This window comes from Arthrobacter methylotrophus (assembly GCF_039539965.1).
GTDB lineage: Bacteria > Actinomycetota > Actinomycetes > Actinomycetales > Micrococcaceae > Arthrobacter > Arthrobacter methylotrophus.
In genome coordinates, this window is the sequence record NZ_BAABED010000001.1 from 508,142 (window position 1) to 737,247 (window position 229,106).

Consider the following 229,106-nt stretch of genomic DNA (forward strand, 5'->3'; position numbering starts at 1 on the left):
TCATCATCACCTACACCTACCTTGACCGGCTGGGCCCACGGTTCCGATGGCGTGCGGCCGGGGACTTTGTCTGGGCCCGGTTCGCCCGGATGTGGCCCGCCTTCGCATTGGTGGTGGGCGTGCTGGGACTCTGGTTTGTGTACGGGACCGAACAGGAATCGGTGTTGAAATGGTCCCTGCAGACCCAGGCTCCGGACCTGTCCCCGTGGGGGCTGGCCAAACAATTGCTGATGGCCCATCTCTGGTTCCAGCCTGAGACCGATGGCGCCAGCTGGTTCGGTCCGGGGTGGACGGTCAGCGCCGAATGGCTGGCCTACCTGGCGTTCCCGCTGCTCGCGCTGCTCCTGTTCCGGCTGCGTCGGCTGCACCCTCTTGCTGCCTTGGCCGCGTCTGTCCTGGTCCTGCTTCCGACGGCCGCCTGGGGTCCGGGCCTGCCCTTCGCTACCAACGATCACCAGCCGTATGAGTGGCTCCTGCGAATCGCTTGCTGCTTCACGGCCGGAGCCTTCGCTTCCATCGCCGTACGGAACGCGGAACGCATGAAGTTCAACCCTGCCTTGGCGGGACCCGGCGCGGCGCTGACCGGAGCCGCCGTCGTCGGCTTCCTCGCCACCGTCGGAAAGCCCGGCCCGGGACGGCTGGCGGTGTTCGCCTTCCCGTTGTTGATCGCCCTCCTCAGCGTGACCCGCGGCTGGCTCCGCTCCGCGCTGTCCGCGCGCTGGCTACAGTATGGCGGGCACAGCTCCTACAGCCTTTACTTGGTCCACATGTTCTTTATCTACCTGTTCTACTGGCTGAACAGGGATTGGGCGCACGGTGCCGGACAGCTGGCGACAAACCTGCTTGCCGCGGGGTGCCTCGCCGGCATTGCCTTGGCTACCCATTTCTTGTTCCGGTACGTCGAGGAACCGGCCCGTCATCGGCTGCGTGCATTGGTTCCTCGCACGGCTGCTTAGGCTCCTCCCTGGAATGAATACTCGACGCCGGGGTGCCGCTTCGCCGTCGGGTTTCTGTGGGACACCCACGTTCGCCCTCGACACGCAAACGGGCCGAAGACACCCGGATATGCGTGGCGCCAGCCCGGATGCGCAGCGCCAGCCCGGATGCGCAGGGGACAGGCTCGCCCGTGGTGACTACCGCCGTCGGGCGCTCAAGCTGAAAAGCCAGGTCGCGGCGACCGTTGCCAGGTACCCGGTGATGACAATCAGGGAAACCCCGGCCCAGAAGTAGTTGGTGGTGCTGCTTTCCTGGCCGTAGCCCGGGGCGATCTTGATCAACGAATACACCGCAACCGCCGCAGCGGCGACGCCCGCCAAGGCCGACAACAATAGCCACAAGCGGGACGACGCCCAATGCTCACCGTGACCATCCGAGACGTTCCAGCGGTTTCCGGTGCGCAGCACCAACCATCCAGCCGGAAGCATGACCGCTCCCACCACGAGGAACGCGGCGACCACGTCGGCGGGCCGATGCCACTGGTTGATCAGCGTGGAAACCCCGGCCGCCACCGCGAAAGTGCCACCGAGGAACCCGGCCAGAGGCCGCCAGCGCGGCGACACCACCAGGAACACCGCGGCCGCCGCAGAGGCCGCCAGCGTGGTGTGTCCGGACGGAAGCGAGTTCAGTTCAATGGTCTGGACGCCGCGGAACGGCCTGTCCGGGAACCAGTCCTTGAGGAGCTGCGTGGCCAGGTTTGCCGCGAGACAAGCAGTCAGCGCAATGCCGGCAGCCTTCCAGCGCCGGCGCATTATCGTCACGAACAAAACCACGACGGCGGCGATCGCCATCGAGATGACCGGCAGCCAATCGAGGAAATCGGTGGTGGCCCGTTCAGCCGGGCCATTGAGGGTCGCGGCTTCCACCAAGGCGGACTCGTCGATGTACTGGCCGGTCGTGGTGCGCACGAAAAAGTAGAAGGTGGCAATGAATGCTGCCACGCAGGCCAAGGTCGCCAGCGTAAAAGGCAGGCCCATTCCGGCGCCCGCGCAGCGCTTGCTTGCGGTTCCGCGTGTGGCCGCCAGTCGGCCTGTCTTAGGAAAACTCATTGCCTTCAGGGTGCCATATCTGGCTGGGAGGATCACTTCGGCTCGGCAACCAGCTCCTCGTAAAGGGCCAAGTGTTCGGCAACCATCCTCTCGGCACTGAAGTAGTCTTCCGCAGCGTGGCGGCAATCGCTGCGGTCCAGTGTGGCTGCGGCAATGAGAGCCTCAGCCAGTTCAGAGGGACTGGAGCCGAGATAACCGGTGAGGCCCACGGAAACGATCTCGGGGGCAGATCCGCGGAAAGTTGCCACCACAGGCGTGCCCGTGGCGAGGGCCTCGATCATGGCCATCCCGAAAGGTTCATCCCACTGAATCGGATTCAGCAGTGCCACCGACCCACCCAGGAGGACGAACTTGTCCGCCGCGTTCAGCTCCCCGAGGTATTCGACGTCGGGCCCCAGCAACGGTGCGATGACGGCGGCGTAGTACTCATGCTCCTCGGCACTGTACATCTTGGCAGCAATCCTGAGCGGTATGTGGGCCAGACGGGCGGTTTCAATTGCTTCCGGCAGGCCTTTTCCGGGATGCATCCGGCCAAGGAAGCTGGCGTAACCGCCGTCGCCGGCGCCGAGCGGGACGGATTCCGTGTCGATCCCGTGGTGGATGACCTTCCGTACCTTAATCCCGGGAGCCGAGTCTGCTTGATGCTGCGAGATGGCGATGATTGCGGTGTCGGTTGCCATCGCCTGGTAAATGTCATGGTTCTCGGCTGAAAAAGGCAGATGCGCCGTCGCGACAAGGGGGATTCCTTGCGGACGGTGCCGGTACAACGGCCCTGCCAACGTGTTGTCGTGAATGAGATCGACGTCGTCCATGGCCGCGAAGGCGTACACGCTGTGACGGAGTTCGTCCGTGCCGTTTCCTATCCTCGAGCCATCAGCAAGCGGTGGACCGGGGACTTTGGCCACCGGACATGTGCTGCCGGACGCCGCAGCCAGAAGCACCTCATGGCCGGCTGCAGCCAAGCCGCGCGCCAGGATATCGATGATGGACTCCGTGCCCCCGTATGCCGGCGGCGGTACCGGGATCCACGGCGGGGCCACTAGGCCGATGCGCACCTACTGCCCCCGTCTCGGCGATGCGCCGGCACGGTAGACATCCAAGAGATCGGACAACGGTTTGCGGGCCTCACGGTGCAGCGCAATATTCTCGGGAAGCTCCGTGACCCGTGTTTCTCCATTGACCACCTCCACGGAGATCCGGGAGCCGGCGAGCGGGATGTTCCGCATCTTGATGTCGCCGAAGCCGTCCGGCAGTACGGGCGCCAGCCAAAGACCTCCATGGGTGAGGCACGGATCGAAGCGAAGCAGTACACGGAGTAAATGAACAGGCGTGGCCGCGGCCCACGCCTGCGGTGAACACGACGAGGGATACGGAACAGGCATCCCATAGCTTTTCCTGTCCAGACCGCAGAACAATTCCGGCAGCCGCCCGCCGAATGCCTCGGCGGCATCCAACAGCCCCGTGACGATGCGCTGGGATTCCTCAACGAATCCGTATCGCATCAATCCGCCGGCAATGAGTGCATTGTCGTGCGGCCATACCGAGCCGTTGTGGTAGCTCGCCGGGTTGTAGGCCGCCATATCCGACGCCAATGTCCGAACGCCCCAGCCGGTGAACATGGTGTCCGACATCAGCCGCTCCGCGACCAGCGAAGCCTTGTCGTCGTCGACGATTCCGCTCCACAGGCAATGCCCCATATTGGACGCGCACGCATCTACCGGCCGCTTGTCGCGATCGAGGGCGATGGCGAAATAGCCGCGTTCAGGGAGCCAGAACTGCTCGTTGAATTTTCGCTTGAGCTCGGCCGCCCGGGCACCCCAGACCGCAGCCAGCTTCGTATCGCCGTCTTGTTCGGCTATGAGGGCCCTGCTGAGATAGGCCGTGTAGACATAGCCCTGGACTTCGCACAACGCAATCGGCGGCTCTGCCAAAGTCCCATCGGCGAAGTTGATGCCGTCCGCGGAATCTTTCCAGCCTTGGTTGAACAATCCCTGGTCCGTGGCTCGGGAATACTCCACGAAGCCGTCGCCGTCGGCGTCTCCATAGTCGCGGATCCAGTCCAAGGCGCGGTTCACGGCCGGCAGGAGGGATTGCGTGACTTCCGAACGGAATCCCCAACGGGTCAGCTCCCCGGCGAGGGTCACGAACAACGGCGTCGCGTCCACTGAACCGTAGTAAGCGCTCCCGCCCCCAAGGGCCAGGCCCGTACTGGCGCCGAGACGGACCTCGTGCAGGATCCGCCCTGGTTCCTCTTCGCTCAGCGGGTTGACGGCCCTGCCCTGGTGGTCGGCGAGGGTCTGCAAGGTCCCCAGGGCCAGCGAGGGGTCCAAGGGAAGGGTCATGAAGGAGGTCAGGAGAGAGTCCCGGCCGAAAAGGGCCATGAACCACGGCGATCCTGCCGCCACCACCGTCCGTCCCGGATGGTCCGGGTCGAAGATCCTGAGGGAGCCGAGGTCTGCCCTGCTCCGGGCCAACGCTTCGTCGAAGGCGTGGTTGGCTACTTCGGTTTGAGGAACCTTTCCGTGCCACTCCTGCAATCTTTCCTCGGGCACGTCGTAGGGACGCTGGCTGCCCCACATCTGGGCATCGGCGTCCGGTCCGACCCCGTCGATGCTTGGAGTGGCGGTCACGCTCGTGGACCAATGGCCTTGGGGTCCGATGGTGATGTCATAGCTGAGGACGTCACGGTCAACCACTGCATTCGGGGCGTCAATGGTGACCAGGACGTGATGGCCTTGGCGCTCGGCCTCAAGCACCAACGTGCCATCGCTGCCCCGCACCAAATGGATGGTTCTGTGATGTGCCCGCCCTTCCTTGACCTCGAAGATATCGGCAAAGTCTGCATTGACCGTGAGCGAGACCGTGCAGTGACTGGTCTGGGTGGAAAAGTTCCTGACGGTGATGTCTTCGCGCACACCGCCGAACAGGCTCCGCCGGCGTTCAATCAGCAGATGGCTGTCTGCCAGCCCGTCAGTGCGTGCCGCGCGGCCCACGAAATCGGCACGGTAGGGCTCCGGGACCGGGGAGCCAAGAGCTTCGATGGGGTGGCCGTTGACCGCGAGCACCCAATTCGAAACGAACCGCGTGTCCCGGAAGAACATCCCATGCGGGCGCAGTTGGTCCATATCGCCGTTGGCCGCCGAGACGCAGAACGATGTCCCTGCCAGTAATGTCACGGCGCCGGCGCCGGCCGATCCTGCAAGGTTCTCGGCATTCCAACCTGTCATTAATGGTCTCCAGGGGCGGGGGAAGGGGGGTAGCTTGCTTCAGCGTATTCTCCGCGTCTTCGGAAGTGAACCCTCCTGCAGGTATGTGGGCGTTTCTCCCGACCCTCCTTCAGGTATGTGGGCGTTCTTCCCGACCCTCCTGCAGATATGTGGGGCGGCGAGCGATATCTGATAGAACGTTCTGAACGCCGAGCAGCCAACGCTAAAGTGAAATCATGCTCAACGAGTCCGCCCGCTCCCCACGGAACCCCAGCCTCGACGAGCTCCTGGACACCGCCAAGGTGGTCAGCTTGCCGATGCGGGTCAAGTTCCGGGGCATCACCGAGCGCGAGACCCTCCTCTTCTGCGGTCCGGCCGGGTGGGGCGAGTTCTGCCCCTTCCCCGAGTACGGCGATACCGAAGCCTCCCGCTGGCTCGCTGCCGCCGTCGAGGCCGCATGGCACGGCTTTCCCCCAAAGCTGAGGGACACCATTCCCGTCAACGCAACCGTCCCCGCCGTGCCTGCCGACCGGGTGCCCGAGGTCCTGGAACGCTTCGGCCGCGTGGACGCCGTCAAGGTCAAGGTTGCCGAGCGCGGGCAGCAACTCGCCGACGACGTCGCACGCGTCACCGCGGTCCGGGACGCCCTGCCGGACGCCGCGATCCGCGTGGACGCGAACGGCGGCTGGGACGTGCCGCAGGCGGTCGAGGCACTTGGGCGGCTGTCCGCCGTCGGGCTCGAATACGCCGAACAGCCCGTGGCGCAGATCGACGGACTCGCCGAAGTCCGCCGGCGGCTCGCGCAGCAGGGCACGGCCGTGCTCATCGCCGCCGACGAATCCGTGCGCAAGGAAGACGATCCCCTCAAGGTGGCCCGCGCCGGCGCGGCTGACCTGATCGTGGTCAAGGTGGCGCCGCTCGGGGGAGTGCGGCGCGCGCTGGACATCGTCGCGCAAGCCGGACTTCCCGCCGTCGTGAGTTCGGCGCTGGACACCTCCGTGGGGATCCGCGCGGGGCTGGCGCTCGCCGCCGCGCTGCCGGAACTGCCGTACGCGTGCGGGCTGGGGACCGTGCGGCTGTTCGGCTCGGACATCACCCGGGATCCGTTGGTGCCCGACGACGGCGCCATCCGCGTCCGCGAAGCCGTCGCCGACGAGGGGCTGCTGGAGCGGTATGCGGCTCCCGCTGAACGTCGGGATTGGTGGCTGGACCGGCTCCGCCGCGTGTATTCCCTCCTCGATAGCGAGTTCATCGAAAATTAATCAGAGTGCCCTCTCGGATTCTGTTGGCCCTGCAAGGGTGGGTGAATCACTCAATCCCCGGAGGTAGTCCCATGTTTGAATCAACCCGGCCTGAATCAACCCGGCCTGAATCACCCCGCAAGTTCGGCTTGCTTCCCATGCTCGGCCACACGAAGGGCAAACGCAGCCCCGTGACATGTGCGTTGAAGTGCGACAACGCCTGTTCGGGCGATGTTTGCAACACCAGCTCCAATGCCTATTTCCGTGACATCGCATCCGCGGCCGTGTCCCGCCGCTCCGCACTCGGCTTTGGCGCCGTCGGTGTACTCGCCGTCGCCTTCGGCGGAGGCTTGCTCGGATACAAGCCAGGCAGCATTCCCGAGGGCGGCGCTGGTCTTTCCCCCGCGGCCCAAACCGGTTTCGACAAGGCCAAGCTCAAGTTCACGCCGATCAAGCCCGTGGGCTACACCGTTGACGCGTTTACCGTTCCGGAGGGCTTCGACTGGCGGCCGATCATTCGCTGGGGCGATCCGCTCTTCGCCGACTCGCCTGCCTTCGAGCTGCATGGCCAGACGGCGGCAGCGCAGGCCCGGCAGTTCGGATACAACAACGACTACACGGACATCCTGCCGATCCCCGATTCCAAGGACCGCCGTGCCGTGCTGTTTACCAACCACGAGTACACCAACGAGAACATCATGTTCCCGGAGTCCTTGCCGGCTTCCGAGGCGCGGGGCATCGCTCGTGCCGCACATGGCCTCACGGTTGTGGAACTCGAGCGCCAGAACAAGAACAAGCCGTGGAACTATGTCAAGGGTGCGCCGCTCAACCGTCGGTTCCTGACCGACACCAGCTATGAGCTCACCGGCCCCGCCGCGGGCACGGATCTGGTCAAGACCATCGACGACCCCTCCGGCCGGAAGATCAAGGGCACCCTGGGCAACTGCTCCGGCGGCACCACGCCGTGGGGCACCATCCTCTCGGGCGAGGAAAACTTCAACGGCTACTTCGTCGCTCCCGGCACATCGGCGGCGGACAAGCGCTACGGCCTGACGAGCAAGCCCACGGGCCGTGAGTGGGAGCTCGACGAGCCGCGCTTCAACACCAACAACGCGGGCTACGCCAACGAGGCCAACCGCTTTGGCTGGATTGTGGAAGTCGATCCGTTCGATCCTTCGTCCACGCCCAGGAAGCACTCCGCCATGGGCCGCTTCAAGCATGAAGGCGCCAACGTGATTGTCGCGAAGTCCGGCCGCGTGGTGGCCTACATGGGCGACGACGAGCGTTTCGACTACCTCTACAAGTTCGTTTCCAAGGGCAAATACATGGCCGGCGACTCGGCCGCGGCCCGGCGGAACAACATGAACCTCCTCTCCGAGGGCGACCTCTACGTTGCCAAATTCACGGGAGACTCTCCCGCAGCCGAAATCGACGGCAGCGGGAAGCTCCCGTCCGACGGCGCATTCGACGGTTCCGGCGAATGGCTTCCGCTGGTGGTCAACGGCACCTCCGCTGTACCGGACATGTCCGTTCCTGAGGTCCTGATCTACACCCGCCTCGCAGCGGACAAAGTTGGCCCCACCAAGATGGACCGGTGCGAAGACGTCGAGCCGAATCTGGCGACCGGCAAGGTGTACGTGGTGTGCACCAACAACTCGGACCGCGGCAAGCCGGGCAAGGAAGGCGCCACAGAGGTCAACCCGCGCACACGGAACCGCGACGGCCACATCGTCGAGATCACCGAAACCGGTGACCAGACGTCCACGCGCTTCAACTGGACGCTCCTGATGGTTTGCGGGGATCCCGCCAAAAACTCCTCCACGTACTTCTCCGGCTTCCCGGCCGACAAGGTTTCGCCGATCTCCTGCCCGGACAACGTGGCCTTCGATACGGCAGGCAACATGTGGATCGCAACGGACGGCGCGCCGTCGTCCATCGCTTACGCGGACGGCCTGTTCAAGGTCACCCTCGATGGCAGCGAACGCGGCAAAGTGGAGCAGTTCCTTGCCGTCCCGCGCGACGCCGAGACGTGCGGACCGATTGTGCACGACGACGAGCGGACCGTCTTCGTCGCTGTGCAGCACCCGGGCGAGGAAGGTTCCTTCGACGCGCCGCACTCGTACTTCCCGGATTATATAGGCGCCGGCGCCGCCCCGGCCGCCGGCCAGGTCCGCGCGCCGCGGCCGGCTGTGGTCCAGGTGTTCCGCAAGGACGCGCCCGACCCTTCCGGTCCCGTCCCGACCCTTGCCGTCCCGATATTTCCTCACCTTTAGGCGCTTTTCGGGAAACGCTCGCTCACCATTAAGCCCTTTTCGGGAAACGCTCGCTCACCATTTTTTCATAGGTGAGCGAGCGTTTTGGTTTTGGGGGCGATAGGTGAGCGAGCGTCGGGGGGAGGCGGCCGCTAATAGACTGGTGCGGTGACTTCGCAAGGCTCCCTGAGCTCCCTCGCCGCTGCCCGGATCGCCGTCAAGGCATTGCTCGACGGCGGTGTGCGGCACGTGGTGGTCTCTCCCGGTTCGCGCTCGGCACCGATGGCGTACGCGTTGGCGGAGGCAGAAGCCGCCGGTAACGTCCGACTCCTGGTGCGGATCGATGAACGCTCTGCCGGGTTCACGGCCCTTGGCCTTGCCCTGTCCACCGGCGCCCCGGCCGCCGTCCTCACCACCTCTGGCACCGCCGTCGGGAATCTCTTGCCGGCTGTCATGGAAGCCAACCACGCGGCCGTCCCCCTCCTGGTCCTCTCGGCTGACCGCCCGGCCGAACTTCACGGCACGGGTGCCAACCAGACCACCATCCAGCTGGACCTTTTCGGCGAGCACGTTCGCTTCGCCGTCGACATCGCTGCTGGCAGCAATCCGAAACGGGCCGTCGAGACTGCCATCTATGCAGCCACCGGCGCTCTTGAGGACACCCCTCCCGGTCCCGTGCAGCTGAACCTTGCTTTCCGCGAGCCGTTGGTTCCCGAACCGGGCGAAAGCCTGCCCGTCACGCAGGGCCGTGGCGTTTTCCACTACGATTCCGGTCCGCAGCCACTGAGCATGTCCCCCGCTCCGGCCGAACTGGCTGAACGGCGGACGGTTGTTTTGGCAGGGCACGACGCCGGTCCGGTCGCCGAGGCGTTCGCTCGCGCCCATGGACTTCCTTTGCTGGCCGAGCCCTCCTCCAACGCGCGTTTCGGGCCGAACGCCGTCGGGCCGTACAGTCTCATGCTGGAGAACTTCGGGCCCGGTTCCGTGCTGCCGATCGAGCGGGTGGTGGTCTTCGGACGGCCGACCCTGTCCCGTCCCGTCGCCGCTTTGCTCGCCCGGGAAGACCTTCCCGCGGCCATGTACGAGCCCGTGCCGGTGGCCTGGTACGAACACGGCCGGCGTCGCGAGGAGCGCTTTGATTCACTGACCGAGTTGGCCGGATTCGCGGGTCGCGGCTCAGCTGAATGGCTCGACGCCTGGCTGCTGTCCGGGGCCGCGGCCCAACACGCTCTCGACGGCGTCCTCGAGGCGGAACAGGCAGCCAACGGTCCCGCGGTGGGAGCCACAGTTTGGAAACACGCCCGCGGGCAGTTGGTGTTGGGCTCATCCAACGGCATCCGCGACGTCGACCTTGCAGGGCAGCCGGGTCCCGAGCCCCTCGCCACGGTGTTCGCGAACCGCGGCCTCGCCGGGATCGACGGGACCACCTCCACGGCAACGGGAATAGCCCTCGGGGCTGCTCGCGAGACCACCCTCTTGCTGGGTGACGTCACCTTCCTGCACGACGCGGGCGGCCTCCTCCTCGGGGACGGTGAGCCCGGTCCTGACCTGCGCATCGTGGTCCTCAACGACTCCGGCGGCGGGATCTTCGGACTCCTCGAACACGGAAAGGTGGAGGACGACGGCGGCTACGGCACCGCCGTCGAGCGCCTCTTCGGCACCCCGCACAGCGTGGACATTTCCGCGCTGGCCGCGGCGTACGGAGTCGGGCACACTTCAGTGCGTACGACGGCGGAGCTCGCCACCGCGCTTTCCGCGCCGCTGAAGGGGCGCAGCATTGTGGAGGTGCGCACGGACCGCTCCGGTTTGCGTCCGTTGCACGCGCGTATTAAGGCTTCCGTAGGCGCGGCGGTGTCCCAGGTGCTGCTCGGAGCGTAGGCGCCGGCGACACTCAAACGGATTGGCGACACCCATGCCGATCAGCGATACCCGGATACAAGTGTCGCCCGTCTGTGCCTGTGTCGTGGGTCGATATGAGCGTCGTCAGCAGTTGTCCACATACGGCAGAAAGTGCCTCGTCTGGCCCGAGGTGGGCTGCGATCGTGGATGAATGAACCCACTTCCGCGGCTGATTTTGGCGAAGGACCTGTCCAGGATCGGTCTGACTACCCGAGCATTGTCCGCGCAGGCCCGTTCAGGGAAGCTTGTCCGCATCCGGCATGGTGTGTACGTCGAGGCAGCTCGCTGGAATGACCTAAAGCCTTGGGAACAGTACAGGCTTAGAGTCGAGGCCGCGGCAGAAACGTTCACTTCGCCCATCGCGTTTTCGCATCATTCAGCGGCGACAATTGGCGGGATACCGGTCATCCTTCGGAAACAGCCAGTCCACGCACTCACCGCATTTTCGGCCGGCGGTCGGTCGCGCGCAGGAGTCCGTCGGCACTACGTACCTGAACAAGCCCACAACAGTGAACAGTTGGAGGGTTTTCTCATCACGGGCAGGGTCCGCACCGTCCTCGATATCGCGGCAACGGTCCCCTTTTCGGAAGCTGTGGTGCCCATCGACCATGTGTTGAAGCCGGACGTAGTGCGGGGTGTGCCGGCGGTCTCGAAGGGGGAACTGTTGGCTGGCATCGACGGGACGTATTCACAGGCGGCGGCTCGGCGAATCAGGGCGGTAGTCGATTTCGCCGATCCGCTGTCCAGCTCGCCGGGGGAATCCTACAGCCGCGGGCTGATCCACGTTGCCGGCTTTGCCCCACCGGTGCTGCAATACAGGGTTAGGAACGGTGGTGTCACCATCGCCACCACGGATTTCTACTGGGAGGAGACCAGAGTTGTCGGCGAATTCGATGGCCGGGAGAAATACCTCAAACCGGAGTATCTGCGTGGCCGGACGCCGTCGGATGTGGTGTATGAGGAGAAAGTTCGCGAGGATCGGATCCGGGCCACGGGCAGAAATGTGGCTCGGTGGGTCTGGAATGAACTCAACAGTCCAGGCCGGCTGGAACGAATACTGCTCGACGCAGGGGTACCGCTCCGCCGTCGGTCCTCTGCAGGACACCCAAATGTGTCCGTGACAAGCAAACGGGCCGATGACACTCGGATGTGAGTGTCATCGGCCCGTCTGCGCAGCGATTGTCCGTTCACGCGTCGATAGGGGGTTAGAGTACGCGGCTGAGGAATTCTTTGGTGCGTGCGTGTTGGGGGTTTGTGATGATTTCGCGGGGGTCGCCGGTTTCCACGACGATGCCTCCGTCCATGAAGGTCAGGGTGTCGCCGACTTCGCGGGCGAAGCCGATTTCGTGGGTGACCACGATCATGGTCATGCCGGATTTGGCGAGGTCTTTCATGACGTTGAGTACGTCGCCGACGAGTTCGGGGTCCAGGGCTGAGGTGGGTTCGTCGAAGAGCATGAGTTCGGGTTCCATGGCCAGGGCGCGGGCGATCGCGACGCGTTGTTGTTGGCCGCCGGAGAGTTGTCCGGGGTAGTGGTTGGCGCGGTCTGCCAGGCCTACCCGGTCCAGGAGTTCGAGGGCGTCTTTCTTGGCGGCACCCTTGGCTTTGCCCTTGACTTGTATTGGTGCTTCCATGACGTTGTAGAGGGCGGTTTTGTGGGGGAATAGGTTGAAGCGTTGGAAGACCATGCCGATTTCCCGGCGTTGGGCGGAGATTTCCTTGGTTTTCAGGTCGTGGAGGCGGCCGTTGACTTCGCGGTAGCCGATGAGTTGCTCGCCGACGGAGATGCGTCCTGCGCTGATGGTTTCCAGGAGGTTCACGCAGCGGAGCATGGTGGATTTGCCTGATCCCGAGGGGCCGATGACAACGGAGACTTCGCCTTGGTTGACGGTCAGGTCGATGCCGCGGAGGACGTGGTGGGGGCCGAAGTATTTGTGGAGGCCTTCGATGCGTACCAGTGGTTTCTGGGTGGTGCTCGTCATTTTGTCTCGTCCTCGGGGAAGTCCATCCGCAAGGACGGTTCTGCTTCGGCGCTGGGTGCCACTGCCGCGGCGGCCTTCGCGGCTGCGGGGTTGATGAGGGCCGGGGCGAGGTTGGTGTCCACGCCCTTGCCGTAGTAGGCCTCGATGTAGTGTTGGCCGACCATCAGCAGGCTGGTGATGACCAGGTACCAGATGGCTGCCACGATCAGCAGCGGCACCGGGAGATAGATCCGGTTGGCCAGGGCGTTGGTGGCGAAGGTCAGGTCCAGGGTGAAGGGGACGGCCAGGACCAGGGAGGTGGTTTTGAGCATGCCGATGGTTTCGTTGCCGGTGGGCGGGACGATGATGCGCATTGCCTGGGGCAGGATGATCCGCCACATGATTTTGCCTTTGCCCATGCCCAGGGCTTCGGCTGCTTCGGTTTGTCCCTTGTCCACGGATTTCAGGCCGGCCCGGAAGATTTCGGCGAGGTATGCGGATTCGTTGAGGCCAAGTCCCAGAATGGCCGCTACCAGTGCGGTGATGACGGTGCTGGTGTCCATGCTGAACAGCTCGGGGCCGAACGGGATTCCTGCGCTGATTTTGGGGTAGAGGACGGCGATCAGGCCCCAGAAGACCAGCTGTGTGTATACCGGGGTGCCGCGGAAGAACCAGACCCAGGCCCAGCTCGTGTAGCGCAGTACCGGGTTGTCGGATTGGCGCATGACGGCCAGGAGGATGGCCAGGACGATCGCCAGGACCATCGAGGCTACCGTGAGAAGCAGGGTCCAGCCGACGCCCTGGACGACTTTCACGTCCAGGATGTAGGTCCCCACCACGTCCCAACGGAAGTTGTGGTTGGTGATCACGCTTTGCACCATCAGCACGAGGATGCCAACGATGATGACCGCGCTGATCCACCGGCCGGGATGCCTGACCGGCACCGCATCATTCAATACCGGTGCTACGCGGCCTTGCTGATGATGATCCATCTGTGCACCTGATTTATTGTCGGTGTCCGGAATACTCAAGATTTAACCGCCGGGTTGACTTCGGATGTGGTGATCGCGCCTTCGGCGTTGCCCCAACCGCTGAGGATCTTCTTGTAGGAGCCGTCGGACATCAGCTTAGTGAGGGTCTTCTGGATGAGATCGGCGAGGGCAGTGTCCGACTTCGCGACGGCGATGCCCTGGGGAGCGGCGTCGTAAACGTCACCGAGCCTCTCGAGCTGGCCGTTGGTCTGGGTCAGGGCGTATCCGATGATAGGGGAGTCCGCTGCCATCGCATCGATACTGCCGTTGACCAGACGCGTGGTGACGTCGGTCTGGTTCTTCAACGTGACAATGTTGATGGCCGGCTTGCCGTCGGCTGCACACTTCTTGTTGCGGCCGGAGAGGTCCGGATCTTCCTGGACGGTTCCGGTCTGCACGCCGATCGACTTGCCACAGATGTCATCCAGCGAGAACTTCTTCGGGTTGCCCTTCTGGACGGCCCAAGCGGTGCCGGCGTTGAAGTAGCTGACCATGTTGACAGCGCCGAGTCGCTCCGGGTTGATGGTGAAGGAGGAAATGCCGAGATCGTACTTGGGGCCGAGGGCAGGGAGGATGCCCGTGAATTCGGCGGTCTGCACCTGGACCTTCAGGCCGAGGGTGGCGCCGATCGCTTTGGCGATGTCGACGTCGTAACCCACAGGGGTCTGGCCGTCGGTTCCGAGGAACTCCGCGGGCGCGTAGCTCGTGTCCGAGCCGACTGTCAGAGTGCCCTTGGACTTGATGGCGGCGGGGACCAAAGCTGCCAGGGTGTCGTCCTTGGTGATGGTGGTGGGGTCGAAGCTCGCATTCGCGCTACCGGAAGGCGAAGCTGCACTCGACGGTCCTGCCTCCGAGGCGTTGGTGCAGGCGGTGAGGGCCAGCGCGCCGATTGCGATGATGGTTGCAGCTTTGAGCGTCGAACTGACAGGAAGCGAGCGGGATTTCTGCATTTTCTTACCTTTTGTTGCAGTGGATGCGAAACTAATCGGTTCATAGTGTATCGCCGAAGATGAGATGTGCGTCACAGAAAACTAAGTTTTACTATTGGATAACCTAGCAAGTAAAAAATCAAGACCCCCGCTCTTGCTGTTGTCTGGCCCCCCAGACAGTCGGGAGCCAAGCTGCAGAGGCGGAGGTGAGGATTGGAACTTCAGACGCGGGCTAGCGGTTGATGCCGAGCGACTCAAGCATCGGCCGGAATTTGGCCCAGGTCTCTGCCAGCTCGGCCTCGGGAACGGAACCCTCAACGATCCCGCAGCCCGCATAGAGGCGCACGGTGGTTGGGCTCTCGATGATCGCGCCGCGCAGGGCGATGCCCCACTCACCGTTGCCCGCGGCGTCGAGCCATCCGACCGGCCCCGCGTACGGTCCGCGGTCCATGTGCTCAAGCTCCCGGATCAGCTCCCCGGCCACCAAAGTAGGCGTCCCACACACGGCGGCCGTGGGGTGGAGGGCGTTGATCAGGGCCAGACACGTAGGGACATGTCCCTCAATATCGGCGAGCTCGGCCTTCACGTCCGAGGCTAGGTGCCACACATTGGGCAGTTCCAGGATGAACGGCTCGCTGTGGGCGTTCATGGCTTCGGAAAAGGGCGCCAGCTGCGTAGTCAACGATTGAATGGCAATCTCGTGCTCATGCCGTTGTTTCTCCGAGCCGGCCAGCACGCGTTCAGCGTATTCCATCGGGGAACCGGCCATTCCCTCCGCGTCGCGCCGATCCAACGTTCCGGCCAGGACCCGCGCCTGCGCCGTCCGGCCCTCCACCTGGATGAGCATTTCCGGCGTCGCGCCCACCAAGCCGTCGACGCCGTATGTCCAGCATTCGCGGTATCGGCTGGCCAGCTGGCGGAGCACTTGGGAGGCGTTGACGCCGTCGGGCAACGTTGCCACGACATCCCGCGCCAAGACCAGCTTCTCCAGCTTTCCCGTCCGGATTTCCGCGACGCCGTCGGCGACGGCCTGCTTCCAGTCAGTCTCGCTCAGGGAACCGCTCTCGAGCGTGACCTTCCCATCACCCAACTGACTCGCAGTTGTTGTCGTTATGAGCCCGCTAAACGACAACAACTGCGAGTCAGTTGGGTGCGCGACGTCGGAGCCTCCTGCCGGGCTCAGCCACCCCGCCAGCGCGGCGAGGGCGCCCGCCTCGGTGAGTTCGACGTCGTCGAGCGTCAACTGGGTAAGCCATGACTGCCCATCCCGGATCCCGACCACAATTTCCGGAAGGATCAGGCGCGATTCAAAAGCCGACGTCTTGGAGAAGGCAAAGGAGCCGAAGGCCACGGGGCCGGTGCCGGGGAGCTCGAGGGGATCTGTGATGTCGGCTTCAATGACGAGATGGCGCCACCAGATGTCGGCTTCAAGGAAGCGATCAGGACCGGAAGCCGTGAAGCGCGCAAGTTCGCCAAAGCCCACCAGTCCGTTCTCGCGGCGGGACCAGCACAGGACGTCGTCCCGGACCAGAAACGACGGCAGCCCCCCGGAGGATGAATCAACATCGAGGGGGACTGTCAAGGTGCGGAGCGTACTCGTCATGATGGAACAACATTACTCCCGCGGGCCACACGAACCGCGTCGGCCAGAACGGAAACCCGGCTCAGCCGCGGGCGGAACCGTGCGCCAGGAATGGAGCGCCCGAAGTTCTTCCCAAATTTGTCTGAGACAATTGCAGGGTGAACCGAGCATCCTTGGAAAAGCGTCCGGACGAAGTTGCGACGATGTTTGATGATGTCGCCCCCAAATACGACGTCGTCAACGATGTCCTGTCCATGGGGCAGACCAGGCGTTGGCGCCGAGTGGTCGTGGATGCGATGGATGTCCGGGTTGGCCAAAGGGTCCTGGACCTTGCCGCCGGTACCGGTACTTCCAGCGAACCCTACGCCGACGCCGGCGTAGACGTTGTGGCCTGCGATTTCTCCTTGGGGATGCTGAAGGTGGGCAAGCGCCGCCGGCCGGACATCAACTTCGTTGCCGGAGACGCCACCAAGCTCCCGTTCGCAGACAACTCCTTCGATGCGTGCACCATTTCCTTCGGCCTTCGCAACGTCAACGAACCACATAAGGCACTCGCCGAGATGCTCCGCGTCACCAAGCCCGGCGGACGCCTGGTCATCGCAGAGTTCTCGGCCCCCGTGGTGCCCCTCTGGCGGACCATGTACACCGAATACCTCATGCGCGCCCTGCCCGCCATCGCCACCAAGGTCTCCTCCAACCCGGACGCGTACGTGTATCTTGCCGAGTCCATTCGCGCTTGGCCAGACCAGGACCACTTGGCCGCGTGGCTGCAGGAAGCCGGCTGGACGAACGTGAACTATCGCAACCTGAGCGGTGGCATCGTGGCGGTACACCGGGCCCAAAAGCCTTCCGAACACCGCGAAAGCGTCCCCGTGGCCAAGCTGCGCCGCCAGATCAAGCCGCGCCGCCAAGCCGGCGAACAGTCCCGTTGACCGGCTTATTAACAAGGACACTGTGAACGTACTGATAGTCGGCGCAGGGCCAGCCGGGTCCACCGCCGCTTACTACCTTGCCCAGGCTGGAATTTCAGTGACGGTGCTGGAAAAGACCAGCTTCCCGCGCGAAAAGGTGTGTGGCGACGGGCTCACGCCCCGTGCGGTCCGCGAAATCCAAAAACTCGGACTCCCGCATGCCGAGAACGAAGGCTGGCGCCGCAACAAAGGACTCCGACTGATCGCCGGCGGCCGGACCATTGAGTTGCCCTGGCCCGAAGTCGCCGACTTTCCCACCTATGGACTCATCCGCACGCGCCTCGGGTTCGACGAGGAACTGGCCCGGCACGCCCAGGCGGCGGGCGCCGTCGTGCTCGAACGCCACAGCGTTACCGAAGCTCTGCGCGACGAATCCGGGCGCGTCATCGGCGCCCGGGCCGCGCTGCTCGACGAATCCGGGCGGAAGACGGGCGAAACGCGGGACTTTCACGCCGACGTCGTACTAGCCGCGGACGGTAACTCCACGCGCACTGCCGTTTCACTCGGCATGCACAAGCGCGATGACCGACCACTCGGCGTCGCAGTGCGCACCTACTTCACGTCTCCGCGCCACGAAGACGATTGGATGGAAGGCTGGCTCGAGCTTCCGGGCAAGTCCGGCAAGCCGCTGCCCGGCTACGGTTGGGTGTTCGGCGTCGGCGACGGCACGTCCAACGTTGGCCTCGGAATCCTGAACTCGTCCAAGGAATTCGGCAAGCTCGATTACAAGCAGGTTCTCCGCGAATGGACCGCCGGGATGCCGTCCGAATGGGGCTTCACCCCCGAAAACCAGGTGGGCGAGATCCGCGGCGCAGCCCTGCCCATGGGCTTCAACCGGACCCCGCACTACTCGCCCGGGCTCATGCTCCTGGGCGACGCCGGCGGAATGGTGTCCCCCTTCAACGGCGAAGGCATTTCCTACGCCATGGAGTCCGCCCGCTTTGCGGCCGAGTTCATCATCGACGCATCCTCGCGTTCGCGTTCAGCGGGATGGGGATCCGGCACGGAGACTTCCAGAGCCGCCGATGCGCACCTTTCGCGCTACGCGGACTACGTGCGGGACCAGTGGGGTTCACACTTCACCCTGGGCCGCGTCTTTGCTGCGCTCATCGGCAAGCCCGCCGTGATGAAACTCGCACTGCGGACGGGCATGCCCATCCCTGTGCTGATGCGCTTTGTGGTGAGAATGCTCGCCAACCTCACGGATTCGTCCGCCAAGGGTTTCGAGGACCGCGCAATCCGCGTCCTTGAGATGCTGGTCCCCGCCACGTCCAACACCATGTCCCACGCCGCTTCCACCCGCGGCGGCACCGAATCAACGCTTTCCACTGCGAAAAGTTAGGGTTAACCCGTGACTCACTCTGCCGAACACAGTTGGACGCATGCAGGCCACGGCCTGCCGGACACTGTCGAACCTGCTCCCACCACCACCGCGATAGCCACTGGCCTGCAGCTTCCTGCCGGTTTTGCCGCTATCGCCAAGGATATGGAGCTGGGTCCTGCCATCACCACCAACCTTGCCCGCGTGGAAAAGAAGCTCCGTGAAGCCATTGCCAATTCGGATCCCCTGGCTGATGCAACGTCGCGTCACCTGGTGGAAGCCGGTGGAAAGCGCATTCGCCCGCTTCTGACTCTCTTGTGCGCCCACCTCGGGGACGCATCCCGTCCGGAAGTGGTCCAGGCCGCCGTCGTGGTTGAACTGACGCACCTTGCAACCCTCTACCACGACGACGTGATGGATTCCGCCCCCTACCGCCGCGGAGCCCCCACGGCCCACGAAGTCTGGGGCAACTCGGTGGCCATCCTCACCGGCGATTTGATCTTTGCCCGGGCCTCGATCCTGGTGTCCGAGCTGGGCTCGCGTGCCTTGGGAATCCAGGCCCGCACTTTTGAACGCTTGTGCCTGGGCCAACTGCACGAAACCGTCGGCCCTCGTGAAGGCGAAGACGCGGTGGAGCATTACCTGTCTGTCATCGCCGACAAGACGGGCTCCCTGGTTGCCGCGTCCGGCCAGCTCGGGGCTATCTTCGCTGGTGCAGACGAAGCCTTCGAGGACGTACTGGTGGAATACGGCGAGAAAGTGGGAGTGGCCTTCCAGCTGGCTGATGATGTCATCGACGTCACCGGCGTCAAGGTCAAGTCCGGCAAGTCCCCGGGAACGGACCTTCGCGAAGGGGTTCCGACTCTGCCGGTCCTCCTGCTCCGCAAGGCCGCCGACAATGGTGACCACTCCGCCGTCGAACTCTTGAAGCTGGTTGACGGCGACCTCACCTCCGACGAGGCCTTGGCAGAAGCTGTGGCAAGGCTGCGCGAGCACCCCGTCACCGCGGAGTCCTGGGTCATCGCGCGTCAGTGGGCCGCGGAAGCGATCGAGGCGTTGAAGCCGTTGCCCGAAGGTGTGGTCAAGGAGTCGCTCACGAACTTCGCCCACGCCGTTGTGGAACGCGCCAGCTAGAACCCCAAGTAACTCGCATTTGTTGTCGTTAAAACGCGCCAAAACGACAACAAATGCGAGCTAGTTGGGCGGGGCGGGGGAGGCGCTTAAATGCAATGGCCCCGGTTCTTTGCAACGCTACGAGTCACGCGTTGCAACGAACCGGGACCATAATCTCCGTTCGCATCAGACTCACCGGAGGCATTTAGTGAATCCGTTTACAGCATATGACAGCCTTGTCACGACTGCAACTTTCCTGGTCAAAAGTTTTTGGAATATTGGCCAAGGGTCTTGATGTCGCAGATTCCCCACCATTGAGGCTCCGGTAAAGACAAGGGCTTGGATTCTCGGCGTCGGACTCCGGAAACTCGGCCAAAACAGGGGAGTTTCGCCCGGTTTCCTCGTTTGCCCGATATCCACATAGCTAAACTGCGGTCTTTTCAACGTCATCGCCACACTGCTGAGGTTGATCCATGGACCTGGTTGGATTCCTGAACTACGCTGGCTCGGCTGCGAGGACTGCCACAGTCAAACGGGCAGGCTATTCGGACCGGGCTATCCGAGCTGCGGTTGTTGGGGGCATAGTCGTCCGGCGACGCCACGGAGTCCTGGCGTTGCCGATCGCCCAAGAGGATATCGTCGCGGCCCTCATCGCCAATGGGTTGCTGACATGCGCATCCGGGGCCAGGCACAATGGCATCTGGGTGCTGCGCGAACCTCCGGTCCTCCATTTGCAGTGCAGGCACGGCAACGCCAAGGACTTCGTGATGCACCGCGAATCTGTGGTGGAGACACCGCACATCCGCCCGGTCGCCAGCCTGACGGATACTCTGCTGCACGCCCTCCGTTGCCGGTCTGAAATTGAGGCAGCCATTATGGTGGAAAGCGCCTTGCTCCAGGGCCGGACCAATCTTGCTTACCTCCGTGAGAGGCTGCCCGGCAACCGGAACGGCGCGGCCAGAAAGGTGCTTTCACAGGTCGATGGCTCGGCTGATTCTCCCATCGAAGTCGTGGCGCGGATTCTTTTCCGACAAGCCGGCATCCGTACCGAGACGCAGGTCGAATTGTCAGGAATCGGAATTGTGGACTTTTTGCTGGAGGGAAGGCTGATTGTGGAGATTGACGGCGAGAGCCATATGCAGCCTCGGCAGGTCAAGAAGGACCGGCGCCGCAACAATGCAGGCACAGTCAAGGGTTACCTGGTTCTCCGGTACGACTATTCCCAGATTGTGTATCAGCGAGAGACCGTCCTGGCCGAGGTCCTCCATGTTCTCCGACGGACAGGCCGCTGAATCTCCCCGGTTTTGGCCATGGTTTGAGAGGGACAACCCCGGAAACACGGGCCTCGAGAGCTAAACGCAGCCCAAAGGTGGGGAGGAAGCTCCGCCCCCACTGAAAAGAACCCTCAGTCTTCGTCGCTGAAAGCCCAGTCGAACATGTCGAACACGAACTCGGAGAACGTGCCTTCTTCGGATTTCCACTGGCCTCGGGCGTTGTTACGGCGCCACACGATGGGATCCGGGACGCCGAGATCGCCTACGCGGAAGCCCCAGGTGAATTGTTCTTCCTCGTCCTCAAGGAACATGAGGAAGCCTTCGTCATCCACTTCGAGTTCCTCGGGGTCCCAGAAGTAGTGGTAGGCCTCCATGAGGTCCTCGCAACCACCGATCGCCAGGTAAAACTCGCGCAGGACCATGGGGATGGTGAACGAGTGGGCGGCCAAGGCTTCGTCCAGCTCAGAGGCGCTCAGGCCGTCTTCTTCCTGCCATTCGTCCTCGAGATACTTCGGTACAAGCGCGCGGAACTTCTCGAGGAACATGTCAGTCATGCTCCCATCCTAGCTAATCGCGGCCGGGTGATTCGGCGCCGAAGGGGCCCCCGCTGCGGTGCCATCCCCGGACCGCCAACGGGACCCGCCAACCACGCCGCCAAGCCACCACTCTAAAGGCGAAAACCCATGCCGCAATCAAGGCAGCGGTGATCCCGTTAAAGGCCCCCACGCTCCAGAGCACTGCCGTCAGGGCCGCTCCAGTGAAGGCCGGAAGAGCGTAGAGATCCCGGGCATTGAAGAGGGTGGGGATTTCGTTGGCAGTGATGTCGCGCAGCAAACCGCCGCCCACGGCCGTGGAGACGCCCAGCAGCATTGCAGCCACCGGATTCATCCCGGCAGCCAGCGCCTTGAGTGTTCCGGTAATGCAAAACAGGGCCAGCCCGCCCGCGTCGAACAGGGTCAGGAGGGAGGTGAAGCGCTGGATGCTCGAAAACAGGAAGTACACCAGCCCCGCAGCCAATAGGGGAGGCACAACATAAACAGGGTTGGTGAACGCCGCTGGTGGCCCGGCATTGATGATGATGTCGCGCATGATGCCGCCGCCCAGGGCCACGAGCGAAGCCAGGAGAAGCGAGCCGATGATGTCGAACCGTTTCTTGGCCGCGAGCAACGATCCGGACACCGCGAAGAAGAAGACGCCGGCGAGGTCCAGCCAAACCAGCGCAAGGTCAAAAGTGAACAAATGCAGCTCCATTCTTCGTTCACGCACGGGGGATCCTGTTCGCCCAACGTTACGCTTGCACGCATGAACAACCCCGTCTTGATCGCGTGCGCCCACGGAACCCGGAACGTCGAAGGGCAGGCGGCTATCCGCCAAGTCATGGCCGACATCGAGGCCCTGAGGCCCGGACTGACCGTTGTGGAGGCCTACGTCGACGTCCAGGAACCGGAGTTGTCCGGCGTGGTGGCGAGTCTCCCGGAAGGCGCGCCCGCCGTCGTCGTTCCCTTGCTGCTCAGCACCGGTTACCACGTCCAGGTGGACATCCCCCAAGCGATCAAGGGCCGCCCGGAAGTGTCCGCGGCGCCTCCGCTGGGCCCGGATCCGCGGCTCGCCGAGCTGCTCGCCGCACGGTTGCGCGATTCAGGCTTGGGCGACGACGACGGCGTCCTGCTCGCCGCCGCGGGCTCGTCCTTGCCGGACGGTTCCGTTGATTCGGAGGAGCAGGCGCGCCAGCTCGCCGAGCTGCTGCCCAATAAAGTCCGGGTCGCCTATGGCGCCAGTGCCGAACCGAACGTGCCCGACGGCGTCGCGGCCCTGCGCGCTGATCTCGCCGGCGGCGCGGCAAGCGAAGCGGCCGGGCGCGTCGTCGTGTCCTCATACTTGTTGGCCACCGGCTACTTCCACGACCAGCTGTCCAAGGCAGGAGCCGACGTCGTGACTGCCCCGCTGCTGCCGTCTCCGGTGCTGGCGGAGATCGCCCTGGAACGCTACGACGCAGTCCTGGCCGGAATGCACAGCAAGGCAAAGTGAACAAGGCCATTCGGCGGTTCGTGACGAAATGTTTCCCTAGGTGACTCTTCGTTTCTGCGTCGTTGTTGGAGAAATCTGGCCAGCCCTACAGTCGATGCATGACTGATACAGCTCTAGCCGGAGCGTCTACGGACGAGGCTGCCCCCAAGCGCCCTGCCCGTACCGCCCGTCCTGCCGCGAAACCCCACGGCCAATGGAAAGTTGACGGCACAGCGCCGCTCAACGCCAACGAGACTTGGAAGCAGGAAGACAACGGGCTGAACGTCCGTGAGCGTATCGAGTCTGTCTACTCCAAGCACGGCTTCGACTCGATCGATGCCACGGACCTGCACGGCCGCTTCCGCTGGTGGGGCCTCTACACCCAGCGCAAGCCCGGGATCGACGGCGGCAAGACCGCCACGCTTGAGCCGCACGAGCTTGAAGACAAGTACTTCATGCTCCGCATAAGGATCGACGGCGGTGCGCTCACCACCGAACAGCTGCGTGTGATCGGCCAGATTTCCGTGGACTTCGCGCGCGGCAGCGCCGATCTCACGGACCGCCAGAACATCCAGCTTCACTGGATCCGGGTGGAGGACATGCCGGAAATCTGGCACCGCCTCGAATCCGTCGGCCTGTCCACCACCGAAGCCTGCGGCGACGTCCCACGTGTCATCCTGGGCTCCCCGGTGGCCGGCATCGCCAAGGACGAGATCATCGATCCCACGCCGTTGATCAACGAACTCGCGGAGCGCTTCATCGGCGACCCCGAGCTCGCCAACCTGCCGCGCAAGTACAAGACCGCCATCACCGGCCACCCTTCGCAAGACGTGGTCCACGAGATCAACGACTTCGGCCTGGTAGGCATGGTCCACCCGGAACTCGGCGTCGGCTATGACCTCTGGGTGGGCGGCGCACTCTCCACCAACCCCATGCTGGCCAAGCGGCTCGGCGCGTTCGTGAAGCCCGAGGAAGCCGCCGAAGTGTGGCTCGGCGTCACCAGCATCTTCCGCGACTACGGCTACCGCCGCATGCGCACCAAGGCACGCCTGAAGTTCCTCCTGGCCGACTGGGGTCCGGAGAAGTTCCGCCAGATCCTTGAAGACGAATACCTCGGCTTCAAACTTGCCGACGGCCCCGCTGCGCCCAAGCCTTCGACACCCGGCGACCACGTCGGCATCCACGAACAGAAGGACGGCAAGTTCTTCATCGGCGCCACCCCCTTGGCCGGACGGCTGTCCGGAAGCCAGCTCGTGAAACTGGCGGACACCCTGGAAGCCCATGGCTCTTTCCGCCTCCGCACCACACCGCACCAGAAGGTTGTGGTGCTGGACGTCGCCAAGGAGCAGGTTGAACCGCTCGTGGCCGAGCTGGACTTCCTGGGCCTCTCCGCCCGACCGTCCGTGTTCCGCCGCGGCACCATCGCCTGCACCGGCATAGAGTTCTGCAAGCTTGCCATCGTGGAGACCAAGGTCACCGCAGCCACTGCCGTTGCCGAACTGGAACGCCGTTTGGCGGACCTCACGGAAAGCAAGCAGCTGCCCCAGGCACTGTCCCTGCACATCAACGGCTGCCCCAACTCCTGCGCCCGCATCCAGACCGCGGACATTGGCCTCAAGGGCATGATGCTGCCAACGCCCGACGGCGACCCCACCCCGGGCTTCCAGGTTCACTTGGGCGGCGGGCTCGCTTCGTCCGACCGCGAAGAAGCCGGCCTCGGACGCACCGTGCGTGGCCTCAAGGTTTATGTCGAGGACCTGCCAGATTATGTGGAGCGGGTGGTCCGGAAATTTGTGGCCGACCGTGCCGAGGGCCAAACCTTCGCCGAATGGGCACATGCTGCCGATGAAGGAGATCTCCAGTGACGACAACCGTCAAACAACGTTCCCACGACGAACTCAAGGCCTTGGCCGAATCCGGTGCCGCTGAGCTCGGCTGGAACGCACCGGCCCGTGACGTCATCGCCTGGGTAGTCCGCAACTTCGAACTGCCCGCCGTCGCTGTGGCTTGCTCCATGGCCGACGCCGTGCTGCCGGCCCTCGTCGCGGACCAGTTTCCCGGCGTCGACGTCTTGTTCCTGGAGACCGGCTACCACTTCCCGGAAACCCATGCCACACGCGACGAGGTCGCTGCTAACCTGCGGGTGAACATCGTGGACGTGCTCCCGGAAAACACCGTGGAGCAGCAGGACCGCCTTCTCGGCAAGGACCTGTTCGCCGGGGACGCCGCCCAGTGCTGCGCGCTGCGCAAGGTCCAGCCGTTGCGCAGGACCCTCGCCGGCTACGAAGTCTGGTTTACCGGCGTGCGCCGCGACGAGGCCCCCACCAGGACCAACACCCCACTGATCACCTGGGACGAAGCCAACGGCCTGGTCAAGGTCAACCCGATGGCGGACTGGAGCTTTGACCAGTTGGTCCAGTACTCGGAAGACAACATCCTTCCCGTCAACCCGCTTCTCAGCCAGGGCTACCCGTCCATCGGATGCCAGCCCTGCACCAGGAAAGTAGCCCCGGGAGCAGACCCCCGTTCCGGCCGCTGGGCCGGGACCGACAAGACAGAATGCGGACTACACGTATGAGCACCCAAATCACCAACGAGGACACGGAGCTGTCAGTGCTGGAAGAGGACCTTGTGGAGACGCCGGCCGCCGCCCAGCGCGTGGCAGGGGAGCGGCTGTCCAGCCTCGACACCCTTGAGTCCGAGGCCATCCACATCATCCGCGAGGTTGTCGCCGAGTTCGAGAAGCCGGCGCTGCTGTTCTCCGGCGGCAAGGACTCCGTGGTGATGCTGCACTTGGCCACCAAGGCGTTCTGGCCCGGCAAGGTCCCGTTCCCCGTGCTGCACGTGGACACCGGCCACAACTTCCCCGAGGTCATCGAATTCCGCGACCGCACGGTGGAACGCCTGGGCCTGAAGCTCGTGGTCGGCTCCGTGCAGGAATTCATCGACCGCGGCGAACTCGCCGAGCGTGCCGACGGCACCCGCAACCCGCTGCAGACCGTGCCCCTGCTGGATGCCATTCAGCGCAACAAGTTCGACGCCGTCTTCGGCGGCGGCCGTCGCGACGAGGACAAGGCCCGTGCCAAGGAGCGCATCTTGAGCCTGCGCGACGAGTTCGGTCAGTGGGATCCCCGCAACCAGCGCCCCGAATTGTGGAACCTCTACAACGGCCGCCATACCGTGGGCCAGCACGTCCGGGCGTTCCCCATCAGCAACTGGACCGAGCTGGACGTGTGGCGCTACATCGAGCGCGAAGGCATTGAGCTGCCCGGCCTGTACTACGCCCACGAGCGTGAAGTCTACGAACGCGACGGCATGTGGCGTGCGGTTGGTGAGGTTTCCCTGCCGCTTCCGCACGAGGAAGTTATCACCAAGACGGTGCGTTACCGCACCGTAGGGGACATGTCCTGCACTGGCGCGGTTGTTTCGGACGCGGCCGACGTCGCGGCTGTTGTTCTGGAGGTAGCCGCATCCACCCTCACCGAACGTGGCGCCACCCGAGCAGATGACCGCATCTCCGAGGCAGCCATGGAAGACCGCAAGAAGGACGGCTACTTCTAATGAGCACGATTTCCACAAGCTCAATCACCGAATCCAACGTGGGCCCACACCGGCAGGGTTCCCTGGCCGAGCGCAGCGAGGTTAGGGTGCCGGTGGGGACTCTGTTCCGCTTCGCCACCGCCGGATCGGTCGACGACGGCAAGTCCACCCTCGTGGGCCGCCTCCTGCACGACTCCAAGGCGATCCTCGCCGACCAGCTCGACGCCGTGGCCCGCACCTCGGCGGACCGTGGCTTCGGTGGAGCCGGCGCTACTGGCAGCCAGGCGATCGACCTCGCCCTCCTGACCGACGGCCTTCGTGCCGAGCGGGAACAGGGCATCACCATCGACGTCGCCTACCGCTACTTCGCCACCGACCGCCGCAGCTTCATCCTCGCGGATTGCCCCGGCCACGTGCAGTACACCAAGAACACGGTGACCGGCGCGTCCACTGCGGATGCCGTCGTCGTACTCATTGACGCCCGCAAGGGAGTCCTGGAGCAGACCCGCCGGCACTTGTCCGTGTTGCAGTTGCTGCGCGTGGCGCACGTGATCATTGCCGTGAACAAGATCGACCTCGTGGACTTCAGCGAGTCTGTCTTCCGCGAGATCGAGACGGACGTTCAGAAAGTTGCCCGCGAGCTTGGCTTGGGTTCCGATGGAATAGCAGACGTCGTGGTCATCCCTGTGTCGGCGCTCGACGGCGACAACGTGGTGGACCGCTCCGACCGCACCCCGTGGTACGGCGGCCCGGCACTACTCGAGGTCTTGGAGACCCTTCCGGCCGCCGACGAGTTGGAAAGCCACCTCGAGAGCTTCCGCTTCCCGGTCCAGCTGGTCATCCGCCCGCAGGGCGCACTGGCTCCCGACGCCGTCGCCGCAGGGCTCGACGTCGAGGCATACCGAGACTACCGCGCCTACGCCGGCCAGATCACGGAAGGGACCGTGAAGCTCGGCGACGAGGTCACCGTCCTGAGCCCGGGCCACGAGCCCAAGATCACCACCGTCACCGGGATTGACTTCGCCGGCAGCGAGCTGGCTGAGGCCACTGCTCCGCAGTCCGTGGCGATCCGCTTGGCGGATGACATCGACATCGCACGCGGTGACACCATCGCCGCAGCAGGGACCGTGCGCGAAAGCTCGGCCGATCTGTACGCGGCACTGGCCTGGCTCTCGCCGAAGCCGTTGCGTGAAGGTGCCAAGGTGCTCGTGAAGCACGGCACCCGCACTGTCCAGGCGCTCGTCCGAAACGTGACGGGCAAGCTGGATCTGGCCACGTTCAATGTGGAGGCTACGTCCAGCCTTGAGCTGAACGACATCGGTAACGCCCAACTTCGGCTGGCCGCGCCGTTGCCCTTGGAAAACTACCTGCACCACCGTCGTACCGGGGCGTTCCTCGTCATCGATCCGGTCGACGGCAACACCCTCGCCGCCGGTTTGGTGAAGGACCACCCGGGCGACCACGAGGACGAACGTTACGTCATCTGACGTTGTTGGCCACCGGAGCCGCAGCTTGTTTCTCAACCCCGCCTTCAGGGTGCGGGAGGGGAAACAAGCTGCGGTTTTTTGCGTTGGGGCCTCCCGAATTGTGACGTTGCATGAACGTGCGTGACCCAGAGTTTCCGGGGCGTTGAACGGTAAATATGACAGTCCCTATGGTGAATCCATGACCTCTTCGGATTGGTCCTTGCCTGCCCGCAATGGGCGATGTCGCGGGGACTGACAACCCGCCCTGCCCCTTCCGCAACGCATCACAAGGATCAACATGTCAAAGACCCCAGAACCCACGCCGCCCGCTTCGAACCCGGGCACCACGCGCATTGTCGCGGGCGAAAGCACCAAGCCCAAGCGCCGCCGCACGCTCGAGATCGGGATCGCCGTCGGACTCGTCCTACTGATCGGCGCCGGCGCCGCAGTGGCATCGGTTGTCGCGAAGAACAACGAAACCCAGGCCGCGGCGGCAACGACACCCGCCGCCGAACTTCGGCTCGGCTACTTCGGCAACGTCACCCACGCCCCGGCGCTTGTGGGCGTCAGCAAGGGCATCTTCGCCAGCAAGCTGGGCAGCACCAAGCTCACCACCCAGATCTTCAACGCCGGACCGGCCGCCATCGAGGCACTCAACGCCGGCGCGATCGACGCCGCGTACCTGGGACCCAACCCGGCCATCAACTCCTTCGTCCAAAGCAAGGGCGCATCCATCAGCATCATCGCCGGTGCAGCCTCCGGCGGGGCCCAACTGGTGGTCAAGCCCGGGGTCAACAGCGCCGCGGACCTCAAGGGCAAGACCCTGGCCTCGCCGCAGCTCGGCGGTACCCAGGACGTAGCCCTGCGCGCGTGGCTGGCCAAGCAGGGCCTGAAGACCAACCCGAACGGCGGTGGCGACGTCGCCATAAACCCGACCGACAACGCCCAGACCCTCAAGCTCTTCCAGGACGGAAAGCTCGACGGCGCGTGGCTGCCTGAACCGTGGGCCTCGCGTTTGGTGCTCCAGGCCGGCGGCAAGGTGCTGGTGGATGAGAAGGACCTGTGGGACGGCTCCACGACCGGAAAGCCGGGCCAATTCCCCACCACCATCCTGATCGTCAGCAAGAAGTTCGCCGCTGAACACCCCCAGACGGTGACCGCCCTGCTCCAAGGCCACCAGGCCTCGGTCAATTGGCTCAACTCCGCCTCCGCTGCCGACAAGGCCACCGCCATCAACGCCGCACTGAAGGCAACGGCGGGCAGCACGCTCCCGGCCGACGTCATCGACCGCTCGCTGAAGAACATGGTCTTCACCGTGGACCCGCTCGCCGGAACCTACAAGAAACTGCTCCAGGACGGCGTGGACGCCGGCATCACCAAACCGGCCGACATCAACGGCATCTTCGACCTCCGCGCCCTCAACAACGTGACCGGACAGAAGACCTCGGCCGCGGGACTGGGCCAAGACTGAAACGCCACGGCCCAACTGACTCGCAGTTGTTGTCGTTTTGAGGGCTCATAACGACAACAACTGCTAGTTAGTTGGGTGCACATTCACTAACAAAGCAACAAACGAAGGACGGGACCATGCCAGTCGTACTGGAACACTTGGGTAAACGCTTCGGCGACGGCGCCCCGGTGCTGGACGACGTCAACGCCACCATCGAACAAGGCGAGTTCGTCGCCCTGCTCGGTGCGTCCGGCTGCGGCAAATCCACCCTGCTGAACATCCTCGCGGGGCTGGACCAGCCGACGTCGGGCGCCCTGGAGGTGCCCAGCGACGGCGCGGCCTTCATGTTCCAGGATTCCGCGCTGTTCCCGTGGCTCACTGCCCGCGGCAACATCGAACTCGCGCTGAAGCTCGCGGACAAGCCCGGCAGCCTGAGCAAAGCGTCGCGTGCCGCCCGTGCAGGCGAGTTGCTGGACCTCGTCCATTTGGGCGGCGCTGGGGAGAAGCGCCCGCACGAGCTCTCCGGCGGCATGCGCCAACGCGTCGCCCTGGCCCGCGCGTTGGCACAGGACCGGCAACTGCTGCTCATGGACGAACCGTTCGCCGCCCTCGACGCCATCACCCGGGACCTCCTGCATGACGAGCTAGAGCGGATCTGGAAGGAAACCGGCCGCACCATCGTGTTCGTGACGCACAACGTGCGCGAAGCCGTCCGGCTGGGCCAGCGGGTCCTGTTGCTCTCCTCCCGTCCGGGACGGGTTGTTGCCGAGTGGAACGTCACCGAGGAACACCGGACCGACGCCGGCCGTGCCGGGGAGCTGACCGGAACCATTACCCGCCGCCTGCGTGAGGAAATCCGCCGCCATGCCAATTGAACAAGAAACACTCCCCGCCGGCGAAAGCACCGCGGAGAGCACGCTGCCGGACACCGAGGCGGCCCGGCACATCACCTCGCCGTCCCTGAAGGGAAACCCGGACGAACTCCGGGACCTCGAAGCCGGCCTGGACAAATTGCAGTCGGATGCCCACCGCAAGGCACGTATCGACTGGGCCCGGATCATCCTCCCGATCGCGGCACTCCTGGTGCTGATCCTGGCGTGGCAGTTCTACGTCTCCCTCGGCTTGAAGCGCCGCGACCAGGTCCCCGGCCCGCTTGATGTCCTGGGCCAGTTCGGTGCCCTCTGGGCCGAAGGCAAAGCCCAAGAAGCCATCTGGACCTCACTTCAGCGCGGGGTCATCGGCTTCCTCATCAGCGTTGCCGTGGCCACGCCCGTGGGCTTGCTCCTCGCGCAGGTGCAGCCGCTGCGCCGTGCCTTCGGGCCGCTCATTTCCGGGCTCCAGGTGCTGCCGTCGGTGGCTTGGGTTCCGGCCGCCATCATCTGGTTCGGACTCTCGGACGGGACCGTGTACTTCGTTGTCCTGATGGGTGCCATCCCGTCCATCATCAACGGCTTGATTTCCGGCGTCGACCAGATCCCGCCGCAATACCGGAGCGTGGGCAAGGTCCTTGGCGCATCCCGGCTCCAGATGGCCTTGCAGATTGTGCTGCCCGCGGCCCTCCCCGGCTACCTCAGCGGACTCAAACAGGGTTGGGCTTTCTCTTGGCGTTCCCTCATGGCCGCCGAGATCATCGCGGTGGGTGGCACCATCGGCTTCGGACTCGGTTCGCTTCTGGACCAGGGACGCACCTTGTCGGACATGGCCACGGTCATGTCCGCGATCCTCGCCATCCTGTTCGTGGGCATCCTGATTGAACTTCTGGTCTTCGCCCCGATCGAACGCCGCCTCCTGCTGCGCCGTGGCCTCCTGGCGGGGAGCACGCGCTAAGGAATTCCCCGGACCGCCCCGTGGTTGATGCGGGCATGAAACGAATCGGTTTTCTTTCCTTCGGCCATTGGGGACCTGTCCAAGGCTCGCTGACTCGTTCGGCCGGCGACGCCTTGCTGCAAGGGATCGACCTCGCAGTCGCGGCCGAAGAGCTTGGCATCAACGGAGCCTTCTTCCGGGTGCACCATTTTGCACGCCAACAGGCCTCGCCATTCCCTCTGTTGGCCGCCATCGCTGCCCGGACCAAGCGGATTGAAATGGGCACCGGCGTGATCGACATGCGCTACGAGAACCCCCTGTACATGGCCGAGGAAGCCGCGGCCACGGATCTCATCAGCCAAGGCAGGCTCCAGTTGGGCATCAGCCGTGGTTCACCCGAGCCGGCTCTCCACGGTGCGCGGTACTTCGGATACAAGCCGGCCGAGGGTGAGGACGACACGGCCATGGCCCGCCGCCACACCGCCGTGTTCCGGCACGCCATCGCAGGACATGGCGTAGCCGAAGCCGATCCTTCCTTCATGGGCGGCGGCCGCGGCCTCCTGCCGATCCAGCCGTCGTCGCCCGGCCTGCCGCAGCGCATCTGGTGGGGCGCAGGCACCCGCAAGACCGCCGTCTGGGCCGCGGAACAAGGCATGAACCTCATGAGCTCTACCCTCCTGACGGAGGACACCGGAGTTCCCTTCGACCAACTCCAGGCCGAACAGATCAGCATGTTCCGCGAGGCGTGGGCAGCGGCCGGACACGACTTCGAACCGCGCGTGTCAGTCAGCCGCAGCGTCATCCCCGTGGTGGACGCCGAGGACGAACGCTATTTCGGGCTCCGCGGGCAAGCGGAAAACCGGGACCAAGTGGGCATGCTCGACGGCGCGTTGTCGCGATTCGGCAAGAGCTACGTCGGCGCGCCCGATGCCCTGGCGGAGGAACTCGCGCAAGATGCAGCGGTCCAGGCTGCGGACACCGTGCTGGTGACCGTCCCCAACCAACTCGGGGTGGACTACAACATCAAGCTGCTGGGCAACATTGCCACATACGTGGCTCCGGCGATCGGCTGGAAGGCACCCACAGCGCGAGCGTAATGTGACGCAGGGTTACCTAGCGTGAACTGGTGTTTCCGGACCTTTGAAGCATGTTACGGCCCGGCCCTACAGTTTTTTCATGGCAATACAGGACATCTACCCCACGGCCCTGCGGCTGCTTGGCCGCCCGGTGCTCGTGGTGGGCGGCGGACCCGTGGCTGCGCGACGCGCCAAGGGCCTGCTCGACGCCGGTGCCCGGGTGACCGTGGTGGCTCCCGTTGCCTCCGACGCGCTCCGCGAACTCGCGGCCTCCGGGCTGCTCACCTGGGAGCCGCGCACTTACCTTTCTTCCGACGTCGACGGCGTCTGGTTCGTCCAGACGGCCACCGGCGTTGTCGCTGTTGACGCCCAAGTAGCCGCCGACGCCGAAGCGCAGCGCATCTGGTGCGTCAACGCCTCGGACCACGAATCCTCGGCTGCATGGACCCCGGCCGTCGCCGTAGTGGACGATGTCAAGATCGCCATCAACGCCGGGGGAGACCCCCGCCGTGCCATGGCGCTGCGCGACGCCGTTGCCACCGCGCTTGTGACGGGTGACCTGCCGCTCCGCCGCCGTCGGGCCTCCGCCGGAAGCGTCGCACTCGTGGGTGGCGGTCCGGGCGATTCCGGGCTCATCACGGTCCGCGGCCGTCGCCTCCTGAGCCAGGCCGACGTCGTGGTGGCGGACCGCCTTGGACCGCGCGACTTGCTGCGGGAACTAGCGCCGGATGTCCGCGTGATCGAGGTCGGCAAGACTCCCGGCCACCACCCCGTGCCGCAACTGGAGATCAACCGGATCCTTGTGGAGGAGGCCCTGGCTGGCCACCGCGTGGTGCGGCTCAAGGGCGGCGATCCCTATGTCCTGGGCCGCGGTGGCGAGGAAGCGGAATTCTGCCGGCAGAACGGCGTCGAGGTTGAAGTGGTTCCCGGCGTCACGTCGGCGATTTCCGTGCCCGCGGCGGCAGGGATTCCCGTAACGCACCGCGGACTCGCGAAGGGCTTCAGCGTGGTGACCGGCCACGAAGAACTGTCTGAGGTCCCGGCCCGTCCGGACCACACTGTGATCCTGCTCATGGGTGTCGCCAAACTTCGGGAATCCGCCGCGGCCCTCGTTTGCTCCGGAATGCCTTTGGACACTCCGGTAGGTATCGTAGAGAACGGCTATATGCCCGAACAGCGCGTCACGATCGGCACTCTGGCAACCATTGCCGAGCAAGCCGAGGCCACCGGCGTCGCGAATCCCGCAGTGATTGTGATTGGCGACGTGGTGCGTGTGAGCCCGTTCGCCCCCGCACATTTCAAGACCGCTGACTACAGCACCCTGACCCCCAACAAGCCCCGCGTCGCCACCCCCTAGCCCTCACCCAACTAACTCGCAATTGTTGTCGTTATGAGCCGTCTAAACGACAACAAATGCGAGCTAGTTGGGTGGCACCGAAGAAAAGGAACACAGCCGTGTCATCTAGCACCACCGTAGGAACCGCCGCACGTCCGCTGCGCGTCGCCGTCGTCGGCTCCGGCCCGGCCGGCGTCTACGCCGCGGACATCCTGACCAAGAGCGAAGCCGTCAAGAGCGGCGAGCTGACCGTCAGCATCGACCTCTTCGACCGCTACCCGGCCCCCTACGGCCTGATCCGCTACGGCGTCGCCCCTGACCACCCACGCATCAAAGGCATCGTCAACGCCCTCCACAAGGTCCTGGACCGCGGCGACATCCGCTTCTTCGGCAACGTCGACTACGGCACTGACATCTCCATCGAAGACCTGCGCACCCACTACGACGCCGTCATCTTCGCCACCGGCGCCATCAAGGATGCGGACCTGAACATCCCCGGCATCGAGCTGGAGGGCTCCTTCGGCGGCGCGGATTTCGTCTCCTGGTATGACGGCCACCCGGACGTTCCCCGCGAATGGCCGCTCGAAGCCACCTCGGTTGCCGTGCTTGGCAACGGAAACGTGGCGCTCGACGTGGCCCGCGTCCTCTCCAAGCACGCAGATGACCTTCTGGTCACCGAAATCCCGGACAACGTCTACGCCGGACTCAAGGCGTCCCCGGTCACGGACGTGCACGTCTTCGGCCGCCGCGGTCCGGCCCAGGTGAAGTTCACCCCGCTGGAACTCCGCGAGCTGTCCCACTCCAAGGACGTGGACATCATCCTCTATGCCGAGGACTTCGAGTTCGACGAAGAGTCGGACCGCCAGATCCAGACGAACAACCAGACCAAGACCATGGTGGGTACCCTCACCAACTGGATCGCCGAGCAGCCCGAGGACCTCTCCGAGCTCAAGGCCTCCCGTCGCCTGCACCTGCACTTCCTGCACAGCCCCGTAGAAATCGTGGATTCCGCAGAGGCTCCGGGCAAGGTCGCGGCGATCAAGTTCGAGCGCACCGAATTGGACGGCACGGGCAACGCGCGTGGTACCGGCGAGTTCATCGACTACCCGGTCGAGGCCGTCTACCGTGCCATCGGCTACTTCGGTTCTGCCCTGCCGGACGTCGAATTCGACCACCGGCGCGGGGTCGTCGCCAACGACGGCGGACGCGTCCTGGACGCTTCCGGCGAGCACGTTCCCGGTCTGTACGCCACCGGCTGGATCAAGCGCGGACCCATCGGCTTGATCGGCCACACCAAGGGCGACGCGCTGGAGACCGTCACGTACCTCTTGGAAGACCGCGAAAACCTGCCGTTCGCCCCCGCTCCCGAGGCGGACGCCGTCGTCGAGCTCCTGGACGCCCGCGGCGTGAAGTTCACCAGCTGGGAAGGCTGGCTGGCCTTGGATGCCCACGAGCTCGCTTTGGGGGCTGCCGCGTCCGACGCCGGTACCTCCCACGGCGTCGAGGTCCAGCGCGAGCGCATCAAGGTTGTGCCGCGCGAGGACATGGTGGACATCTCCCGCGACGGGGTCGCCGCTCAGGTCTAGGGCTACAAGGCGAGGCCCAGGCAACGCGAGGTCACTTGGAGCCCATCCGGAGCATCGGAATGGGCGCTAAGTGACCCCGCGTTGTTTGGTATCAGGGTCAGTTCCCGAGGGGCTTCGCTCCGTCGTGGGGGTGGAAAATATGCGTCCCGGGAACCTGGGGCGGTCAGCCTTCTGGTGCTGTGGAGCGGTATGCGGGCAGACTTGGTAAGTGTGTTTCGGTTGTCCCCGATACGTCTATGGTGCCCGTGAGCCTGTGGGTTAGTTTGGTGGTGGAGGGCACAGTTTTTTGTCCGCGGGATCGTGGATTGTTGCCTTTTGAGCACGAATGTCAGATTTGTTGTATATACGCCCTCCCCGGAACACCCGCGCTGCGCGGGTGTCGATGTGTCGAAGAAGGACGCGAAGGTCTGCGTCCGTGTCCAAGGCCGCGGGAACCGGCCGACCACGTCCACCGTCACGACCTGGGCCGCGATGACCGGACAGATCCTGGACCTGAAGGAACACCTGCTCAACGAGCGTGTGACTCTGGTCGTGATGGAAGCGACCAGCGATTACTGGCGCCCGTTTTTCTATCTTCTTGAGGAGGACGGGCTGGAGGTCATCCTGGTCAACGCCCGCGACGCCAGGAACGTTCCGGGCCGCAAAACCGATGTCTCCGACGCTGCGTGGCTGGCTGATCTGGGCGCTCACGGGCTGGTGAGGGCCTCCTTCGTGCCACCGCCGCCGATCCGTGAGCTGCGGGACCTGACCTGGGCGCGGACCGTCATCACCCGGGAGCGCACCCGGGAAGTGCAGCGGCTCGAGAAACTCCTCGAGGATGCGTGCATCAAGCTCTCCTCGGTGGCTACGGACATCACGGGCGGATGCGTGCGAAGATCCCCGAGCTCACCGATGCGCTGACCGGACGGTTCCTTGACCATCACCGCTACATGGCCGCCCTGTATCTGCACCGGATCGACGCCCACACCACCGACATCAACGACCTCAGTGCCAGGATCGAGGAGGCGATGGAACCCTTTCGCGACGCCCGGGAACTCCTGATCAGCATCCCGGGATTCAGCACCACCGTGGCCGAGGTCTTCATCGCCGAAACCGGGGCCGACATGAGCGTCTTCCCGACACCTCAACAGCTGGCATCCTGGGCAGGCACGTCCCCGGGAGCCAACGAGTCCGCCGGCAGGGTCAAGTCCGCCAAATACCGGCGCATCGCGTCCCGGCGCGGACCCGTCAAAGCACTCGTCGCCGTCGAACACGCCATGCTCACCACCGTCTGGCACATGCTCACCACCGGCGAACTCTACCGGGACCCGGGAGCCGACTACTTCACCCGACGCACACCCTCCAGGACCAAGGCCCACGCGATCGGACAACTCGAATCCCTGGGCTACAAAGTCACCATCGAACCACTCACGGCAACCCGATAGATGCCGGCCCGAACAAGCTGCCCTGTTCCCCAGCCACAATCGCCGCTAACTATGGAGCCAACCTCATTTTCATGTCAGACTCTCCGCATGGACGTCGTCGTCGTCGAAACGACCCAATTGGGGGACCGCAGCTACCTCGTTCATGACGGTACGGTGGCGCTCGCGATCGACCCCCAGCGCGATACCGACCGCGTCGAAACGGCCGCTCGCAGCGCGGGGGTGGCGATCACGCACGTCGCGGAAACCCACCTCCACAATGACTACGTCACGGGTGGCCTTGTCCTCGCGCGGGACCACCACGCCGTGTACCTCGTAAACGCCGCAGACAACGTGGCGTTTGACCGTAAGCCCGTTGTTCCAGGGCAGACGTTCAAGGTGGGCAGGCTTTCCGTGAAGGCAGTGGCTACTCCCGGCCATACACACACGCATCTGGCCTATGTCGTTTCGGATCCCGACGCAGGCACAGGCATCCGGCAAGCGGTGTTTTCCGGTGGAAGCCTGCTCTACGGTTCGGTGGGACGCACGGACTTGATCGCCCCGGAAGACACTGCCGGACTGGCTCATGACCAGTATGCGTCCGTTCGGCGGCTGGTGGCTGAAGCAGCGCCGGAAGCGGTCCTGTATCCCACCCATGGCTTTGGTTCGTTCTGCTCCATCGGCCCCGCGAGCAGGGTCCCCGCTTCGACCATCGGCGAGCAGGCCGCCACCAACCACGCCCTGACAGACCCTGACGAAGACCACTTCGTCAGGCACCTCCTGGCCAATATCACGGCCTATCCGAGCTACTACGCACACATGAGCCCGCTCAACGCCCTCGGCCCAGGCCCCGCGATGCTCGAGGTGCCGAAATCGGTGGAATCCGCGGAACTGGAGCGCAGGCTCGAGGCCGGAGAATGGGTGGTGGACCTGCGCCGCCGCGTGGCGTTCGCCGCCAGCCACCTGCGGGGGAGCGTGGCTTTTGAATACGGGACAGGATCGAGCTTCACGAGCTATCTCGGCTGGGTCCTGCCATGGAACAGGCCGCTGACCTTGCTGGGAGCCCACGACGACGTCCAAAACGCCGTCCGCGACCTCGCCAGGATCGGAATCGACTCCCCGGATGCCGCCGTCGGTGAAGATCCCGGGGCCCTCGCGCCAGGCACCCCCTTGGTGCATTACCCAGTTGCCGACTGGGCGGGATTGGTACAAAACCGAACCTCGGATGAAACAGTGCTGGACGTGCGCCGTACCGAGGAATTTGCCGCCTCCCATGTGTCGGGGGCAGTGAACGTTCCGCTTCATGAGCTTTTGCTCCGGCTGGACGAGGTGCCGGATGTGCGGACTTGGGTGCATTGCACCTCTGGATACCGTGCCGCCGTCGCCGCGAGCCTCCTGCACCGGGTCGGCCGCGACGTGGTGCTTATCGACGGACACTTCGGCGAGGCGGCGGGCGCCGGCGTCGAACTCACAAGCAATCCCGGCTAACGCCCGACGCTCGCTCACTTATGGGGTGTTTCCCGCGGACCCTCGCTCACCTGAAGTGAGCGAGGGTCCGCGGTTTTGGGCGAATAGCTGAGCGGGCGTTGGGGAGAAGGGGGCGTATTAGCTGGTGAGCCAGTCCGCTGCGAAGTCCAGGTTGCGGTAGACGCTTGCGACGGCGGCAGCCTCGTCGCGCGCCTCGATGGCGTCGGCGAGCTCGTCGTGGCCTTCGTGGGGGGTGCCGTTGAAGCCGGACCTGCGCTGCTGGCGAAGGAGATCGTCATGGAAGACCCCGCCGAAGGATACGTACAACTCGTGCAGCAAAGGGTTGCCGGACGCCAGCGCCACCCGTTCGTGGAAGTCCCAGTCCGCTCGGGCCCACGCGGGGTAGTCGGCCGCGAGCCATGCGTCGTTGCGTTCCTGGAGAAGGGCCCGCATGCCGGCGATATCGTCGGCCGTAGCGTGCTTCGTGGCCAGTCGGGCGGCCTGGGTGTCGAGCCCCACGCGGACCTCGACCACGTGCTCCTGCGTGTGTTCCTTGTACATCCGCTGCGCCGCGCCGAAGATCTCGCTGGTGGCCCGGACATACGTTCCGTCACCGCGCCGAACCTCAAGCATTCCGCTGTGTGCCAAGGCCTTGATGGCTTCGCGCAGGGTGCCGCGCGAGACTCCGAGCGACGCCATGAGTTCCGGCTCGGCCGGAATCTTCTCCTGCAGCGGCCACTCTCCGGACTGGATCATGCCCCGCAGTTGCCCGGTGACTTCCTCGGCCAGGGCGGGACGGTGCGAAGGCGTCAGGCTCATGCGACGGCCCTCGGTCCGGCCTTGAGCGGCGTGCGTTTGCTGGTCAACAGGTGGCAGGTCACGATGAGGGCGACGGCTACGGCCGCCAAAAGAGTCAGCGGGAGGGTCCAGGCGCCGGTAGCACTGTGGAGCAGGCCCATCCCGAAAGGCCCCAAGGCCGCAATCAAGTAGCCCACGGACTGGGCGACGGTGGACATGGCGGTGGTCTCCGCCGTCGTGCGCCCGCTGCGGCTGATGATCACCAGTACCAGCGGAAAGATGCCCAGCCCGAAACCGAACAGCACGGCGGGAACCGCAGCGAACGACGTCGGCAGCAACAGCATTGAGGGTATGCCCACCAGAGTGGTCACGCTCCCTAGGTACAGGGCAGGCCGCATCATGCGGGGTCGCGAGCCGATGACCAGCAGAATCATGCCGCCAGCTACGGAAACCAGCTGCATCAGTCCGAACTGCAGGCCACTCTCGGAAGCGCTGAGCCCTTGGCTGGTCAGAATGTAGGCAAACCAGCTCATCACGGCATATGCAAGGAAGGCCTGCAGCGTGAAGATGGCAGTGATCAGGATTCCTAGGCGCGTGCGCAGGAGCGGCCACATGGAGATGTGCTCTTGCTTGGCCGTGCGGGAAGTGCGATGGGTGTGGAGGACCATCGGCAGGAAGCCAAGAAGCGCGGCGACGCCAAGGATGCCCCAAGCGGCCAGGCCCATCGACGGCGAGCCAAGTTGCTCGGCAAGGGGCACGCTGACCGCGGCGGCGAAGGTCGCACCACCGGACATCGTGAAGGTGTAGAGGCCGGTCATCATGGAGGTTTTGGCCGCGTAGTGCTCACGGATGTATGACGGCATGGCCACGTTGCACACCGCCAGGCCGGACATCGCCAGCACTGTTCCGGCGAGGAGGGCGCCGGTTGCGGGGATGCTGCGGACCAGAAGACCGGCAGCCAACATCGCCAGCGCCACGAAGATCGACTTTTCGACGCCGATCCGGCGCGACAACCAGGAAGTGCCCAGACCCGCGACGGCGAAACACAGGAGGGGGATGGACGGAAGAATGGACGCCACGAGCGCCCCGTAACCGAGGAAGGCTTGCAGATCATGGAACAATGCCGCCGCGCTGGTGATGCCGGCGCGGAGGTTCAGGCCGATCAGGATGACGGCGATGATCCCGACGACGGCGACCATACGGGATTTGGGTGCCACCGTTCCGCCGATGGCCGGCAGAGGGGTTGCTTCCAGGGCGTGGGGTGCCGGGTGAGTTGAAGCCATATCTAAAGGTTAGACGTTTGATGTTTGGTGCCGGAAGTTTTGTGGCGAGAATCTCCCAGTCGCCGTGGAGCCCAACTAGCTCGCACTAGTGGTCGTTTTGACGCGGCAAAACGACAACAAATGCGAGTTAGTTGGGGCCGGAGCCATGCGGGCCTGTCAGCGCAGGGTGCGCGATCCGAGTCGCTGCACCGCCAAGGCGAGCCACAACTGCACCCGGTCCGCAGTCTGGGCCGGGTCGTAGCCGGTCAGGTCCGTGATTTGAGCCAGACGGTACCGCACCGTGTTGCGGTGCAAGGTCAGGGCTTCGGCGACGGCGGCCACGGAACCATTGTGGTTGAGGTAGCTTTCCAGGGTCGAAACGAGTTCGGAGCCGTGGGCGGCGTCGAACTTGCGCAGGGGAGTGAGGGCTTCACTGGCCATGTCGGCGAGCGGCACGTCTTCGCTTGCTAGCAACAGCGATGTCAGGCTGAGCCTTTCGGGCTCGTTGACCGGCAGCCCGTGGGCTACGGCGTCGCGCGCTTCAAAGTAGCTCCAGCGCACGCCGTTCGGCTTGGTGTAGGCGCCGCCGATACCGATCATCGCGTGGATCCCGGCTTCCAAAAGATGATCGCTGAGGTCCTTGGCGAGCGCGCTCGCGGAACTGCCGTCGTCGGGCACCACCGTCACCAGATCCTTCCCGACGACGGCGGTCACCCCGGCGTCGAGGGACTGCGGTAGCGAGGTGCTGCTGAGTTGTTTGTGATGGGCCGCGGAAACCACCAGCAGCACCACGTTCTTGCGGGTGCTGTTGATTCCGACGCCGGCCAGGCGGCGGGCGGCCTCGACCGTGTCCAGCGTTCCGTGGATGACGTCGTCCAGCACCTGGCCGGCGAGGGCCCGCTGGCTCTGGCGTTGCTTGACCATGTTGTTGAGTTCCACGCTGATCAGGTTCTGCGCATAACCGACAATCCCTGTGTCACCGAAGGGTTCCTTGATCCACAGGGTGCAGGCGTCGCGGCGGCCGGTCGGGATGGGGAAAGAGGCCCAATCGTCGGCCGTCGGTGCGGGGTTGCCGGCCACGCTGTTGTAGAGCTGGGCGCTGAACTGCGTAAGCGCGATGTCGGTCCGGAGCATGCTGCCCAACTGCTTAAGCAATTCTCCCAGACCGCCACCGGTCAACAGGGCCCGGGCCAGGATCTGGTGCCCGGCGATGAGGCGCTCCAACTTGGAGTAGTGGTCCGCGGACTGTGAATCCGCGACGAGTTTGCCGATGGCGATGAAGGGGGTCTCGTACGGGACTTCCACCAAGGGCAGGCCCCAGCGGTTCGCCTCGGCAACCAGGGCCGAAGGCACGGAATCATGGGTCAGGCCTGTGCCGAAGCCGATGCCAACGGCCCCGGCGCGCTGGACCTGGCGCACAAAGCGACGTTGTTCCGCAGCGCCGTTCAGCCGGAGTCCCGTAGTCAGGATCAGTTCGCCGCCATTGAGGAAACGTTGCGGATCTTCCTGCTCGGTCACGGCCACCCAGCGGATATCTTCGTTCCAGGTGGTTTCCGCGAGGCCGGCTTTGCGTAACCGAAGAGAGGGGACACCGACGAGCGCGGCGAGAGACATTGCCATCCAGAAAGGATATCCCGGCACTGGTCATTCGCACGAAGCTGGCGTGTGTAGGGTGTGCATCTGCCTATTCCGCGCCGCGGGGTGCTGGCATAGGCTCGGAGCAGCTGCAACCAATACCTAGACACTGAAAGAGGTTGTACACCGTGGTCCAAACCTTGCAGAACTTCATCAACGGCGAGTTCATCACGCCGGCAGGAACCGAACTGCTCGACATCGTGAACCCCACCAACGGGGAGATTGTCGCTCATGCGCCGATCTCTACGGCGGCCGACGTAGATGCTGCCATGAACGCTGCGAAAGAAGCCTTCAAGTCTTGGAAGCATGTCACCCCTGGCCAGCGCCAGCTCATGCTGCTCAAGCTCGCCGATGCCATCGAAGCCAATAGCGACGAGCTCGTTGAGGCACAGCACCGCAACACCGGCCAGGTCCGCGCCCTCATCGCCTCCGAGGAAGTTGCCGCCGGCGCAGATCAGCTCCGCTTCTTCGCCGGAGCCGCGCGCATCATGGAGGGCAAGTCCGCCGGCGAATACTTCGAGGGCCACACCTCGTACGTCCGCCGCGAACCGATCGGCGTCGTCGCCCAGGTTGCACCATGGAACTATCCGTTCCTCATGGGCATCTGGAAGATCGGTCCCGCCCTTGCCGCGGGCAACACCGTGGTGCTCAAGCCTTCGGACACCACTCCGGAATCCACCTTGGTCCTGGCCCGGCTGGCAGGGGAAATCTTCCCGGCCGGCGTGCTCAATGTGGTCCTCGGCAACGCCGGCACCGGCGCCATGATGGTTGAGCACAAGGTGCCGGGCCTCGTCTCCATCACCGGCTCCGTCCGCGCCGGCATCGCCGTGGCCACTGGCGCGGCCAAGGGCCTCAAGCGTGCTCACCTGGAACTCGGCGGCAAGGCCCCGGCGATCGTCTTCAAGGACGCCGACATCAAGAAGAGCGCAGCGGCGATCGCCGAATTCGCATTCTTCAACGCCGGCCAGGACTGCACGGCCATCACCCGCGTGCTGATCGAAGATTCCATCCATGACGACATGGTTGCTGCCATGGTGGAGCACACCAAGACACTGCACACCGGTTCCCAGAACGACGACGAAAACTACTTCGGTCCGCTCAACAACGTGAACCACTTCAACGCCGTGACCTCGGTGGTGGAGCATTTGCCGGCCAACTGCAGGATCGAAACCGGCGGCCACCGTGCAGGTGAGAAGGGCTTCTTCTTCGAGCCCACCATCATCACCGGCGCCAAGCAGACTGACGACGTGGTTCAGAAGGAGACCTTCGGACCCGTTATCACCGTCCAGAAATTCACCACGGAGGCCGAGGCACTCGAGTTGGCCAACGACGTCGAATACGCCCTGGCATCCAGCGTCTGGACCACGGACCACGGCACCGCCATGCGGATGAGCCGCGACCTGGACTTCGGAGCGGTCTGGATCAACACCCACATCCTGCTGACCGCTGAGATGCCGCACGGCGGCTTCAAGCAGTCCGGTTACGGCAAGGACCTGTCCATGTACGGCGTCGAGGACTACACGCGCATCAAGCACGTCATGTCTGCACTTGATGCCTGAGTCCCCACCGGCAGTCCTGGACCCAAACACGGCACGCATAAGAAAGAAAGAACCATCATGACCGCAACAGCACATGAAATCACCTACCGCCTGGACCAGAAGCGCAACATCAAAGGCGCCTTCCCAGGCCCCAAGTCCCAGGCCCTGAACGAGCGCCGCTCGGCCGTCGTCGCCGCCGGAGTCTCCTCGGGCGTCCCGGTCTACGTTGAGGACGCCGACGGCGGCATCATCCGCGACGTCGACGGCAACTCCTTCATCGACCTGGGCTCCGGCATCGCCGTGACAAGCGTCGGCGCCTCGGACCCCGCCGTCGTCGCCGCCGTCCAGGACGCTGCAGCGCACTTCACCCACACGTGCTTCATGGTCACGCCTTACGAGGGCTACGTTGCCGTGGCCGAGCAGCTGAACCGACTCACCCCGGGCGACCACGAGAAGCGCACCGTGCTGTTCAACTCGGGTGCCGAAGCCGTGGAGAACGCCGTCAAGGTGGCACGCCTGGCAACCGGTCGTGACGCCGTCGTCGCTTTCGACCACGCCTACCACGGCCGCACCAACCTGACCATGGCGCTCACCGCCAAGGCCATGCCGTACAAGTCTGGCCCTGCCGGTGGCTTTGGCCCGTTCGCGCCCGAGGTCTACCGCATGCCGATGAGCTACCCGTTCCGTGAGGAAAACCCCGAGATCACGGGCGCCGAGGCCGCCAAGCGCGCCATCACCATGATCGAGAAGCAGATCGGTAGCGAGCAGGTTGCCGCGATCATCATCGAACCGATCCAGGGCGAGGGCGGCTTCATCGTCCCAGCCGTTGGTTTCCTGCCGGCGCTGTCCGCCTGGGCCAAGGAAAAGGGCATCGTCTTCATTGCAGACGAGGTCCAGTCCGGTTTCTGCCGGACCGGCGAATGGTTCGCCGTCAACCACGAAGGTGTTGTCCCCGACATCATCACCATGGCAAAGGGCATTGCCGGCGGTCTCCCGCTGTCCGCCATCACCGGCCGCGCAGAGCTGCTCGACGCCGTCCACCCGGGCGGCCTCGGCGGCACCTACGGCGGCAACCCGGTTGCTTGTGCCGCAGCTCTGGCTGCCATCGGCACCATGGAACAACACGACCTCAACGCCCGGGCTCGCCACATCGAGGAAATCGCACTCGGTCGCCTGCGTGAACTCGCGGCTGATCCTTCTGCCGGTGCGGTCATCGGCGACGTCCGTGGGCGCGGTGCCATGCTGGCGATCGAATTGGTGCAGGCCGGTTCCAAGGAACCGAACGCGGAATTGACCAAGTCAGTTGCGGCTGCGTGTCTTCAGGAAGGCGTCATCATCCTTACCTGCGGTACCTACGGCAATGTGATCCGCTTGCTGCCGCCGCTGGTCATCAGCGACGAACTGCTCCTTGACGGCCTCGACGTCCTGGCAGCGGCTATCAAGGCCAACTCCTAGCCACCACCAGAGGTGGACATGCCCACCTGTGCGCACCAAGGATGGACATAGTGCTGCTATGTCCATCCTTGGCGTTTAACGAGGGGCATGTCCATGGGGGAAGCGCGGGCGCGCAAAGCTAGCTGGTTCGCGGGCGCGGGCTAGCTGGCCGAGGCGGCGCTGAGCTTTGCCCTTTTCCTGATGACCGAGTTCTTGCGTGCGGTGCGGAGCATGTCGAGGGTCAGGAGGAGCAGAGCCAACCACACGATGCCGAAGCCCACCCAGCGGTCGGGGGTCATGGCTTCGTGGAAGACGGCGAGGGCCACGATAAACTGGAGGATCGGCGCGAAGTATTGCAGCAAGCCGATGGTGGTCATGGGCAGGCGGCGGGCAGAAGCGCCGAAGAACAAGAGCGGCACGGCCGTGATGATGCCCGAAGCCGCAAGTAGCCAGAAGTGGCCGGGGCCGTTGCTTCCCAAGGTCCCGGCTCCTGTAAGGCCCAGAGCAATCATCGTGGCGCCGGCGATCGGGGCGAGAACCACTGTCTCGACGGTGAGGCTCGTGACGGCATTGACCTTCGGTCCCACGCGCTTCTTCACGAAACCGTACAGCCCGAACGTGAAGGCCAGGACCAACGCGATCCACGGCAGCTTGCCATAGGAAACCGTCAGTACGCCGACGGCGATGAAACCGATCCCGACGGCGGCCCACTGGAGCGGGCGGAGCGTTTCCTTCAGGACGAACACGCCGAGGAGCACAGAGACGAGGGGGTTGATGAAGTATCCGAGCGAGGCTTCGACGGCATGCCCGGTGGTGACCCCGAAGGTGTAGGTCAGCCAGTTGATGGCGATCAGCCCGGCGGCTATGGTGAGCGGTCCGAGAACGGCCCGGTCTCTGAAAGCATTGCCGAGAAGATGCCACGTCCGGGTGATGGTGATGAGCAGGGCACAGAAGATCAGCGACCAGATCACTCGGTTGGCGACAATTTCCACCGCTTCGGCGGGCTGCAGCGTCACGAAGTAGAGCGGAAGCAGCCCCCACAGCCCGTATGCTCCGATACCGAACACCACGCCCGCCGTCGTCTCCTTCTTTGCGCTCTTTGCCGTGGCGGCGGAGGCGGCTGCAGCGTTCGAAGCGGTGGTGGCGGACTGGGCGGAGGCGGTTTGCTCGGGCGTAGACACAGTGTCAAGAACACCATATTTTGCGAAGGTATTCCTGACCGTACGGCCGGAAAGTTACTGTGATTTTCCTTGTCTGCGCGTGTCACCTCCCGCCATGGACTGACACTCCGCAGGCAACTGACAACTAGAATTGGAAACTGCGCGCCCCACCACGCGGGGCGATTCCTGTCTCAGAAGGGTTCACGGTGTCCAACTCGGCCGAAACCACGTCCAAACGTCCACTGCGCGTCGCTATTGTCGGCGCAGGACCGGCCGGCGTCTATGCCGCGGATATCCTGACCAAATCCAGCGAGGTCAAGGATGGCGACGTCGAGGTCAGCATCGACCTTTTCGAAGCATACCCGGCGCCCTACGGCCTGATCCGCTACGGGGTGGCACCGGACCATCCCCGCATCAAGGGCATCGTCAACGCGCTTCACAAGGTGCTGGATCGCGGAGACATCCGCTTCCTCGGCAACGTGACGTACGGCCGCGACCTCACGCTGCATGACTTCCGGTCCTTCTACGACGCCGTGATCTTCTCCACGGGCGCCATCAAGGACGCGGAGCTGAACATCCCCGGAATCGAGCTGGAAGGCTCCTTCGGTGGGGCCGACTTCGTCTCCTGGTATGACGGACACCCGGACGTTCCCCGCGAATGGCCGCTGGATGCCAAGGAAGTAGCAGTCATCGGCAACGGCAACGTGGCGCTGGACGTGGCCCGCATGCTCTCCAAGCACGCCGACGACCTCCTGGTGACTGAAATCCCGGACAACGTCTACGCGGGGCTCAAGGCTTCGCCGGTCACGGACGTCCACGTCTTCGGCCGCCGCGGCCCTGCCCAGATCAAGTTCACACCGTTGGAACTGCGCGAGCTCTCGCACTCCAACGACGTGGACATTGTGTTGTACCCGGAGGATTTCGAGTTCGACGAAGCCTCTGACGAGGCTATCCGCAGCAACAACCAGATCAAGACCATGGTCAATACGCTGACCAACTGGCTCGTCGAGGAACATGCCGAAGCCGAGCAGCCCTCTTCCCGCCGCTTGCACTTGCATTTCCTGCACAGCCCGGTAGAGATCGTTTCCGAAGACGGCTCCGGGAAAGTCTCCGGCATCAAGTTCGAGCGCATGCAACTGGACGGCACAGGAAACGTCAAGGGCACCGGCGAGTTCGTGGACTATCCGATCCAGGCCGTCTACCGCGCCATCGGCTACCACGGTTCCCCGTTGGACGAGCTCGAGTACGATGCGCGCCGTGGTGTCGTTCCCAACGACGGCGGGCGGGTGCTGGACGCCGACGGCAAGCCGGTGCCGGGCATCTACGCGACGGGTTGGATCAAGCGTGGACCCGTCGGCCTGATCGGTCACACCAAGGGCGACGCCCTGGAGACCATCGGTTGCCTCCTGGAGGACCGGCTCACGCTGCCCCCGGCCGAGAATCCGGACCCACAGGCCATCATCAACCTCCTGGACGAGCGGGGCATCGAATACACCACCTGGGAAGGCTGGAACAAGCTCGATGCGCACGAAGCAGCCCTCGGTGCCGCTTGGACGGCAGAAAACCCGGACGCCGGCGTCGTACGCGAACGCGTCAAGGTAGTCCCGCGCGAGGACATGATCGAGATCTCGCGCGCCTAGCGGCCCTCGCTGACCACCCATAGGCAAAGCTTCGCGACGCAACTAGACTGGCCGGTACTGTGCCGAGACCGGTTTTGGGAGTTCGATGAAGAATCCGATCCATCCGGCAGCCTCGGTCAACGACGTCGCCGAGCTGCTGCAGCACCATGCACGCGCCGGACACGAGCACCTCGATTCGTGGCGCTACGGGCTTCCTGATGCCCCGGAGCTTCCCGGCCTACGCCGCCTGATCAAGGAATCCTGGCAGCGGTCCGCACAGCTCAAGGCGAATCCGGACCAACCCGAAGCTCCAGTGGCCATGGACTTCGACGAGCTTGAGGAATACCGCCGCCAACATCCGCTGGCCACCATCATGCCTGTGATCCAGAAGCTCCTCATCCAGCCCAGCTCTGAGAGCGGGCTGCTGGTGGCTGTGGGGGACGAGCTCGGCCGGCTGCTGTGGGTGGACGGAAATCCTGCGATGCGTCGGCGCGCCGAAGGCATGATGTTCGTTGCGGGTGCCGACTGGTCCGAAGCCGCCGTCGGCACGAGCGCGCCAGGCACGGCGCTCGCCTTGGGGCGTGGCATCCAGATCTCGGGCGCGGAGCACTACAAGCGCGCCGTCCATCCGTGGAGCTGCACCGCCGTGCCGTTCCATGACCCTGACTCCGGAGCGCTCCTCGGCGTGGTCGACATCACCGGCACGGAAGCCGCCGTCGCACCCCACACGCTGTCCCTCGTCGAAGCAACGGTGGCCGCCGCGCAGGCCCAATTGCGGGTGGAAAGGCTGCAGCTCGCAGCCACCAAACGAATGGTGGCTGTCCGACGCCGGAACTCGCCTTCCGTCGCCGGCTCGCCGCAGGGCTCGGGGCTGTACCGGAACAGCCTCCAGCTACTCGGCCGGGACCAAGCGCTATTGAGCATCGGAGGGCGCAGCATCCCGCTTTCCGCCAGGCACAGCGAGATCCTGGCATTGCTGGGCACCTGTCCAGAGGGGCTCAGCGCCGAGGAGCTCGCCCTGGCCTTGTATCCGGGAGATGGTTCCCCCGTCACACTTCGGGCCGAAATGGTGCGCCTTCGCAAGGTACTCCATGAGCTTGACCCCGCTGCAGTCCCGGAATCCCGACCGTATCGGCTCCCGATCGACCTCGGCCAGGATGCCGCCCAGGTTCTTTCCTGCCTGCAGCGGGGCGCCCACCGCATCGCTTTGGAGATCTACAAAGGCGCCGTCCTTCCGCATTCAGAAGCCCCCGGCATTGTGGAGCTCCGCCAGAAGGTCTCGGCGCTCTTGCGCGAGGCGGTCCTCAACGACGGCAGCGCCGAGGCGCTGCTCAAGTATGCCGGTCTGCCCGAGGCGAAGAACGACGTCGACGTCCGGCTTGCCGCCCTCAAGCTCCTGCCGCCGCGCTCGCCCAAGCGGGCCGCCGTCGTCGCCGAGCTTGAACGATTGGAAAGCGAACTGTCGGCCTGACGCAGGTGTGTCGTGCGGCTCTTGGGAAATACGAAGTTTTCGCCCGTATTGTAGAACCGAGCCAAACGAAAGAAGCCTCCTCCGTGTTGAACCAACGCCTCGCCGTCGCCCTGACCGTGTCCGGACTCCTTATCGGCGTCACCGCTTGCGGGGCACCCGCCTCATCAGCGCCGTCATCGCCGGCGACTTCCGATTCGGCAACTGGTGCACCGCAGGGCAGAACCGTCGGCTGGGAACTCGATCCCGCTGCAGGGGCCCAAAGGATCAAGGCCGCCGGCTTGGATATCCTGAGCGCTGAAGGCACCGCCGAGCACTACCACGCCCATCTGGACGTCCTCGTCGACGGCAAGCCCGTCACCGTCCCGGCTGACATCGGCTTCAGTTTCGGAGCCGACGGGCAGGCAAACGGAATCTCGGCACTGCACACCCACGACACATCCGGCGTCATCCACATCGAAGCCCCCACGGCCGGCCTGAAGTACACCCTGGGCCAAGTGCTCAGTGAATGGGGAGTCCTGGACGGCAAGGACGCCACCGGAGCGCCGCATGGCGGAACCATCGGATGGACAGCTTACGTGAACGGTTCGAAGCAGGCTGTTCCTGTCGCCGACGTCGTCCTCAAGGCCCACGACGAGGTAGTGCTCTCCTACGGTGCGGCTCCCTCACCGCTTCCGAGTTCGTACGCGTTCCCCGCAGGCCTCTAAGTGATCTGAACCACAAGGTTGCAACCTGCTTGCAACCTCCCTGCTCCTACGCTGATGGCACAGCAAAGCCACCATCATGCGCAGCAAAGGAGCTACAGATGACTGTTTATGCACAGCCAGGTGCCGAGGGTTCGAAGGTCACGTTCAAGGATCGTTACGAGAACTGGATCGGCGGCGAATGGGTTGCCCCGGTCAAGGGGCAGTACTTCGAGAACATCACCCCCGTGACCGGCAAGGCTTTCTGCGAGGTGGCGCGTGGCACGGCCGAGGACATCGAACTGGCTCTCGACGCCGCGCACAAAGTGGCTCCATCCTGGGGCAAGACCTCCGCTGCGGAACGCGCCGCGGTCCTCAACAAGATCGCGGACCGGATCGATGAGAACACCGAGCTGCTGGCCGTGGCCGAGACCTGGGACAATGGCAAGCCCGTCAGGGAAACCCTGAACGCGGACATCCCCTTGGCGGCGGACCACTTCCGCTACTTCGCCTCCGCGATCCGGGCCCAGGAAGGCCACCTGTCCCAACTGGACGAAGACACGACGGCGTACCACTTCCGTGAGCCGCTGGGCGTGGTGGGCCAGATCATTCCGTGGAACTTCCCTATCCTGATGGCCGTGTGGAAGCTCGCCCCGGCCCTGGCCGCTGGCAACGCCGTCGTCCTCAAACCTGCCGAGCAGACTCCGTCCTCGATCCTGGTGCTGATGGAACTGATCAGGGACCTGCTGCCCGCCGGGGTGGTCAACGTGGTCAACGGTTTCGGCGTCGAGGCCGGTAAGCCCCTCGCGTCCAGTTCGCGGATCCGCAAGATCGCCTTCACCGGTGAAACCACCACGGGCCGGCTGATCAGCCAGTACGCGTCCCAGAACCTGATCCCGGTGACCCTTGAACTGGGCGGCAAGAGCCCGAACATTTTCTTCGACGACGTCGCCGCGCAGAACGATGCGTTCTACGACAAGGCCCAGGAAGGCTTCACGCTCTTCGCTTTCAACCAGGGCGAAGTATGCACCTGCCCCTCCCGCGCTTTGGTCCAGGAAGGTATCTACAACTCCTTCATGGCCGACGCCGTGGCACGCACCAACAAGATCATTCAAGGCAACCCGCTGGACACGGACACGCAGCTGGGTGCACAGGCCTCCAACGACCAGCTGGAGAAGATCCTCTCCTACATCGACATCGGAAAGCAGGAAGGCGCCAAGGTCCTCACCGGCGGCGCGCGCGCCCAGCTCGACGGCGACCTGGCCGGCGGTTACTACGTCCAGCCGACCATCTTCGAAGGCCACAACCGGATGCGGATCTTCCAGGAGGAAATCTTCGGCCCCGTGGTGTCCGTGACAAGGTTCAGCGACTACAACGACGCCATCGGCATCGCCAACGACACCCTATACGGGCTCGGCGCCGGCGTGTGGTCCCGCAACGGCAACGTCGCCTACCGGGCAGGCCGGGAAATCCAGGCCGGCCGTGTCTGGGTCAACAACTACCACGCCTACCCGGCCGGTGCCGCGTTCGGCGGGTACAAGTCCTCCGGCATCGGACGTGAAAACCACGCCATGATGCTGGACCACTACCAGCAGACCAAGAACCTCCTGGTCAGCTACAACGAAAACAAGCTCGGCTTCTTCTAGACCGTACTTAGCCCGGCGGGGAGGGTTCAGCACAGATCCCTCCCCGCCCCACCACCCGGGCCACCCCTCAGGAAAGCAGCATCGCCCCAACCCGCACCACCTGGCTTTAACGACGCAAGGATTTCGCCAATGACGACGACAATGCAAGCAGCCGTAGTAACTGAATTCGGAAAAGACCTTCAGGTGAAGTCCCTTCCCATACCCGTTCCGGGCCGAGGGGAAGCACTGGTCAAGGTAATCACCACCGGCGTCTGCCACACCGATCTGCACGCTGCGGAAGGGGACTGGCCGGTCAAGCCCTCACCGCCGTTCGTTCCGGGCCACGAAGGCGTGGGCGAAGTGGTGGCCCTCGGCGAGGGCGTCACCGACCTCGCCGTCGGGGACCTTGTGGGCAACGCCTGGCTTTGGTCCGCCTGTGGCGACTGCCAGTACTGCCGAACCGGCTGGGAAACCCTGTGCGAAGCCCAGAAGAACGCGGGCTACAGCGTGGACGGCTCGTTCGGGGAGTACATGCTGGTGGACAGCCGGTTTGCCGCGAGGATTCCGGCAGGTTCGGACCCCGTGGAGGTTGCCCCGGTGCTGTGCGCCGGCGTCACCGTCTACAAGGGACTGAAGATGACCGAGGCCAGGCCCGGACAATGGGTCACTATTTCCGGCATCGGGGGACTGGGACACATTGCAGTCCAGTATGCAGTGGCCATGGGCCTCCGGGTGGCGGCAGTGGACATCGCCGACGACAAGCTCGCCCTGGCCAAGAAGCACGGCGCGGAGCTCACCGTCAATGCGCTGCACGAAGATCCTGCTGAAGTCATCCAGCGCGAAACCGGAGGATGCCATGGCGTTTTGGTCACCGCAGTGCACCCGTCGGCATTCGAGCAAGCGATCGGCATGGCTCGACGCGGCGGAACCATCGTCTTCAACGGGCTTCCTCCGGGCGACTTCCCTGCACCGATCTTCGAGATTGTGCTCAAGGGCCTGACCGTCCGCGGTTCAATTGTGGGCACCCGGCAGGACCTGGAAGAAGCGCTGGACTTCTACGCGCAGGGCAAGATCCATCCGACCGTGTCCACTCGGGAACTTTCCGAGGTCAACGCCGTCTTTGACGAGATGAAGCACGCCAAGATCGATGGCCGTGTGGTGCTGACGTTCTAATGTCCCAGAATAGGCTTGACGCCGCAGTGACGCTGCCAGGGGAAGACTTTTCCCGGGTGGCGCTCACCGCCGTTTCCATCGAACTCCTCCAGAAGCTGTGGAAGCAACACGGCCCGCTCATGTTCCACCAGTCAGGTGGGTGCTGCGACGGCTCCTCACCTATGTGTTACCCGGCCGGCGAGTTCATTACGGGAGATTCGGACGTTCTGCTCGGACTCTTCGACATCGGCGACCGCGAACGGCCGCAGCCTTTGGAGTTCTGGATGTCCCGGGAACAATTCAATTACTGGTCCCACACCCATCTGACGGTTGACGTGGTGAACGGCCGGGGGAGTGGCTTCTCCGTGGAATCGCCGGAGGGCAAGCGCTTCCTCATCCGCTCCACTTTGATGGATTGGAACGTCTCCACGGTGTGAGGCCAGCCGCTATGCGTCTCACCATCCGGGACAAATATGATTTGTCCACAGGTCGGACACTAACCTTGATAAGTCTGTTTCTACCAGCTCATCAAGATTGTGGACTCTCCTATGAACCTCTTCCGGACCAAATCAATCGAGCAGTCCATCGCGGACGCCGATGAACCCGGACGCAAGCTGAAGCGTTCCCTCAGCACCTGGGATCTGATGATCATGGGCGTCGCGGTCGCAGTCGGGGCCGGGATCTTCTCTGTTGGCGCCAAAGCTGCCGCGAACTTTGCGGGGCCCGCCGTGACGGTCTCCTTCGCTGTCGCTGCCGTGACGTGTGCCCTGGCCATAATGTGCTACGCCGAATTTGCCACTGCCATCCCGGTCGCAGGGTCCGCCTACGTCTTCACCTATGCCACCATGGGCGAAGTCCTCGCCTGGATCATCGGCTGGAACCTCATTCTTGAACTCTTCACGGCTGCTGCGGTCATCGCCAAGTACTGGGGCATCTACCTGAGCAAGGTGTTCGCGCTCATGGGCGTGGACATGCCACCGGCGCTGAATATCGCGGGGGTGGACCTTTACTGGGGCGCCTTCCTGATTGTTGCCATCTTCACGGTGCTCCTTGTGCTCGGCACCAAGCTCTCCGCCCGCGTGGGCAACATCTTCACGCTGATCAAGATCGCCGTGGTGCTGTTCGTGATTGTGGTCGGCTTCAGCTATGTGAAGTTCTCCAACTTCACCCCCTTCGTCCCGGCATCGCAGCCAACCGGCGGCACGGACGGCGCGGATGTCATGAAACAATCCTTCTTCGGCTTCCTCACCGGCGCGGTTCCGGCGCAGTACGGAACGCTGGGCATCTTCGCCGGTGCGGCCTTGGTCTTCTTTGCCTTCATCGGTTTCGACGTGGTGGCTACCTCCGCTGAAGAGGTCAAGAACCCGCAGAAGACCCTGCCCCGTGGCATCTTCGGCGGCCTGGCGCTGGTAACACTGCTGTACATCCTCGTGTCCTTGGCCCTGACAGGCATGGTGTCCTACACGCAGCTGGCCCAAGCCAAAAACCCCACCCTCACCACGGCCTTCGAAGCGGTTGGAAACACCGACGCGGCCAAGGTCATCGCCTTTGGCTCCTTGATCGGTTTGACCACCGTCATCATGGTGCTGCTTATGGGCCTGGCCCGGGTTGTCCTGGCCATGAGCCGCGATGGTTTGCTTCCGCGTGCGCTGTCCAAGACGAGCGAGAAACGTTCGACGCCGGTCCGCCTCCAGATCATCTGTGGTGCAGCCGTGGCAATCGTGGCCGGGCTGACCAATGTGGATCTTCTGGAAGAAATGATCAATATCGGCACGCTCTCGGCCTTCGTCATGGTGAGCCTGGGAATCCTGGTCCTCCGGAAGAAGCGTCCGGACCTGAAGCCGGCCTTCCGGGTTCCGTTCGGCAAGGTGCTTCCGGTGGTCTCGGCTGTGCTGTGCATCTACCTGATGACCAACTTGGCCGTAGAAACCTGGATCTTCTTCGCCATCTGGCTGGTAATCGGACTCGCCATCTACTTTGCCTATGGGCAGCGCCACTCCCGCCTCAACGAGAAGTTCGCCGCGGCGAAGGCAGCTGTCTCCGGAATGGCGTCGGCTCCCGGCAGGAACAGCGACTCCGGCAACACAATCGACTCCAGCGACTCCAGCGACTCCAGCGACGACGAGGACAGCCTCAGCAGGGTTTGACCGCGGGACTGGATCCCACGTCTTCTCTAGCTTCGGCCGCTGCTCCGTGGTCTACGCCGCCGCGTTTTCGTTGACCCACTCCACAAGCGGGCGCAGTACCTCCCAACGCTTGGCGATTTCTTCCTTGGCCGAGGGCTGAGACATCCATTCGGGTTCACCCAAGCTCACCCCGGCAGACAAAGACTTGTGCTTCAAGAGCTCGGCGCGCGGATGGTCTTTGACGAAACCACGCGGTACGGTCTTGAGCCTCTCGCCTTCCACCGCGAAGCCTGCCGCGGTGATGGCATCGACGATCTTCTGGAGTTCTTCCCCGCTGGCCGGCGAATCCGCGGCAGCGCGGAACCGGGCAATCTGCTCCGGGGTACGCGAGTGGCATCCGCCGCCGAGCAGCAGACCGTCCGCGCTGAGCTGCAGGTAGAAGCCCACGCCTTCCTTGTCGGCAGCGAACGCTCCCTGTGCCGTCTTATAGGGAGACTTGTCTTGGGAAAACCGAATATCCCTATTGGGGCGGAAGATCTTCCCCGGTCCGAACCTCGGTGCAAGCTCCTCCAGTAAGAATGTCAGTGGTTCTTTTACTGCGGAGTCGTAGATGTCCTTGTGTGCCAGCCACCATTCGCGGTTGTTGTTCTCTTCAAGCTCGGCATAGAAAGCGATGGCGGGGGCAGGGATCCCGGTAAATGTGCTCATAAAGGGATCCTATGGATGCCTCGGCAGCCGTGGCCATAGCCGGAATCCCGTATGTGGATAGTTCTTAAAAGAGGCAACCCCGCCGCGGAGAATCCGTAGCGGGGTTGCCTCTTTTGTGGATGTTGTTACAGCTTGTTGGCTGCTTCTGCAGCCGATTCGCCTTCGCCTGCGCCGAGGTTGGCGCGCAGCTTGGCACCGAGTTCAGCATCGACGTTGGTCCAGTACTGGATGGCGCGTTCCTTGATGCCGGGGCTCTTGACGCCGCCCACGGCGCCCGTGATGGTCTCCAGCAGGCGGGCCTTGGCGCCGTCGTTGTAGACCTCGCGGTACAGCGCGCCGGCCTGGACGAAGTCGCCGTCCTCTGCGTGCAGGGAGTGGGCGGAGATCGTCAGTTCGCCGTCGTTCTCCCAGCCGCCGGCCGGGTTCTGCGGCTCAACGGCAGCGGGGCCGCCCAGGGAGTTCGGCGCGTAGACCGGAACCGAAGGGGCGTTGAACAAGTAGCGTCCCGCGCCGTCCTGGCTGTAGTTGTTGACCTGGTTCTTCGGCTGGTTCACCGGGATCTGGGCGTGGTTGGTGCCCACGCGGTAGCGGTGCGCATCGGCGTAGGAGAAGATACGGGCCTGCAGCATCTTGTCCGGCGAAGCGGCAATACCCGGAACGAAGTTCGACGGCGCGAAGGTGGCCTGCTCGATCTGCGCGAAGTAGTTCTCCGGGTTCTTGTTGAGCTCCATGGTACCCACGTGGATCAGCGGGTAGTCCGAGTGCGGCCACACCTTGGTGAGGTCGAACGGGTTGAAGCGGTACGTCTTGGCGTCCTCGTAGGGCATGACCTGGACGTTGAGTTCCCAGGACGGGAAGTTGCCGTCGGCAATGTTCTCCTGGAGGTCGCGGATGTAGAAGTCGGCATCCGAGCCGGCCAGCTCTTCGGCCTGGTCGCCGGTCAGGCTCTTGACGCCCTGGTTGGACTTGAAGTGGTACTTGACCCAGAAGCGCTCGCCCTCGGCGTTGATCCACTGGTAGGTGTGCGAACCGTAGCCCTGCATTTCACGCCAGGATGCCGGCAGGCCGCGGTCGCCCATGAGCCAGGTGACCTGGTGTGCGGACTCGGGGGAGAGGGTCCAGAAGTCCCACTGCATGTCGGCGTCGCGCAAGTGGGTACCCGGGAGGCGCTTCTGCGAGTGGATGAAGTCCGGGAACTTGATGCCATCGCGGATGAAGAACACCGGAGTGTTGTTACCCACGAGGTCGTAGTTGCCCTCGGAAGTGTAGAACTTGACGGCGAAGCCGCGGGGGTCACGCCACGTGTCCGGGGAGCCTGCCTCGCCTGCCACGGAGGAGAAACGGATGAGCATGTCCGTTTCGACGCCGGGCTGGAACAGGGCTGCCTTGGTGTACTTGGAAACGTCCGAGGACGTCTTGAAGGTACCGAAAGCGCCGCCACCCTTGGCGTGGACTACACGCTCCGGGACCCGCTCGCGGTTGAACTGGGCGAGCTTTTCCACCAGGTAGTGGTCGGTCAGGATGATGGCACCGTCGGCACCAACGGACTGGGAATGCGCGTCGGATGTAACAGGCGCTCCCGACTGGGTGGTCGAAAGGGGCGCAGAGATGTTCGCGGTCATCGTTCTCCTATTTCGTGGGTTACTTGCGTTTGAGTAGGAAGTTGTTGTTTGGCCCGGCAGTCCTGGCAGATGCCTTGGTACAGGACGTCTGCGATCTGGATGGTCATAGGTTTGGAGTGCTCATCCCAGTGCGGGGTGAGACAAGGCGCATGGCCTACGGCGCAGTCAACATCCTCCACACGGCCGCAACTGCTGCAGACGGCGTGGTGGTGGTTATCCCCCACCCTAGTCTCGTACAGTGCCGGCGAATGGGGCGGTTCGAAGCGTCGCAGCATTTGTAAGTCGGTGAGGTCGCTCAGCACCACATAAACAGACTGCGCTGTCAGTTCGGGAAGATCCTTGCGTGCGGCAGCCAGGATGCCTTCGGCAGGTGAATGCGGGTTGTGCTGGACGGCAGCGAGCACTGCAAGACGCTGCTTGGTCACGCGGCGTCCGTGGGAATGCAGGGCGGAAGCCCACGCTTCCTGGTCTGCCGAACGATCTGCCATGCCCTCATTGAAGCACTTATTATGAGTACTTCACAATAAGGCGAGGCTAACCTCGGATACCCGAAGCTTGCCACATGCCGGAGTCCCCGAGGGGCGGGCGGCCTGGTGGGTAGGGTTGGACGGTGGCAAAACTCCTGGCTGACATGACCCCGCTCCGCGAAAGCCCTGCCTTCCGCCGCTTATGGCTAGGGTCTTCGGTGTCCATGGTCGGATCCCAGTTGACGCTCGTCGCCGTGAGCCTTGAGGTCTACAGCATCACTCAACAGAGCGTCTATGTTGGCCTGCTCAGCATTTTTGCCTTGGTTCCGCTGGTGATTGCGGGCCTGTTCGGTGGCGCGATTTCCGATGCCTATGACCGGCGGAAAGTCGCGATCGCCTCTTCCCTCGTCTTGTGGGCCTGCAGCGTGGCGCTGGCGTTCCAAGCATGGTTCCAACTGAACAATGTCTGGATCCTTTTCGTGCTCGTCGCCATCCAGAGCGGCGCGCAGGGCATCAACGGGCCGGCACGCAGCGCCATTGTTCCCCTGCTGGTCCGGAAGGAGCTGCTTCCGGCGGCCAACGCCTTGAGCATGCTGAATATGGGCCTTTCCATGACAGCGGGTCCATTGCTTGCGGGGGTGCTGGTTGCCTCGAGCGGCTTTGGCTGGACCTACACGATCGATGCCATCAGCTTCGCTTTCGCGCTGTGGAGCCTTATGAGGCTCCCGTCCCTTCCCGCAGCCGAGAACGCGTCGGCACCCGGCCTGCGCTCCGTCGTCGAAGGCTTCCGTTTCCTCGGCACGCGGCCCAACCTCCGCATGACCTTCATCATCGACCTCATCGCGATGATCTGCGCCCAGCCGCGAGCCTTGATGCCCGCGATCGGCGCCACCTTGATCGGCGGCGGCGACACCACCGTGGGCGTCTTGCTTGCCTCGGTGGCCGTCGGCGCTTTCCTGGCGGGCCTTTTCTCCGGACCCCTGGGAAGGGTGCGGAGCCAAGGCCGCGCCGTGGTGTGGTCCGTGGCAGGATGGGGATTCTCCATCGCCGCTTTCGGCTTGGTGGTGGTGCTGGCCGGCGATTCGGGACGCGGTGGTGTGACCCCTTGGATCATCCCGGCTGCCCTATGCTGTGCCTTCGCTGGAATCTCGGACTCCATCAGCGCGGTCTTCCGCACCACCATCCTGCAATCGGCTACTCCGGACCACATGCGGGGGCGGCTGCAAGGCGTGTTCATCGTGGTGGTTGCCGGTGGTCCGCGAGTAGGGGACATGCTCGCCGGTGGAGTCACGAAAGTACTGAGCGAAGGTTGGGTGCTGCTCGTGGGCGGCGTGCTATGCGCGGTGCTGGCGTGGCTCGTGGCCCGTTGGCAGCGCGGATTCCTCGAGTACGATTCCGCTCACCCGGTTCCGTAGCCGACCTCCGCTTCGCGTCCCCAACTAACTCGCAGTTGTTGTCGTTAAAAGGGCTCATAACGACCACAAATGCGAGTCAGTTGGGCCGGGGGTGTGCATGCCGGACGGGGCTGGAACGTCCGGGCCGCCGTCGGCGTTAATCGGAACAGAACCAGCATGCGATGCAAAACAACAGCGAGCGAACTCCAAGAAAGTAGTGAAGTGCATAATCATCACAATGGCCTGAAGACCACAGCGCTCTTCGGTGTGCTCTGGGCAGTGCTGCTGGGACTCGGCGCCCTGATCGCCGCGAGCACCCGCAGCGCGGGGCCTATCTGGATCATGGCCCTGATCGGCGTCGCCACCACGGCCTACGGATACTGGAACAGCGACAAAATCGCCATCCGCTCCATGGCCGCCTACCCGGTCTCGGAAGCACAGGCCCCCCAGCTGTACCAGATCGTGCGGGAACTCTCCGCACGGGCAAAGCAGCCAATGCCGCGGATCTACCTTTCCCCGACCATGAACCCAAATGCCTTCGCCACGGGACGCAATCCAAAGAACGCCGCCGTGTGCTGCACTGAAGGCATCCTGAACTTGCTCGACGCCCGCGAACTCCGCGGCGTCCTCGGCCATGAACTCATGCATGTCTACAATCGCGACATCCTCACCTCGTCCATCGCGGCCGCCGTCGCCGGCGTCATCACCTCGGTGGGACAGATGCTGCTGTTCTTCGGCGGCGGGGACCGGCGGAACGCCAATCCGATCGCCATGATCGCCATGGCGCTCTTGGCGCCGCTTGCCGCCTCGCTGATCCAGCTCGCCATTTCCCGCACCAGGGAGTTCGACGCCGACCAGGACGGCGCCGAGCTCACCGGCGACCCACTGGCGCTCGCCTCAGCCCTCCGCAGGATCGAAACGGGCGTGAATCAAGTGCCGCTGCCCCAAGACCAGCGCCTCGTGAACACTTCGCACCTCATGATTGCCAACCCGTTCCGCGGCGGCGCCATGACCAAGCTGTTCGCCACCCACCCGCCGATGCGGGAGCGCATTGAACGGCTCGAACGGATGGCAGGACGCCCGCTTTCCTAGCTAGCGGTCCCGTATGTCACCGAATTGCCGGGGCAACGCCGCGTTCGACGACGGGCGGCTTCACGCGAACAAGCCCTCACCAATGAAGCCGCCCGCCTTAATCCCCGGGGAACCGCGAACAGGCCGGAACCGGTGTGCTTGAGGTACTCCAAGGCCATTTTGTCGCTCTTGGCCATGGCCATCTGCATCGGTACATAGTGTGTCCGCGGGTCCGTGACGAAGGCGATGAAGAACAGGCCGGCGTCGAGGTGGCCAAGTCCGTCCGAGCCGTCGGTGTAGTTGTATCCGCGGCGGAGCATTTTCACTCCGTTGTTCTGGTTGGCGTGGGCCAAGCGGACGTGGGAATCCAGGGCGATCAGCGGTTCGCCGTCGCGGCCCTTCAGACCAAAGTCCGGCGCGGTGAATTCCCGTTACATTTATTGGGTCCCCGAGAGCCGGGGATTTGGTCGCTGGACCCGGTATGACTTTCTTGCCCTGTCACTGATGATCCGGGGGGTGTTGTCGCCGGTTCCGGAGACACGCGTTGACTGCTGATAGGGACAGGGCCAGCCCCTTTGGGAGGGGCGAGGTCTCTTTGTAACGTGGGTGCCAGCATCGGGTGTCGTGACTGCGGCCAGAGGACGCGAAGGGGCGCGTATGGACGAGGAAATCGCTGTTTTCTGCGGGCTGGATGTCGGGAAATCCGAACATCACGCGACCGCCCTGGACCGCTCGGGCGAGCGGATTTTCGACAAGCCCTGCCCCAGGACGAGGCCCGGCTCCGTGAGTTGTTCACAGGCCTGCAGCAACACGGCAGAGTGCTGGTTATCGTTGACCAGCCCAACACCATCGGCGCACTGCCGATAGCCGTGGCTCGGGACTGCGGAGCCACGGTGGCCTACCTGCCCGGATTGGCCATGCGCAAGGCCGCGGACCTGTACCCGGGCAAGTCCAAAACCGATGCCCGGGACGCCTTCATCATCGCGGACACGGCACGCTCTATGCCCCACACCCTGCGGTCCGTGGACCGGGACAGCGAAGTGCTGGCCGCGTTGAAGGTACTCTCCGGTTTCGACGCTGACCTGACCCACGAATGCACACGGGCGATCAACCGGCTGCGGTCCTTGCTGCTGCAGATCTTCCCCGCCCTGGAGCGAGTCTTCCCGGGCACCGTCCTGACCAGGACCCTGGTGCTGGAGCTGTTCATCAAATACGCCGGGCCGACCGGGCTCCGGGCCGCCGGGCGTGGAAACGTGCTGCGCTGGGCCAGGAACCACAGCCGGAAAGACCCCGCCAAGCTCATCGACGCAGTCTTCACAGCCCTGGACGAGCAGACCGTCACCGTGATCGGCACCGACGCCGTCGAACTCGTGATTCCACGCGTCGCAGCCCAGATCAAGGAACTCAAAGAGCAGCGGGCCATCGTTGCCGCCGAAGTGGAAAAGCTCCTGGATGACTTCCCTCTTTCCACGGTCTTGATGTCCATGCCGGGAGTCGGCATCAAGACCGCCGCGACCATACTCCTGAGCATCGGCGACGCCAGCACCTTCACCTCCGCAGGCCACCTGGCCGCGTATGCCGGCATCGCACCCGTCACCCGGCGTTCCGGCACCTCGATCCGCGGGGAGTTCCCCGCCCGTTCCGGCAACAAACAGCTCAAGAACGCGCTCTTCAGATCCGCCTGGATCGCCAGCTGCCACCACCCGGCGTCCAAGGACTACTACGAAAAGAAACGGGCCCAGGGAAAGAAACACAACGCCGCAGTCATCTGCCTGGCCCGCCGACGCTGCGACGTCATCTTCTCCATGCTCAAACACGGCACCCTCTACGAAGACAAACCGGCCCGGACCGCTTGACGAAAAACATAGGGACACCCCCCCCGGACAACGGCACTCCCGTCCCCTTGGTGCGCCCGATCAGCCCTTCCTGCTCCCGGAGCGACGTCCGGTCCCGGATCTCGATGAGCATCCTGATCAGCCGGGCAACCAGGTAGCGGGTTGGCCGTGCCGTCCTTGAAGCCGAAAAGGTTGCGCGGTGTCGCCTGGACCCGTGACGTGGAAGAGGTGCGCCCCAACCCCAGCTGGGACCAACGGACGCGCACCTTGCCGAAGCCGATGCGGGCAAGGTTGCGGATCGCGCGCACGGCAACCTGGGGATCGTCGGCGCACGCCTGGACCACGATGTCGCCACCGGTACGCGCGGTTTCCAGGGCGTCGCCGGGGAAATGCGGCAGGGCGGTCAGCGTCGGGTCGGCGTCCAACAAGTCCGAAATGCGGCTTGCCGTCCCTTTTGAAGAGACCCCAGCCGAAGCCGAAGGTCAACGTCAGCATGCCCGGCGCGAGGTCAAAGGCCTCGCCGGTGTCTTCCGGTGGCGCTCACAACACGAGACTGCCGAGGTGAGCTTGAACAGCGGCTCTCCCAAGGCATCCGCCAGCGTGGCAAGCGACTGGATCTGGGCCGGGCTGAGTTCGTTGTAGTAGGCGAAGCCGTCTCCCTTGGCGTGCTTCTTCAGTTCGGCTTGCAGGGCTGTGAACTTGTCGTCGAGGCTCGCGGCCAAGGCTGCGTCCTTCTGCGTGAGCGCGGGCTTGAGGTTTTCGTAGACGATCCGGGCGCCGTCGACGTTGGCCTGGAAGTCCCAGAGGTCCGTATGGGACCAGACTTCTTCCTCGCCGGTAACCTTGCCCCGGGCAACTTCGTCGAGGAGTTCCTTGGCGCCATTGCCGAGTTTGTCCGCGGAGAGTGCCACCGTGGGGGCACGTTCGGCCGAGGTCAGTGCCGTGTAGCCAGTGGGCCGGAACGGGTCCTTCTCCGCGCGGTGCCAACCGGTCCATTCCTTGCCGGGCTCGAGGTCTGCTTCGCGGGCGTCGAGTTTAGGATCAAGATCGCCGAAGGATTCCGCGGCTTCGGCGGCCTGGGAAGTGCGGGCGCTGTCCTTGCCGGCACCGGAGGGCGTTCCCGGCGCGGAACTGTTGGCACGGATGTATAAGATGAGCACCGGCACCACGTACAGCAGCCAGGCTCCTGCTTCGAGCCATGTGGTGGCCGGAGACAGGTTGAGGGTGCCCTTCAGCAGGGTGCCGTACCAGGACGACGGCGGGATGGCGGCGGAGTCGTCGAACGCGAGGCTGTGGAGCCCGGGCAGGATCCCGGCTTCCTGGAGGTCGTGGATGCCATAGGCAAGCACGCCGCCGGCGATCACGATGAGTCCGACGCCGGTCCAGGTGAAGAACCGCGAGAGGCTGACCTTGCGGACTCCGCGGTGGAGGAGGTATCCGATCCCGGCGGCAGCGGCCAAGCCCAGCAACGCGCCGATCGGCGGCTGCGTTGACTGGCCGGCTGCCTGCGCCGCGGCCCCGAGGAATAGCGTCGTCTCAAGTCCTTCGCGGCCTACAGCGAGCGCTGCCACGACAACGAGGCCCCACGCGGCGCCGTCGGCCATCTTGTCCACCTGGGATCTGAGCTCGCTGCCGAGGCTGCGGGCAATGCGCGCCATCCAGAAGACCATCCAGGTGACGAGTGCGACGGCGGCGATCGAGAGTCCCCCTCCGATCGCCTCTTGCGCAGCGAAGGTCAGTCCCCGAGGGCCGAAGGTGAGCAGTGCGCCGAAAGCGATGGACACTGCGACGGCGATGCCGACTCCGGCCCACGGGGGTGGTTGTCACGCGCGGCAGTCTTTTGACCTCCGCGGATCGGTGCAGTTGCGGAATCCCGGGGTCTTCGCCGGATCTCGACCCCAAAAAGTTGCCCGGCGTGACGCGCCTAACCCTATTAACGACGACGGCGCGTTGCCCGCTCAGGGGGCAACGCGCCGTCGTCGCACTTCAGGATCGCGGCCTGGGCCGCAGCAAAGCCTTAGCTGCGGAAGTTCACGAACTGGAGATCGGCCTCTTCGAACTTCTTCAGGATGTTCATGGTTTCCTGCAGGTCATCGCGGGACTTCGAAGTGACGCGGAGTTCGTCGCCCTGGATCTGCGACTTGACGGACTTCGGGGCCTCGTCGCGGATGATCTTGTTGATCTTCTTCGCGATGTCCTGGGCAATGCCCTCCTTGATGGAGCATTCCAGCCGGAACTCTTTGCCGGAGGGATAGGGCTCGCCCTGGTCGAGGGACTTCAGGGAGATTCCGCGCTTGATGAGCTTGGACTGGAACACGTCCAGGACAGCGAGGATGCGGTCCTCGGAGTTGGCCTTCATCAGGATCTTCTCGCCGCTAAAGTCGATCTCCGCCCCAACGCCCTTGAAATCGTAGCGCTGGGCAATTTCCTTCTGGGACTGGTGCAGCGCGTTGGCGACTTCCTGCTTGTCTACCTTGCTGACGACGTCGAACGTGGATTCGCCTGCCATGACTCTCCTTCTGATTGGTGGGTTGGCCCGGTGGGTTGGCCCGGAAACGGGCGGTTTTGTCTGCCATCCAGCCTAGTACGGAAGCGCCCGGCGTGTGCCGTGTGTTCACAGTTCGCTCACAGCACATACATGGCCGGAACCGAGGCGGCCCGTTCAGAGTTGTACCAGTTGCAAACGTTCATCCTGAAGGGGAGTGCCATGAGCCACCAGGCCGTCCGATACGTCACCAAGTCAGCCGTCACCGCCGCAAGCGCGGTTGCGGCCGCCGCGCTGGCAGCCTCTGTGGTCCTGAGCCCGGTCCCGGACGCGGCGTCCCGGCTGGATGGCGTCCACGCGGACTTGTTGCGGGCTGTGCAGCTCAACCAAATCACGCTCGAGCAGGCCGCCAGTTTCGAGGCGAAGCTGGCTGGTCGAATCCTCGGGTAGTCTCAGCGCTGATTTTGAGGCTTCGGGGGCTCGATTCGATTCTTCGGCGGAAGTTCTGTAAGGTTGTCTTGCTCGCGCTTACCGGATCGGAAACGAAACGATGATCGGGAGTGACTTCTTTTGAAGTTCGGCAGATTACCCGAGCGGCCAAAGGGGGCTGACTGTAAATCAGCTGGCAACGCCTACGGGGGTTCGAATCCCTCATCTGCCACAAAATTAAATCCCCGGAACCACACATGGTTCCGGGGATTTTTTGTTGGGAAAATGGTCTGCGACGCGCAGATGGACGCTTGACACCCATATCCGGGTGTCATCAGGGATTTTGCGTGTCCGAGTTGGATTAGCTGGCGCTGCCCGGCTCCAGCCAGTAGCCATCCAGGTGGTGGACCAATTGCCGTCCCAGTCCGCCGGACAGCTGGATCCAAAGCGTGCTGCGGTCCTCGGTCATGCCGTCCAGGGTGCCCACGATCCTGTTGCCGCGGGCGTCCTGCAAGACCAGCTCCTGGTGAAGGGGTAGTTCAGGCCACGCGCCTGCGTACGGCCTGTTAGTAGCGGTGATGCTCACTGAATCTCCTTGATACCTTCTTCATTTTGTTTCCAGACATTTTGCCCGCGGTACGTGAACCTGCGGTAAACGCCAAGCTATCCAGCGACACACAAAACAAAGCTTCCGCGCAATATTACTGCGAAGTAACATTGCGATTATGCATTTGCTTCTCCGAACCCTTTTGATCTTGTTCACCTCGTCCAGGCGGAGCCGGCTCGGCGTTTGGGGTACGTCGTCGTTGCCCATGCGCGTGATGCCCACGGACATCGACATCGCCATGCACGTCAACAACGGCATGTATTTCTCGCTGATGGATCTTGGACGCTTCGACCTCATGGTGCGCGCAGGGATCTGGCAGAAGATGCGCCGCCGGGGCTGGAGCCCCGTAGCTGCGGGGGAGACCATCGCGTTCCGGAAGTCGTTGCAGCTTTGGCAGCGGTACACTATCGAGTCAAAGATCATCGGACTCGACTCTAAAGCGATCTACTTCGAACAGCGCATGGTGGTCGACGGCGAGATCTACGCCCGTGCGCACATTGCCACGCGGCTTGTCGAGAAGGGCATGCCCGTGAGCCAGGAGGAAATCCTGGCCGAGTTCGGGGAGCCTCCCGCGGACCTTGAGCTTCCTGAATGGATCCACGAATGGCGGGAGAACAATGCGCTTCCCGGTGCACGCCGGGCCGCACCGCACCTCTGGCACTAGGCGAAGGTACCCGGCGTCCCCAAGCCGGCCGCCCGCCGTCGTGCTTTATTCCCGGTTTGCCGGGTAGCGAACAAGGGCGACTTCGATCGCGTCGTCGCGTACCGTGGATGCATGGCTACTGTTGACATCACCGGCGAGCAGTTCGCAACGACCATTGAGGGCAATGACATTGTCCTGGTGGATTTCTGGGCTGCGTGGTGCGGCCCGTGCAGGCAGTTTGCCCCCACCTACCAGGCCGCTTCCGAGAAGCACGACGATGTCTTCTTCGCTAAAGTGGACACCGAGGCCGAGCAGCAGCTCGCCGCCGAGGCCGGTATCTCCTCCATCCCCACGCTCATGGCCTTCCGCGAGAAGGTCCTCGTGTTCTCCCAGCCGGGCGCACTGAACGGCCCCCAACTGGAGCAGGTCATCGAGGCTGTGAAGGGATTGGACATGACCGAGGTCCACGCGCATATCGCGAAGCAGCGCGCCGAAAACTCCTAGAGGCGCTCGAGCTTGACCGGCTCAGCGAGCAACGCGCTGAGGGATTCGTTGAGGTCTTGGACGGCGATGCCCTTGGAGTGCATGTCGAGGTGTTCTTCGGAGGCCCACTGCTCGGTCAGGACCAGCTTGTCCTCGTTGGCTTCGGTGAGTTCGTAACGGATGCAACCGGGCTCGTTCACCACCTCGTCGATCGCGATTTCCAGGGCGAGCTTAACGCGGAAGAATTCGCCGTCGTTAGGAATGAACGTGGCTTGCAGGTCAATGGGTGCACTCATGGGATTCACATTACCGGCTGCTGCGGCCAGCGCCTGAAATATTTTGTAGGACTTCCAAGCAAAAGCCTTCTCTTGGACCTGCGTAGTTGGTAGCGTGCGTTCATGCTTTCCTACACAGCCGGGGACACTGACGTCCCGCTGCTTGAAGAGACCATCGGCGCCAATTTTGAACGCGTCGCGGCGCGGTTCCCGCTACGGGATGCGCTCATCGAAGCGGCCCCTGTTCCGGGCGCTGAGGCCCGGCGCTGGAGCTACGAAAAACTGAACGACGACGTCGACCGCCTCGCCCGTGCCCTGCTCGCCATGGGTGTCGCCAAAGGTGACCGGGTAGGTATCTGGAGCCCGAACTGCGCCGAGTGGACCATCCTGCAGTACGCCACGGCGAAGATCGGCGCGATCCTGGTCAACGTCAACCCGGCCTACCGCAGCCACGAACTCGAATTCGTGGTCCGGCAGAACGGCATGCGGATGCTGGTGGCCGCTCCGTCGGACAAGAACAGCGACTATGTGGGCATGGCCCGGGAGGCTTTGACCAGATGCCCGGAGCTTCGGGAGCTGGTGTTCCTTCCCGATCTTGGACTGGACATGCTCAACGCAGGTGAACCGCAAATGGACGCCGAGCTGACGTTCGCGGAGCTGCTGAAGCGGGCAGACGACGTCGCGCCCTTAGCGCTCACGGCGCGGATGGCGGAACTGGACGCGCACGATCCCATCAACCTGCAGTACACCTCCGGGACTACGGGGTTCCCCAAGGGTGCCACGTTGACGCACCACAATATCCTCAACAACGGCAACCAGATCGGCAGGCTGCTGGGCTATACGGAACGCGACCGGGTGGTCCTTCCGGTGCCGTTCTACCACTGTTTTGGCATGGTCATCGGGAACCTCAACGCCCTGAGCTTCGGGGCAGCCACCATCATTCCCGGGCGTGGATTCACCCCGGCCGCTACCCTGGAGGCCGTGCAGGACTTCGGCGGAACCTCGCTGTGCGGGGTGCCCACTATGTTCATCGCCGAGTTGGCTTTGCCGGATTTCGCCTCCTACGACCTCTCCACGCTGCGCACCGGCGTCATGGCCGGCTCACTGTGCCCTATCGAGGTCATGGAGCGCGTCATTTCCGAGATGAACATGCGGGACGTGGCCATTTGCTACGGCATGACCGAGACCTCGCCGGTGTCCACCATGACCCTCGCGGCGGACACCTTGGAGCAGCGGACCACCACGGTGGGGCGCACCATGCCGCGGCTCGAGTCCAAGATCGTGGATCCTGGCACGGGCGAAACCATGGAACGGGGCAGGATCGGCGAGCTCTGCACGCGCGGCTACTCCGTCATGGCAGGGTACTGGGGCCAGCCGGACAAAACGGCCGAGGCCATCGACGACGAAGGCTGGATGCACACCGGCGACCTCGCCCGGATGGATCCGGAGGGTTTCATCGTGATCGAAGGCCGCATGAAGGACATGGTCATCCGTGGAGGCGAGAACGTCTATCCCCGCGAGATCGAGGAGTTCCTGTACCGGCATCCCGCCATCCAGGATGTCCAAGTGATCGGGGTCCCGGATGCCAAGTTCGGGGAGGAACTGATGGCCTGCATCATCCTGAAACCGGGATCAGCTTTGGACCTGGCCGGAGTGCAGGAATTCTGTCGCGGCAAGCTGGCCCACTACAAGATTCCGCGCTACGTGGACATCCGGGAGAGCTTCCCCATGACCGTGTCGGGGAAGGTCCGCAAGGTCGACATGCGGGAGGAAGCGATCGCCCGCCTGGGTCTTTGATCCAAGGCGTGGTCACTTACGGCCCATGTCTGGCAGCAACACGGGCCGTAAGTGACCCCGCGTTGGCGTGGTGGGAAGTCTGCCTGTGGATAACTCCTACCCGGCCTCCGTTTGCGGACAAACTGGATCGCATGGTCCGCATCAATCCGCTGCCGGAGGAACTCAGTGATCGTCCTTTCACGGTCTATGAATCCCGTGCCCTTGGCGTCACTCCGAAGCGTCTCCGGGCCAGGGACGTGTCCGACGGCGGCCGGCTGATTCATCTGCCTGGGGGACGTGAGTTTGCACTTGCCGAACGGGCGCGGGTCCTTGCGGCGGCAACACCGGGTGCCTGGGTGTCCCATGAGAGCGCCGCGATACTGACCCGGCTCGGCCTTCCTCCGTGGCTGGGCGGCGGTGGGACGGTCCACCTCAGCAAGCCCCATGAGCTTCCCCGGGTCCGTCGGAATGGAGTGACGGGGCACCGGGTGCGAGTCCTCCCTGGCGAGGTCACGGAAATAGGCGGAATCCCGGTGTCCTCCCCGTCCCGGACGTGGCTTGATCTGACGCATCAGTTGCCGCTGCCGTACGTGATTGCCATGGGAGATCAGTTGATCCGCATGCCCCGCCCGGGCCTTGAAGGAAGGACGGAGCCCTACGCGGACAAGGAGGGGCTGCGCCTCCTGATCCGGCAGCATCCGAACATGAAAGGCGTGGAGAAGGGCCGGCTCGCCCTTGAAGACATGCGGGTCGGAGCGGACTCGTTTCCGGAGACATTCCTGCGGCTGGCCATGTTGGATGCGCGGTTGCCTGAACCGGAATTGCAGCTCCGCCTCGATCCGGACGATCCGTGGTCGCCGTCCGCGGACCTCGGGTACCGGCGGTTCCGGATCGCCGTGCAGTACGACGGCGCTCCGCACCTCACGCGGGAACAGCAGTCAAGGGACAACCGCAGGGATGAGGCTTTCACCAGCGCCGGCTGGTCCTACTTCAAGGCCAACGCCCATGATCTGGCCGAAGGGTTCAGAGGCCTCATTGTCCGGCTCAAGCGGGCGAAACTCCGCTCCGTATCAGCCAACGCGGGGTCACTTAGGGCCCATATCCGGCAGCAACATGGGCCGTAAGTGACCCCGCGTTGCAGGTGGATGAGGCGCTAGTGCCCGCGGTGGTCCTGAATGGTCATGCGGGGTCCAAAAGTGGGCTTGCGGAAGCCGCTGAGTCCGATCATCCGGACCACCCGCTGCCGGTGCCCACGCCACGGTTCCAGGAGGATGATCATTCCGGCGTCGTCCGTTTTCCGGCCGGTCAGCGCATAGCCGACATACGAGGCCAGATGGTAGTCGCCCACCGCGATCGAGTCCGGGCAGCCGTGGGTCCGCTGGACAACCTCGGCGGCGGTCCAGACGCCGATGCCTGGAATCGTCTGCATCTTGGCTCCCGCCTCGGCCGCGCTGAGTGAGGCGAGCCGTTCAAGCGCGACGGCGGATCGCAGCGTGCGCATGACCGTGGCCGAACGTTGGGGGCCCACTCCTGCCTTGTGCCACTCCCATGAAGGAACGGTCAACCAATGGCTGGCAGATGGCGGGACAAGCAGGCCCGACGGCGCGTGTCTGCCAGCGCTGGGGGCCGCGGTTCCGTAGCGGTACATCAGGTAGCGGTAGCCCCGCCGGGCTTCGATAGTGGTGACCTTTTGCTCAAGAATCGTGGGCACGAGGGAGTCCACCACGCGGCCGGTGGTAGGTAAACGGACGGCGAGGTTCCGGCGTCGGGCTTCCCTGACTATTCGCGGAAGGGTTGCATGGAAGGCTTCTTCGTCGAAGCCGGACCAGTCGTCACCGCTTCCCAACAGGGCAGGTACGGAGGCGATGGCGGAATCGGCACCGGCGCCCCAAGCCTGGGCATCGACGTGCGTGTCCTGCCCGGATCCCGCGGCGGTGAGTCGCAGAGTGGCCGGACCGTCCGGCGTCGTGAAGGCCATCCACACGCCGTCCTGCCGCGCAGCGAAGGACGGATCGCCGTTGCCGCGCATGATGATTCCGACGGTCTGGAGGAGATCAAAGGAACCACCGGGATGCCATCGCACCGATGCGTCGGCCGCAGCAGCTGCGGCGGGTGGAGCGTCGACGATCGTCATTCATTCATGGTCGCACGATCGTCTGACAAGACCGGACATGTCCGGAAACGCGTAGTCCCGGTTCCCCTTACGCCGCGAATCCCGCAGGGTTACACTCCACCTGAGGCGCGGGGCATCCGCGTCTTCGACAAGCAACCCAGGAGAAAACAATGGCCGCAATCGTGCACTTTGAGATCCCCGCGGATGACCAAGAGCGGGCCAGTAACTTCTACAAATCGGCGTTCGATTGGCAGATCAATCCGATGCCGCAGATGGATTACAGCATCGTCGTCACCACCCCGAGCGACGAGAAAACAGGCATGCCCAGCCAGCCCGGAGCCATCAACGGCGGGATGATGGCAAGGGCGGGCGAACTCACCTCGCCAGTGATCACGGTGGATGTGGAAAGCATCGACACTGCCTTGGCCGAGATCGAACGCCTGGGCGGCTCGGTGGTGAAAGCGAAGGATGCCATTCCGGGAATGGGTTACTACGCCTATTTCAAGGACACCGAGGGCAACGTCCTGGGCCTGTGGGAGAACCTTCCGCCCGAGGAGCGAGCCTCAGCAGAGTAGGCTTGAAGCACAGTAGGGCTGGAAACAAGGCGTCAGGCTGCTCCCGACGACAACCAGAGGACCAAGACGGAGAGTGGCAGGAGCAGCACCACGGCGACAAGTCCTGCCGCGGCAAACCCTCCCCAGCGTATTTGGACGTTGAGGGCCTGCAGCCGTTCGTGCCACAACAGCGTGGCCAGTGAAGCCCACGGCGAGATGAGCGGACCCATGTTGACGCCGATGAGCAAAGCCGCCAACCGGACAGGAGAGCCGGCCACGGGCTCGAGGGCCAGGTAAGCCGGAAGGTTGTTGGCTCCGTTGGCTGCCGCGGCGCCAAGTCCAGCGAGGCGCAGAAGCGAAGGAAAGCCATCCCCGGTGCCGGCAATGCCTGCGAGCAAAGGTGTCAGGCCGATGTCGTGCAGCGTCTCCACCACCATGAAAAGACCGATCGTCAGCATGAGCGGCCGCCACGGAACCATGGACCAACGCAAGGAGCCCGGACGCCGTCGCAGGAAAACACCGAGGAGCACGAGCGCAGCGGCCATGGCCGGGAACTGTACGGGAACCCCGGAAACCAGTGCGGGCAGCAGGACCACCAGGGTCGCCGCGCACATGAGCAGCAAGGGCCTGTCCCGCACGTTGTGGGTCGGTTGGGGGCCGTATCGGCCGGCCAGCTGCTTCCGGAAAGCCATGCCCAACAAGGTCACCGGCACCACGATCCCGGCGATAGCGGGCGCCCAAACGAGTCCGGCAAAGGAGACCGGGGACATTCCGAGGCGACTTTGGGCTAGGAGGTTGGTCAGATTGGATACCGGCAGCAGCATGGACGCCGTATTGGCGAGCCAGACGGCGGTGAGGGCGAAAGGCAAAGCGGGGATCCGCGCGTGCACGGCCAGGAGCACGACCACCGGGGTTACCAGAACCGCGGTGGTGTCCAGCGACAAGAACACGGTGGAAACAGTTGCGAGCGCAATGACCAGAAGCCAAAGGACCCAGACGCGCCCCCGGCCGAACACGGCGATTTTGTCGGTCAGCACTTGGAACAGGCCCGCGTCCGCCACCAATTCGGTCACCACGGTCATTGCCAGCACGAAGGCGAGTATGGGGACTGTCCGCGCCGTCAGCTCCTCGAAAGCGGGAAGGCGAAGGAACCCGAACGCCAGGCAGAGGACACCTGCCACCAGCATCCCGATGGGAAGGAAATAGCTGCGATGCCTTCTCCACCCTTTCCTCGTCCCCACGGCGAGCGCTCCCCGGGGCCGCTCTATTCTGCCCCGAAGCGCCCGCGGGCCTCGGCCGGGATCAGGGGCTTCTCGGCACGGACCTTGAGCTCCTGCACGGCCCAGGTGTTACCGTCCGGATCGCTGAAGCCAAAGAACGTGCCGCCGTCGCGCTCGTCGAAGACGGTGACTTCGCTGGCCTCCACGCCGCGGCTGATCAATTCCTCCCGTGCGGCCCGCGCGTCCGCGACCACAAGCTGCAATCCCCGCATGGAGCCCGGTGCCATCTCCTTCTGCGCAGGGAGGTCACCGATGACGATCGAACAACCGGAGCCCCGGGGAGTCAGCTGGGCTACATGCATGTGCTCGTTGGTGGTGTTGTGGTCAAGGGCGAAGCCCACCTTGTCGCGGTAGAAATCGATCGCACGGTCAATGTCGCTCACGGGGAGCACAACTACTTCGAGGGTCCAATCCATGGTGCATGTCCTTTCCTTGAAGAGCGTCACGGTTAGCTTGCCCGCGGGGCCGTTCTTTGGCTAGACGACGCTCCGGCGTGGTGCCGATTCCTTGCTGCGCCGGGGCAGACCGAACCAAGCGGTAACTTGGTACCTATGAAGTACGCCCAGTCCGTCCTGGACCTCATTGGCAATACCCCGCTCATCAAGCTCAACCACGTGACCGGGGACATCAAAGCGACCATTCTGGTGAAGCTCGAATATGTGAACCCGGGCGGTTCCATCAAGGACCGCATCGCGGTGAAGATGATCGAGCAGGCTGAGCGGGACGGGAAGCTCAAACCGGGTGGAACCATCGTGGAACCAACCTCGGGCAACACCGGCGTGGGGCTGGCCTTGGTGGCCCAGCAAAAGGGTTACAAATGCATTTTTGTGGTCCCGGACAAAGTGGGCGAGGACAAGCGTGCCGTACTCCAGGCCTACGGTGCCGAAGTCGTCGTCACTCCCACCGCAGTGGCCCCGGACAGCCCGCAAAGCTACTACAGCGTCTCTGACCGCATTGCGTCGGAAATCCCGGGAGCTTACAAACCGGACCAGTTCTCCAACCCCGCAGCTCCCGGTAGCCACTACGAAACCACGGGGCCGGAGATCTGGCGGGATACCGACGGCAAGATCACGCATGTGGTCATCGGCGCCGGGACGGGCGGCACCATTACCGGTACCGGCAGGTACCTCAAGGACGTGTCTGCCGATCGGCCGGAGTCCGACGGCGGCCGGGTCAAGGTCATCGGCGCAGATCCCGCGGGCTCGGTCTACTCGGGCGGTACCGGGCGTCCCTACTTCGTGGAAGGCGTCGGCGAGGACATGTGGCCGGTCAACTACGACAAGACCGTTCCCGACGACGTCATTGCGGTCAGCGACGCCGACTCCTTCGAGATGACCCGGCGCCTGGCCCGCGAGGAAGGGCTCCTGGTGGGCGGCTCATCCGGTATGGCTGTGGTGGCGGCGCTCCAGGTGGCCAAAGACCTGGGCGAGGAAGCCGTCGTCGTCGTGATCTTGCCGGACTCCGGCCGCGGCTATCTGGCGAAGATCTTCAACGACAAATGGATGCGCTCCTACGGTTTCCTGTCCGGCGGCGAGGAAGCCTCGGTCGGTGAAGTGCTGAAGTCCAAGACCGGCGAGATGCCCGAGCTTGTCCACATCCATCCCAATGAGACTGTCCGCGATGTCATCAACATCATGAACGAGTTCGGGGTATCGCACATCCCGGTCCTCTCACAGGAGCCGCCGGTGGTCATGGGCGAAGTGCTGGGCGCCGTCGATGAGCGCACGCTGACCACCAAGCTGTTCCGCGGCGAGGCGAAATTGACCGACAAGATCTCCGAGCACATGGGGGAGCGCCTGCCGGTGATCGGCTCACTCGAGACCATCTCGGCCGCACGGGAGCTGCTGTCCGACGTCGACACCGTCATGGTGACGTTTGTTGGAGCGCCCGTGGGCATTCTGACCCGCCACGACCTTCTCGCTTACCTGAGCAACTGACCCTAGGAGTTCATATGTCTGCAAACGAAGCAGGATTCAACACGCGCGCCGTCCACGCCGGCCAGGCCTTCGAACCGCGCACCGGCGCCGTGGTTCCGCCAGTGCACTTCAGCTCGACATATGCCCAGGACGGCATAGGCGGTTTGCGCGACGGCTACGAATATGGCCGCGGCACCAACCCCACCCGGGATGCGTTGCAGGAGCAGCTCGCCGCACTCGAGGGCGGAACCCACGCATACAGCTTCAGCTCGGGCCTTGCTGCGGAGGACTCCCTGATCCGCGCCGTTGCCCGGCCCGGCGACCACATCGTCCTCGGCAACGACGCCTACGGTGGAACCTACCGGCTCATCAACCGTGTGCTCGGTGAGTGGGGCATCGGCAACACGCCAGTGGACATGTCCAACCTTGACGCCGTCGCGGCGGCCGTTGCGGCGAACAAGACGCGCATCGTCTGGGTGGAGACCCCTTCCAACCCGATGATGAAGATCACCGATATCGATGCGCTCGCCAAAGTAGCGCACGACGCCGGTGCCCTCCTGGTCGTCGACAACACCTTTGCGTCGCCCTACTTGCAGACCCCGCTCGCCCTGGGTGCCGACGTCGTGGTCCACTCGACCACCAAGTACATCGGCGGCCACTCGGATGTTGTGGGCGGGGCGATCGTGGTCAAGGATGCTGAGCTGGCTGAGAAGATCGGCTTTGTGCAGTTCGCCGTCGGCGCCGTGTCCGGACCTATGGATGCGTTCCTGACAACCCGCGGTCTCAAGACCCTCGGCGTGCGCATGGATCGCCACAGCGAGAACGCCCAGGCCGTGGCCGAGTGGTTGCTGGAGCGCCCCGAGGTTGAGGCCGTGCTCTACCCGGGTCTGCCTTCCCACCCGGGGCACGAACTGGCCGCGAAGCAGATGAAGAAGTTCGGCGGCATGATTTCCGTGCAGTTCAAGGGCGGCGAAGCTGCGGCCCGCAAGGTGGCAGAGTCCACCCAGGTCTTCACGCTGGCCGAATCCCTGGGCGGCATCGAGTCGCTCATGAACTACCCCTCGGAGATGACGCACGCTTCGGTCAAGGGCACCGAGCTGGCCGTGCCGGTCAACCTTATCCGGCTTTCCTGCGGCATCGAGGACATCGAGGACCTGATCGCGGACCTGGAGCAGGCGATCGGCAAGTCACTCAAGTTCTGACCTTCTTTGACTCAGGATTCGGCCGGGACACGCCATTGCAGCGGCGTGTCCCGGCCGCTCCTCTTTCAAACATGGTCGGGATTGGTGCACGTCAACAAGGGTCCTGTCCGTAGCGGAACGCCGGGATCCCCGTAAGGTGCTGGCCCAGGATCAAGGTGTGGACCTCGTCCGTCCCTTCGTAGGTACGCACGGATTCCAGGTTGTTGGCATGGCGTAGTGGTGAGTAGTCCAGCGTGATGCCGTTGCCACCCAGGATGGTACGGGCCTCGCGGGCGATCTTGATGGCCTCACGTACATTATTGAGCTTGCCCACCGAGATCTGTTCCGGCCGCAGCTTGCCAGCATCCTTGAGTCGCCCCAGATGCAGCGCCAGCAGGGTGCCCTTTTGGATTTCCACGAGCATGTTCACAAGTTTTTCCTGGGTCAGCTGGTAGCCGGCCAAGGGCTTGCCGAATTGCATGCGGCTTCCGGCATATTCGAGCGCGGCCTCGTAGGAGTCACGGGCCGCGCCCATGGCACCCCAAGAAATGCCGTAGCGCGCTTCGTTGAGGCAAGAGAACGGGCCGCGGAGGCCCTGGGCGCCCGGGAGGAGGGCCTCCGGACCCAGCCGGACGCCGTCGAACATTACATCGCACTGGATCGAGGCACGCATGGAGAGCTTCGCGTCGATGGGAGTCACTGTGACTCCTGGAGTTCCGGCCGGGACCAGGAAGCCTCTGATGCCGTCGCCGGTGTTTGCCCACACCACCATGACGTCGGCGATCGATGCCATGCCGATCCAGCGCTTCGAACCATCCAGCACCCAACCGGCGTCGTTGCCTGAGCCGTCCCTTTGCGCAAAGCTGGCCATCGACGACGGGTCCGAACCCGCCGTCGGCTCCGTCAACGCGAAACAGCCGATCAGTTCGCCGGCGGCCATGCGGGGGAGCCACTGCTCCTTCTGTTCTTCGCTGCCCCAGCGATGGATCGCGGTCATGGCCAGCGAACCTTGGACCGACACGAAAGTACGGATACCGGAATCGCCCGCCTCGAGCTCCATGGCGGCAAGACCGTATTCGACGGCGGTGCGTCCCGGGCAGCCATAGCCCTCCAGGTGCATGCCCAGGACACCGAGTTCGCCCAGTTCCGCGGGCAGCTCCCTTGGGAAGACCGCGTCCTCGTACCAACGGGCGATGTTCGGCCGAATGCGCTGATCGGTAAAGTCACGCACCTTCTCGCGAAGCTCCAGTTCCTCGGTGCTCAAGAGGGAATCGAGGGCGAGAACATCGGAGGTATCCGTCATTGAATGGCTCATGCCAGCATCCTAAGGCCGGACATGTTCCAGCGGTTGGGCTGAGCCGGCGATTGCGCGGCGCCGGCGCCTTCACGGTAGGCCCGGCCGCCGTGCCAGAATTGAGCCATGGCAGCGGCGGAAGTGAACGCAACAGGACTGCCGCTACGGGCAGCCGAGGGGATCGGGCGACGCCGCATACTGGCTGGCCTGATCCTGGCCTTGGTGCTTCCGGTGGCCATCGAAGCCCTGGTGTCCGGGCTGCACTACCGGAACTTCGCGATGATCATGCTCTTTCAGCTGGCTGCCGCTGCCGCCGTGGCCGCGATCGGGGGACTATGGCCGGCCGTGGTGTCCGCCCTTTTGGGCAGCCTTCTCTTGAACTACTTTTCGGCCGAGCCCGTGGGCTCCCTCTCGATCGCGGATCCCACCACGCTGTTCACCATGGTCATCTTCCTTGCCGTGGCGTGCGGTGTGGCACTCGCGGTCGGGCTGGCAACGCGTCGAGCCCAGGAAGCCGCGCATTCCGACGCCGAGGCAAGGGCCCTGAGCGAGCTGGCCCTTCGCATCCTGAGTTCGGACGGCAGCCTTGAGTCCTTCCTGGACAAGATCCGGGTCAACCTCGGTATGGACGCGGTGACACTCCTGTCCACCTTTGATTCGCCGGGGGCACCTGGCCCGGCGTGGCAGGTTCTTGCAAGCTCGGGGCATCAACCGCCGGTGACCCATGCGGCCGCGGACCACGCCGCCGTCGTCGATCCCCATTACACGCTCCTGCTCCGCGGCGGGCCGCTCTCCGAGCAACACCGCCGCATGCTCGCGGCATTCGGCGCCTTCGTCGTGGCAGTGCGGGAGCGCCAGCAGTTGGTCAAGAGCAGGCAGGACAACTTGCGCCTGGCGGAAGGCAACAAGATGCGGACCTCCATCCTGCGCGCCGTCTCCCATGATCTCCGCACTCCGCTGGCGGGCATCAAGCTTGCCGTCAGCAGCTTGCGCCAAGAGGAAGTGTCATTCGCACCGGAAGACGAGCAGGAATTGCTCGCCACTATCGAGGACTACGCCGATCGCCTCGATCATTTGGTGGACAACCTGCTGGACATGTCCCGCATCACCGCCGATGCTGTAAACCCGCTGCTGCGTGGGCTGGGCTGGCACCAAATCCTGCCGGAGGCGCTACGCGGCGTACCCGGGGAGCGCATCCGGAATGAGCTGCCGCCCAACCTCCCGTATATAGAGGCCGACGCCGGAATGCTCGAACGCGTCGTGGCGAACCTCGTGGAGAACGCCGTGAAATACGCACCGGACTCGGACGTGGTGCTGGTGGCACGCACCGGCGCGGGCATTGCCCTCGACGGACTCCCAGCCAGCGAACTTCGGGTCACGGACCACGGCCGGGGGATCGCGCCCGCGGCCGTGTTGGACTTGTTCCGCCCCTTCCAGCGGCTCGACGACTCAGCCTCCAGCCGGGACGGGCGCAGCGGAATCGGCCTGGGACTCGCCGTCGCCAAAGGATTTACCGAAGCCATGGGCGGTACGCTCATGGCTGAGGCGACGCCGGGAGGCGGGCTGACCATGGTGGTCACACTCCCTCTGTGGACGGGGGAGCGGCCATGAACCTAGTGCTGATCGTGGAAGATGAGGCCCAGATCGCCCGGGCTATGCAAATCAACCTCCACGCCCACGGCTACCGGGCCATCACCGTCGGCAACGGCACCGATGCCCTCAAAGCCGCGGCGCAGCAGCCCGTGGACATCGTGGTGCTCGATCTTGGCCTCCCGGATATGGACGGCGTCGATGTCATCAGGGGCATCCGTGGCTGGAGCACCATGTCCATCATCGTGCTGTCCGCCCGGCACGGCTCCGAAGATAAAGTGGAAGCCCTCGACGCCGGTGCCGACGACTATGTGACCAAACCTTTCGGCCTTGACGAACTCCTCGCCAGGCTCCGTGCCGCTTCGCGGCGGGCGGCGCCCCGGCATGAAGTGCCGACGCTGCAGACCGCAGACTTCCTCGTTGACCTGGCGGGAAAGAAGATCACCAAGGACGGCGCCGAAGTGCGGCTGACGCCCACCGAGTGGAACATCCTGGAATTGCTGGTGCGCAACGCGGGCCGGCTGGTCAGCCAGCAGCAGATCCTCACCCAGGTCTGGGGGCAGGCCTACGCCAAGGAGACCCAGTACTTGCGCGTCTATATTGCCCAGCTCCGCCGCAAGCTCGAACGCGACCCGGCACAGCCCCGGCACCTGCACACCGAGGCCGGCATGGGCTATCGCTTCGATCCGTAGTGGCGTACGTAGACTGTAACCATGGATACCGCATCGTTGCTTGCTGTTTGCCGGGTGCACCAACTCCTGCCTGACGTTGAAGGGTCGGTGGGAGTGACGGCCATTGACAAGCGCCCCGTTGACGGTCCGGTGAAGGTCCACAAGCTGGGGCTCCACGGAGACATCCAGGCGAGCCGGATCCACCACGGCGGCGAAGACCAAGCGCTCTACGCCTACTCACAGGCGGACGCCGACTACTGGGCGAATGAACTCCAAAGGGACATGCCCGCCGGGATCTTCGGGGAAAACCTCCGCGTCACCGGAATCGAGACCACCGGTGCCGTGATTGGAGAACGTTGGAAAATCGGACTGGACGTCGAAGTTGAAGTCACTTCACCGCGAGTGCCGTGCGCAACCTTCCAGCGCCGCATGAACGAACCGATGTGGGTCAAACGCTTCACTGACGCTGGGAGGGTCGGCACCTACTTGCGAGTAGTAAAGACTGGCAGCATTTCGGCCGGCGACTACATCCACCAGCTGTTCGTGCCGAAACATGGCATCACGGTAGGGCAGTGGTTCAGCAACCCCAACCTCGAGGACATGCAATTGCTGCTCGACGCTGAAGCGGACGGAGAAGTCCTGCTGCAGTCCGACTACCACGACAGCTTCGAAAAACTCATGCGCCGAAACGGGGTGGACGCCTGAAAACCGTTCCTGCAGGCGTCTTCGGGATGCCGTCCTGAGGGTCGGGGAGGGGCCGTCCCGAGGGGTGCGCAGGGCGCCTATGTGCTCAAGCTCACCGTCGTCGTCGACAGTTATGTCACCGGGGGACTATTCTGTGCCCTACAATTGAAATATCCCCCACTCCGGAAATCCCTTTTTCCTGCCCAATTCTTGAGGCAGGACTGGTCAGTGTTGGGGCCCGCAAAATGTGTGCGGGCATTTTCATAGGGAGAGCCGGGCGAAGAAAACGCTGTACAGACTGCTGAGATAGCAGCCAAGAGATGCAGCGGGAAGTCCTGCCATGGGATTGCGACAGCGCCGGACTTCTTGCGAGCACCAGAGCCTCCTGGTTCTTCTGCACGCAACGTGTACTGCGGCCAAGCCCAACCGGGCCGCGCCGACTGGCCCCCTATGGATGAGGAAACTTTCCCCTATGCCCGAAAACCTGAACGACCCCTTCATCGCCGAGTCTTCCGACATCGCGGAGACTGTCGAAACTGTGGAGACCGCCCCCGCTGCGGAAACCGCCGTCGAAACTGTGGCGACCGCCGTCGAAACGGCCCCCGCCGCCGAGTTCATTGAGCCTGCGGCGCCCGCTCAAGCGGAGGCACACGCTGCCGAAGCTCCGGTCAAGGCCGAGTCCCCCGCCGAGGAAGAAGAAGAGGGCATCCGCTTCGTCGACCTCGGAATCGACCCCCGCGTTCTGGCCGCCCTGCAGGATGTCGGCTATGAAAAGCCTTCTCCGATCCAGGCGGCAACCATTCCGCTGCTGCTCGAAGGCCGCGACGTCGTGGGCCTCGCCCAGACCGGCACCGGTAAGACTGCAGCATTCGCAGTACCGGCACTGTCCCGCCTGGCTGAACTCCACGACCTCAATGGTCCGTCCCGCAAGACCCAGGCACTGGTTCTCGCGCCGACACGTGAGCTTGCGCTCCAGGTTGCTGAGGCCTTCACCTCGTACGCCAAGCACATTGACGACTTCACCGTCCTCCCCGTTTACGGTGGCTCCGCCTACGGCCCGCAGCTTGCAGGCCTGCGCCGCGGTGCCCAGGTGGTTGTCGGTACCCCCGGCCGTGTGATCGACCACATCTCCAAGGGTTCCCTGGACCTGTCCGAACTGCAGTACCTCGTCCTGGACGAAGCCGACGAAATGCTGCGCATGGGCTTTGCCGACGACGTCGAGCAGATCTTCCAGGAGACCCCTGAAGGCCGCCAGGTAGCGCTGTTCTCTGCCACCATGCCGGGCCAGATCCGCCGCATGTCCAAGCAGTACCTGAACAACCCGGCCGAGATCTCGGTCAAGTCCAAGACCACCACCGGCGCCAACACCCGCCAGCGGTACCTGCAGGTCATGGGCCCGCACAAGCTCGATGCCCTTACCCGCATCCTCGAGGTTGAAGAGTTCGACGGCGTTATCGCGTTCGTGCGCACCAAGATGGCCACCGAGGACCTCGCAGACAAGTTGAAGTCCCGAGGCTTCCAGGCCGCCGCCATCAACGGTGACATCCCGCAGCAGCAGCGTGAGCGGACCGTCGATGCGCTGAAGGAAGGCCGCATCGACATCCTGGTGGCCACCGACGTCGCGGCCCGTGGCCTTGACGTTGAGCGCATCAGTCACGTGGTCAACTACGACATCCCGCACGACACCGAGTCCTACGTGCACCGCATCGGCCGTACCGGCCGTGCAGGCCGGAGCGGCGACGCCATCCTGTTCATGACGCCGCGGGAGAAGTACCTGCTGCGTTCCATCGAGAAGGCCACGCGCCAGCCGGTGGAGCAGATGCACCTGCCCACCGCCGAGACGGTCAACACCTTGCGCCTGGGCAAGTTTGCGGACAAGATCACCGAGACCCTCGAGTCCGAGGACGTGACAGCATTCCGCGACCTGATCGCCTCGTACGAGGAAGAGCACAACGTTCCGGCTTCGGAGATCGCTGCCGCACTTGCCGTGATGGCACAGGGCGGCCAGCCGCTCCTGGTCAAGGAGCTGCCCGCCGCACCCGAATTCCAGAAGCGCGAGCGCGCCAAGGACGGCTTCGGCTCCCGCGGCCCCACCCGCGCCCTGACCGAGGGCAACGCCACCTACCGGATCGCCGTCGGACGCCGTCAGCGCGTCATGCCGGGTTCGATCGTTGGCGCCATTGCCAACGAAGGCGGCATTTCCTCGGCACAGATCGGTGGCATCGATATCCGTTCGGACCACTCCCTGGTGGAGCTCCCGGCGGACCTGAGCCCCGAGCAATTGCGTGCCCTGTCCCGCACCCGGATCGGCGGCGAACTGATTCACCTCGAGTTGGACAACGGTCGCAAGCCGGCCTCTGACCGTGGCGGTTACTCCGGTGGTGGCCGTGGCGGCTACTCCGGGGGCGACCGCGGCGGAAACTTCAAAGGCAACGGTGGCTTCAAGAAGGAGTTCCGTAAGACTGAAGGCGACCATGGCAGCTACGCCGGTGGCGAGCGTTCATCCGCTGACCGCGGCGGCCGTTCCTACAGCGAGCGCAGCAGCGCCGGTGCCGGAACGGGCAGCTACGGCGACCGCGACCGCGGACAGAGCAGCGACTCCCGCTTCGGCGGACACGGCAACAGCGCACGCAAGCCGCGCACCGGCGGCGACGCTGGCCACCGCGATTTCAACCGCAAGGGCAAGTGGTAAACAGGGTTAGTTCCTGGTTTTCTGGTCAGAGGCCGGCTTTCGAGCCGGCCTCTGGCTGTTTAACGATGGCTGTCTCATGCGCGCCGGCTAAGAGAGGCGACTCGCCAGAAGACCGCTGAGAGGGCGTCGGCGGCCCCAGGGGGCGCTCGCGAACCGTCTGAGCAGGAATCGGACGAGGGCGCCGATCCGGACGCTCCAGTCGCCGCTGACCACATCCACCCTGCTCAGGTGCTTCGACTGCCCTGGTTTCAGCGCGGTTCGGGACCCTCGGCTCGGACCCTTATGCAGATTGTGTCGACGCCGTTTTTCCCTGTCCTGCAGCCGATTTGTAGCCTGAGAAATCGTCCGGTAGAGTATTTACTCGTTGCCCCCCTAGCTCAGTGGTAGAGCGCGTTCTTGGTAAGAACGAGGTCACCGGATCGATTCCGGTGGGGGGCTCTGAATGAGGGCCTGTGTCAAGGCGGTTTTTGACCGGTTTGACACAGGTTCTTCTCATTCGTGGCGGTGTAGCTCAGTTGGTTAGAGCGCACGACTCATAATCGTGAGGTCGGGAGATCGAGCCTCCCCACCGCTACAGTTTCCGCAGGCCAGAGGCGTTTCGCTTCTGGCCTGCTGCTGTTTTGAGTACCTGATCCAACGCCAAGGACTCTTGAATTGGCTCAGCGAGAGATGCCGCCAGAACGAGGACATCGGCCACTTCCGTATGGACGGATTTGCGGCCCATGTAGACATCTTGAGTCATGCACAGGAGCACGACAGGTTCCCTCTGTAACGTCCTACTGTATGGATGTACGATCGCAAGCCACCGCAGCCACGGATGATGGGCCGAGCTGGCGATTCACCACGAAACGGGCGAAAGCGGAGACCGTGGCCATCTTCGCCGTCTTTGCTCTCTACGCGGCCTTCCTCCTAAGGCTGCTTCTCCTCTCTCGCGCACCGGGTTCGGAGAGATCGATCAATCTCATCCCGTTCGCGAGTATCGCGGAATATGTGTCCAGCCACTCTTCCGGGACCGGCAGAGTGGCGTTCGCCAACGTCGTCGGGAACATCCTGATCTTCATCCCGCTTGGAGTCTACGTATCGTGGCTCCGGCATCGGTCGGCCGCATGGCTGACCGTGCTCACGGTCGCCTCGGTCAGCGTCGCTGTAGAGATCATCCAGGGCGTGTTTGCGGTTGGAGCATCGGATATCGACGACGTGATCCTGAACTGCGTCGGAGGAATCATCGGAATCCTCACATTCAGGCTGCTTTCCGCGATCCTGCGCGAGCAATCCCTAGTGCGGACCGCGATTGCCGTGTTGTCGCTGCTTTCGCTGCCCGTCTGGTGCTACTTCCTCTTCGTCGTCCGGCTACACATGTGAGCACAAGCCACAATCCTCGAACTCACCGGTGCGCCGGTAGTCCCGGGCACCGCCGTACGACGGGCAGAAACGCTTTCGGCGGTGATACGTATTGAGGTAATGCGTTCATGGATGCCGGGCTATATGCCTATTTCAGTTAGCGCGACGCACCAGCGGCACTCTCCTGGATGGAGGAAGTCGGGTTTTCCATCGTCCTACGCCAGGACGGAAGCGCTGGGGAAGTCGTGCATGCCGAGGCCCGCATGGGTGATGCTGTCATCATGGTCTCAAGCGCAGACGCGGACTACCAGCAGCCGGCACTGATTGGCCGATCAACGGGCGGGGGCCTGTACCTCTTGGTCGACGATGCTGATGGCTTCTACCGGCGGGCGCTGGCAGCCGGCGGAATCGCGGTGATCGCGCCGGAGGATACGGCGCGGGGCACGCGCCGGGCAAGGATACTTGACCCGGAAGGAGACGAATGGAGCGCCGGGACGTATCAGCCCGGCTCGGGATGGTAACGACCTACCTCGTGGAGCATCTCAACTCTGTTCTTGCCCGGTCCCTGGTGGGTCCGTCCAGACTGAAGCCATCCCATCCAGACCCTGTGTGAAGGTCCTGCCAGAAGGCGGATGCAAGGGGAACGCGCGATTCTGCTGGATCATCGGCTTCCCCAGGTCCGGGTGTCCCGGAATCACGCGGCGGGCACCGTTGACCTGGGGAATGATCCAGCAGAATCGCGCTTCTTGGCGCTCTACCCCCGTTTCGGGACGAGGCCCACCGCCCCCGAATCGGCCCGGCAACACTGACCTTCTTTGAAACCCGTGCCCGGTCCTAATTGAGTGCGATCACGAGCATTTGGTTGGTGCCCGGGATGCAGGTCTGCAGTACAGCCCGCGGGAATCCCCCGAATACGGCTGCGACGTCGTTGGTGGTGCCGCCTTGGGGCACCTGGCCGCGGGCAGTTACGGTGTACGTTCCGTAACCGGGGATGCTCACCGTCTCGCCGACGCCTATGCCCGAGAACCGCGCCCACCCGCCGCAGAAATCGTGTTCAGTGATAAACAGCGAGTAGGCGTCCGTCGGGGTGAAGTGGATAGGGCCAATGCAACTGTTTACCGCGGCCTGCCCGCCTGAACCCGCAACATAGATGGTCCGAACCGCCGGAGCCGGAACCGGGGCCGGGGTGGGAGCAGGGGCGGGAGCAGGAGCAGGGGCGGGAGCAGGAGCCGCTGGCGCCACAGGGGCCACCGGGGGCGGGACGGCAAGCGGCGGTCCTGTCAGCTTCAATACTTGGCCTGGCAAGATGACGGAATATGCGCTGAGCCCGTTGGCAGCCAGCATGGCGTTCACGTCGACTCCGAAACGGGCCGCTATCGAGCCGACGGTGTCGCCGCTGACCACCGTGTAGGCGTTCGTGTCAGGCACCGGAGCGGCTGCCGGTGCCGCCTCAGGCGCTGAGGGCACGACGGCGGCCGACGCCTTTGCCTGTACCGGCGCCGGTGGAGGGGCCGGGGAGGGACTTTCGCTCGGCGTTGAGTCTGCGGCCGGTGAAGGGGCGGCAATCGCGGTTCCTGGACCGACGGCCGGGATGCTTGCAGCGCTCGTGCTTGCCGGCGCCAGTACCTGTGCATAGTTCTGCGTCATGATGGCCGCCAGGGCGATCGCCAGCACAACTGCCCACGTGGCTATGGATGCCTTGTATCTGGTGAGTGTTCTTACTCCGTTGGATATCAGTGCGGAGACGCTGCCTCCGCCGATCCCGCTGTGCATGTAATCCTGCTGATGCATTTCAGATCCCCGTGCTTCGTCGTTGCTTGGGCCAGCCGGTTGGTTTGGCCCGGGAAGTGATACGCACGCGCAGGGGATGGCGCTTGTTGAGACCCTTTTGCTTAATTGCGCAGCACAGAGGAAGCCCTCAAATCCGCTCATTGATGGATAAATCCATCAATGAGATTTATAAAAGGGGTATTCCTATTCCTGCTGCAGGGTGATTTGAGTTTAGAAATTGGTCATTAACTACACACGAGTGGATGCCACTCGCTTTTGCTTCGCACGCGCGGAAAGTCACTCGTATTGGCGTTTCAGTAAAGTGAGTGCCGCGGGTTATGGCCGCTCTTCCGTCCAGCCGGTGCTGGGGAGTTACCGCAGAGCAGGGGCAACTGGAATTGTAAGCAGACTTAGTTATTCCGGGAGAATTGACATGAATTTGAAGCGTTCGAAAAAGGCTAATTTCGGAGTTTATCCATCGTCTTTGAATAAACATGGCCGCGCCGATGTTTGACCTCTACGACAGAATGGATCCATGAGTCGAATCGCAATCATCGGCGGCCACGGCAAAGTGGCCTTGCAGCTGTCCCGCATTCTGAGCAATGAGGGTCACGAGGTAACGTCGTTCGTCCGCAATCCGGAACACGCGCCGGAAGTCGCGGCGACGGGCGCCGCTCCGGTCATTCTGGACGTCGAGCAATCGACAACGGCGGAGATCGCCTCAGCCCTCAACGGCCACGACGCCGTGGTGTGGTCCGCCGGAGCCGGAGGAGGTGACCCGGACCGGACGTACGCGGTGGATAGGGATGCCGCCATCCGCTCGATGGATGCCGCGGCGCAGCAGGGCGTGGCTCGGTATGTCATGGTGTCCTACCTCGGCGCCGGACCCGGCCACGGCGTCCCCGAAGACAACAGCTTCTACGCGTACGCGGAAGCCAAGGCCGCGGCGGACGAGTATCTGCGTGGCACCGATCTGGACTGGACGATTCTGGGACCCGGAGCGCTGACCGGCAATCCGGGCTCGGCGCTCATTGAGGTGGATCCCTTGGATCCGGGTACCGGGACCGCAACCTCCCGGGCCAATGTCGCCTTGGTGGCTGCCGCCGTCCTGGAACTGCCCGAAACCATAGGACGCACCATCGAGTTCAGAGATGGGAACGTGGCAGTGGTGGAGGCTCTCACCGCGTCCTAGCTGACTCACAAGGTCCTAGCTGCTTCCGCCGGGCCGGCAGGGCGTCCGGCCGCGATAAGTTGGTATGACCGGCCCCTCGGCAAGAGGGGGCGCTGCCACGACGACGTCTGGGGATATCAGGAACATGGACCAGTTGGCACTCATTGTTGGATTGCTGCTTGCAACGGTCGTGGCCGTGGGCCTGGGGGATCGATTGCGGCTCCCGTATCCAGTGTTGATGCTGCTTCTGGCGGCGGCGCTGACCTTCATCCCGGGATTTCCGGACTTTGAGCTTGCTCCCGAGCTGATCCTGCCGATCTTCCTCCCGCCGCTGCTCTTCGCGACTGCACAGAAAAGTTCCTGGGCGGTGTTCCGGGTCCGTTGGCGGACCTTGCTGCTCATGGCTGTCGCCCTTGTAGTGGTTTCGACGGCGGTCGTCGCCGGCGCCGCGTGGCTCATGATTCCGGGTATCGGCATCCCTGCGGCAATCGCACTGGGTGCCATGGTGGCTCCGCCGGACCCGGTGGCTGTTGATTCGGTCGCCGGCCGCGTGCATATGCCGCGCAGGCTCATTACTGTGCTGCAAAGTGAAGGGTTGTTCAACGACGCCGCAGCTATCGTGATCTTCCAGGCAGCCGTGGCAGCAACGGTCTCCGGAACGAAGGTGGGGGCCGGCGTCGTGCTCCAGTTCATCATCGGCGCGGGCTTGGCCGTTATTGTCGGGATCGCGATGGGCTGGTTGACGAGGCTGATCACCAAGCTGGTCACCTCCATGGTGGCCCGGAGCGCCGTCACTTTGGTGGTTCCCTTCGCTGCATACATCCTCGCGGAAGAACTCCACGCTTCGGGGGTGATCGCCGTCGTCGTCACCGCGCTTGAGACGCAGCGGCACGCGCGGTCCCAGGATGCTGCCGAGCGCGTCACCCGGAACGCCTTCTGGGATGTGGTGGAGCTCCTTGCCACGGGGCTGGCCTTCGGTTTGGTGGGGCTGGAAATCCGGACTGTGATCCGGGATGAAGGTGCGGCCGTTTTCGGCATGATTGGTCCGGCCGCGGCGGTGTGCGTGCTGGTGTTCGTCGTCCGCTTCGCGTGGCTCGGCCTTTTGGCGATCGCGGCCCGCAAACGGAAGAACCTGCTGCCGACGTCGCCCAAGGAAGTCTTGATCCTCACGTGGTGCGGCATGCGCGGCCTCGCGACCCTCGCACTGGCACTGGCCCTTCCGTTGACGATTGCCGACGGCAGCGACTTCCCGGCCCGGCACGAGACCCTGGTTATCGCATGCGCGGTGTTGCTGGCCACTTTGGTGCTGCCGGGGCTGACCCTTCCGTGGCTCATGCGCGTGCTCAAGGCCTCCGAGGACGGCTCGCACGAAAGGGACGCCGCGCGCCTCCTGGCCAAGCGCGCGCAGGCTGCCGCCATCTCGGCCCTCAAGGAACACGATCTGATGAAGGAACTGCCGGCTGACAAAGTGGCGCTCGTCAAGGAAAAGATGACCCGCCTCCACGCCGAACTGCTGGACGGGACGTTGAAGAACGAGTCGGCAACGGAGAAGCGCCAACGCGGAAGGGAACTGGCCATTGCGGTCCAGACCATCGCCCTCGATGCGGCACGGCAGGAAGTGGTGGCTGCTCGGGGCGAGCCTGGCACTGATCCCGAGGTTGCCGATCGGGTGCTGCGCCAGCTGGACCTGCGCACCATGGCGATGCCGGACTAGCGGGTGTCCTTGGAGGCAGGCAACTGCACGCGCCGTAGTTCCAGGTCCAGGGAGTTCTTCTCAACATGGTCCAGCGCATGGCGCACTGCGCCGATGCCCACAATCGCGTCGCCCAGGGGGGACGCTGCCAAGCGTGGGGGAGTGGCGGTGTAGTTTGCCAGCTTCCGCGCGGTCGTCTCCAGGAGGGTCGACGCCGAATCTGCCACTGCGCCACCGATCACCACGAGCTCCGGGTTGAGCAGGATGGCCACCGTGGAAACCACTCGGGCCAGCCGGTCCGAGAGCCGGTCCAGGATTCCCAGCGCCACTTTGTCGCCCTGCGCAGCGGCGGCGAAGACGTGCTCTGCAGTCACCTCGTGGCCCGGCGCGGCCGCCGTCCGGAGGGTAGTCTTCGACGTTCCCGCCAAAGCTTCAGCCGCCCACAACCTGGCGAGCGCGGCGAGGCCATCGGGGGAACCCACTCCCTCCACCATGTCCAAGTAGGCCATTTCGCCCGCACCGCCCGCGGCCCCGTGGAGCAGTCTGCCGGATTCCATCACGCCCGAGCCGAAACGCTCGCCTGACAGCAGAACCACCAGATCATCGACCCCGACGGCGGAGCCACGCCAGCGCTCGCCGAGCGCGGCCAGGTTGGCGTCGTTCTCCAGCACAACGGCCCACCCGTGCAGATCGTGCAGGGCTTTCTTCAGCCCGACGTCGAACAGGCTCCAGAACGGCTGGCTGACCAGAATGTTTCCGTCGCGGCCCACGGGGGCGGCAAGCCCCACCGTCACCGCAAGGACCTTGTCCGGCGCCACGCCGGCAGCGTCAAGCGCCAGCAGGGCCGTCTCGCTGATCACGCGGATCCGTTCCTCCGCTTCGATCTCCCTGCCGCGAAAAGGCTCGCTGGCCCGTCCCACGGTCCGGCCCCGCAGATCGGCCACCACCACGGTGGTCTTGAGGACGCCGACGTCGATCCCCAGGACGCAGCCGGCACTTTCGTCGAGTTCGAAGCGCCGCGCGGGGCGGCCTTTCTGGTAGGTATCGGAATCCTTCTCCAGTTCGCGGATCCAGCCCCGGGCCATAAGGTCTTCGCACACCGAAATGGTGGTGGCGCGGGTCAGGCCGGTGACGTCCATCAGCTCCGAGACGGTTACTGCGTTGGAGGAGCGGATGGCGCCGAGTACGGTGGCCGCGTTGACCCGCCGCATCATCTGCGGAGTGGCAGTCGCGATGTCAGGCATGCCTGTTGACCTCCTGTAGGTGTGCGTCACATAATACTTGAGGTACTAAATTTAGATTCTAAATAAACAGCCCCATTCACTACATACACCGTTGCGTCGACACAGAAAAGGAACCCCCTTGTCCTCCACCGTCACCTTGGCAACTCACTTCGACCCAAAGCGCTCCGAGCGCTCCGAGCGCATGGCCGATCCCAACTGGTGGCGCCAAGCGGCCGTCTACCAGATCTACCCTCGCAGTTTCTACGACGCGAACGGCGATGGACTGGGCGACATCAAGGGCATCACCGCCAAGGTCCCGTACCTCAAGTCCCTCGGCATCGACGCCGTCTGGCTGAGCCCCTTCTACCCGTCCGCGCTCGCGGACGGCGGCTACGACGTCGACGACTACCGCAACGTGGACCCGAAGCTGGGCACGCTGGCGGACTTCGATGAGATGGCGGCTGCCCTGCACGCTGCAGGAATCAAGCTGATTGCGGACATCGTTCCGAACCACTCCTCGGACCGGCACGCATGGTTCAAGGAAGCGCTGGCTTCCCCGAAGGGCTCGGCAGCCCGTGAACGCTACATCTTCCGTGACGGCCGGGGCGAGAACGGCGAACTGCCCCCGGCGGACTGGGACTCGGTCTTCGGCGGCCCGGCTTGGGAACGCATCACTGAACCCGGTCCAGAACAGAAACCGGGACAGTGGTACATGCACATCTTCACGAAGGAGCAGCCGGACTTCAACTGGGACAACCCGGAGGTTCGCGAGGACTTCCTGAAGACCTTGCGCTTCTGGTCCGATCGTGGCGTGGATGGATTCCGCATTGATGTTGCCCATGCGCTGACGAAGGACCTCCCGGAGGTGCTCCCCTCGAAGAGCGAACTGCCCAAGGAAGGTGACAACGCCCTTGGCGCCCACCCCTTCTGGGACCGCGACGAAGTGCACGAGATCTATGCCGAGTGGCGCAAGCTCTTCAACGAGTACAACCCGCCCCGGACCGCCGTCGCCGAAGCCTGGGTCCACGCGGACCGCCGCGCCCGCTACGCCAGCCCGGACGGACTCGGCCAGGCCTTCAACTTCGACCTCCTCAAGGCCGATTTCGACGCCGCCCAGTTCCGCAGCATCATCACCAAGAACCTGGCCGAGGCTGCAGCATCCGGTGCCTCGTCCACGTGGGTCTTCTCCAACCACGATGTGGTCCGCCACGCTACGCGCTACGGCTTGCCCCAGATCGGCGGCCTCGACGGCGCCGGCCAGGACGGCAAGGCATGGCTGCTCGACGGCGGTTTGGCCTCCGACGTCGACGCCGAGCTCGGCTTGCGCAGGGCCCGCGCCGCATCGCTGCTGATGTTCGCCCTGCCAGGTTCCGCGTACCTGTACCAGGGCGAAGAACTCGGCTTGCAGGAAGTGGGCGACATCGCGGACGGCCAGCGCCAGGACCCGGCGTTCTTCCGCAACCCGGGTGTCGACGTCGGCCGCGACGGCTGCCGAGTCCCGCTGCCGTGGACAAGCGAAGGTACCTCGTTCGGCTTCGGTGAGGGACATGCCCACTTGCCGCAGCCTGAGTGGTTCGCCGGTTATGCAGTGGATGCGCAGGACAACGTCCCAGGCTCCACGCTGGAGCTGTACCGCAAGGCCCTGGAACTGCGCTCGGAACTGCGGGCGGCCGAGGACCTTGAATGGATCCCCTCCAGCAACGAGTCCGTGCTGCACTTCGCCCGGCCCAACGGCTGGCAGTCGGTGACGAACTTCGGCAGCGAGCCGGTGGCTCTTCCGGAGGGCACCGTCGTCGTGAGCAGCGCACCGCTCGACGGCGGCAAGCTCCCGGCGAACACCACCGCCTGGCTCGTCTAGTCCCCAGTCGTTCTCTCCGCTCGCAAGCTTGTGAGGGAACCCGGCGACCGTGGCCCCACCCCCAACTGACTCGCAGTTGTTGTCGTTTTGAAGGCTGTAAACGACAACAACTGCGGGTCAGTTGCATGTGAAAGAGTTGAAAAATGACAGAAAAGCGTCAACCCGCGAACAATCGGCTCATCTATGGCTGCATGGGACTTGGTGGTCCCTGGGAGGGCAGCGAATACGGGGCTGCCGAAATCGAGCAGGCCGCGGCCGCGATCGACGCTGCCATGGGGATCGGAATCTCCTTGTTCGACCACGCCGACATCTACCGCAACGGCAAGTCCGAGGCCGTCTTCGGCGAGGTCATGTCCCGGACGGCCGGGCTGCGCGAAAGAATCCAGCTCCAGACCAAATGCGGAATCCGGCTCAGCCAGCCCGGAGTCGAAGGCCACTACGACCTGAGCAAGGACGCCATCCTGAAACGGGTCAACGGAAGCCTGGAACGGCTCAAGACCGACTATGTGGACGTGTTGCTCCTGCACCGCCCGGACCCCCTCATGGAACCCGCGGAGGTGGCGTCCGCCGTCGGGCAGCTCATGGCGGAAGGCAAAGTGCGGCAATTGGGCGTGTCCAACATGTCCGGTGCGCAAATCGCTTTCCTGCAGGACCAACTGGAGGTGTCGATCGTGGCCAATCAGTTGGAGATGAGCCTTCACCGTCGGGCCTGGCTGGAGAGCACCGTCTTGGTCAACCACGATGACTCCCGCGGCTACAGCTTCCCGCACGGCACTCTGGAACACTGCGTCAGCCGGGGGATCGAGCTACAGGCTTACGGTTCCCTCGCCCAGGGCAGGTACACGGGCTCGACGTCGGATGCCCCGACTGCCGCTGATAGCGCGACTACCGCACTGGTGGCGCAATTGGCGGGGGAGAAGGGCGCCACTCCCGAGTCCGTGTTGTTGGGGTGGCTCATGAAGCATCCGGCACGCATTTCCCCGGTGCTCGGCAGCTCCAATCCTGGGCGGATCGTCGCCTGTGCCGATGCCGATGCCGCTGCTGTTGCCACGGCCATGACGCGCGCTGAGTGGTACGGCCTGTGGGTGGCAGCGCGGGGCAGCAGGCTCCCCTAACGCGGGTTAAGCCCAACTGACTCGCAGTTGTTGTCGTTCTGACGCTCGAAAACGACTACAAATGCGAGTTAGTTGGGCTGCGACGGCCTAGCTGAGCGGCGCGACGACTGAATAGGCGGAGGAGTCACCTTGGATCGACTGGCTGGCCTTGCCGTCGACGCCCACCGGGATGTCGCCGGCAATGGTCACGCGGTTGAGCTTGCGCGGCTGGCCGTCATAGTTGTCCGGCGCGTAGTGCTGGGTGATGCGGTTGTCGAAGAGCACCAACTGGTTCGGCTCCCAGTTCACGCGCACCACGTTTTCCTGACGCGTCACGTAGGCCTGCAGCAAACGGATGATGTCCTTCGACTCCGTGTTGGACAGCCCCACGATCCGAAGGCGCTGCGCGAAGCCCCCAATGAACAATCCGCGCTCGCCGGTCAAGGGATGGACACGCACCACGGGGTGGGCGGTTTCGAACTTGATGCGGGTGAATTCCTTGCGGCGCTCGTCGGCATTCTCGTGTTCCAGGTTCTTCGGCACCGAGTAGTCGTAGTCGTTCGTGTGGATCGCCCAGAGGGTGTCTGCGAAATTGCGGAGCTCCTCCGGCAAATCCGCGTATGCCCCGGCCGAGGAAGCAATCAGCGTCTCGCCACCATAGGACGGGAGATCGATGCTGCGAAGAGTGGAAGCCTGGGGCGGGTTGACCACGAACGTGACGTCGGTGTGCCAATTGTTTGCGGAGCCGTTCTCGCTGTCTACGGGCAATACGTTCTCTTCGCCCTTCACGGAAGCCACCGTCGGGTGTGCCGTGGTGAGTGGCCCGAAATGGCTGGCGAATTTCACCTGGGTCTCGTCGCTGAGAATGTTGGCCTCCCGGAAAACGAGGGCCTTGTGTTCGTTGAGCGCGGCCCGGATGTGGGCCACGGTTTCATCGGACAGATCGCCGCTGAGGTCGAAGCCCCGGATTTCGGCGCCGATGCGGGATCCGAGCTTGGCGAATTCCAACTTTGTTTCGGTAATGACGGACATTATTTGTTCCTTTTCTGTTGTGACTCGGTTGGGTCCAGATCGATGTATTGACGGTCAGGCCCCGGATCCGACGGCGGTTCGCCAGCGGGAGAAATGCCGTTCCAGGGCTACGAGGAGGAAATTCACGGCCAAGCCCAAAAGGGATACCGTGAGAATGCCGGCGTACATGTCGGGGATGAGGAAACTGCTCTGGGCATTCACGATGAGGTAGCCGAGCCCGGCCTTTGCCCCCACCATCTCGGCAGCAATCAACACCAAAATGGAGGCCGTGCCTGCCATGCGGATACCCGTAAAAATTGTGGGTACCGCGGAGGGCAGGATCACCTTCCGGAACAGCGCGAGGCTCGAGAGGCCGAGCGACTTCGCGGCCCGGATGAGCAGCGGGTCCACGGTCTTCACACCCGCGATCGTGTTCAGCAATACGGGAAAGAACGCCGCGTAGGCCACGATGCTGATCTTGGACTCCTCACCAATCCCGAGCAGCAGGGTAAACACAGGCAGGAGGGCGAGCGCGGCAGTGTTACGGAACAATTCCAGCAGCGGACTCAGGACGGAGTTGAGGCGTCCGTACCAGGCGATCAGCAAACCGAGCGACACGCCAGCCACCACGGCAGCACCGAATCCAAACACTGATCGGGTGAGGCTCGCGACCAGATGCCCCTGAATGGTTCCCGATTCGAACAGTTTGCCCCACGCAGCCAGAACCTCGTGCAAGGGCGGCAGGAATACCCGGGTCGAGGGGCTTGCGAGGTACGTCGGCCCGAGTTCCCAGAGAGCCAGGAACGCGAGAATCCCTGCGGCCTTCCACAGACCGGAACCGGCGTAGGCGGCTGCGGTCCGCAAGAAGGCGAGCACCGCCGTCCTTCTCCGACGCCCCGCCCCCACCGAATCGGAGTGCCCGACGGCGGAAACCGGCTGGGGTGCGGCGCTCGCCGTGGGCTGTTTCGTCAGTGTTGTGGTCATCAGGCTGCGCTCCTTTCGAGAGTTGTTCCCGGGACTTCGTCCGGGGCGGTGCCGTCCGGCAGGATCTTGCGGTGACCGGCGTCCTGGGCTACGCGGACCTCGTCGTGCAACAGGGTCCAGACCTGATGCCGTTGTTCGACGAAGGCCGGATGTGAACGGATGTCTTCGCCGCCGTTGCGGTCCGGGATGACCACGTCCACGATTTCCTTGAGGCGTCCGGGCCGGGCGCTCAAGACGGCGACGCGTTGGCCCAGGTATACGGCTTCGTCGATGCCATGGGTGATGAAGACGATCGTCTTGCCCGTGGCCCGCCAGATCCGGAGGAGTTCGTCCTGGAGCTGTTCACGGGTCTGGGCGTCCAAAGCGGCGAAGGGCTCATCCATGAGCAGGACATCGGGCTCATACGCGAGACTTCTGGCTATGGCCACGCGCTGTTTCATGCCGCCCGAGAGTTCATGCGGGTAGCGGTCTTCAAAGCCGGCCAAACCCACGAGCTTCAGGTATTCGCTCGCCTTGCCCGCACGTTCCCGGCGATTGAGCTTGCGCCCATCTGAGCCCTTGCCTTCGAGCCCGATCGACACATTGGCCGACGCCGTGCGCCAAGGGAATAGTGCGTACTGCTGGAAGACCACTGCGCGGTCCTTGCCGGGCCCCGTTACCGGCCGCCCATCCACCAATACCTCGCCGGAGGTGGGCGTGGACAGGCCGGCCAGGAGGTCCAACAAAGTGGTCTTGCCGGAACCGCTTGGCCCCACCAGGGTGAGGAATTCGCCGTCGCGCACGTCGAGGCTCAGGGAGTCGATGGCGGTCAGTGTGGCGGGCTCTTTCGCGCCGACCTTGCCGGCTGCCCCAGCCGTGGAGGCCTTGGAGCCTGTGGAGGCCTTGCCGGCGCGGACCGTGAATTGCTTGGTGACGTTGCGGAGGCTGATCTTGGCGGTCATGGCTATCCCTTCTTCGCTGTGCTCGCGGTTGCGCTCGTTGCTAGCTCGTTGAACTTGTTGGTGTAGTACTTCGACGCCGTCAGATCGTTCTTGACGATCCCCGAGCTCTTGAGCCATCCGGCCCAGCGGGTGAAATCCTCGTCTTTGATGACGCCGTTGTCCGGAACACCGGGGCTCTTCCAGTACTGCAGATTCGCGGTGCTCTCATTGCGTCCGCGGGCGTCGATAATTTTCTTGAAGCGGGCAATCACTTCGTCGCGCGGCGTTTCGGTCTCCCACTTGATGGCCTTGGCCACCCCTGTGGTGAAGATCCGCGCGGTGTTGGGGTTCTTTTCGATGAAGTCATTGCGGAGCACGTACTGTCCGCCGGCGAAGGTGCCGAAGAGTTCGTAGTCGTTGAAGAGCGAACGCAGCCCGCCGGCGGCAATGGCGTGGTCCTGCAGGACACCGCCCAGGGTTCCAACATCCACTTGACCGCGGCGGATCGCTTCCTCGGTGTCGTTGGGCGCCAGCGGCACGAGTTGTACCTGTTTGATTTCGTCTTGGCCGAGGCCGTTCTGGCTGAGATACGTGTTGATGACGGCTTCGTAGTGGGCGCCCAGGGTGTTGACAGCGATCTTCTTCCCGATGAGGTCCCGGGCGGATTTGATGGGGCTGTCTGCCTTGACGTAGAAACCGTTGAAGGTCTTCGCGTCTTCGCCGTAGTAGTTCACGACGGCGGTCACCGGAGCTCCTGCCTCGATCAGCTTTACCACGGCTCCCGCAAACGCACCGCCGAAGTCGGTCTGGTTGGTGGCCGCTGACTGGATGTCCTGTGGGCCGCTGGTGGTGTTGCCTACCCAGTTGAGCTTGATGTCCCCCAAATAACCGAGGTCTGCGGCCAGCTCGGGGAGGCCGACGCTGTTTGCCGAACCCTGGTAACGGAGTTCTCTGACTTCCGTTTGACCGGCTGTTTGGCCTCCGGATTGGTCTCCCGCTTGGGCATTGCCGCCGCAGCCGGTCACCGTCAGGGCAAGGACGACGGCGGCCGCGACGCCTAGAAGGGGCTGGTGCAGTTTCATGGGAGCTACTTTCTTGGGACGGATGTAGTTGGGCGGGCCTTGGTCTGGGTAGAGCGAATTACCGGTGGGAACGATGTAAGCGCACATCTAGGAGAGTTGGAAGCTCGGCGGTAATGCTCGGAAACGGCGCGAAACCGGGGGAAATCCAGCGAAATCCTCGGCAACTCCGGGCAACCCAAGGACACAATTCGCCCAGCGTCGCCGGGTTGAGATGTAGACCATCCAAAGCGCGCCAAACCCAACTAGCTCGCAGTTGTTGTCGTTCTAGGGGCTCATAACGGCATCTACTGCGAGCTAGTTGGGGCCGGGCGGCCTGTCACAATCGTTTTGTTCGTATTGATGCTCACACCTTCGCCCGATTCTTAGCGTTCCTGGCGGATGGCCGGATACGGTAGGTACATGACGTCTAGCACCGCGGCCGAGTCCATTCGGTCCACCCGCAGCATTCCCGCAGATATTGCCCGCTCCTGGCTCCTCGTGAACGCCATGAAGACGGAGCTTTTTGACCAGTCGGCCTCATCTCGCGCGGACGCCATCATCCTTGATATCGAGGACGCCGTTGACCCGTCCCAGAAGGACCAGGCACGGAACAACGTCATTGACTGGCTCACCGCGGGCGGCCAGGCCTGGGTCCGCATCAACGATGCGACGAGCCCCTTTTGGGCTGACGACCTCGCCGGACTCCGTGGCACGCCCGGCCTGTTGGGCGTCATGCTGGCCAAGACGGAATCCGCGGATCAGGTGACGGAATCCTTCCACCGCATGGACGGCAAGATTCCCGTGATTCCGCTGGTTGAATCTGCGCTGGGCATCGAGGAAGCCAACCACATCGCCCGTGCCCAGGGCGCCTTTCGCCTAGCTTTCGGTTCGGGCGACTTCCGCCGGGACACCGGCATGGCTGCGACGCCGGAAGCGATGGCCTACCCGCGTGCCAAGCTTGTTGTCGCCAGCCGCGTGGGTAACCTGCCGGGTCCCATCGACGGCCCTACCGTCGGCACCAACCACCCGATCCTGCGCGAGCAGACCGGCATCACGGTGACCATGGGCATGACCGGCAAGCTCTGCCTGGCCATCGACCAGACCACGGTCATCAACGAAGTCATCAGCCCCACCCCCTCCGACGTCGCTTGGGCCACCGACTTCATGAACGACTTCGAAGCCAACGGCAGGGTCATTCGCGATGGTTCCGACCTGCCCCGCCTTGGCCGTGCCGAAAAGATCATGAAACTCGCAGTGGCGTTCGGGGTCCAGCCCTCCCTGTAGGTCCAGCCACCGGCGCTCACTTATGTCCGGCTTTTCAGGACGCTCGCTCACTTATGGTGGCAATTCCCGGATCCCTCCTGCACAACTTGTGCGGGAGGGATCCGTCCCAGACGCGTATAAGTGATGGAGCGTCCCGGGGAATGGGCCCTAAAGGTGAGCGCGCGTCCATTGGAGTCGAGGGCGGATCGACGGCGCTCTCCTCCACCGACGCTCGCGCACGTATGTTGGGTCCTGACCCGACGCTCGCGCACGTATGCGGTCAATTCCTGCCCCGGAGGACTCGTTGGGCTGACGAGTGCCCTAAACTTGGGTGGTGCTGAACGAATTCTGGGCTACTGCCTCCGCCACCTACAAGACGCTGGTTTTCGGCGCGATGGGGCTTATCGCCGTCGGGATCATCCTCACGATCATCGGCAATACCTCACATAACCAAGGTCTCGCGGTGACGTCGCTGTTCGTCATCGGCCTCGGGCTCGTCCTGCATGTCGTGGCTAGGGTGGTCCGTGGACAGCAGGTCCGCAAGAGCTTGAAGAAGTAGTGCCTTGACTCCGGAGGTGGTGATCGCCGGAGGTGGTCCCACCGGACTGATGCTTGCGGCTGAGCTGGCGCTGGCGGGGGTTGACGCCGTCATCGTCGAGCGGCGTGCCAGCCAGGACCTTGCCGGTTCGCGCGCAGGCGGTCTGCACGCACGCACCATTGAGGTCCTCGACCAGCGTGGAATCGCTGATCGATTCCTCGCGGAAGGAAAGACCGCGCAGGTCGCGGGATTCGCCAAGGTCTCTTTGGACATCAGCGACTTTCCCACCCGGCACAACTACGGACTTGGGCTGTGGCAGAACCACATCGAGCGCATCCTTGCCGACTGGGTCCGCGAGTTGGGGGTAACGATCCACTATGGACACGAGGTGACGAGGTTTGTGCAGGACGCGACCGGCGTCGACGTCGAACTCGCAACCGGCCAGCGGCTGCGGGCACAGTATCTCGTGGGGTGCGACGGCGGCCGGAGCCTGATACGCAAGGCGGCCGGAATCGAGTTCCCGGGGTGGGATCCGACCACCAGCGCCCTGATCGCCCAGGTCGAGATGGCCGAGGAGCCGCCATTGGGTATCCACCGCGATGCGTTTGGCATCCATTCCTTCGGCAGGTTGGAGTACGAGATCCGCGACGGCCAGGTGGTCTACAAGGATCATGGGCCGGTGGGGGTCATGGTGACCGAAGAGCATATCGGCCCCCCGAGCGATCCGACCCTGCGCGATCCGACCCTGCGCGATCTGAGTGAAGCGCTCATCGCGGTGTGCGGGACCGATTACGGGGTCCATAACCACACCTGGATTTCCAGGTTTACCGATATGACGCGGCAAGCGGCGGCCTACTGGGACAAGCGGGTCCTCCTGGCCGGCGACGCCGCGCACGTGCACGCCCCGGACGGAGGGCAGGGGCTCAACATCGGCGTGCAGGATGCGGTGAACCTGGGATGGAAGCTGGCCCAGGTGGTCAAGCGGACATCGCCGGAAAGCCTCCTGGACACTTACCATGCAGAGCGTCATCCGGTGGCTGCCCGCGTGCTGCGCAACACCATGGCGAGTGTGGCGCTTCGCCGCCCGGACGAACGCACGAAGGCCGTGGGCGAGCTCATGGCCGAGCTCCTGAGTATGGAGGAGCCGCGCAGGCATTTCGCCGCGATGATGTCCGGCCTCGACATCCACTACGACCTCGGCGAAGGACACCCGCAGCTCGGGCGCCGCATGCCCGATCTCGACGTCGTCACCGCCGACGGTCCGCGGCGGGTCTTCACCCTCCTGCACGATGCCCGGCCGGTGCTGCTCAACCTCGGCGAGCCCGGTAGCATCGACATCACTCCCTGGTCAGATCGGGTTGAGTTGATCGACGCCACATACGCTGGGACATGGGAGCTCCCCGTGCTCGGGGTGGTCACTGTTCCTACCGCCGTGTTAATCCGGCCCGACGGATATGTGGCCTGGGTGGACGACCCGGCCCGGCGGGGCCTCGCAGATGCGCTCACCACGTGGTTCGGGCCACCCACAGTGGCGTAGCGCACCGGCTTCCACCCTCATTCCGTGCATGAGAGGACCGGCCGCAGGCCGATAGGGTTGGAGCATGACTATTAACCCCGACTTGCAGGGCCGCAGCTACCCTGCCGCAGAGGTGTACGACGTCGGCCGCGAAAAGATCCGGGAGTTCGCCCGGGCCGTGAAGGCAACCCACCCGGCCCATTTCGACGTCGATGCCGCCAAGGCCCTTGGCCACGGCGATCTCGTCGCCCCACCCACCTTCGCCATCATCGTTGCCCAAAGGGCGGATGCCCGGCTGATTGAGGATCCCGATTCAGGGATTGATTTCAGCCGCGTCGTACACGCCGAGCAGCGTTTCACGCACCACCGCGCCATCGTTGCCGGGGACCAGCTGCGCGCCGAACTGCATGTCGACGGCGTCCGGGCCATGGGCGGCGGGGCCATGATCACCACGCGTTCGGAAATCTTCGCGGTCCGCCAGGACAACCAGCGCGAAAGGGTCGCCACCACCACCTCGTCCATCCTGGTCCGCGGAGAGGGACAGTAACCATGAGCTTGAAACTTGAAGAACTCACCGTCGGGCAGGAAATCGGAAGCAGCAGCATCGAGGTCACCCGCCAGGACCTTGTCAGGTACGCGGGCGCATCGGGCGACTTCAACCCGATCCACTGGAACGAAGCCTTCGCCACCGGCGTCGAACTTCCCGGAGTGATCGCCCACGGTATGTTCACGATGGGCGCCGCCGTGCAACTGGTGAGTGACTGGGCTGGCGACCCTGCCGCCGTCGTCGACTACCAGACGCGCTTCACCAAACCGGTGCTGGTTGCCGACACCACCGGTACCGGCGAGCCTGGTGCCGTGATCGAGGTTGCCGGCGTGGTGGGAGCGCTCGACGCCGAAGCACGCACCGCGCGTATCGACCTGACCGTCACCTGTGCCGGCCAGAAGGTCCTCATGAAGTCCCAAGCCGTTGTGAAGCTGGCTTGAACCGGCGGCAACAGCCAGCACCTCGCGCCACCGCGGCGGACCTGTCGCGGTGGCGCAATGCTGTGGTGACCGCTTACGGCGCCAGCGGCCTGGCCTTCGCTTCCTGGGTGTCGCGGTTGCCCGCGATCCGCAGCGAGCTGAACCTGACGCCCGGCACGGTTGGCCTCCTACTGATGTGCATGACCGTTGCCTCGTTCCTCTCGGTGTCCGCATCCGGGGTGATCGTCATCCGGCTGGGATCACGCCTGACCACGCGGATCGGCGGTGCCATGGTGGGCCTCGGCCTGGCCGTTGCAGGTTTTGGCACGTCCGTGCTAGCAAATCCAGTGGTCGTGGCAATCGGATTCATGGTGATCGGCCTTGGCACGGCCAGCTGGAACACAGCGTCCAATGTCGAGGGAGCATCGCTGGAACGCGCCCTCGAGCGGCACATCATGCCCCGCCTCCACGGATCCTTCAGCCTTGGCACCGTTGCGGGCGCAGGACTCGGTGCTTGGGCAGCTTCCGCGGGACTGCCGGTTTTCTGGCATTTCGCCGCGGCCGGCATCGTGGTCGCGGGTTCGGTGGTGACTGCGGCAGCTTGGTTCCGCGCGGACTCAACGCCAGTAGCACCAGCAAAGACTCTCAAACCCGCAAAGACGGACACCTTCGACGGTCCTTCAACCGGCCCTTTGCCTATTATCGAGCCAGGTGAACTGACACCGGCTGAACCGCTGGACAGCAAGCGCATGGTTGCCCGGGCATGGCGCGAACGCCGTACCCTCATGCTCGGGCTGCTGGTCTTGGGGCTGGCCCTGGCAGAAGGCGCAGCGGGGGACTGGGTGGCCTTGGCGTTGGCCGACGGCCACGGTCAATCCGATGCCGCCGGAGCTGTGGGGTATGGAATCTTCGTGACGTTCATGACGGTGGGCCGTTTTGCCGGGACCGTGGTTCTGGACCGCTTCGGCCGTGTTCCCGTGATGCGTTGGTGTTCCGCTACGGCTGTGGTCGGCCTGGCACTCTTTGTCTTCGCGCCTGTGCCCTGGCTGGCCTTTGTTGCCCTCGCGATTTGGGGGCTTGGTGCCTCGTTGGGTTTCCCGGTGGGCATGTCCGCCGCTGCGGACGACCCCGCGCATGCTGCGGCCCGGGTTTCGGTGGTCGCCACAATCGGGTACGGGGCTTTCCTTTGCGGACCGCCCCTGTTGGGTTTGTTGGCGGAGCGCTTCGGCATCCTCCACTCCTTGCTCGCCGTCCTGATCCTGCTCCTCGCGAGCTTTTTCCTGGCACCTGTCTCGCGGAAGCGCGCTCCGGAGTCCGTGGCAGCAGGCAATCCCCGCTAGGCTTGATTGGTGACCCAGACGATGCTCTCCGAACTGACCACGGCCGCCGTGGGTGGCCCTGCCGGCACCTTTGTGGAGGCCCGCACCGAGGCGGAAATCATCGACGCCGTCCGTTCGGCGGATGCCGCGGGCGAGAAGTTGCTCATCATCGGTGGAGGTTCCAATCTGCTGATTTCCGACGCCGGATACCCGGGCACCGTACTCAAGATCGCTTCGCAGGGATTCGCCGTCAACTCCGAAGACAGCTGCGGCGGCGTCTCGGTAGCGGTCCAAGCTGGGCACAACTGGGATGCCTTCGTCGAGCATTCCGTACTGCACGCATGGTCCGGGCTGGAGGCGCTCTCGGGGATCCCGGGAGCCACGGGTGCCACTCCGGTACAGAACGTGGGCGCGTACGGTGCCGACGTCTCCCAGACCATCGCGGCCGTCCGTACGTGGGACCGCGAACGTAACGCCGTGCAGACCTTCACCAACTCCGAGCTCACGTTCGGCTACCGGGATTCCATCCTCAAGCAGACCACGGTCGAGGGCTCGCCCCGCTACGTGGTGTTGACGATTGAGTTCCAGTTGCCGCTCGGACGCATGAGCGCGCCTATCCGCTATGCAGAGCTTGCCCGGTCATTGGGAGTCGAGACGGGGAAGCGTGCGTATTCCAACGATGTCCGGCGTGAAGTCCTGCGGCTCCGCGCTTCCAAGGGCATGGTCCTGGACGCTACGGACAGGGATACGTACTCGACGGGTTCATTCTTCACCAACCCGATTGTTCCGGCCGCTGCGGCTGCGTCCTTGCCGGAGGAGGCGCCGCAGTACCCGGCCGGGAGCGATGGCCTGGTCAAGCTTTCTGCGGCGTGGCTGATCGATCAGGCGGGATTCGGCAAAGGCTTCGGACTCGATCCCGCGAGCGTGTCAGGCGGCCGTGCCTCGCTGTCCACCAAACACACCTTGGCCATCACCAATAGGGGAGGAGCCCGCGCGGAGGACATCGTGGCGATCGCGCGCGAGGTGCGCCGCGGCGTCGTCGAGCGCTTCGGCATTGAACTGCACCCGGAACCTGTGCTGATCGGCGTTTCGCTCTAGGGAAGCTATGGCGCGCTTCAGCGCTTTCCGGTGGGAAGGACTTTGTTGAGCAGCAGGAACGTTAGTCCGCAGCTTGATGCCCCCAGCAGGAAGATCTGGCTGAATGCGATGCTCTGCGGGGACGGACCGCTCGGCGAAATCCAGCCTGCGGCGGCGAAGCCCATGACCCCGAGGAGCATGACGACGGCGGCGAGCAGGAAGCTGCGCACCTGATCCGAGGCGCCTGTCTGGAACACCGATTCAGGATCGTCCATCTGCAGGTGGGACGACGGCTGGCATGCAGCCGCAAGGCCAAGCAAGATCGCGGCTGCGCCGGTGGCGCCCAGTCCCACCTCTTGGACGGTCTGCATCGACGGTGACAATCGCACTCCCGCGCCGACTGCGATTGCCAAGCCACAGACAAGCCCGACGGCGGCGGCGCACCAACCAGCGGCTGCTAACCGCCGGCTAAGCGGCCGCAGCAGCGGACCCAACTCACCGAACAGCATTCCCTTAGCGTAGGAGCACCTGCTGGAAGGCCCCTGTGAGCGGGATGGGAGTTCCGCTTGCTTGGCATTGAGGACCAAAGCTGTCCGCTTTGCCGTCCTATGATGGGGCCATGGGAGCCTCGGCAAAGATCCGTGTAACGCCCAAAGTCATGGGCAGACTGCGCCTTGCCAGCCAGGGATTGCTCGGCGGCTTCAACAGCGTGGAGGAATGCGTGTCCGCGATGGGCGCCATGCAGGCTCAAGACCTTGCATCGGCGTTCTGGGCGGTAGGGCAGCGTGTCTCTGGTGCTGGCCTCTCGAAGGTGTTGGAAGCCTTGGAGAACGGGACGGTGGTCCGGTCATGGCCCATGCGAGGCACGTTGCACCTGGTTCCACCGCAAGACCTGCGTTGGATCCTGGCTATCACCACGGATCGGTCCATGCGTTCTGTTGCCACACGGCACCGGGAGCTCGGCATCGGTGAGGCGGACATTGCCACGTGCCGGGACCTTGCCCTTGAGCGTGTGGCCGGTAGCCCCGGAATGACCCGCGAGGAACTTTTCAAGATCTTCGAAGCCGCCGGCCAAACCACCTCGGCCCAGCGGGGCATCCATTTGCTGTGGATTCTGTGCCAGAACGCCTGGCTGGTCCAGGGACCCCCGGCGGGCGCCGCGGGCAAGGCACTTGGACAACAGCTGTTCGTGTCCTTCGACGAATGGATTCCGGAATCCAAGGTGCTGGACCGTGGGGAGGGGATTGCCGAATTCCTGCTCAGGTATCTACGCAGCCACGGCCCGGCAACGCTCAGCGACTTCGCGTGGTGGACGCAGATCCCCAAGGCCGAGGTCCGGGCGGCCCACGAGGCCATTCGCGGCCAACTCGTTGAGCTCGTCTTCCGGGGAACGTCCTATTGGCTTTCGCCCGCAACAGCGGCCCTGCTTGACGACGGCGTGCCGGGCTCCCGCACGGTCCTCGCTTTGCCGGGATTCGACGAATTCCTCCTGGGGTATACGGACCGCAGCCTCGTCCTCCCCGCCGAGCATTTCCAGAAGGTCGTTCCAGGCGGCAACGGTGTCTTCAAGCGGATGATTGTGTCAGGCGGACAAGTGGTGGGCACGTGGTCCCGCAGCGGCACGGGGTCCGGCGGGACGGGCAGGGGCCCCGGCGTCGAGCTCGAACCGTTCACCCCGGAAGGCCTGGCCCCGGCCGCCCGGCGGTCTTTCGAGCTGCAGGCGGCGAAGTACTTGAGATTCATGGCGAGTTGACGGGACCCCAAACGTCTCTGGCCCGCCGCCCAGTCGAGGGCGGCGGGCCAGCAGATGCTGCGCAGGACGCCTAGAGGGTACCGGTAGCGATCTTCAACATGCGACGAAGTGGCTCGGCCGCGCCCCAGAGGAGCTGGTCGCCCACGGTGAAGGCGCTGATGTATTCCGGGCCCATCTCGAGCTTGCGGATGCGGCCCACGGGGATTTCCAAAGTGCCGGAGGCGGCCACCGGCGTGAGGTCCGACATGGAGGCTTCCTTGGTATTGGGCACCACCTTGGCCCACTCGTTGTCAGCGTCCAGGAGCTTCTCGATTTCGGCGACGGACAGGTCCTCGCGCAGCTTGAGCGTCAGTGCCTGGGAGTGGGAGCGCATAGCCCCGATGCGGACGCAGAGACCGTCCATGATCACATGGTCTTTGCCCGGCTTGCCGTTGCCGGTGCCGAGGATCTTGTTGGTTTCCACCCCGGCTTTCCACTCTTCCTTGGATTGGCCGTTGCCGAGGTCGGCGTCGATCCAGGGGATCAGGGAACCGGCCAGCGGTACGCCGAACTGGGTGGCGTCGACGCCGGAGCGCTGCGTTGCCAGGACCTTGCGGTCGATTTCCAGGATCGCCGAGGCGGGATCGTCCAGTTCGCTGCTGACTTCGTTGTTGAGGGTGCCGAACTGCTTGAGTAGTTCGCGCATGTGGCGGGCACCGCCACCGGAGGCCGCCTGGTAGGTCATGGAGGTACCCCACTCGACCAGGTTGTTCTTGAACAGGCCGCCGAGGCCCATGAGCATGCAGGAGACCGTGCAATTGCCGCCAATGTAGTCCTTCACGCCGGCAGACAGGCCAGCGTCGATGACATCGCGGTTGATGGGGTCCAGCACAATGATGGAGTCGTCGTTCATGCGCAACGTGGATGCTGCATCGATCCAGAGCCCGTCCCAGCCACGGCCACGGAGCTCGCCGTGGACCTGCTTGGTGTAGTCGCCGCCTTGGGCAGTGACGATGATCGGCAGCTTGGCAAGCGTCTCAAGATCGAACGCGTTCTCGAGCTTGCCCGTACTGCCTTCCGCTGTTCCAGCGAATGACGGCGAGGCACCTCCCGCGTTTGAGGTGGAGAAAAATACCGGGTTGATGTTGGCGAAGTCGCCTTCGTCCTGCATGCGCTGCATCAGGACGGAGCCGACCATGCCACGCCAACCGACCAGTCCAACGGACGGATTAGCTGCTGTAGTCATTGAACTAGTTTAGGCTTTCGCTGCTCCCGGCCGCTCTCGGTTACGTCACGGGGACCCAACTGACTCGCAGTTGTTGTCGTTTTGAGGGCTCATAACGACAACAACTGCGAGTTACTTGGGAAAGTTGTCGGGTTCTTGGAGGATCGCCGCTTTGCGGGCGCGAAGTGCGTAGAACGCGCCGAAAGCGAAGACCTGGGTCACCAGCACCAGGACGATGACCCCCATGATCTTGTTGCCGCCCAAGATCATGGTGAGGCCAATGATCGCGGACAGCAGCGCGAAGAGCGGCAACAACATGTAGCCCAGTACGAACAGGGTCTCAGGTTTCTTCAGCATTCTCAGTCTTCCGTCCGGCGCCACGTGGCGATCCGGTAGTTGGTGCCGTTCTTGGAGGTCAGCCAGCCTTCCGCGGGCTGCGTCGCCACAAGATTCCAGGCCTCGCTGAACTCCGGAGCGAAAGTGTCGCCGTCAATGTCCGCATCGATCACGGTGACTACTGCGATATTCGCGATGTCCATGGACTGCCCGTAGATTTCGCCGCCGCCAATGATCCAAACGTTCTGGCCGCCGGGGGCGAACTGGGACTCGAGAAGGGCGGCGTCAAGGGAGGAGACGACGACGGCGCCGCTCGCTTCGGGCGAGTCCGCCCAGTTCTGTTGCCGGGTCACCACGATATTGGTTCGGCCCGGCAGGGGACGGTACTTTGCAGGGAACGACTCCCAGGTCTTGCGGCCCATGATGACCGGATGCCCGGTTGTTAGCGTGCTGAAGTGCTTCAAGTCTTCGGGGACGTGCCACGGCATGGTCCCGCCCTTGCCGATAACGCCGTTACCGGTCTGTGCCCACACCAAACCGATACCGTTGATTGCTTCCGCGGTCTCACCGGAGGACGCCGACTCCGGGGGAGTTTCGAGAGTGCTCATACTGCCACTGGTGCCTTGATAGAGGGATGGTGCCGGTACCCGACCACGTCGAAATCCTCGAAGGCGTAGTCGAAAATCGAGGAAGGCTTGCGGTTGATGCGCAACTGAGGGTACTCGTAGGGTTCCCGGGAAAGCTGCTCCGTGACTTGCTCGACGTGGTTGTCGTAGACGTGGACATCCCCGCCGGTCCAGACGAAGTCGCCAAGCTCAAGACCCAGCTGCTGGGCCACCATGCAGGTCAGCAATGCGTAGGAGGCGATATTGAAGGGGACGCCCAGGAACATGTCGGCGGAACGCTGGTACAACTGGCACGATAATCTGCCGTCGGCAACGTAGAACTGGAAGAACGCGTGGCACGGCGGCAAGGCCATGTCCTTGATCTCGGATACGTTCCATGCCGAGACGATGTGTCGTCGGGAGTCCGGGTTGGCGGCCAGGTTCTTCATGAGTTCGGCGATCTGGTCAATGTGCCCGCCGTCGGGTGTTGGCCAACTGCGCCACTGCACCCCGTACACCGGACCAAGCTCCCCATCGGCATCTGCCCATTCATCCCAGATGGTGACGCCCTGCTCCTGGAGCCACTTCACGTTGGATTCGCCGCGGAGGAACCACAAGAGTTCCAGCGCCAGCGATTTGAAGTGCACTCGCTTCGTCGTCATGAGCGGGAAACCCTGGCCCAGATCGAAGCGCAGCTGGCGGCCGAAAACGCTCCGCGTGCCGGTACCCGTGCGGTCCGACTTGTGCGTGCCGTTGGCCATGACGTCACGCAGGAGGTCTTCATAGGGGGTTGGGATGCTCACGCAACCAGCTTACTGGAGTCAGTCGTCGAAGGGCTTGATCTGTTCCACAGCTACCACCCGATGGCCGTTTCCATGGGCCACATGGCACACGATCATCTCGCCGGGGGCCAAGTACGGATCTTGCGCAGGCAGGGCCTCGCGAAGCTCCGGGCCCATGTGCTCGCCGAGTGTCTTGAAGATGGTGGGGAGTGCCGGCCTGTGGGTGCACAAGGCAACTCCCCGCTGCTTGTCGAACAAGCCGTCGATGACGGCGGACGTCTTCTTGGGACTCCGCTGGTGATGGTGCTCCGTCAAGGCCTCCACGAGTTTCACCTTGGCCCCGGCCGCCTTGGCGTACGGGGCGATGGTGGAAACGCACCGTGCCCAAGGGCTGCTCACGATCCGGAGGGGCTTCCACACACCCAGCAGCCGTTCCACCGCGAGGGCTTGTCGCAGGCCCGTCACTGCCAGAGGGCGGCTGCCCTCGGCTTTGGTCCAGGAGGACCGTGGCTTGGCTTTGGCGTGGCGCACCAGAATCAGGGGCCAGGTCTCCAACTCATCGTTCAGGTGCGCCTTAGCCAGTGCCTGAAGCGGGGCTACATCGGTGGGGTTGCTCAGGAACCGTCCGGCTTTATCCGGAACTGCCCACATGTAGGCGTCCACTTCCTGACCGTCGGGTTTGATGGTGGATCCGTTGACCTGGGTCGCCCAGTAGTGAACGACCTTCAACCCCGCCGCCACATGGTAATGGGTCGGAGGAAGGGGGATCCCCAAGACAGCCTCGAGGCCGATTTCTTCCCGGGTCTCCCGGACGGCGCACTCCGGGATGGTTTCCCCGGCGTCGAGCTTGCCCTTGGGCCAGGACCAATCGTCATACTTGGGCCGATGGATCAGCAGGACCTCGAGGGCACCCTTGGTGACGCGCCAGGGAACAACCCCGGCGGCCGTGACGGCGATCGGTTCCCCGGGATGGTCGGTTTGGTCCGCAACAGGTGTATCGCTCTTCACCTTTCGCTGCCTACCGCCGGGCAACTGCACGTTGGCGGGACCGGGAGGCAAGAAGCCATGACTGTATGTCCAGCAGCGGCGTGCCGTCTTCGGCCTGGTGGAACCTGGTCCAGTGACCTTGGTTGTCCAGATGCCAGCTGGCCGTGCCCGGGTCCATGTAACGGCGCAGCAAGTCCACGACATCGGCGGTGTCTTCGCGGCTGGCGAGCTGCACCAGTGCTTCGACCCGCCGGTCGAGGTTGCGGTGCATCATGTCCGCGGAGCCGATGTACACCACGGGATCGTTGGCGTTGGCGAAGGCAAACACGCGCGAGTGCTCCAGGAAACGGCCCAGAATCGAGCGGACTGTGATGTTTTCGCTCAGTCCGGGTACTCCGGGACGCAGCGAGCAGATGCCACGCACTATGACATCCACCTTGACGCCCGCCTGCGACGCCCGGTAGAGGGCGTCGATGATGGCCTCGTCCACCATGGAGTTCACCTTGATTTGAACCCTGGCGGCGATTCCCGCGCGAGCGTTGCGGATCTCGGTCTCGATCCTGTCGATCAACCCGGAACGCACCGAGCGCGGCGCCACGAGAAGCCGCTTGAAGGTGGACTTGGGCGCATATCCCGAGAGCTGGTTGAAGAGCTTGGACAGGTCCTCGCCCACCTGCTCATTGGAGGTCAGCAGTCCCAGGTCCTCGTAGTAGCGAGCCGTCCGCGGATGGTAGTTGCCCGTGCCGATATGGCAATACCGCCGGAGGCCATCCACTTCCTGGCGCACAACCAGGGACAACTTGCAATGCGTCTTGAGTCCCACGATGCCGTACACCACATGGACGCCGGCCTGTTCCAGCTTGCGGGCCCAGGAGATGTTGGCCTGCTCGTCGAAACGCGCCTTGATTTCAACGAGGGCCAAGACTTGCTTGCCGGCCTCCGCGGCGTCGATCAGGGCGTCGACGATAGGGGAGTCACCGGACGTGCGGTACAGGGTCTGCTTGATGGCCTGGACCTTGGGGTCGGCGGCGGCTTGCTCCAGGAAGGCCTGGACCGACGTCGAGAACGAGTCGTACGGGTGGTGCAGCAGGATGTCGCGGCGACGCATCGCCGCGAAGACGTTCGCGGCTTTGGACGTCTCGGATTCGTTCAAATACCGCGAGGTGTGCGGCACGTGCTTCGGGTAGTGCAGGTCAGCCCGGTCGATTCCGCTGATGACAGACAAGCCACGAAGGTCCAGCGGTGCGGGAACGGAGTAGACCTCGGATTCCTCGACCCCGAGTTCGCGGACCAGGAGGGCGCGGATGTTCGGGTTGATGTCGGTCGTGACCTCGAGCCTGACGGGCGGGCCGAAGCGCCGGCGCAGGAGTTCCTTTTCAAGCGCTTGCAGGAGGTTCTCGGCGTCGTCCTCTTCAACCTCCACGTCCTCGTTGCGGGTCACGCGGAAGCTGTGGTGCTCCATGACTTCCATGCCGGGGAACAGCTTGTCCAGGTGCACCGCGATGACCTCTTCGAGCGCGATGAAGCGCGCCACCCGGCCCGGGACGGCGCCGGCACGCGGGCCGTCGATTGAGATGAGCCGGGGGAGTTGGTCTGGAACCTTGAGCCGCGCGAACAGTTCCTTGTCGCTCACGGGGTTACGGACAATCACGGCCAAGTTCAGGGATAGGCCGGAGATATACGGGAACGGGTGGGCGGGATCGACGGCGAGGGGGGTGAGGATCGGGAAGACCTTCTCGCCGAACATGACGCTCAAGCGGTTCTGGGCCTCGTCGTCGAGCTCGTCCCAGCGCATGAGGTGGATGTGCTCATAGGCCAAGGCGGGCCGGATCTGCTCGGCAAAAACGCGGGCGTGGCGTTCCTGCAGCTTGCGGGCGGCATCGCCGATCTGTTCAAGGACCTCTATGGGACTCAGCCCGGCAGGAGAGGGCACTGCGAGTCCGGTGGCGATGCGGCGCTTCAAACCGGCAACGCGCACCATGAAGAATTCATCCAGGTTCGAGGCAAAGATGGAGAGGAAGTTGACCCTCTCCAGCAGGAAAAGATCCGGATCTTCTGCGAGCTCAAGAACGCGGGAGTTGAAGGCAAGCCAGCTCAGTTCGCGGTCCAGGAAACGGTCCGGCGAGATGTCGCCTTCCGGCTCAAGGGACGGAGCAAATTCAGGGATGTCGATGCGGTCCTGAGTCGCCCGGGCCGCCGGGACTTCGGAGGAGCCGAAGCGGGGAGGCAAGGTTGCGCCCTTGACCTCGGTTTTGGTGGTTCCGACCGGGTCCGGATTCATCGGGCTCTCCTTTGTTCAGAGCGGGTTTGCTTCAACCCTACTAGGATTCCACGTGCCGGAATCCAAGATGTCCTAGCCTTTCAGATGTGCCTTGGTTCCGGTCTATTTCCGGGTCAACGGCGCATACATGACATCAACGTCCCAACGCACGAATCCGAGCTTTTGGTAAAGGGCGACCGCGGCGGTGTTGTCAGCGTCCACGTACAACATCACGGAATGCAGTTCGTGGCCCTGGAGGTATCTGATCCCGGCGACAGTGAGCGCCTTGCCGAGGCCTAATCCTTGGGCCTCGGGGGTCACGCCTACCACGTAGACCTCTCCGATCGCCGGATGCGGCCCTTGCCGCGGGTGAACCTTGGTCCAGTGGAAGCCGAGCAGTTCCCCCTCCTGGTTCACGGCGAGCAGGAAGCCTGCGGGATCAAACCAGTCCTCGGCCATGCGGGCCTCCAGATCGGCCCGGGTCAGGGACCCCTGTTCGGGGTGATGCGCAAAGGCGGCCCTGTTGGCAGCCAGCCAGGCGGACTCGTCCTGTCCCGGCACGAACGCGCGCAGCGAGACTCCCTCAGGCAGGCCGACGTCGGGCAGTTCCGCGCTGGAGGACATGAGCCGCATCTTCCACAGTTCACGCACCGGGCCGTAGCCGTAGCGGGCGGCGAGGTCCGTCGCGGCCTCGTGGTTCCCATGGGACCAGGCGTTCAGCCCTGCGAGTCCGCGGCCGTCCCGGAGGGAGTCCAACAGCCGGCCCGCGGCACCTTGGTTGCGGTAGCTAGGGTGGACCGCCATTTCCAGGACGCCGGTCCCGTCGTCCGCTTCGACCACGACGGCGATTCCCGCCAGATCCTGGCCGCTTGCGGGATCGGACTGCTCGTCGGGGGCATACAGGGCCAGGGTAAGCACTGAGTGGTCGCCGGCATCGGCCCCGCGCAGCATGACCAGGGTCTGTTCGGACAGTGGGGGGTTGCCGTCAGACTCCTCGGCGGCTGCAGCGAGTGACTTGATGTCTCTCAACAACTCACCATCCGAGGCGCCTTTGACGACGAGGACAGGCCAATTCTCCGGGTGCGCAGGACTCATGCTGCAAGGTTATACTTCTGCAGCCGGTTTGGCGGGATGGATTTTGCAGGCACTCCCGTGGCCGTGTAAGGTCTATAACTCGTCCGGCTTTGCGAAGCGGGATGCAAGGGGGATCCACCAGTGGGGTGGCCGCGATACGTTCGACCCGTATGTCCTCCACTCAAGCCGAAAACGGCAAAGAGAAGGCCCGGACTCGGCGAGTCCGGGCCTTCCTGTCTCTCTTGGGGTTTCAAGGACCTAGGCCTCCGAGAGTTCGTCTTCCGGCAAACGGACCAAGGTCAGCCGGTAGCCGACGTTGCGGACCGTGCTGATCAGGTTTTCGTGGTCCACGCCCAGCTTGGCGCGTAGGCGACGGACGTGGACGTCCACGGTACGCGTGCCGCCGTAGTAGTCGTAGCCCCACACCTCGGTGAGGAGCTGCTGGCGGGTGAAGACCCTGCCCGGATGCTGGGCCAGGTACTTCAAGAGCTCGAACTCCTTGAAGGTCAGGTTGAGCGGCTGCCCGTTCACGCGGGCCGTGTAGCTGGCCTCATCGATGATGACCCCGGCCGCGCGGATTTCGGTGTTGGGTTCCTCTTCGCCGGGGACCGCGCGGGCCATGGCCAGGCGAATACGGGCTTCGACCTCAGCCGGCCCCGCCGAATCGAGGACGATGTCGTCAACGGACCACGCAGAAGAAACGGCAGCCATGCCGCCTTCAGTGAGGATGAGCATCAAGGGCGCGCTCAACCCCGTGGCCTTGAGCAGCTGGGTCAGCGAACGTGCCCCGACCAGGTCCTTGCGGGCATCGAGGAATACGACGTCGGTGGGATCGGTTTCCAGCAAGGCCGTCGGCTCTGCCGGAAGGATGTGGACCCGATGGTTCAAGAGCTCCAAGGCAGGCAGGATGTCTACCGACGAGCCGGTGCTGTTCGTCAGGAGCAGGATGTGCGACATAGTTCCTCCAATGGGCGGTCCGCGCATCATCGGGCGTCTGAACCGGGTTTCCACCGGCCGGCAGCTGCTTATGGGGCGTGGTCCCGTTGTAACGGAAGCGTTGCAACAAGAAGCGCTGTTGACAAACGAGTATACCCAAAGGCCCCTGCAACGTCAGGGATTCGTGTCACCTTCAGCTCCTGTTTGCGACATATTTGTCTCGAATAAGGCAGGATTGGCAGGAGGTTAGAGGCATAGTGAGGTCAGGGGCGCAGTGAAGTCTTGGAGCATCGGGGTGGTCGGCCTCGTGGCGCTCGCGGTTTTCGTGGCCAGCTCTTACGGCCCCACGGGATGGTTGGTTGCCGTCGGGATCCTGGCGTCGGCCGTCGTCGGCGTCGGCTGGCCCCATTTTCTGGCGGTCCCCGCGAAGAAGACGCTCGCCACGGTGATCGGGCTCAGCGGTGCAGGTTCGGCGTTGGCTGCGGGCCTCATCCCGGCCCCCGGATTCCTCGACACAACTCCCGCCTTCATCGGAGCAGGCGTGATCGCCGTGTTCGTCGTGCAATTGATTCGCGGAACCGGTCAAGCCCAGCGGCTCGAATCCACCCTCGGCAGCTGTGCGGGCGTCTTGCTGAGTTGCCTCGGCGCAGGGTGGATCGCTGGTGCGAGGTTCAACGGCATCAAGGAAATGGTGTTGGTTGCCGCGCTGAGTGCAGCAGCCGCCCTTCTCGCAGGCCTGTTGCGCTGGCCGGACCGGGTCGTGGCGCCTTTGGGCATCCTGGCCGCCGGCTTGATAGCGCCATTGGCAGGCTTGGTGTTCTCGGATATTTCGATCATTCCAGCGATCGTCGTGGGCGTCGTCGTCGGCTCGGTCTTGGTGAGCTTCCGTCGGATGGTGACGCTTCGGCTTGGCCGCTTGAATCTCCTGGCTGTCCTGGGAATGGGCGTCGCGCCCGTCTGGGCGGTCGGTGCCCTGTCCTACTTCATCGACAAACTACTCATCTACTAACAGTTAGGATGGCATCATGTCCGTACTTGCATTTGAAATCTTCTTCCTCGTCCTCCTCGGCTTGGCCAGCATCTCGATGGCGTGGTTTGCCGGTTTTGTCGTTTACCGTCTCTTCAAGGGCCAGAAGTAACGCTTCTGTTCCTTCTGGCCCACTGAGGTATCTGTCGTGCCCATCGAAATTCCTTCAGACCTGACTCCCGAACTGGTACCCCTTTCCTGGCTCATTGGTGAGTGGGAAGGCCGGGGACGGCTTGGAAGCGGTGAAGACGACTCGGAACACTTCATCCAGCACGTTTCGTTTACCCACCACGGTCTGCCGTACTTGGAGTACCGTGCCGAAAGCTGGCTCAGCGACGAGGACGGCACCAAGTTGCGCCCACTCACCGTGGAGACAGGCTTCTGGGCGCTGGAGCGGAAAATGCTCGACGCCGACGGAGGCCCGGGCCTGATTCCCGCGGAGATTGTCCCGGTATTGAAAACCGCCGACGACGTCGAGGCCCACCGGAACGCCGATGGCGGGTTCGATATCACGGTGACGATTGCCCATCCGGGTGGTATCAGCGAGCTCTATTACGGCCAAATCAAGGGGCCGCAGATCCACATGACCACTGACATGGTGATGCGCGGGGGACACTCCAAGGAATACACTGCGGCCACACGTATTTTCGGCCTCGTGGATGGCAATCTGTTGTGGCGGTGGGATGTGTCTACGCCGGATAAGTCGTTCGAGGCGCATGCTTCGGCATTCCTGAACAAGCTCTCCTAGGAAGGCCGGCTTCAAGGTCTCGCTGAAGAGGGCTCACTGAGCGTCCCGTGTTCGCGGCTCGAACCACCAGCGGCTCGAACCACCAGCAGCTCAAACCACCGAGGGAGCAGCAAATGAACGGCGCAGCAAAACCTACCGGCTATGACGATCTCAAGGCGGTGTTCTTCAACGGGACGCTCAAGCCGTCCCCGCAAGTGAGCAACACCGACGGGCTCATCGCCATCAGTCGGCGGATCATGGAAAAGCAAGGCGTCAGTACCCGCGTCATCCGCACGGTGGACCATGACATCGCCGCCGGAGTGTATCCGGACATGCGAGAACACGGCTGGGCCACGGATGAATGGCCGGAGCTCTACCCGGCGGTGTTGGAGGCCGACATCGTGGTGGTGGCTGGCCCCATCTGGCTGGGCGACAATTCCTCCCAGACCAAGAAACTCATCGAGCGTCTCTACGCCCATTCGGGCCAGCTGAATAGCAAGGGCCAATGGGCGTACTACCCAAAGGTCGGCGGCTGCCTGATTACCGGCAACGAGGACGGCATCAAGCACTGCGCAATGAACATCCTCTACAGCCTCCAGCACGTCGGTTTCACCATTCCGCCCCAGGCCGATGCCGGGTGGATCGGTGCAGTCGGTCCCGGCCCCAGCTATCTCGACGAAGGATCCGGCGGCCCGGAGAGCGACTTCACCAACCGGAACACCACCTTCATGACCTGGAACCTGCTCCACTACGCCCGGATGCTCAAGGACGCGGGTGGCATTCCGGCCTACGGCAATCTCCCGGATGAATGGAAAGCCGGTACGCGCTTCGATTTTGAAAACCCGGAATACCGCTGAGCCCCAAGGACTTCTACTACATATGACTTACAAGAGCCCCCTTTTGTCGCGCCCCGGAGCTGTAGAAGGCGGCGGCGAGGACTCCGGCGTCGCGGCCCACTACGGCGAGCCCTTGCGGGAACAGCGCGCGCTCGCCGCTGGCACCGCCGTCGTCGATCTTTCCTACCGGGGCGTGGTCACGGTCACCGGGCCGGACCGCCTCAGCTGGCTTAACACCCTGTCCTCGCAGCAACTGACCAATCTCCAGCCAGGCGTCTCGAGCGAACTCCTGCTCCTCACCATCCAGGGCCGCATCGAGTTTGACGCCCGTGTGGTGGACGACGGCGGGACCACCTGGCTGCTGGTCGAGGCAGCCGAGGCTGCCCCGCTGGCGGAGTGGCTCAACAAGATGAAGTTCATGCTGCGCGTCGAGGTGGCTGACGTTTCTGCTGACTGGGCGGTCATCGGCTCAACCAAGGCGGTTGACGCGTGGTCCGGGAGGCTCGTCTGGGTGGATCCCTGGCCCCATGTAGGCGTCGGCGGCTACTCCTACAGTGTGGTGGAGGAGGGCTCCCACCCCGGTCTTGAGCGCCCGTGGTTCGAGTACCTCATTCCCGCCTCTGAGCTTGAAGCGGCCGTGGACGGCATGCCACTTGCCGGTTCTTTGGCCGCGGAGGCGCTCCGCATCGCCGCTTGGCGTCCCCGGCTCGGCGCGGAGACGGACGAGAAGACCATTCCGCACGAGCTCGATCTCCTGCGGACCTCGGTTCACTTGTCCAAGGGCTGCTACAAGGGCCAGGAGACCATCGCCCGCGTTCACAACCTGGGGCATCCGCCCCGGCGGCTCGTCTTCTTGCAACTGGACGGCTCGCAGCACACCCTCCCCGCGGCAGGCAGCGCTGTCCTTTCCGGGGAACGCAAGGTGGGTACGCTGACGTCCGTGGCTCAGCATTACGAAATGGGAGCTGTGGGCTTGGCGCTGATCAAACGGTCCGTCGATCCGCAGGAAGTGCTGACCGTACTGGATGGCGAGGAGCCTTATCCGGCCGCCCAGGAAGTAATCGTAGCGCCCGACGCCGGCCAGGTGGTGGGGCGTCAGTCCGGATTCCTGAAGGGACCCCACCGATGAGCGAAACGACGGGCGCTGAAGCCCGGACAGGTGCCGACGACGAGGCCGTTGCTTTGGCGCACACGTTGTTCGATGCCGCCCGCGAGGGCAACTCCGAGTTCTTGCGCAGCTACCTCCAGGCAGGTGCTCCTGCGGCAATGCGCAATGCTGCCGGCGATTCGCTCCTGATGCTGTCCGCGTACCACGGCCACGTTGAAACCGTTCAGTTGCTGCTTCTCCACGGTGCCGAGGCAAACGTTGCCAACGATCGTGGCCAGACGCCTTTGGCCGGCGCGGTTTTCAAGGGTTACACCGAAGTGGCCCGGGTGCTGCTTGACGCCGGGGCCGATCCCGACGCCGGAGCGCCCACTGCGCGTGAGGCAGCCCAAATGTTTGCCCGTACGGAGATTCTCGAACTGCTCGGATAGGCCAGCCAAGGGCCGCCGGGCTTGGCGTCGTCGCTGGCGGGTAGCTTGCTGTCATATATTCCATGTGGAATAGTTGTTGTGGAATAGTTCGCACGGAAGATCGGGACATGGCACGAACCGCACTGACCCCCCTTGGCGTCGCTGCACTGGCCCTCCTTGTCGAGGCGCCGATGCATCCCTACGAGATGTACCAGCTCCTGATGGCCCGCCATGAAGACCGCTTGGTCAAGGTACGGCCGGGTACCCTTTACCACGCGGTGGGTCGCCTTGAAGAAGCAGCTTTGGTTGAGGCGACAGGAATTGACCGCGCCGGCAACCGGCCCGAGCGAACCACCTACCGAATCACCGAAATCGGCCGCGAAGCATTGACCGAGCGCCTCCAGAACATGCTGGCGGAACCCGTCAACGAATACCCGAGCTTTCCCCACGCGATCGCCGAGGCACATAACCTGCCGTCCGGCGTCGTACTTGAACTACTGGACCACCGCGTGGCGAGCCTGGAAAAGCAACTCGACTTCCTGCTGCGTGGTGAAGAAGCTGTCGCTGCCAAAGCCATCGAGCCTAAATTCTGGATCGACGTCAAATACCAACAATCCATGCTGCGGACGGAAATCGACTGGATACGCAGCTTCCAAAATGATCTCCGCAGCGGGCAGTTGCCATGGTAACCGCCCATCCAACGCATCGTTGCCCAAGAAATCTTGCAAAAAATTCAGCACAGTCAAAGGAATCCCATGGAAAACGTAGCTAGACCGTGGCCCGCACTGTGGTCCCTCGTGGTCGGGTTCTTCATGATCCTGATCGACACCACCATTGTTTCCGTCGCGAACCCACGGATCATGCAGGGCCTGCACACCGACATCAACGCCGTCATCTGGGTGACGAGCGCCTACCTCCTCGCGTACGCCGTGCCCTTGCTGATCACCGGAAGGCTCGGTGACCGCTTTGGGCCCAAGAACCTCTACCTGATAGGCCTCGTAGTCTTCACGCTTGCGTCGTTGTGGTGCGGCCTGTCGGCGGACATCGGAATGCTGATCGGGGCCAGGGTGGTGCAGGGAGTCGGCGCAGCTATGATGACGCCCCAGACCATGGCCGTCATCACCCGGATCTTCCCGCCGGACCGCCGTGGTGCAGCCATGGGCCTCTGGGGAGCCACGGCAGGCATGGCCGTGCTCGTCGGGCCGATCCTCGGCGGTGTGCTGGTTGATGGTCTCGGATGGGAATGGATCTTCTTCGTCAACGTTCCCATCGGCATTGTCGCGTTCGTCCTTGTGACCCGGCTTGTACCGAAGCTGACCACGCACAGCCATAAGTTTGACGTCCCCGGTGTGCTCTTGTCTGCAGCCGGCATGTTCCTGCTGGTGTTCGGCATGCAAGAAGGCCAAAGCTACAAGTGGGGCACCGTGACCGGGCCCGTTACCGTGTGGGGCCTGATCATCTCGGGGTTGGTTGTCTTGGCTGTGTTTGTCTGGTGGCAGTGGCTGTTGGAGCGCCGCGGCGGCGAGCCCTTGCTGCCGCTGGGCCTGTTCAAGGATCGCAACTTCTCCCTGGGCAACACCACCATCATGGCGATGGGCTTCACCATCACCGCGTTTCCGCTGCCCACGATCTTCTACTACCAAGTGGTGCGTGGGCTGTCCCCGACGCAGTCCGCGTTGCTCATGATCCCCATGGCCGTGATCTCCGGCGCGCTGGCCCCCTTCGTGGGCCGGCTGATCGACCGCATCAACCCGCGCTGGTTCGCCGCTTTCGGACTTCTCTGCCTGTCCGGGGCACTGTTCTGGACCGCGACGCTCCTGAAGCCGGACACTCCCATCTGGATGTTCCTGCTCCCCAGCGCCCTCCAGGGTGTGGCCAACGGCTTCATCTGGGGTCCGGTCTCCAACGCCACCACTCGCAACCTCCCACCGCGCCAAGCCGGTGCCGGCTCGGGTGTCTTCAATACGACACGCCAGATCGGGGCGGTGCTGGGATCGGCAGCGATTGCTGCCCTGATCCAGTCCCGGCTCGCGGCTGAGCTGCCCGCGGCTCCCCCTGGGGCCGCCCCGGCCGGCGAAGGGGGATTCACGGGCCAGTTGCCTGAATTCCTGCACGCGGGTTTTTCGACGGCGATGAGCCAGTCGGTCTTGCTGCCTGCTTTCGCGATTCTGCTGGGAGCAGTAGCGGCGTTGATGTTTGGCAAGCCCAAAGCGGTCCAGGGTTGGGGCTCCCCGGCGGCTGCCGGAAGCACCGAGCCCGAGGCCGTATCCCCGGCGGGCGGCAGAGAGGGCATGCGCTAGCCCGCGCGAACTGGCAGACGATGCCCCCAAAATGCGATTTTGAGGGCATCGTCTGCCAACTCGCGGCGGCCAAGGGAGCGTTAGCGAAGCAACACAGAGGTCTGGACGCCGCCGTCGACGAATCCCAGCCTCCGGGCAAGCGCGAGCGATCCCCGGTTATCCAGGGCCGTCTGCCACTGGAGCGTCAAACCCGAGGCAAGAGCCTCATGGGCCGCAATCGAAGCAGCTAATGTTCCGAGCCCTTGCCGGCGCAATTCCGGTGGCACCAGGACGCCCATATCCGCGAGGATCCCTTGCCACTCGGCATAGGCGCCGCAGGCCACGGGTTTGCGGTCCGGTTCGTTGCCATCCATGACCGTGAAAAGGTGGTCCATCCTGGAGAGATGGACTTCATTGACATCGTCCGGAGGGCATCTGCCCTCCAATTCAATCGCCTCCGGATGACCGTGGGAGACGGTGACTTCACCGCCCGGCTGGAAGAGGGGAAGATCGTCGGCGAACAGCAGCGCGGACGTTCCCAAGCCATGGCCGCCATGCTCCCGGCTGATCCGCAGGAGCGCGGAATGCTCGCTTAGTTGATCATCTGAGAGCCCGACGGCGGCAGCCACCGCCCATTCCGGGGCCACCAGGGCGGAGCGGCCAAAGAGCCTCACGAACGTGATGGATGGGGCGTCGTTGTCTTCCCGGACGAGCCGCTCGCCAGCGAGGGCTGCCGGTGAGCCGGAGACGAAACTGAAGGCCTCGTCGTCGAACCCCAAATGACGAGCCCAGGCCAACAACACAATTTCGGCCGATCCCGCATCAAGTTCCATGACATCGAGTCTATGCAGTCCGTGGAAAAGGAAGGGGCAAGCAGGCGCCCGAGAGCACCTGTTTGCCCCTTGAAGAACGGCTTAGCGAAGAACGGCTTAGCCGAACAACACCGCGGCTTCGTCGTAGCGGTTCTGCGGGACGGTCTTGAGTTTGCCCAAGGCGGCTTCGAAGCCCACATGTTCGATGTCCGTGCCTTTGAGGGCCACCATGGTTCCCCAGCGGCCTTCGACGACGGAATCGATGGCGGCCATGCCCAGGCGGGTGGCCAGGACCCGATCGAAGGCTGAGGGCACGCCGCCGCGCTGGATGTGGCCCAGGATGGTGGCACGGGTCTCGATGCCGGTGCGGGCTTCGATTTCCGGAGCGAGCTGGTCCGCGATGCCACCCAGACGGGGCCGCCCAAAGGTGTCTAGCCCGCGTTCGGAGTGCGGAGCCTCCATGTGGTCCGGGACGAAACCTTCGGCAACAACAATCAGCGGCGCCCGGCCACGGTCGTGGGCCTCCTGAACCCACTCGGTGATCTGCTCGATGCTGACCTTCTGCTCGGGAATGAGGATGGCGTGCGCGCCGGCTGCCATCCCGGCGTGCAGGGCGATCCAGCCCACGTGGCGGCCCATGACCTCGGCGATCATGCAGCGGTGGTGCGATTCTCCGGTGGTGCGTAGCCGGTCGATGGCCTCGGTGGCGATTTGGACGGCGGTGTCGAAACCGAAGGTGTAGTCGGTGGCGTCGAGGTCGTTGTCCACTGTCTTGGGAACGCCGACGATTTTCAGCCCGGCGTCGGTGAGGCGCTTCGCGGCGGCCAGGGTGCCTTCCCCTCCGATGGCAATGATGGCATCGATGCCCAGACGGTCCATGTGGCCCTTGATGACCTCCGGGCCGCCGCCGTTCTCAAACGGGTTGGTGCGGGAGGTGCCAAGGATGGTTCCGCCCTGTTTGGCGATGCCGCGGACCATGGTGCGGGGAATGTCGATGACGTCACCCTCCACGACGCCGCGCCACCCATCCCGGAAACCGACGAATTCCTGGCCGTGGATGGCAATTCCCTTGAGCACGGCGCCACGGATGACGGCGTTTAGTCCGGGGCAGTCGCCACCGCTGGTAAGGATTCCAATTTTCATGAGGGCTCAAATCCTGGTTAGGAGGTATACGTGTAGAGCGCCACGCTGAGCTCACAATGATTGTAGGCAGCAATGTGGGGTGGGACACAAACCATGACCGGCGCCTGGAGTGAGGCTCGTGAAACACCATGGACATATCACGCGAAGAGCCGGCCCATTGAACGTGCTGGGCCGGCTTGCCCTGATTCTTGCCTTACGAGCGGCGGTTGAGGAATGATTCCAGCGCAATGGTGCCGCTCTGGTTGGGAAGCAGAAGCCACGCCACCACGTAGATCACCACGGCAGGACCGGGTAGAAGGCAGAAGAGCAGGTAGCCGACGCGTACATAGGCTACGTCTACATTCAGTTTGGCGGCAACGCCACCGCAAACTCCTCCGAGCCAACGCTGCGGTCCGCGCTTCAGGCCCATGCCCCGTACGATGCTGAAGAACTTGTTCATGGCTAGAGCCTTCCCTGTTGTGGCCGCTTTGTCACGTGCCGGTTGCTAGTGATGGTCAGGATTGGTGGTGCTGGACCCGGACTCCGGGGCAGACCCGCTGCCCTTGCGGGAGCGGGCCGACATCAGGCCTCCGATCACGAGTGCCGCGCCCGCCCCGATCATTAGCCCGATCAGCACGTAGTTGCTGTTGAGGGCCACGAGGCCTAGTTTCGAAATGATGATGAGGGCTGCGAGGGCCAGGATAATCAGTCCCCAGACCACGGTGCCGACCCTGGCCCGGACAGACTGCGCCAAGGGCTCAGGTGCGGACGCCGGTCCCGTTCCAAACGCCCGTGTGGGCTCATGCGTGCTCATGTCAGTTTCCTTCCTGGACGGTGACGTTGCTGAAGGCGCCGTTTAGCCTGATGATCAGCTTGGCGCCGGGCTTATCCGTGTTGAAGCTGTCCCGGGTACCGCCGTTGCTTTGGGTGACTGCGCTGCCGTCCCGCTTGAGGTTCGCGAAGCTCATGTCTGCTTGGACCTCCACCGGCACGGTCGTCGGGATGAGGAGCCTGATGTTGCTTACCGTCACATCCATCGGAACCACGACGTCGGAGCTCAGCGGTGCCGTCAGGTTGAGTTTGCTCAGGTCGACCGTCCCATTGGCTCCGGTGAGGTCGAAACCCTTGCGGGCATCGTCGATGCTCACGGGGTTCCATTGACCGGACTGCAAGTGGAATTGGTTCGGGTTGGGGGCGATATTGAAGATTCCGCCGATGACCAGCGTCGCAACGGCGAGGAATCCCAGCAGCCCGGAAGTTCGGCCACGAAGCCCCGCAACCAGGATGCCCAGTCCGAGGACTCCGGCGCCCGTGGCCCAGACCACCGCGTTGGCGGCGTCGCCGAGTTGGATGACGTTGCCGACGTCGAGCAGCTTGAGGGTTCCGCCAGCCAGCAGGGCTGCCCCTGCGGAGACGGTAACGATTGCCGCGCCCGGTCCCTGCCGTTTCGGCCGTGCGGGCCTGTGATGTGCGCCGGCCGGTAGGTACGGGTCAGCCCCGTATGCACTACTCGTGCCGTACTGTCCGGTGGTGGGCGGCGCTGAATAGCCAGCGCCCGACGGCGGCACTGCACCGTAGCCCATCCCGCTGGGTTCGTAGGAGGTGCTCTGCGCTCCGTAGCTTCCGCCGTGGGAACCTGGAGCGGGCGCATAAGGGTGGGTGCTCATGGTCTGTCTTCCATTGCGGGACTTGTTGCGCTGGACCAGGAAGTAGACCAGGTAGATGATGCCGCCTACCCAGAACAGCGCCCAGAACAGACCCGGAAGGCCGTTCCATCCCCATCCCCAGAAACCGTGGCCAAGGCTTGGCAATCCGACGATGGTGGTGATGACGGCTCCGGTCATGCCTGCGGACCACCTGCCAGCCCCGGCCTCTTGGGCGTGGATGCGGCCGTCGGGTTCGGGCAGGAGAGCCCAAGCGAGGCCGTAGAGCAGGATGCCGATGCCGGCGAAGAGGGTCAGGACGATGAAGATGCCGCGGACGATCAAAGGATCGATACCAAATCGGTGCGCGATTCCGCTCGCCACACCGCCTATCCACCGGTCCTGACCGCGGCTGATGCCTTGGCTGCGAATCCAGGTGAAAAAGTTCTGCGGCGGAGCGGGCGCGGCATAGTCCGGAGCGGGCACGGCGTAGTCCGGTGCGGCGCCGCCCGTATTGCCGGCGCTTGGCTGGGCCGGTTCTTCCGGTGTGCCTGTCCCGGCCGGCTGGCTGGATTCTGCAGCTTGGTCGGACCCCTCGGCTTGTCCGGGGTCCTCTGGATTCATGCTGTTCGCGTTCATACTTCGATCTTGCCGTCTGGTGACGCGCCCCCTCTATTGGGGGATACCCTGAACGTTCCCTGAGTGGCCCCCTGAGATGCCCTGCTTCCAGCGCCGAAGGCCCCTGATACGTGTTTGGATGGATTCATGACAACCGCCACGCAACGCCCGGCACTGGTCCGCAGCAGCGACCGGATGATTGCGGGCGTCTGCAACGGCCTGGCGGATCACCTTGGCTGGCCCGTGAAGTACATCCGGCTCGGCATGGTCCTTGCCTCGTTCGCCGGCGGCGCAGGCCTGGCCCTCTACGCCTGGCTCTGGGTCATGGTACCTACCGCCGACGAAAGTGCCCGCCGCAATAGCCGCCGGCCGACGTCGCCCATTGCTCCTTCGGTGAGCATCCTCCCATACGGTGGCCCTGAGCCGGGTGCCGGTCCGGCGCCGCAACCGTTGGCCACCCCCGCTCCCGTCTTCGCCTCCTGGTTCAGGACGCGGCGCATCCAGTACGGGAAGGAGCTCCTCTTGGGGGCCGGCCTCCTCTTGGTGGCCGCCATCCTTATCGCCCGGCAGTTCGGCGTCGATGTCCCTCTCGGCACCCTGATCCCGGCGGCAGCCATTCTCGGTGGGGCCGCGATCGCCTGGATGCAGCTGGACGAGTCGCGCCGGGCCGGATTGGTGGACAAGACGAAGGCGGACCAGGCCGGTGGCTGGGTCCGCCTCGCCGCAGGCCTGGCCCTGGTGGTTGCTGGCGTGTTGGTCATGGTGTCCGGGTCCGGCTCGTGGGAGCAGACATGGCTCGCGCTGTTGGCTTCGATTGCCGTGTTGGGTGGCGTCGCCTTGGTGTTGCTGCCGTGGGGCTTGAAGTTCTGGAAAGACCTTGAAACCGAGCGCGCAGCGCGTGTTCGCGAAACTGAGCGGGCGGAGATTGCTGCCCATCTGCACGACTCTGTGCTGCAGACGCTTGCCTTGATCCAGCGCCGGGCTGGCTCCGAACAGGACGTGGTCCGCCTCGCCCGCGCTCAGGAGCGCGAACTGCGTACGTGGTTGTACCGGGATGCCGCCAAGGATGCAGGACTCTTGGCTGAGCGGATCGCGGCGGCCGCAGCCGAAGTGGAAGACGCCCACGGACACCCTGTCGACGTCGTCAGCGTGGGAGACTCCGCCATGACGGACCGGCACGAAGCGCTGGTCCTGGCGGCCCGTGAGGCCATGCACAATGCTGCCCGGCACGGCGGCGGAGCCGTGTCCGTCTATCTCGAGAGCTCGGATTCCGGTAGCGAAGTTTTTGTCAGGGACCGGGGACCAGGCTTCGACCCGGACGCCGTCCCGGAGGACAGGCTCGGAGTCAAGGAATCAATCATCGGACGGATGAAGCGCCACGGCGGCACGGCGGTCATCAACAGTAGCTCCGAGGGCACTGAGGTCCACCTGAAGCTGCCCGCCGAAAACTCAGACAAGCCGGACAAAGCAGAGAACCGAAACGGAGAAACCAGATGATGAGTGGCCCCGCGGAGCACATTCAGCCAGAACCCTCACAACGGACCGTCCGGGTAGTGATCGTGGACGACCACGCCATCTTCCGTTCCGGCCTCAAGGCCGATCTCGATTCGAGAATCGACGTGGTGGGCGAAGCCGGAACCGTGGAGCAAGCCATCGCCGTGATTTCGGAGGTACGCCCGGAAGTGGTGTTGCTTGACGTTCACTTGCCCGGCGGCCTTGGCGGTGGTGGTCGGGAAGTCATCAGTGCATCCTCTCAATTGCGCGGGAGCACGAGCTTCCTGGCATTGAGCGTTTCAGATGCCGCCGAGGACGTCGTGGCCGTCATCCGGGCCGGGGCTCGTGGCTATGTCACGAAGACCATTTCAGGCCCCGAAATCTCCGACGCCGTGATTCGGGTAGCCGACGGTGACGCCGTTTTCTCGCCGCGGCTGGCGGGTTTCGTCCTGGACGCGTTTGGGACCTCCCCGGCGGAGATCGCCGACGACGAACTCGACCGCCTCTCCGCGCGGGAACTGGAAGTCATGCGCCTCATCGCCCGTGGCTACAGCTACAAGGAGGTGGCCAAGGAATTGTTCATCTCGATCAAGACCGTGGAAACCCATGTCTCCGCGGTTCTCCGCAAACTGCAGCTCTCCAGCCGCCACGAATTGACAAAATGGGCTGCCGAGCGCCGCCTCCTCTGACGCTCCCTCACCTTTGGTGCCTTAAACCCAAACGCTCGCTCACCTATATCCCAAGGTGAGCGAGCGTTTGTGCAGTTGAAAGGCTACTTGGCCCGGCCCAGGAATTCCTGGAGGCGCCGGACACCTTCGGCGAGGTCTTCGTCGCCCAGGGCGTAGGAGAGGCGCAAGTAACCCGAGGGGCCGAAGGCCTCGCCCGGAACTACGGCAACCTCCACTTCGTCGAGGATCAGCGAGGCAAGCTCGGCCGAGGTCGATGGACGGACCGGGCCGTTCGGCGTCGGGAATTCCTTGCCCAGCAGCGCGCGGACGTCGGCGTACACGTAGAAGGCGCCGTTCGGCGTCGGGCACTCCACGCCCTCGATCGCGTTCAGTCCGGCGACAATCGCCTTGCGGCGGCGGTCGAAGGCGACCTTCATCTCGTCGACGGCGGTCAGCGGCCCGGACACTGCGGCCAGGGCGGCGATCTGCATGATGTTGGAGACGTTGGAGGTCGAGTGCGACTGGAGATTGGTGGCGGCCTTGATGACGTCGGCGGGGCCGATCATCCATCCGACGCGCCATCCTGTCATGGCGTAGGTCTTGGCGACACCGTTGAGGATGACCACCTTGTCACCGAGCTCGGGGGCGGCAGTGGCAATCGAGGTGAAAGGCACGCCGTCGTAGGTGAGGTGCTCATAGATTTCGTCGGTGACAACCCAGAGTCCCTTGGCTGCCGCCCACTTTCCGATCTCTGCTACCTGTTCGGCGCTGTAGACCGCGCCGGTCGGGTTGGACGGGGAAACGAAAAGCAGGATCTTGGACCTGTCCGTGATGGCGGCCTCGAGCTGCTCGACCGTGACCAGGTAACCCTGTTCCGGGCCGGCGAAGACCTCGACAGGGACGCCTCCGGCCAAGCGGATTGCCTCGGGGTAGGTGGTCCAGAACGGCGTGGGGATTATGACTTCATCGCCCGGGTCAATCAGGGTGGCGAAGGTGTTGTAGACGGCTTGCTTGCCGCCATTGGTCACCAGGACCCGGGAAGCGTCGACCTTGTAACCGGAGTCGCGGAACGTCTTCTCCGCGATGGCTTGCTTCAGTTCCGGCAGGCCGGCTGCGGGAGAGTAGCGGTGGTACTTCGGCTGAGGGGCGGCCTCGACGGCGGCCTTGACGATGTAGTCCGGTGTCGGGAAGTCGGGCTCCCCGGCGCCGAAACCAATCACGGGACGGCCCGCGGCCTTGAGGGCCTTTGCCTTGGCGTCAACGGCAAGGGTGGCGGATTCGGCGATGGCGGAAATTCGCTGTGAAATGCGGGCGGCAGGTATTCCGGCAGACATTTAAAGCACCGTTCTTCGCGGGCAGCTCAGGAGCTGGATGATGGGATTCGACGGAATCTACTTTATGCTGTTCTGCGGAGCTATCGGGCTAAGCTCGGGAAAGTGACAGTGGCGGCTGATCAAACGAGCGCTGATCACACGAGCGGGCAGGCCCGAACACTCCGGAATGAGCCGGTTCGACTATCGCGACGTTGTTGCGTAGACTGGTTCACCGGTGTTGAAAAACATCACAATGGTTCGCGCCCCAGACTGAGTTCGGAGAATCCTGTTGCCAAGGATTTCTCGGGTTCTACGGTGCGCGGCCAAAAATATGGATTCGTTCCATAGGGTAGTGGCGCAATTGGTAGCGCAGCGGTCTCCAAAACCGCAGGTTGCAGGTTCGAGTCCTGTCTGCCCTGCGCAAGCTGTTCCGGAATAATTGTCGGAACAAGCGCAGCAACCATGGCTCTGATCAGAGTCGGGTCAACGACGTTTGCATAGATGAGTGAGGATCAGGTGACCGAAACAGCTGCGAGCAGCTCGAAGGGCCGCCCTGCCAAGAAGTCCGATTCCGGCTTCTTCGCTCGAATTGCACTTTTTGTTCGCCAGGTAATCGGCGAGCTCAAGAAGGTTGTTGCGCCCACCCGTAAGGAACTGGTCAATTACACGGTCGTGGTGCTGGTGTTCGTGGCCATCATGATGCTCGTCGTCACCATCCTGGACCTGGCTTTCGGTACGGGAATCAAATGGGTCTTCGGCGCTACTGGTAGCACGAACCACTAAGCGGATCGCTCCGTAAACCGCGTGAAATCCACGGAAATCAAGGGATTTTGCAGGGTTTGCGGAATTGAGCCATTTAAATAGGCATGTTAGGCAATGAGGAAGCAGGAGACCAAGTGTCTGAGCAGGAGCTCGAGGTAACTGAGACTGAGCTGGATGGGTCCGCTGAAAGCACGGCGCACGCCACGGCTGACGCCGTGGAAGGGTCCGAGGTCGATTCTGCTGTGCCCGAAACTGCCGACGACGCCGACGGTGAGTCTGTCGAATCCGACGAGGCCGAGTCCGATGACGCGCTGGCTGCCGCTGCCGCCGTAGCGCCCGCCGACCCCGCTGAGGAGTTCAAGGCCAAGCTTCGCCGCCAGGAGGGTGACTGGTACGTCATCCACTCCTACGCCGGCTACGAAAACCGCGTCAAGGCCAACCTTGAGACCCGCATCCAGACCCTGGACATGGAAGATTACATCTTCGAAATCCAGGTGCCCATGGAGGAAGTGGTTGAGATCAAGAACGCCCAGCGCAAGATCATCAACCGCGTGCGGATTCCGGGTTACGTTCTCGTCCGCATGGACCTCACCGACGCGTCTTGGGGCGCCGTGCGCCACACTCCTGGTGTTACCGGCTTCGTGGGCAATGCCCACAACCCGGTCCCGCTGCGCCTCGACGAGGTCTTCTCCATGCTGGCTCCGATCTTCGAAGAGCAGCAGGCAGAGAAGGGCAAGCCGGTCAACAAGCAGCACCAGACGCCGGTGGACGTCGACTTCGAAGTTGGAGAGTCCGTCATTGTCAAGGAAGGTCCGTTCGAGACCCTTCCCGCCACGATCTCCGAGATCAAGGTGGAATCCCAGACCCTTGTTGTCCTCGTGTCGATCTTCGAACGCGAAACCCCGGTTACGCTCGCATTCAACCAGGTCACCAAAATCTAGTTGTTCCCAGAATTTCGCTCCGCGGCTGCCCGCTTAGCAGCAACGGAGCGGTCGGTCGCCTTGCCATGGCGGCCACGAACCTGAGGCACGCTCCTGTGTCCTAGGAAGTTATTGAGAGAAGGACCTACATTGGCTCCCAAGAAGAAGGTCACCGGCCTCATCAAGCTGCAGATCCAGGCAGGTGCCGCCAACCCGGCCCCGCCGATCGGTCCTGCGCTTGGCCAGCACGGTGTCAACATCATGGAATTCTGCAAGGCGTACAACGCTGCAACGGAAGCCCAGCGCGGAAACGTTATCCCGGTTGAAATCACGGTCTACGAAGACCGTTCCTTCACCTTCATCACCAAGACCCCGCCGGCTGCAGAGCTCATCAAGAAGGCTGCAGGCGTTGCTAAGGGTTCGGCCACGCCGCACACCGTCAAGGTTGCCAAGCTGACCCAGGCCCAGGTCAACGAGATTGCCACCACCAAGATGGAAGACCTCAACGCCACGAGCCTCGAGGGTGCTGCCAAGATCATTGCTGGCACCGCACGCTCCATGGGTATCACCGTCGAATAGTCGAGGAATGAACGGACGGTGAGGGCTGAGGAACGAAGCACTCGCCGGAAGTGAGTCCCGGAGACTTTCGACAATCAGATACAGTCGAGGGCTAACCACCTCCCGCCGGGCAACCGGCACCATTGAATTATTGAGATGTTGGGAATCCACGCCGGATCTCCAACTGTGGCAGGGCCCAGCGCGGTCCGCAGACCACAACTGCACAAGGAGAATAAGCAGCATGGCAAAGCGCAGCAAAGCATATGAGGCAGCCGCAGCCAAGATCGAGGCAGACAAGTTCTACGCCCCGTTCGAGGCCATCAAGCTCGCCAAGGACACCAACCCGTCCAAGTTCGACGCAACCGTTGAGGTCGCTTTCCGTTTGGGCGTTGACCCGCGTAAGGCCGACCAGATGGTCCGCGGCACCGTCAACCTGCCGCACGGTACCGGTAAGACTGCCCGCGTCTTGGTTTTCGCTACGGGTGACAAGGCCGAAGCAGCAATCGCTGCAGGCGCCGATTTCGTTGGTTCCGATGACCTGATCGAAAAGATCGCAGCCGGTTGGACCGACTTCGACGCCGCCGTGGCAACCCCTGACCTCATGGGCAAGGTCGGCCGCCTCGGTAAGGTCCTCGGCCCGCGTAACCTCATGCCGAACCCGAAGACCGGCACCGTGACCGCAGACGTCACCAAGGCTGTCAACGACATCAAGGGTGGCAAGATCGACTTCCGCGTCGACAAGCACTCGAACCTGCACTTCATCATCGGCAAGGTTTCCTTCGACGAGCTGAAGCTGGCCGAGAACTATGCAGCCGCTTTGGAAGAGGTGCTTCGTTTGAAGCCGTCCGCTTCCAAAGGCCGTTACATCCAGAAGGCTACCGTCGCCACCACGTTCGGCCCGGGCATCTCCGTTGACCCGAACGTCACCAAGGTTCTCACCGAGGCGTAAGCCTCAGGGCGCATCGACTCTGAAGGGACCGTCCGGCATGTGCCGGGCGGTCCTTTCGTCGTAGCTGCGCCACTGTGGCAGGCAGGTACCTATCGTGCCTCGCCGGCGCTGATTAGGCTGGGGCATGACGTGCCGATGAGCAGGGACACTCCGGCAGTCGCGCGCGTCATGACTTTAACGCCGAGGAAAACGAACATATGCTGGCCCTCAACGAACAGCTCGGCTTCCGAGCGGGGGATAAGACGCCCAATGGCAAAAGAGGATCAAATGACGAGCACCGTGGAGATCGGCCAACTCTGGATCCCGGATTCCCTCGACGCCGCTGACGCGAAGGACTTTCTGGCAGCCGTGGAAGTCAGTCGCAAGGTCCGGATGCAGATCTGGGGCAGCGATGATCTCGCTTACACGCCGTTGGAGAAATTACTCGAACTCGCCGATCCCTACGAACGCCAGGTCATTCTTGTGGCTCGGGTTGACGGCCGCATCGTCGGTACCGTCGATATCGCGCTGCCTCTTGCCGACAATATGGACCTGGCGGAATTCACCCTCGACATCCTTCCCGAGTTTCAGCGCAGGGGTATCGGGCGCCAGCTTCTGGAAGCCGCCGAACATTTCGCCAAAAGCGAGGGCCGGACGATGATCATGGTGGACACCAACCACCCTGCCGCGTCCCTGCACGGCGGCACCGAGGGACAGCTAGTGCCGGGCAGCGGCCTTGGGTTCGTCCCCCTCGCCAGCCGCGAGGTGGACTTTGCCCGCCGTACGGGCTACACCCTCCAGCACATCGAGCAGTTCAGTTCCTGTGCCCTCCCGCTTGATTCGAAACTCGTCGCCGAGTTGGAGGCCGAAGCGGAAGACGCGAACGCCGGCCGCTACCGGGTCCACCACTGGACCGACCGATGCCCGCAACAGTGGCTTGAAGCCGTGGCAGCACTGGAAAACGCCGCCGGGGAAGTAGTGACTGAGGACAACGGGACGACGAGCGCAGAGCAGCAGCAGTTAGTGTTCGACGCCGGTGTGTTGCGTCAGGCGGAAGAAGCCGCCGTCGCGCAGGGGCGCCGAACGGTGGTCACCGCCGTCGAACATATTTCCAGCGGGCGCATCGTGGGTCTCACCACCATCGGCGTCCTCGCGCAGCGTCAGGATGTCGTCTTCCAAGATGACACGATCGTGCTGCAGGAGCACCGGGGAAATAAGCTCGGACTCCTCATCAAGGTTGCCAATATGCAGCGACTCAGCGAGCAGTTCCCCGATGCCCGGGTGATCTACACCTGGAATGCCCCGGAAAACCGGTATTTGCTCACGGTGAATAAGCAATTGGGATTCACCACGGCCGGAGTGACGGGGCTGTGGCAGAAGGAGCTTCCGGACATGGGCCCGAAGGTTACTTCCTCCGAGTGAGGCCGCGCGATTTGGCGATGCACTTCCGCGTCCCGTAAGCTTGAACTACCAAAGACCGTCGGTTGATGGGAATCCACTCTTCTGGGCTCAGCTCAACTCTGCAGCTGCGCGCGGAAGAACCAAGTGGATTCCTTGACGAAGGACCCTGACAAAGGGCGGCCGGCGCAGGTGAACGAAGCAAGTCTCCACGATCGTTGGATCGTGTCGAGCCAAGCCCCGTGCATCTGCGCGGGGCGTTTTTTAGTTGTAGCTCTTTTGAGTGGGGACCCGGAAAACCGGCTTTATTCCCCGGAAGGAGGGTTATGGCAACGCCTAGCAAGATCTCCGCAGTAGCTGAGATCACCAACGATTTCAAGGAATCGAACGCCGCTGTCCTGACCGAATACCGCGGGCTCTCTGTTGCACAGCTCAAGGAGCTGCGTGTTTCTCTCGGCCTGGACACCAAGTTCTCGGTCGTCAAGAACACCCTGACCGCCATTGCAGCCAAGGAAGCTGGTGTCGAAGCATTCGACGGTCAGCTCGCCGGCCCTACTGCAATTGCATTCATCAAGGGTGACGCGGTTGCTGCCGCCAAGAGCCTGACGGACTTTGCCAAGGCCCACAAGCAGCTGGTCATCAAGACCGGTTACTTCGAAGGCAAGGCACTGAACGCAGCAGAGGTTGCCGCGCTGGCAGCCCTCGAGTCCCGTGAGCTGCAGCTCGCCAAGGTCGCAGGCATCCTCAAGGCACCTGCTGCCGCTGCTGCACGCATCATTGACGCTCTGCGCCTCAAGCTTGAAGAAGAGGGCGGCGCTGTAGCACCGGCCGCTGAAGAAGCACCGGCTGCCGAAGAGGCTCCCGCCGAGGCTGCTGCAGAAGAGGCTGCCGCTCCGGCTGAAGCCGCTGAAGCAGCAACCGAAGAGAACTAAGTTCTCACCCATCAAACTGCGGTGCAGTAACGGATTATGTTCGTCGCGGCACCACCTAAAGGAAGGACGCCAAACATGGCGAAGCTCAGCAACGAAGAGCTCATTGAAGCTTTCAAGGAACTGACCATCATCGAGCTCTCCGAGTTCGTCAAGCTCTTCGAAGAGACCTTCGAAGTTACTGCTGCTGCTGTTGCAGTTGCAGGCCCGGCTGCGGGCGGCGCTGGCGAAGAGGTCGAAGAGAAGACTGAATTTGATGTCATCCTCGAAGGTGCCGGCGAGAAGAAGATCGCAGTGATCAAGGAAGTTCGCGCCATCACCTCCCTCGGCCTCAAGGAAGCCAAGGACCTGGTTGACAGCGCACCGAAGGCTGTCCTCGAAGGTGCAACCAAGGAAGCAGCAGAGAAGGCCAAGGAGCAGCTCGAAGCTGCTGGCGCCTCGGTTACTGTCAAGTAATTCGCGTTTTCCGGTAATTCACTTTACCCGGGAAGCCCCGTCCGGATTTGTCCGGGCGGGGCTTCCTGAATTTAACCCAACTGACTCGCAGTTGTTGTCGTTATAAGCCCTTATAACGACAACAACTGCGAGTCAGTTGGGGTCACTGATGTCGGCAACTACCGCATGCAGGGCGGCAGCCAACTCATCAGCCTCCACGAAGGCGCTGAATCCGTGTTCGCCCGCACCCATGGAAATCCTGCGTCCGGTGATGCTGACATCCGCATAGACCGGCCAAGGCTTTGAACTTCCCAAGGGTGTGATGGTGCCGCGCTCATAGCCCGTGGCCTCGAGCGCTATAGCGGCAGACGGCATGGACAGCTTGTTGACGCCGAGGAGGGTGCGCAGCTTCGGCCAGGAAATCTGCCGGTCTCCGGGGATCAGAGCAAACAGGAAAGTTCCGTCCCGATGCTTGACCACCAAGGACTTCACAATGTCCGACGGCGTGATCCCCATAATGCAGGCAGCTTCCTCGAGGCTGCGTGCCGGTGCCCGCTTGACGAGATGGACTTCAAGCCCACGGGCGGCCGCGTCAGCGAGGAATCGCTCAGTGCCCCGCATTCACACCTCAATTCTGCTCGTAGCCATGCAGCCGTCGAATCTAGTCGCGGTAGAGGAGCAGTGCTTCGCCTTGGCCGCCACCACCACACAGGGCGACCGCCGCTTTGCCCTTCCCGCGCCGCTTCAGCTCGTGGGCTGCATGGAGGGCGAGCCGTGCTCCCGAAGCACCGATCGGATGTCCAATCGCAATTGCTCCGCCGTGGATATTGCACTTCTCCAAGGGATAGTCCAATTCCTTCAAGGACTGCACCGCAACCGAACCGAAGGCTTCGTTGATCTCGATGAAGTCCAGGTCGGCGGTTGTCCACCCTGCGCGGTCCAAAGCGTGGCGGATGGCGTTGGACGGCTGCGAATGCAGGCTGTTGTCAGGACCGGCTACTTGCCCTGGCTTACCAAGTACGGCAAGGTACTCAAGGCCGTTCTCCTCGGCAAAACGGCGGCTCGTGAGTACCAGTGCGGAGGCGCCGTCGGACAGGGGTGAGGAGTTGCCTGCCGTGATGGTTCCGTCAGTGGCAAAAGCGCCCTTCAAATGTGCCAGGGTTTCGAGCGTGGTCTGGGGACGGATGCCTTCGTCGCTTTTCAGCACCAAGGGTTCGCCTTTGCGCTGCTTGACACTGATAGGTGCGATCTCGGCGTCGAACACTCCTTGTTCGGTGGCCGCGGCCGCGCGCTCGTGCGAAGCGGCTGCCACTTCGTCCTGGGAACGGCGGTCGATGCCCAACGAGAGGTTCTTGATCTCCGTGGACAGGCCCATCGACTGCCCGTCAAAGGCGTCGGTGAGACCGTCATGGGCAGCGACGTCGAGGGCTTGAATCGCCCCGTAGCTCCAGCCTTGCCGGGAGCCTGGGAGCAAGTGGGGTGCGCGGCTCATCGATTCCTGACCACCGGCGACTACGACGGCGGCGTCCCCGCTGCGGATCATTCGCGCCGCATCGATCACGGCTGTCAGCCCGGAGAGGCAGACCTTGTTGATGGTCACCGCCGGGATGTTCCAGCCGATGCCGGCGGCGATGGCGCTCTGCCGGGCCGGGTTCTGGCCAGCACCCGCCTGCAGGACCTGGCCCATGATGACTGCATCCACTTTGTCAGCGCTGATTCCGCTCGCCGCGATGGCGCCTGATATGGCGTGTGAACCGAGCTCGACGGCGGTGAGCCCAGCTAGTTGACCGTTCAACCGTCCCTGTGGGGTGCGGATGGCGGAAAGGATGACAACGTCGTTGTTGTTGTCCCTTTTTTCTGAAGGGGTGCTCATTTTCTCTCTTCCGATCAAGGATGGTGAGCCAAGGCTACCGTGGGGCCTATCACCTCTCCATTCAACAATCGAGACCGGAACAACATTCCGTTCCGGGGGAGTATAGGTGCTGGCCCGCATTGGTGCCCGCGGCAACGGTGCTTGCATTCGGGCGAGATGTGGGGTAGACAGGTGGGTTGATTTGCCGTATTGTGGATATTTGCGTCTTCCCTGTTAACCTTCAGCCTTCATATAGCGGTGGGCTTTACCTCTCAGCTGCGTCATCGACGTGCCGTTTAGAACGAGCATGGTCTTGGCCGGCCGGGGTCCCGGGTCATATAGCGGAACCGGAAAGGTACACTGCGGATTCAATCTGCAGGGTGCAAGCGGGGGAGAACTGAAAACGCCTGAAGGTCTGTGGAAGGATCCCTCTTGGTCGCCTCGAGCACCTCTAATAACGAAACCGCTAATACGGCAAGCACCGATGGTGCAACTCGCCGGCTCTCATTCGCAAAGATTCACGAACCGCTGGACGTTCCAAATCTGCTCGCACTGCAGACAGACAGCTTTGATTGGCTGGTCGGAAACGAACGCTGGCAGGCGCGGGTAGCGAAGGCTGTCGAGGAAGGCGACCTGAGTGTCGCTACCACTTCTGGTCTTGCCGACATCTTCGAAGAGATCTCCCCCATCGAGGACTTCCAGGGCACTATGTCCCTGAGCTTCTCCGAGCCGGAGTTCGCTGATCCGAAGTACACCATGGCCGAATGCAAGGACCGTGACGCCACTTACTCGGCACCGCTGTATGTCAAGGCCGAGTTCATGAACAACAACACGGGTGAGATCAAGCAGCAGACCGTGTTCATGGGCGATTTCCCTCTCATGACCGAGAAGGGAACGTTCGTTGTCAACGGCACCGAGCGTGTCGTCGTCTCCCAGCTGGTCCGTTCGCCGGGCGCCTACTTTGAGCGTACCGCTGACAAGACCAGTGACAAGGACATCTTCACCGCAAAGATCATCCCGTCCCGCGGTGCATGGTTCGAGCTCGAGATCGACAAGCGCGACCAGGTCGGCGTCCGCCTCGACCGGAAGCGCAAGCAGTCCGTCACGGTTCTGCTGAAGGCCCTTGGTTGGACCGAAGGCCAGATCCTTGAAGAGTTCGGCCAGTACGACTCCATGCGCGCAACGCTGGAGAAGGACGCCACCGAAACCCGCGAAGATGCCCTTCTGGACATCTACCGCAAGCTGCGTCCGGGCGAGCCGCCCACTGTCGAGGCTGCCCAGTCCCTGCTGGACAACCTGTACTTCAACGCCAAGCGCTACGATCTGGCCAAGGTTGGCCGTTACAAGATCAACCGCAAGCTCGGCATCGACCGCTCCCTTGGCGACAAGGAAGCTTCGGTCCTGCACGTTGAAGACATCGTTGCCATGATCAAGTTCCTCGTCGCGCTTCACGCCGGCGAGAAAACCCTCATGGGCAAGCGGGACGGCGAAGACCACGAGCTCCGCGTCGAGATCGACGACATCGACCACTTCGGCAACCGCCGCATCCGCGCCGTCGGCGAACTGATCGAAAACCAGGTCCGCACCGGCCTGTCGCGTATGGAACGCGTTGTCCGCGAACGCATGACCACGCAGGACGTCGAAGCGATCACGCCGCAGACCCTGATCAACATCCGCCCTGTCGTGGCAGCCATCAAGGAGTTCTTCGGAACGTCCCAGCTGTCGCAGTTCATGGACCAGAACAACCCGTTGTCCGGTCTGACCCACAAGCGCCGCCTGTCGGCCCTTGGCCCGGGTGGTCTGTCCCGTGACCGCGCAGGCATGGAAGTTCGAGACGTCCACCCGTCCCACTACGGACGTATGTGCCCCATCGAAACTCCTGAAGGCCCGAACATTGGTCTGATCGGTTCGTTGGCTTCCTACGGCCGCATCAACCCGTTCGGTTTCATCGAGACTCCGTACCGCCTGGTCTCCGAGGGTGTCGTTTCCGATGAGGTCCAGTACCTCACCGCCGACGACGAAGCCGAGGTTCTGATTGCACAGGCCAACGCTCCCTTGGACGCAGACAAGAAGTTCGCGGAAGAGACCGTGCTTGTCCGTGCCCGTGGTGGTGGAGGCGAGCCCGTGCTGGTTCCGGCTGGCGAAGTTCAGTTCATGGACGTCTCCCCGCGCCAGATGGTGTCCGTTGCTACCGCGTTGATTCCGTTCCTCGAGCATGACGATGCAAACCGCGCACTCATGGGTGCCAACATGCAGCGCCAGGCCGTCCCGCTGGTCCGTTCCGAAGCCCCGTTCGTGGGTACGGGCATGGAGCGTGCAGCAGCCGTCGACGCCGGTGATGTTGTCATCGCGAAGAAGGCCGGTGTCGTCAACGAAGTTTCCGCTGACCTCGTCACCATGCTTAACGACGACGGTACGGAAACCAGCTACCGCATCAACAAGTTCGCCCGTTCCAACCAGGGCAACTGCTACAACCACCGTGTTCTCGTCAACGAAGGCCAGCGCCTCGAACTCGGCGGCATCATCGCCGACGGCCCGGCAACGGACCAGGGTGAACTCGCCCTCGGTAAGAACCTCCTCGTGGCATTCATGTCGTGGGAAGGCCACAACTTCGAGGACGCCATCATCCTGTCGCAGCGCATTGTCGCTGAGGACGTCCTTTCGTCCATCCACATCGAGGAGCACGAGATCGATGCCCGCGACACCAAGCTTGGTGCCGAGGAAATCACCCGTGACATCCCCAACGTGTCCGAGGAAGTCCTCGCAGGACTGGACGAACGCGGCATCATCCACATCGGTGCCGAGGTTGAAGCCGGCGACATCCTGGTAGGTAAAGTCACCCCGAAGGGTGAAACCGAATTGACCCCGGAAGAGCGCCTGCTCCGCGCGATCTTCGGCGAGAAGTCCCGCGAAGTGCGTGACACCTCCCTGAAGGTTCCCCACGGCGAGTCCGGCACGGTCATCGGCGTGCGCGTCTTCGATCGCGACAACGACGACGAGCTGCCCCCGGGCGTCAACCAGCTGGTTCGCGTCTACGTTGCTGCCAAGCGCAAGATCACCGACGGCGACAAGCTCGCCGGCCGCCACGGCAACAAGGGCGTCATTTCCAAGATCCTCCCGATCGAAGACATGCCGTTCCTTGCCGACGGTACGCCGGTGGATATCGTTCTGAACCCGCTGGGTGTTCCGGGCCGAATGAACGTCGGCCAGGTGCTGGAAACGCACCTCGGTTGGGTTGCCAAGACTGGTTGGAAGATCGAAGGCGAGCCGGAGTGGGTCAAGAACCTCCCGAACCTGCCTCGTGAAACCGGCCAGACGACGGTGGCCACGCCGGTGTTCGATGGTGCACGCGAAGAGGAAATCACAGGTCTGCTGGATTCCACCAACGTAACCCGCGACGGCGACCGCCTGATCGGGTCCTCCGGCAAGACGCGTCTGTTTGACGGCCGTTCCGGCGAGCCGTTCCCGGACCCGATCTCCGTGGGCTACATGTACATCCTGAAGCTCCACCACCTGGTGGACGACAAGATCCACGCTCGCTCCACCGGCCCGTACTCCATGATCACGCAGCAGCCGCTGGGTGGTAAGGCACAGTTCGGTGGCCAGCGCTTCGGTGAAATGGAAGTGTGGGCGCTCGAAGCATACGGCGCTGCCTACACCCTCCAGGAACTGCTCACGATCAAGTCGGATGATATCCACGGCCGCGTGAAGGTTTACGAAGCCATCGTCAAGGGCGAGAACATCCCCGAGCCTGGCGTTCCGGAATCCTTCAAGGTCTTGATCAAGGAAATGCAGTCGTTGTGCCTGAATGTGGAAGTCCTTTCCACGGACGGTACGACGATCGAAATGCGTGACTCTGATGACGCAGTCTTTACGGCTGCGGAAGAACTGGGCATTGATCTGTCTCGCGCAGAGCCCAGCTCCGTAGAAGAGGTCTAAACAGCGCTTCTGGCTGGCGGCGCGAGCCGCCAGCCAAGGCAGCTGCCTCTTTCCGCAAACCCAAGACTTCAGAATTTAGAGAACAAGAGAGAACAGGGACCATATGTCCAGCGAATCCTCCTTCGGCCTCATGCAGATCGGCCTCGCCACCGCGGAAGACATCCGCGGCTGGTCTTACGGTGAGGTCAAGAAGCCGGAAACCATCAACTACCGTACGCTCAAGCCCGAGAAGGACGGCCTCTTCTGCGAGAAGATCTTCGGCCCGTCCCGGGACTGGGAATGCTACTGCGGCAAGTACAAGCGCGTGCGCTTCAAGGGCATCATTTGCGAGCGTTGTGGCGTTGAAGTCACTCGCGCCAAGGTCCGCCGCGAGCGCATGGGCCACATCGAGCTGGCCGCTCCCGTCACGCACATCTGGTACTTCAAAGGTGTTCCCTCCCGCTTGGGTTACCTTCTTGACCTGGCGCCGAAGGACCTTGAAAAGGTCATCTACTTCGCCGCCTACATGATCACCAGCGTCGACACCGAGAGCCGTCACGCGGAACTGCCGAACCTTCAGGTGGAGCACGACCTCGAGAAGAAGCAGCTCGTCGACAACCGCGACAGCGACATCGCCACTATTGCCCGCGACCTCGAGGACGAGCTTGCCCGTCTCGAAGGTGAAGGCGCCAAGGCTGCCGATAAGAAGAAGGCCCGCGACTCCGCGGACCGCCAGATGGCCAACGTCCGCAAGCGCGCGGATGCTGAGATTGAGCGCCTTGAGCAGGTCTGGGACCGCTTCAAGAACCTCAAGGTCGCCGACCTCGAAGGTGATGAAGGACTGTACCGCGAGCTGCGCGACCGCTACGGCATGTACTTCGAAGGCTCCATGGGTGCCGAAGCCATCAAGAAGCGTCTTGAGAACTTCGACATGCAGGCAGAGTCGGAGTCCTTGCGCGACACCATCCAGAACGGCAAAGGCCAGCGCAAGACCCGTGCCCTCAAGCGCCTCAAGGTGGTCAACGCGTTCTTGACCACCACCAACAGCCCGCTCGGCATGGTGCTGGACGCCGTCCCGGTGATCCCGCCGGAACTGCGCCCGATGGTCCAGCTGGACGGTGGCCGCTTCGCGACCTCCGACCTTAACGACCTCTACCGCCGCGTGATCAACCGCAACAACCGACTCAAGCGACTGCTTGACCTTGGTGCTCCGGAGATCATCGTCAACAACGAGAAGCGCATGCTTCAGGAAGCTGTTGACAGCCTCTTCGACAACGGCCGTCGTGGCCGCCCCGTCACGGGTCCGGGCAACCGTCCGCTGAAGTCCTTGAGCGACATGCTCAAGGGCAAGCAAGGCCGTTTCCGCCAGAACCTCCTCGGCAAGCGCGTCGACTACTCCGGCCGTTCGGTCATCGTTGTCGGCCCGCAGCTGAAGCTGCACCAGTGTGGTCTGCCCAAGCAGATGGCGCTGGAGCTCTTCAAGCCGTTCGTGATGAAGCGACTGGTTGACCTCAACCACGCGCAGAACATCAAGTCGGCAAAGCGCATGGTCGAGCGTTACCGCCCGCAGGTCTGGGACGTGCTGGAAGAGATCATCACCGAACACCCGGTGCTGCTCAACCGTGCACCTACCCTGCACCGTCTCGGTATCCAGGCGTTCGAGCCGCAGCTTGTTGAAGGCAAGGCCATCCAGCTTCACCCGCTGGTTTGTGGCGCCTTCAACGCCGACTTCGACGGCGACCAGATGGCAGTCCACCTGCCGCTGAGCCCCGAAGCCCAGGCTGAAGCCCGCATCCTGATGCTCTCCTCCAACAACATCTTGAAGCCGTCTGATGGCCGTCCGGTGACCCTGCCTTCGCAGGACATGATCATCGGCCTGTACCACCTGACCACCAAGCGTGTTGGATCCGCCGGCGAAGGCCGGATCTTCTCCTCGGTTGCGGAAGCCATCATGGCCTACGACGCCCGGGAGCTGCACCTGAACTCCCAGGTCAAGATCCGTCTTGAGGGCTTTGTTCCTTACGCCGGCTGGGAAGCTCCGGAAGGCTGGGAGCCGGGTCAGACCGCACTGGTCCAGACCTCCCTCGGCCAGGTTCTCTTCAACGAGACCCTTCCGGAGGACTACCCGTGGGTTGAGGCTGTTGCTGACAAGGGCGAGCTTTCCCGGATCGTCAACGACTTGGCAGAGCGCTACCCGAAGGTTGTCACCGCCGCAACGCTGGACAACCTGAAGGACGCCGGTTTCTACTGGGCCACCCGCTCGGGCGTCACCGTGGCAATTTCCGATATCGAGGTGCCTACCTCCAAGCCGGCCATCCTGGCTGGTTACGAGACCATGGCTGCCAAGATCCAGGGCCAGTACGACAAGGGCCTGATCGACGACGACGAGCGTCGCCAGGAACTGATCGAGATCTGGAACAAGGCCACGAACGAGATCGCCCAGGCGATGCGTGACAGCCTGTCCCCGATGAACACCATCAACCGCATGGTGTCCTCCGGTGCACGTGGTAACTGGATGCAGGTCCGCCAGATCGCGGGTATCCGTGGTCTTGTGGCCAACCCGAAGGGTGAGATCATCCCGCGTCCGATCAAGTCCTCGTACCGCGAGGGCCTGTCGGTGCTGGAATACTTCATCGCCACGCACGGCGCCCGTAAGGGTCTGGCCGACACCGCCCTGCGTACCGCCAACTCGGGTTACTTGACCCGTCGTCTGGTGGACGTTTCGCAGGACGTCATCGTCCGTGAAGAGGACTGTGGCACCGAGCGTGGTCTCATGACCGCAATCGCCGTGCCGGACTCCAACGGTGAGCTGGTCCTTGACGAGAACGTCGAGAACAGCGCCTACGCACGTACCCTCGCCGTCGACGTCGTCGACTCCAAGGGTGCCGTGCTGGCAGCTGCCGGCACCGACTGCGGCGACGTCGTCATTGCCGAGCTGCTCGCAGCGGGCATCACCGAGGTCAAGGTCCGTTCCGTGCTTACGTGTGAGTCGAAGGTCGGCACTTGTGCGCTTTGCTACGGCCGTTCGCTGGCCACCGGCAAGACCGTGGACATCGGAGAGGCCGTCGGTATCATCGCCGCACAGTCCATCGGTGAACCCGGTACGCAGCTGACCATGCGTACGTTCCACACCGGTGGTGCTGTTTCCGCCAGCGGTGGCGACGACATCACCCAGGGTCTGCCCCGTATCCAGGAGCTCTTCGAAGCCCGTACTCCGAAGGGTGTCGCACCGATTGCTGAGGCAGCCGGCCGCATCGCCATCGAAGAGTCCGAGCGCCAGATGCGCCTCATCATCACCCCGGACGATGGCTCCGAGGAGATCGCCTACCCGGTGCTCCGCCGTTCCCGCCTCCTCATTGAGGATGGCGAGCACGTGAGCGTCGGCCAGAAGCTGATCAACGGTCCTGTGGACCCGAAGCAGGTTCTGCGCATCATGGGTCCGCGTGCCGCCCAGAAGTTCCTGGTGGACGAGGTCCAGGGCGTTTACCGCAGCCAGGGCATTGGCATCCACGACAAGCACGTCGAAGTCATCGTTCGTCAGATGCTGCGCCGCGTGACCGTCATCGAATCCGGCGACTCCGATCTGCTTCCGGGCGAGCTCGCTGAGCGCAGCCGCTTCGAAGACGAGAACCGTCGTGTGGTGTCCGAAGGCCGTACCCCGGCTTCCGGCCGCCCGGAACTCATGGGTATCACCAAGGCATCCCTGGCAACCGAGTCCTGGCTGTCGGCCGCTTCCTTCCAGGAGACGACTCGCGTCCTGACGCAGGCTGCCATGGAAGGCAAGAGCGATCCGCTGCTCGGCCTCAAGGAGAACGTCATCATCGGTAAGCTCATCCCGGCCGGTACGGGTCTGCCCCGTTACACCGAGGTCACCGTTGAGCCGACTGAAGAAGCGAAGGCAAGCCTGTTCACGGGCCCCAGCGCCTTCACCGACTTCTCGTACGACGCCCTGGGCGGCGACGGAGCTCCCGAGTTCCACGCCATCCCGTTGGATGACTACGATCTCGGCAACGACTTCCGCTAAGAACGGGCACGGCGGGCCCTTTCGTGTCGCGTTCCGCGCCACGTAGGGACCCTGCCGCCCTGCCCTTAGTATTCAAGTCAAGGTAGGACCCCGCACTCGATGAGTGCGGGGTCCTTCCCGTTTGGTGCCCGACGACGGCGGAAGGGGGCCGCCGTCGTCGTTCGACCCCATACACCCGATTAAGCCCTCCGATCAAGCCATGCTAGAATTTGTGTAATTGTTCTGTGTGGCAGTGGATGAAGGCCGCCGCGGCATCATTTTGGTTTTGTTCTCATGATGTTGGGTGGAGCCTGTTTCCGGGTTGCGGGCTACGTGCGCAACGAATGCCGCACTTTTGCACGCCCTTCGGGTCTTCGGGCCCAGGCCGCAGGGACAACGCCAAAGCTCTCACGTAAACCCAGGCTGACGCTCGGGCGTGGGGGCAGAGATCAAACCAACGGAGAACACGAAAGTGCCTACGATTAACCAGCTGGTCCGCAAGGGCCGCACGCCTAAGGTCTCCAAGACCAAGGCTCCCGCGCTTAAGGGCAGCCCGATGCGCCGCGGTGTTTGCACCCGCGTTTACACGACCACCCCGAAGAAGCCGAACTCGGCTCTGCGTAAGGTTGCACGTGTGCGCCTCAACGGTGGCGTTGAAGTTACCGCCTACATCCCCGGTGTTGGCCACAACCTTCAGGAGCACTCCATCGTGCTCGTCCGTGGTGGTCGCGTGAAGGACCTTCCCGGTGTCCGTTACAAGATCGTCCGTGGTGCCCTCGATACCCAGGGTGTCAAGAACCGCAAGCAGGCCCGCAGCCGCTACGGCGCAAAGATGGAGAAGAAGTAATATGCCTCGCAAGGGTCCGGCCCCGAAGCGGCCGCTAGTTTCCGATCCCGTTTACGGTTCCCCGTTGGTCACCCAGCTGATCAACAAGGTTCTGGTCGACGGCAAGAAGTCCACCGCAGAGCGCATCGTTTATGGTGCCCTCGAAGGTGCACGCGCCAAGTCCGGTGGCGACCCCGTCGCCGCCCTCAAGAAGGCCATGGATAACGTCAAGCCTTCCCTTGAGGTCCGCTCCCGCCGTGTCGGTGGCGCTACCTACCAGGTTCCCGTTGAGGTCAAGCCGGGCCGCTCCACCGCCCTCGCCCTCCGCTGGCTCGTTGGCTACTCCAAGGCCCGCCGCGAGAAGACGATGACCGAGCGCCTCCAGAACGAAATCCTGGATGCGTCCAACGGTCTCGGTGCCGCTGTGAAGCGTCGCGAAGACACCCACAAGATGGCCGAGTCGAACAAGGCCTTCGCACACTACCGCTGGTAAAACTTCCCGGGCGCCGCCGGCTCTTTGAGCTGGCGGCGAACGTGTAGTCCATCCGAAAGGGAGACACCGTGGCACAGGACGTGCTTACCGACCTTAGCAAGGTCCGCAACATCGGCATCATGGCCCACATCGATGCCGGCAAGACCACTACCACCGAGCGCATCCTGTTTTACACAGGTGTGAACCACAAGATCGGCGAAACGCACGACGGCGCTTCGACGACCGACTGGATGGAACAGGAAAAGGAACGCGGCATTACCATCACGTCTGCCGCCGTCACCTGCTTCTGGGACAAGAACCAGATCAACATCATCGACACCCCGGGCCACGTGGACTTCACGGTTGAGGTCGAGCGCTCGCTGCGCGTCCTCGACGGTGCAGTTGCTGTCTTCGACGGCAAGGAAGGCGTCGAGCCGCAGTCCGAGACTGTGTGGCGCCAGGCTGACAAGTACAACGTGCCGCGTATCTGCTTCGTCAACAAGATGGACAAGCTCGGCGCTGACTTCTACTTCACCGTAGACACCATCATCAGCCGCCTCGGCGCCAAGCCGCTGGTCCTCCAGCTGCCGATCGGTGCAGAGAACGACTTCATCGGCGTCGTGGATCTCCTTGAGATGCGCGCTCTGGTGTGGCCGGGCGATGCCAAGGGTGACGTCACCATGGGCGCCAAGTACGAGGTCCAGGAGATCCCCGCTGATCTCCAGGCCAAGGCTGAGGAATACCGTGCACAGCTCGTCGAGACTGTTGCCGAGGCTTCCGAAGAACTCATGGAGAAGTACCTCGAAGGTGAAGAACTCACTGTCGAGGAGCTCAAGGCCGGCATCCGCAAGATGACCATCAACTCCGAGCTCTACCCGGTTCTCTGTGGTTCTGCCTTCAAGAACCGCGGCGTACAGCCGATGTTGGATGCTGTTGTTGACTTCCTGCCGAACCCGCTCGACGTCCCGCCCATGGTCGGTCACGACCCGCGCGACGAAGAGAAGGAGCTCACCCGCAAGCCTTCTGCCGACGAGCCGTTCTCGGCCCTGGCGTTCAAGATTGCCGCGCACCCGTTCTTTGGCCAGCTCACCTTCATCCGCGTGTACTCCGGTCACGTAGAAGCAGGTGCCCAGGTGGTCAACTCGACTAAGGGCAAGAAGGAGCGCATCGGCAAGCTGTTCCAGATGCACGCCAACAAGGAAATGCCTGTTGAAGGCGCTACCGCTGGCCACATCTACGCAGCTATCGGTCTGAAGGACACCACCACGGGCGACACCCTGTGCGACCCGAACAACCAGATTGTCCTCGAGTCCATGAGCTTCCCGGAGCCCGTGATCTCGGTTGCGATCGAGCCGAACACCAAGGGTGACCAGGAGAAGCTCTCCACGGCTATCCAGAAACTCTCCGCTGAGGACCCGACCTTCCAGGTTTCCCTCAACGAGGACACCGGTCAGACCATCATCGCCGGCATGGGCGAGCTCCACCTGGACATCCTGGTGGACCGCATGCGCCGCGAATTCAAGGTCGAGGCAAACGTTGGCAAGCCGCAGGTTGCTTACCGCGAAACCATCAAGCGCGCTGTAGAGCGTCACGACTACACGCACAAGAAGCAGACCGGTGGTTCGGGTCAGTTCGCGAAGATCCAGATCGCTATTGAGCCGATGGACACCGCCGACGGCGAGCTCTACGCGTTCGAGAACAAGGTCACCGGTGGCCGCGTGCCCCGCGAGTACATCCCGTCCGTTGACGCGGGCATCCAGGATGCACTCAACGACGGCGTTCTGGCCGGCTACCCGGTTGTCGGCATCAAGGCCACGCTGATTGACGGCGCGTACCACGATGTTGACTCCTCGGAAATGGCGTTCAAGATCGCCGGCCGTATGGCTTTCAAGGAAGCTGCACGCAAGGCGAACCCCGTTCTGCTCGAACCGCTGATGGATGTTGAGGTCCGCACCCCCGAGGAATACATGGGTGAAGTAATCGGTGACCTCAACTCCCGCCGTGGCCAGATGCAGTCCATGGAAGATGCCGCTGGTGTCAAGGTGATCCGTGCGCACGTTCCGCTGTCCGGCATGTTCGGGTACATCGGTGACCTGCGTTCGAAGACCCAGGGGCGTGCTGTGTACTCCATGACGTTCAACAGCTACGCCGAGGTCCCGAAGGCAGTTGCCGACGAGATCATCCAGAAGAACCGCGGCGAGTAATCACCGACGGATTAACCAGGATGCTGGCCCGTTCCGGGAAGGCATTCAGTGCGGGTGGCCGGGCTTTGGCCCAGGCTGCAGTCCGGTCCCTGCACGAACAGACTCCAGGTACCAGCATTGGCCCCTGAATCTGCAATTTCACCAAATCCAAAGCCCCCAAGTAGACTTGCTGGAGTTTCTGCCGCGAAAAGCGCGGCCGAGGAGCAACTCACTTGAAATCGTTCTAGGAGGAACCTGTGGCAAAGGCAAAGTTCGAGCGGACTAAGCCGCACGTCAACATCGGCACCATTGGTCACGTTGACCACGGTAAGACGACGCTGACTGCCGCCATTTCCAAGGTGCTGTACGACAAGTACCCCACTCTCAACGAGCAGCGCGACTTCGCGTCGATTGACTCTGCTCCGGAAGAGCGCCAGCGTGGTATTACCATCAACATCTCCCACGTTGAGTACCAGACCGAGAAGCGCCACTACGCACACGTAGACGCTCCGGGTCACGCTGACTACATCAAGAACATGATCACCGGTGCTGCCCAGATGGACGGTGCGATCCTCGTGGTTGCCGCCACTGACGGCCCGATGGCTCAGACCCGCGAGCACGTTCTGCTCGCCCGCCAGGTTGGTGTTCCCTACCTGCTGGTCGCGCTGAACAAGTCCGACATGGTCGACGACGAAGAGCTTCTCGACCTCGTTGAAATGGAAGTTCGCGAGCTGCTCAGCGCTCAGGGCTTCGATGGCGACGACGCTCCGGTTGTCCGCGTTTCCGGCCTCAAGGCACTCGAAGGCGACCCGGTTTGGGTCAAGTCCGTCGAGGACCTCATGGAAGCTGTCGACAACTCGGTTCCGGACCCCGTTCGTGACCGCGACAAGCCGTTCCTGATGCCGATCGAAGACGTCTTCACGATCACCGGTCGTGGCACCGTTGTTACGGGTCGCGCCGAGCGCGGTACCCTCGCGATCAACTCTGAAGTTGAAATCGTTGGTATCCGTCCGGTCCAGAAGACCACCGTTACCGGTATCGAGATGTTCCACAAGCAGCTCGACGAAGCATGGGCCGGCGAGAACTGTGGCCTCCTGCTCCGCGGTCTGAAGCGCGACGACGTCGAGCGTGGCCAGGTTGTCGTCAAGCCGGGTTCCATCACCCCGCACACCGACTTCGAGGCCAACGTCTACATCCTTTCCAAGGACGAAGGCGGACGTCACAACCCGTTCTACTCGAACTACCGCCCGCAGTTCTACTTCCGTACCACGGACGTAACCGGCGTTATCACCCTGCCGGAAGGCACGGAAATGGTTATGCCTGGCGACAACACTGAGATGACCGTTGAGCTCATCCAGCCGATCGCTATGGAAGAGGGCCTCGGCTTCGCAATCCGTGAAGGTGGCCGCACCGTTGGTTCGGGACGTGTCACCAAGATCATCAAGTAGTTCCTACTTGTAGATCGGTGGAGTGCCGGCTGCTTGTCGGCCGGCAGCAAACCAAAGAATAACCCCGTCACTGTGTGGCGGGGTTATTCTTTGTCATCTTTTTCGCTGAGCGGCCCGGATCGCACAAAGTGCCTACAAACGGCCGTCAAGGAAGATCCATCGCGGCTTCTTGTGCCTCAACGATGAAACCGTCGGAGCTAGTCCCGCTGCAAACGTTACTTCGGCTGTATCTGTGGTTCTCGGATAGAGCGAAGACTCAAGGCCACGTATTCAGTCAGAAAGGCGACGACCTTAGCTCAAATGGACCAGACCAGACCGGCCTTGTGGCTCAACCCGATCGCCATCCATCGCTGACTGTTGGCGAAGATGCCGGGTCGACGCCCTTGCTCTCGATCTCGGCTGGCCTTGCATCCGCCGATAGCCTTCGATAACTGAGCGAGCGTCCGGCGGGGGCGGCATATAAGTGAGCGAGCGCCCGGGCCCGGGAGTGCACGTCTGCACTGCCGGATGCGGACTGCGCCCTGATAGCGTTGGCCCCAAAGGAGGAATGCGGAATGGGATGGCTCATTTTTCTGCTCGTGGTTGTGGTGGTAGCGGTCGCGGTCTCGTGGGGGAGGAAGTACTTCCGCCGCGAAATTGACCGTGCCAAGCGCATCAACCGGGCGAACAAGAAAGATTGATTTAGCGCGCTCGGTCCATAAAGGACTTTGAGTCAGCTACGGCGGGCCCTACTGAGGGACTTGTACCAGTAGAAGGAGTCCTTGGGGGTTCTTTCGAGGGTGTCGAAGTCCACGTGTACCAGCCCGAATCGCTGTGAATAGCCAGCGGCCCATTCGAAGTTGTCCAGCAGGGTCCAGACGTAGTAGCCCAGTAGTTCCACGTCGTGGGCGATCCCGCCCGGTGCCGTGGCCCGCAACGCTTGTCCGAGGTGCGAGGCAAGGTAATCGATGCGGTCAGAGTCATGGACGGGACCCGCAGTGTGGTCCGGCTCCGGGAAGCTCGCACCACTTTCTGTGATGAACAGGGGAGGCAGCGCAGCTCCGTAGCGGTCTTTGAGCTCACGCAGCAGGATACCCAGATGTTCGGGAGCCACGGGCCAGCCGAATCCCGTGGATTGGTATTCGGGAAAGGCCGCCAGATGGAACGGCAGCTTGGCCATCATGTCGGCATGATTGCCCGGTGTGTTTCCGTCCCCGCGGCCCGAAGCTATCTTGACGGGGTAGTAGTAGTTCAAGCCGTAGAAATCCAACGGCTGGTGGATGGTCTTGAGATCCTCGTCCCGGATCTTGCCTAAGGCCCGGAACCAGGGCTTCACCTGTAGTGGCGGCTTCGGGTACCGCCCCAGGAGGATGGGATCGGCATAGACCCGGTTGAAGATTAGGTCGAAGGCCTTGGCCATGAGACCGTCTGCCAGCCGCTTGCTTGCGGGCCGGACCGGCGAATGGACGTTGGCCACGCCGACAGTTCCTGCCACGCCGGCGGCGCGCAGGGCCTGGACGGCCAGGCCGTGCCCCAACAACTGGTGGTGGGCCGCCGGCAAGGCATCGAAAAGCAGCCGCCTGCCGGGAGCATGGACGCCGAGCGCATATCCTTGCAACGCGACCGAAACGGGTTCGTTCAGCGTGACCCATTGCGCCACCCGGTCACCGAAACGGTGTGCCGCCGCAGCGGAGTATTCGGCGAACCGTTCCGCCGTCGCCCGATTCAGCCAGCCGCCGTCGTGCTCCAACGGCAGGGGGGTATCCCAATGGAACAAGGTCACCATGGGGGAGACCCCGGCCTTCAGGAGCTTGTCGATCAGGCGGTCGTAGAAGTCCAGGCCCTGTTGGTTGACCGGGCCCTTGCCGCCCGGTTGGATCCGTGGCCAGGAGAGGGAGAACCGGTAGGAATCCACGCCCAGGTCCTGCATGAGGGCAATGTCCTCGTTAGCACGGTTGTAGTGGTCGCAGGCGACTGCGGGGGAGTGGCCGTCCACGATCGCGCCCGGCTTCTCGGCAAATGCATCCCAGCTGGACGGTCCGCGACCGTCCGCATTGAGCGAGCCCTCGATCTGGAATGCCGCCGCAGCGACGCCTAAGATGAAATCCGGCCGGATGCGTCCTGCAAGATCCCCCACAGTGCCAGCATCTTGGACAGTCATGACCCCATCATCCCGAGCGCAGGAGCCGATGGCAATGCTCCGCAGGGGCCCAATTGGCTTATGCCGAGGAATTCCGGCATACTAGGTGAGTTGTTCAAGCGCTTCTTCGTGTCCCGATCCGGATAATGCCGGATGTCAGGGTCCAAGCTGAAGCCCAAACATAACCCAGATCCCCCAAGGAATTCGGATGCGTGTGCGTGGAAATCGCGACACGCCCGACCGCGGGGGTCGGTTACACCGGCAAGTTGAGGAACCCGGATCCCTCCGGATTCAGCTTGTGCGGCGGGTGGTAGTACTGCTTCAAATGCTTCGGCAGCCACATACAACACGTAAGTGAACAGGGCAGCCTTTAATCGAGGGCAGCACAGACTGAAAGAGAGTCAGGCGACATGGCGGGACAAAAAATCCGCATCCGGCTGAAGTCATATGACCACGAGGTCATTGATGTTTCAGCGCGGAAGATCGTTGAGACGGTCACGCGCGCAGGCGCAACGGTAGTGGGCCCCGTGCCGCTGCCGACGGAGAAGAACGTGTACTGCGTTATCCGCTCTCCCCACAAGTACAAGGACAGCCGTGAGCACTTTGAAATGCGTACTCACAAGCGTCTGATCGACATCATCGACCCCACGCCCAAGGCTGTCGACTCGCTTATGCGTCTCGACCTGCCGGCCGACGTGAACATCGAAATCAAGCTGTAGGGAGGTGCTGAGAAAACTATGACCGCAACCCGTAACGTAAAGGGCCTGCTGGGCACGAAGCTCGGCATGACCCAGGTCTGGGACGAGAACAACAAGCTCATCCCCGTCACTGTCGTCCAGGCTGACTCGAACGTCATCACCCAGCTGCGCAACGCAGAGACTGATGGCTATGTCGCCGTTCAGATCGGCTACGGCCAGATCGATCCCCGCAAGGTCACCAAGCCCCTGGCTGGTCACTTTGAAAAGGCTGGCGTAACCCCCCGCCGCCACGTCGTCGAACTGCGCACTGCAGACGCCGCATCTTACGAACTGGGCCAGGAGCTTTCTGTCGAGCTCTTCGAAGCCGGTCAGAAGATCGACGTCGTCGGCACCAGCAAGGGTAAAGGCTTCGCCGGTGTTATGAAGCGTCACGGCTTCCACGGCGTTGGAGCCTCCCACGGTGCTCACAAGAACCACCGCAAGCCCGGTTCCATCGGTGGCGCATCCACCCCGAGCCGCGTCTTCAAGGGTCTGAAAATGGCCGGCCGCATGGGCGCAGAACGTCACACCACGCTGAACCTCACGGTTCACGCCGTTGACGTTGAGAAGTCGCTGCTCCTTATCAAGGGTGCCGTTCCCGGCGCCCGCGGCCAGGTCGTCCTCGTACGCACCGCCGTGAAGGGAGCCTAGTTAAATGACTAGCACTGTCAAGGTAGACCTGCCTGCAGAGATCTTCGATGTCCAGACCAACGTGCCGTTGCTGCACCAGGTCGTCGTCGCACAGCTCGCTGCTGCTCGCCAGGGTACCCACAAGACCAAGACCCGCGCCGAAGTTTCCGGTGCAGGCCGCAAGCCGTTCAAGCAGAAGGGCACCGGGCGCGCCCGTCAGGGTTCCATCCGTGCTCCTCACATGACCGGTGGTGGTATCGTCCACGGCCCGACGCCGCGTGACTACAGCCAGCGCACCCCCAAGAAGATGAAGGCTGCCGCACTGCGTGGCGCCCTCTCTGACCGCGCACGTAACGGACGCATCCACGTCGTTGCTGAACTGGTCGAGGGCACCAAGCCGTCCTCCAAGGCAGCATTGGCCGCACTGCGTGCAGTCTCTGAGCGCAGGAACCTGCTCGTTGTGATCGAGCGCGCAAACGACGTCGCAGCACTGTCCGTGCGCAACCTCGCAGATGTTCACGTTCTGTACGCAGACCAGCTGAACACCTACGACGTGCTGGTTTCCGACGACGTGGTCTTCACCAAGGCTGCGTTCGAGGCTTTCATCGCTGACAAGGCAAAGAACGAGGAGGATGCCAAGTGAGTGCAGCCACCATCAAAGACCCGCGCGACGTCGTCATTGCACCCGTCGTTTCGGAAAAGAGCTACGGCCTGATCGACGAAGGTAAGTACACCTTCCTGGTGGACCCCCGCTCGAACAAGGCTGAGATCAAGCTGGCCGTGGAGAAGATTTTCTCCGTCAAGGTCGAATCGATCAACACCATCAACCGTGCCGGTAAGCGTAAGCGCACCAAATTCGGCTGGGGACAGCGCAAGAGCACCAAGCGTGCAATTGTCACCCTCAAAGAAGGCACAATCGACATCTTCGGCGGTCCGCTCGCGTAGCGGAGACCACTTTAACGAGGAAATGAATTATGGGAATCCGTAAATACAAGCCGACTACCCCGGGCCGTCGCGGCTCGAGCGTAGCCGACTTCTCAGAAATCACGCGATCGACTCCGGAAAAGTCGTTGCTGCGTCCGCTGCACAAGACTGGCGGCCGTAACAACACCGGTAAGATCACCACCCGTCACAAGGGTGGTGGGCACAAGCGCCAGTACCGTCTGATCGACTTCCGTCGTCACGACAAGGACGGCGTCAACGCCCGCGTTGCCGAAATCGAGTACGATCCGAACCGCACGGCTCGCATCGCCCTCCTGCACTACGTTGATGGCACCAAGCGTTACATCATCGCCCCGAACAAGCTGTCGCAGGGTGACTTCGTCGAGGCTGGTCCCGACGCTGACATCAAGCCGGGCAACAACCTGCCGCTGCGCAACATCCCGGTTGGTACCACCATCCATGCAGTTGAACTGCGTCCGGGTGGCGGCGCCAAGATGGCCCGTTCCGCAGGTGCTTCGGTTCAGCTCGTCGCCAAGGAAGGCCGTTTCGCCCAGCTGCGTCTGCCCTCCGGTGAAATCCGCAACGTTGACGTGCGCTGCCGCGCAACCGTCGGCGAGGTTGGCAACGCTGAGCAGTCGAACATCAACTGGGGCAAGGCCGGCCGTATGCGTTGGAAGGGCGTTCGCCCGACCGTCCGTGGTGTCGCCATGAACCCGGTCGATCACCCGCACGGCGGTGGTGAAGGTAAGACTTCCGGTGGACGTCACCCGGTCAACCCGAACGGTAAGCGTGAAGGCCGCACCCGCCGCCCCAACAAAGAGAGCGACAAGCTTATTGTTCGTCGCCGCCGTACTGGCAAGAACAAGCGATAGGAGCCTGGACACATGCCACGCAGCCTGAAAAAAGGTCCTTTCGTAGACCAGCACCTCTTTGTGAAGGTCGCCAGGGAAAACGAAAAGGGCACCAAGAACGTCATCAAGACCTGGTCCCGCCGTTCGATGATCGTCCCGGACATGCTGGGTCACACGATTGCCGTTCACGATGGACGCAAGCACATTCCGGTGTTTGTCACTGAGTCGATGGTCGGGCACAAGCTCGGCGAATTCGCTCCCACGCGGACATTCCGCGGCCATGTCAAGGACGACCGTAAGGGCAAGCGCCGCTAAGGCGCTCGCTCTACGGCTTAGACGAGAGAAGGAAAGCAATGGAAGCCAAGGCTATTGCGCGTCACATCCGCGTAACGCCTATGAAGGCCCGGCGCGTCGTCAACCTTGTTCGTGGTAAGCAAGCGAATGAGGCTCTGGCAATTCTGAAGTTTGCCGAACAGGCAGCTTCGGAGCCGGTATTCAAGGTAGTTCAGTCGGCAATGGCAAATGCCCGGGTCCTCGCGGACCGCGATGGCGTTGCCTTTGACGAAGGAGACCTCTACATCAGCGAAGCGTTTGTTGATGAAGGCCCGACCATGAAGCGGTTCCAGCCGCGTGCTCAGGGTCGCGCATTTCAGATCAAGAAGCGCACGAGCCACATCACCGTGGTAGTCGCTACCCCGGAGAAAGAGGAGGCTCGCTAAGTGGGACAGAAAGTAAACCCGCACGGGTTCCGACTCGGCATCACCACCGATCACGTATCGCACTGGTTTGCTGACAGCACCAAGGCAGGCCAGCGGTACAAGGACTTCGTTCGCGAAGACATCCGCATCCGCCAGCTCATGTCCACGGGCATGGAACGCGCCGGTATTGCCAAGGTCGAAATCGAGCGTACCCGTGACCGTGTCCGCGTGGACATCCACACGGCCCGCCCGGGTATCGTCATTGGCCGTCGCGGTGCAGAAGCAGACCGCATTCGCGGCGAGCTCGAAAAGCTCACCGGCAAGCAGGTCCAGCTGAACATCCTCGAGGTCAAGAACCCCGAGATGGAAGCCCAGCTTGTTGCCCAGGGCGTTGCCGAGCAGCTGACTTCCCGCGTGGCTTTCCGCCGTGCGATGAAGAAGGCCATGCAGTCCGCACAGCGCGCGGGTGCCAAGGGTATCCGTATCGCTTGCTCCGGTCGACTGGGTGGCGCAGAAATGTCCCGCTCGGAGTTCTACCGCGAAGGCCGTGTGCCCCTGCACACCCTGCGTGCGAACATCGACTACGGCTTCTACGAAGCCAAGACCACCTTCGGCCGCATCGGCGTGAAGGTCTGGATCTACAAGGGCGACGTCACTGCCAAGGAACTGGCTCAGCAGGCAGCTGCTGCTCCGTCCCGCGGCCGCGGTCCGAGCGACCGTCCGGGGCGCCCGGGTGGCGCTGACCGTGGTGACCGCCGTCGTCGTACCGACCGCCCGGCAGCTGACGCAGCACCTGTTGCTGCAGAGGCTCCGGCAGCTGAAGCTGCTGCTCCCGCAGCAGAAGGAGGACAGGCTTAAATGCTTATCCCACGTCGAGTCAAGCACCGTAAGCAGCACCACCCGGGTCGTTCCGGCGCTGCAACGGGCGGCACCAAGGTCACTTTCGGTGAGTACGGCATCCAGGCTCTGAGCCCGGCCTACGTCACGAACCGTCAGATCGAGTCTGCCCGTATCGCGATGACCCGCCACATCAAGCGTGGCGGCAAGGTCTGGATCAACATCTATCCGGACCGTCCGCTGACGAAGAAGCCGGCCGAAACCCGCATGGGTTCCGGTAAGGGTTCTCCGGAATGGTGGGTCGCAAACGTCAAGCCGGGCCGTGTTCTCTTCGAACTCGCCGGTGTCAATGAAGAGGTAGCTCGCGAGGCACTGCGCCTGGCAATCCACAAGCTGCCGTTGAAGGCACGCATTGTGCGTCGCGAAGGTGGTGAATAGAAATGGCAGTAGGGTCGAAGGATCTCGCACCCGCACAGCTGGACGGTTTCGACAACGAGCGTCTCGTTGAAGAACTCCGCAAGTCCAAGGAAGAGCTGTTCAACCTGCGTTTCCAGTCCGCCACCGGACAGCTGGAGAACCACGGTCGTCTGCGCGCGGTAAAGAAGGACATCGCACGTATCTACACCGTTCTCCGTGAGCGTGAGCTGGGCATTCGTGCCGAGGTTGCCGCACCGGTTGTGGAAGCCAAGGAAGAAAAGAAGTCCAAGAAGGCAGCAGCCAAGGCTGAAAAGGCCGAAGCTGAGGCTGGGGAGGACGACAAGTGAGCGAACAGAAGGAAACTGTGACGGAAGCAGCAGCCAGCGCTGAACAGCGCGGTTACCGTAAGACGCGTCGCGGCTACGTTGTCTCTGACAAGATGGAAAAAACCATCGTTGTTCAGGTTGAAGACCGCGTGAAGCACGCTCTGTACGGCAAGGTCATTCGCCGCACCTCGAAGGTCAAGGCTCACGACGAGCAGAACGCCGCCGGCATCGGCGACCTCGTTCTGATCTCTGAGACTCGCCCGCTCTCCGCTACCAAGCGGTGGCGCCTGGTCGAGATCCTCGAAAAGGCTAAGTAATCCCGCGCCGGACCCTATCCGGCAGCGACATGGATTGGCAGGAAGGCCCGTATTCCGGAAGGAATGCGGGCCTTCCCGCGTTTCGGTCCATAGCGTAAAACGTGCTAGGATATTGAGTTTGTATGGCGCCAGTTGTGCGCCAACAACCACCTCGTAAACAATCGTGCCGCGGCATACTGCCCCGCGCAGTTATTTCCGCAAGGGAAGCTGATGCTGGCGGCACGGGAGTTTAGGCCTGTACTGGCAAAATCCAGGCAGGTCAAGAGACACCCCGATCAACCGTTCCGCAAGGCTCATTCCGTATGCTTCATTTCGGTCTGAGAACCGGCGCGACGCAAGGAGTAAAAATTGATTCAGCAGGAGTCGCGACTTAAGGTCGCCGACAACACGGGTGCTAAGGAAATCCTTACCATTCGCGTTCTCGGTGGGTCCGGTCGTCGCTACGCAGGCATTGGCGACGTCATCGTCGCAACCGTCAAGGACGCTATCCCGGGCGGCAACGTAAAGAAGGGTGACGTCGTCAAGGCTGTCATCGTTCGCACTAAGAAGGAACGCCGCCGTGCGGATGGTTCCTACATCAAGTTTGACGAGAACGCAGCTGTGATTCTGAAGAACGACGGCGACCCCCGCGGTACCCGTATCTTCGGCCCGGTTGGTCGTGAACTCCGTGACAAGAAGTTCATGAAGATCGTCTCGCTGGCCCCGGAGGTGCTTTAGTCCATGGCTAAAATCAAGAAGGGTGACCTCGTTCAGGTCATCACCGGAGCCAAGCAGGAGCGCGGCGGCGACCGCGGCAAGCAAGGCAAGGTCTTGCGCGTCTACCCGGAAGCCAACCGCATCCTGGTAGAAGGCATCAACCGCGTCACCAAGCACACCAAGGTCGGTCAGTCGCAGCGCGGCACCAAGACCGGTGGCATCGAGGTCGTTGAGGCCCCGATCCATGTCTCTAACGTTGCTCTAGTTGACCCCTCGACCAAGAAGCCGACCCGCGTTGGTTTCCGTCTCGAGACCGTTGAGAAGGACGGCGTCTCCAAGACCGTCCGCGTCCGCGTGTCCAAGGCATCCGGGAAGGACATCTGATGAGTGAGACATTGTCTGAGACTTCGGTCGAAACGAAGATCGTTCCGCGTCTGAAGACGAAGTACGCCGATTCCATCAAGCAGACCCTGGTTGATGAATTCAAGTACGCGAACGTGAACCAGGTTCCCCGCCTCGTGAAGGTTGTTGTGAACATGGGTGTTGGAGATGCCGCCAAGGACTCCAAGCTGATCGACGGTGCCGTCCGCGATCTCACCCTGATCACCGGCCAGAAGCCGCAGGTAACCAAGGCCCGCAAGTCCATCGCCCAGTTCAAGCTGCGCGAAGGCATGCCCATCGGTGCACACGCAACCCTGCGTGGAGACCGTATGTGGGAATTCGTGGACCGCCTCGTGTCCCTCGCCCTGCCCCGTATCCGCGACTTCCGCGGTCTCAACGGCAAGCAGTTCGACGGTAACGGCAACTACACCTTCGGTCTGACCGAGCAGGTTATGTTCCACGAAATCGACCAGGACTCCATCGACCGCGTACGCGGCATGGACATCACGGTCGTTACCACTGCAAAGACCGATGACGAAGGCCGCGCGCTGCTCAAGGCGCTTGGCTTCCCGTTCAAATCCGAAGACTAATAACTACGTAGTAGGTCCGGCCGCGGCTGCCTAAGAGCCAACGCGGAAACCATTACGAGGAAGGGCAAGAGCCCAAATGACTATGACAGATCCTGTCGCAGACATGCTTACGCGTCTGCGCAACGCCAACTCGGCATACCACGACACCGTGAGCATGCCGTACAGCAAGCTCAAGGCACGCGTTGCCGACATCCTGAAGGCAGAAGGCTACATCGCTGCCTGGAAGGAAGAGGAAGCCGAGGTCGGCAAGAAGCTGACCATCGACCTCAAGTTCGGTCCGAACCGCGAGCGTTCGATTGCTGGTGTCCGCCGTATTTCCAAGCCTGGTCTCCGCGTTTACGCGAAGTCCACCAACCTGCCTCACGTGCTGGGTGGCCTGGGTATCGCAATCCTGTCCACCTCTTCCGGCCTCCTGACTGACAAGCAGGCCGGCAAGAAGGGCGTGGGCGGCGAAGTCCTCGCGTACGTCTGGTAACGGGAAAGGAAGAGAATAATGTCACGTATTGGACGTCTCCCCATCACCGTTCCTGCCGGCGTTGAAGTTAAGGTTGATGGCTCTGTCATCAACGTCAAAGGCACCAAGGGCGAGCTGAGCCACACTGTAGCCAGCCCGATCGAGGTCACCTTGGACGAAAGCACCTTGACTGTCACCCGCCCGAACGACGAGCGCGCTTCGCGTTCCCTGCACGGCCTGACCCGCACCCTGATCGCCAATATGATCGAGGGCGTCACAAAGGGCTACGAAAAGAAGCTTGAAATCGTGGGTACTGGTTACCGCGTTCAGGCCAAGGGTACTGACCTTGAGTTCGCTCTCGGCTTCAGCCACCCGGTCAATGTCTCCGCTCCCGAAGGCATTACCTTCACGGTGGAGGGGCCGACCAAGCTCTCCGTCGCTGGTATCTCCAAGCAGCAGGTCGGCGAGGTTGCTGCCAACATTCGCAAGCTGCGCAAGCCCGATCCCTACAAGGGCAAGGGTGTCCGTTACGCAGGCGAAGTTATCCGCCGCAAGGTCGGAAAGGCTGGTAAGTAAACCATGGCCATCGCAATTAACAAGAAGCGCACGAACAAGAGCAAGTCTGCCGCACGCAGCCGTCGCCAGCTTCGTATCCGCAAGCGCATCAGTGGCACGGCTGTTCGTCCTCGTCTGGTCGTCAACCGCTCCGCACGCCACATCTTCGTCCAGGTTGTCGATGACACCAAGGGTGTAACCGTGGCTTACGCTTCCACCCTGGAAGCTGACCTTCGTGCACTCGACGGCGACAAGACTGCCAAGGCCAAGCGCGTCGGCGAGCTCGTTGCCGAGCGTGCCAAGGCTGCAGGCATCGAAGCAGTTGTCTTCGACCGCGGTGGTAACAAGTACCATGGCCGCATCGCCGCTGTCGCTGACGGTGCTCGCGAAGGTGGGCTGGCACTGTGACCGAAGTGAATAAGGAAAAGGACACCGTGTCTGCTGAACAGAACGTGACTGAAGCTGCAGCTGCTGAGGCAACTGAGACCGCTGCTGCCACCGACGACCGCCGCGGCGGCCGTCGTGGCGAGCGTGGCGACCGTGGCCAGGGCCGCGGCGACCGTGGTGGCCGTGGTGGCCGCGATGGCGGTCGCGAGGCCGAGAAGAGCCAGTTCGTAGAGCGCGTTGTAACCATCAACCGTGTTGCCAAGGTCGTCAAGGGTGGTCGTCGCTTCAGCTTCACCGCGCTCGTCGTCGTTGGTGACGGTAACGGCTTGGTTGGCGTCGGGTACGGCAAGGCCAAGGAAGTTCCCGCAGCTATCGCAAAGGGCGTTGAAGAAGCCAAGAAATCCTTCTTCCGCGTTCCTCGCGTTGGCAGCACCATCCCGCACCGCGTGCAGGGTGAGGCCGCAGCAGGCGTTGTCATGCTGCGTCCGGCTTCGCCTGGTACCGGTGTTATCGCCGGTGGTCCGGTCCGCGCGGTACTGGAATGCGTCGGTATCCACGACGTTCTCTCCAAGTCGCTCGGTTCTTCGAACGCCATCAACATCGTTCACGCGACTGTTGACGCTCTGAAGCGTCTGGAAGAGCCCGCTTCCGTGGCAGCCCGTCGTGGCCTGCCGCTGGACGAGGTCGCTCCGGCTGCTCTGGTGCGCGCACTCCAGAACCAGAAGGCAGGTGTTTAGTCATGGCTAAGAACCTGACACCCTCCGACGCTCAGTTGGAGATCACCCAGATCAAGGGCGTCATCGGCGCCAAGCAGAACCAGCGTGAAACCCTGCGGTCCCTCGGCCTCAAGCGCATCGGACACACCGTTGTCCGTACCGCTGACGCCGTGACCGTTGGAATGCTCAACACGGTTCCGCACCTCGTGAATGTAGAGGAGGCGAAGTAATGGCTGAGAACAAGACTGCCGATAAGGCACAGAACGAGGCTGCTGACAAGCAGAACGCTCTGAAGGTCCACCACCTGCGTCCCGCCCCGGGTGCAAAGACTGCCAAGACCCGCGTTGGTCGTGGTGAAGGCTCCAAGGGTAAGACCGCCGGTCGCGGTACCAAGGGTACTAAGGCCCGCTACCAGGTCAAGGCTGGCTTTGCCGGCGGCCAACTGCCGCTGCACATGCGCTTGCCGAAGCTCCGCGGCTTCAAGAACCCGTTCCGGGTTGAGTTCCAGGTCGTCAACCTGGACAAGCTCAGTGAGCTGTTCCCGGAAGGTGGAGTTGTCACCGTCGAGTCCTTGGTCGAGAAGGGTGCCGTTCGCAAGAACCAGCCCGTCAAGGTGCTGGGCACCGGCGACATCACCGTCAAGGTTGACGTCACGGCCCACGCTTTCTCTTCCAGCGCCGCTGAAAAGATCGCAGCAGCAGGCGGAACCACCACTGCCCTCTAAGGGGCTTTGGGGCACAGCCCGCTGTAAATAGACTCCCGGTGCGGGGGCTTCGGCCCCTCGCACCGGGAGTTTTTTCATGTGGCGGGCACCCTCGATTGTTCGCATGGCGCATGAAGCCGTTAGACTCGGGTGTTGGGTTTCAATGACCCCTTCGACACCCTTGGACTTTTTAACTCAGGAGGACGCTTGCTAAGCGCATTCAGCCGGGCATTTCGAACGCCTGATCTGCGACGCAAGTTGTTGTTCACGCTGGGAATCATCACAATCTTCCGCTTGGGCGCTTTTATCCCCTCGCCTGGTGTGAGCTACCAAAATGTTCAGCAATGTTTGTCAAGCAATCAGGACCAGGGCGGCCTCTACCAGCTCGTGAACCTGTTCAGCGGTGGTGCACTGCTGCAGGTATCGATCTTTGCCTTGGGGATCATGCCGTACATCACGGCCAGCATCATCGTGCAGTTGCTCCGCGTGGTCATTCCGCGGTTCCAGCAGCTGTATGAGGAAGGCGCCTCGGGCCAGTCGAAGCTGACGCAGTACACGCGCTATCTGACCATCGCGCTGGGTCTTTTGAACGCCACCACCCTGGTGTCCCTGGCACGCTCCGGGCAGCTGCTGCCCAACTGCCAGCTGCCGATCATCCCCGACACCAGCATCATCGCCACGATTCTTGTGATCATCACGCTGACGGCCGGTACAGGCCTCATCATGTGGATGGGTGAACTCGTCACCGAGAAGGGCGTGGGCAACGGCATGTCCCTGCTTATCTTCACTTCCATTGCGGCCGGCTTCCCGACCTCCTTGGGTGCCATCTGGAACTCCAAGGGCCCTGGCACCTTCTTCATGGTATTGATCATCGGTTTGGTGACCGTTGCACTTGTCGTGTTCGTTGAACAGTCCCAGCGACGCATTCCGGTCCAGTATGCCAAGCGTATGATCGGCCGTCGCACCGTGGGCGGCACCAGCACGTACATTCCCATCAAGGTGAACATGGCCGGCGTCGTGCCCGTTATCTTTGCTTCCTCGATGCTCTACTTGCCCGGGCTGATTGCACAGTTCAACCAGCCGAAGGCTGGAGAGTCCCTGGCCCCATGGGTTGAATGGATCAACAACAACCTCACCAAGGGTGACCACCCCATCTACATGGCGTTGTACTTCGTCATGATCGTGTTCTTCACCTACTTCTATGTCGCGATCACCTTCAATCCCGAAGAGGTCTCCGACAACATGAAGAAGTACGGTGGGTTCATTCCGGGCATCCGGGCGGGTAAACCGACCGCGGACTACCTGCAGTACGTGCTTTCCAGGATCACCCTCCCCGGGGCCTTCTACTTGGGCTTCGTGGCGTTGATTCCGTTGGTTGCACTCGTCCTGATCAGCGCAAACCAGAACTTCCCGTTCGGTGGCACGTCAATTCTGATCATGGTGGGTGTGGGCCTGGAGACCGTCAAGCAGATTGATGCGCAGCTACAACAACGTCACTACGAAGGGCTTTTGCGATGACGAGAATGCTGATCATTGGACCTCCGGGTTCGGGCAAGGGAACCCAAGCTGAGCGAATTTCCGAGCGCTTGGGCGTAGTCGCCATTTCCACGGGCGACATCTTCCGTGCAAACGTCAAAGGCGAAACCCCGCTGGGTATCGAAGCCAAGAAGTACATGGACGCCGGCGATTTCGTTCCGGACAGCGTGACCAACAAGATGGTGCGTGATCGACTGAACGAAAACGACGTCGAAAACGGCTTCCTGCTTGATGGATACCCGCGCACCACCGCCCAGGTGGACTACTTGGACCAAATCCTCGCCGACACGGAAGAGAAGCTCGACGTCGTGCTTCAGCTGACGGCCGACGACGAGGAGCTTGTCTCGCGCCTGCTGGGCCGTGCCAAGGAGACCGGGCGCTCGGACGACAACGAAGCTGTCATCCGCCACCGCCTGGACCTCTACCACCAGCAGACGGAAGCAGTGGTGGCCAGGTACGCCGATCGCGGCATCCTGACCAAGGTCGATGGTATTGGCGGCATCGATGAGGTCACTGACCGTGTCTTGTTGGCCATAGAGACAACCAAGGCCGTCTAGTCGCCGCATGATTGTCGAAGAGGGTGTGTCCCGCGCTGGAGTGAAAATGCTCCCAGCCCGGGACACACCCTTTTCTTTACACCGTGCGCGGTCACCGAGAATCCGTGCCGTCCTGGAGCAATGATGGCTCCGGTTTCGGGCAGCGCCGCTGATGCCGGAAAATAGGAGTAGGCAGGGTGATTTGGTCCTGCATCCCACAACAAGCACCCCACCCCAAGAGGAGACCATGGCGTTCGGCCAGCCCCGCATCGAATATAAGACCAATGAGCAAATGCGCAAGATGCACGAGGCAGGATTGGTCCTCAGCCGCGCGCTCGACGCAGCCGTTGCTGCCGCGAAAGCCGGCGTGACTACGCGGCAGATCGATGCCGTCTTTGCGGCTGTCCTGAACGACGCCGGAGCGAAGTCGAACTTCCTCGGCTATCACGGCTTTCCGGCGACGATCTGCACCTCCGTCAATGAGGAAGTGGTCCATGGCATCCCTGGCGACCGCGTGCTTCAGGACGGAGACATCATTTCGATTGATGGCGGAGCGATCGTTGACGGCTGGCACTCCGACTCCGCCAGGACCGTGATAGTCGGAACGGCCGATCCAGAGGACCAGCGGCTATCCGATGTAACCCAGGCCGCGATGTGGCGGGGGATCGCTGCTTTGGCCTTGGGGAAGTTCGTGGGAGACATCGGCAACGCGGTGGACGACTATGTCTCGTCCGTGCCGGGAAAGCCCCTGGGCATCCTGGAAGACTATGTGGGCCACGGCATCGGTTCGGAGATGCACATGGCCCCGGACGTGTTGAACTACCGCACCACCCACCGGGGTCCGAAGATCAGGCCCGGGTTGTGCCTTGCCATCGAACCCATGCTGGTTCGTGGCAGCATCGAAACAGCGACCCTCGACGACGACTGGACCGTGGTGACCACCGACGGCAAGCGTTCGTGCCAGTGGGAGCACTCGGTTGCCGTCCACGAAAAGGGTATCTGGGTGCTTTCCGCGCCCGACGGCGGTGCAGAGCAGCTGATGCCGCTCGGCGTCGTACCCGTTCCGATTCCCTGACGACACGCAAAAGCCCCAGCGATACAGAAAATCCCTGGCGCCGCCGTATCCGGGCGTCGCCAGGGATTTTGCGTGTCCGAGCGAGTTCCCTAGCTCTTGAGCTTCGGCTTCACGTCCTTGGTGTAGATGCCCTCGAGGGTTGTCTTGAGGTCGGTCATCGTGGCCTTCACGTCGCCCTGCTGGGTAAGGATCTTCGCGGCAGCCTTAGCCATCTCCTGATCGGCACCGGGCAGGAAGACCCTGGCGTTGTCCTGCACCTTGGTGACTGCGAGCTGGTCCATCGCTGTCTTTATCTGAGGAGTCTTTGCGAGGACTGCCGTCATGTCCGCCGAAACGCGGGTGGGCATGTAGCCGGTCGCGGCTGAGAAGGCCGCCGTGTTTTCAGGTTCGGTCATGAACTTCAGGAAGGTGGCAGCCGCGAGCTGGACCTCCTTGCTGACACCGCTGGGAATCCCGAGCCCGGCGCCGCCAGTGGGGCAGACGTTGGTCCCGGCCTTGGGACCGCCCGGCAGGAAGCCGACCCCGACGTTGAACTTAGCGGACTTCAGCACACCCAGGAGGTCCCCGGTGGAGGAGATCGTGGTGGAGGTAATGCCTGCGGCGAAATCGTCGGCCGCATTCTTGGAGGAGACGCCGGCCCACTTGTCCTTGTAGATAGAGTCTTGCGCCCACTGCAGGGCAGTGACGGACTCAGCGGAATCGCAGTTGAAGGTCCATCCGTTGGACCAGCTGCCGCCCCAGCCCCACAGGTTGTTCTGCAGCGTCCATCCTGCGTAGCCGGCCAGCGCGGGGTAGATGTAGGCGTACTTGGCGCCCGAGCTTGCCTGGAGCTTGGGAGCCCAGTCAGCGAATTCCTGCCAGGTCTTGGGCGCCCGGTCCGGAAGGCCGGCAGCGTTGAAGTGGTCCTTGTTGTAGTAGAAGAGGGGGGTGGAACGGCCGTAGGGAAGCGCCCACTGCTTGTCGGCGTATTGGTAGTCCGCTACGAGGGACTTCTGGAAGTCATCGATCTTGACGTCAAGCTGCTTGATGAGGCCGTCCAACGGAATGATGTTGCCGTTGGTGTAGTAGCGGAACCACCAGACGTCGGAAAGTACCACAAGGCCGGGGAGGGCGGACTTCGCGGCTTGCGAGGTCTGGAACTTTTGGGCGATTTCCTCGTAGTTGGCGCCTGCCGTCACGAGGTTCACCTTGATGTCCGGGAACTTCGCTTGGAACTTGTCGATGATGGATTGCTCGACGGTTTGGGACTGCCCGGGGTGGCTGGTCCAGAAATCGAACGAGCCGGCCGGTTTGACGCCGGTGAAGTCGATATCCGAAGGGCTGCTGCTTACTGCGCTGCCGGTGGTCGACGGACCGCCGCATGCTGCCAGGGCGGCGGCTCCGACTCCGAGTCCGGCGAGCCCCAGGAAGTTTCTACGATCAAGGCTCATTGCCATGGTTGGTCCTCTCAAGGATTCAAAGGTGGTGATGGTTGTTTGGACGGCGCGGCCAAGCACGGGTTGGAGCAAGGCCATGGGGGAGGGTGCGGGTTTGGTGTCGCGTGGTTAGCCGGTGACACTGCCTTGGGTGAGTCCAGCAACGATGTAGCGCTGCAGTGCGGCGAAGACCAGGAGGATGGGGATGATTACCAAGACTGCCCCGGCCATCAGGATCCCCCAGCCGGCGCCATTTCCTTCAGAGTTCTGAAGGAGGGTCAGTCCGACCGGGAGAGTCATGGTGTCCGGCCGATCCGTGATGATCAGGGGCCAAATGTAGTCGTTCCATTCGCTGACCACGGTGACGAGGGCCACGGTGGCGATCGAGGGGAGGGACACGGGAGCCACCACTTGCCACAGCCTGCGCCAATGGCCTGCGCCGTCGATTTCCGCGGCTTCGAGGATGGACGCCGGAAGCGTCTTGAAATGCTGGCGAAGGAGGAAGGTTCCGAAGGCCGTGCCGAGGCCCGGGAGAATGATTCCCCACAGGGTGTTCTTCCCGCCGATTCCCGCAATCAGGATGTAGTTCGGGAGGATCGACACCTGTGGCGGGACCATCAGGGCCACGAGGATCACGACGAAGATGACGTTCTTGAACGGGAAGCGGACAAATACCAGGGCGTACGCCGTGAGGATCGCCAGGATCACTTTTACCGTGGAACCCACCGTGGTGACTATCAGGCTGTTCAGGAAAAACCGGGCGAACGGTACGGTGGTCATGGCCGTCTGGTAGTTCTCCAAGTTCAGGCCCTGCGGAAGGATTTTGAGATCCGTGGTGACGATCTCGCCAGGCTGCTTGAAGGAGCTCAGCACCATCCACAACAGCGGCAGGACCACCACGAGGGTGGCGACGATCAGCGGGATGTAGCCTCCGGCCACCGTCTGGACGAGGTTCGCGCGGGAGAAGGGCCGGTCGCGCCGTGCTGGGCGCTCCGGACCGCCGTCGGGCGCCTTCTGGGTTCCGGCGCCTGTTGCAGGGCTGGGATTGACGGGGGAGAGGGGGCTCATGAGTAGTGCACCTTCCGTTCGACGAACCGCAGCTGGAGCACGGTAATGATGAGCAGGATGGCGAAGAGCACCACAGAGATAGCGGCCGAGTATCCGGCGCGGTTGTAGGCTCCGAAGGCCTGCAGGTAGGCCTCGTAGATCAGGGTGTTGGTGCCGTTGCCCAGCGGCGTCATGATCCGGATCAGGTCGAAGGCTTGGAGTGAACTGATCATGGTGGTGATCAGCAGGAAGAACGTGGTGGGCGAAAGCAACGGGACCGAGATGCTTATGAAACGGCGGACGCCGTTGGCGCCATCCAGGGACGCCGCCTCCATGACGTCTTTCGGGAGCGACTGGAGTCCTGCGAGGTAGACCACCGCACAATATCCCAGGTTCTTCCAGACATAGACGATGATGACCATCACCAGGGCAAGCTGGGGATCGTTGATCCATTGCGGGCTTTGCTGGCCGATGCCCCGGAGAAGCCAAGACAGGACGCCGTACCCGGGGTCGAAGATGAACAGCCACACAAGGCCCACGCCCACGCCGCTGAGGACATAGGGGGCGAAGACTGCCGAACGCGCAAAAGTGGTGCCGCGGACCTTGGAGTTCAAAGCCAGGGCGACCAGGAGTCCCAGCACCATGGAACCACCAACGGTGACCACCGTGAAGAGGGCCGTTGTTCCTAGCACTTGGGGAGCGTCGGAGCTGGTGAAGAAGTTGATGTAGTTGTCGAAGCCCACGACCGTGGCCGACGCGGAGCCCAAGGTCCAGTCAAGGGTCGAGTAGTACATGTTGTTGATCAGCGGCAGGTACGTGAATACCGCTATCAGCGCCAGGTTCGGCAGGGCCAATGCCAGGAACACGAAGAAGTCGCGTCGGGTCCGGCCGGACCAACGTGCCCGGCGCTGAGCAGCCGGGACAGTCTGCGCGGGGCGCGCGGGGCTGCCAATCAGTTGTCTTGTCATGGGGGTCTCTAACGGTTTGCAGATATTGGGGCGCGCCGGATTCGGACTGTCGGGTCGAGGGGCGGCTAGCTTTAGCCCACCACACGGAAACACCTGTCAAGTCAAAAAACGGGCCACCGCCGGGATTGTTGGATAAGCCTTCTGCGCTCGTTTACTCGATGTTTCGTGGGGGGTGGGGACTTGTTTACATTCGAGGCAGAACTACCGTTTGTGCCGAAGGAGCAGAATAGGCACATGACTTCCAAGATCACTGACGTGCCAGGAATCCGGGTGGGACATGTCCAGCGAATCGGCGACGGCTGGCTGAGCGGGGTGACGGTGGTCCTTCCGCCGCCGGGGACCGTGGGCTCCGTGGATGTCCGGGGCGGCGGCCCGGGAACGCACGAGACCGACGCGCTTGACCCCACCACCTTGGTACCCACAGTCGATGCAGTAGTGCTCACCGGTGGGAGTGCCTTCGGCCTGATCACGGCCCATGGTGCCCAACGGTGGTGCGAAGAGCAAGGACGCGGGTTCGCCGTGCCTGGGGGAGTGGTCCCGATCGTTCCGGCTGCCGCGATTTTCGACTTGGGTCGCGGAGGTGACATCGCCGCCCGCCCCGACGAGGCGATGGGCTACGAAGCGGCCGCTGCGGCTGCGGCAGCGGACGAGCATGCCGACGTCGGGCGCGGAAGCATCGGTGCCGGTACTGGTGCCGTGATTGGCCGCGGCGCGTTCAAGGCGGGAGTGGGAACTTCATCCATCACCCTTGACGGCGGAGTGGTGGTCGGCGCGCTCGCTGTGGTGAACGCGCTCGGGATGCCTTTCGGCGTATCGCCCCGGCAGGCGGAGCCCGGCAGTACCAGTCAGGTGGCGCCCCCGGCGTTGAACACAACCCTTGTGGTCGTCGCTACGAATGCGGTGCTCGACCCCGCAGAATGCAAGCGGACCGCCAGTGCGGCACATGCCGGCCTGGCCCGGGCCTTGAGCCCTTCCCATACCCTCGCCGACGGCGACACCGTGTTCGCGCTGGCGACATGCGCCGTCGGGCTTGACCGCAGTTCGGAACAAGCGAGGCAGGTTTCGCTCATAACCCTGCAAAGCGCAGCGGCAGACGCCGTCCGCCTGGCTGTTCTTGACGGCGTCGCGTCCGCCGAATCGATTACGACGGCGGCAGGTACCTTCCCGGCCTACGGTCCCGTTTAGCGCGATCCAGGGGGCTCCGTGCCCCGAGGGAGGGTGGCACCGCGCCGTCGTCTGCGCTAGCATAGGCGGATTTAACATTCGCGCCGCATTGGAGTAGAGTTGTCTGTTGGTTGTCTGCGCAGCCACGCCCATTTAACAGGTCGCGAGTCCTGCTGGGTGGAGTGGCAGGAGCGGGACGGCTAAACAAACAAAAAACGTCCGCAGATTTTCCGGTGCCTAACCGGAGGGCTGCGGCAAACAACAGTTAGCGGAGGATATGGCCAAGAAGGACGGGGTCATTGAGATCGAGGGCGTTGTGACTGAGGCGCTGCCCAATGCGATGTTTCGCGTTGAGCTCACCAACAAGCACATCGTTCTTGCACACATCTCGGGGAAGATGCGACAGCACTACATCAGGATTCTCCCTGAGGACCGCGTAGTGGTGGAGCTGAGCCCTTACGACCTCACACGTGGTCGCATCGTCTACCGCTACAAGTAATTGCTGGGCGGCAGCCTGGGGAAAACGAAAACCTTAGGTAGAGCCGCAACAGCTGACCAACTGCAACACGCAAAGGAACGCCATGAAGGTCAAGCCGAGCGTTAAGCAGATCTGCGACAAGTGCAAAGTGATCCGCCGTAATGGCCGGGTCATGGTGATCTGCGAGAACCCGCGCCACAAGCAGCGCCAGGGCTAATTCCCCGCAAGGGAAATAGCGCCCGCGAGGGCAACCTGGGTTGCTAACCCACGCAAGTAAATAAAGGCAGCACAAGCTGAATTGGGACGTACAGAGCCCGGACAGCTGACCCCCGGTCGGAGGCTGGGGCCGCACTGAAAGTGCGGGTGTACTGCCTACGACCTCCGGTTTATTCAAGGAGTACTGCCACTATGGCTCGTCTCGCTGGCGTAGACATTCCCCGCGAAAAGCGGTTGGAAATTGCGCTTACTTACATCTACGGCGTGGGCAAGACCCGTGCACACGAAACCCTCGCTGCCACCGGCATCAGCGCTGACGTTCGCGTCAAGGACCTGACTGACGCCGAGCTGGTTCAGCTGCGTGACTACATTGAAGGCAACTACAAGGTTGAGGGTGACCTTCGCCGCGAAGTAGCAGCAGATATCCGCCGCAAGGTTGAAATCGGCAGCTACGAAGGCCTGCGTCACCGCAAGGGCCTGCCCGTACGCGGTCAGCGTACGAAGACCAACGCCCGTACCCGCAAGGGTCCGAAGCGTACCGTCGCCGGCAAGAAGAAGGCCGGCCGCTAGAAATAGCTGCCGACTTTCCCCCGATAACTTTCTGTAGGAGAAATAATGCCCCCGAAGACTCGTGGCGCGGTTCGCAAGCCGCGTAAGAAGGACAAGAAGAATATCGCGCTTGGCCAGGCGCACATCAAGAGCACTTTTAACAACACCATCGTGTCCATCACGGACCCGAACGGTGCTGTCATCTCCTGGGCTTCTGCCGGTGAGGTTGGATTCAAGGGCTCCCGTAAGTCCACCCCGTTCGCTGCCCAGATGGCTGCCGAGGCTGCTGCAAAGCGCGCCCAGGAGCACGGGCTGCGCAAGGTTGACGTTTTCGTCAAGGGACCGGGATCCGGACGCGAGACCGCAATCCGTTCGCTGCAGGCCGCTGGCCTCGAGGTCGGCTCCATCCAGGACGTCACCCCCAGCGCCCACAACGGTTGCCGCCCGCCGAAGCGCCGCCGCGTCTAATTGGCTTCTTGGCCTTGCCGGCCGGGTCCGTTGCGGACCAGTCTGACTGTTCCGCAACGCCCGGCCGGCAAAGCCGGAACCAAGCCGATTTCCACCACCTGTGTTGCGTCATATAGCGGATGCTCGCCGAAAGGAAACCTAAGTGCTTATTGCACAGCGCCCCACTCTGTCTGAAGAAGTAGTCTCCGAGAACCGCTCGCGTTTCATCATTGAACCGCTGGAACCGGGCTTCGGTTACACCCTCGGAAACTCCCTCCGCCGTACCCTGCTCTCCTCCATCCCCGGTGCCGCTGTAACCAGCATCCGGATCGATGGCGTGCTGCACGAGTTCACCACGGTTCCGGGTGTCAAGGAAGATGTCACTGAGATCATCCTGAACATCAAGAACCTCTCCGTGTCCTCCGAGCACGATGAGCCGGTTGTTGCATACCTGCGTAAGCAGGGCCCCGGAGTCGTCACGGCCGCGGACATTGCCCCGCCGGCCGGCGTCGAATTCCACAACCCGGATCTGCACATTGCCACGCTGAACTCGAAGGGCAAGTTCGAGCTCGAACTGACCATCGAACGCGGCCGCGGCTACGTTTCGGCAGCTCAGAACAAGTCCGGCGACTCCGAGATCGGCCGTATTCCGGTCGACTCGATCTACTCGCCGGTCTTGAAGGTTACCTTCCGCGTGGAAGCTACCCGTGTTGAGCAGCGCACTGACTTCGACAAGCTCATTGTCGACGTCGAGACCAAGCAGGCTATCGCCCCGCGCGACGCCGTTGCCTCGGCAGGCACCACGCTGGTGGAGCTGTTCGGTCTTGCCCGTGAGCTGAACACCGCAGCTGAAGGTATCGAGATTGGCCCGTCGCCGACGGACGCTGCCCTGGCAGCTGACATGGCACTGCCGATCGAGGATCTGGACCTTACGGTCCGTTCCTACAACTGCCTCAAGCGTGAGGGCATCCACACCGTGGGTGAACTCGTTGCCCGCTCCGAGGCTGACCTGATGGACATCCGTAACTTCGGTGCGAAGTCCATCGATGAGGTCAAGGCAAAGCTGGTTGAACTGGGACTGTCCCTCAAGGACTCGCCTCCCGGTTTCGACCTCGCAGCCCGTGCCGCAGCCATCGAAGAGGACGACGCCGCGTTCAGCGACGACGAGCTCTAACAAGCAGATCTTGGCCTTCGAGTCCACGTTCGGACCCGGATGGCCTTCATTACAGGAGAAATTACTATGCCTACCCCCACTAAGGGTCCGCGCCTCGGAGGCGGTCCGGCTCACGAGCGCCTGATGCTCGCGAACCTGGCAGCAGCGCTGTTCGAGCACAAGCGCATCACCACCACGGTCACCAAGGCCAAGCGCCTGAAGCCGTACGCAGAGCGTCTCGTGACGTTCGCCAAGCGCGGCGACCTGTCCTCCCGCCGTCGTGTGCTCGGCCTGATCAGCAACAAGGGCATTGTCCATGAGCTGTTCACCGACATCGCCGGCGCCGTTGCCAACCGCGATGGTGGCTACACCCGCATCACCAAGATCGGCAACCGCAAGGGCGACAACGCTCCCATGGCTGTCATCGAACTGGTTCTTGAGCCGGTTTCCCCGAAGCAGGCTGTAGTTGCCGAGGCGACTGCCGCTGCCAAGAGGGACGCTGAAAAGGCTGGTCCGGCTGCCGAAGAAGCCGCTCCGGTTGCCGAGGAAGAAGTCGTTGAGGCTGAAGCCCCGGAGACTGAAGCCGTCGAGACTGAGGCTCCTGAAGCTGAAGCTGCTGAAACCGAAGAGGCTCCGGCCGCTGAGGAAACGAAGTAATTCACTGAATTCTTCGCAGTAGACTTAAGTCTATGAACGAACGAAAACCCGCTGCCCCCGTTTTGGGGGGCGGCGGGTTTTTGCGTGTCCGGATGGATCTTTCGTACGACGGCGGCCCTTTCAACGGGTGGGCCGTGCAACCTGGTCTCCGCACCGTGCAGGGTTCATTGGAAGAGGCACTCGCATTGATCGTGAGGCGCCTGGTGCGGGTCACCGTGGCCGGCCGTACCGACGCCGGCGTCCATGCACGCGGACAAGTGGTGCACATTGACTTGACCGATGCCGAATGGGATGCACTGCCGCGGGGCCACGAGATCGACCCCGCCGCCGCGCTGCTGAGGAGACTACGGGGCGCCTTGAGCCGGGTCCTGCATGATGAAACGGGCGCCATTGTAGTGCACGACGTCGGGCTGGCGCCTGATGGTTTTGACGCTCGCTTCTCAGCGTTGTGGCGCCGCTACAGTTACTGCATTGCCGACGGCCCGGAACGCTGGGACCCCGTGCTGCGCAGGCTGACTCTGTGGCATAAGGCTGTGCTGGACGAAGGTGCGATGAACTCGGGAGCCGCGGCCTTGTTGGGCTTGCAAGATTTCCGGGCGTACTGCAAGCCCCGTGAGGGTGCTACGACCATCCGCGAACTTCAGCGGCTTGAGTTCGTCCGTGGTCGCGACGGAGTGCTGGTTGCCAACGTGCAGGCCGACGCCTTTTGCCACAACATGGTGCGGGCCTTGGTCGGCTCGGCATTGCGTGTGGGGGAGGGCCTGGAAGAGCCGGAGTGGCTGCACCAGCGCTTGCTCGCGGGGGTCAGGGACGCCAAATCGGTGTTGGCTGCGCCGCACCCCTTGGTCCTTGAGGAAGTGGCCTACCCCTCCGACGACGAACTGTTTGCCCGGGCTGAGCTGACACGGGCACGGCGGGAGTAGATTTCAGGGTGTCCAGGGTGTCCAGGGTGTCCAGGGTGTCCAGGGCGTCCACGTCCATCTAGGGCCGTCCCAAGCGATCCACGCATAGGACGGCCCCCTCCCGGTTCTGGGTACCGGAGAGGGGGCCTGCGATGACCGCCCGCGGGTCTGGGTTTCGCGGGTGGTCGGTCAGTAGCGCCCCAGATGCGCTGGTCGTAGGAGCTGTTATCGGGGCAGTCCCAGGGCGGTCTTCACGCCGTCGGCAAGCGTGCCGAAATAGCCGTTCAGGGCAGTACCGAACAGTCCTACTCCCGCCACGATGACCATCGCGATGAAGCCGACCAAAACTGAGTATTCTGTGGCCGTTGCTCCACGTTCTCCGGCCAAGATCCTGATCAGTTGCTTGACCCTTCTTTTCATATCGATCACCGTCTGCTCGTTAGCGTGACGTTAGGAGAAGGCAGCGATGATCTTCATGACCGCTGGTCCCAGAAGGATGATGAACAGGGTTGGGAAGATACAGAAGATCAGAGGGAAGAGAATTTTCACCGGAATCTTCATGGCATGCTCTTCAGCCCGCTGGCGGCGCTTAGCCCGCATTTCCTGCGCCTGGGCTTTGAGTACCTTGGCAATCGCAATACCGTAGGCGTCCGCCTGGACAACGGCCCTGATAAAGCTGCGAACGTCAGGAACATCTACGCGCTGGGACATGTCGAGGTATGCGTCCTTGCGGCTTCGCCCCACCTGAATATCCTGCAAGGTTCTGATGAATTCGTCTGCTAACGGGCCTTTTCCGTTTTCCGCGGCACGGGCCATGGCGGCTTCAAAGCCGAGGCCGGCCTGGACGGAAATCAGCATCTGGTCGAGCGAGTTTGGCAGTTCCAACCGTATGGCCTCCCGCCGCTTCTCTGCATTGGATCGAATGAGGAGGTCCGGAACGAAATACGCCAACGCGACAACGGCAATACCAAGAAGGAACTTTCCGGCCGATGGATCGCCGAGAAACAACAGCACTCCGAAGAGGCCGCCACCGAGTGCTAGCAGTGGTTTGATGATCAGGATCCGACCCAAAGGCCAATCCTTGGGACGACCAGCCCCCGCTAATTGCTTGTCGAGCCAAGCGACGTAGCCGCCGGGTGCAAGTTGGCGTGAAACGGCCGTCAACCGATCCCGTACAGTGCCGGACTGCGGGGTGGAGGCCGTGCGGACACCGAGATTAGTACGAATGTTGCGCAACCCGGCCCTGTCTCCGGCGAAGACGAGCCAGACCATCCAGGACACGGGGGCCACAATGGCCAACATGGCCGCGTAAGCGATGAATTCCATGATGGATCCCTCCTAGTACTTAGGCTTGATCAGCCGACTCAGCCACCACGCACCAACACTGAGCATGACTGCAGAGGCGGCGAGCATGAGGTAGCCAGGCACGGTGGACGTGAACGTAGTGGCGTAGCTCGGGTTGATGAACAGGAGCGCGATGAACATGACCACTGGCAGGGCAAGGAGCACCAGCGCAGACATCCGTCCCTCTGCGCTCAGCGCTCTGACTTGACGACGGATTTGGTTGCGGTCGCGGATCGTTTCGCCAACGTGATCCAGTACTTCCGCCAAGTCTCCGCCGACTTCCCGGTGGATTTCGATCGCCTGGGCTATCCAGCCGAAGTCCTCGCTCCTTGTCCTAAAAGCGACGTCGGTCAGCGACTCACCAAGATCGCGGCCGATCCGGGTTTCGTTGACGATCCTGCTCATCTCCTCGGCCATAGGTGCTTCGCTCTCCTGGGCGGTGGCGTCCACTGCCCTCAGGAGGCTGTGCCCGGCCCGCATGCCTCCGCTCAACATCTGGAGGGCGTCCGGTACTTGTTCTTCGAATTTCGACGAACGCCGGGATGTGAGTAAGCCCAGCAATGTAACCAAAGAAACCACGGCGACTAGGCACATCAGGATCGTGAAGACCAAGCCGCCGAGCATGAATCCCATCACACCGGAGAAAACCACCACGATTCCAGCAATCAAGACGTAGTCGGCCGGTTGTTTCTTCAGACCCGCGGCATCGAGTTTCGCTTGCGAAAGATATCCACCAGAGCGCGGATGAATGCGTGTCTGTATGGCATCTCTGGCGCCGTCAGTGAGCCGCGTCAGGGCTGACGTGTGGATCGGTGCATCGGGACGACGCCTTTCGGCATCGAGGGTTCTCTTTGACTTGAGCACCACCAACACCAGTAGGAACAGAGCAAGATAGACAAAACCCAATCCGGCCGGTAGCAAAATGGCCTGGACTCCCGAACCGCTCATCGCAAGCCTCCCGCCATAGGGGCTCCGAACACAGCCGGGGAGATAGGAATCCCCAGTTCTGCGAAGCGGTCCGTGAAGCGGGGCCGGACTCCCGTGGGGATTGGCTTGCCTAGGAACCGGCCGTTGGCATCGACGCCGGCCGAGTAGTCGAACAGGAAGGCGTCTTGGAGAGTCACGATATCGCCTTCCATGCCCTGGACCTCGGTGATGTGCGTGACCCTGCGCGTTCCGTCGCGGAGGCGGCTGATGTGCACAATCAGGTTCACGGCTGAAGCCACTTGTTCGCGGATAGCCCTAAGCGGAAGGTCCATACCGGCCATCAGGACTAGAGTCTCGAGGCGTGCGACGGCGTCCCTGGGGGAGTTTGCGTGAACAGTGGAGATGGAGCCGTCGTGGCCGGTGTTCATGGCTTGAAGCATGTCGAGGGACTCTCCACCACGAACTTCGCCTACCACGATGCGGTCAGGACGCATTCGGAGTGAGTTGCGCACGAGATCCCGAATGGTAACCTCACCGCGTCCCTCGACGTTGGCGGGCCTGCTCTCGAGGCGCACCACATGCTCTTGTTGGAGTTGCAATTCGACGGCGTCCTCAATGGTGACGATCCGGTCCTCAACGGGAATGAAGGAGGATAGGACGTTCAACAGGGTCGTCTTACCCGTGCCGGTACCGCCGGACACGATGATATTCATCCGAGCCAGGACGCAAGCCCGCAGCAGCTCCGCCATTTCCGGGGACAGGCTGCCAAACTCGATGAGCTTGTTGACCGTGAGTGCTTCGCGGCCAAATTTTCGGATGGTCAGCGAAGGCCCGTTGACGGCGAGCGGCGGAATGATGGCATTTACGCGGGAGCCGTCGGGGAGCCGTGCGTCGACGAGCGGAGACGACTCGTCGATTCGCCGCCCAACCCTGGACACAATGCGTTCAATGATCCGGCGCAGGGCCTCGTCCGAGGAGAATTTGGCCTCGGTCTTGTACAGCCGCCCGAACCGTTCCACGTAAATGCTGTCGTATCGGTTCACCATGACTTCCGTAATTTCCGGATCGTCCAGGAACCGCTGAATGGCACCGTGGCCGAGGACGTCGTCGATGATCTCAGCCGTGAGGCGCTGCCGTTCTGTTGACGTCAGGGGCACCTGCTCCTCGTCGACAACAATCTTCAGCTCATCGCGTACGTACTGGTGAAGCTCTGTCTCGTCCAAGGAGGAATCAGAGAGCCTGGAGCCGAGTCGTTCAAACAGGGCCTTGCTTGCCCGCTCCTTAAGGTCGCCGAGTGCTTCGCTCGCCAGAATCGTCGACGGCGGGTTTTCATCGGCGTGAGCCACGGTATTCGAGGACTCGGCTGCTTTTGCTTCTTGGATACGGCCGAGCGTGGTTGCTGTTGGCGCAGCCGTTTCCGGGGGCACGGTCGGAGCGTCATGTGCTGCGCCGGAACCGGCGTCGTACCGACGACTTTCGAGTCTGCGTGAGAGGTTCACCGGACCACCGCCCTTCTGTGCAACTGCTTGTGTGATCGCTCATCCCAATTGGGCTTAAATCGGTTCACCAGCAGGCGTAGACCCTTGGTGGCGGCATCTCGCGCCCCGTCTTGGAGGAGCGGGACACCTTTGTTCGTGGAGAAAGGAAGGGTTCGTGAACGCGGAATGGCAACATCCACTGGTACTCCGATGGTCGCTTCCACGTCTGCGAGGACCAGCCCGCTCTTTGGGTCAGCCATATTCAGGACCACGTGCCGGTACTGAGGGAGCAGCTGCAGCTCGTCGAGAATGTTCAGGCCTGTCCGCAAACCACGAATGCTCGGAATATCCATGCCGCACACCCAGACTGCGTCCGTGGCATTCTCCAGCGCGGCGAGAACATGTTCGCCGAGCCCCGGAGCGGTGTCGATGACAACATACTGGAATTCATGGCGGAGTTGCTCAAGCAGCCTGGAGACGTGCTGGGCTGTGATCCGGTCCATTTCCACTGGATTGCGGGGGGCGCAGAGCGCGTAGATGCTGGCCGGGTGGACGCTCAAGTAAGTCTTGAGGACCATGGAGTCTTGGCTTGCCGGGCCGAGCACGGCGTCGGTGATGGTGTGTTCGGGGTTCAACAACAGACCGCTCGCTACATCGCCAAACTGAAGGTCTAGGTCGACGATCACCACCCCCATGGGCGCCAGAGCACCAAGTCCGACTGCCAGGTTGGTGGCTACTGTTGTCTTACCCACCCCACCCTTTGGGGACATGACGGCAATGATGCGGCCGCCCGTAGCCTGCGACGGGGTCTCGATGGCGTTGGGGGCGAGCCCCCTTCGCCTGCCAGCAGCAGCAAGACTCGCCCGTTCTACCATCACGCGGATGGAGTCCGAGTCCGCCGCGGGAGAGAGGAGGTCCCGCACCCCGGAGCGCATTGCTGCCAGAACCAAGGCCTCGCTTTGTTCCGCGGCCAGCACCACACTGATTTCCGGGAACTGGAGATCCAGCAGAGAAGCGTGTTTGAGAGAGTCATCGAGTTCCAGCCCAGGCCCCAATATCAGCACTTCAGGCGGTTCTCCGAGGAGTTGGTCCAGGATCTCCCGCGGCCCTGCTGGCAAGTAGTCGGCCTGGAACCACTGGAGACTTCCGCTCATTCCTGCAGTTGCAGAGCGTACCCGGCGTTCGAAGTCAAGGTCCGGGGTGATGAGAACGAAGCGGCTCATTTGAATACACTTCCCCGATCGATGACTCCTGTTGCGCCGGCAACGGCATCCGAAGGCTCTTTGCTCAGGTAGATTGTGCCGAACTCCGCGGCGTACACGATTTTTTGGACGTCGACGGCGGACCGTGCCACGGTCACAAGGTAGCCACTCCCTGAAGCCGCGGTCTTGCTGGCGTTCAGGGAACCGCTGCTTGGCTGAGAGGTGGAACTTGAATTGTCTGCAATCGTTCCACTGGCGTCCTGCACGGCGGTGACCAGGACTTGGTGGAATGTGAAGCTTGTCTGGTCAGGGGCGCTGGACTTGTCATCGGCTTTGAAGGACAGCATCACCCCGACCGTGTCACCTGCCTTCACGGTCCCGCCGACAACGCGTTCGATCGGCAGCTTGAGCGTGATTTCTTGGAGCCCTGCGGGTACTTGAACACGGCCCGGACCGGCCAGGCTGTTTGGGTCGACCATCCGGGTTGCAAGCAATTGCTCACCAGGCATGAAGTCAATCGAAGATACCTTGGAGCCCAGATCTCCCAGGTTGTTGACGCTGTCCGCTGCGATTGCCGCCTTGGGCACGGACTTTTTGATGACAGAATCCCCGAATTTTGCCGTGGGAGTTCCTGCGGGAATTTCTTTTTGGATGACGTAGACGTCTTCGGTCTCCGTATTTGCCAGAGCGCGCTTGTCGGCGCCTTGGACATAGAACACGAGCATCACTGTTCCAATGATGGCTACGACAAGCGCAGCGATGCCTCCCAGTAGGCGCGTTTTCATTGTGTTCCCCTTAGAAAATAGACTATTTGACGAGCGTCACAACGGAGCTTTGGAAGTACGGACCCCCTGCTAGACCGGCTGCTGACAACGGAATAGTTTTCAGGAACCGGCCGCAGATCCCTCGGTTGCTTCCACCCAGCCCCGCGCACGCTGGATCGGCCTTTCCTGGAGGTAACCCATCTGAGTTCTGCACGAAATCCCAGCCATGCAGTTCCACCATCGCGTACCCAATAATGTGAAATTGACCATTTGCCCCGTTTCCGGAACCATCGTCGAAAATTGGAAAATATGCGATGGCGAATTTGTTTTGGGAGTAGTCGATTGCCGCGCGCCATGAATCAGTCGTTGACGTGCAGTCGCTGGGAAATTTGCCATTGCCTGGGGCGGAGTCGACCCAGCCGTTGGCGTCAGGGATGCTCTGGCACGTTCCCGTCTCGGTTAGCCAGCCAAAGCCTCCCGGTATGTGGTGTCCAGACGGACTGCCAACGCACGGACTCTTGCCGTGTTCTTTGATGATGACCGTGGTTCCTGGAGGTGCATAGGCGGGTCTCACCTGGCATTGGTCAAAGACCAGTGGCAGAGCGCCCGGTGCAGGCACGTTGGTCCACGTGGCTGTTGCTTGGGCGCCGACCGTCACAGGCGCGGTGTTGAGGGCGTTGGCGAACATTTTGCTCAGGTAGCCGGCTCCGGTGGTGCCGTCCTTGGTAGAGGTTGTGACCGTCACCCGGCCCGGTACGCTCAAATCCACTGATTTCACGGTGCTTGCGCCATCGTTGGCATTCGCATTGGCCAAGGGGCCGGCCAACGAAGTATTGCAGGAACCCTTGGCGCAGCTGCTCGCCACGGCGAGCGCTCCGGAATCAGCTCCGTTTTGCAGTTGGGCCCGCTCCGCGTAGATCTGGCCGACATCGACCGCGACGGCGCCTACCCCAATTAGCGTGAGCATCATGAGCGCGACCATCACGCCCGCAACCCCGCTTTCTCTGTCCTGAAGGTCCCGACGCCGGATCAGCCGTTGCATTGCATCGCTCCCTTGCCAGTGACGGTGAGACTGGAGCCGAAGAATCCGGTGAGCGACTGGCCGCTGTAGGTAGTGGTCACCGTGACGGTTGGAGGGGGACTGCCTGCTGCGCAGGCGCCAGAGTAGCTGAAACTCAGTTTGGAGGTGTCCAGCGAGGGTGCTCCGGCCTTGCCGGCCGCGGTGGCCTTGCTGCTGTCGTTGGTGATTGCCATGGTCCGCGCGGCTTCACGGGAGGCCTGAGTCACTGAAACCTGGATGTTGTAGGCGTTCGAAAACTCAACAACGGCGATGATCAGAGACACGAGGATTGGGGCGACGAGAGCGAATTCGACGGCAACTGCGCCCCGCTCATGGTTCTTGGAAGACTTGATCCTGCGTTTCAAAGGATCCCCCTGTGTAGATGCTGCGGATTTTGCAGCGAGAAAACGGTGCGTTGTGCCGCGCCGATAGGCGCGGCACAACGTTTGTGCCTGGTTACCAGGTGCCGACCGTGGTGCTGAGGGTCGTGAACCAGGTGTTCAGTGCTCCGCCGAACAGGCCGACCCCGCCAACTATGACGAGGGCAATGAGACCGACAAGCAGTGAATACTCGGTTGCCGTTGCGCCTTTTTCGGAGGTCAGTTTGTCTTTGATGCCGGCGACGAATGCGAGGGTCGAAATCATGAGAGTTGACATTGGAAAAAACCTTTCCCAGATAAGTGAATTTGTCTACGAATTCCAGTTACCTACATATTCCGTTTGGCGTTCGGATTTCGATAGGACAAGAATTGCCCGTGGGATGGTTAACAAACAATGCGTAGTGGTACTCGTCTTTCTTAGCGCTGACGGCGGGGACTACTCGAAGAGCGCTTCGGGGGTACTCGGTTTTTCTGCCTAAGTACTACTTAGGTGCCGACACGGATGGGGCTCCTGCGGTCTGAGGGAAGCCAGTGAAGATGGCCCCTGCCTCAAGCGAGGAGCAGGACTACTCCAATTGCCGCGGCGAACATGGCTGGTCCATGAGCCACCTCAGATGGCTTGATTCCGCGCTTCAGGCGCAACATCAGTATCGTCATCATCCCGCCCACCACGAATCCCAGCAGTCCCCCGTAGAACAGCTGCGTCCAGCCCAAGTAGCCCAAGTACATTCCGAGTGGTGCCGCGAGCTTTACATCGCCCATTCCGAGGCCCCCTGGTGAAACTAATCCGAGAATTAAGTACCCGAGGAACAAGATGACGCCGCCGGCAGCTGCGCGCAGCAGTCCAGACCAGTCCGGAACGAGCACAGCCGACATGGTTAACAGACCAAGGCCGGCAGCAAGCAGCAACAGGACCAGCGGGTTTGGAAGTAAATGGTGCGCCACGTCAACGCGTGACAACTGCACTGCGAGCACTGCCAGGAGGAGATAGGCGGGGAGGGCCGGTGAGAAACCAAACCGGAGCGCCAGGAGGATAAACAGCGCTGCGGAGCCCACCGCCGTCGTGATCCTGACAAGGGGGGAGGGGAGCCCGCCAAGCCGCGGCAGGAATCGAGCTATTAGAAGCTCTGCTAGAGGGCTCGTGAGCAGCCCTAGGAGCCCGAGGGGGGCCACGAGCAAGGGCTGGGCGGCAGTTGCTGTCATGGCATCTCCTAGAAGCTCAGGAAGGGTCTCAGTCGTTCACGCTGGTTTCCAGCCTATTTTGACCCTGAAGCTCCTTGCCGCTATTGTTGATAGTCGTTGTGCGTGTCCTTTCTCGATGACACATGCCCGCTTGGGGATCCAGTTGCAGGATCGTTAACTCGACAGGCATATCGGGACTTCGGGATGACTGGTACATAGAGCCCTCACCTCTGCTCCGGTAACGCATACCTAGTAGGCACACGCTCCAGGCGTGCCGCCTAAAACATGAACGCCAGAACAAGAACGAGGCAAAACCGTGCGTACGTACACCCCGAAGCCCGGCGATATCAACCGCCAGTGGCACGTCATCGATGCCACCGACGTTGTCCTTGGTCGTCTTGCCAGCCAGACCGCAACACTGCTGCGCGGAAAGCACAAGCCGACCTTTGCGTCCCACATGGACATGGGCGACTTCGTCATCATCATCAACGCTGAAAAGGTCGCCCTGACCGGCGCCAAGCTGGAGCAGAAGCGCGCATACCGCCACTCCGGCTACCCGGGCGGCCTGACCTCCGTCAACTACGCGGAGCTGTTGGAATCCAACCCGGTCCGCGCCGTGGAGAAGGCCATCAAGGGCATGCTCCCGAAGAACTCCCTCGCTGCACAGCAGTTGGGCAAGCTCAAGGTCTACCGTGGCGCTGAGCACCCCCACGCCGCACAGCAGCCCAAGACTTTCGAAATCACCCAGGTCGCCCAGTAGTCCTGGCCACCAAACAACTTTTAAAACAAGGAGAATCGTGGCTCAGAACGAAGAACTGACCACCGAGGCCGTTGTGGCCGAGGAAAACCTGACTAGCTACACCTCGGAGAGCGGTCCTGCGGAAGCAGAAGCGCCGAAGAAGGAGCGCCCGGCACTGACCGTTTCGGGTGCCGCAGTTGGTCGTCGCAAAGAAGCTGTTGCACGTGTTCGCATCGTGCCCGGCACCGGCAAGTGGATCATCAACGGCCGCGAGCTGGCCAACTACTTCCCGAACAAGCTGCACCAGCAGGATGTCAACGAGCCCTTCAAGATCCTTGATCTTGACGGCGCCTACGACGTCTTCGCCCGCATCCACGGTGGTGGCATTTCCGGTCAGGCCGGCGCACTGCGTCTGGGCATCGCTCGTTCATTGAACGAGATCGACACCGAGAACAACCGCGCCACGCTGAAGAAGGCCGGCTTCCTGCGTCGTGACGCCCGCGTCATCGAGCGTAAGAAGGCTGGTCTCAAGAAGGCACGCAAGGCTCAGCAGTACTCCAAGCGCTAAAAATACGCCTACCCGTGGTGTTGCCGCTGGCGCGACATCACCGCGGGGCCCTCGGCGTTTTTTAGCGCTCGGATCCACAAGCGCTAAATCGCTTTCAAGGCCCGCTCCGCCGCTTGGCGGGGCGGGCCTTGCCGCGTTTAATGGCTACCTTCCAGTGGTCTTCCTAGGTCGTACACCGTGGTGCCATCGGTGACATCTGCGCGGAATGTCTCCGCTACCCAATTCTGAATCGCCGTTAGTTCCCGACTGTTTCCCGGGACCATCAGTTGTTCAGGCTGCTCGACCAGGTAGCAAATTTGTCCCGCAACGACCCAGTCCTGAAACTGCTTCAGGGTGGGACTGGGATCCATCGCGGCAAATCCACCGAGCGGCATGATCGCACGATTGGACGCGAGCTGGAAGCGTGCAGCTGTTTGCGCTGGGTAGGTGGCTGCGGCCCATGTACATCTTGTTGGAGCCAATTGCAGGCGGTCCAGGACTGCCTTGCTCGGACTATTGCCAAGTGCAAGCCCAAAGGCCCACGCGGGATCTTGTTGCTTGACACCGTCAAGGAAGCGACTGAGAGTGTTCGGGTTCCTCGATATGCCGCCAGACAGGGGGTTGGACCCTGCTTGGGGCGATCCGACGGTCAGCAAAGAACAGTACACCGGGCCGATCAACAGTGCTCCGATGGCCAGTGCAGAGATGCCCCGTTCGAGCCATGCCCAGGGCGATCGGATCGCATAGGCTGCGGCAGCCAGCAAGCCCCCAAACAGTAGGGTATTTCCGAACCAATCCGGAAATACCCCGCTAATACGCCACATAGCGTTGGCGAAAATGAAGCTTGCCGCCAAAGCAACTGAGATCCACATACGCCCGATCGCCGTTTTGGCGTCTGATAGCAAGAGCCGGGTCCCAATACCGATACAGAGCGCCAATGGCGGCGCCAAGGACGCGGTGTAGTAGGAATGAAAGCCTTGGCTCATGAAGCTCAGCGTTAGGTACGTAGTCAAGAACCAGAGGACGGCGGCGGAGGCAAGAGTTGCTTCGCTCCGGTCGAGTCGGCGCTTCGCGATGGCCCAGATTATTGCCACGCTGCTGAGTAGCGCCGCCATTAGCAACCAACCTGCCTCCTGGCCGTAATTGATGTTGAATAGCCTGAAAAAGCCTGCATCTGAGCCGACGCCCCTGAACTCCGGCTGAACCAGAGCCATCGACGGGTCATCTTGACGCTGCACGACACGATCGATCCCGTTATACCCGAGTGTCAGCTCAATCATGCTGTTGTGCGTAGATCCGCCAACAAAAGGGCGGGATTGGGCAGGCGTTAGGTCCACGGCGAACGGCCACGCCAGGGAGCCAAAGGCCAAGGCGCCTCCGGCTATTACAAGCCTCAGAAACCTCTTGCGCCAAGATATCTGGGCGAAAAGGAGAAAGGCGATCGCGATCGCAGGCAAGACCAGAAAGGCTTGGAGTTGTTTCGTCAGGAATCCGAGAGCCAACAGGCCGCTCGACAAGAGCAGGGGCTTGAGCCTACCGGTCTCGGCGGCTCGAACTCCGGTGTAGAGCGCTGCAATCATCAACAGGACCATGAGCGGATCCGGATTGTTGTAGCGAGCTAGCAGAACCGTGATTGGCGTGTATGCAAACACCGCGGCCGCGATGAGAGCAGCGGTGGCCGGGAAGTATCTGCGCATCAGGACGAAGATCAGCAGCGTACTGGTCAACGTGATGATGACTTGGGGAACTAGGAGACCCCAAGAGTTGAGTCCGAGTAGGCGGACCGAAAGCCCCATGACCCACAGGCTGAGCGGGGGTTTATCGACGGTGATGGAGTTGCCCCAGTCCGAAGACCCAAAGAAGAACGCTGTGAAATTGTGTTCACCTGACTGAACCGCGGCCGAGTAAAAAGCGTTGGCCCAACCGTTTTGATCCAGCTTCCACAGGTAAAGAAACGCCGTGGAGAGCAAGAGAACGGCCAAAGTGAGCTTCTCCCAGCGTGCGATCGGGGTTGGGCTCCGCATCGCGAAGCCGGCCGCCCGGCGCCTAGTGCCGGAAGCGGTGGATTCGGACACCGTCAATTGACTCCTCCTTCAAATTCTTCCCGGGTGTTGCCCCGCCTGGGACAACAGGATCAAAGTAACGACTCTTTTGGCTGGTGGAGAGTAAGACCAACGCGCCGTTCCTCCGAGCGACGAACCCGGAATACCCAGATCCGGAGCAGAACAAAACGGATAAGAGTGGCGAATACGTTTGCGCAAGTCAGGACGATCAGCTCGGTACGGGGTGCCGCATCCGGGTGGATGGCATGCAGCAGGAGCAGGGAGGACGAGGTGATGCCCCAGGCGACCAAGAAGACTACAAGGCCTTGAAACTGTTGTGTGAACAGCCGCTCCGGTCCGTGGATCCTGAAGGTAAAGCGACGGTTGGCCGCGGTGTTGGCGATGGCCGTGACCAACAGTGCCAGGAAGTTCCCCTGCTGAGCGCCGAAAGGGCCCTGGAATAGCAGATATAGCAAAGCAAACGCGAGAGTGGAGAACGCGCCGACGATTCCGAAACGCACCACTTGGCCGAAGAAACTGGGACGCGTTGGCGCGGCGATAGGTCCTCGCCCCAGCTCCGCGTATATCGCTTGCAAAGGGATATTTCCCTTCATCATGGAACCGGCGACGCGCACGAGGCCCCTGATGTCGTCGACGGCCGTTTGGCGGATGTCCACACTGCTGTCAGGATCGTCGATCCAGTCGACTGGAATCTCGTGGATACGAAGCCCGGCCCGCTCCGCCAAGATCAACAGCTCGGTGTCGAAGAACCAGCAATTGTCCTCCACATAAGGAAGCAGTCGATGCGCGACTTCCGCCCTGACGGCCTTAAAGCCACACTGGGCATCGGAAAACCGTACCTGCATGGTCCGTTTGAGAAGCAGGTTATAACTCCGGGAAATGAATTCCCGTTTGGGACCCCTGACTACCCTGGAAGTCCGGCCAAGCCGCGTGCCGATGCTGACATCCGAGTGTCCGGAAAGCAGGGGAGCGATGAGCGGCGGCAACGCCGCCAAATCGGTCGAGAGATCTACGTCGACATATGCCAGAACTTTGGCTTTTGATGACGTCCAGGCGTCGCGGAGCGCGAAGCCTCGTCCTTTAGTCTCGAGGCGCCGATAACTGACATTTGGAATCTCATCAACAAGTTTTCGCGAAATGGCGCCGGTCGCGTCCGTGCTCGCATTATCGGCAATCGTGATTTTCCAGCTGTACAACAATTCCCGGGAAAGATACTCGGCAAGCCGGCAAATGCTTCTTTCGAGTATGGCGGACTCGTTGAAAACGGGGACGATTATTTCGAGCGCCAAGCCCCCAGAGCTAGGTGTCATGCGGTAATCGTAGATACTTGTTAAGAGGCATTACTAGAGTGGAACAAAAAACGCAAGTCAAGTAGTGCCACTCTTGCGGTCGCGCGGCTGAAGGGTTACAAGCGGGGCCCGGCACTCGTTGCCTCGGCCCCTACTGCCGTCGTCTAGACTGGGACGCGATGGCTAGATTATTTGGAACAGATGGCGTGCGTGGTCTCGCCAATGGATTGCTCACTGCGGAGCTTGCTCTCCAGTTGGCCCAAGCGGCTGCGGTGGTCCTCGGCCACGAGCGCGCGGCCAACGGAACGCGGCCGCGCGCCGTCGTCGCCCGGGATCCGCGCGCCAGCGGCGAGTTTATCGCTGCTGCGGTGGAAGCCGGGCTCTCGAGCTCCGGCATCGATGTGTACGACGCCGGTGTGCTGCCCACGCCCGCGGCGGCCTACCTCATCGCGGACCTCGATGCCGATTTCGGGGTCATGATCTCGGCGTCGCACAACCCTGCACCGGACAACGGCATCAAGTTTTTTGCCCGCGGCGGCCAGAAGCTCCCGGACGAGGTGGAGGACGCGATTGAGGCCCAGCTCGGCAAGGAACCGTCCCGTCCCGTAGCCGGCGACGTCGGCCGTATCCAACGCTTCTCGGACGCCGAGGACCGCTACATCGTCCATCTGCTCGGTACCCTCCCGCACCGTCTCGACGGTCTCAAGGTTGTGCTGGACTGCGCCCACGGTGCCGCCAGCGGCTGTTCCCCGCAGGTCTTCGCCAGTGCCGGCGCCGAAGTCGTGGTGATTGGTGCGGAGCCTGACGGCCTTAACATCAACGACGGCGTAGGTTCCACCCACCTTGGCCCGCTGAAGGCAGCAGTTGTCAAGCACGGTGCTGACTTCGGCATAGCCCACGACGGTGACGCCGACCGCTGTCTCGCTGTGGACCACGAAGGCAACGAAGTTGACGGTGACCAGATCATGGCGATCCTGGCCCTCGCGCTGAAAGAGTCCGGAAAGCTGAAGGACGACGTCCTGGTCGCTACTGTGATGAGCAACCTCGGGCTCAAGATCGCCTTGCGGAATGCTGGAATCACCATCCGCGAGACCGCAGTAGGGGACCGCTACGTCTTGGAGGAAATGCGCGACGGCGGGTTTAGCCTTGGCGGGGAGCAATCGGGCCACGTCATCTTCTCCGACTACGCCACCACTGGCGACGGCGTCCTGACTGGTTTGCAGATCGCCGCCCAGGTGGCTGGCACCGGAAGGACCCTCAAGGATCTCGCACGTGTCATGACCAAGCTGCCGCAGCTCATGATTAACGTCAAGGGCGTGGACAAGTCACGGGCAGCATCGGACGAAGGCGTGGCCGCTGCGGTGGCCGCGGCCGAACTGGAACTTGGCGAGACCGGCCGAGTGCTCCTTCGGCCTTCGGGCACGGAAGCGCTGGTGCGGGTGATGGTCGAGGCTGCGGACATGGATACCGCAACCCGCATTTGCACCGAACTTGCCGGCGTCGTCGAAGACCGCCTCACGATTCCGCGGGAACTGGCCTTCTAGCCCGAGCCCCGGCAAAGAAGCGAAACAAGTGTGGCCCGCCTCCCGAGGGAGACGGGCCACACTTGTTGAAGCTACCTTTGGGCGAGGTTGTCGCGGATCTCGGTGAGGAGCGTGACCGCGGGGTCCGCGGCCGGCTCTTCTTCGGCGATGCCCAATTTGGCGTTGCGACGCTCGATGAGATGGTTCATGGGAGCTACCACTACGAAATAGATGGCAGCGGCTACCAAGACGAAATTGACGATTGCAGTCAGCAAAACACCGAATTGCAGATCATTTCCGTTGATGGTCACTTTGGCGAAACTGTCAAAGTTGGGGGAGCCAACCAAGGCAGCGATCAGCGGCATGAGGACGTTCTTGACGAGTGCATCAACAACCGCACCGAAGGCGGCACCCATGACGACGGCTACGGCAAGGTCTACGACATTGCCCTTCAGAATGAAATTCTTGAATCCACTCAGCATGGCACCAAACTAGCGCATGCTGATCAATTCAGGGTGGGTTGCGTTCGACCTCTGTTGGGAGTGTCGGGAACTTTCCGGATTAGTCAACCGTTATTGGTAGCTCGGCGCTGCTTCAAGGCCGAAATATTCTTCAAGAGTGCTGATGCCGCGGTTGGCCATGTCCGTTGCGGCCTCAACCCCGATAAAGCGCAAGTGCCAAGACTCGTAGTAATAGCCGGTGACTTCTTGGCGCATCCGCGGGTACCTGACAACAAATCCGTACTTGTAGGCGTTGTCCCTGGCCCAAACAGCGGCCGGCTGCTCGGCGAAGCAGGGCTCGAAGCTGCACGCCCCGCCACCGTCGCCGATATCGAACGCCCAGCCGGTCTGGTGTTCCGAGAAGCCGGGTCGTGCGGAGGCAGTGTCGGCCGAGGCTTGGCCGCGCGTGTTCACGTACCCGTTGTATGTGGTGGTTTGGGTCTGGAATGAACGGTAGCCCGACGCCAGCGTCATGGTCACCCCGGCCGAGGCGGCCGCGGCGAAGAGCTTTTCGGCGGCGCCGGCTGTCGTGCTGTTGAGCAGGGAAGCTTCTCCGCTGACCGCCAGTTGGACCTTCGGTTGAACCAAGTCGGCAGGGACGAACTGCAGGGGTGTCAGCGGCCGGTGCTTGTTGACAATGACCCATTGGCTCGTGGGGTCGCTCAGGGAATGCTTTTGGGACAAAGCCCCCGACGGCGGTGCGCTCGACGGCGGTGCCTCGTTCGCCGTTGGTGCTGGAACCGGTGTTGTGGTCGCCGCCGTCGGTGTCGGCGTTGCCGTGGGGGGACCTGAGGGGGGCGGAGCCGGAGCAGGTGACGCGGCCCGGGTATCCGGGGTGCAGGCAGCCAAGGCAGTCAGTCCCACGCCTGCCGCCAGCAGCGCAGTGAACGACCTACGGCTGGTGCGGCAGTTGTAGCACATGCGTGCTAGAGCTTCCGGAGCAGCATTCGGCGGATGGAATGATCGGCATCCTTCGTGAGGACAAGTTGGGCACGCCCGCGCGTAGGGAGCACGTTTTCCTCGAGGTTGGGCTCGTTGATGCGTTTCCAGATGCCGCGTGCAGTGGCTTCCGCCTCGGCGTCGGAGAGGGTCGCATATCGGTGGAAGTAGGATTCGGGCTGGGCGAAAGCCGTACTCCGAAGCTTGCGGAACCGGTCCACGTACCAGTCTTCGATGTACGAAGTCTTGGCGTCGACGTAGATCGAGAAATCAAAGAAGTCGCTCAGCGCCAAGCCTTGCCGGCCGTCTTGCCGGGGACGGGCGGGCGCCAACACATTGAGGCCCTCGACGATAAGGACGTCGGGCCGGCGGACCACCACTTCCTTGTCGGGGACGATGTCGTACGTGACGTGCGAGTACCAGGGAGCGCGGACCTCTTCGGCGCCACCCTTGATCGCACTCACGAAACGTAACAGTGCCCGCCGGTCATAGGACTCCGGAAAGCCCTTGCGTTCGAGCAGGTGCCGACGCTTGAGCTCAGCGAGGGGATAGAGGAATCCGTCGGTGGTGATGAGTTCCACGTTCGGAGTGCCCGGCCAGCGGCGGAGCATTTCGCGCAGCACGCGGGCAATCGTGGACTTGCCCACGGCCACCGAGCCTGCGACGCCTATCACGAAGGGCGTTCGCTGGGTTTGCTCGCCCAGGAATGTGGTGGTGGCCGCATGAAGCTGCTGTGACGCTTGGACGTAGAGATGCAGCAAACGGGAGAGCGGAAGGTAGACCTCGCGGATTTCCTTCATGTCCAGGGGATCGCCGAGGCCGCGAAGCCGGACGATGTCCTCTTCGTTAAGCGGTTGCTCCATTTGAGCAGCCAGCCTGGACCACGTCTGTCTGTCCAGCTCCACGAACGGAGAAGAGCCGTCGCCGTTCGCTTCATTGCGTTGCAAAGTCACCCTAGCGATTCTGCCCTTCCACGGGCTGATCCGGAAATACTGCGTGAACGGCGGGAAGAATTTGTGTGAGCATGCTCTCCGTAAAACCGTACGATCCGCCGATTTCCGGACGACGGCGGGACAGCGGGGCTGGATATCCTACCTCCGTTTCGCAGGGCACCCGCTACTCTTGTAGGCATGTGTGGAATCGTGGGTTACGTTGGCAATTCATCCCGCCGGGCAGACGCCGGGCACTCGGCTCTCGACGTCGTGCTTGAAGGGCTTCGTCGTCTTGAATACCGGGGCTATGACTCAGCCGGAGTTGCAGTGGTGGCTGATGGAACCATCGCCAGCCGGAAGAAGTCGGGAAAGCTCAGTAATCTGCTGAACGAACTCGAGGACAATCCGCTCCCGGAGTCCTTGACCGGCATCGGCCACACCCGTTGGGCTACCCACGGCGGACCCACGGATCAGAACGCCCACCCGCATCTGGCAGACGGCGGACGCCTGGCGATGATCCACAACGGAATCATTGAAAACTTCGCCGAGCTCAAGCAGGAGCTTGTCGCCAAGGGCGTCACTTTCGCGTCGGAGACGGACACAGAGGTTGCAGCAGCACTTCTGGGGGATATTTTCCGCAACCAGCTCAAGGGGGATTCGTCCAATGGCAAGCTCACCAAAGCGATGCAGCTTGCCTGCCAGCGGCTTGAAGGCGCTTTCACGCTCCTCGCCGTGCACGCTGAGCGTCCCGACGTCGTCGTGGCCGCCCGCCGCAACTCTCCCCTCGTAGTCGGACTCGGCGAGGGGGAAAACTTCCTTGGTTCGGACGTTTCCGGCTTCATCGACCACACGCGCCGCGCCGTCGAGCTTGGCCAGGACCAGATCGTTACCATCACGGCCGACTCCGTGGAGATCACGGACTTCTTCGGCGCTCCCGCCGAAGGCAAGGAATACCACGTTGACTGGGATCCGGCCTCTGCGGAAAAGGGTGGCTTCAGCTCCTTCATGGAGAAGGAAATCCATGACCAGCCCGACGCCGTCACCCAGACCCTGCTCGGCCGCTCGGACATCAACGGCCAACTGACCCTCAGTGAGCTCCGGATCGACCCCGAGTTGCTGAAGCAGGTCAACAAGATCATCGTGCTTGCTTGCGGCACAGCAGCCTACGCCGGGATGGTGGCCAAGTACGCCATCGAGAACTGGTGCCGTATCCCCACCGAGGTGGAACTCGCGCACGAGTTCCGTTACCGGGACCCGATCGTTGACGCCAACACCTTGGTGGTGTCCATCAGCCAGTCCGGCGAAACCATGGACACTTTGATGGCCGTACGCTACGCCCGTGAGCAGGGTGCCAAGACGATCTCCATCTGCAACACCAACGGCTCCACCATCCCGCGGGAATCCGACGCCGTGCTTTATACACATGCCGGTCCCGAGATCGCGGTCGCTTCGACCAAGGCATTCCTCGCCCAGATCACCGCTGCCTACCTGCTTGGCCTCTATCTGGCCCAGTTGCGCGGGAACATCTTCTCCGGTCAGATCAAGGACGTCTTGGCGGACCTTGGAAAGATCCCTGCCCACATCCAGAAGATCCTCGACAATGCCGGACCTCTCCGCGAGCTCGCCCGCAGCATGAAGGACGAGAAGTCCGTACTGTTTCTTGGCCGCCACGTCGGCTTCCCGGTGGCCCTTGAAGGCGCGTTGAAGCTCAAGGAAATCGCTTACATCCACGCCGAAGGGTTCGCTGCAGGCGAGCTCAAGCACGGACCGATCGCCCTGATCGAGGAAGGACAGCCCGTCTTCGTGGTGGTCCCGTCCCCGCGTGGCCGCGACTCCCTCCACGCGAAGGTTGTGAGCAACATCCAGGAAATCCGCGCCCGAGGTGCGCGCACCCTGGTGATCGCCGAAGAGGGCGACGAAGCCGTGCGGGCCTACGCCGAGTACGTCTTCTACGTTCCGCAGACCCCTACGCTCCTGATGCCGCTGCTCACTACGGTTCCCCTGCAGATTTTCGCGGCTGAGCTGGCCAAGGCCAAGGGGTACGACGTGGACCAGCCGCGCAACCTCGCCAAGAGCGTGACCGTAGAATAGCCGCATGATTGTTGGCATAGGCGTAGACGTCGTAGACATTGAGCGCTTCGGGCGCCAACTCGAGCGGACCCCGGGCCTCCGTGACCGCTTGTTCGTTCCCGCGGAACGCGAGCTGAACACGCGGTCCTTGGCTGCGCGCTTTGCCGCCAAGGAAGCTGTGGCCAAGGTATTGGGAGCTCCCGCGGGCATGAACTGGCAGGATTGCTGGATCGGCTTGGACCAGTACGGCCCCACGATCAAGGTCAAGGGCACCGTCCTCGCGGTGGCCGACTCCAAGGGCGTGAAACGCTGGCATGTTTCGATGAGCCACGACGGCGGAATCGCTACTGCCATGGTCATCGCCGAAGCTTAGCAGCGTCAGCAACCATGATCAGCGCCTTCACCGGAACACAGATCAGGGCAGCGGAACAACCGCTTCTCGATGCCGGAGAAGGCGCTGTTCTCATGCAGCGAGCGGCCCACGGACTGGCGAACGCCGTCGTAAATGAGCTCCGCTCGGAGGGCCGCCGCCTTTACGGATCGAGCGTCACCGTGCTGGCGGGCAAAGGGAACAACGGCGGGGACGGTCTTTTCGCCGCGGCAATCCTCGCACGCCGCGGAATGCGCACGACGGCGGTGCTCACCGCCGGTTCTGCCCATCCTGGCGCCCTGGGGGCCTTTGGCGCGGCCGGTGGACGTATCCACGTTTTGGACGAGAATAATGCCGAAGAGCTCGCCGTGCTCATCGCCGGAGACGATGTGGTCATCGATGCCATCCTTGGCACGGGCGCCCGCGGCGGCCTCGGCGGTCCGGCTGCGGAATTGATTGTGGCCTTGCAGGAGTTAAAGCCGAAGGTAGTTGTAGCCTGCGATGTCCCTAGCGGAGTGGACGCAGACACCGGCGAGGTCCACTGGCCCGTGCTGACGGCGCGGCTCACCGTGGCATTCGGGGCAGTCAAAGCGGGCCTCATGGCCGATCCTGGCGAGGGCTGTGCCGGCCGTGTCCTCCCGGTGCCCATCGGCATGGAAGATTCGCTTCCACTACCTGCCCTTCGCCGCCTCTCTGTCCGCGACGTGGCTGCTGTGCTGCCGAACCCCGGACGCCGGGTCCACAAATACACCAGGGGAGTCCTGGGCATTGTGGCCGGTTCCGAGCGCTACACAGGGGCAGCGGCTCTCTCGGTCGAGGCGGCCTCCGTCGCCGGCGCGGGAATGGTGCGGTACCTCGGCCCGGAGACGGTTGCACGCCAAGTTCTGGAGCGGACCCCTGAAGCGATCTGGGAGCCGGGCGAGCCCGGCCGGGTCCAGGCGTGGCTGCTTGGGCCTGGACTGAACGGGACCGAGCAACTACAACGTGCCCGGGACGTACTTGCCGCAGCGTCCGCCGCCGGCCAGCCCGCCGTCGTCGACGCCGGTGCCCTGGAGCTCCTGCCCGAACGCTGCCCGCCCCACTGGATCCTGACCCCGCACGCGGGAGAACTCGCTGCCCTTCTTGGCCGGGGCGAAGTGTGCGTGACGCGTGAGGATGTGGAATCGCGGACCTTGCATTTCGTGAGGCTCGCTGCCGAACACACCGGTGCCGTGGTCCTCCTCAAAGGTGCAACAACGTTGATTGCTTCCCCTTCCGGAGCGGTCTTCAGCCAGTCGGAGGGGTGCCCGTGGATGTCCACTGCAGGCAGTGGAGATGTCCTGGGCGGGATACTTGGCGCCTTGGCGGCAACATATGCGGAGTCCGGCATGGACGACGACGGACCATTCGCAGCTCAGGGGATCGAGCCTGCGGAACGTTGGGCAGCAGCAGCGGCCGTCGGTGCGAGCATCCATGGAATGGCCGGCAGTGCCGCCTCGGCGGGTGGGCCGCTCACGGCTTCCGACATCGTCCGGGCGGTCCCTGGCGTCTACCGAGCTCTCATGGAACATCGCACCAGATAATCTCCGATGTTCTTTAAATGTCGCATAGTCTGGCTAGGCTTGCAGGAAGTTATCCGGCACGTGAAGGAGGACACATGGACGTTTGGCCAGGATCCGCGTATCCGTTGGGTGCTACTTTCGATGGCACGGGGACGAATTTCGCGTTGTTCAGCGAAAAAGCGGAGAAGGTGGAGTTGTGTCTCTTTGACGAGGACGGTAATGAGGTCAGCTATACCGTCAGCGAGGTGGATGGTTATGTGTGGCATTGTTATCTTCCGCATGTTCAGCCGGGGCAGAAGTACGGGTACCGGGTGCATGGTTTGTATGATCCTGCTGCGGGTCAGCGTTTCAATCCGAACAAGCTTCTGCTGGATCCTTATGCCAAGGCTGTGCATCGGCAGATCGATTGGGATCCGGCTCTTTTCTCTTACAACATGGGGGATCCTGATTCCCGGAATGATAAGGATTCCGCGCCGCACATGATGATGGGTGTGGTGATCAATCCGTTTTTCGATTGGGCCGGTGATCAGCAGCTTCGGATCCCGTATCACCGTTCGGTGATTTATGAGGCGCATGTGAAGGGCCTGACGCAGCTTCACCCGGAGGTGCCCGGTGAGCAGCGCGGTACGTATGCCGGTGTCGCGCATCCGGCGGTGGTTGCCCATTTGAAGAAGCTGGGGGTCACGGCTATCGAGCTGATGCCGGTCCATCAGTTCACGAACGACGGTATTCTGCAGGACAGGGGGTTGAATAATTACTGGGGGTATAACACCATCGGGTTCTTCGCTCCGCATAATGGTTATAGCTCCAAGGGTGATACCGGCCAGCAGGTGCAGGACTTCAAGGCGATGGTCAGGGCTTTGCATACGGCGGGTATCGAGGTCATTCTCGATGTGGTGTATAACCACACGGCCGAGGGTAATCATCTGGGGCCCACCTTGTCGTTCAAGGGGATCGATAATTCCGCGTATTACCGTCTGGTGGAGGGTGATCTCAAGCATTACATGGATTACACGGGGACGGGCAACTCGTTGAACGTGCGCAGCCCGCATTCCTTGCAGTTGCTGATGGATTCTTTGCGTTATTGGGTGACGGAGATGCATGTGGATGGTTTCCGTTTTGATCTTGCCTCCACGTTGGCGCGGGAGTTTTATGATGTGGACAAGCTCTCGACGTTCTTTGAATTGATCCAGCAGGATCCGGTGGTCTCGCAGGTGAAGTTGATTGCGGAGCCTTGGGATGTGGGTCCGGGCGGGTATCAGGTGGGGAATTTCCCGCCGCAGTGGACGGAGTGGAATGGCCAGTACCGGGACACGGTGCGTGATTTCTGGCGGGGGGAGCCTTCCACGCTGGGTGAGTTCGCTTCGCGGTTGACTGGTTCGGCGGACCTTTACGAGCATTCGGGGCGGCGTCCGGTGGCTTCGATCAATTTCGTCACGGCCCATGACGGGTTCACGTTGGCTGACCTTGTTTCGTATAACGAGAAGCACAACGAGGCCAACGGTGAGGGTAACAATGACGGGGAGTCTCATAACCGTTCCTGGAATTGCGGGGTTGAGGGGCCCACGGAGGATCCGAAGGTCCTGGGTCTGCGGGCCCGTCAGCAGCGGAACTTCATTGCGTCCATGCTGCTTTCCCAGGGTGTTCCGATGCTGTTGCATGGTGATGAGCTGGGCCGGTCGCAGCGGGGGAATAACAACGGTTATTGCCAGGACTCGGAGTTGACGTGGATCAATTGGGAGAGTGTGGATCAGCCGTTGGTGGAGTTCACGGCGGCGGTCAGTGCGTTGCGGGCCAAGCACCCCACGTTCCGGCGGAGCCGGTTCTTTGATGGCCGTCCGGTGCTTCGGGGGGAAGGCGAGAGGCTTCCGGATATCGTGTGGCTGGACGTGGACGGGACCACGATGACGCCCTCGGACTGGGACAGCGGTTTCGGTCGCTCCGTGGGGGTGTTCCTCAACGGTGACGGGATCCGTGGCCGGGATAACCAGGGGCGCCGGATCAAGGACGTTAATTTCCTGCTGTACTTCAACGCCCACGACGATGAAGTCGGTTTCAGGGTTCCCTCGGACGAATACGCGCCCGCGTGGGACATCATCATCGATACCGCTGGCGGCGGAGCCGACACCGAACCCGTACTGGCGGAAACCGTCCTCGGTGTCGGGGCCAAATCGCTCGTGGTCTTGCGGGCACACAGCGTGCCGGACACGGACCCGGACCACTCCGTCGCCGCTTCCCTGGCCGCCTTGTCGCAGACAACCACGCCCGAAACGGCTTCCTTGACGGCACCAGCCACGCCGGCACCGACTGAGCCCGCTTCCGGAAGCGAGCCTGCCTCCGGAAGCAAGGTCGCCTCCGGAAGCAAGGCTGCCGCCGATGCCAAGCCCCCTGCCGCGCCGAAGAAGCCCAGAAAGCCACGCGTCCCCAAGAACGGGAAATCATGAGGACGCCGGCCTCCACGTACCGGCTCCAGATCCGTTCCTCGTTCACGCTCCAGGACGCGGCAGCTCTCACGGACTATCTACGCGAGCTCGGGGTCGACTGGGTGTACTTGTCGCCCATCCTGACGGCGGAGGAAGGCTCGGACCACGGTTACGACGTGACCGACCCCTCCGCCGTTGATGCTTCCCGTGGCGGGGCGGAAGGGCTCGCCGCAGTCTCCAAGGCGGCACGGGAAGCCGGACTCGGGGTCCTGGTGGACATTGTTCCCAACCACATGGGCGTTGCGTCGCCTCCGCAAAACGCCTGGTGGTGGTCGCTCCTCAAAGAAGGCAAGACTTCCCGTTACGCGGAAGCATTCGACGTCGATTGGGACTTCGGCGGCGGAAAGCTACGGCTCCCGGTTCTCGGCAGCGACGACGACCTCGACAAACTGGAAGTGGTCGACGGCGAAATGCGCTACTTCGACCATCGGTACCCGCTGGCCGACGGCAGCTACGCCCCCGGTGACACCGCCCGGGACATCCATGCACGTCAGCATTACGAACTGATCGGCTGGCGGCGGGCCGACGACGAACTGAATTACCGCCGATTCTTCGCGGTCAACACTTTGGCCGGGATCCGCGTGGAAATCCCCTGGGTTTTCGAGGAATCCCACGCCGAGGTCTCCCGCTGGTTCCGCGACGGACTCGTGGACGGGCTGAGGATCGACCACCCTGACGGGCTCGCGGATCCGGCCGGATACTTGGCCCGCCTGAAGGAGACCACAGCCGGCTCCTATGTGCTCATAGAGAAGATCCTGGAGCCGGGGGAGGAACTTCCGGAGAATTTCGATTGCGAAGGAACCACCGGCTATGACGCACTCGCCGACGTCGACCGCCTTTTCGTTGATCCCGACGCCGAGGCACCGCTGGACGCCCTGGACGCAAGGCTCCGGGGCACCCAGTCACCGGCTGATTACCAGGCCATGATCCACGGGACCAAGCGGCGCATCACCGACGGCATCCTGCACTCGGAAATTCTGCGGCTTGCGAGGCTCGTCCCGGAGTCGCCGGAGCTTCCTCGGCGTGAAGTGGCCGATGCGCTGGCCGAGGTCATTGCCTCCTTCCCCGTTTACCGAAGCTACCTACCGTTCGGCAAAGACATCGTGGTGGAGGCCGTTGAGCGTTCCGCCCAGACCAGGCCGGAGCTCGGAAGAGTCCTCGATGCGCTGCTTCCGCTGCTGCTCGACGCTACCGGTGAACTGGGCTGCCGGTTCCAACAAACCTCAGGCATGGTCATGGCAAAAGGCGTGGAAGACACCGCGTTCTTCCGCTACACGCGTCTTGGAACGCTGACCGAGGTTGGAGCGGACCCCACGGAATTCGCCCTGTCCCCGGCTGGATTCCATGACCGGATGGTGCGCCGCCAGGAACGGCTCCGGCTGTCCATGACCACGCTGACCACGCACGACACGAAGCGCAGCGAAGACACCCGGGCCAGGATCTCCGCTATCTCAGAGGCAATCCCCGAGTGGGAAGCATTCGTGGACAGGATGCAAGAACTTGCTCCGATTCCCGACGGACCCCTCGCAGCCCTCGTGTGGCAATCCATGACGGGCGCTTGGCCAGCCAGTCGCGAACGCCTTCACGGCTACGTCGTCAAGGCGGCACGCGAGGCCGGTAACTCCACCAGCTGGACGGAGCCGGACGAAGGATTCGAAGCGAGCCTCACCTCCGCCGTCGACGCAGTCTTCGATATTCCGGAGGCCTCGGCCGCACTGGAAGGGTTCGTGGCCCTTTTGGAACCGTACGGGACGTCCAACTCGTTGTCGGCCAAGATTGTCCAGCTGACCATGCCGGGCGTACCGGACGTCTACCAAGGGACTGAGTTGTGGGACCGTTCGCTCACCGATCCGGACAACCGCCGCCCGGTCGATTTCGAACGGCGCAGGGCCGCGCTTGCAGCCCTTGACGCCGGTGCCCCAACTGAGGTGCGGGACGAACTGGCTAAGCTGCTGCTGACTTCCCGGGCGCTGCGCCTGCGTCGCGACCGGCCTGAGCTCTTCGGTGGTTACAGTCCTGTCAATGCCGACGGGCCCGCGGCCGAACATCTGATCGCCTTCGACCGCGGCGCGGCCGGCTCCGGCGCCATCACTCTAGCCACCAGGCTCCCGCGGAAGCTTGAGCTGAGTGGCGGATGGCAGGACACCTCCATCCAACTGAAACACGCGGTCCATGACACGCTCACGGGCAACAGCTACCCAGCAGGCGAGGCGCAGCTCACACGCCTTCTGTCGAGGTTCCCGGTGGCCCTGCTCATACCGGTCACCTAGCCAGGCCACTAACAACTGCCGACAAGCGATGTCCGAACAAGACGACGAGGGGGAACCATGCCTGAGACGAGCAGCACGCGGAAAGGATTCGAGGTGTGGGCCCCGTTTGCAGAGTCCGTCACTCTGCTCGCAGCGGGCCAGCACCACGAAATGAGATCGCTTGACGACGGCGTCACTGGCTGGTGGACGGCGGACGTAGCCAGGGAGGGCGGGACTGACTACGGTTATCTGGTTGACGGAAAGGGGCCCTTTCCCGATCCGAGATCGCAGAGACAGCCAAACAGCGTCCATGGCTTGTCCCGTACGTTCGACGCCTCGTCCTACGCCTGGAACGACGCGGAATGGGCCGGGCGCGGGCTTGGCGGCGCCGTCATCTACGAGCTTCACCTGGGAACATTCACACCGGCGGGCACCTTGGACGCGGCAGCCGAAAAGCTCGATTACCTGGCTGAGCTGGGAATCGACTTCGTGGAACTCCTGCCCGTCAACGCCTTCAATGGCGACCACAACTGGGGCTACGACGGCGTCCTGTGGTTCGCCGTCCACGAAGCCTACGGGGGACCGGAGGCTTATCAGCGGTTTGTTGATGCCGCGCATGGTGCCGGACTCGGCGTCATCCAGGACGTGGTCTACAACCATCTTGGGCCCAGCGGAAACTACCTGCCCAAGTTCGGCCCCTACCTAAAATCCGGTGAAGGCAACAGCTGGGGCGATTCGGTGAATCTGGACGGCCCCGGCTCGGACGAAGTCCGCCAATACATTCTGGACAATGCCGCCATGTGGTTGAACGATCTCCACGTGGACGGGCTGCGCCTGGACGCCGTGCACGCCCTCCGTGACGAAAGGGCCGTCCATATCCTGGAGGACCTTGCCGGCCTTGCGGACGGCATCGAAGCCGAAACCGGCATCCCCAAGACCTTGATCGCTGAATCAGACCTCAATAATCCGCGCCTTATCTACCGCAGGGACACCAACGGTTACGGCCTGGAGGGGCAGTGGAGCGACGACTTCCACCACGCCGTCCACGTGAACCTCACCGGTGAGACCGCCGGCTATTACGCCGATTTTGATTCTTTGGCGGCCTTGGCCAAAGTCCTTGAACACGGATATTTCCACGATGGCAGCTACTCGAGCTTCCGCGGCAGGCATCATGGCCGGCCCATTCGCACAGGCCTGGCGCATCCTGCGGCGCTCGTGGTGTGCAGTCAGAACCACGATCAAATCGGTAACCGTGCCGCGGGTGACCGCCTCAGCGCAAGCCTGTCCTACGGCAGGCTGGCACTGGCCGCCGTGTTGACCATGACCTCTCCGTTCACCCCGATGTTGTTCATGGGCGAAGAGTTCGGCGCTTCCACGCCCTGGCAGTTCTTCACCTCGCATCCCGAAGAATGGCTGGCTGAAGCTACTGCGAACGGCCGCCTCAAGGAATTCGAACGGATGGGTTGGGACCCGGCCTTGGTGCCCAACCCCCAGGACCCGGAGACCTTCACGCGTTCGAAGCTCAAGTGGGAGGAAGTCCACGACGGCGATCACGCCCGGCTGTTGGAGCTTTACCGTGCCTTGGCGAACCTCAGGCGCTCGACGCCGGAGCTCGCCGGCGGCGGATTCACCGACACCCACGTTGACTTCAGCGAAGAGGACCACTGGCTGGTTCTCAGCCGGGGCGCCGTGAGGGTCGCATGCAACTTCGGGGACCGAGCCGTGACGAAGGCGATCGACGGCGAACTCTTGCTCGCCACGGACCCTTCGGCCGACGTCGGGAACGGAACGCTGACGATCCCGGCGGAGAGCGCCGCCGTCGTACGCCTTCCCGCACGGGAGCTGGTGGCAGGATAGTGCGTATGACTTATTCGGCTGCGGAAAACCGCTATGAAACCATGCCCTACCGTCGCGTCGGACGAAGCGGTCTCAAACTTCCCGCCATTTCGTTGGGACTGTGGCACAACTTCGGTGACGACAAGCGATTCGAGGAGCAGCGTGCCATCCTGCGCCGTGCTTTCGACCTTGGGGTGAATCACTTCGACCTCGCCAACAACTATGGTCCGCCGGACGGTTCTGCCGAAACGAACTTCGGACGCCACCTGAAGGACGACTTCAAGCCATACCGCGATGAACTCGTCATTTCCACCAAGGCCGGTTACTACATGTGGCCCGGCCCCTACGGGGAATGGGGCTCCCGTAAGTACCTCCTTTCCAGCCTGGACCAGTCTCTGCAACGCATGGGCCTGGACTACGTGGACATCTTCTACAGCCACAGGCCGGATCCTGAAACACCCCTTGAAGAAACCATGGGCGCACTGGACTACGCCGTCCGTTCCGGTAAGGCGCTGTACGCGGGTATCTCCTCCTATACTCCGGAACAGACTCTCGAAGCCGCCCGGATCCTCAAGGAGATGGGCACGCCGCTGCTCATCCACCAGCCCAGCTATTCCATGCTCAACCGCTGGACCGAGAATGGCTCGCCGAACCTCTACGAAACTCTTGACCAGGTGGGTGCCGGATCCATCGCTTTCTCCCCGCTGGCGCAGGGGATGCTGAGCGACCGGTACTTGAACGGCATCCCGGCAGATTCGCGAGCGGCCAAGGAACGGTTCCTGTCCGAATCGGCGCTCAGCGAGGAAAAGCTGGACCGGGTACGGGGATTGAACGCGATCGCCGAAGGACGCGGGCAGACCCTCGCGCAGATGGCTATCGCCTGGATCCTGCGCGAACAGCCCAAGGGCTCATCCGTGACCTCGGCCTTGGTGGGTGCGTCAAGTGTCGCGCAGCTGGAGGACACGCTGTCCGCCATCAACAACCTCGACTTCTCATCAGAGGAACTGACCGCCATTGACGAGTTCGCCGTCGAATCCGACATCAATCTGTGGGCGCAGAAGTAGATTCGGAAACTTAACACAAGTGCGGGGTCGGCTGGGAACAAAGACGGCCCCGTGCGTGTTGGTTACAATGCAAAGAGCGCCGAATGGCGCTGTGCCTTTAAGTCGCCGTCATACACTCATGTACTGACGCGCCAGGCACCTGAGGTTAGTTCTCAAAGGAGTTCCGTGTCTTCACATCCGATTCGTGTCGCCATTGTCGGTGTAGGTAACTGCGCCGCTTCGCTGGTCCAAGGTGTCCACTACTATCGCGATGCCGACCCCCAGGCCACGATCCCAGGTCTGATGCACGTCGAGTTCGGCAAGTACCACGTCAACGATGTCCAGTTCGTCGCTGCTTTCGATGTCGATAGCAAGAAGGTCGGCCTGGATCTCGCAGACGCCATTGGCGCGAGTGAAAACAACACCATCAAGATCGCCGATGTCCCCGAGCTCGGGGTGAAAGTCCAGCGTGGCCACACCTTGGACGGCCTGGGCAAGTACTACCGCGAGACCATTGTCGAGGCCCCGGAGGAGACTGTGGACATCGTGGCCGCGCTGCGCGAGGCCAAGGCCGACGTCATGGTCTGCTACTTGCCGGTTGGCTCCGAGGAAGCCGCGCACTTCTACGCGCAGTGCGCCATCGACGCCGGTGTGGCTTTCGTCAACGCGTTGCCGGTCTTCATTGCGGGTACCAAGGAATGGGCCGACAAGTTCACGGCGGCCGGCGTGCCGATCGTCGGTGACGACATCAAGAGCCAGATCGGCGCCACCATCACGCACCGCGTCATGGCCAAGCTCTTCGAAGACCGTGGCGTCACATTGGACCGCACGTACCAGCTGAACGTCGGCGGCAACATGGACTTCAAGAATATGCTGGAGCGCGACCGCCTGGAGTCCAAGAAGATCTCCAAGACCCGGGCCGTGACCTCCAACGTCGAAGCCAAGCTCCACGCAGACGATGTCCACATCGGGCCGTCCGATTATGTTGCGTGGCTCGATGACCGCAAGTGGGCGTTCGTCCGTCTTGAAGGCCGCAACTTCGGCGATGCCCCGGTTTCGCTTGAGTACAAGCTTGAGGTCTGGGACTCCCCGAACTCCGCAGGTGTCATCATCGATGCCATCCGCGCCGCCAAGATCGGCCTGGACCGTGGCATCGGCGGCCCGCTGCTGTCCGCGTCCAGCTACTTCATGAAGTCTCCGCCGGAGCAGTTCAACGACGATCTCGCCCGCGAAAAGGTCGAAGCCTTCATCCGCGGAGACGTCGAGCGCTAACCATCCTCCCGGACGCTCGCTCACTTATGCGGCGTTTTTGACGGACGCTCACTCACTTATATGTGAGTGAGCGTCCGTCGTTTAAGCGCTCCCGTTGCAGCGGCACGTCGAGCCGACGCTCGCTCATTTTTGGTGGGTTTTCGACGGACGCTCGCTCACTACACCGCGTCTGCGAAGCCGGATGCGACGGCGGGATCCACCCACGCTGATCGCAGTGCCTTCTTGATCTTCTTGGTTGCCAGATCGAAACCATCTGCTAAATCGTCTTTTAGGAACACAAGAACAGTCCATCCAGCTGATTCGAACGCTTTGTCCCGGCGTCGATCGCTCAGTGACTGGGCATCCGCAAGGTGATGGCCGCCGTCGTACTGGATGGCGAGGCGCCGTTGGCGGAATCCCAGATCCGCCGACGGCGAGAGCGGGTCGCTGTCCCGCAACCTGAGTTGAAGTTCCGGTTCGGGGATTCCCGCGTCCAGCATTGCCAGGCGAAGCAGGGACTCTGGCGCGGAGTCCGCCCCAACCCGCATCAGATCCAGCGCCTCGCGGGCGCGCACGACGCCTTGCAAATTCGGATGCCGCCCCACCAAGGCGCGTAGGCCTCCAAGGGTCGCGAACGGAGTGTCCCGCCCTTCGAAGGCCTGCCGCGGAACGCGGATCAGCTCGTCGCCCATACAGACGAGGTAGTTCAAAGGAAGCAGCTTAGCCATGTCCAACCACGTGCGCGATCGGGTGCTGATCCGTATTCCATCAACGGTTTCGACCTCGTCCTCGGCCGCGATCACGGTATGCCCGACCACGCCTTTACGGCGGACTCCGGGCAATGATCGCGGCTTGCTGAGGTGCAGCTCGCTCGAGTCTGACAGCCAGGGCGGAAGACACGAGCAGCGAAGGCGTGCTGCTGTCACATGGGAAATCCAGGCGCCCGGCGTCGCCGCAGACAAGGCACGCGCCGCTGACTCGAGATCGAAGTCCCAGCCTGCCGGACGGTAGAGCCCACGGCTGACGCGTTCGACGTCGGCGCGAAGCAAGAGTGCACGCGGGACCCCTTGTGCTTGGGCTTGCTCGAGTGTGAACGGTCCTGATAGCAAGTCAGCAGGAAGGTCGAACTGTTTTTGCATACCCGCATTGTTACCCGAATCGGCTGGTGCCTGCAGGAGTTATCCACAGGCCAGGTGCTGCTCGCTCGACAAGGCGCTCTGATGGGCCATACGTGAGCGAGCGTTCCTAGGATGGGGGCGATACGTGAGCGAGGGTCAGAAGAGGCCCACCGGATTGCCGTGCTCATCGACATCCATGCGCATCGCGGCCGGCTCCTTGGGCAACCCTGGCATGGTCATGACGGCACCTGTCAACGCGACGATGAATCCCGCACCGGTTTTGGGAATGAGCTCGCGCACATGCACCGTGAAGCCCTTGGGGGCTCCCAGCTGGGAGGCATCGTCGGTGAATGAATATTGCGTCTTGGCCATGCAAACAGGCATCCCGCCCCAGCCGTTTTTCCGGATGTCCGCGAGGCGCCTGAGGGCGGGGACCGAGAACTCGACGCCGTCGGCACCATAAATTTCCTGCACAATCGTGCGGATCTTGTCTTCGACAGAGAGGCTTAGGGGATACAAGTGCCGGAAGTCCGACGGCGTCGCTGCCGCCACCACGGCTGCGACCTTCGCCGCGAGCTCGTCGCCGCCGTCGCCCCCTCCGCCCCGGCCCCAGACGTCGGCGACCGCGGCCTGTACTCCCTCCTGGGCGCACCAGGCAAGGAGCCATTCGAGCTCCTCCGGCGTGTCAGTGGCGAACTTGTTGATCGCAACGACCGGAGTGACACCGAATTTCTCAATATTGTGCACATGCCGCCTCAGGTTCTCGACGCCAGCGGCGAGAGCCTCCACGTTTGGGTCCTTGAGGAGCTCCTTCGGGACGCCGCCCTGCATCTTGAGCGCCCTGATAGTTGCCACCACTACGACGGCGGAGGGCGCCACATCAGCGATGCGCGATTTGATGTCCATGTACTTTTCGGCACCAAGATCAGCGCCGAACCCGGCTTCCGTGACCACAATGTCTGCAAGCTGCTGGGCCGTTCGGGTGGCGATAAGCGAGTTGCAGCCGTGCGCGATGTTGGCGAAGGGGCCGCCGTGCACCAAGGCGGGGGTTCCTGCGATTGTCTGCACGAGGTTCGGTTTGATGGCGTCCTTCAGCAGCATGGTCAGGGCACCTTGAACCCCGAGATCGGCCACAGTGACCGGCACTCGCTCGTAGCTGTATCCGAAAGTGATGCGGCCAAGGCGCTCGCGGAGGTCGTCCAAGTCCGCGGCAAGGCAGAAGACAGCCATGATCTCGGATGCCACGGTGATATCGAAACCGTCCTGCCGCGGAACGCCTTGAGCAGGGCCGCCCAAGCCGATGATGACCTCCCGTAAGGACCGGTCGTTCATATCAAGAACCCGTTTGAACGTCATGCGGCGGGGATCAATGTTGAGTTCGTTGCCTTGGAAGATGTGATTGTCCACGAGGGCCATCAGGGCATTGTTGGCTGAGGTGATCGCGTGGAAGTCGCCTGTGAAATGAAGATTGATCTCGTCCATGGGGAGAACCTGGGAATACCCGCCGCCCGTGGCGCCTCCCTTCATGCCCAGGATGGGTCCAAGGGACGGTTCGCGCAGCGCGATCATCACCCGGTGACCTGCCCGGGCCAAAGAATCCGCGAGGCCTACCGTGGTGGTGGACTTTCCCTCACCCGCCGGTGTCGGGGACATGGCCGAGACGAGGACTATCTTGCCGACGCGCTCGGCGTCCGTGAAGCGGAGCTTGGCAGGATCGATTTTCGCCTTGTACCGACCGTATAGTTCCAGGGCATCGGCGTTGATCCCGGCACGCTCGGCGATCTCCTCGATAGGACGTATGGCGGCACTATGGGCAATTTCAAGGTCGCTCAAGATCTTGTTTTCAGGCATCCTTGTCCTCAACTCCGTGCGTAACACTGTGCGCGACAATCTATCAGCCGTGGGCGTATTGGTGAGTGAGGGTCGTCGGGAGGGGGCGTATTGGTGAGCGAGGGTTTAGCTCGGACGGACGAGGACGGCACCGATGGCCGCGTGGTAGCTCTCCAGCGCGATGGTTGCCGTCCTTTGCCAGCCGAAGGCTTCCGCGTGCACGGCGGCGGCGCGGCCCATGTCTTCGCGGGTACGGGAATCGTCGTACAGGGCTTCGATGGCGTCGGCCCAGCGCGAGGGATTGTGACCGTCAACCAAAATACCGGTCCGCCCGTCGGCCACGGCCCGGGACAGCCCGCCCACGTTGGTAGCGACCACCGGAGTACCGCAGGCCTGGGCCTCAAGGGCAACCAGCCCGAAGGATTCGCTGAAGGACGGCATCACTACGACGTCGGCAGAACGGAACCAGCCTGCCAGCTTGGGCGCCTTGACCGGCGCACGGTGTGTCAAAACGTCGTCGAGCCCGGCGGCCGTAATGAAGGACTGCAGATCGAAGTCCTTGGAACCACTCAAAGCGCCCAGAATGGTCAGTTCCAGATCGATGTCGGGCCGCCGCCGCCGAAGGACGCCGGCAGCTTCAATGAAGACCTGCGGACCCTTGAGCCGTTGGATGCGTCCGGCGAAGAGAAGATGGAAGCTGTCCGGTCGCACTCCGAGTTCGGCGCGCGACCGTGCACGGAACGCTGGAGTGAACACCGCGAGGTTGACGCCGGGGGGAGCGACGTCGATGCGGTCAAAATCGGCGTCGTAATGCGAGACAAGCTCCTGGGCCTCGGCGGGAGTGTTGGCCACGAGCCGGGCGGCTCCATCCACGATCCGCTGTTCGCCGTCTTCACGCAGCCGCGGTTCGGGCCGCTCTCCGGATTCGAGCACCAGGTTCTTGACCTTCGCCATGGTGTGCATCGTGTGGACCAGGGGCACGTCCCACAGTGCGGAAAGCTCCAGTCCGGCCACACCCGATACCCAATAGTGCGAATGGATGGCGTCGTAACGGCCATGCGGTTGACGCTGCCGGATCCTCTCGATTTCGGCAACCATGGCGTGGAGGAGTCCGGGAAGTTCCTCCTTGGGCAGCTTCCGGGCCGGGCCCGCCAGGACGTTGTGGACGCATACGCCCGGGCCGGGATGTTCGACGGCGGGTTGTTCGGCGGAGGTTGACCGCGTGAAGATTTCCACTTCTACGCCGAGCTCTGCCAGTGCCATGGCCAGCTCCCGGACGTAAACGTTCATTCCCCCGGCATCGCCCGAACCCGGCTGTTCCATGGGAGAGGTGTGGAGGGACAGGAACGCCACGCGACGGATTAACGACACGGCTTACCTCCTGTATCCAACGCATTCAACAATCAATTCAGCAGCCCGCACGGCGCAACTTCCCCGGCGTCTCAGCGAAAACACTACTCCTGAGACGAGTGGCGGCGCAGCCGGCCAACGCTATGTGAATCGCTGCTACCGTAGCGAGCGTGAGCCAATCAAACATCGAAGCAGCAACGCCACCTGCCGCCTACGAGATCCGGCCAGCACGGGAAAGCGACTGGCCGGGGATGTGGGCCGTCCTTGAACCTGTGATCCGAGCAGGCGAGACCTTCACCTGGGACCGCGGCACGTCCGAGGAAGCCGCACGCAGCAAATGGTTCAAGGAAGCGCCCGGCCAGACCTTTGTTGCAGTGCGCGACGGCGAAGTGCTGGGTACCGGGGAACTGCACCCCAACCAGGGCGGCGGGGGAAGCCATGTGGCCAACGCCGGCTACATGGTCCACGCCGATCATGGCGGGCAGGGACTTGCGCGGGCGCTCTGCGCATATTCTCTGGCTGCCGCGCGGGACGCCGGGTTCAAGGCAATGCAGTTCAACGCTGTTGTCGAAAGCAACGTCCGTGCGGTGGGCCTGTGGCAGTCCATGGGCTTCCGTATTCTGGCAACCATTCCCGGAGCCTTCCACCATCCGGCCCTGGGCTACGTGGGGCTGCACGTCATGTACCAGGAGCTCTAGGAAGGTATGCAGTGCCCTGCGGCACCACCGCAAACCCGAAGGCTATGCACGCGGGTGGCTGCGGCGTAGTCTGCCGTGCATGGACGCAACGCCCAGGTCCGGATTCGATCCCCTCGCCGCCCTCCGCGGGGATGCGACGGGCACAGGAGACGATTCGGGCTGTGATCTCCTGCTGGCTGGCACCGTGTTCCAAGACATCATCTTTACCGGGTTGGACCGCAGTCCGGAACCGGGTACCGAGGTGTGGAGCCAAGGCATGGGTACATGCCCTGGCGGCGTGGCCAACCAAGCCATCGCCGCCGCCCGGCTTGGACTGCGGACCAGCTTGGCGGCAGCCTTTGGTGATGACGGGTATGGAGACTTCAACTGGCGGATCCTGGAGAGCCAGGAGCATGTGGATCTCTCCCTGTCCAGGCGGTTCGAGGGCTGGCATTCCCCGGTTACCGTTTCCTTCTGTGTCGATCACGATCGTTCCATGGTCACCCACGGACACCCTGCGCCGATGAGCGCATCGGAACTGATTGGCGAGCCTCCTAAGGCGCTCGCCGCCGTCGCCGATCTTGGCGAGGAGCCAGAGCCGTGGATGCTGGCGGCGAAGAAGGCCGGGGTCAAGCTCTTTGGCGACTCCGGATGGGATCCTTCGGGAGAATGGTCGTCGAGACGGCTGGACCAGCTCGGCAATTTTCACGCTTTCATGCCGAACCAGCGGGAGGCGATGGCCTTTACGGGCATGGACAATCCGTGGTCCGCGCTTTATGCGCTCGCCGATCGTGTTCCCGTGGCCGTCGTAACCCTCGGGGCACAAGGCGCCATGGCCGTCGATTCTGAAACCGGGGAGGAGGAATGGGTACCGTCCCTTCCTGTCACCGCGTATGACCCCACGGGCGCGGGCGATTGTTTCGGCGCGGCGTTTGTTGTGGGCTGCCTCGCCGCGTGGCCTTTGGGAGATCGGCTCCGTTTTGCCAACCTTTGTGCCTCGCTCGCGGTGCAGCAAGTGGGGGGCTCCCTGGCTGCGCCCGGTTGGGGTGACATCGCGGATTGGTGGAAGCGGGCCAACGCCCGGCCGGAGCGGCAGTCCAGCCAGTGGCTCAAAAGGTTCGCTTTCCTCAAGGACATTGTGCGGGACGTCCCGCCCGCCGCGCAGCGCCGGGCGACAGCCACTATTGCCCACAACTCCGACGTCTGAGCGGTGGAATGCCGGCCACGGCACCGCCCCCCAGTCAAACAGCACGTCATCGCGGCACTAGAATCGTGAGGGTGACTTACGAAGCAGCTGCCAGGTTCGAGCCCACGACGAAATCTGCTTCGGCAACGGTTCTTGAACGATCAGCCGTCATCGACTTGGACGCCGTCCGGCACAACGTGCGTCAGTTCGTGGCTGTCGCTTCGCCTGCCAGCGTGATGGCGGTGGTCAAGGCGGATGCCTACGGACACGGCGCGATTCAGGTGGCGCGCGCGGCCCTTGGCGCCGGCGCCCGATGGCTCGGCGTCGCGCACATTTCAGAGGCTCTTGTATTGCGCGCAGCCGGAATTGACGCTCCGATGCTTGCTTGGTTGCACACCACCGAAAGCAACTTCCAAGCGGCAGTTGCCGCCGGCGTCGACGTCGGGATTTCCGGCTGGGAGCTGGACGCCGTGGTCGCCGCTGCACGCGAGCAGGAACGTCCCGCCCGGATCCACCTGAAAGTGGACACCGGCCTGGGCCGCAACGGCTCCACCATCACCCAATGGGACCAATTGGTGGGCCAGGCCATGGAATACCAGGACGAGGGACTCCTGCGCGTGGTGGGCATCTTCTCGCACTTGGCCGTGGCGGATGAACCCCACCGGCCCGAAACCGATGAACAATTGGCAGTCTTCCGGGAAGCGATTGCCGTGGCGGAGGACGCAGGGGTGGACACCGAAGTGCGGCACCTCGCGAACACGCCGGCCACGCTGTCCCGCCCTGATGCACATTTCGACCTTGTCCGCGTGGGGCTCGGACTCTACGGGCTGTCACCTTTCGAAGGACAAAGCTCCGCCGAACTGGGCCTCCGGCCCGCCATGACGGTACGCACCCTTGTGTCCAACTGCAAACGGGTACCCGAGGGACAGGGCGTGTCCTACGGACTCAACTACCGGACTTCCGGCGAGAGCACCCTGGGCCTCATCCCGCTCGGTTATGCCGACGGCGTCCCGCGCATCGCGACAGGCGGACCCGTACGCGTCAACGGGGTCAACTATCCCGTGGTGGGGCGGATTGCCATGGACCAGATGGTCATTGACTTCGGGATTGTGGGGGCTGACGAACCCAGCTTGCTGGGGGCTGAAGCCGTCATGTTCGGCGATGGCGCCGACGGCGGTCCGACGGCGGACGACTGGGCAGCCGCCGCGGGCACCAACAACTACGAAATTGTCACCCGTATCAGCCCCCGGGTGCCGCGCATTTACGTCAACGAGACGCCGGAAGCAGATGCCCGATGAGCGAGGCCTTGTGGGTACGCACCGTCGGTGTCACGACGGCGGAGGCGACGCACGCTTTGGGCTCGGCCTTGGCCGGGGTCCTTGAGCCAGGAGACCTGCTGGTTCTGACGGGCGAACTCGGCGCCGGAAAGACCACGTTCACCCAGGGACTCGGGGAAGGCTTGGGAGTCCGTGCCGGAGTTATCTCACCTACCTTTGTCCTGGTGCGCATCCATCCCAACCTCCCGGATGGTCTGCGTCCTGGCGGTCCCGACCTGGTCCACGTCGATGCCTACCGCCTGGCCTCTGCCGCCGAGATCGACGACATCGACCTCGAGAACACCATGGACAACTCCGTGACGGTGGTCGAATGGGGACGCGAGCGCGTGGAACACCTTTCGGACAGCCGCCTGGACATCGAACTGCACCGAACCGTAGGCGGCACGGATTCGGCGGTAGCCAGTGCGGAAGCAGTCCCGGGCGCCGTGCTGGACTTCGACCCCGAGGACGACGACGAACCACGCACCATTGTTTTCCGCGGCTTTGGCCCGCGCTGGAACGCCGTCCCCGCAATACTGGAAGAGAACGCCTGATGCTGATCCTGGCCATTGATACCTCGGCCGTGGCGAGCGCCGCACTCGTCTCGGACGATGCCATGGAGCGCGTGGTGGAGTCCTTCGCTACCGAAGACACCCGCAGCCACGCTGAAGTCCTGGCGCCCGGCATCGAGAAACTCCTGGATGATGCCGGTGTGCGCGGAGCGGACATCGACCTTATTGTCACCGGCGTCGGCCCCGGGCCGTTCACGGGGCTTCGTTCGGGGATTGCCACCGCCCGCACTTTGGCGTTCGCTTGGAACAAACCCCTTTTCGGGCTCATGAGCCTTGACGCGATTGCCTTGGAAGTGGCCGAGTCCACCGAGGCGCAAGCCGAATTCCTCGTGGCGACGGATGCCCGTCGCAAGGAGGTCTACTGGGCGCGCTACACGCTCAGCGAAGGCAAGCTTCCGCAGCTCGAGGACGGCCCGCATGTGGGCTTCGCCTCGGAGCTGCCCGATCTCCCCGTGTTCGGGGCCGGCGCCGGCATCTACGCGGACGTCGTCAACGCGAACAAGGAATTCAGCACCACCCAACCCGATGCTGCTTCCCTGGGCAAGTTCGCGATGGCACTCCTGATAGCCGGGGTTGAACTGCCGGACTCCACTCCGCTGTACCTGCGGGAATCCGACGCGCAAGTACCCGGCCCCAGGAAGCGTGCACTGTGAACATGTCGAATAGTTTTACGCTCGACGGCGTGACCTTGCGGGACATGACCGCCGAGGATGTCACCGCCGTCGAGGCCCTCGAACGTCGCCTCTTCCCGGTGGACGCTTGGCCGGTGCAAATGTTCTTCGACGAACTCGCCCAGGTCGATACCCGCCGCTATGTGGTGGCCGAAGCCGGTGGACAGATTGTGGCCTACGCCGGGCTCATGTGCATAGAGCCGATCGCGGATGTCCAGACGATCGCCGTCGTGCCCGAATTCGAAGGCAAGGGAATTGGCTCCGCCATCCTCACCGAACTTATCGCCGAAGCCCGACGGCGCGGCGCGGCGGACGTGCTCCTGGAAGTCCGAGCGGACAATCCCCGCGCCCAAGCCCTGTACGTGCGGTTCGGCTTCGAACAAATCCATGTCCGGCCCAGGTACTACCGAGACGGCACCGACGCCCTCATCATGAGGCTGCCATTGACTGAAGGAAACCCTGCGTGAACCAGGCCAGCGACGTGAACAACTCCGGCACTCTCCAGACCGGCGGTACCGGGCCACTCGTGCTGGGGATCGAGTCCTCCTGCGACGAAACCGGGGTCGGGATTGTCCGAGGCACCACCTTGCTGAGCAACACAGTGTCGTCCTCGATGGATGAGCATGTCCGTTTCGGTGGCGTCATTCCGGAGATCGCTTCCCGAGCGCACCTGGACGCTTTTGTTCCAACGTTGCAGCAGGCCTTGCACGAGGCACGGGTGACGCTGGAGGACATCGACGCGATTGCCGTGACCTCCGGGCCAGGGCTGGCCGGCGCGCTCATGGTGGGAGTCTGCGCGGCCAAGGCCCTCTCTGTTGCCACGGACAAGCCCCTCTATGCGATCAACCACTTGGTGGCGCACGTCGGCGTCGGCCTGCTTGACGGACGCGCAGAAGGCACTAGCGGTCCCGGCACTGCTGATCTCAACGCGAGCGGTCTCGGTGCGGGCGGCCGGCTGCCGGAAGATCTCGGTGCGTTGCTGGTCTCAGGCGGACACACGGAAATCCTCCGCATCCGCAGCATCACCGACGACGTCGAGATGCTCGGCTCCACGATTGACGACGCCGCGGGGGAAGCCTATGACAAAGTGGCGAGGCTCCTGGGCTTGGGCTACCCTGGCGGACCGGCCATCGACAAACTTGCCAAGCAAGGCAATGTCAAGGCGATTCGCTTCCCTCGCGGCTTGACGCAACCCAAGTACATGGGAAGCGTCGAACAGCCGGGGCCCCATCGCTACGATTGGTCGTTCAGCGGCCTCAAGACCGCCGTCGCGCGCTGCGTGGAGCAGTTTGAAGCGCGCGGTGAGGACGTCCCCGTGGCTGACATCGCTGCAGCATTCCAGGAGGCGGTGGTGGACGTCATTACGTCCAAGGCGGTGTTGGCTTGCAAGGAAAACGGCATCACGGATCTTCTCTTGGGTGGCGGAGTGGCCGCCAACTCCCGCCTTCGTGAGCTGACAGGACAGCGCTGCAGCTCGGCGGGAATCACCCTGCACGTGCCGCCCTTGGCCCTGTGCACCGACAATGGCGCCATGGTCGCGGCCCTGGGATCACAGCTCATCATGGCGGGAGTCGAACCCAGCGGCATCTCTTTCGCCCCGGACTCTTCCCTGCCGGTGACCACAGTTTCGGTTTAGCCGGGAACCCGACCGGAGGCTATGGGTTCGGAAGGGCCCGCATTTGCTGCACCAGATCAAGCACCACGGCCTGAAGATCGCCGTCGTGCTGGGCAGCGACGCGGCGCTGGCGTTGGTAGCCGGCTCCCCGCGCAATGATCTTTTCGACGTCGGCCAGTTCGGCCGAACACCCAAGCTTTTTCGCGACAGGAGCCAGCCGCACCAGCGTCTCCTTCAGGTGGTCCGTGACTAGCTGCTCGTTGCCTTCGGCATCGAGAATGATGATCGCTTCCATGCCATAGCGGGCGGCGCGCCATTTATTTTCCTGGACATGCCATGGCGGCATCGTGGGAATGCTGCCGCCGTTGTCCAGGATGGTGGAGAACTCGTCCACGAGGCATTGGGTCAGGGCCGCGATGGCACCGACTTCTTCGAGGCTGGCCAAACCGTCGCAAATGCGCATCTCGATGGTGCCCAGATTCGGCACGGGACGGATATCCCAGCGAATTTCGGACAGCGTGTCGATCACCCCGGTGGTGAACATGTCCTGGACGTAGGACTCGTATTCAGCCCAGCTGCGAAATTGGAAGGGCAAACCGGCCGTAGGCAGCTGCTGGAACATGAGGGCGCGCTGTGATGCATAGCCTGTGTCTTCGCCGCCCCAGAAGGGGCTCGAAGCGGACAACGCCTGGAAGTGGGGGAAGTAGTTGACCAGCCCATCGAGGATGGGGAGTGCCTTGTCCCTCCGGTCCAGGCCGACATGGACGTGGACGCCGTAGATGACCATTTGGCGCCCCCACCATTGAGTGCGGTCGATCAATTTGGCATAACGCTCTTTGTCGGTCACCTGCTGAAGCTGCGGCGGGCTGAAAGGGTGGCTTCCGGCACAAAACAGCTCTACGCCCATGGGGTCGGTAACTTCCCTGACCGCCTGCAGAGATCGGGCCAGGTCTTCCTTGGCCTCCTTGACGGTTTCGCACACGCCGGTGACCAGTTCCACGGTATTCAAGAGCAGTTCGCGTTTGATGTGCGGATGTTCGTCGTCTTCGTTCAGGTCCGGATGCCGGGACGCCACGCCGCGCAGGACTTCATTCGCGACCGAGACCAACTCGCCGGTTCGTGCGTTGACGAGCGCGAGCTCCCATTCCACCCCCAGTGTCGACTGCCTGGATGGAGCGAAATCAATCTGCACGTAGGTCCCCTCGGTGATATGCCATGAGCGCTCTGTGTAACGCCCGCTGTGGGGCCGTCAGCGGTTGGGTCAAGTCTAATGCAGGGGGGATACCGTACGGCCTGACCGGAAAGAGGACGAAATCGCCGGCTTTTGCGAATGAGAGTGATTTGCATCTAGACTGTCGGCATGCATTTTTCCGTTGTTAGTTCCCTCGACAGTCAGTGCCGCGAAGCAGCCGCGGTGAAACTTGGCCGGACGCACCGTGATTCGGCGGTGGTCCTGCACGATCTCCTGCATGGCGGCATCGTTCTGCGGCGGGTCTTCCGCAATGGCGAGATCGTGGAGCAGGTACAAACCCTCTTGGAGCATGGCTGCCTTAGCTGCACCATCCGCCTGGACGTGGTCCCGACGGCGGAGCGTTTGGCAGCGTCCGGCCATGACCACGCCGTGCTGGGCCTTCCGCCGGGTGTTTCCGTGGAGATGGCGGTGACCGAACTCAAGCGCAGCCTTGAAGGGGACGCGATCATTGACAACGCAGTGGTGGCGATCGATCCTTCAGGATTGGAAGACCATATCTGGGACAAACACACGCTGTACGAATCCGGCTTCACGGCCATGCCGGAGGACGACCGCACCAGTGGGGAGTTTCTCATCGGCGAATTGGGCCTGGTGGACACCGTCATGGTGCATGCGGGTCTCGGCGCGGAGCTCACCCAATCGCGTCCCGAGTCGAGCAAAGCCTGGGCCCAAGGGTTGGACCTTCTCGGGCAACTTGCGCCACACGCTGCGGTTCCCGCCCACGACGACGACTTCCGGCCAGGCTGCTACGACGGCGCGGAAGCCCTTGCCCGGGTCCGCCGCGGTTCCGTGAGGGTCCCCCTCGAGGAGGAAACAGGCAGCTTCCGGACGGTGCTGCACAAAGTCGAGCGCCCCCTTCACCCCCGGCGCTTCCAGGAGGCACTTCCCAAGCTGGCGGAGGGCTGCCACTGGATGCGGGGCCGCCTCTGGATTGCGTCGGCAGCCAAAGTGCGGATCGCTGTGCAGGGAATCGGGCCGCGCGTCTGGCTCGAAAGCACGGGGGAGTGGCTCGCGGACTCCGGTGCTCGCCGCGGCGACGCCGAGACCGCCCTCGACTGGCACCCCAGCTTCGGCGATCGCGGCACGGTGTTGGCCGTAACGGGGCGGGGAGACGACGTCGACGCTTCCGAAATCCGGGCGCTGCTGGACGGATGTGCCTTGAGCGAAGCGGAGATGCAGCTCGACTTCGCTGGACTTGACGACCCGTTTGGACTCGAATCGACAATCACAAACCCCAAAAGGAGAAACCCATGAAAGTCAGGAATTCGCTACATGCCCTCAAGAAGATCCCGGGCGCGCAGGTGGTCCGTCGCCGCGGACGCACGTTTGTCATCAACAAACTGAATCCGCGCTTCAAGGCGCGCCAAGGATAGCTTCCCGTCTAGGCTGGGCAGAGAACCCCGCGACGCGAAGGAAGCTCCGTTATGCCGATCCTCAACAAAGACATGACGCTCTGTATTTCTCTCTCTGCCCGGCCCAGCAACAACGGAACGCGTTTCCACAACTTCCTTTACGAGGCGCTCGGCCTGAACTGGATCTACAAGGCTTTCGCGCCCACTGACTTGGCGAACGCGATCGCCGGCGTGCGCGGCCTTGGCATCCGAGGCTGCGCCGTCTCCATGCCGTACAAGGAAGAAGTCATCCCCCTCGTGGACCGCATGGACGCTTCGGCGGCCGCCATCGACTCGGTCAATACGATCGTCAACGATGCCGGCGTACTGACGGCCTACAACACCGACTACACGGCCATCGCCCAGCTGATCGAGCGCAACGCCATCGATCCGGCGTCGTCCGTGCTGCTCCGCGGCTCAGGCGGCATGGCCAAGGCCACCGCGGCTGCGTTCCGTGACGCCGGATTCTCGCGCGTCACGGTCGTTGCCCGGAACGAAAAGCTCGGGCAATCCCTCGCGGGGCTCTACGGCTTCGCTTGGCAACCGGATTCTGAAGCCGTGCTACGAGATTCCACGGCGGACGTGATCGTCAACGTCACCCCGATCGGCATGGCCGGCGGACCCGAGTCCGGCTCGCTGTCCTTCCCCGAGGAGGCGGTAGCAGCCGCGCGCGTGGTGTTCGACGTCGTCGCCCTTCCGGCAGAGACGCCGCTCATCAAGGCCGGGCGTGCCGCAGGCAAAGCCGTGATCAGCGGCGCCGAGGTAGCCACCATCCAGGCCCTCGAACAATTCGTCCTCTACACGGGAATAACTCCGACGCCGGAACAAGTGGCGGCTGCCGAGGAGTTCACGCGCGCCCAGTAGGGCCACCTCAGGCAGCAGCCACCGGCTCCACCACAACAGCCACCCGTTCTTCACCGATCCTGGTCAACACCAGAGTTGCTGTCTTGTCGCCGTGGGCTTTCGCCGAGCCTTTTCCTACCGGAAGCAATTGCTTCCGTAGTTCCTCGGGAGTGACGGAGATGCCTCGCTTCTTGATGTCCAGGACGCCGATTCCGTTGGCCTTCACCCATGCCTTAAGCCCTTTGACGTTGAGCGGCATGACCTCCAGGACTTTGTAGGCGCGGGCGAACGGGGTCTCCACCAGCCCCGGGGCGCAGATGTAGGCAATGTGCTTGTCCACCAAATGGCCGCCGAGCCGGAGGGCGACATCAGCGACCAGTCCCGCGCGAATAACGGCGCCGTCGGGCTCGTAGAGGTATCCCTCCACCGGCCCGACGTCGGGCACCGGGCCGGCGTCGAAACCCTCGCCGCTGGTGATCTCGGCTGCGCCCCGGGGGCCGAGGAGCAGCGCGGCGCGGCGGATACCCGGGCGGGCCACGTCGTTGAACCACAGCGTCACCTCGGTGACGTCCCCGCCGACTGAAACCCACTGTGCCTCGCAGCCGGCAGGCACCGATTCGTGCGGCATCCCGGGGCCCATCTTGACACCGACCGACTTGCCGGAAGCAGCCAGCGATTCCACGAAGGACAACGGCGGCGAGAATGCCTCCGGGTCCCAGATCCGTTTGGTGCCCGACGTCGACGTCGTACGGCGCGCCGGATCGAGCCAGACGCCGTCGAAGCCGTCGAGTGGCACGGACGTGGCGTCAGAGTGCACCACGGAGGCGTGGGGGAACGGCATGAGGTTGATGGTGGCGCAGGCCGCGGTGGTCTCGTCCAGCTCCACGGCAGTGACGTTGATATCCATGGAGGCCAGCGCCATGGAATCGGCCCCCAACCCGCAGCCAAGGTCGGCCACATGCTGCGTGCCTGCCTTGGCGAAGCGCTCGGCGTGCCGTGCTGCCACATTGAGCCGGGTGGCTTGTTCCAGTCCGGCCTGGGTGAAGAGCATCTGCCGGGCGAATTCACCGAACTTGGATTCGGCCCGGGTTCGGAGCCTGGATTGGGTGAGGACGGCAGCCACCAGAGCGGGGGAGTGGCCGTCTTTGCGCAAGCGTGCATTGAGGGCGAACGCTTCGCCTTCCCGGTACGGTCCCAAGGAAGCCAGCAATTCCCAACCCTCCGTCGTCAGCAGCGGCGCAATGTGGTCCTGGGGTGTGTCAGCCATGGGAACTAGCCTACTGGCCGCCCGTCACACAGCCCGGAGCGGGATTCAGCATCACTTGGGCCGATAGTGTTGATGGCATGCAAGACAACCCAGTACGCCAGCCTGACGACGCCAATGGTTATCCACCTGTTCCCGCTAATGGTTCACCCTCTATTCCCAATAGACGTCCCTTCGCCGGGAATCTGTCCAAGTATGCCCGTCCGGCGCTCATCGTGGGTGCTTCGATTGCCGTTGTCTGCATCGCGCTCTTGATCATTATTTTCTTCCTCGACTCCTTCAATGCGGCCACCTACTCCATGACCGGAAAGAGCGTCCAGGACGCCACGGACGAAGCCCGCGAGATCCGGGACACCTACGCCGGCGCCCGCATAGGAGCGATCGTGGGTCTGGTGGTGTTCGGCGTCATCGCGCTCGCCAGCGGCGTAGTGCTCTACCTGAACCGCGGAACAGCGCCGGAGGAAGAGTACGACGACGGCGAGGACGTGGACTTCGACGACCTCGCCGGACAATGAGCGCATTTCGCCGGACACTGGGAGCCTGTTGGGCCGGAAGCAGGCCTTTCTCCCGTTCACCCGTGACGGAATTCTGGCACTCGCCTTGACCGAGTGCTAATGCTTACATAGAGTCTTGATTAGCACTCTCCCTAGGCGGGTGCTAATCATGCCGCCAGGCACTTACCGGCACCGCGACGACGGTAAGCACGCCACGGCACCCCTGGTTTGATAGTCCATGTACTACCTCACGTAAAGGAGAGATCCGAGTGTCGGTCTCCATTAAGCCTCTCGAGGATCGCATTGTTGTCCGCCCGCTCGAAGCAGAGCAGACCACGGCTTCCGGCCTGGTTATCCCGGACACTGCACAGGAAAAGCCGCAGGAAGGCGAAGTTGTTGCAGTCGGCCCCGGCCGCTTCGATGACAACGGCAACCGCGTACCCGTCGATGTAACCGTTGGTGACGTCGTCATCTACTCCAAGTACGGCGGAACCGAAGTCAAGATCGGCGGCAACGAATACCTCGTTCTGTCCGCCCGCGACGTTCTGGCGATCGTCGTTAAGTAATTCCCTGGATCCCGCACCGCAGATCGAGTCGGACTTTCTGACTGAATCGGCGGTGCGGGTTTTCCGTCTTGAAAGGACACAACCATGGCAAAGCAGCTTGCGTTTAACGACGCTGCACGTCGCTCGCTCGAAGCAGGCATTGACAAGCTCGCCAACACGGTCAAGGTCACCCTTGGCCCGCGTGGCCGCAACGTCGTCCTGGACAAGAAGTGGGGAGCGCCCACCATCACCAACGATGGCGTGACCATCGCCCGTGAAGTTGAGCTTGACGACCCGTACGAGAACCTTGGTGCACAGTTGGCCAAGGAAGTCGCCACCAAGACCAACGACGTCGCAGGCGACGGCACCACCACGGCAACTGTGCTGGCACAGGCACTCGTCAAGGAAGGCCTGCGCAACGTTGCCGCCGGCGCCGCCCCTGGTGAGATCAAGCGTGGCATTGAGGTCTCGGTCCAGGCCGTGGCTGCCCGCCTCCTGGAGAACGCCAGCGAAGTAGAAGGCACCCAGGTTGCCAGCGTGGCCGCGATCTCCGCCCAAAGCGACGAGATCGGCGAACTGCTGGCCGAGGCTTTCGACAAGGTCGGCAAAGATGGTGTCATCACCATCGAAGAGTCCTCCACCACCCAGACCGAATTGGTCCTCACCGAGGGCATGCAGTTCGACAAGGGCTACCTGTCTCCGTACTTCGTCACCGACGCCGAACGCCAGGAAGCTGTCCTGGAAGACGCGCTCATCCTGATCAACCAGGGCAAGATCTCTTCGCTGCAGGAATTCCTGCCGCTCCTTGAAAAGGCCCTCCAGGCAGCCAAGCCGCTCTTCATCATCGCTGAGGACATCGACGGCGAGGCACTGTCCACGCTGATCGTGAACCGCATCCGTGGCACCCTGAATGTCGTCGCCGTCAAGGCTCCGGGCTTCGGTGACCGCCGCAAGGCCATGCTGCAGGACATCGCCACGCTGACCGGTGCTCAGGTTGTCTCCCAGGAGCTCGGCCTGTCCCTGGACCAGGTCGGCCTCGAGGTGCTCGGTACCGCCCGCCGCATCACCGTCACCAAGGACAACACCACCATCGTTGACGGTGCCGGTACGGCCGAGGACGTCGCGGCACGGGTTGCCCAGCTCCGCGCCGAGCTGAGCCGCACGGACTCCGACTGGGACCGCGAGAAGCTCCAGGAGCGGCTCGCCAAGCTGGCCGGTGGCATCGGCGTCATCAAGGTCGGTGCAGCAACCGAGGTTGAGCTCAAGGAAAAGAAGCACCGCATCGAGGACGCAGTCTCCTCCACGCGCGCTGCCCTTGAAGAAGGCATCGTTTCCGGCGGTGGCTCTGCCCTCATTCACGCCCTCAAGGCACTGGACGAGGACTCTGCCGTCAAGGCCTTGGAAGGTGACGCGGCTGCTGCCGTCGGCATCGTCCGCCGCGCCTTGACCCAGCCGCTTCGCTGGATTGCCCAGAACGCCGGCTTCGACGGCTACGTCGTGGTCGCCAAGGTTGCCGAGCTTGAAGCCAACCACGGCTTCAACGCCAAGTCCGGTGTCTACGAGGACCTGATCGCCGCTGGCGTGATCGACCCCGTCAAGGTCACCCGCTCGGCCCTTCAAAACGCCGCGTCCATCGCAGCCCTGGTCCTCACTACCGAAACCCTGGTTGTCGAGAAGCCGGCCCAGGAAGACGAGCACGCTGGCCACAGCCACTAGTCCTGGCTGCTAAAAGCGAGGCCCGGTCCCCTTCGTGGGCGGGTTCTAGCGGTCGTTGCAACACCCAGAATTTTTGGGAGTTGCAACGACCGTGTCGTCTTTAACGGAGAAAACAGGCGGGCGCAGGAAGTACACGCCGGGGCAGAAGGATCAGTTCTTTTCGGTGCTGGACCGCCTTGGGAGTGTGAGCGCGACCGCCAAGGAGCTCGGATTCAACCTGATGACGTGCTACCAGTGGGTCCACAAATCCCGGCTCCCTGGGCAGGTCCCCCGGAATCGGGTGCCCGGGCAGAGGAAATACACGCCCGCGCAGAAGGAAGAGTTCTTCCTTGTGTTCGACCGCCTCAAGAGCACGACGCAGGCAGCACGGGAACTCGGACTGAGCCCCGACACGTGCGCCGGCTGGGTGCGCAACGCCGGGCTGAAAAGCCACGGCAAAACGGGGACGGGTCCTCACCCGGGCCGGGATGAGTACTTCCGGCTGCGCAAGACCGGCATGAGCCGGCGGAAAGCTGCCGCAGCAGTCGGGATCCATCTCCGGACCGCCCAAGAGTGGGACCACGGAATCCGCAAGTCCGGCGGCCGACGCATTTACCCGGATGGCCGAATCGTCGACTACAAACGTGGTGTGACCACCCTGACCCCTCCCGCCGGCACGACCGGAACGACCCAGGTCCTCCTACCGGTATCGGCACTGGAGAAGGCCATCGATCCGCGATACCTGACCGTGCAGGAGCGGGAGATGATCCGGGACCTGCACGCCGCGGGCACTTCGATCAGGGCCATCGCCCATGCGCTTGGCCGCTCGCCTTCAACGATCAGCCGCGAGCTGGGCCGAAATACCGATCCCCGGCTGGGATACCTGCCCCACGGGGCGCACCGGAAGGCCGCTGCCCGGCGGGCGCGGCCCAAGACGGCCAAGCTCGCTGTAGAGGGTCCGCTGCGGCGCTATGTGAAGGACAAACTGCTCCTACGCTGGTCTCCGGAGCAGATCAGCCACACGCTGGTCGAAGAGTTCCCCGACAACCCGGAGATGCGCGTGAGCCCAGAGACGATCTACCAAGCCCTCTATGTCCAGGCCAGAGGCGGACTCAAACGCGAGATACAGGTAGCGCTGCGCACCGGCCGGACCCGCCGCAAGCCGCACCGCACCGGCGAGCAGCGCACCCCCCGGTTCGTGGACCCGATGATCATGATCTCCGAGCGCCCGCCCGAGATCGAGGACCGCGCCGTGCCAGGCCACTGGGAAGGGGACCTCATCACCGGCGCCTACAACCAGTCAGCGATCGCGACCCTGGTCGAACGCACCACCCGCTACGTCATGCTCGTCCACCTCCCGGGCGACCACACCGCCGAAACCGTCCGCGACGGCCTCATCGCCACCATGAACACCCTGCCGGCGCACCTGCGGGGCTCCCTGACCTGGGACCAAGGCGCCGAAATGGCCGGACACAAATCCTTCAGCCTCGCCACGGACATGAATGTCTACTTCTGCGACCCCGCCAGCCCCTGGCAACGGGGCACGAACGAAAACACCAACGGTCTGCTGCGCCAATACTTCCCCAAAGGCACCGACCTGTCCGTCTACGGCCCCGAAGACCTCGAACACGTCGCGCAGGAACTCAACGGACGCCCACGCAAAACGCTCGGCTGGAATACTCCAGCCGAGCGTTTGCGTGATTTACTACTAACCACCTAACCAACAGGTGTTGCAACTGTGAGAGTTGTTTGTAGCTGGTCTGGGACTGGCTGGCAGGATAGGTACCGGCCGTTCCGCCCCGTGGAGGTGACTCATGTTGCGACTGACCCTCAGGGTGTCATTGGGTCGACTTGTCCGTCCACAGGTGGGTGGCCGGTACCCGTCCGGCCCACCTCGGTAGCTTAATCAGAAGATTGTCCACCCCTCGGGGCGTGACCCATCACAGTGCTGTTCCGACGTGATTCCTACCCGGACTGGTGCCGGCCTATAACGGCCACCACCCGAGTCCATCACAAAGGAAAAGTACGGTGACCGCCTTGTCTATCGTCGCGCATTCTCACCCATTTGTCGTGGGTGTCGACACTCACGCCCGCAACCACGTCTACGCCATCCTCGACGCCACCAACGGCGCGCTGCTGGATACGCAGTCATTCCCGACTACCGCAGCTGGCATCAACCGGGCTATCAAATGGGTGGCACGCCGCACCAACGCCGACGCCGATACCCTGTGGGTGATCGAAGGCGCTGCGTCCTACGGGGCGATCCTCGCGGGCACCGTGGCAACCCATGGATTCCCAGTCGCCGAGGCGCCGCGCATGGATGCCAAGAAGCGCCGTGGTGTGGGCAAGTCCGATGCTCTGGACGCCCACCAGATGGCCATGGCCGTTCTGCCTCTGCCGGCGGACAAGCTGCGCCGACCACGCCTTCACGACGGGGTCCGCCAGGGCGTGCGGATCCTGGTCACGGCCAGGGGATCCATGAGCAAGGACCGGACCCGGTCGGTCAACGCCCTCAACGCCCTGATGCGCGGCAACGACCTGGGCATCGATGCCCGCCAAAAGCTCACAGGCGCCCAGATCACGGAGGTCTCAAAGTGGCGTTCCCGCGAGGAAGAGCTCTCCCTGTCCATCGCCCGTGCCGAGGCCGTGCGGTTGGCCAGACATGTCCTGGCGCTGGATGAGCAACTCACGGCCAACGAGAACCAGCTGGACGACCTCGTGAAGGTCAGCGAGGCCGCACCGTTGCTGGAAGAGACGGGGTTCAGGGCGATCAGCGCCGCGAAGTGCCTCGCCGCGTGGTCACACAAGGGCCGGGTCCGCAACGAGGCAGCATTTGCCTCCTTGGCCGGGGTAAACCCGATCCCCGCGTCCTCCGGGAACACTGTCCGGCACAGGTTGAACCGGGGCGGTGACCGGTCCCTGAACAGTGCCTTGCACATGGTCGCGATCGTCAGGATGACCCATGACGGCGAAACCCGCGAGTACGTGGAGAAGCGACGCGCCGAGGGTCGTACGGACAAGGAAATTCGTCGTTGCATCAAACGCTACCTGGCGCGCCGCATCTACCGCGCGCTCAGCGCCGCGGCAATAGCGATGAACGCGGCTTGACAGACATAGAAGAGTCGACCCCTAGAATCCAAGGTGGGGGCCGGGCCTTCTGCGTTTGCTGTGGTGCAGGACCACCGCCTAACACTGCCAAAACGGCACGGAGGATCGACCCAGACAACGTTCCGGAAGCTCTCAGCCGCCTGTGTCTTAATGGATTGTAAGAAGTTGGTTGAACGCAGTCTCAATTGACGAAGAACATTTTGAATCAGTAGGGTTGACGGTTTGAGCAGCACCCTGGAGGCAAGACTTTGACAACCATGCGCCCAATCGCGCCAAGGCGAACTCGCGGCGAGCCGCAGAATCCGGCACCTAAATCGACGTTCCGTCCTGAAATCCAAGGGCTTCGATCTGTTGCTGTCCTCATGGTTGTCACCTACCACATTTGGTTTGGCCGGGTGTCCGGTGGAGTGGATGTCTTCCTCCTTGTCTCCGCCTTCCTGATGACCTTGCAGTTCACACGGCGGCACGCGAACGGCCAGGCGACTGCGCTTATCAAGCACTACCTCCACCATTTCCGGCGGCTCGTTCCAGCCGCCGTGATCGTGATCGTCGGAACTTTGGCCGCAACCTACCTCTTCCTTCCCGGCACACGCTGGGTGGACACGATCCAGCAGGGCTGGGCTTCGCTCTTTTACGGAGAGAATTTCCTGTTGCAGTCCCTGGCCGTCAATTACTACGCCTCGGACCACAGTGCGGCCAGCCCGCTGCAGCATTTCTGGTCGCTGTCCATCCAGGGGCAGGTCTTCATTGTCTGGCCGCTTATATTTGTCGGGGCCGGCCTCTTGGCGAGGCGGTTCAAGCTCTCATATGTCCCCCTTCTTCGCTACATTTTCGGCGCAATCTTCCTCGCTTCGCTCATTTACTCGGTGGAGTTCACCGCAGTCAACCAGTCACAGGCGTACTTCTCCACCCTGGCAAGGCTGTGGGAGTTCGCCCTCGGCACGCTCCTGGCTCTGTACTTGCCGTCGTTGAAACTCCCGAAGACGCTGCAGATCGTCCTTAGCTGGGTCGGCATCATCGCCATGCTCAGTTGCGGCCTGATCCTCAACGTCGAGACGGCGTTCCCCGGATGGGTGGCGTTATGGCCCACGTTGGCCGCAGCTTGCATTCTCGCGGCGGGCAACACGGGAAGCCGTTTCGGTGCGGACCGCATCCTTAGTTCCAAACCGCTCGTCCGCATGGGAAGCAACTCCTACGCGCTGTATCTATGGCACTGGCCGATCCTGGTCATTTACTTGGCCTGGTCGAACAAGACCCACGCCGGCTGGTTGTCCGGAAGCGTGATCATTATCGCCGCTTTCGTCCTGGCAGTCCTGACCACGAGGTTTGTCGAGAAGCCATGGCGGGAATGGCGCTGGCCGGAGGTGAACCGGCGACGAAGCGCGATTGCGCTTGTGGCCGCCGCGACGGTGGCGATCGTTCCGCTCGCGGGATGGCGCTTCCAAATCGACCAGAGCAACCAGGCCCTCCTTGCCAACATGGATGCCCGCAACCCTGGTGCGGCTGCCGTTGGCGGGGCCTTCGTCTACACTCCGGATCCGGGCATTCCCCTCGTTCCGGCCATGACCGCCATCGACGCTGACTGGCCCGTATTCCCGAAGGCGTGCACCGGCGGGAGCGACCCGAACGACTTCGTGAACCGATGCACCAACGGGATTAAGAATGGAACCAAGTCAGTTGTGGTCATCGGCAATTCCCATGCCCACGTGTTGAACACGCCGTTGCTCACTATGGCCCAGAAGAACAACTGGAGCCTCACCTCAATCACCAAGGGCTATTGCCCGCTGACCGAGAACACCTCGGACGATGTCACGCAGTCGTGTGTTGACTTCAACACGGCCACGCTGGCGGAGGTCCTCAAGATGAAGCCCGACGTCGTCGTGACCACCAGTACCCGCACGAACGTGGATCCCAACGTGACTGAGCGGGTCGATCCCGGCTTTGTGTCGGAGGTCAAGACCCTCAACGATGCCGGCATCGAAGTTGTTGCCCTCAGGGATACGCCACGTCCGGCCCAGCCGGTCCCGGCGTGCCTCGAGAAAAACCGGACGGCGTATGTCGCCTGCGGTTCGCAGCGGGACCAGATCTATGCCCAGGATTCGCCGACGGCAGCGGTGGCTGCGCAGCTGCCGGACACCAAGTTCCTTGATCTCACGAAGTACTTCTGTCCGGACGCGAATTGCCCTGCTGTGATCGGCAACGTGATTGTCTACAAGGACGACAACCATGTGTCGGCCACCTACATGAAGACTTTGGAGCCATACTTCGAGAAGGCGTTCATGGCGGCCACCGGGTGGAGCTAGCGGCCGGACCGCGCGACGCCGGTGGCCCCGGGGGTGCCGTTACTCACATTGCCCTCGCGGAATATGGGGATCGGCGGCGAGGTTCTACTATTTATTCAGAACCTTTGTGCACAGGCCAGTCCCGTAATGACGGGCTGGTCATCAGTTGCAACCCCTACCAGAGCAACCCCCAAGAACCAAGGTAAGAGGCGCACTCATGACCCAGCCCGAACACGATCCTTTTGGCTTCATCGGCCTGACCTACGACGACGTCCTGCTGCTGCCGGGTCACACCAACGTCATTCCGTCCGAAGCCGATACCTCTTCCAGGATTTCCAAGCGAATTTCGGTTCAAACCCCGCTACTGTCCGCCGCTATGGACACCGTCACGGAGTCCCGCATGGCAATTGCCATGGCCCGCCAGGGTGGCCTGGGCGTCATTCACCGCAACTTGTCGATTGAGGACCAGGCCGATCACGTCGATCGCGTCAAGCGCTCCGAATCGGGAATGATCACCAACCCCCTGACCATCCACCCGGAAGCCACCCTGCAGGAACTCGACGAACTGTGTTCGCGTTACCGGGTTTCCGGCCTCCCCGTCGTCGACCCTGATGGCCGCCTGCTGGGCATCGTCACCAATCGGGATACCCGCTTTATTCCGGAGTCGGACTTCCCGTTGAGGCTCGTCAGCGACGTCATGACGAAGATGCCGCTCATCACGGGCCACGTTGGCATCAGCCGCGAAGAAGCTTCGCACAAATTGGCCACTAACAAGATCGAGAAGCTCCCGCTCGTTGACGAGCAAGGACGCCTCCAGGGCCTCATCACGACCAAGGACTTCACCAAGGCCGAGCAGTACCCGCTCGCGACGAAGGACGAAGAGGGCCGGCTCCGCGTCGGCGCTGCCATCGGCTTCTTCGGCGATGGCTGGGAGCGGGCCATGACGTTGATCGACGCGGGCGTCGACGCGTTGTTCGTCGATACCGCCAATGGTCACTCGCAAGGTGTCTTGGACTTGATTACGCGCCTGAAGTCCGATCCCGTTGCCGCGCATGTTGACATCATCGGTGGCCAGGCAGCTACCCGTGAAGGCGCCCAGGCCCTGATCGACGCCGGTGCCGATGGCATTAAGGTAGGCGTTGGACCCGGCTCCATTTGCACCACGCGCGTTGTTGCCGGTGTGGGCGTCCCACAGATCACGGCCATTTATGAGTCCTCCAAGGCCGCCATCCCCGCAGGTGTGCCGCTGATCGCCGACGGCGGCCTGCAGTACTCGGGCGATATCGGCAAGGCCCTCGTGGCCGGCGCCGACACCGTCATGCTCGGCTCTTTGCTGGCCGGCTGCGATGAATCGCCGGGAGAGCTGATCTTTGTCAACGGCAAGCAGTTCAAGAGTTACCGCGGCATGGGTTCCCTGGGTGCCATGCAGTCCCGTGGCAAGAACACGTCCTACTCGAAGGACCGGTACTTCCAGGCGGACGTCTCCGGCGATGACAAGCTCATCCCCGAGGGCATAGAAGGCCGGGTCGCATACCGTGGCCCGCTCTCCTCGGTTGCATACCAGCTGGTCGGAGGACTGCGCCAGACCATGTTCTACACGGGTGCTCCCACGATCCCCGAGCTCAAAGCGCGTGGGAAGTTCGTGCGGATCACCGCGGCCGGGCTGAAGGAATCCCACCCGCATGACATCCAAATGACCGTCGAGGCTCCGAACTACGGTTCGCGCTAGGCGCAACCAGTACCCGGATCGGTTTTCGAGCGAGCCCGCCCCTTCATCATGAAGGGGCGGGCTCCTTGTTTTCCCTGCCGGTACATGGCGCCGCACTGGGATAACCTAGAGCAGTGACTTATGAGATTGAGATTGGCCGTGGCAAGCGTGGGCGTCGTGCCTACTCCCTGGATGACATTGCGATCGTCCCCAACCGCCGGACGCGCGACCCCAAGGACGTCTCCGTCTCATGGCAGATTGACGCCTACCAGTTTGAGATGCCTGTCATCGCGGCACCCATGGACTCTGCGATGTCGCCGGAAACGGCCATCGCCCTTGGCAAGCTCGGAGGTCTGGGCGTTCTGGATCTCGAGGGCTTGTGGACGCGCTACGAGGACCCTCAGTCCGTACTGGATGAGATCTCTGCCCTTGAGGATGAAACGGCCAGCCCCGCGGTGACGCGTCGCATGCAGGACCTTTATAAGGCTCCCATCCAGCCCGAACTGATCACCAGCAGGCTTGCGGAAATCCGCGCTTCCGGCGTGACCGTGGCGGGTTCGTTGACGCCGCAGCGCACCCAGGAGCACTACAAGACCGTAGTTGCTGCCGGCGTCGACATTTTTGTCATTCGGGGCACCACGGTCTCGGCTGAACACGTTTCCAAGAACCACGAGCCATTGAACCTCAAGCAGTTCATTTACGAGCTCGACGTCCCGGTGATCGTTGGCGGAGCCGCCGGCTACACCCCGGCCCTGCACCTGATGCGTACCGGCGCGGCCGGCGTCCTCGTGGGCTTCGGCGGCGGGGCAACGACCACCACGCGCCGTGCACTCGGCATCCACTCGCCCATGGCTTCGGCCATCTCCGACGTCGCCGCCGCCCGCCGCGACTACATGGATGAGTCCGGTGGACGTTATGTGCACGTCATCGCCGACGGCGGAATGGGCTCGTCGGGCGACATCGTCAAAGCCATCGCCATGGGCGCCGACGCCGTCATGCTCGGCAGCGCTCTGGCCCGTGCCGAAGAAGCTCCGGGCAAGGGCTGGCACTGGGGCCAGGAAGCCCACCACCTCGAGCTGCCCCGCGGCGACAGGGTCAACGTCGGCACCGTCGGTCCGCTCGAGGAAGTGCTCTTCGGACCGGGCCATCACACCAACGGCACCTCCAACCTGATTGGCGCGTTGCGCCGTTCCATGGCAACCACGGGTTATTCGGACCTGAAGGAATTCCAGCGGGTCGACGTCGTCGTCTCGCCTTACGAGGGCCAGTAGCTCCTGCCGAGGCCGCTGCAGCCGCCCTGCGCAGCCCCTGCCCAAGCCCGCGGACAAGAAGTAGTGTGGGGAACTACGGGCTTTGTGCGATGGGAGGCGTCCGATGAGCAGTGTTGCAGATGGTTCGCAGAGGAATGATGCCGGAGCGTTGAGTCCGCAGGCACGGGCCAGATCCCTTGAAGTGCTCAAGGGCACTGCGGAGCCCGGCAAGGAACTGGACATCCTGATTGTCGGCGGCGGCGTGGTTGGCGCCGGGGCTGCCTTGGACGCAATCACGCGGGGATTGTCCGTGGGTATTGTCGAAGCTCGGGACTGGGCTTCAGGCACGTCGTCGCGGTCCTCGAAGCTGATTCACGGCGGCCTGCGTTACCTCGAAATGCTTGACTTCGCGCTGGTACAGGAAGCTCTCCAGGAACGCGGGTTGCTGATCCAACAAATCGCACCGCACCTTGTCCGGCCGGTCCCGTTTCTCTATCCGCTCACCCGGCGTTTTTGGGAGCGGCCCTACGTGGGTGCGGGCATCCTTCTCTACGACACCCTTGGCCTCACTTCAGGCCACAGCCGCGGTGTCCCCATGCACAAACACCTCTTCCGGCGGGGAACGCTGAGGGCTGCCCCGAGCCTCAAGAGCGATGCGTTCGTGGGGTCCATCCGGTACTACGATGCCCAGGTTGACGACGCCAGGCTCGTCGTCAATGTCGTCCGCACTGCGGCGCACTATGGAGCGCATGCCGTGAACAGGATGCGCGTGGTGTCTTTCGTGCGCGAAGGCGAACGCGTGGTGGGCGCGAAGGTGGAGAACCAGGAGGACGGCAGCATCATCGAAGTCCGCGCCAAGCAAGTGGTCAATGCGACGGGCGTCTGGACCGACGAGACCCAGGCCATGGTGACGGATCGCGGCCAACTCAAGGTCCGCGCTTCCAAAGGGATCCACCTTGTGGTCCCGCGCGACCGCTTCCAGTCCACGGTGGGATTAATCCTGAGGACCGAGAAATCCGTGCTGTTCGTCATCCCGTGGGGGAGGCACTGGATCATCGGTACCACGGACAC

General features: G+C 63.0%; 217 protein-coding genes, 4 tRNA genes and 4 pseudogenes (2 of these 225 running past the window's edge). 149 read left to right on the forward strand and 76 right to left on the reverse strand.

All coding sequences use genetic code 11. From position 1 onward, the window contains the following. Positions 1-956 carry the 3' portion of an acyltransferase family protein gene (locus ABD884_RS02580; protein WP_345035577.1) on the forward strand. The gene continues 316 nt to the left of window position 1, outside the view, so the window shows 956 of its 1,272 coding nt (coding positions 317-1,272); its start codon lies beyond the left edge, outside the window; its stop codon occupies positions 954-956. A gap of 177 nt (positions 957-1,133) precedes the next feature. Here the strand turns inward: ABD884_RS02580 and ABD884_RS02585 are convergent, their stop codons facing one another. The 3 genes from ABD884_RS02585 to ABD884_RS02595 all read right to left on the reverse strand — a co-directional run bounded on the left by ABD884_RS02585 (position 1,134) and on the right by ABD884_RS02595 (position 5,272). Continuing rightward, entirely contained in the window at positions 1,134-1,973 is an 840-nt protein-coding gene (locus tag ABD884_RS02585; protein WP_345054450.1) for a phosphatase PAP2 family protein, read from the reverse strand. Between the two features lie 104 nt (positions 1,974-2,077). Next, positions 2,078-3,100, reverse strand: coding sequence for a glycosyltransferase (locus ABD884_RS02590; protein WP_345035581.1), 1,023 nt, complete (start codon positions 3,098-3,100; stop codon positions 2,078-2,080). Next, complete coding sequence (locus ABD884_RS02595; protein ID WP_345035585.1) at positions 3,101-5,272, reverse strand: amylo-alpha-1,6-glucosidase; 2,172 nt, start codon at positions 5,270-5,272, stop codon at positions 3,101-3,103. 215 nt (positions 5,273-5,487) lie between these two features. On the opposite strand from ABD884_RS02595, the gene ABD884_RS02600 reads away from it, so the two are divergent. From ABD884_RS02600 to ABD884_RS02615, 4 genes are all read left to right on the forward strand, one after another. After that, positions 5,488-6,513 (forward strand): o-succinylbenzoate synthase, encoded by a 1,026-nt coding sequence (locus ABD884_RS02600; protein ID WP_345035588.1) that lies wholly within the window; start codon positions 5,488-5,490, stop codon positions 6,511-6,513. Between the two features lie 71 nt (positions 6,514-6,584). Then, positions 6,585-8,765, forward strand: a complete 2,181-nt coding sequence (locus tag ABD884_RS02605) for a PhoX family protein (protein WP_345035592.1) — start codon at positions 6,585-6,587, stop codon at positions 8,763-8,765. Between the two features lie 147 nt (positions 8,766-8,912). Beyond that, entirely contained in the window at positions 8,913-10,622 is a 1,710-nt protein-coding gene (gene menD / locus ABD884_RS02610) for a 2-succinyl-5-enolpyruvyl-6-hydroxy-3-cyclohexene-1-carboxylic-acid synthase (protein ID WP_345035602.1), read from the forward strand. 172 nt (positions 10,623-10,794) lie between these two features. After that, positions 10,795-11,796: a type IV toxin-antitoxin system AbiEi family antitoxin domain-containing protein gene (locus ABD884_RS02615; RefSeq protein ID WP_345035606.1), complete on the forward strand. Its 1,002-nt coding sequence runs from the start codon at positions 10,795-10,797 to the stop codon at positions 11,794-11,796. 52 nt (positions 11,797-11,848) lie between these two features. Here ABD884_RS02615 and ABD884_RS02620 read toward each other — a convergent pair whose 3' ends face one another. The 4 genes from ABD884_RS02620 to ABD884_RS02635 form a co-directional block, all read right to left on the reverse strand. Next, the gene (locus tag ABD884_RS02620) at positions 11,849-12,625 is read right to left on the reverse strand and encodes an amino acid ABC transporter ATP-binding protein (RefSeq protein WP_345035613.1); all 777 of its coding nucleotides are present in this window, start codon (positions 12,623-12,625) and stop codon (positions 11,849-11,851) included. Continuing rightward, positions 12,622-13,596 carry an amino acid ABC transporter permease gene (locus tag ABD884_RS02625; RefSeq protein WP_345035620.1) on the reverse strand — a complete coding sequence of 325 codons (975 nt, stop codon included), beginning with the start codon at positions 13,594-13,596 and terminating at the stop codon, positions 12,622-12,624. Before ABD884_RS02625 ends, ABD884_RS02620 begins: the two co-directional genes overlap by 4 nt. Before the next feature lie 35 nt (positions 13,597-13,631). Then, positions 13,632-14,585 (reverse strand): ABC transporter substrate-binding protein, encoded by a 954-nt coding sequence (locus tag ABD884_RS02630; protein WP_345035625.1) that lies wholly within the window; start codon positions 14,583-14,585, stop codon positions 13,632-13,634. A 211-nt stretch (positions 14,586-14,796) separates the two neighbouring features. Next, a complete protein-coding gene (locus ABD884_RS02635; protein WP_345035629.1) occupies positions 14,797-16,167 on the reverse strand; it encodes an isochorismate synthase in 1,371 nt (456 codons plus the stop codon). Between the two features lie 137 nt (positions 16,168-16,304). Between ABD884_RS02635 and ABD884_RS02640 the strand changes: the two genes are divergently transcribed. The 4 genes from ABD884_RS02640 (at position 16,305) to ABD884_RS02655 (ending at position 20,843) form a co-directional block, all read left to right on the forward strand. Further along, the gene (locus tag ABD884_RS02640; RefSeq protein ID WP_028265238.1) at positions 16,305-17,078 is read left to right on the forward strand and encodes a demethylmenaquinone methyltransferase; all 774 of its coding nucleotides are present in this window, start codon (positions 16,305-16,307) and stop codon (positions 17,076-17,078) included. A 22-nt stretch (positions 17,079-17,100) separates the two neighbouring features. Then, the gene (locus ABD884_RS02645) at positions 17,101-18,459 is read left to right on the forward strand and encodes a geranylgeranyl reductase family protein (RefSeq protein WP_345035635.1); all 1,359 of its coding nucleotides are present in this window, start codon (positions 17,101-17,103) and stop codon (positions 18,457-18,459) included. A 9-nt stretch (positions 18,460-18,468) separates the two neighbouring features. Next, the gene (locus ABD884_RS02650) at positions 18,469-19,572 is read left to right on the forward strand and encodes a polyprenyl synthetase family protein (protein ID WP_345035639.1); all 1,104 of its coding nucleotides are present in this window, start codon (positions 18,469-18,471) and stop codon (positions 19,570-19,572) included. Between the two features lie 452 nt (positions 19,573-20,024). Then, positions 20,025-20,843 (forward strand): endonuclease domain-containing protein, encoded by an 819-nt coding sequence (locus ABD884_RS02655; RefSeq protein WP_345035641.1) that lies wholly within the window; start codon positions 20,025-20,027, stop codon positions 20,841-20,843. Between the two features lie 113 nt (positions 20,844-20,956). Here ABD884_RS02655 and ABD884_RS02660 read toward each other — a convergent pair whose 3' ends face one another. Next, positions 20,957-21,379 carry a hypothetical protein gene (locus ABD884_RS02660; RefSeq protein ID WP_345035642.1) on the reverse strand — a complete coding sequence of 141 codons (423 nt, stop codon included), beginning with the start codon at positions 21,377-21,379 and terminating at the stop codon, positions 20,957-20,959. 13 nt (positions 21,380-21,392) lie between these two features. Beyond that, complete coding sequence (locus ABD884_RS02665) at positions 21,393-22,076, reverse strand: trimeric intracellular cation channel family protein (RefSeq protein ID WP_345054455.1); 684 nt, start codon at positions 22,074-22,076, stop codon at positions 21,393-21,395. Between the two features lie 51 nt (positions 22,077-22,127). On the opposite strand from ABD884_RS02665, the gene ABD884_RS02670 reads away from it, so the two are divergent. The 13 genes and pseudogenes from ABD884_RS02670 to ABD884_RS02730 all read left to right on the forward strand — a co-directional run bounded on the left by ABD884_RS02670 (position 22,128) and on the right by ABD884_RS02730 (position 37,980). Then, on the forward strand, positions 22,128-22,853 hold the full coding sequence (locus tag ABD884_RS02670; protein ID WP_345035645.1) for a sirohydrochlorin chelatase: 726 nt from the start codon (positions 22,128-22,130) through the stop codon (positions 22,851-22,853). A gap of 98 nt (positions 22,854-22,951) precedes the next feature. After that, complete coding sequence (locus ABD884_RS02675; RefSeq protein WP_345035651.1) at positions 22,952-24,697, forward strand: nitrite/sulfite reductase; 1,746 nt, start codon at positions 22,952-22,954, stop codon at positions 24,695-24,697. Beyond that, positions 24,694-25,410 (forward strand): phosphoadenylyl-sulfate reductase, encoded by a 717-nt coding sequence (locus ABD884_RS02680; protein WP_345035655.1) that lies wholly within the window; start codon positions 24,694-24,696, stop codon positions 25,408-25,410. The genes ABD884_RS02675 and ABD884_RS02680 overlap by 4 nt, the downstream gene beginning before the upstream one ends. After that, entirely contained in the window at positions 25,407-26,393 is a 987-nt protein-coding gene (cysD, locus tag ABD884_RS02685) for a sulfate adenylyltransferase subunit CysD (protein WP_028265229.1), read from the forward strand. The genes ABD884_RS02680 and cysD overlap by 4 nt, the downstream gene beginning before the upstream one ends. After that, a complete protein-coding gene (locus ABD884_RS02690) occupies positions 26,393-27,859 on the forward strand; it encodes a sulfate adenylyltransferase subunit 1 (RefSeq protein WP_345035661.1) in 1,467 nt (488 codons plus the stop codon). The genes cysD and ABD884_RS02690 overlap by 1 nt, the downstream gene beginning before the upstream one ends. A 277-nt stretch (positions 27,860-28,136) precedes the next feature. Further along, entirely contained in the window at positions 28,137-29,309 is a 1,173-nt protein-coding gene (locus ABD884_RS02695) for an ABC transporter substrate-binding protein (protein ID WP_345035669.1), read from the forward strand. 116 nt (positions 29,310-29,425) lie between these two features. Beyond that, entirely contained in the window at positions 29,426-30,163 is a 738-nt protein-coding gene (locus tag ABD884_RS02700; RefSeq protein WP_345035674.1) for an ABC transporter ATP-binding protein, read from the forward strand. Then, a complete protein-coding gene (locus tag ABD884_RS02705; protein ID WP_345035679.1) occupies positions 30,153-31,115 on the forward strand; it encodes an ABC transporter permease in 963 nt (320 codons plus the stop codon). The genes ABD884_RS02700 and ABD884_RS02705 overlap by 11 nt, the downstream gene beginning before the upstream one ends. Before the next feature lie 35 nt (positions 31,116-31,150). After that, positions 31,151-32,191, forward strand: coding sequence for an LLM class flavin-dependent oxidoreductase (locus ABD884_RS02710; RefSeq protein WP_345035683.1), 1,041 nt, complete (start codon positions 31,151-31,153; stop codon positions 32,189-32,191). Between the two features lie 79 nt (positions 32,192-32,270). Continuing rightward, on the forward strand, positions 32,271-33,527 hold the full coding sequence (cobA, locus tag ABD884_RS02715) for a uroporphyrinogen-III C-methyltransferase (protein WP_345035686.1): 1,257 nt from the start codon (positions 32,271-32,273) through the stop codon (positions 33,525-33,527). Between the two features lie 98 nt (positions 33,528-33,625). Further along, positions 33,626-35,092 carry an FAD-dependent oxidoreductase gene (locus ABD884_RS02720; protein ID WP_345035691.1) on the forward strand — a complete coding sequence of 489 codons (1,467 nt, stop codon included), beginning with the start codon at positions 33,626-33,628 and terminating at the stop codon, positions 35,090-35,092. 315 nt (positions 35,093-35,407) lie between these two features. Then, positions 35,408-36,516, forward strand: a pseudogene (locus ABD884_RS02725) (IS110 family RNA-guided transposase). Between the two features lie 87 nt (positions 36,517-36,603). Then, positions 36,604-37,980: an MBL fold metallo-hydrolase gene (locus tag ABD884_RS02730; protein ID WP_345035699.1), complete on the forward strand. Its 1,377-nt coding sequence runs from the start codon at positions 36,604-36,606 to the stop codon at positions 37,978-37,980. A 117-nt stretch (positions 37,981-38,097) separates the two neighbouring features. Here ABD884_RS02730 and ABD884_RS02735 read toward each other — a convergent pair whose 3' ends face one another. The 3 genes from ABD884_RS02735 to ABD884_RS02745 all read right to left on the reverse strand — a co-directional run bounded on the left by ABD884_RS02735 (position 38,098) and on the right by ABD884_RS02745 (position 41,639). Continuing rightward, entirely contained in the window at positions 38,098-38,778 is a 681-nt protein-coding gene (locus ABD884_RS02735) for a FadR/GntR family transcriptional regulator (RefSeq protein ID WP_345035705.1), read from the reverse strand. Then, positions 38,775-40,040, reverse strand: a complete 1,266-nt coding sequence (locus tag ABD884_RS02740) for an MFS transporter (protein WP_376955371.1) — start codon at positions 40,038-40,040, stop codon at positions 38,775-38,777. Before ABD884_RS02740 ends, ABD884_RS02735 begins: the two co-directional genes overlap by 4 nt. A gap of 156 nt (positions 40,041-40,196) precedes the next feature. Further along, positions 40,197-41,639, reverse strand: coding sequence for a PucR family transcriptional regulator (locus tag ABD884_RS02745; protein WP_345035708.1), 1,443 nt, complete (start codon positions 41,637-41,639; stop codon positions 40,197-40,199). 143 nt (positions 41,640-41,782) lie between these two features. On the opposite strand from ABD884_RS02745, the gene ABD884_RS02750 reads away from it, so the two are divergent. Together ABD884_RS02750 and gabT are read left to right on the forward strand one after the other, a co-directional pair. Then, positions 41,783-43,213 (forward strand): gamma-aminobutyraldehyde dehydrogenase, encoded by a 1,431-nt coding sequence (locus ABD884_RS02750; RefSeq protein WP_345035712.1) that lies wholly within the window; start codon positions 41,783-41,785, stop codon positions 43,211-43,213. Positions 43,214-43,270: 57 nt separating this feature from the next. Further along, on the forward strand, positions 43,271-44,647 hold the full coding sequence (gene gabT / locus ABD884_RS02755) for a 4-aminobutyrate--2-oxoglutarate transaminase (protein ID WP_345035719.1): 1,377 nt from the start codon (positions 43,271-43,273) through the stop codon (positions 44,645-44,647). A gap of 140 nt (positions 44,648-44,787) precedes the next feature. Here the strand turns inward: gabT and rarD are convergent, their stop codons facing one another. Further along, positions 44,788-45,696, reverse strand: a complete 909-nt coding sequence (gene rarD, locus ABD884_RS02760; protein WP_376955379.1) for an EamA family transporter RarD — start codon at positions 45,694-45,696, stop codon at positions 44,788-44,790. A 296-nt stretch (positions 45,697-45,992) separates the two neighbouring features. On the opposite strand from rarD, the gene ABD884_RS02765 reads away from it, so the two are divergent. From ABD884_RS02765 to ABD884_RS02795, 7 genes are all read left to right on the forward strand, one after another. Beyond that, positions 45,993-47,426, forward strand: coding sequence for an FAD-dependent oxidoreductase (locus ABD884_RS02765; protein ID WP_345035730.1), 1,434 nt, complete (start codon positions 45,993-45,995; stop codon positions 47,424-47,426). A gap of 85 nt (positions 47,427-47,511) precedes the next feature. Continuing rightward, a complete protein-coding gene (locus ABD884_RS02770; protein ID WP_345035740.1) occupies positions 47,512-48,876 on the forward strand; it encodes a GAF domain-containing protein in 1,365 nt (454 codons plus the stop codon). A gap of 83 nt (positions 48,877-48,959) precedes the next feature. Beyond that, complete coding sequence (locus ABD884_RS02775) at positions 48,960-49,580, forward strand: hypothetical protein (RefSeq protein ID WP_345035743.1); 621 nt, start codon at positions 48,960-48,962, stop codon at positions 49,578-49,580. A 98-nt stretch (positions 49,581-49,678) separates the two neighbouring features. Next, the gene (gene exaC, locus ABD884_RS02780; RefSeq protein WP_345035750.1) at positions 49,679-51,202 is read left to right on the forward strand and encodes an acetaldehyde dehydrogenase ExaC; all 1,524 of its coding nucleotides are present in this window, start codon (positions 49,679-49,681) and stop codon (positions 51,200-51,202) included. A gap of 129 nt (positions 51,203-51,331) precedes the next feature. Then, positions 51,332-52,354 carry an alcohol dehydrogenase AdhP gene (gene adhP / locus ABD884_RS02785; RefSeq protein WP_345035756.1) on the forward strand — a complete coding sequence of 341 codons (1,023 nt, stop codon included), beginning with the start codon at positions 51,332-51,334 and terminating at the stop codon, positions 52,352-52,354. Next, a complete protein-coding gene (locus tag ABD884_RS02790; protein WP_345035760.1) occupies positions 52,354-52,770 on the forward strand; it encodes a DUF779 domain-containing protein in 417 nt (138 codons plus the stop codon). Before adhP ends, ABD884_RS02790 begins: the two co-directional genes overlap by 1 nt. Positions 52,771-52,881: 111 nt before the next feature. Next, a complete protein-coding gene (locus tag ABD884_RS02795; RefSeq protein ID WP_345035764.1) occupies positions 52,882-54,480 on the forward strand; it encodes an amino acid permease in 1,599 nt (532 codons plus the stop codon). A gap of 51 nt (positions 54,481-54,531) precedes the next feature. Here the strand turns inward: ABD884_RS02795 and ABD884_RS02800 are convergent, their stop codons facing one another. From ABD884_RS02800 to ABD884_RS02810, 3 genes are all read right to left on the reverse strand, one after another. After that, positions 54,532-55,167 (reverse strand): DUF2461 domain-containing protein, encoded by a 636-nt coding sequence (locus tag ABD884_RS02800; protein ID WP_345035768.1) that lies wholly within the window; start codon positions 55,165-55,167, stop codon positions 54,532-54,534. Positions 55,168-55,292: 125 nt separating this feature from the next. Next, complete coding sequence (locus ABD884_RS02805; RefSeq protein ID WP_345035774.1) at positions 55,293-56,789, reverse strand: catalase; 1,497 nt, start codon at positions 56,787-56,789, stop codon at positions 55,293-55,295. Beyond that, on the reverse strand, positions 56,786-57,277 hold the full coding sequence (locus tag ABD884_RS02810) for a Fur family transcriptional regulator (protein ID WP_345035778.1): 492 nt from the start codon (positions 57,275-57,277) through the stop codon (positions 56,786-56,788). Before ABD884_RS02810 ends, ABD884_RS02805 begins: the two co-directional genes overlap by 4 nt. A gap of 122 nt (positions 57,278-57,399) precedes the next feature. Between ABD884_RS02810 and ABD884_RS02815 the strand changes: the two genes are divergently transcribed. After that, positions 57,400-58,671, forward strand: coding sequence for an MFS transporter (locus tag ABD884_RS02815; protein ID WP_345035781.1), 1,272 nt, complete (start codon positions 57,400-57,402; stop codon positions 58,669-58,671). Positions 58,672-58,872: 201 nt separating this feature from the next. Then, a complete protein-coding gene (gene htpX, locus ABD884_RS02820) occupies positions 58,873-59,742 on the forward strand; it encodes a zinc metalloprotease HtpX (protein ID WP_345054462.1) in 870 nt (289 codons plus the stop codon). Here the strand turns inward: htpX and ABD884_RS02825 are convergent. Beyond that, positions 59,739-60,074 (reverse strand): hypothetical protein, encoded by a 336-nt coding sequence (locus ABD884_RS02825; protein ID WP_425548249.1) that lies wholly within the window; start codon positions 60,072-60,074, stop codon positions 59,739-59,741. The two genes, htpX and ABD884_RS02825, sit on opposite strands and share 4 nt — an antisense overlap. Before the next feature lie 304 nt (positions 60,075-60,378). On the opposite strand from ABD884_RS02825, the pseudogene ABD884_RS02830 reads away from it, so the two are divergent. Next, positions 60,379-61,577 (forward strand): annotated as a pseudogene (locus tag ABD884_RS02830) (IS110 family RNA-guided transposase). Positions 61,578-61,596: 19 nt separating this feature from the next. On the opposite strand, the pseudogene ABD884_RS02835 reads toward ABD884_RS02830, so the two are convergent. The 3 genes and pseudogenes from ABD884_RS02835 to ABD884_RS02850 all read right to left on the reverse strand — a co-directional run. Continuing rightward, a pseudogene (locus ABD884_RS02835) lies at positions 61,597-62,096 on the reverse strand (Dyp-type peroxidase domain-containing protein); the annotation flags it as partial. Next, the gene (gene efeU, locus ABD884_RS26145; protein WP_376954923.1) at positions 62,045-63,340 is read right to left on the reverse strand and encodes an iron uptake transporter permease EfeU; all 1,296 of its coding nucleotides are present in this window, start codon (positions 63,338-63,340) and stop codon (positions 62,045-62,047) included. The pseudogene ABD884_RS02835 and the gene efeU, both read right to left, overlap by 52 nt. Before the next feature lie 233 nt (positions 63,341-63,573). Continuing rightward, on the reverse strand, positions 63,574-64,065 hold the full coding sequence (locus tag ABD884_RS02850) for a YajQ family cyclic di-GMP-binding protein (RefSeq protein ID WP_059387254.1): 492 nt from the start codon (positions 64,063-64,065) through the stop codon (positions 63,574-63,576). Positions 64,066-64,263: 198 nt separating this feature from the next. Between ABD884_RS02850 and ABD884_RS02855 the strand changes: the two genes are divergently transcribed. Together ABD884_RS02855 and ABD884_RS02860 are read left to right on the forward strand one after the other, a co-directional pair. Continuing rightward, on the forward strand, positions 64,264-64,491 hold the full coding sequence (locus ABD884_RS02855; RefSeq protein WP_345054466.1) for a hypothetical protein: 228 nt from the start codon (positions 64,264-64,266) through the stop codon (positions 64,489-64,491). A 129-nt stretch (positions 64,492-64,620) separates the two neighbouring features. Beyond that, positions 64,621-64,702: transfer RNA gene (locus tag ABD884_RS02860), tRNA-Tyr, on the forward strand. Between the two features lie 129 nt (positions 64,703-64,831). Here the strand turns inward: ABD884_RS02860 and ABD884_RS02865 are convergent. Then, positions 64,832-65,056, reverse strand: coding sequence for a hypothetical protein (locus ABD884_RS02865; protein WP_345035786.1), 225 nt, complete (start codon positions 65,054-65,056; stop codon positions 64,832-64,834). A gap of 139 nt (positions 65,057-65,195) precedes the next feature. Between ABD884_RS02865 and ABD884_RS02870 the strand changes: the two genes are divergently transcribed. After that, positions 65,196-65,741 (forward strand): acyl-CoA thioesterase, encoded by a 546-nt coding sequence (locus tag ABD884_RS02870; protein WP_345035791.1) that lies wholly within the window; start codon positions 65,196-65,198, stop codon positions 65,739-65,741. Between the two features lie 111 nt (positions 65,742-65,852). Further along, complete coding sequence (locus ABD884_RS02875) at positions 65,853-66,224, forward strand: thioredoxin family protein (RefSeq protein ID WP_028265182.1); 372 nt, start codon at positions 65,853-65,855, stop codon at positions 66,222-66,224. On the opposite strand, the gene ABD884_RS02880 is transcribed toward ABD884_RS02875, so the two are convergent. Then, positions 66,221-66,499 carry a putative quinol monooxygenase gene (locus ABD884_RS02880; RefSeq protein ID WP_028265181.1) on the reverse strand — a complete coding sequence of 93 codons (279 nt, stop codon included), beginning with the start codon at positions 66,497-66,499 and terminating at the stop codon, positions 66,221-66,223. The genes ABD884_RS02875 and ABD884_RS02880 overlap by 4 nt on opposite strands. Positions 66,500-66,601: 102 nt before the next feature. Here ABD884_RS02880 and ABD884_RS02885 point away from each other — a divergent pair, with 102 nt between their 5' ends. Together ABD884_RS02885 and ABD884_RS02890 are read left to right on the forward strand one after the other, a co-directional pair. After that, positions 66,602-68,275: an AMP-binding protein gene (locus tag ABD884_RS02885; protein WP_345035803.1), complete on the forward strand. Its 1,674-nt coding sequence runs from the start codon at positions 66,602-66,604 to the stop codon at positions 68,273-68,275. 131 nt (positions 68,276-68,406) lie between these two features. Beyond that, positions 68,407-69,378: a hypothetical protein gene (locus tag ABD884_RS02890; protein WP_345035807.1), complete on the forward strand. Its 972-nt coding sequence runs from the start codon at positions 68,407-68,409 to the stop codon at positions 69,376-69,378. 29 nt (positions 69,379-69,407) lie between these two features. On the opposite strand, the gene ABD884_RS02895 is transcribed toward ABD884_RS02890, so the two are convergent. After that, on the reverse strand, positions 69,408-70,388 hold the full coding sequence (locus ABD884_RS02895; RefSeq protein WP_345035810.1) for a DNA-3-methyladenine glycosylase family protein: 981 nt from the start codon (positions 70,386-70,388) through the stop codon (positions 69,408-69,410). 149 nt (positions 70,389-70,537) lie between these two features. Here ABD884_RS02895 and ABD884_RS02900 point away from each other — a divergent pair, with 149 nt between their 5' ends. Further along, entirely contained in the window at positions 70,538-70,942 is a 405-nt protein-coding gene (locus ABD884_RS02900) for a VOC family protein (protein ID WP_345035814.1), read from the forward strand. Between the two features lie 32 nt (positions 70,943-70,974). Here the strand turns inward: ABD884_RS02900 and ABD884_RS02905 are convergent, their stop codons facing one another. Next, entirely contained in the window at positions 70,975-72,108 is a 1,134-nt protein-coding gene (locus tag ABD884_RS02905) for an ArsB/NhaD family transporter (protein WP_345054471.1), read from the reverse strand. Between the two features lie 77 nt (positions 72,109-72,185). Next, complete coding sequence (locus tag ABD884_RS02910) at positions 72,186-72,617, reverse strand: VOC family protein (protein WP_028265175.1); 432 nt, start codon at positions 72,615-72,617, stop codon at positions 72,186-72,188. Positions 72,618-72,752: 135 nt separating this feature from the next. On the opposite strand from ABD884_RS02910, the gene ABD884_RS02915 reads away from it, so the two are divergent. Together ABD884_RS02915 and ABD884_RS02920 are read left to right on the forward strand one after the other, a co-directional pair. Beyond that, on the forward strand, positions 72,753-74,138 hold the full coding sequence (locus ABD884_RS02915) for a cystathionine beta-synthase (RefSeq protein WP_345035823.1): 1,386 nt from the start codon (positions 72,753-72,755) through the stop codon (positions 74,136-74,138). Between the two features lie 14 nt (positions 74,139-74,152). Further along, complete coding sequence (locus ABD884_RS02920; RefSeq protein WP_345035827.1) at positions 74,153-75,319, forward strand: cystathionine gamma-synthase; 1,167 nt, start codon at positions 74,153-74,155, stop codon at positions 75,317-75,319. Positions 75,320-75,410: 91 nt separating this feature from the next. On the opposite strand, the gene ABD884_RS02925 is transcribed toward ABD884_RS02920, so the two are convergent. Further along, complete coding sequence (locus ABD884_RS02925) at positions 75,411-76,613, reverse strand: acyl-CoA dehydrogenase family protein (RefSeq protein WP_345035832.1); 1,203 nt, start codon at positions 76,611-76,613, stop codon at positions 75,411-75,413. Between the two features lie 105 nt (positions 76,614-76,718). On the opposite strand from ABD884_RS02925, the gene ABD884_RS02930 reads away from it, so the two are divergent. The 6 genes from ABD884_RS02930 (at position 76,719) to ABD884_RS02955 (ending at position 82,803) form a co-directional block, all read left to right on the forward strand. Then, a complete protein-coding gene (locus tag ABD884_RS02930) occupies positions 76,719-78,203 on the forward strand; it encodes a sensor histidine kinase (RefSeq protein WP_345035836.1) in 1,485 nt (494 codons plus the stop codon). Continuing rightward, entirely contained in the window at positions 78,200-78,874 is a 675-nt protein-coding gene (locus ABD884_RS02935; RefSeq protein WP_345035846.1) for a response regulator, read from the forward strand. The genes ABD884_RS02930 and ABD884_RS02935 overlap by 4 nt, the downstream gene beginning before the upstream one ends. Before the next feature lie 21 nt (positions 78,875-78,895). Further along, positions 78,896-79,558, forward strand: coding sequence for an MOSC domain-containing protein (locus ABD884_RS02940; RefSeq protein WP_345035852.1), 663 nt, complete (start codon positions 78,896-78,898; stop codon positions 79,556-79,558). 451 nt (positions 79,559-80,009) lie between these two features. Beyond that, positions 80,010-82,229, forward strand: coding sequence for a DEAD/DEAH box helicase (locus tag ABD884_RS02945; RefSeq protein ID WP_345035857.1), 2,220 nt, complete (start codon positions 80,010-80,012; stop codon positions 82,227-82,229). Positions 82,230-82,595: 366 nt separating this feature from the next. Next, a tRNA-Thr gene (locus tag ABD884_RS02950) sits at positions 82,596-82,667 on the forward strand. A 62-nt stretch (positions 82,668-82,729) separates the two neighbouring features. Then, positions 82,730-82,803: transfer RNA gene (locus tag ABD884_RS02955), tRNA-Met, on the forward strand. On the opposite strand, the gene ABD884_RS02960 is transcribed toward ABD884_RS02955, so the two are convergent. Then, a complete protein-coding gene (locus tag ABD884_RS02960) occupies positions 82,801-82,971 on the reverse strand; it encodes a hypothetical protein (RefSeq protein WP_345035860.1) in 171 nt (56 codons plus the stop codon). The two genes, ABD884_RS02955 and ABD884_RS02960, sit on opposite strands and share 3 nt — an antisense overlap. 41 nt (positions 82,972-83,012) lie before the next feature. Here ABD884_RS02960 and ABD884_RS02965 point away from each other — a divergent pair, with 41 nt between their 5' ends. The 3 genes and pseudogenes from ABD884_RS02965 (at position 83,013) to ABD884_RS02975 (ending at position 84,379) form a co-directional block, all read left to right on the forward strand. Beyond that, a complete protein-coding gene (locus ABD884_RS02965) occupies positions 83,013-83,591 on the forward strand; it encodes a VanZ family protein (RefSeq protein WP_345035864.1) in 579 nt (192 codons plus the stop codon). Positions 83,592-83,746: 155 nt separating this feature from the next. Further along, a pseudogene (locus tag ABD884_RS02970) lies at positions 83,747-84,091 on the forward strand (VOC family protein); the annotation flags it as partial. Between the two features lie 111 nt (positions 84,092-84,202). Then, positions 84,203-84,379 (forward strand): hypothetical protein, encoded by a 177-nt coding sequence (locus tag ABD884_RS02975; protein ID WP_345035867.1) that lies wholly within the window; start codon positions 84,203-84,205, stop codon positions 84,377-84,379. A gap of 25 nt (positions 84,380-84,404) precedes the next feature. On the opposite strand, the gene ABD884_RS02980 is transcribed toward ABD884_RS02975, so the two are convergent. Next, a complete protein-coding gene (locus ABD884_RS02980) occupies positions 84,405-85,361 on the reverse strand; it encodes a LysM peptidoglycan-binding domain-containing protein (RefSeq protein ID WP_345035872.1) in 957 nt (318 codons plus the stop codon). 514 nt (positions 85,362-85,875) lie between these two features. On the opposite strand from ABD884_RS02980, the gene ABD884_RS02985 reads away from it, so the two are divergent. Together ABD884_RS02985 and ABD884_RS02990 are read left to right on the forward strand one after the other, a co-directional pair. Then, positions 85,876-86,532, forward strand: a complete 657-nt coding sequence (locus ABD884_RS02985; protein ID WP_345035877.1) for an NAD(P)H-binding protein — start codon at positions 85,876-85,878, stop codon at positions 86,530-86,532. Between the two features lie 124 nt (positions 86,533-86,656). Further along, positions 86,657-88,225, forward strand: coding sequence for a Na+/H+ antiporter (locus ABD884_RS02990; protein WP_345035880.1), 1,569 nt, complete (start codon positions 86,657-86,659; stop codon positions 88,223-88,225). On the opposite strand, the gene ABD884_RS02995 is transcribed toward ABD884_RS02990, so the two are convergent. Beyond that, a complete protein-coding gene (locus tag ABD884_RS02995) occupies positions 88,222-89,448 on the reverse strand; it encodes an ROK family protein (RefSeq protein ID WP_345035887.1) in 1,227 nt (408 codons plus the stop codon). The two genes, ABD884_RS02990 and ABD884_RS02995, sit on opposite strands and share 4 nt — an antisense overlap. 118 nt (positions 89,449-89,566) lie before the next feature. Here ABD884_RS02995 and ABD884_RS03000 point away from each other — a divergent pair, with 118 nt between their 5' ends. Both ABD884_RS03000 and ABD884_RS03005 read left to right on the forward strand, forming a co-directional pair. Then, positions 89,567-91,285 carry a glycoside hydrolase family 13 protein gene (locus ABD884_RS03000; protein ID WP_345035890.1) on the forward strand — a complete coding sequence of 573 codons (1,719 nt, stop codon included), beginning with the start codon at positions 89,567-89,569 and terminating at the stop codon, positions 91,283-91,285. A 143-nt stretch (positions 91,286-91,428) separates the two neighbouring features. Further along, positions 91,429-92,400 carry an aldo/keto reductase gene (locus tag ABD884_RS03005; RefSeq protein ID WP_345035896.1) on the forward strand — a complete coding sequence of 324 codons (972 nt, stop codon included), beginning with the start codon at positions 91,429-91,431 and terminating at the stop codon, positions 92,398-92,400. A gap of 87 nt (positions 92,401-92,487) precedes the next feature. On the opposite strand, the gene ABD884_RS03010 is transcribed toward ABD884_RS03005, so the two are convergent. The 4 genes from ABD884_RS03010 to ABD884_RS03025 are packed head-to-tail and all read right to left on the reverse strand — an operon-like array spanning position 92,488 to position 96,463. Continuing rightward, positions 92,488-93,411 carry a TauD/TfdA dioxygenase family protein gene (locus ABD884_RS03010; RefSeq protein ID WP_345035900.1) on the reverse strand — a complete coding sequence of 308 codons (924 nt, stop codon included), beginning with the start codon at positions 93,409-93,411 and terminating at the stop codon, positions 92,488-92,490. Between the two features lie 54 nt (positions 93,412-93,465). Further along, on the reverse strand, positions 93,466-94,374 hold the full coding sequence (locus tag ABD884_RS03015; protein WP_345035905.1) for an ABC transporter permease: 909 nt from the start codon (positions 94,372-94,374) through the stop codon (positions 93,466-93,468). Then, entirely contained in the window at positions 94,374-95,315 is a 942-nt protein-coding gene (locus tag ABD884_RS03020) for an ABC transporter ATP-binding protein (protein WP_345035911.1), read from the reverse strand. The genes ABD884_RS03015 and ABD884_RS03020 overlap by 1 nt, the downstream gene beginning before the upstream one ends. Before the next feature lie 2 nt (positions 95,316-95,317). Further along, entirely contained in the window at positions 95,318-96,463 is a 1,146-nt protein-coding gene (locus ABD884_RS03025) for an ABC transporter substrate-binding protein (protein WP_345035917.1), read from the reverse strand. A gap of 312 nt (positions 96,464-96,775) precedes the next feature. Between ABD884_RS03025 and ABD884_RS03030 the strand changes: the two genes are divergently transcribed. The 7 genes from ABD884_RS03030 (at position 96,776) to ABD884_RS03060 (ending at position 103,055) form a co-directional block, all read left to right on the forward strand. Next, the gene (locus tag ABD884_RS03030; protein ID WP_345035923.1) at positions 96,776-97,639 is read left to right on the forward strand and encodes an HpcH/HpaI aldolase/citrate lyase family protein; all 864 of its coding nucleotides are present in this window, start codon (positions 96,776-96,778) and stop codon (positions 97,637-97,639) included. A gap of 313 nt (positions 97,640-97,952) precedes the next feature. Further along, entirely contained in the window at positions 97,953-98,177 is a 225-nt protein-coding gene (locus tag ABD884_RS03035) for a DUF3188 domain-containing protein (protein ID WP_345035926.1), read from the forward strand. A 4-nt stretch (positions 98,178-98,181) separates the two neighbouring features. Further along, entirely contained in the window at positions 98,182-99,693 is a 1,512-nt protein-coding gene (locus ABD884_RS03040) for an FAD-dependent monooxygenase (protein ID WP_345035929.1), read from the forward strand. A 64-nt stretch (positions 99,694-99,757) separates the two neighbouring features. Beyond that, positions 99,758-100,219 (forward strand): FAS1-like dehydratase domain-containing protein, encoded by a 462-nt coding sequence (locus ABD884_RS03045; protein WP_345035933.1) that lies wholly within the window; start codon positions 99,758-99,760, stop codon positions 100,217-100,219. A 2-nt stretch (positions 100,220-100,221) separates the two neighbouring features. Next, positions 100,222-100,659: a MaoC family dehydratase gene (locus tag ABD884_RS03050; protein WP_345035935.1), complete on the forward strand. Its 438-nt coding sequence runs from the start codon at positions 100,222-100,224 to the stop codon at positions 100,657-100,659. Then, complete coding sequence (locus ABD884_RS03055) at positions 100,656-101,978, forward strand: MFS transporter (protein ID WP_345035942.1); 1,323 nt, start codon at positions 100,656-100,658, stop codon at positions 101,976-101,978. Before ABD884_RS03050 ends, ABD884_RS03055 begins: the two co-directional genes overlap by 4 nt. Positions 101,979-101,987: 9 nt before the next feature. Continuing rightward, positions 101,988-103,055, forward strand: coding sequence for a UDP-N-acetylmuramate dehydrogenase (locus ABD884_RS03060; RefSeq protein ID WP_345035946.1), 1,068 nt, complete (start codon positions 101,988-101,990; stop codon positions 103,053-103,055). Positions 103,056-103,072: 17 nt separating this feature from the next. Here ABD884_RS03060 and ABD884_RS03065 read toward each other — a convergent pair whose 3' ends face one another. Then, complete coding sequence (locus ABD884_RS03065) at positions 103,073-103,543, reverse strand: hypothetical protein (RefSeq protein ID WP_345035949.1); 471 nt, start codon at positions 103,541-103,543, stop codon at positions 103,073-103,075. A 110-nt stretch (positions 103,544-103,653) separates the two neighbouring features. On the opposite strand from ABD884_RS03065, the gene ABD884_RS03070 reads away from it, so the two are divergent. After that, on the forward strand, positions 103,654-104,787 hold the full coding sequence (locus ABD884_RS03070; RefSeq protein WP_345035953.1) for a winged helix DNA-binding domain-containing protein: 1,134 nt from the start codon (positions 103,654-103,656) through the stop codon (positions 104,785-104,787). A gap of 70 nt (positions 104,788-104,857) precedes the next feature. On the opposite strand, the gene asd is transcribed toward ABD884_RS03070, so the two are convergent. The 8 genes from asd to ABD884_RS03110 form a co-directional block, all read right to left on the reverse strand. Then, a complete protein-coding gene (asd, locus tag ABD884_RS03075) occupies positions 104,858-106,012 on the reverse strand; it encodes an aspartate-semialdehyde dehydrogenase (RefSeq protein WP_345035957.1) in 1,155 nt (384 codons plus the stop codon). A gap of 111 nt (positions 106,013-106,123) precedes the next feature. After that, the gene (locus ABD884_RS03080; protein WP_345035960.1) at positions 106,124-106,348 is read right to left on the reverse strand and encodes an NF038396 family protein; all 225 of its coding nucleotides are present in this window, start codon (positions 106,346-106,348) and stop codon (positions 106,124-106,126) included. A 2-nt stretch (positions 106,349-106,350) separates the two neighbouring features. Further along, positions 106,351-106,935 (reverse strand): dihydrofolate reductase, encoded by a 585-nt coding sequence (locus ABD884_RS03085; protein WP_345035965.1) that lies wholly within the window; start codon positions 106,933-106,935, stop codon positions 106,351-106,353. Then, a complete protein-coding gene (locus tag ABD884_RS03090; RefSeq protein WP_345035970.1) occupies positions 106,932-107,735 on the reverse strand; it encodes a thymidylate synthase in 804 nt (267 codons plus the stop codon). Before ABD884_RS03090 ends, ABD884_RS03085 begins: the two co-directional genes overlap by 4 nt. 18 nt (positions 107,736-107,753) lie before the next feature. Beyond that, entirely contained in the window at positions 107,754-108,722 is a 969-nt protein-coding gene (locus tag ABD884_RS03095) for an NUDIX hydrolase (protein ID WP_345035975.1), read from the reverse strand. Between the two features lie 10 nt (positions 108,723-108,732). Further along, positions 108,733-110,982: an RNA degradosome polyphosphate kinase gene (locus tag ABD884_RS03100; RefSeq protein WP_028265137.1), complete on the reverse strand. Its 2,250-nt coding sequence runs from the start codon at positions 110,980-110,982 to the stop codon at positions 108,733-108,735. 102 nt (positions 110,983-111,084) lie between these two features. Beyond that, on the reverse strand, positions 111,085-112,056 hold the full coding sequence (mshD, locus tag ABD884_RS03105; RefSeq protein WP_345035985.1) for a mycothiol synthase: 972 nt from the start codon (positions 112,054-112,056) through the stop codon (positions 111,085-111,087). A 237-nt stretch (positions 112,057-112,293) separates the two neighbouring features. Further along, a complete protein-coding gene (locus ABD884_RS03110) occupies positions 112,294-112,992 on the reverse strand; it encodes a winged helix-turn-helix transcriptional regulator (RefSeq protein ID WP_345035989.1) in 699 nt (232 codons plus the stop codon). A gap of 253 nt (positions 112,993-113,245) precedes the next feature. Between ABD884_RS03110 and ABD884_RS03115 the strand changes: the two genes are divergently transcribed. The 7 genes from ABD884_RS03115 to ABD884_RS03145 all read left to right on the forward strand — a co-directional run bounded on the left by ABD884_RS03115 (position 113,246) and on the right by ABD884_RS03145 (position 119,376). Then, positions 113,246-113,980 (forward strand): permease, encoded by a 735-nt coding sequence (locus ABD884_RS03115; RefSeq protein WP_345035993.1) that lies wholly within the window; start codon positions 113,246-113,248, stop codon positions 113,978-113,980. A gap of 166 nt (positions 113,981-114,146) precedes the next feature. After that, a complete protein-coding gene (locus tag ABD884_RS03120) occupies positions 114,147-114,746 on the forward strand; it encodes a nitrobindin family protein (protein WP_345035996.1) in 600 nt (199 codons plus the stop codon). A 113-nt stretch (positions 114,747-114,859) separates the two neighbouring features. Further along, entirely contained in the window at positions 114,860-115,582 is a 723-nt protein-coding gene (locus ABD884_RS03125) for a flavodoxin family protein (RefSeq protein ID WP_345036001.1), read from the forward strand. Positions 115,583-115,604: 22 nt separating this feature from the next. Next, positions 115,605-116,690, forward strand: a complete 1,086-nt coding sequence (gene ygfZ / locus ABD884_RS03130; protein WP_345036005.1) for a CAF17-like 4Fe-4S cluster assembly/insertion protein YgfZ — start codon at positions 115,605-115,607, stop codon at positions 116,688-116,690. After that, positions 116,687-117,097: an ankyrin repeat domain-containing protein gene (locus ABD884_RS03135; protein ID WP_345036010.1), complete on the forward strand. Its 411-nt coding sequence runs from the start codon at positions 116,687-116,689 to the stop codon at positions 117,095-117,097. The genes ygfZ and ABD884_RS03135 overlap by 4 nt, the downstream gene beginning before the upstream one ends. Before the next feature lie 107 nt (positions 117,098-117,204). Then, positions 117,205-117,765, forward strand: a complete 561-nt coding sequence (locus tag ABD884_RS03140; protein WP_345036023.1) for a PadR family transcriptional regulator — start codon at positions 117,205-117,207, stop codon at positions 117,763-117,765. 66 nt (positions 117,766-117,831) lie between these two features. Next, positions 117,832-119,376, forward strand: coding sequence for a DHA2 family efflux MFS transporter permease subunit (locus ABD884_RS03145; RefSeq protein WP_345036032.1), 1,545 nt, complete (start codon positions 117,832-117,834; stop codon positions 119,374-119,376). 80 nt (positions 119,377-119,456) lie between these two features. On the opposite strand, the gene ABD884_RS03150 is transcribed toward ABD884_RS03145, so the two are convergent. The 5 genes from ABD884_RS03150 to ABD884_RS03170 all read right to left on the reverse strand — a co-directional run bounded on the left by ABD884_RS03150 (position 119,457) and on the right by ABD884_RS03170 (position 123,571). Then, positions 119,457-120,188 (reverse strand): GNAT family N-acetyltransferase, encoded by a 732-nt coding sequence (locus tag ABD884_RS03150; protein WP_345036038.1) that lies wholly within the window; start codon positions 120,186-120,188, stop codon positions 119,457-119,459. A gap of 96 nt (positions 120,189-120,284) precedes the next feature. Beyond that, positions 120,285-121,310 carry an ATP-dependent 6-phosphofructokinase gene (locus ABD884_RS03155; protein ID WP_345036042.1) on the reverse strand — a complete coding sequence of 342 codons (1,026 nt, stop codon included), beginning with the start codon at positions 121,308-121,310 and terminating at the stop codon, positions 120,285-120,287. Between the two features lie 193 nt (positions 121,311-121,503). Further along, a complete protein-coding gene (locus ABD884_RS03160; RefSeq protein ID WP_345036047.1) occupies positions 121,504-121,749 on the reverse strand; it encodes a PspC domain-containing protein in 246 nt (81 codons plus the stop codon). A 45-nt stretch (positions 121,750-121,794) separates the two neighbouring features. After that, positions 121,795-122,103, reverse strand: coding sequence for a hypothetical protein (locus tag ABD884_RS03165; protein ID WP_345036050.1), 309 nt, complete (start codon positions 122,101-122,103; stop codon positions 121,795-121,797). A 1-nt stretch (position 122,104) separates the two neighbouring features. Beyond that, the gene (locus tag ABD884_RS03170; RefSeq protein WP_345036055.1) at positions 122,105-123,571 is read right to left on the reverse strand and encodes a PspC domain-containing protein; all 1,467 of its coding nucleotides are present in this window, start codon (positions 123,569-123,571) and stop codon (positions 122,105-122,107) included. A gap of 126 nt (positions 123,572-123,697) precedes the next feature. Here ABD884_RS03170 and ABD884_RS03175 point away from each other — a divergent pair, with 126 nt between their 5' ends. Both ABD884_RS03175 and ABD884_RS03180 read left to right on the forward strand, forming a co-directional pair. Then, positions 123,698-125,047 carry an ATP-binding protein gene (locus ABD884_RS03175; RefSeq protein ID WP_345036063.1) on the forward strand — a complete coding sequence of 450 codons (1,350 nt, stop codon included), beginning with the start codon at positions 123,698-123,700 and terminating at the stop codon, positions 125,045-125,047. Continuing rightward, positions 125,047-125,733: a LuxR C-terminal-related transcriptional regulator gene (locus tag ABD884_RS03180; RefSeq protein WP_345054474.1), complete on the forward strand. Its 687-nt coding sequence runs from the start codon at positions 125,047-125,049 to the stop codon at positions 125,731-125,733. The genes ABD884_RS03175 and ABD884_RS03180 overlap by 1 nt, the downstream gene beginning before the upstream one ends. Positions 125,734-125,816: 83 nt before the next feature. Here ABD884_RS03180 and ABD884_RS03185 read toward each other — a convergent pair whose 3' ends face one another. Further along, a complete protein-coding gene (locus ABD884_RS03185; protein WP_345036067.1) occupies positions 125,817-127,046 on the reverse strand; it encodes a pyridoxal phosphate-dependent aminotransferase in 1,230 nt (409 codons plus the stop codon). A 325-nt stretch (positions 127,047-127,371) separates the two neighbouring features. Between ABD884_RS03185 and ABD884_RS03190 the strand changes: the two genes are divergently transcribed. The 6 genes from ABD884_RS03190 (at position 127,372) to ABD884_RS03215 (ending at position 131,615) form a co-directional block, all read left to right on the forward strand. Continuing rightward, positions 127,372-127,444 (forward strand) — tRNA-Trp (locus ABD884_RS03190). Positions 127,445-127,526: 82 nt separating this feature from the next. After that, positions 127,527-127,808: a preprotein translocase subunit SecE gene (secE, locus tag ABD884_RS03195; protein WP_028265121.1), complete on the forward strand. Its 282-nt coding sequence runs from the start codon at positions 127,527-127,529 to the stop codon at positions 127,806-127,808. A 113-nt stretch (positions 127,809-127,921) separates the two neighbouring features. Beyond that, positions 127,922-128,728: a transcription termination/antitermination protein NusG gene (nusG, locus tag ABD884_RS03200; RefSeq protein WP_345036085.1), complete on the forward strand. Its 807-nt coding sequence runs from the start codon at positions 127,922-127,924 to the stop codon at positions 128,726-128,728. A 129-nt stretch (positions 128,729-128,857) separates the two neighbouring features. Next, positions 128,858-129,286 (forward strand): 50S ribosomal protein L11, encoded by a 429-nt coding sequence (gene rplK / locus ABD884_RS03205; RefSeq protein ID WP_028265119.1) that lies wholly within the window; start codon positions 128,858-128,860, stop codon positions 129,284-129,286. A gap of 220 nt (positions 129,287-129,506) precedes the next feature. Beyond that, positions 129,507-130,214, forward strand: a complete 708-nt coding sequence (gene rplA / locus ABD884_RS03210) for a 50S ribosomal protein L1 (protein ID WP_028265118.1) — start codon at positions 129,507-129,509, stop codon at positions 130,212-130,214. A 249-nt stretch (positions 130,215-130,463) separates the two neighbouring features. Beyond that, positions 130,464-131,615 carry a GNAT family N-acetyltransferase gene (locus ABD884_RS03215; protein WP_376954888.1) on the forward strand — a complete coding sequence of 384 codons (1,152 nt, stop codon included), beginning with the start codon at positions 130,464-130,466 and terminating at the stop codon, positions 131,613-131,615. 92 nt (positions 131,616-131,707) lie between these two features. On the opposite strand, the gene ABD884_RS03220 is transcribed toward ABD884_RS03215, so the two are convergent. After that, positions 131,708-131,839 (reverse strand): hypothetical protein, encoded by a 132-nt coding sequence (locus tag ABD884_RS03220; RefSeq protein WP_345036098.1) that lies wholly within the window; start codon positions 131,837-131,839, stop codon positions 131,708-131,710. Positions 131,840-131,917: 78 nt separating this feature from the next. Here ABD884_RS03220 and rplJ point away from each other — a divergent pair, with 78 nt between their 5' ends. Both rplJ and rplL read left to right on the forward strand, forming a co-directional pair. Further along, the gene (gene rplJ / locus ABD884_RS03225) at positions 131,918-132,523 is read left to right on the forward strand and encodes a 50S ribosomal protein L10 (protein WP_345036102.1); all 606 of its coding nucleotides are present in this window, start codon (positions 131,918-131,920) and stop codon (positions 132,521-132,523) included. Positions 132,524-132,598: 75 nt separating this feature from the next. After that, positions 132,599-132,976, forward strand: a complete 378-nt coding sequence (gene rplL / locus ABD884_RS03230) for a 50S ribosomal protein L7/L12 (RefSeq protein WP_028265115.1) — start codon at positions 132,599-132,601, stop codon at positions 132,974-132,976. Positions 132,977-133,108: 132 nt separating this feature from the next. Here rplL and ABD884_RS03235 read toward each other — a convergent pair whose 3' ends face one another. Then, a complete protein-coding gene (locus ABD884_RS03235) occupies positions 133,109-133,576 on the reverse strand; it encodes an aminoacyl-tRNA deacylase (RefSeq protein ID WP_345036110.1) in 468 nt (155 codons plus the stop codon). Positions 133,577-133,616: 40 nt separating this feature from the next. Further along, complete coding sequence (locus ABD884_RS03240) at positions 133,617-134,828, reverse strand: acetyl-CoA C-acetyltransferase (protein ID WP_345036118.1); 1,212 nt, start codon at positions 134,826-134,828, stop codon at positions 133,617-133,619. Positions 134,829-135,239: 411 nt separating this feature from the next. Here ABD884_RS03240 and rpoB point away from each other — a divergent pair, with 411 nt between their 5' ends. The 7 genes from rpoB to ABD884_RS03275 all read left to right on the forward strand — a co-directional run bounded on the left by rpoB (position 135,240) and on the right by ABD884_RS03275 (position 148,337). Further along, on the forward strand, positions 135,240-138,746 hold the full coding sequence (gene rpoB, locus ABD884_RS03245) for a DNA-directed RNA polymerase subunit beta (protein WP_345036122.1): 3,507 nt from the start codon (positions 135,240-135,242) through the stop codon (positions 138,744-138,746). A gap of 103 nt (positions 138,747-138,849) precedes the next feature. Continuing rightward, on the forward strand, positions 138,850-142,749 hold the full coding sequence (locus ABD884_RS03250; RefSeq protein WP_345036128.1) for a DNA-directed RNA polymerase subunit beta': 3,900 nt from the start codon (positions 138,850-138,852) through the stop codon (positions 142,747-142,749). 451 nt (positions 142,750-143,200) lie between these two features. Then, positions 143,201-143,575, forward strand: coding sequence for a 30S ribosomal protein S12 (gene rpsL, locus ABD884_RS03255; RefSeq protein ID WP_009358312.1), 375 nt, complete (start codon positions 143,201-143,203; stop codon positions 143,573-143,575). Position 143,576: 1 nt separating this feature from the next. Then, positions 143,577-144,047 carry a 30S ribosomal protein S7 gene (gene rpsG, locus ABD884_RS03260; protein ID WP_003803829.1) on the forward strand — a complete coding sequence of 157 codons (471 nt, stop codon included), beginning with the start codon at positions 143,577-143,579 and terminating at the stop codon, positions 144,045-144,047. Positions 144,048-144,115: 68 nt separating this feature from the next. Next, positions 144,116-146,230 (forward strand): elongation factor G, encoded by a 2,115-nt coding sequence (gene fusA / locus ABD884_RS03265; RefSeq protein ID WP_345036143.1) that lies wholly within the window; start codon positions 144,116-144,118, stop codon positions 146,228-146,230. 236 nt (positions 146,231-146,466) lie between these two features. Continuing rightward, complete coding sequence (gene tuf, locus ABD884_RS03270; RefSeq protein ID WP_059387357.1) at positions 146,467-147,657, forward strand: elongation factor Tu; 1,191 nt, start codon at positions 146,467-146,469, stop codon at positions 147,655-147,657. A 554-nt stretch (positions 147,658-148,211) separates the two neighbouring features. Next, positions 148,212-148,337, forward strand: a complete 126-nt coding sequence (locus ABD884_RS03275; RefSeq protein ID WP_345036150.1) for a hypothetical protein — start codon at positions 148,212-148,214, stop codon at positions 148,335-148,337. A 32-nt stretch (positions 148,338-148,369) separates the two neighbouring features. On the opposite strand, the gene ABD884_RS03280 is transcribed toward ABD884_RS03275, so the two are convergent. Next, positions 148,370-149,797, reverse strand: coding sequence for a GH1 family beta-glucosidase (locus tag ABD884_RS03280; protein ID WP_345036155.1), 1,428 nt, complete (start codon positions 149,795-149,797; stop codon positions 148,370-148,372). Then, entirely contained in the window at positions 149,794-150,117 is a 324-nt protein-coding gene (locus tag ABD884_RS03285; RefSeq protein ID WP_345036159.1) for a hypothetical protein, read from the reverse strand. Before ABD884_RS03285 ends, ABD884_RS03280 begins: the two co-directional genes overlap by 4 nt. A gap of 69 nt (positions 150,118-150,186) precedes the next feature. Between ABD884_RS03285 and rpsJ the strand changes: the two genes are divergently transcribed. The 23 genes from rpsJ to map all read left to right on the forward strand — a co-directional run bounded on the left by rpsJ (position 150,187) and on the right by map (position 163,160). Beyond that, a complete protein-coding gene (gene rpsJ, locus ABD884_RS03290) occupies positions 150,187-150,495 on the forward strand; it encodes a 30S ribosomal protein S10 (protein ID WP_003803825.1) in 309 nt (102 codons plus the stop codon). A gap of 18 nt (positions 150,496-150,513) precedes the next feature. Then, positions 150,514-151,164 (forward strand): 50S ribosomal protein L3, encoded by a 651-nt coding sequence (gene rplC, locus ABD884_RS03295; protein ID WP_028265107.1) that lies wholly within the window; start codon positions 150,514-150,516, stop codon positions 151,162-151,164. A gap of 4 nt (positions 151,165-151,168) precedes the next feature. Further along, complete coding sequence (gene rplD / locus ABD884_RS03300; protein WP_028265106.1) at positions 151,169-151,786, forward strand: 50S ribosomal protein L4; 618 nt, start codon at positions 151,169-151,171, stop codon at positions 151,784-151,786. Then, positions 151,783-152,088 carry a 50S ribosomal protein L23 gene (gene rplW / locus ABD884_RS03305; RefSeq protein ID WP_028265105.1) on the forward strand — a complete coding sequence of 102 codons (306 nt, stop codon included), beginning with the start codon at positions 151,783-151,785 and terminating at the stop codon, positions 152,086-152,088. The genes rplD and rplW overlap by 4 nt, the downstream gene beginning before the upstream one ends. 29 nt (positions 152,089-152,117) lie before the next feature. Beyond that, positions 152,118-152,957: a 50S ribosomal protein L2 gene (rplB, locus tag ABD884_RS03310; RefSeq protein ID WP_028265104.1), complete on the forward strand. Its 840-nt coding sequence runs from the start codon at positions 152,118-152,120 to the stop codon at positions 152,955-152,957. Between the two features lie 12 nt (positions 152,958-152,969). After that, a complete protein-coding gene (gene rpsS / locus ABD884_RS03315) occupies positions 152,970-153,251 on the forward strand; it encodes a 30S ribosomal protein S19 (RefSeq protein ID WP_018773666.1) in 282 nt (93 codons plus the stop codon). A gap of 38 nt (positions 153,252-153,289) precedes the next feature. After that, complete coding sequence (rplV, locus tag ABD884_RS03320) at positions 153,290-153,655, forward strand: 50S ribosomal protein L22 (protein WP_028265103.1); 366 nt, start codon at positions 153,290-153,292, stop codon at positions 153,653-153,655. Continuing rightward, positions 153,656-154,492 carry a 30S ribosomal protein S3 gene (gene rpsC / locus ABD884_RS03325; RefSeq protein WP_028265102.1) on the forward strand — a complete coding sequence of 279 codons (837 nt, stop codon included), beginning with the start codon at positions 153,656-153,658 and terminating at the stop codon, positions 154,490-154,492. Further along, positions 154,493-154,909 carry a 50S ribosomal protein L16 gene (gene rplP, locus ABD884_RS03330; protein WP_028265101.1) on the forward strand — a complete coding sequence of 139 codons (417 nt, stop codon included), beginning with the start codon at positions 154,493-154,495 and terminating at the stop codon, positions 154,907-154,909. A gap of 2 nt (positions 154,910-154,911) precedes the next feature. After that, a complete protein-coding gene (gene rpmC / locus ABD884_RS03335) occupies positions 154,912-155,235 on the forward strand; it encodes a 50S ribosomal protein L29 (protein WP_028265100.1) in 324 nt (107 codons plus the stop codon). Beyond that, positions 155,232-155,531, forward strand: a complete 300-nt coding sequence (gene rpsQ, locus ABD884_RS03340) for a 30S ribosomal protein S17 (RefSeq protein WP_035741282.1) — start codon at positions 155,232-155,234, stop codon at positions 155,529-155,531. Before rpmC ends, rpsQ begins: the two co-directional genes overlap by 4 nt. A 348-nt stretch (positions 155,532-155,879) precedes the next feature. Then, entirely contained in the window at positions 155,880-156,248 is a 369-nt protein-coding gene (gene rplN, locus ABD884_RS03345; protein WP_003803789.1) for a 50S ribosomal protein L14, read from the forward strand. A 3-nt stretch (positions 156,249-156,251) separates the two neighbouring features. After that, positions 156,252-156,611, forward strand: coding sequence for a 50S ribosomal protein L24 (rplX, locus tag ABD884_RS03350; RefSeq protein ID WP_028265098.1), 360 nt, complete (start codon positions 156,252-156,254; stop codon positions 156,609-156,611). Further along, on the forward strand, positions 156,611-157,198 hold the full coding sequence (gene rplE / locus ABD884_RS03355; RefSeq protein WP_345036215.1) for a 50S ribosomal protein L5: 588 nt from the start codon (positions 156,611-156,613) through the stop codon (positions 157,196-157,198). Before rplX ends, rplE begins: the two co-directional genes overlap by 1 nt. 76 nt (positions 157,199-157,274) lie before the next feature. Beyond that, entirely contained in the window at positions 157,275-157,673 is a 399-nt protein-coding gene (rpsH, locus tag ABD884_RS03360) for a 30S ribosomal protein S8 (RefSeq protein ID WP_028265096.1), read from the forward strand. 18 nt (positions 157,674-157,691) lie between these two features. Then, entirely contained in the window at positions 157,692-158,228 is a 537-nt protein-coding gene (rplF, locus tag ABD884_RS03365; RefSeq protein ID WP_028265095.1) for a 50S ribosomal protein L6, read from the forward strand. A gap of 3 nt (positions 158,229-158,231) precedes the next feature. Further along, the gene (rplR, locus tag ABD884_RS03370) at positions 158,232-158,615 is read left to right on the forward strand and encodes a 50S ribosomal protein L18 (RefSeq protein ID WP_345036232.1); all 384 of its coding nucleotides are present in this window, start codon (positions 158,232-158,234) and stop codon (positions 158,613-158,615) included. Positions 158,616-158,659: 44 nt separating this feature from the next. After that, positions 158,660-159,331: a 30S ribosomal protein S5 gene (rpsE, locus tag ABD884_RS03375; protein WP_028265093.1), complete on the forward strand. Its 672-nt coding sequence runs from the start codon at positions 158,660-158,662 to the stop codon at positions 159,329-159,331. Positions 159,332-159,333: 2 nt separating this feature from the next. Continuing rightward, the gene (rpmD, locus tag ABD884_RS03380; protein WP_059387371.1) at positions 159,334-159,540 is read left to right on the forward strand and encodes a 50S ribosomal protein L30; all 207 of its coding nucleotides are present in this window, start codon (positions 159,334-159,336) and stop codon (positions 159,538-159,540) included. Next, positions 159,540-160,034 carry a 50S ribosomal protein L15 gene (gene rplO / locus ABD884_RS03385; protein WP_345036250.1) on the forward strand — a complete coding sequence of 165 codons (495 nt, stop codon included), beginning with the start codon at positions 159,540-159,542 and terminating at the stop codon, positions 160,032-160,034. Before rpmD ends, rplO begins: the two co-directional genes overlap by 1 nt. Before the next feature lie 186 nt (positions 160,035-160,220). Continuing rightward, positions 160,221-161,531: a preprotein translocase subunit SecY gene (secY, locus tag ABD884_RS03390; RefSeq protein ID WP_028265090.1), complete on the forward strand. Its 1,311-nt coding sequence runs from the start codon at positions 160,221-160,223 to the stop codon at positions 161,529-161,531. A gap of 5 nt (positions 161,532-161,536) precedes the next feature. After that, positions 161,537-162,106, forward strand: coding sequence for an adenylate kinase (locus ABD884_RS03395; protein ID WP_197023294.1), 570 nt, complete (start codon positions 161,537-161,539; stop codon positions 162,104-162,106). A 226-nt stretch (positions 162,107-162,332) separates the two neighbouring features. Then, positions 162,333-163,160, forward strand: coding sequence for a type I methionyl aminopeptidase (gene map / locus ABD884_RS03400; protein WP_345036261.1), 828 nt, complete (start codon positions 162,333-162,335; stop codon positions 163,158-163,160). 89 nt (positions 163,161-163,249) lie between these two features. Here the strand turns inward: map and ABD884_RS03405 are convergent, their stop codons facing one another. The 3 genes from ABD884_RS03405 to ABD884_RS03415 form a co-directional block, all read right to left on the reverse strand. Next, positions 163,250-164,596 (reverse strand): ABC transporter substrate-binding protein, encoded by a 1,347-nt coding sequence (locus tag ABD884_RS03405; protein WP_345054482.1) that lies wholly within the window; start codon positions 164,594-164,596, stop codon positions 163,250-163,252. A 108-nt stretch (positions 164,597-164,704) separates the two neighbouring features. Continuing rightward, on the reverse strand, positions 164,705-165,643 hold the full coding sequence (locus ABD884_RS03410; RefSeq protein ID WP_345036267.1) for a carbohydrate ABC transporter permease: 939 nt from the start codon (positions 165,641-165,643) through the stop codon (positions 164,705-164,707). Next, a complete protein-coding gene (locus tag ABD884_RS03415; RefSeq protein WP_345036281.1) occupies positions 165,640-166,590 on the reverse strand; it encodes a carbohydrate ABC transporter permease in 951 nt (316 codons plus the stop codon). Before ABD884_RS03415 ends, ABD884_RS03410 begins: the two co-directional genes overlap by 4 nt. 234 nt (positions 166,591-166,824) lie before the next feature. On the opposite strand from ABD884_RS03415, the gene ABD884_RS03420 reads away from it, so the two are divergent. The 8 genes from ABD884_RS03420 (at position 166,825) to ABD884_RS03455 (ending at position 172,177) form a co-directional block, all read left to right on the forward strand. After that, the gene (locus ABD884_RS03420; RefSeq protein WP_345036287.1) at positions 166,825-167,775 is read left to right on the forward strand and encodes a P1 family peptidase; all 951 of its coding nucleotides are present in this window, start codon (positions 166,825-166,827) and stop codon (positions 167,773-167,775) included. A 256-nt stretch (positions 167,776-168,031) separates the two neighbouring features. Continuing rightward, positions 168,032-168,253: a translation initiation factor IF-1 gene (gene infA, locus ABD884_RS03425; protein WP_009358723.1), complete on the forward strand. Its 222-nt coding sequence runs from the start codon at positions 168,032-168,034 to the stop codon at positions 168,251-168,253. 82 nt (positions 168,254-168,335) lie between these two features. Then, positions 168,336-168,449: a 50S ribosomal protein L36 gene (gene rpmJ, locus ABD884_RS03430; protein WP_011775570.1), complete on the forward strand. Its 114-nt coding sequence runs from the start codon at positions 168,336-168,338 to the stop codon at positions 168,447-168,449. Positions 168,450-168,640: 191 nt separating this feature from the next. Next, the gene (gene rpsM / locus ABD884_RS03435) at positions 168,641-169,018 is read left to right on the forward strand and encodes a 30S ribosomal protein S13 (protein WP_011775569.1); all 378 of its coding nucleotides are present in this window, start codon (positions 168,641-168,643) and stop codon (positions 169,016-169,018) included. 45 nt (positions 169,019-169,063) lie between these two features. Beyond that, a complete protein-coding gene (gene rpsK, locus ABD884_RS03440; protein WP_028265083.1) occupies positions 169,064-169,465 on the forward strand; it encodes a 30S ribosomal protein S11 in 402 nt (133 codons plus the stop codon). Positions 169,466-169,607: 142 nt separating this feature from the next. Next, complete coding sequence (locus ABD884_RS03445) at positions 169,608-170,618, forward strand: DNA-directed RNA polymerase subunit alpha (protein WP_011692778.1); 1,011 nt, start codon at positions 169,608-169,610, stop codon at positions 170,616-170,618. Positions 170,619-170,684: 66 nt separating this feature from the next. After that, positions 170,685-171,254, forward strand: a complete 570-nt coding sequence (rplQ, locus tag ABD884_RS03450; RefSeq protein ID WP_345036342.1) for a 50S ribosomal protein L17 — start codon at positions 170,685-170,687, stop codon at positions 171,252-171,254. A gap of 32 nt (positions 171,255-171,286) precedes the next feature. After that, positions 171,287-172,177, forward strand: a complete 891-nt coding sequence (locus ABD884_RS03455; protein WP_345036347.1) for a tRNA pseudouridine synthase A — start codon at positions 171,287-171,289, stop codon at positions 172,175-172,177. Between the two features lie 204 nt (positions 172,178-172,381). On the opposite strand, the gene ABD884_RS03460 is transcribed toward ABD884_RS03455, so the two are convergent. From ABD884_RS03460 to ABD884_RS03505, 10 genes are all read right to left on the reverse strand, one after another. Further along, positions 172,382-172,576 carry a Flp family type IVb pilin gene (locus ABD884_RS03460; RefSeq protein WP_345054485.1) on the reverse strand — a complete coding sequence of 65 codons (195 nt, stop codon included), beginning with the start codon at positions 172,574-172,576 and terminating at the stop codon, positions 172,382-172,384. 30 nt (positions 172,577-172,606) lie between these two features. After that, a complete protein-coding gene (locus ABD884_RS03465) occupies positions 172,607-173,482 on the reverse strand; it encodes a type II secretion system F family protein (protein WP_345036356.1) in 876 nt (291 codons plus the stop codon). A gap of 12 nt (positions 173,483-173,494) precedes the next feature. Further along, positions 173,495-174,448, reverse strand: coding sequence for a type II secretion system F family protein (locus ABD884_RS03470; RefSeq protein ID WP_345036371.1), 954 nt, complete (start codon positions 174,446-174,448; stop codon positions 173,495-173,497). After that, positions 174,445-175,773 carry a TadA family conjugal transfer-associated ATPase gene (locus ABD884_RS03475; protein WP_345054488.1) on the reverse strand — a complete coding sequence of 443 codons (1,329 nt, stop codon included), beginning with the start codon at positions 175,771-175,773 and terminating at the stop codon, positions 174,445-174,447. The genes ABD884_RS03470 and ABD884_RS03475 overlap by 4 nt, the downstream gene beginning before the upstream one ends. A 149-nt stretch (positions 175,774-175,922) precedes the next feature. Continuing rightward, on the reverse strand, positions 175,923-177,128 hold the full coding sequence (locus ABD884_RS03480) for a CpaE/TadZ family protein (RefSeq protein ID WP_345036379.1): 1,206 nt from the start codon (positions 177,126-177,128) through the stop codon (positions 175,923-175,925). After that, positions 177,125-177,892, reverse strand: a complete 768-nt coding sequence (cpaB, locus tag ABD884_RS03485; protein ID WP_345036396.1) for a Flp pilus assembly protein CpaB — start codon at positions 177,890-177,892, stop codon at positions 177,125-177,127. Before cpaB ends, ABD884_RS03480 begins: the two co-directional genes overlap by 4 nt. Before the next feature lie 22 nt (positions 177,893-177,914). Beyond that, on the reverse strand, positions 177,915-178,913 hold the full coding sequence (locus tag ABD884_RS03490) for a pilus assembly protein TadG-related protein (protein ID WP_345036402.1): 999 nt from the start codon (positions 178,911-178,913) through the stop codon (positions 177,915-177,917). Continuing rightward, positions 178,901-179,296, reverse strand: a complete 396-nt coding sequence (locus tag ABD884_RS03495) for a TadE/TadG family type IV pilus assembly protein (RefSeq protein ID WP_345036411.1) — start codon at positions 179,294-179,296, stop codon at positions 178,901-178,903. Before ABD884_RS03495 ends, ABD884_RS03490 begins: the two co-directional genes overlap by 13 nt. 91 nt (positions 179,297-179,387) lie before the next feature. Then, on the reverse strand, positions 179,388-179,588 hold the full coding sequence (locus ABD884_RS03500; protein WP_345036417.1) for a Flp family type IVb pilin: 201 nt from the start codon (positions 179,586-179,588) through the stop codon (positions 179,388-179,390). A 272-nt stretch (positions 179,589-179,860) separates the two neighbouring features. After that, a complete protein-coding gene (locus tag ABD884_RS03505) occupies positions 179,861-180,514 on the reverse strand; it encodes a prepilin peptidase (protein ID WP_345036426.1) in 654 nt (217 codons plus the stop codon). Between the two features lie 295 nt (positions 180,515-180,809). On the opposite strand from ABD884_RS03505, the gene rplM reads away from it, so the two are divergent. Then, positions 180,810-181,253: a 50S ribosomal protein L13 gene (gene rplM / locus ABD884_RS03510; protein ID WP_024817563.1), complete on the forward strand. Its 444-nt coding sequence runs from the start codon at positions 180,810-180,812 to the stop codon at positions 181,251-181,253. 37 nt (positions 181,254-181,290) lie between these two features. Next, positions 181,291-181,800, forward strand: a complete 510-nt coding sequence (gene rpsI / locus ABD884_RS03515) for a 30S ribosomal protein S9 (RefSeq protein WP_078108113.1) — start codon at positions 181,291-181,293, stop codon at positions 181,798-181,800. Between the two features lie 137 nt (positions 181,801-181,937). On the opposite strand, the gene ABD884_RS03520 is transcribed toward rpsI, so the two are convergent. Next, positions 181,938-183,854 carry a glycosyltransferase family 39 protein gene (locus ABD884_RS03520; protein ID WP_345036449.1) on the reverse strand — a complete coding sequence of 639 codons (1,917 nt, stop codon included), beginning with the start codon at positions 183,852-183,854 and terminating at the stop codon, positions 181,938-181,940. 59 nt (positions 183,855-183,913) lie between these two features. Then, positions 183,914-185,152 carry a glycosyltransferase gene (locus ABD884_RS03525; RefSeq protein ID WP_345036454.1) on the reverse strand — a complete coding sequence of 413 codons (1,239 nt, stop codon included), beginning with the start codon at positions 185,150-185,152 and terminating at the stop codon, positions 183,914-183,916. A gap of 158 nt (positions 185,153-185,310) precedes the next feature. Here ABD884_RS03525 and glmM point away from each other — a divergent pair, with 158 nt between their 5' ends. Then, positions 185,311-186,675, forward strand: coding sequence for a phosphoglucosamine mutase (gene glmM / locus ABD884_RS03530; RefSeq protein ID WP_345036468.1), 1,365 nt, complete (start codon positions 185,311-185,313; stop codon positions 186,673-186,675). A gap of 71 nt (positions 186,676-186,746) precedes the next feature. Here glmM and mscL read toward each other — a convergent pair whose 3' ends face one another. The 3 genes from mscL to coaA form a co-directional block, all read right to left on the reverse strand. Beyond that, positions 186,747-187,136, reverse strand: a complete 390-nt coding sequence (gene mscL / locus ABD884_RS03535; RefSeq protein ID WP_028265067.1) for a large conductance mechanosensitive channel protein MscL — start codon at positions 187,134-187,136, stop codon at positions 186,747-186,749. Between the two features lie 90 nt (positions 187,137-187,226). Continuing rightward, positions 187,227-188,075 carry a M15 family metallopeptidase gene (locus ABD884_RS03540; protein ID WP_345036484.1) on the reverse strand — a complete coding sequence of 283 codons (849 nt, stop codon included), beginning with the start codon at positions 188,073-188,075 and terminating at the stop codon, positions 187,227-187,229. A gap of 5 nt (positions 188,076-188,080) precedes the next feature. Beyond that, positions 188,081-189,046 carry a type I pantothenate kinase gene (gene coaA / locus ABD884_RS03545; RefSeq protein WP_345036493.1) on the reverse strand — a complete coding sequence of 322 codons (966 nt, stop codon included), beginning with the start codon at positions 189,044-189,046 and terminating at the stop codon, positions 188,081-188,083. A gap of 177 nt (positions 189,047-189,223) precedes the next feature. Here coaA and glmS point away from each other — a divergent pair, with 177 nt between their 5' ends. The 8 genes from glmS (at position 189,224) to ABD884_RS03585 (ending at position 201,889) form a co-directional block, all read left to right on the forward strand. Further along, entirely contained in the window at positions 189,224-191,116 is a 1,893-nt protein-coding gene (gene glmS / locus ABD884_RS03550) for a glutamine--fructose-6-phosphate transaminase (isomerizing) (RefSeq protein ID WP_345036498.1), read from the forward strand. 4 nt (positions 191,117-191,120) lie between these two features. Beyond that, on the forward strand, positions 191,121-191,468 hold the full coding sequence (locus ABD884_RS03555) for a holo-ACP synthase (RefSeq protein ID WP_028265063.1): 348 nt from the start codon (positions 191,121-191,123) through the stop codon (positions 191,466-191,468). Positions 191,469-191,482: 14 nt separating this feature from the next. Further along, positions 191,483-193,027: an NAD(P)H-hydrate dehydratase gene (locus tag ABD884_RS03560; RefSeq protein ID WP_345036510.1), complete on the forward strand. Its 1,545-nt coding sequence runs from the start codon at positions 191,483-191,485 to the stop codon at positions 193,025-193,027. A gap of 74 nt (positions 193,028-193,101) precedes the next feature. After that, complete coding sequence (gene glgX / locus ABD884_RS03565; protein ID WP_345036529.1) at positions 193,102-195,450, forward strand: glycogen debranching protein GlgX; 2,349 nt, start codon at positions 193,102-193,104, stop codon at positions 195,448-195,450. Then, a complete protein-coding gene (treY, locus tag ABD884_RS03570) occupies positions 195,447-197,759 on the forward strand; it encodes a malto-oligosyltrehalose synthase (protein ID WP_345036542.1) in 2,313 nt (770 codons plus the stop codon). The genes glgX and treY overlap by 4 nt, the downstream gene beginning before the upstream one ends. A 57-nt stretch (positions 197,760-197,816) precedes the next feature. Next, positions 197,817-199,595 (forward strand): malto-oligosyltrehalose trehalohydrolase, encoded by a 1,779-nt coding sequence (gene treZ, locus ABD884_RS03575; protein WP_345036549.1) that lies wholly within the window; start codon positions 197,817-197,819, stop codon positions 199,593-199,595. A gap of 5 nt (positions 199,596-199,600) precedes the next feature. After that, positions 199,601-200,638 (forward strand): L-glyceraldehyde 3-phosphate reductase, encoded by a 1,038-nt coding sequence (gene mgrA, locus ABD884_RS03580; protein WP_345036557.1) that lies wholly within the window; start codon positions 199,601-199,603, stop codon positions 200,636-200,638. A gap of 165 nt (positions 200,639-200,803) precedes the next feature. After that, positions 200,804-201,889: an inositol-3-phosphate synthase gene (locus ABD884_RS03585; RefSeq protein ID WP_028265058.1), complete on the forward strand. Its 1,086-nt coding sequence runs from the start codon at positions 200,804-200,806 to the stop codon at positions 201,887-201,889. Positions 201,890-202,047: 158 nt separating this feature from the next. Here the strand turns inward: ABD884_RS03585 and ABD884_RS03590 are convergent, their stop codons facing one another. From ABD884_RS03590 to mshA, 3 genes are all read right to left on the reverse strand, one after another. Continuing rightward, entirely contained in the window at positions 202,048-203,007 is a 960-nt protein-coding gene (locus ABD884_RS03590; RefSeq protein ID WP_345036574.1) for a DUF559 domain-containing protein, read from the reverse strand. A 135-nt stretch (positions 203,008-203,142) separates the two neighbouring features. Beyond that, positions 203,143-204,837 carry a formate--tetrahydrofolate ligase gene (locus ABD884_RS03595; RefSeq protein ID WP_345036585.1) on the reverse strand — a complete coding sequence of 565 codons (1,695 nt, stop codon included), beginning with the start codon at positions 204,835-204,837 and terminating at the stop codon, positions 203,143-203,145. Positions 204,838-204,942: 105 nt separating this feature from the next. Beyond that, entirely contained in the window at positions 204,943-206,187 is a 1,245-nt protein-coding gene (gene mshA, locus ABD884_RS03600) for a D-inositol-3-phosphate glycosyltransferase (protein ID WP_345036592.1), read from the reverse strand. A 149-nt stretch (positions 206,188-206,336) separates the two neighbouring features. On the opposite strand from mshA, the gene ABD884_RS03605 reads away from it, so the two are divergent. The 7 genes from ABD884_RS03605 to tsaD all read left to right on the forward strand — a co-directional run bounded on the left by ABD884_RS03605 (position 206,337) and on the right by tsaD (position 212,224). Beyond that, entirely contained in the window at positions 206,337-206,864 is a 528-nt protein-coding gene (locus ABD884_RS03605; protein ID WP_376955438.1) for a GNAT family N-acetyltransferase, read from the forward strand. Positions 206,865-206,943: 79 nt separating this feature from the next. Continuing rightward, entirely contained in the window at positions 206,944-208,050 is a 1,107-nt protein-coding gene (locus ABD884_RS03610) for a carbohydrate kinase family protein (RefSeq protein WP_345036599.1), read from the forward strand. 71 nt (positions 208,051-208,121) lie between these two features. Beyond that, a complete protein-coding gene (alr, locus tag ABD884_RS03615; protein ID WP_345036607.1) occupies positions 208,122-209,327 on the forward strand; it encodes an alanine racemase in 1,206 nt (401 codons plus the stop codon). Continuing rightward, positions 209,324-209,899, forward strand: coding sequence for a tRNA (adenosine(37)-N6)-threonylcarbamoyltransferase complex ATPase subunit type 1 TsaE (gene tsaE / locus ABD884_RS03620; protein WP_345036622.1), 576 nt, complete (start codon positions 209,324-209,326; stop codon positions 209,897-209,899). Before alr ends, tsaE begins: the two co-directional genes overlap by 4 nt. Continuing rightward, positions 209,899-210,570 (forward strand): tRNA (adenosine(37)-N6)-threonylcarbamoyltransferase complex dimerization subunit type 1 TsaB, encoded by a 672-nt coding sequence (gene tsaB / locus ABD884_RS03625; protein ID WP_345036630.1) that lies wholly within the window; start codon positions 209,899-209,901, stop codon positions 210,568-210,570. Before tsaE ends, tsaB begins: the two co-directional genes overlap by 1 nt. A 2-nt stretch (positions 210,571-210,572) precedes the next feature. Next, positions 210,573-211,055 (forward strand): ribosomal protein S18-alanine N-acetyltransferase, encoded by a 483-nt coding sequence (gene rimI, locus ABD884_RS03630; RefSeq protein WP_035741258.1) that lies wholly within the window; start codon positions 210,573-210,575, stop codon positions 211,053-211,055. 59 nt (positions 211,056-211,114) lie between these two features. Continuing rightward, positions 211,115-212,224, forward strand: coding sequence for a tRNA (adenosine(37)-N6)-threonylcarbamoyltransferase complex transferase subunit TsaD (gene tsaD / locus ABD884_RS03635; RefSeq protein ID WP_345054499.1), 1,110 nt, complete (start codon positions 211,115-211,117; stop codon positions 212,222-212,224). A 19-nt stretch (positions 212,225-212,243) separates the two neighbouring features. Here tsaD and ABD884_RS03640 read toward each other — a convergent pair whose 3' ends face one another. Next, on the reverse strand, positions 212,244-213,395 hold the full coding sequence (locus ABD884_RS03640; protein WP_345036649.1) for a glutamate--cysteine ligase: 1,152 nt from the start codon (positions 213,393-213,395) through the stop codon (positions 212,244-212,246). Between the two features lie 168 nt (positions 213,396-213,563). On the opposite strand from ABD884_RS03640, the gene ABD884_RS03645 reads away from it, so the two are divergent. Genes ABD884_RS03645 through ABD884_RS03655 form a run of 3 tightly spaced genes read left to right on the forward strand, consistent with a single transcriptional unit; the run spans position 213,564 to position 215,710 of the window. Beyond that, positions 213,564-214,709 carry a GTP-binding protein gene (locus ABD884_RS03645; RefSeq protein ID WP_345036655.1) on the forward strand — a complete coding sequence of 382 codons (1,146 nt, stop codon included), beginning with the start codon at positions 213,564-213,566 and terminating at the stop codon, positions 214,707-214,709. Then, positions 214,706-214,828, forward strand: a complete 123-nt coding sequence (ykgO, locus tag ABD884_RS03650; RefSeq protein WP_028265045.1) for a type B 50S ribosomal protein L36 — start codon at positions 214,706-214,708, stop codon at positions 214,826-214,828. Before ABD884_RS03645 ends, ykgO begins: the two co-directional genes overlap by 4 nt. Before the next feature lie 51 nt (positions 214,829-214,879). Further along, complete coding sequence (locus ABD884_RS03655) at positions 214,880-215,710, forward strand: shikimate 5-dehydrogenase (RefSeq protein WP_345036676.1); 831 nt, start codon at positions 214,880-214,882, stop codon at positions 215,708-215,710. Positions 215,711-215,717: 7 nt separating this feature from the next. On the opposite strand, the gene ABD884_RS03660 is transcribed toward ABD884_RS03655, so the two are convergent. Further along, on the reverse strand, positions 215,718-216,956 hold the full coding sequence (locus tag ABD884_RS03660) for a THUMP-like domain-containing protein (protein WP_345036684.1): 1,239 nt from the start codon (positions 216,954-216,956) through the stop codon (positions 215,718-215,720). Between the two features lie 77 nt (positions 216,957-217,033). Between ABD884_RS03660 and ABD884_RS03665 the strand changes: the two genes are divergently transcribed. The 9 genes from ABD884_RS03665 to ABD884_RS03705 form a co-directional block, all read left to right on the forward strand. Beyond that, a complete protein-coding gene (locus tag ABD884_RS03665) occupies positions 217,034-217,468 on the forward strand; it encodes a hypothetical protein (RefSeq protein ID WP_345036689.1) in 435 nt (144 codons plus the stop codon). Between the two features lie 248 nt (positions 217,469-217,716). Further along, complete coding sequence (groES, locus tag ABD884_RS03670; RefSeq protein ID WP_345036698.1) at positions 217,717-218,013, forward strand: co-chaperone GroES; 297 nt, start codon at positions 217,717-217,719, stop codon at positions 218,011-218,013. Between the two features lie 84 nt (positions 218,014-218,097). Continuing rightward, positions 218,098-219,708, forward strand: a complete 1,611-nt coding sequence (gene groL, locus ABD884_RS03675; protein ID WP_345036706.1) for a chaperonin GroEL — start codon at positions 218,098-218,100, stop codon at positions 219,706-219,708. A 496-nt stretch (positions 219,709-220,204) separates the two neighbouring features. Continuing rightward, on the forward strand, positions 220,205-221,407 hold the full coding sequence (locus ABD884_RS03680; protein WP_345054506.1) for an IS30 family transposase: 1,203 nt from the start codon (positions 220,205-220,207) through the stop codon (positions 221,405-221,407). 308 nt (positions 221,408-221,715) lie between these two features. Further along, entirely contained in the window at positions 221,716-222,795 is a 1,080-nt protein-coding gene (locus tag ABD884_RS03685; protein WP_345036717.1) for an IS110 family RNA-guided transposase, read from the forward strand. A 257-nt stretch (positions 222,796-223,052) separates the two neighbouring features. Then, positions 223,053-225,098: an acyltransferase family protein gene (locus ABD884_RS03690; RefSeq protein WP_345036722.1), complete on the forward strand. Its 2,046-nt coding sequence runs from the start codon at positions 223,053-223,055 to the stop codon at positions 225,096-225,098. A 196-nt stretch (positions 225,099-225,294) separates the two neighbouring features. Next, positions 225,295-226,806 carry an IMP dehydrogenase gene (guaB, locus tag ABD884_RS03695; RefSeq protein ID WP_345036736.1) on the forward strand — a complete coding sequence of 504 codons (1,512 nt, stop codon included), beginning with the start codon at positions 225,295-225,297 and terminating at the stop codon, positions 226,804-226,806. Positions 226,807-226,919: 113 nt separating this feature from the next. Then, positions 226,920-228,056, forward strand: coding sequence for a GuaB3 family IMP dehydrogenase-related protein (locus ABD884_RS03700; RefSeq protein ID WP_028265037.1), 1,137 nt, complete (start codon positions 226,920-226,922; stop codon positions 228,054-228,056). A gap of 103 nt (positions 228,057-228,159) precedes the next feature. Next, positions 228,160-229,106, forward strand: the 5' portion of a protein-coding gene (locus ABD884_RS03705; protein WP_345036751.1) for a glycerol-3-phosphate dehydrogenase/oxidase. 808 nt of this gene lie beyond the right edge of the window; the window shows 947 of its 1,755 coding nt (coding positions 1-947); its start codon is at positions 228,160-228,162; its stop codon lies off the right edge, out of view.

Excerpts from the sequence above, each read along its gene's own strand:
- ykgO (WP_028265045.1), top strand. The coding sequence starts at position 214,706 with ATGAAAGTCAGGAATTCGCTACATGCCCTCAAGAAGATCCCGGGCGCG.
- ABD884_RS02600 (WP_345035588.1), top strand. The coding sequence starts at position 5,488 with ATGCTCAACGAGTCCGCCCGCTCCCCACGGAACCCCAGCCTCGACGAG.
- ABD884_RS03135 (WP_345036010.1), top strand. The coding sequence starts at position 116,687 with ATGAGCGAAACGACGGGCGCTGAAGCCCGGACAGGTGCCGACGACGAG.
- ABD884_RS02630 (WP_345035625.1), bottom strand. The coding sequence starts at position 14,585 with ATGCAGAAATCCCGCTCGCTTCCTGTCAGTTCGACGCTCAAAGCTGCA.
- rpsM (WP_011775569.1), top strand. The coding sequence starts at position 168,641 with ATGGCTCGTCTCGCTGGCGTAGACATTCCCCGCGAAAAGCGGTTGGAA.
- ABD884_RS02615 (WP_345035606.1), top strand. The coding sequence starts at position 10,795 with ATGAACCCACTTCCGCGGCTGATTTTGGCGAAGGACCTGTCCAGGATC.
- ABD884_RS03455 (WP_345036347.1), top strand. The coding sequence starts at position 171,287 with ATGAACGAACGAAAACCCGCTGCCCCCGTTTTGGGGGGCGGCGGGTTT.
- ABD884_RS02695 (WP_345035669.1), top strand. The coding sequence starts at position 28,137 with ATGTCAAAGACCCCAGAACCCACGCCGCCCGCTTCGAACCCGGGCACC.
- rpmD (WP_059387371.1), top strand. The coding sequence starts at position 159,334 with ATGGCTAAGAACCTGACACCCTCCGACGCTCAGTTGGAGATCACCCAG.
- ABD884_RS03420 (WP_345036287.1), top strand. The coding sequence starts at position 166,825 with ATGACTTCCAAGATCACTGACGTGCCAGGAATCCGGGTGGGACATGTC.
- ABD884_RS02675 (WP_345035651.1), top strand. The coding sequence starts at position 22,952 with ATGACTGATACAGCTCTAGCCGGAGCGTCTACGGACGAGGCTGCCCCC.
- rplF (WP_028265095.1), top strand. The coding sequence starts at position 157,692 with ATGTCACGTATTGGACGTCTCCCCATCACCGTTCCTGCCGGCGTTGAA.
- groL (WP_345036706.1), top strand. The coding sequence starts at position 218,098 with ATGGCAAAGCAGCTTGCGTTTAACGACGCTGCACGTCGCTCGCTCGAA.
- ABD884_RS03395 (WP_197023294.1), top strand. The coding sequence starts at position 161,537 with ATGCTGATCATTGGACCTCCGGGTTCGGGCAAGGGAACCCAAGCTGAG.
- ABD884_RS02660 (WP_345035642.1), bottom strand. The coding sequence starts at position 21,379 with ATGACTGACATGTTCCTCGAGAAGTTCCGCGCGCTTGTACCGAAGTAT.
- ABD884_RS03155 (WP_345036042.1), bottom strand. The coding sequence starts at position 121,310 with ATGAAAATTGGAATCCTTACCAGCGGTGGCGACTGCCCCGGACTAAAC.
- ABD884_RS03465 (WP_345036356.1), bottom strand. The coding sequence starts at position 173,482 with ATGGAATTCATCGCTTACGCGGCCATGTTGGCCATTGTGGCCCCCGTG.
- ABD884_RS02940 (WP_345035852.1), top strand. The coding sequence starts at position 78,896 with ATGGATACCGCATCGTTGCTTGCTGTTTGCCGGGTGCACCAACTCCTG.
- ABD884_RS02730 (WP_345035699.1), top strand. The coding sequence starts at position 36,604 with ATGGACGTCGTCGTCGTCGAAACGACCCAATTGGGGGACCGCAGCTAC.
- ABD884_RS02805 (WP_345035774.1), bottom strand. The coding sequence starts at position 56,789 with ATGACCGCGAACATCTCTGCGCCCCTTTCGACCACCCAGTCGGGAGCG.
- treZ (WP_345036549.1), top strand. The coding sequence starts at position 197,817 with ATGCCTGAGACGAGCAGCACGCGGAAAGGATTCGAGGTGTGGGCCCCG.
- mshD (WP_345035985.1), bottom strand. The coding sequence starts at position 112,056 with ATGAGTCCTGCGCACCCGGAGAATTGGCCTGTCCTCGTCGTCAAAGGC.
- ABD884_RS02690 (WP_345035661.1), top strand. The coding sequence starts at position 26,393 with ATGAGCACGATTTCCACAAGCTCAATCACCGAATCCAACGTGGGCCCA.
- rpsJ (WP_003803825.1), top strand. The coding sequence starts at position 150,187 with ATGGCGGGACAAAAAATCCGCATCCGGCTGAAGTCATATGACCACGAG.
- ABD884_RS02635 (WP_345035629.1), bottom strand. The coding sequence starts at position 16,167 with ATGACGAGTACGCTCCGCACCTTGACAGTCCCCCTCGATGTTGATTCA.
- rplV (WP_028265103.1), top strand. The coding sequence starts at position 153,290 with ATGGAAGCCAAGGCTATTGCGCGTCACATCCGCGTAACGCCTATGAAG.
- ABD884_RS02710 (WP_345035683.1), top strand. The coding sequence starts at position 31,151 with ATGAAACGAATCGGTTTTCTTTCCTTCGGCCATTGGGGACCTGTCCAA.
- gabT (WP_345035719.1), top strand. The coding sequence starts at position 43,271 with ATGACCGCAACAGCACATGAAATCACCTACCGCCTGGACCAGAAGCGC.
- ABD884_RS02665 (WP_345054455.1), bottom strand. The coding sequence starts at position 22,076 with ATGGAGCTGCATTTGTTCACTTTTGACCTTGCGCTGGTTTGGCTGGAC.
- tsaE (WP_345036622.1), top strand. The coding sequence starts at position 209,324 with ATGAGCGAGGCCTTGTGGGTACGCACCGTCGGTGTCACGACGGCGGAG.
- ABD884_RS03500 (WP_345036417.1), bottom strand. The coding sequence starts at position 179,588 with ATGTCAACTCTCATGATTTCGACCCTCGCATTCGTCGCCGGCATCAAA.
- ABD884_RS03690 (WP_345036722.1), top strand. The coding sequence starts at position 223,053 with ATGCGCCCAATCGCGCCAAGGCGAACTCGCGGCGAGCCGCAGAATCCG.
- glgX (WP_345036529.1), top strand. The coding sequence starts at position 193,102 with ATGGACGTTTGGCCAGGATCCGCGTATCCGTTGGGTGCTACTTTCGAT.
- ABD884_RS03110 (WP_345035989.1), bottom strand. The coding sequence starts at position 112,992 with ATGTCGCACATCCTGCTCCTGACGAACAGCACCGGCTCGTCGGTAGAC.
- rpsS (WP_018773666.1), top strand. The coding sequence starts at position 152,970 with ATGCCACGCAGCCTGAAAAAAGGTCCTTTCGTAGACCAGCACCTCTTT.
- ABD884_RS02885 (WP_345035803.1), top strand. The coding sequence starts at position 66,602 with ATGCTTTCCTACACAGCCGGGGACACTGACGTCCCGCTGCTTGAAGAG.
- rpmJ (WP_011775570.1), top strand. The coding sequence starts at position 168,336 with ATGAAGGTCAAGCCGAGCGTTAAGCAGATCTGCGACAAGTGCAAAGTG.
- rplD (WP_028265106.1), top strand. The coding sequence starts at position 151,169 with ATGACTAGCACTGTCAAGGTAGACCTGCCTGCAGAGATCTTCGATGTC.
- ABD884_RS02900 (WP_345035814.1), top strand. The coding sequence starts at position 70,538 with ATGGCCGCAATCGTGCACTTTGAGATCCCCGCGGATGACCAAGAGCGG.
- ABD884_RS03050 (WP_345035935.1), top strand. The coding sequence starts at position 100,222 with ATGAGCTTGAAACTTGAAGAACTCACCGTCGGGCAGGAAATCGGAAGC.
- ABD884_RS03540 (WP_345036484.1), bottom strand. The coding sequence starts at position 188,075 with ATGTGCTACAACTGCCGCACCAGCCGTAGGTCGTTCACTGCGCTGCTG.
- rplB (WP_028265104.1), top strand. The coding sequence starts at position 152,118 with ATGGGAATCCGTAAATACAAGCCGACTACCCCGGGCCGTCGCGGCTCG.
- ABD884_RS03030 (WP_345035923.1), top strand. The coding sequence starts at position 96,776 with ATGACGTCTAGCACCGCGGCCGAGTCCATTCGGTCCACCCGCAGCATT.
- glmS (WP_345036498.1), top strand. The coding sequence starts at position 189,224 with ATGTGTGGAATCGTGGGTTACGTTGGCAATTCATCCCGCCGGGCAGAC.
- rplJ (WP_345036102.1), top strand. The coding sequence starts at position 131,918 with ATGGCAACGCCTAGCAAGATCTCCGCAGTAGCTGAGATCACCAACGAT.
- ABD884_RS03150 (WP_345036038.1), bottom strand. The coding sequence starts at position 120,188 with ATGGAACTTGATGCGGGATCGGCCGAAATTGTGTTGTTGGCCTGGGCT.
- ABD884_RS03480 (WP_345036379.1), bottom strand. The coding sequence starts at position 177,128 with ATGAGCCGCTTCGTTCTCATCACCCCGGACCTTGACTTCGAACGCCGG.
- ABD884_RS02855 (WP_345054466.1), top strand. The coding sequence starts at position 64,264 with ATGAGCCACCAGGCCGTCCGATACGTCACCAAGTCAGCCGTCACCGCC.
- ABD884_RS03180 (WP_345054474.1), top strand. The coding sequence starts at position 125,047 with ATGAGTGGCCCCGCGGAGCACATTCAGCCAGAACCCTCACAACGGACC.
- ABD884_RS02740 (WP_376955371.1), bottom strand. The coding sequence starts at position 40,040 with ATGGCTTCAACTCACCCGGCACCCCACGCCCTGGAAGCAACCCCTCTG.
- ABD884_RS03065 (WP_345035949.1), bottom strand. The coding sequence starts at position 103,543 with ATGCTGTTCGGTGAGTTGGGTCCGCTGCTGCGGCCGCTTAGCCGGCGG.
- rpsH (WP_028265096.1), top strand. The coding sequence starts at position 157,275 with ATGACTATGACAGATCCTGTCGCAGACATGCTTACGCGTCTGCGCAAC.
- cpaB (WP_345036396.1), bottom strand. The coding sequence starts at position 177,892 with ATGAAAACGCGCCTACTGGGAGGCATCGCTGCGCTTGTCGTAGCCATC.
- rimI (WP_035741258.1), top strand. The coding sequence starts at position 210,573 with ATGTCGAATAGTTTTACGCTCGACGGCGTGACCTTGCGGGACATGACC.
- ABD884_RS03610 (WP_345036599.1), top strand. The coding sequence starts at position 206,944 with ATGGACGCAACGCCCAGGTCCGGATTCGATCCCCTCGCCGCCCTCCGC.
- infA (WP_009358723.1), top strand. The coding sequence starts at position 168,032 with ATGGCCAAGAAGGACGGGGTCATTGAGATCGAGGGCGTTGTGACTGAG.
- secE (WP_028265121.1), top strand. The coding sequence starts at position 127,527 with ATGAGTGAGGATCAGGTGACCGAAACAGCTGCGAGCAGCTCGAAGGGC.
- rplC (WP_028265107.1), top strand. The coding sequence starts at position 150,514 with ATGACCGCAACCCGTAACGTAAAGGGCCTGCTGGGCACGAAGCTCGGC.
- ABD884_RS02705 (WP_345035679.1), top strand. The coding sequence starts at position 30,153 with ATGCCAATTGAACAAGAAACACTCCCCGCCGGCGAAAGCACCGCGGAG.
- mscL (WP_028265067.1), bottom strand. The coding sequence starts at position 187,136 with ATGCTGAGTGGATTCAAGAATTTCATTCTGAAGGGCAATGTCGTAGAC.
- ABD884_RS03025 (WP_345035917.1), bottom strand. The coding sequence starts at position 96,463 with ATGTGCGCTTACATCGTTCCCACCGGTAATTCGCTCTACCCAGACCAA.
- ABD884_RS02925 (WP_345035832.1), bottom strand. The coding sequence starts at position 76,613 with ATGAGCCATTCAATGACGGATACCTCCGATGTTCTCGCCCTCGATTCC.
- ABD884_RS03085 (WP_345035965.1), bottom strand. The coding sequence starts at position 106,935 with ATGAGCACTCTCGAAACTCCCCCGGAGTCGGCGTCCTCCGGTGAGACC.
- rplX (WP_028265098.1), top strand. The coding sequence starts at position 156,252 with ATGGCTAAAATCAAGAAGGGTGACCTCGTTCAGGTCATCACCGGAGCC.
- ABD884_RS02735 (WP_345035705.1), bottom strand. The coding sequence starts at position 38,778 with ATGAGCCTGACGCCTTCGCACCGTCCCGCCCTGGCCGAGGAAGTCACC.
- tsaB (WP_345036630.1), top strand. The coding sequence starts at position 209,899 with ATGCTGATCCTGGCCATTGATACCTCGGCCGTGGCGAGCGCCGCACTC.
- ABD884_RS03005 (WP_345035896.1), top strand. The coding sequence starts at position 91,429 with ATGACAGAAAAGCGTCAACCCGCGAACAATCGGCTCATCTATGGCTGC.
- ABD884_RS02850 (WP_059387254.1), bottom strand. The coding sequence starts at position 64,065 with ATGGCAGGCGAATCCACGTTCGACGTCGTCAGCAAGGTAGACAAGCAG.
- ABD884_RS02795 (WP_345035764.1), top strand. The coding sequence starts at position 52,882 with ATGAACCTCTTCCGGACCAAATCAATCGAGCAGTCCATCGCGGACGCC.
- ABD884_RS02605 (WP_345035592.1), top strand. The coding sequence starts at position 6,585 with ATGTTTGAATCAACCCGGCCTGAATCAACCCGGCCTGAATCACCCCGC.
- ABD884_RS02770 (WP_345035740.1), top strand. The coding sequence starts at position 47,512 with ATGAAGAATCCGATCCATCCGGCAGCCTCGGTCAACGACGTCGCCGAG.
- ABD884_RS03595 (WP_345036585.1), bottom strand. The coding sequence starts at position 204,837 with ATGCCTGAAAACAAGATCTTGAGCGACCTTGAAATTGCCCATAGTGCC.
- ABD884_RS02670 (WP_345035645.1), top strand. The coding sequence starts at position 22,128 with ATGAACAACCCCGTCTTGATCGCGTGCGCCCACGGAACCCGGAACGTC.
- ABD884_RS03240 (WP_345036118.1), bottom strand. The coding sequence starts at position 134,828 with ATGAGCACCCCTTCAGAAAAAAGGGACAACAACAACGACGTTGTCATC.
- rplO (WP_345036250.1), top strand. The coding sequence starts at position 159,540 with ATGGCTGAGAACAAGACTGCCGATAAGGCACAGAACGAGGCTGCTGAC.
- ABD884_RS02980 (WP_345035872.1), bottom strand. The coding sequence starts at position 85,361 with ATGCATCAGCAGGATTACATGCACAGCGGGATCGGCGGAGGCAGCGTC.
- rplR (WP_345036232.1), top strand. The coding sequence starts at position 158,232 with ATGGCCATCGCAATTAACAAGAAGCGCACGAACAAGAGCAAGTCTGCC.
- ABD884_RS03505 (WP_345036426.1), bottom strand. The coding sequence starts at position 180,514 with ATGACAGCAACTGCCGCCCAGCCCTTGCTCGTGGCCCCCCTCGGGCTC.
- ABD884_RS03490 (WP_345036402.1), bottom strand. The coding sequence starts at position 178,913 with ATGCAACGGCTGATCCGGCGTCGGGACCTTCAGGACAGAGAAAGCGGG.
- ABD884_RS03215 (WP_376954888.1), top strand. The coding sequence starts at position 130,464 with ATGGCAAAAGAGGATCAAATGACGAGCACCGTGGAGATCGGCCAACTC.
- ABD884_RS03665 (WP_345036689.1), top strand. The coding sequence starts at position 217,034 with ATGCAAGACAACCCAGTACGCCAGCCTGACGACGCCAATGGTTATCCA.
- ABD884_RS02945 (WP_345035857.1), top strand. The coding sequence starts at position 80,010 with ATGCCCGAAAACCTGAACGACCCCTTCATCGCCGAGTCTTCCGACATC.
- ABD884_RS02895 (WP_345035810.1), bottom strand. The coding sequence starts at position 70,388 with ATGACGATCGTCGACGCTCCACCCGCCGCAGCTGCTGCGGCCGACGCA.
- ygfZ (WP_345036005.1), top strand. The coding sequence starts at position 115,605 with ATGACTTACAAGAGCCCCCTTTTGTCGCGCCCCGGAGCTGTAGAAGGC.
- ABD884_RS02920 (WP_345035827.1), top strand. The coding sequence starts at position 74,153 with ATGTCTGCAAACGAAGCAGGATTCAACACGCGCGCCGTCCACGCCGGC.
- ABD884_RS03460 (WP_345054485.1), bottom strand. The coding sequence starts at position 172,576 with ATGAAAAGAAGGGTCAAGCAACTGATCAGGATCTTGGCCGGAGAACGT.
- ABD884_RS02880 (WP_028265181.1), bottom strand. The coding sequence starts at position 66,499 with ATGAGTGCACCCATTGACCTGCAAGCCACGTTCATTCCTAACGACGGC.
- ABD884_RS03525 (WP_345036454.1), bottom strand. The coding sequence starts at position 185,152 with ATGACACCTAGCTCTGGGGGCTTGGCGCTCGAAATAATCGTCCCCGTT.
- ABD884_RS02745 (WP_345035708.1), bottom strand. The coding sequence starts at position 41,639 with ATGGCAATGTCTCTCGCCGCGCTCGTCGGTGTCCCCTCTCTTCGGTTA.
- map (WP_345036261.1), top strand. The coding sequence starts at position 162,333 with ATGGCGTTCGGCCAGCCCCGCATCGAATATAAGACCAATGAGCAAATG.
- ABD884_RS02655 (WP_345035641.1), top strand. The coding sequence starts at position 20,025 with ATGGACCTGGTTGGATTCCTGAACTACGCTGGCTCGGCTGCGAGGACT.
- ABD884_RS03145 (WP_345036032.1), top strand. The coding sequence starts at position 117,832 with ATGGAAAACGTAGCTAGACCGTGGCCCGCACTGTGGTCCCTCGTGGTC.
- ABD884_RS03020 (WP_345035911.1), bottom strand. The coding sequence starts at position 95,315 with ATGACCGCCAAGATCAGCCTCCGCAACGTCACCAAGCAATTCACGGTC.
- ABD884_RS02620 (WP_345035613.1), bottom strand. The coding sequence starts at position 12,625 with ATGACGAGCACCACCCAGAAACCACTGGTACGCATCGAAGGCCTCCAC.
- ABD884_RS03405 (WP_345054482.1), bottom strand. The coding sequence starts at position 164,596 with ATGGCAATGAGCCTTGATCGTAGAAACTTCCTGGGGCTCGCCGGACTC.
- cobA (WP_345035686.1), top strand. The coding sequence starts at position 32,271 with ATGGCAATACAGGACATCTACCCCACGGCCCTGCGGCTGCTTGGCCGC.
- adhP (WP_345035756.1), top strand. The coding sequence starts at position 51,332 with ATGACGACGACAATGCAAGCAGCCGTAGTAACTGAATTCGGAAAAGAC.
- rpmC (WP_028265100.1), top strand. The coding sequence starts at position 154,912 with ATGGCAGTAGGGTCGAAGGATCTCGCACCCGCACAGCTGGACGGTTTC.
- ABD884_RS02585 (WP_345054450.1), bottom strand. The coding sequence starts at position 1,973 with ATGGGCCTGCCTTTTACGCTGGCGACCTTGGCCTGCGTGGCAGCATTC.
- rpsK (WP_028265083.1), top strand. The coding sequence starts at position 169,064 with ATGCCCCCGAAGACTCGTGGCGCGGTTCGCAAGCCGCGTAAGAAGGAC.
- ABD884_RS02935 (WP_345035846.1), top strand. The coding sequence starts at position 78,200 with ATGAACCTAGTGCTGATCGTGGAAGATGAGGCCCAGATCGCCCGGGCT.
- ABD884_RS03070 (WP_345035953.1), top strand. The coding sequence starts at position 103,654 with ATGGGAGCCTCGGCAAAGATCCGTGTAACGCCCAAAGTCATGGGCAGA.
- treY (WP_345036542.1), top strand. The coding sequence starts at position 195,447 with ATGAGGACGCCGGCCTCCACGTACCGGCTCCAGATCCGTTCCTCGTTC.
- ABD884_RS03280 (WP_345036155.1), bottom strand. The coding sequence starts at position 149,797 with ATGACTGTCCAAGATGCTGGCACTGTGGGGGATCTTGCAGGACGCATC.
- ABD884_RS02800 (WP_345035768.1), bottom strand. The coding sequence starts at position 55,167 with ATGAGCACATTTACCGGGATCCCTGCCCCCGCCATCGCTTTCTATGCC.
- ABD884_RS03235 (WP_345036110.1), bottom strand. The coding sequence starts at position 133,576 with ATGCGGGGCACTGAGCGATTCCTCGCTGACGCGGCCGCCCGTGGGCTT.
- ABD884_RS03010 (WP_345035900.1), bottom strand. The coding sequence starts at position 93,411 with ATGTCCGTCATTACCGAAACAAAGTTGGAATTCGCCAAGCTCGGATCC.
- rplA (WP_028265118.1), top strand. The coding sequence starts at position 129,507 with ATGGCAAAGCGCAGCAAAGCATATGAGGCAGCCGCAGCCAAGATCGAG.
- ABD884_RS03165 (WP_345036050.1), bottom strand. The coding sequence starts at position 122,103 with ATGAGCACGCATGAGCCCACACGGGCGTTTGGAACGGGACCGGCGTCC.
- ABD884_RS02975 (WP_345035867.1), top strand. The coding sequence starts at position 84,203 with ATGCAAGGGGAACGCGCGATTCTGCTGGATCATCGGCTTCCCCAGGTC.
- ABD884_RS03220 (WP_345036098.1), bottom strand. The coding sequence starts at position 131,839 with ATGCACGGGGCTTGGCTCGACACGATCCAACGATCGTGGAGACTTGCT.
- rplE (WP_345036215.1), top strand. The coding sequence starts at position 156,611 with ATGAGTGAGACATTGTCTGAGACTTCGGTCGAAACGAAGATCGTTCCG.
- ABD884_RS02910 (WP_028265175.1), bottom strand. The coding sequence starts at position 72,617 with ATGGATTGGACCCTCGAAGTAGTTGTGCTCCCCGTGAGCGACATTGAC.
- ABD884_RS02905 (WP_345054471.1), bottom strand. The coding sequence starts at position 72,108 with ATGCTGGTGGCAGGTGTCCTCTGCCTGGCGTTCGGGTTCCTTCGCCTT.
- ABD884_RS03080 (WP_345035960.1), bottom strand. The coding sequence starts at position 106,348 with ATGCTGAAGAAACCTGAGACCCTGTTCGTACTGGGCTACATGTTGTTG.
- ABD884_RS02965 (WP_345035864.1), top strand. The coding sequence starts at position 83,013 with ATGGATGTACGATCGCAAGCCACCGCAGCCACGGATGATGGGCCGAGC.
- ABD884_RS03185 (WP_345036067.1), bottom strand. The coding sequence starts at position 127,046 with ATGTCTGCCGGAATACCTGCCGCCCGCATTTCACAGCGAATTTCCGCC.
- ABD884_RS03125 (WP_345036001.1), top strand. The coding sequence starts at position 114,860 with ATGAACGGCGCAGCAAAACCTACCGGCTATGACGATCTCAAGGCGGTG.
- ABD884_RS02915 (WP_345035823.1), top strand. The coding sequence starts at position 72,753 with ATGAAGTACGCCCAGTCCGTCCTGGACCTCATTGGCAATACCCCGCTC.
- ABD884_RS03100 (WP_028265137.1), bottom strand. The coding sequence starts at position 110,982 with ATGAATCCGGACCCGGTCGGAACCACCAAAACCGAGGTCAAGGGCGCA.
- ABD884_RS03250 (WP_345036128.1), top strand. The coding sequence starts at position 138,850 with ATGTCCAGCGAATCCTCCTTCGGCCTCATGCAGATCGGCCTCGCCACC.
- ABD884_RS03015 (WP_345035905.1), bottom strand. The coding sequence starts at position 94,374 with ATGACCACAACACTGACGAAACAGCCCACGGCGAGCGCCGCACCCCAG.
- glmM (WP_345036468.1), top strand. The coding sequence starts at position 185,311 with ATGGCTAGATTATTTGGAACAGATGGCGTGCGTGGTCTCGCCAATGGA.
- ABD884_RS02890 (WP_345035807.1), top strand. The coding sequence starts at position 68,407 with ATGGTCCGCATCAATCCGCTGCCGGAGGAACTCAGTGATCGTCCTTTC.
- ABD884_RS02960 (WP_345035860.1), bottom strand. The coding sequence starts at position 82,971 with ATGACTCAAGATGTCTACATGGGCCGCAAATCCGTCCATACGGAAGTG.
- ABD884_RS03045 (WP_345035933.1), top strand. The coding sequence starts at position 99,758 with ATGACTATTAACCCCGACTTGCAGGGCCGCAGCTACCCTGCCGCAGAG.
- asd (WP_345035957.1), bottom strand. The coding sequence starts at position 106,012 with ATGACTACAGCAGCTAATCCGTCCGTTGGACTGGTCGGTTGGCGTGGC.
- ABD884_RS03560 (WP_345036510.1), top strand. The coding sequence starts at position 191,483 with ATGATCAGCGCCTTCACCGGAACACAGATCAGGGCAGCGGAACAACCG.
- ABD884_RS03410 (WP_345036267.1), bottom strand. The coding sequence starts at position 165,643 with ATGAGCCCCCTCTCCCCCGTCAATCCCAGCCCTGCAACAGGCGCCGGA.
- ABD884_RS03555 (WP_028265063.1), top strand. The coding sequence starts at position 191,121 with ATGATTGTTGGCATAGGCGTAGACGTCGTAGACATTGAGCGCTTCGGG.
- ABD884_RS03160 (WP_345036047.1), bottom strand. The coding sequence starts at position 121,749 with ATGAACAAGTTCTTCAGCATCGTACGGGGCATGGGCCTGAAGCGCGGA.
- ABD884_RS02875 (WP_028265182.1), top strand. The coding sequence starts at position 65,853 with ATGGCTACTGTTGACATCACCGGCGAGCAGTTCGCAACGACCATTGAG.
- rplP (WP_028265101.1), top strand. The coding sequence starts at position 154,493 with ATGCTTATCCCACGTCGAGTCAAGCACCGTAAGCAGCACCACCCGGGT.
- ABD884_RS03680 (WP_345054506.1), top strand. The coding sequence starts at position 220,205 with ATGAGCCGGCGGAAAGCTGCCGCAGCAGTCGGGATCCATCTCCGGACC.
- exaC (WP_345035750.1), top strand. The coding sequence starts at position 49,679 with ATGACTGTTTATGCACAGCCAGGTGCCGAGGGTTCGAAGGTCACGTTC.
- ABD884_RS03660 (WP_345036684.1), bottom strand. The coding sequence starts at position 216,956 with ATGGCTGACACACCCCAGGACCACATTGCGCCGCTGCTGACGACGGAG.
- ABD884_RS02625 (WP_345035620.1), bottom strand. The coding sequence starts at position 13,596 with ATGGATCATCATCAGCAAGGCCGCGTAGCACCGGTATTGAATGATGCG.
- ABD884_RS02990 (WP_345035880.1), top strand. The coding sequence starts at position 86,657 with ATGGACCAGTTGGCACTCATTGTTGGATTGCTGCTTGCAACGGTCGTG.
- ABD884_RS02810 (WP_345035778.1), bottom strand. The coding sequence starts at position 57,277 with ATGGCAGATCGTTCGGCAGACCAGGAAGCGTGGGCTTCCGCCCTGCAT.
- ABD884_RS02930 (WP_345035836.1), top strand. The coding sequence starts at position 76,719 with ATGGCAGCGGCGGAAGTGAACGCAACAGGACTGCCGCTACGGGCAGCC.
- ABD884_RS03170 (WP_345036055.1), bottom strand. The coding sequence starts at position 123,571 with ATGAACGCGAACAGCATGAATCCAGAGGACCCCGGACAAGCCGAGGGG.
- rplL (WP_028265115.1), top strand. The coding sequence starts at position 132,599 with ATGGCGAAGCTCAGCAACGAAGAGCTCATTGAAGCTTTCAAGGAACTG.
- ABD884_RS03175 (WP_345036063.1), top strand. The coding sequence starts at position 123,698 with ATGACAACCGCCACGCAACGCCCGGCACTGGTCCGCAGCAGCGACCGG.
- ABD884_RS02790 (WP_345035760.1), top strand. The coding sequence starts at position 52,354 with ATGTCCCAGAATAGGCTTGACGCCGCAGTGACGCTGCCAGGGGAAGAC.
- ABD884_RS03655 (WP_345036676.1), top strand. The coding sequence starts at position 214,880 with ATGCCGATCCTCAACAAAGACATGACGCTCTGTATTTCTCTCTCTGCC.
- ABD884_RS03590 (WP_345036574.1), bottom strand. The coding sequence starts at position 203,007 with ATGCAAAAACAGTTCGACCTTCCTGCTGACTTGCTATCAGGACCGTTC.
- ABD884_RS03470 (WP_345036371.1), bottom strand. The coding sequence starts at position 174,448 with ATGAGCGGTTCGGGAGTCCAGGCCATTTTGCTACCGGCCGGATTGGGT.
- ABD884_RS02870 (WP_345035791.1), top strand. The coding sequence starts at position 65,196 with ATGCATTTGCTTCTCCGAACCCTTTTGATCTTGTTCACCTCGTCCAGG.
- mgrA (WP_345036557.1), top strand. The coding sequence starts at position 199,601 with ATGACTTATTCGGCTGCGGAAAACCGCTATGAAACCATGCCCTACCGT.
- ABD884_RS03645 (WP_345036655.1), top strand. The coding sequence starts at position 213,564 with ATGCATTTTTCCGTTGTTAGTTCCCTCGACAGTCAGTGCCGCGAAGCA.
- rpsG (WP_003803829.1), top strand. The coding sequence starts at position 143,577 with ATGCCTCGCAAGGGTCCGGCCCCGAAGCGGCCGCTAGTTTCCGATCCC.
- ABD884_RS02700 (WP_345035674.1), top strand. The coding sequence starts at position 29,426 with ATGCCAGTCGTACTGGAACACTTGGGTAAACGCTTCGGCGACGGCGCC.
- guaB (WP_345036736.1), top strand. The coding sequence starts at position 225,295 with ATGACCCAGCCCGAACACGATCCTTTTGGCTTCATCGGCCTGACCTAC.
- cysD (WP_028265229.1), top strand. The coding sequence starts at position 25,407 with ATGAGCACCCAAATCACCAACGAGGACACGGAGCTGTCAGTGCTGGAA.
- ABD884_RS03415 (WP_345036281.1), bottom strand. The coding sequence starts at position 166,590 with ATGACAAGACAACTGATTGGCAGCCCCGCGCGCCCCGCGCAGACTGTC.
- ABD884_RS02595 (WP_345035585.1), bottom strand. The coding sequence starts at position 5,272 with ATGACAGGTTGGAATGCCGAGAACCTTGCAGGATCGGCCGGCGCCGGC.
- rplQ (WP_345036342.1), top strand. The coding sequence starts at position 170,685 with ATGCCTACCCCCACTAAGGGTCCGCGCCTCGGAGGCGGTCCGGCTCAC.
- ABD884_RS02995 (WP_345035887.1), bottom strand. The coding sequence starts at position 89,448 with ATGCCTGACATCGCGACTGCCACTCCGCAGATGATGCGGCGGGTCAAC.
- ABD884_RS03275 (WP_345036150.1), top strand. The coding sequence starts at position 148,212 with ATGGGATGGCTCATTTTTCTGCTCGTGGTTGTGGTGGTAGCGGTCGCG.
- ABD884_RS03140 (WP_345036023.1), top strand. The coding sequence starts at position 117,205 with ATGGCACGAACCGCACTGACCCCCCTTGGCGTCGCTGCACTGGCCCTC.
- ABD884_RS02985 (WP_345035877.1), top strand. The coding sequence starts at position 85,876 with ATGAGTCGAATCGCAATCATCGGCGGCCACGGCAAAGTGGCCTTGCAG.